The 208,583-nt window shown below is 62.1% G+C and carries 218 protein-coding genes, 2 tRNA genes, 2 pseudogenes and 1 riboswitch (1 of these 223 cut by a window edge); of the genes and pseudogenes, 114 read left to right on the top strand and 108 right to left on the bottom strand.

The window, feature by feature from the left end:
- Positions 1 to 245 precede the first annotated feature (245 nt).
- Positions 246 to 908, bottom strand: a complete 663-nt coding sequence (locus tag NKI25_RS07345) for a hypothetical protein (RefSeq protein ID WP_352621115.1) — start codon at positions 906 to 908, stop codon at positions 246 to 248.
- 874 nt (positions 909 to 1,782) lie between these two features.
- Here NKI25_RS07345 and glmM point away from each other — a divergent pair.
- From glmM to serA, 5 genes are all read left to right on the top strand, one after another.
- Positions 1,783 to 3,135 (top strand): phosphoglucosamine mutase, encoded by a 1,353-nt coding sequence (gene glmM, locus NKI25_RS07340; protein WP_031213285.1) that lies wholly within the window; start codon positions 1,783 to 1,785, stop codon positions 3,133 to 3,135.
- Between the two features lie 225 nt (positions 3,136 to 3,360).
- Positions 3,361 to 4,188 (top strand): outer membrane protein, encoded by an 828-nt coding sequence (locus NKI25_RS07335; protein WP_352589941.1) that lies wholly within the window; start codon positions 3,361 to 3,363, stop codon positions 4,186 to 4,188.
- A 232-nt stretch (positions 4,189 to 4,420) separates the two neighbouring features.
- Positions 4,421 to 5,170: an outer membrane protein gene (locus tag NKI25_RS07330; RefSeq protein ID WP_352450819.1), complete on the top strand. Its 750-nt coding sequence runs from the start codon at positions 4,421 to 4,423 to the stop codon at positions 5,168 to 5,170.
- Positions 5,171 to 5,352: 182 nt separating this feature from the next.
- Positions 5,353 to 6,528, top strand: a complete 1,176-nt coding sequence (locus tag NKI25_RS07325) for a phosphoserine transaminase (RefSeq protein ID WP_352998294.1) — start codon at positions 5,353 to 5,355, stop codon at positions 6,526 to 6,528.
- Between the two features lie 185 nt (positions 6,529 to 6,713).
- Entirely contained in the window at positions 6,714 to 8,312 is a 1,599-nt protein-coding gene (gene serA / locus NKI25_RS07320; RefSeq protein ID WP_352569603.1) for a phosphoglycerate dehydrogenase, read from the top strand.
- 59 nt (positions 8,313 to 8,371) lie between these two features.
- Here serA and NKI25_RS07315 read toward each other — a convergent pair whose 3' ends face one another.
- Positions 8,372 to 9,274 carry a DMT family transporter gene (locus NKI25_RS07315; RefSeq protein ID WP_352454884.1) on the bottom strand — a complete coding sequence of 301 codons (903 nt, stop codon included), beginning with the start codon at positions 9,272 to 9,274 and terminating at the stop codon, positions 8,372 to 8,374.
- Between the two features lie 321 nt (positions 9,275 to 9,595).
- Between NKI25_RS07315 and NKI25_RS07310 the strand changes: the two genes are divergently transcribed.
- On the top strand, positions 9,596 to 10,894 hold the full coding sequence (locus NKI25_RS07310; RefSeq protein WP_023680654.1) for an adenylosuccinate synthase: 1,299 nt from the start codon (positions 9,596 to 9,598) through the stop codon (positions 10,892 to 10,894).
- A gap of 72 nt (positions 10,895 to 10,966) precedes the next feature.
- Positions 10,967 to 12,661 carry a hypothetical protein gene (locus NKI25_RS07305; protein ID WP_352998293.1) on the top strand — a complete coding sequence of 565 codons (1,695 nt, stop codon included), beginning with the start codon at positions 10,967 to 10,969 and terminating at the stop codon, positions 12,659 to 12,661.
- Between the two features lie 31 nt (positions 12,662 to 12,692).
- Here the strand turns inward: NKI25_RS07305 and NKI25_RS07300 are convergent, their stop codons facing one another.
- The 4 genes from NKI25_RS07300 to NKI25_RS07285 all read right to left on the bottom strand — a co-directional run bounded on the left by NKI25_RS07300 (position 12,693) and on the right by NKI25_RS07285 (position 15,772).
- Positions 12,693 to 12,992 carry a CcdB family protein gene (locus tag NKI25_RS07300; protein ID WP_352998292.1) on the bottom strand — a complete coding sequence of 100 codons (300 nt, stop codon included), beginning with the start codon at positions 12,990 to 12,992 and terminating at the stop codon, positions 12,693 to 12,695.
- Positions 12,992 to 13,153, bottom strand: coding sequence for a type II toxin-antitoxin system CcdA family antitoxin (locus NKI25_RS07295; protein ID WP_352589923.1), 162 nt, complete (start codon positions 13,151 to 13,153; stop codon positions 12,992 to 12,994). Before NKI25_RS07295 ends, NKI25_RS07300 begins: the two co-directional genes overlap by 1 nt.
- 138 nt (positions 13,154 to 13,291) lie before the next feature.
- Entirely contained in the window at positions 13,292 to 15,112 is a 1,821-nt protein-coding gene (locus NKI25_RS07290) for an ABC-F family ATP-binding cassette domain-containing protein (protein WP_352998291.1), read from the bottom strand.
- 15 nt (positions 15,113 to 15,127) lie between these two features.
- Positions 15,128 to 15,772, bottom strand: a complete 645-nt coding sequence (locus tag NKI25_RS07285) for a thiamine diphosphokinase (protein WP_352634191.1) — start codon at positions 15,770 to 15,772, stop codon at positions 15,128 to 15,130.
- 127 nt (positions 15,773 to 15,899) lie between these two features.
- Positions 15,900 to 16,014, top strand: a riboswitch (TPP riboswitch).
- 43 nt (positions 16,015 to 16,057) lie between these two features.
- Between NKI25_RS07285 and thiB the strand changes: the two genes are divergently transcribed.
- From thiB to NKI25_RS07265, 4 genes are all read left to right on the top strand, one after another.
- Positions 16,058 to 17,071 carry a thiamine ABC transporter substrate binding subunit gene (gene thiB / locus NKI25_RS07280; RefSeq protein WP_031213213.1) on the top strand — a complete coding sequence of 338 codons (1,014 nt, stop codon included), beginning with the start codon at positions 16,058 to 16,060 and terminating at the stop codon, positions 17,069 to 17,071.
- Between the two features lie 245 nt (positions 17,072 to 17,316).
- Complete coding sequence (gene thiP, locus NKI25_RS07275; protein WP_352998290.1) at positions 17,317 to 18,936, top strand: thiamine/thiamine pyrophosphate ABC transporter permease; 1,620 nt, start codon at positions 17,317 to 17,319, stop codon at positions 18,934 to 18,936.
- Positions 18,933 to 19,724 carry a thiamine ABC transporter ATP-binding protein gene (thiQ, locus tag NKI25_RS07270; protein ID WP_352574749.1) on the top strand — a complete coding sequence of 264 codons (792 nt, stop codon included), beginning with the start codon at positions 18,933 to 18,935 and terminating at the stop codon, positions 19,722 to 19,724. The genes thiP and thiQ overlap by 4 nt, the downstream gene beginning before the upstream one ends.
- Positions 19,725 to 19,977: 253 nt before the next feature.
- Entirely contained in the window at positions 19,978 to 21,447 is a 1,470-nt protein-coding gene (locus NKI25_RS07265; RefSeq protein WP_352574751.1) for a M48 family metalloprotease, read from the top strand.
- A gap of 13 nt (positions 21,448 to 21,460) precedes the next feature.
- Here NKI25_RS07265 and NKI25_RS07260 read toward each other — a convergent pair whose 3' ends face one another.
- The gene (locus NKI25_RS07260; protein ID WP_023680558.1) at positions 21,461 to 22,318 is read right to left on the bottom strand and encodes an RNA polymerase factor sigma-32; all 858 of its coding nucleotides are present in this window, start codon (positions 22,316 to 22,318) and stop codon (positions 21,461 to 21,463) included.
- Positions 22,319 to 22,643: 325 nt separating this feature from the next.
- Here NKI25_RS07260 and NKI25_RS07255 point away from each other — a divergent pair, with 325 nt between their 5' ends.
- From NKI25_RS07255 to NKI25_RS07245, 3 genes are all read left to right on the top strand, one after another.
- Complete coding sequence (locus tag NKI25_RS07255) at positions 22,644 to 23,417, top strand: amino acid ABC transporter substrate-binding protein (RefSeq protein ID WP_023721021.1); 774 nt, start codon at positions 22,644 to 22,646, stop codon at positions 23,415 to 23,417.
- 122 nt (positions 23,418 to 23,539) lie between these two features.
- On the top strand, positions 23,540 to 24,220 hold the full coding sequence (locus tag NKI25_RS07250; RefSeq protein WP_023721020.1) for an ABC transporter permease subunit: 681 nt from the start codon (positions 23,540 to 23,542) through the stop codon (positions 24,218 to 24,220).
- Positions 24,217 to 24,987: an amino acid ABC transporter ATP-binding protein gene (locus NKI25_RS07245; RefSeq protein ID WP_352452513.1), complete on the top strand. Its 771-nt coding sequence runs from the start codon at positions 24,217 to 24,219 to the stop codon at positions 24,985 to 24,987. The genes NKI25_RS07250 and NKI25_RS07245 overlap by 4 nt, the downstream gene beginning before the upstream one ends.
- A 78-nt stretch (positions 24,988 to 25,065) precedes the next feature.
- Here NKI25_RS07245 and NKI25_RS07240 read toward each other — a convergent pair whose 3' ends face one another.
- The 6 genes from NKI25_RS07240 to NKI25_RS07215 all read right to left on the bottom strand — a co-directional run bounded on the left by NKI25_RS07240 (position 25,066) and on the right by NKI25_RS07215 (position 33,048).
- On the bottom strand, positions 25,066 to 25,647 hold the full coding sequence (locus NKI25_RS07240) for a CarD family transcriptional regulator (RefSeq protein WP_006327799.1): 582 nt from the start codon (positions 25,645 to 25,647) through the stop codon (positions 25,066 to 25,068).
- Between the two features lie 368 nt (positions 25,648 to 26,015).
- A complete protein-coding gene (fdxA, locus tag NKI25_RS07235; protein WP_023680554.1) occupies positions 26,016 to 26,354 on the bottom strand; it encodes a ferredoxin FdxA in 339 nt (112 codons plus the stop codon).
- A 148-nt stretch (positions 26,355 to 26,502) separates the two neighbouring features.
- Positions 26,503 to 26,889: an RNA-binding S4 domain-containing protein gene (locus tag NKI25_RS07230; RefSeq protein WP_023680553.1), complete on the bottom strand. Its 387-nt coding sequence runs from the start codon at positions 26,887 to 26,889 to the stop codon at positions 26,503 to 26,505.
- A gap of 12 nt (positions 26,890 to 26,901) precedes the next feature.
- On the bottom strand, positions 26,902 to 30,309 hold the full coding sequence (locus NKI25_RS07225) for a helicase-related protein (protein ID WP_352574753.1): 3,408 nt from the start codon (positions 30,307 to 30,309) through the stop codon (positions 26,902 to 26,904).
- A gap of 731 nt (positions 30,310 to 31,040) precedes the next feature.
- Entirely contained in the window at positions 31,041 to 31,766 is a 726-nt protein-coding gene (phbB, locus tag NKI25_RS07220) for an acetoacetyl-CoA reductase (RefSeq protein ID WP_352572008.1), read from the bottom strand.
- A 94-nt stretch (positions 31,767 to 31,860) separates the two neighbouring features.
- Positions 31,861 to 33,048 (bottom strand): acetyl-CoA C-acetyltransferase, encoded by a 1,188-nt coding sequence (locus NKI25_RS07215; RefSeq protein WP_352572007.1) that lies wholly within the window; start codon positions 33,046 to 33,048, stop codon positions 31,861 to 31,863.
- A gap of 278 nt (positions 33,049 to 33,326) precedes the next feature.
- Here NKI25_RS07215 and phaR point away from each other — a divergent pair, with 278 nt between their 5' ends.
- The gene (phaR, locus tag NKI25_RS07210) at positions 33,327 to 33,935 is read left to right on the top strand and encodes a polyhydroxyalkanoate synthesis repressor PhaR (RefSeq protein WP_352454871.1); all 609 of its coding nucleotides are present in this window, start codon (positions 33,327 to 33,329) and stop codon (positions 33,933 to 33,935) included.
- A 68-nt stretch (positions 33,936 to 34,003) separates the two neighbouring features.
- Here the strand turns inward: phaR and NKI25_RS07205 are convergent, their stop codons facing one another.
- Positions 34,004 to 35,152, bottom strand: a complete 1,149-nt coding sequence (locus NKI25_RS07205; protein ID WP_023678450.1) for a citrate synthase — start codon at positions 35,150 to 35,152, stop codon at positions 34,004 to 34,006.
- Between the two features lie 92 nt (positions 35,153 to 35,244).
- Here NKI25_RS07205 and NKI25_RS07200 point away from each other — a divergent pair, with 92 nt between their 5' ends.
- The 6 genes from NKI25_RS07200 to NKI25_RS07175 all read left to right on the top strand — a co-directional run bounded on the left by NKI25_RS07200 (position 35,245) and on the right by NKI25_RS07175 (position 43,385).
- Positions 35,245 to 36,333, top strand: coding sequence for a citrate synthase/methylcitrate synthase (locus tag NKI25_RS07200; protein ID WP_023678451.1), 1,089 nt, complete (start codon positions 35,245 to 35,247; stop codon positions 36,331 to 36,333).
- 184 nt (positions 36,334 to 36,517) lie between these two features.
- Entirely contained in the window at positions 36,518 to 37,300 is a 783-nt protein-coding gene (locus NKI25_RS07195; protein WP_023678452.1) for a 3-hydroxybutyrate dehydrogenase, read from the top strand.
- A 26-nt stretch (positions 37,301 to 37,326) separates the two neighbouring features.
- Positions 37,327 to 38,457, top strand: coding sequence for a patatin-like phospholipase family protein (locus tag NKI25_RS07190; protein ID WP_023678453.1), 1,131 nt, complete (start codon positions 37,327 to 37,329; stop codon positions 38,455 to 38,457).
- A gap of 279 nt (positions 38,458 to 38,736) precedes the next feature.
- Complete coding sequence (locus NKI25_RS07185; protein WP_023678454.1) at positions 38,737 to 39,948, top strand: efflux RND transporter periplasmic adaptor subunit; 1,212 nt, start codon at positions 38,737 to 38,739, stop codon at positions 39,946 to 39,948.
- 2 nt (positions 39,949 to 39,950) lie between these two features.
- Positions 39,951 to 43,127 carry an efflux RND transporter permease subunit gene (locus NKI25_RS07180; RefSeq protein WP_023678455.1) on the top strand — a complete coding sequence of 1,059 codons (3,177 nt, stop codon included), beginning with the start codon at positions 39,951 to 39,953 and terminating at the stop codon, positions 43,125 to 43,127.
- 99 nt (positions 43,128 to 43,226) lie between these two features.
- A complete protein-coding gene (locus NKI25_RS07175) occupies positions 43,227 to 43,385 on the top strand; it encodes a DUF3309 family protein (protein WP_023678456.1) in 159 nt (52 codons plus the stop codon).
- A gap of 66 nt (positions 43,386 to 43,451) precedes the next feature.
- On the opposite strand, the gene NKI25_RS07170 is transcribed toward NKI25_RS07175, so the two are convergent.
- The gene (locus NKI25_RS07170) at positions 43,452 to 44,411 is read right to left on the bottom strand and encodes an NAD-dependent epimerase/dehydratase family protein (protein ID WP_023678457.1); all 960 of its coding nucleotides are present in this window, start codon (positions 44,409 to 44,411) and stop codon (positions 43,452 to 43,454) included.
- A 93-nt stretch (positions 44,412 to 44,504) separates the two neighbouring features.
- On the opposite strand from NKI25_RS07170, the gene NKI25_RS07165 reads away from it, so the two are divergent.
- Positions 44,505 to 45,416 (top strand): LysR family transcriptional regulator, encoded by a 912-nt coding sequence (locus NKI25_RS07165; protein ID WP_023678458.1) that lies wholly within the window; start codon positions 44,505 to 44,507, stop codon positions 45,414 to 45,416.
- On the opposite strand, the gene NKI25_RS07160 is transcribed toward NKI25_RS07165, so the two are convergent.
- From NKI25_RS07160 to NKI25_RS07145, 4 genes are all read right to left on the bottom strand, one after another.
- The gene (locus NKI25_RS07160) at positions 45,374 to 46,555 is read right to left on the bottom strand and encodes an MFS transporter (RefSeq protein ID WP_023678459.1); all 1,182 of its coding nucleotides are present in this window, start codon (positions 46,553 to 46,555) and stop codon (positions 45,374 to 45,376) included. The two genes, NKI25_RS07165 and NKI25_RS07160, sit on opposite strands and share 43 nt — an antisense overlap.
- Positions 46,556 to 46,701: 146 nt before the next feature.
- A complete protein-coding gene (locus NKI25_RS07155; protein WP_023678460.1) occupies positions 46,702 to 47,163 on the bottom strand; it encodes a cupin domain-containing protein in 462 nt (153 codons plus the stop codon).
- A 63-nt stretch (positions 47,164 to 47,226) separates the two neighbouring features.
- Positions 47,227 to 47,535, bottom strand: coding sequence for a DUF1244 domain-containing protein (locus tag NKI25_RS07150; protein WP_023678461.1), 309 nt, complete (start codon positions 47,533 to 47,535; stop codon positions 47,227 to 47,229).
- 26 nt (positions 47,536 to 47,561) lie between these two features.
- Positions 47,562 to 48,359: an N-formylglutamate amidohydrolase gene (locus NKI25_RS07145; protein ID WP_023678462.1), complete on the bottom strand. Its 798-nt coding sequence runs from the start codon at positions 48,357 to 48,359 to the stop codon at positions 47,562 to 47,564.
- A gap of 285 nt (positions 48,360 to 48,644) precedes the next feature.
- On the opposite strand from NKI25_RS07145, the gene NKI25_RS07140 reads away from it, so the two are divergent.
- Positions 48,645 to 49,091, top strand: a complete 447-nt coding sequence (locus NKI25_RS07140; protein ID WP_502894514.1) for a DUF1036 domain-containing protein — start codon at positions 48,645 to 48,647, stop codon at positions 49,089 to 49,091.
- Complete coding sequence (gene pyk / locus NKI25_RS07135; RefSeq protein ID WP_023678464.1) at positions 49,088 to 50,518, top strand: pyruvate kinase; 1,431 nt, start codon at positions 49,088 to 49,090, stop codon at positions 50,516 to 50,518. Before NKI25_RS07140 ends, pyk begins: the two co-directional genes overlap by 4 nt.
- Before the next feature lie 234 nt (positions 50,519 to 50,752).
- Here the strand turns inward: pyk and NKI25_RS07130 are convergent, their stop codons facing one another.
- A complete protein-coding gene (locus NKI25_RS07130) occupies positions 50,753 to 51,352 on the bottom strand; it encodes a tetratricopeptide repeat protein (RefSeq protein WP_023678465.1) in 600 nt (199 codons plus the stop codon).
- 94 nt (positions 51,353 to 51,446) lie between these two features.
- Positions 51,447 to 51,572, bottom strand: coding sequence for a type B 50S ribosomal protein L36 (ykgO, locus tag NKI25_RS07125; protein WP_006203764.1), 126 nt, complete (start codon positions 51,570 to 51,572; stop codon positions 51,447 to 51,449).
- Between the two features lie 235 nt (positions 51,573 to 51,807).
- Between ykgO and NKI25_RS07120 the strand changes: the two genes are divergently transcribed.
- The gene (locus NKI25_RS07120; protein WP_352454859.1) at positions 51,808 to 52,230 is read left to right on the top strand and encodes a lysozyme inhibitor LprI family protein; all 423 of its coding nucleotides are present in this window, start codon (positions 51,808 to 51,810) and stop codon (positions 52,228 to 52,230) included.
- Between the two features lie 92 nt (positions 52,231 to 52,322).
- On the opposite strand, the gene NKI25_RS07115 is transcribed toward NKI25_RS07120, so the two are convergent.
- From NKI25_RS07115 to NKI25_RS07060, 12 genes are all read right to left on the bottom strand, one after another.
- On the bottom strand, positions 52,323 to 53,399 hold the full coding sequence (locus tag NKI25_RS07115) for a 5-(carboxyamino)imidazole ribonucleotide synthase (protein ID WP_023678467.1): 1,077 nt from the start codon (positions 53,397 to 53,399) through the stop codon (positions 52,323 to 52,325).
- Positions 53,396 to 53,893 (bottom strand): 5-(carboxyamino)imidazole ribonucleotide mutase, encoded by a 498-nt coding sequence (gene purE / locus NKI25_RS07110; RefSeq protein ID WP_023678468.1) that lies wholly within the window; start codon positions 53,891 to 53,893, stop codon positions 53,396 to 53,398. Before purE ends, NKI25_RS07115 begins: the two co-directional genes overlap by 4 nt.
- 124 nt (positions 53,894 to 54,017) lie before the next feature.
- On the bottom strand, positions 54,018 to 54,851 hold the full coding sequence (locus tag NKI25_RS07105; protein WP_023678469.1) for an anti-sigma factor family protein: 834 nt from the start codon (positions 54,849 to 54,851) through the stop codon (positions 54,018 to 54,020).
- Positions 54,848 to 55,387: a sigma-70 family RNA polymerase sigma factor gene (locus tag NKI25_RS07100; RefSeq protein WP_023678470.1), complete on the bottom strand. Its 540-nt coding sequence runs from the start codon at positions 55,385 to 55,387 to the stop codon at positions 54,848 to 54,850. The genes NKI25_RS07105 and NKI25_RS07100 overlap by 4 nt, the downstream gene beginning before the upstream one ends.
- Positions 55,388 to 55,432: 45 nt before the next feature.
- Positions 55,433 to 55,780 carry a cupredoxin domain-containing protein gene (locus NKI25_RS07095; protein WP_023678471.1) on the bottom strand — a complete coding sequence of 116 codons (348 nt, stop codon included), beginning with the start codon at positions 55,778 to 55,780 and terminating at the stop codon, positions 55,433 to 55,435.
- A gap of 11 nt (positions 55,781 to 55,791) precedes the next feature.
- Positions 55,792 to 56,739 carry a metallophosphoesterase family protein gene (locus NKI25_RS07090; RefSeq protein ID WP_023678472.1) on the bottom strand — a complete coding sequence of 316 codons (948 nt, stop codon included), beginning with the start codon at positions 56,737 to 56,739 and terminating at the stop codon, positions 55,792 to 55,794.
- Positions 56,740 to 56,904: 165 nt separating this feature from the next.
- Positions 56,905 to 58,110 (bottom strand): aminotransferase class V-fold PLP-dependent enzyme, encoded by a 1,206-nt coding sequence (locus tag NKI25_RS07085; protein WP_031212142.1) that lies wholly within the window; start codon positions 58,108 to 58,110, stop codon positions 56,905 to 56,907.
- A 23-nt stretch (positions 58,111 to 58,133) separates the two neighbouring features.
- Positions 58,134 to 58,595, bottom strand: coding sequence for a RidA family protein (locus tag NKI25_RS07080; protein WP_352574784.1), 462 nt, complete (start codon positions 58,593 to 58,595; stop codon positions 58,134 to 58,136).
- Between the two features lie 34 nt (positions 58,596 to 58,629).
- On the bottom strand, positions 58,630 to 59,424 hold the full coding sequence (locus NKI25_RS07075) for an amino acid ABC transporter ATP-binding protein (protein ID WP_352998289.1): 795 nt from the start codon (positions 59,422 to 59,424) through the stop codon (positions 58,630 to 58,632).
- A 4-nt stretch (positions 59,425 to 59,428) separates the two neighbouring features.
- Positions 59,429 to 60,079, bottom strand: coding sequence for an amino acid ABC transporter permease (locus tag NKI25_RS07070; RefSeq protein WP_023678476.1), 651 nt, complete (start codon positions 60,077 to 60,079; stop codon positions 59,429 to 59,431).
- 1 nt (position 60,080) lies between these two features.
- Positions 60,081 to 60,746: an amino acid ABC transporter permease gene (locus NKI25_RS07065; RefSeq protein ID WP_023678477.1), complete on the bottom strand. Its 666-nt coding sequence runs from the start codon at positions 60,744 to 60,746 to the stop codon at positions 60,081 to 60,083.
- Between the two features lie 66 nt (positions 60,747 to 60,812).
- Complete coding sequence (locus tag NKI25_RS07060; protein ID WP_031212143.1) at positions 60,813 to 61,694, bottom strand: transporter substrate-binding protein; 882 nt, start codon at positions 61,692 to 61,694, stop codon at positions 60,813 to 60,815.
- 128 nt (positions 61,695 to 61,822) lie between these two features.
- Here NKI25_RS07060 and NKI25_RS07055 point away from each other — a divergent pair, with 128 nt between their 5' ends.
- Positions 61,823 to 62,626 carry an IclR family transcriptional regulator gene (locus NKI25_RS07055; RefSeq protein ID WP_352589863.1) on the top strand — a complete coding sequence of 268 codons (804 nt, stop codon included), beginning with the start codon at positions 61,823 to 61,825 and terminating at the stop codon, positions 62,624 to 62,626.
- A 34-nt stretch (positions 62,627 to 62,660) separates the two neighbouring features.
- Here NKI25_RS07055 and NKI25_RS07050 read toward each other — a convergent pair whose 3' ends face one another.
- Entirely contained in the window at positions 62,661 to 62,864 is a 204-nt protein-coding gene (locus tag NKI25_RS07050) for a YdcH family protein (RefSeq protein WP_023678480.1), read from the bottom strand.
- 239 nt (positions 62,865 to 63,103) lie between these two features.
- Here NKI25_RS07050 and NKI25_RS07045 point away from each other — a divergent pair, with 239 nt between their 5' ends.
- The 7 genes from NKI25_RS07045 (at position 63,104) to NKI25_RS07015 (ending at position 69,824) form a co-directional block, all read left to right on the top strand.
- On the top strand, positions 63,104 to 63,283 hold the full coding sequence (locus tag NKI25_RS07045) for a YdcH family protein (protein WP_023678481.1): 180 nt from the start codon (positions 63,104 to 63,106) through the stop codon (positions 63,281 to 63,283).
- Positions 63,284 to 63,483: 200 nt separating this feature from the next.
- Positions 63,484 to 64,737 carry a flavodoxin-dependent (E)-4-hydroxy-3-methylbut-2-enyl-diphosphate synthase gene (ispG, locus tag NKI25_RS07040; RefSeq protein ID WP_352589860.1) on the top strand — a complete coding sequence of 418 codons (1,254 nt, stop codon included), beginning with the start codon at positions 63,484 to 63,486 and terminating at the stop codon, positions 64,735 to 64,737.
- Between the two features lie 4 nt (positions 64,738 to 64,741).
- On the top strand, positions 64,742 to 65,596 hold the full coding sequence (locus NKI25_RS07035) for a lytic transglycosylase domain-containing protein (RefSeq protein WP_023678483.1): 855 nt from the start codon (positions 64,742 to 64,744) through the stop codon (positions 65,594 to 65,596).
- A 160-nt stretch (positions 65,597 to 65,756) separates the two neighbouring features.
- Complete coding sequence (locus tag NKI25_RS07030; protein ID WP_352998288.1) at positions 65,757 to 66,953, top strand: phosphoglycerate kinase; 1,197 nt, start codon at positions 65,757 to 65,759, stop codon at positions 66,951 to 66,953.
- A 140-nt stretch (positions 66,954 to 67,093) separates the two neighbouring features.
- Positions 67,094 to 68,119, top strand: coding sequence for a class I fructose-bisphosphate aldolase (locus tag NKI25_RS07025; RefSeq protein WP_352644525.1), 1,026 nt, complete (start codon positions 67,094 to 67,096; stop codon positions 68,117 to 68,119).
- Positions 68,120 to 68,269: 150 nt separating this feature from the next.
- Positions 68,270 to 69,010, top strand: coding sequence for a DUF899 domain-containing protein (locus NKI25_RS07020; RefSeq protein WP_023678486.1), 741 nt, complete (start codon positions 68,270 to 68,272; stop codon positions 69,008 to 69,010).
- 82 nt (positions 69,011 to 69,092) lie between these two features.
- Positions 69,093 to 69,824, top strand: a complete 732-nt coding sequence (locus NKI25_RS07015; RefSeq protein ID WP_023678487.1) for an SGNH/GDSL hydrolase family protein — start codon at positions 69,093 to 69,095, stop codon at positions 69,822 to 69,824.
- 13 nt (positions 69,825 to 69,837) lie between these two features.
- On the opposite strand, the gene NKI25_RS07010 is transcribed toward NKI25_RS07015, so the two are convergent.
- Positions 69,838 to 69,999 (bottom strand): hypothetical protein, encoded by a 162-nt coding sequence (locus NKI25_RS07010; protein WP_352454847.1) that lies wholly within the window; start codon positions 69,997 to 69,999, stop codon positions 69,838 to 69,840.
- Between the two features lie 202 nt (positions 70,000 to 70,201).
- Here NKI25_RS07010 and NKI25_RS07005 point away from each other — a divergent pair, with 202 nt between their 5' ends.
- The 3 genes from NKI25_RS07005 to NKI25_RS06995 all read left to right on the top strand — a co-directional run bounded on the left by NKI25_RS07005 (position 70,202) and on the right by NKI25_RS06995 (position 71,656).
- Positions 70,202 to 70,369: a hypothetical protein gene (locus NKI25_RS07005; protein WP_023678489.1), complete on the top strand. Its 168-nt coding sequence runs from the start codon at positions 70,202 to 70,204 to the stop codon at positions 70,367 to 70,369.
- Between the two features lie 141 nt (positions 70,370 to 70,510).
- Positions 70,511 to 70,918, top strand: coding sequence for a hypothetical protein (locus NKI25_RS07000; protein WP_352998287.1), 408 nt, complete (start codon positions 70,511 to 70,513; stop codon positions 70,916 to 70,918).
- 18 nt (positions 70,919 to 70,936) lie between these two features.
- Entirely contained in the window at positions 70,937 to 71,656 is a 720-nt protein-coding gene (locus tag NKI25_RS06995; RefSeq protein ID WP_023678491.1) for a helix-turn-helix transcriptional regulator, read from the top strand.
- Between the two features lie 58 nt (positions 71,657 to 71,714).
- Here the strand turns inward: NKI25_RS06995 and NKI25_RS06990 are convergent, their stop codons facing one another.
- From NKI25_RS06990 to NKI25_RS06980, 3 genes are all read right to left on the bottom strand, one after another.
- Entirely contained in the window at positions 71,715 to 72,410 is a 696-nt protein-coding gene (locus tag NKI25_RS06990) for a DUF1013 domain-containing protein (protein WP_023678492.1), read from the bottom strand.
- Between the two features lie 353 nt (positions 72,411 to 72,763).
- Positions 72,764 to 72,904 carry a DUF1127 domain-containing protein gene (locus tag NKI25_RS06985; protein WP_023678493.1) on the bottom strand — a complete coding sequence of 47 codons (141 nt, stop codon included), beginning with the start codon at positions 72,902 to 72,904 and terminating at the stop codon, positions 72,764 to 72,766.
- A 132-nt stretch (positions 72,905 to 73,036) separates the two neighbouring features.
- Positions 73,037 to 74,047 (bottom strand): NAD(P)H-quinone oxidoreductase, encoded by a 1,011-nt coding sequence (locus NKI25_RS06980; protein ID WP_036238914.1) that lies wholly within the window; start codon positions 74,045 to 74,047, stop codon positions 73,037 to 73,039.
- Positions 74,048 to 74,171: 124 nt separating this feature from the next.
- On the opposite strand from NKI25_RS06980, the gene NKI25_RS06975 reads away from it, so the two are divergent.
- The 3 genes from NKI25_RS06975 (at position 74,172) to NKI25_RS06965 (ending at position 76,029) form a co-directional block, all read left to right on the top strand.
- On the top strand, positions 74,172 to 74,366 hold the full coding sequence (locus NKI25_RS06975; RefSeq protein ID WP_023678495.1) for a DUF1192 domain-containing protein: 195 nt from the start codon (positions 74,172 to 74,174) through the stop codon (positions 74,364 to 74,366).
- Between the two features lie 96 nt (positions 74,367 to 74,462).
- Entirely contained in the window at positions 74,463 to 75,710 is a 1,248-nt protein-coding gene (locus NKI25_RS06970; protein ID WP_023678496.1) for an MFS transporter, read from the top strand.
- A gap of 31 nt (positions 75,711 to 75,741) precedes the next feature.
- Positions 75,742 to 76,029, top strand: coding sequence for an ArsR/SmtB family transcription factor (locus NKI25_RS06965; protein WP_023678497.1), 288 nt, complete (start codon positions 75,742 to 75,744; stop codon positions 76,027 to 76,029).
- 143 nt (positions 76,030 to 76,172) lie between these two features.
- Here the strand turns inward: NKI25_RS06965 and NKI25_RS06960 are convergent, their stop codons facing one another.
- Positions 76,173 to 76,829, bottom strand: coding sequence for a glutathione S-transferase family protein (locus tag NKI25_RS06960; RefSeq protein ID WP_352457946.1), 657 nt, complete (start codon positions 76,827 to 76,829; stop codon positions 76,173 to 76,175).
- Positions 76,830 to 76,890: 61 nt separating this feature from the next.
- On the bottom strand, positions 76,891 to 77,742 hold the full coding sequence (locus NKI25_RS06955; RefSeq protein ID WP_352571983.1) for an alpha/beta fold hydrolase: 852 nt from the start codon (positions 77,740 to 77,742) through the stop codon (positions 76,891 to 76,893).
- Positions 77,743 to 77,839: 97 nt separating this feature from the next.
- On the opposite strand from NKI25_RS06955, the gene NKI25_RS06950 reads away from it, so the two are divergent.
- The 3 genes from NKI25_RS06950 (at position 77,840) to NKI25_RS06940 (ending at position 79,199) form a co-directional block, all read left to right on the top strand.
- Positions 77,840 to 78,364, top strand: coding sequence for a winged helix-turn-helix transcriptional regulator (locus tag NKI25_RS06950; protein ID WP_352451127.1), 525 nt, complete (start codon positions 77,840 to 77,842; stop codon positions 78,362 to 78,364).
- Between the two features lie 75 nt (positions 78,365 to 78,439).
- Complete coding sequence (locus NKI25_RS06945; protein WP_023678501.1) at positions 78,440 to 78,670, top strand: hypothetical protein; 231 nt, start codon at positions 78,440 to 78,442, stop codon at positions 78,668 to 78,670.
- A 97-nt stretch (positions 78,671 to 78,767) separates the two neighbouring features.
- Positions 78,768 to 79,199 carry a GlcG/HbpS family heme-binding protein gene (locus NKI25_RS06940; protein WP_023678502.1) on the top strand — a complete coding sequence of 144 codons (432 nt, stop codon included), beginning with the start codon at positions 78,768 to 78,770 and terminating at the stop codon, positions 79,197 to 79,199.
- A gap of 10 nt (positions 79,200 to 79,209) precedes the next feature.
- Here NKI25_RS06940 and NKI25_RS06935 read toward each other — a convergent pair whose 3' ends face one another.
- From NKI25_RS06935 to NKI25_RS06925, 3 genes are all read right to left on the bottom strand, one after another.
- Positions 79,210 to 79,611, bottom strand: coding sequence for a hypothetical protein (locus tag NKI25_RS06935; protein ID WP_023678503.1), 402 nt, complete (start codon positions 79,609 to 79,611; stop codon positions 79,210 to 79,212).
- Between the two features lie 199 nt (positions 79,612 to 79,810).
- Positions 79,811 to 79,993 carry a 50S ribosomal protein L32 gene (rpmF, locus tag NKI25_RS06930; RefSeq protein ID WP_006203806.1) on the bottom strand — a complete coding sequence of 61 codons (183 nt, stop codon included), beginning with the start codon at positions 79,991 to 79,993 and terminating at the stop codon, positions 79,811 to 79,813.
- Positions 79,994 to 80,132: 139 nt separating this feature from the next.
- On the bottom strand, positions 80,133 to 80,891 hold the full coding sequence (locus NKI25_RS06925) for a biosynthetic peptidoglycan transglycosylase (protein ID WP_031212144.1): 759 nt from the start codon (positions 80,889 to 80,891) through the stop codon (positions 80,133 to 80,135).
- 79 nt (positions 80,892 to 80,970) lie between these two features.
- Between NKI25_RS06925 and NKI25_RS06920 the strand changes: the two genes are divergently transcribed.
- Positions 80,971 to 81,888: a polyprenyl synthetase family protein gene (locus NKI25_RS06920; RefSeq protein ID WP_352457948.1), complete on the top strand. Its 918-nt coding sequence runs from the start codon at positions 80,971 to 80,973 to the stop codon at positions 81,886 to 81,888.
- Positions 81,889 to 82,057: 169 nt separating this feature from the next.
- On the opposite strand, the gene NKI25_RS06915 is transcribed toward NKI25_RS06920, so the two are convergent.
- From NKI25_RS06915 to tkt, 3 genes are all read right to left on the bottom strand, one after another.
- Positions 82,058 to 83,947 carry a potassium/proton antiporter gene (locus NKI25_RS06915; protein WP_352589844.1) on the bottom strand — a complete coding sequence of 630 codons (1,890 nt, stop codon included), beginning with the start codon at positions 83,945 to 83,947 and terminating at the stop codon, positions 82,058 to 82,060.
- A 217-nt stretch (positions 83,948 to 84,164) separates the two neighbouring features.
- A complete protein-coding gene (gap, locus tag NKI25_RS06910; protein WP_023678507.1) occupies positions 84,165 to 85,175 on the bottom strand; it encodes a type I glyceraldehyde-3-phosphate dehydrogenase in 1,011 nt (336 codons plus the stop codon).
- Positions 85,176 to 85,333: 158 nt separating this feature from the next.
- Positions 85,334 to 87,325: a transketolase gene (tkt, locus tag NKI25_RS06905; RefSeq protein ID WP_352783215.1), complete on the bottom strand. Its 1,992-nt coding sequence runs from the start codon at positions 87,323 to 87,325 to the stop codon at positions 85,334 to 85,336.
- 260 nt (positions 87,326 to 87,585) lie between these two features.
- On the opposite strand from tkt, the gene NKI25_RS06900 reads away from it, so the two are divergent.
- The 4 genes from NKI25_RS06900 (at position 87,586) to NKI25_RS06885 (ending at position 90,084) form a co-directional block, all read left to right on the top strand.
- Positions 87,586 to 87,858: a DUF4164 domain-containing protein gene (locus NKI25_RS06900; protein ID WP_006200774.1), complete on the top strand. Its 273-nt coding sequence runs from the start codon at positions 87,586 to 87,588 to the stop codon at positions 87,856 to 87,858.
- A 4-nt stretch (positions 87,859 to 87,862) separates the two neighbouring features.
- Positions 87,863 to 88,228 carry a cell division protein ZapA gene (locus NKI25_RS06895; protein ID WP_254816554.1) on the top strand — a complete coding sequence of 122 codons (366 nt, stop codon included), beginning with the start codon at positions 87,863 to 87,865 and terminating at the stop codon, positions 88,226 to 88,228.
- A gap of 173 nt (positions 88,229 to 88,401) precedes the next feature.
- Complete coding sequence (locus tag NKI25_RS06890; protein ID WP_023678511.1) at positions 88,402 to 89,061, top strand: peroxiredoxin; 660 nt, start codon at positions 88,402 to 88,404, stop codon at positions 89,059 to 89,061.
- A 150-nt stretch (positions 89,062 to 89,211) separates the two neighbouring features.
- On the top strand, positions 89,212 to 90,084 hold the full coding sequence (locus NKI25_RS06885) for an MBL fold metallo-hydrolase (protein WP_352574809.1): 873 nt from the start codon (positions 89,212 to 89,214) through the stop codon (positions 90,082 to 90,084).
- 190 nt (positions 90,085 to 90,274) lie between these two features.
- On the opposite strand, the gene NKI25_RS06880 is transcribed toward NKI25_RS06885, so the two are convergent.
- The 3 genes from NKI25_RS06880 to NKI25_RS06870 all read right to left on the bottom strand — a co-directional run bounded on the left by NKI25_RS06880 (position 90,275) and on the right by NKI25_RS06870 (position 93,365).
- Positions 90,275 to 90,784, bottom strand: a complete 510-nt coding sequence (locus NKI25_RS06880; RefSeq protein ID WP_352574811.1) for a hypothetical protein — start codon at positions 90,782 to 90,784, stop codon at positions 90,275 to 90,277.
- A gap of 441 nt (positions 90,785 to 91,225) precedes the next feature.
- Positions 91,226 to 92,137: an RNA polymerase sigma factor RpoH gene (gene rpoH, locus NKI25_RS06875; RefSeq protein WP_023678514.1), complete on the bottom strand. Its 912-nt coding sequence runs from the start codon at positions 92,135 to 92,137 to the stop codon at positions 91,226 to 91,228.
- Between the two features lie 187 nt (positions 92,138 to 92,324).
- Positions 92,325 to 93,365, bottom strand: coding sequence for an RluA family pseudouridine synthase (locus tag NKI25_RS06870; RefSeq protein WP_352574813.1), 1,041 nt, complete (start codon positions 93,363 to 93,365; stop codon positions 92,325 to 92,327).
- A 26-nt stretch (positions 93,366 to 93,391) separates the two neighbouring features.
- Here NKI25_RS06870 and NKI25_RS06865 point away from each other — a divergent pair, with 26 nt between their 5' ends.
- The 4 genes from NKI25_RS06865 (at position 93,392) to NKI25_RS06850 (ending at position 95,477) form a co-directional block, all read left to right on the top strand.
- Positions 93,392 to 93,775: a hypothetical protein gene (locus NKI25_RS06865; protein ID WP_023678516.1), complete on the top strand. Its 384-nt coding sequence runs from the start codon at positions 93,392 to 93,394 to the stop codon at positions 93,773 to 93,775.
- On the top strand, positions 93,772 to 94,179 hold the full coding sequence (locus NKI25_RS06860; RefSeq protein ID WP_352574815.1) for a VOC family protein: 408 nt from the start codon (positions 93,772 to 93,774) through the stop codon (positions 94,177 to 94,179). The genes NKI25_RS06865 and NKI25_RS06860 overlap by 4 nt, the downstream gene beginning before the upstream one ends.
- A 90-nt stretch (positions 94,180 to 94,269) precedes the next feature.
- A tRNA-Glu gene (locus NKI25_RS06855) sits at positions 94,270 to 94,344 on the top strand.
- Between the two features lie 905 nt (positions 94,345 to 95,249).
- The gene (locus NKI25_RS06850; protein ID WP_352840874.1) at positions 95,250 to 95,477 is read left to right on the top strand and encodes a hypothetical protein; all 228 of its coding nucleotides are present in this window, start codon (positions 95,250 to 95,252) and stop codon (positions 95,475 to 95,477) included.
- Between the two features lie 72 nt (positions 95,478 to 95,549).
- Here the strand turns inward: NKI25_RS06850 and NKI25_RS06845 are convergent, their stop codons facing one another.
- From NKI25_RS06845 to NKI25_RS06830, 4 genes are all read right to left on the bottom strand, one after another.
- Complete coding sequence (locus tag NKI25_RS06845) at positions 95,550 to 96,266, bottom strand: pentapeptide repeat-containing protein (protein ID WP_352840872.1); 717 nt, start codon at positions 96,264 to 96,266, stop codon at positions 95,550 to 95,552.
- A 163-nt stretch (positions 96,267 to 96,429) separates the two neighbouring features.
- Complete coding sequence (locus NKI25_RS06840) at positions 96,430 to 96,681, bottom strand: hypothetical protein (RefSeq protein ID WP_352840870.1); 252 nt, start codon at positions 96,679 to 96,681, stop codon at positions 96,430 to 96,432.
- Positions 96,678 to 96,926 carry a hypothetical protein gene (locus NKI25_RS06835; protein WP_352625141.1) on the bottom strand — a complete coding sequence of 83 codons (249 nt, stop codon included), beginning with the start codon at positions 96,924 to 96,926 and terminating at the stop codon, positions 96,678 to 96,680. Before NKI25_RS06835 ends, NKI25_RS06840 begins: the two co-directional genes overlap by 4 nt.
- Entirely contained in the window at positions 96,923 to 97,411 is a 489-nt protein-coding gene (locus NKI25_RS06830) for a hypothetical protein (RefSeq protein ID WP_352840867.1), read from the bottom strand. Before NKI25_RS06830 ends, NKI25_RS06835 begins: the two co-directional genes overlap by 4 nt.
- A gap of 114 nt (positions 97,412 to 97,525) precedes the next feature.
- Between NKI25_RS06830 and NKI25_RS06825 the strand changes: the two genes are divergently transcribed.
- The 3 genes from NKI25_RS06825 (at position 97,526) to NKI25_RS06815 (ending at position 99,095) form a co-directional block, all read left to right on the top strand.
- A complete protein-coding gene (locus NKI25_RS06825; RefSeq protein WP_352840864.1) occupies positions 97,526 to 97,762 on the top strand; it encodes a helix-turn-helix transcriptional regulator in 237 nt (78 codons plus the stop codon).
- Positions 97,763 to 97,859: 97 nt separating this feature from the next.
- On the top strand, positions 97,860 to 98,330 hold the full coding sequence (locus NKI25_RS06820) for a hypothetical protein (RefSeq protein WP_352840862.1): 471 nt from the start codon (positions 97,860 to 97,862) through the stop codon (positions 98,328 to 98,330).
- Between the two features lie 360 nt (positions 98,331 to 98,690).
- Positions 98,691 to 99,095, top strand: coding sequence for a helix-turn-helix domain-containing protein (locus NKI25_RS06815; RefSeq protein WP_352840859.1), 405 nt, complete (start codon positions 98,691 to 98,693; stop codon positions 99,093 to 99,095).
- Here the strand turns inward: NKI25_RS06815 and NKI25_RS06810 are convergent.
- Together NKI25_RS06810 and NKI25_RS06805 are read right to left on the bottom strand one after the other, a co-directional pair.
- Positions 99,040 to 99,243 (bottom strand): hypothetical protein, encoded by a 204-nt coding sequence (locus NKI25_RS06810; RefSeq protein ID WP_352840941.1) that lies wholly within the window; start codon positions 99,241 to 99,243, stop codon positions 99,040 to 99,042. The two genes, NKI25_RS06815 and NKI25_RS06810, sit on opposite strands and share 56 nt — an antisense overlap.
- Positions 99,244 to 99,304: 61 nt before the next feature.
- Entirely contained in the window at positions 99,305 to 99,622 is a 318-nt protein-coding gene (locus tag NKI25_RS06805; RefSeq protein WP_352840856.1) for a hypothetical protein, read from the bottom strand.
- 602 nt (positions 99,623 to 100,224) lie between these two features.
- Here NKI25_RS06805 and NKI25_RS06800 point away from each other — a divergent pair.
- Positions 100,225 to 101,400: a COG3904 family protein gene (locus tag NKI25_RS06800; protein WP_352998286.1), complete on the top strand. Its 1,176-nt coding sequence runs from the start codon at positions 100,225 to 100,227 to the stop codon at positions 101,398 to 101,400.
- Positions 101,401 to 101,692: 292 nt separating this feature from the next.
- Here the strand turns inward: NKI25_RS06800 and NKI25_RS06795 are convergent, their stop codons facing one another.
- The 6 genes from NKI25_RS06795 to NKI25_RS06770 form a co-directional block, all read right to left on the bottom strand.
- Positions 101,693 to 102,025 (bottom strand): hypothetical protein, encoded by a 333-nt coding sequence (locus NKI25_RS06795; protein WP_352998285.1) that lies wholly within the window; start codon positions 102,023 to 102,025, stop codon positions 101,693 to 101,695.
- 132 nt (positions 102,026 to 102,157) lie between these two features.
- Complete coding sequence (locus tag NKI25_RS06790) at positions 102,158 to 102,370, bottom strand: hypothetical protein (RefSeq protein WP_352840821.1); 213 nt, start codon at positions 102,368 to 102,370, stop codon at positions 102,158 to 102,160.
- Positions 102,371 to 102,379: 9 nt separating this feature from the next.
- Positions 102,380 to 102,556: a helix-turn-helix domain-containing protein gene (locus NKI25_RS06785; RefSeq protein ID WP_352840818.1), complete on the bottom strand. Its 177-nt coding sequence runs from the start codon at positions 102,554 to 102,556 to the stop codon at positions 102,380 to 102,382.
- A 138-nt stretch (positions 102,557 to 102,694) separates the two neighbouring features.
- Positions 102,695 to 103,228 (bottom strand): hypothetical protein, encoded by a 534-nt coding sequence (locus NKI25_RS06780; RefSeq protein WP_352840815.1) that lies wholly within the window; start codon positions 103,226 to 103,228, stop codon positions 102,695 to 102,697.
- A 147-nt stretch (positions 103,229 to 103,375) separates the two neighbouring features.
- Complete coding sequence (locus NKI25_RS06775) at positions 103,376 to 104,557, bottom strand: site-specific integrase (protein WP_352998284.1); 1,182 nt, start codon at positions 104,555 to 104,557, stop codon at positions 103,376 to 103,378.
- A gap of 853 nt (positions 104,558 to 105,410) precedes the next feature.
- Positions 105,411 to 106,478, bottom strand: a complete 1,068-nt coding sequence (locus NKI25_RS06770) for an adenylate/guanylate cyclase domain-containing protein (RefSeq protein WP_352574817.1) — start codon at positions 106,476 to 106,478, stop codon at positions 105,411 to 105,413.
- Positions 106,479 to 106,594: 116 nt separating this feature from the next.
- Between NKI25_RS06770 and NKI25_RS06765 the strand changes: the two genes are divergently transcribed.
- From NKI25_RS06765 to tolA, 4 genes are all read left to right on the top strand, one after another.
- On the top strand, positions 106,595 to 107,035 hold the full coding sequence (locus NKI25_RS06765; protein WP_352574819.1) for an SRPBCC family protein: 441 nt from the start codon (positions 106,595 to 106,597) through the stop codon (positions 107,033 to 107,035).
- Between the two features lie 418 nt (positions 107,036 to 107,453).
- Entirely contained in the window at positions 107,454 to 108,035 is a 582-nt protein-coding gene (locus NKI25_RS06760; protein ID WP_352634133.1) for a VOC family protein, read from the top strand.
- A 27-nt stretch (positions 108,036 to 108,062) separates the two neighbouring features.
- A complete protein-coding gene (locus NKI25_RS06755; protein ID WP_352574823.1) occupies positions 108,063 to 108,926 on the top strand; it encodes a glutathione S-transferase family protein in 864 nt (287 codons plus the stop codon).
- A gap of 365 nt (positions 108,927 to 109,291) precedes the next feature.
- A complete protein-coding gene (gene tolA / locus NKI25_RS06750; protein ID WP_352574825.1) occupies positions 109,292 to 109,696 on the top strand; it encodes a cell envelope integrity protein TolA in 405 nt (134 codons plus the stop codon).
- A 137-nt stretch (positions 109,697 to 109,833) separates the two neighbouring features.
- Here the strand turns inward: tolA and NKI25_RS06745 are convergent, their stop codons facing one another.
- Positions 109,834 to 110,049 (bottom strand): hypothetical protein, encoded by a 216-nt coding sequence (locus NKI25_RS06745; RefSeq protein ID WP_023678527.1) that lies wholly within the window; start codon positions 110,047 to 110,049, stop codon positions 109,834 to 109,836.
- 334 nt (positions 110,050 to 110,383) lie between these two features.
- Between NKI25_RS06745 and NKI25_RS06740 the strand changes: the two genes are divergently transcribed.
- Positions 110,384 to 111,355, top strand: coding sequence for a DUF2865 domain-containing protein (locus tag NKI25_RS06740; protein WP_352691630.1), 972 nt, complete (start codon positions 110,384 to 110,386; stop codon positions 111,353 to 111,355).
- Positions 111,356 to 111,439: 84 nt separating this feature from the next.
- Here NKI25_RS06740 and NKI25_RS06735 read toward each other — a convergent pair whose 3' ends face one another.
- Complete coding sequence (locus NKI25_RS06735) at positions 111,440 to 111,793, bottom strand: hypothetical protein (RefSeq protein WP_352457960.1); 354 nt, start codon at positions 111,791 to 111,793, stop codon at positions 111,440 to 111,442.
- Between the two features lie 652 nt (positions 111,794 to 112,445).
- Between NKI25_RS06735 and pstS the strand changes: the two genes are divergently transcribed.
- The 6 genes from pstS to phoB are packed head-to-tail and all read left to right on the top strand — an operon-like array spanning position 112,446 to position 117,657.
- The gene (pstS, locus tag NKI25_RS06730; protein WP_352998283.1) at positions 112,446 to 113,507 is read left to right on the top strand and encodes a phosphate ABC transporter substrate-binding protein PstS; all 1,062 of its coding nucleotides are present in this window, start codon (positions 112,446 to 112,448) and stop codon (positions 113,505 to 113,507) included.
- Between the two features lie 59 nt (positions 113,508 to 113,566).
- Positions 113,567 to 114,556, top strand: coding sequence for a phosphate ABC transporter permease subunit PstC (gene pstC, locus NKI25_RS06725; protein ID WP_352574831.1), 990 nt, complete (start codon positions 113,567 to 113,569; stop codon positions 114,554 to 114,556).
- Positions 114,557 to 114,559: 3 nt separating this feature from the next.
- Positions 114,560 to 115,411 (top strand): phosphate ABC transporter permease PstA, encoded by an 852-nt coding sequence (gene pstA / locus NKI25_RS06720; protein ID WP_023678532.1) that lies wholly within the window; start codon positions 114,560 to 114,562, stop codon positions 115,409 to 115,411.
- The gene (pstB, locus tag NKI25_RS06715) at positions 115,408 to 116,211 is read left to right on the top strand and encodes a phosphate ABC transporter ATP-binding protein PstB (protein WP_352998282.1); all 804 of its coding nucleotides are present in this window, start codon (positions 115,408 to 115,410) and stop codon (positions 116,209 to 116,211) included. The genes pstA and pstB overlap by 4 nt, the downstream gene beginning before the upstream one ends.
- 32 nt (positions 116,212 to 116,243) lie before the next feature.
- Positions 116,244 to 116,951: a phosphate signaling complex protein PhoU gene (phoU, locus tag NKI25_RS06710; protein WP_023678534.1), complete on the top strand. Its 708-nt coding sequence runs from the start codon at positions 116,244 to 116,246 to the stop codon at positions 116,949 to 116,951.
- Between the two features lie 16 nt (positions 116,952 to 116,967).
- Complete coding sequence (gene phoB, locus NKI25_RS06705; RefSeq protein WP_031212149.1) at positions 116,968 to 117,657, top strand: phosphate regulon transcriptional regulator PhoB; 690 nt, start codon at positions 116,968 to 116,970, stop codon at positions 117,655 to 117,657.
- Positions 117,658 to 117,666: 9 nt separating this feature from the next.
- Here phoB and NKI25_RS06700 read toward each other — a convergent pair whose 3' ends face one another.
- A complete protein-coding gene (locus NKI25_RS06700; protein WP_352480860.1) occupies positions 117,667 to 118,911 on the bottom strand; it encodes an ROK family protein in 1,245 nt (414 codons plus the stop codon).
- Positions 118,912 to 119,197: 286 nt separating this feature from the next.
- Between NKI25_RS06700 and xylF the strand changes: the two genes are divergently transcribed.
- The 4 genes from xylF (at position 119,198) to NKI25_RS06680 (ending at position 124,369) form a co-directional block, all read left to right on the top strand.
- Positions 119,198 to 120,238 (top strand): D-xylose ABC transporter substrate-binding protein, encoded by a 1,041-nt coding sequence (gene xylF, locus NKI25_RS06695; protein ID WP_352571974.1) that lies wholly within the window; start codon positions 119,198 to 119,200, stop codon positions 120,236 to 120,238.
- Between the two features lie 142 nt (positions 120,239 to 120,380).
- A complete protein-coding gene (locus NKI25_RS06690) occupies positions 120,381 to 121,745 on the top strand; it encodes a sugar ABC transporter permease (RefSeq protein ID WP_352574833.1) in 1,365 nt (454 codons plus the stop codon).
- Between the two features lie 77 nt (positions 121,746 to 121,822).
- Positions 121,823 to 122,617: an ATP-binding cassette domain-containing protein gene (locus NKI25_RS06685; RefSeq protein WP_352480857.1), complete on the top strand. Its 795-nt coding sequence runs from the start codon at positions 121,823 to 121,825 to the stop codon at positions 122,615 to 122,617.
- 129 nt (positions 122,618 to 122,746) lie between these two features.
- Complete coding sequence (locus NKI25_RS06680; protein WP_352480856.1) at positions 122,747 to 124,369, top strand: CHASE domain-containing protein; 1,623 nt, start codon at positions 122,747 to 122,749, stop codon at positions 124,367 to 124,369.
- A gap of 99 nt (positions 124,370 to 124,468) precedes the next feature.
- Here the strand turns inward: NKI25_RS06680 and NKI25_RS06675 are convergent, their stop codons facing one another.
- The 5 genes from NKI25_RS06675 to NKI25_RS06655 all read right to left on the bottom strand — a co-directional run bounded on the left by NKI25_RS06675 (position 124,469) and on the right by NKI25_RS06655 (position 127,775).
- On the bottom strand, positions 124,469 to 124,714 hold the full coding sequence (locus NKI25_RS06675) for a YMGG-like glycine zipper-containing protein (RefSeq protein WP_006328050.1): 246 nt from the start codon (positions 124,712 to 124,714) through the stop codon (positions 124,469 to 124,471).
- 346 nt (positions 124,715 to 125,060) lie between these two features.
- Complete coding sequence (locus NKI25_RS06670) at positions 125,061 to 125,231, bottom strand: hypothetical protein (protein WP_352480855.1); 171 nt, start codon at positions 125,229 to 125,231, stop codon at positions 125,061 to 125,063.
- Between the two features lie 132 nt (positions 125,232 to 125,363).
- Positions 125,364 to 126,398, bottom strand: a complete 1,035-nt coding sequence (locus tag NKI25_RS06665; RefSeq protein WP_352998281.1) for a sensor histidine kinase — start codon at positions 126,396 to 126,398, stop codon at positions 125,364 to 125,366.
- Between the two features lie 191 nt (positions 126,399 to 126,589).
- Positions 126,590 to 126,754 (bottom strand): DUF1328 domain-containing protein, encoded by a 165-nt coding sequence (locus NKI25_RS06660; RefSeq protein WP_023678541.1) that lies wholly within the window; start codon positions 126,752 to 126,754, stop codon positions 126,590 to 126,592.
- 226 nt (positions 126,755 to 126,980) lie between these two features.
- Entirely contained in the window at positions 126,981 to 127,775 is a 795-nt protein-coding gene (locus NKI25_RS06655; protein WP_352451151.1) for a response regulator, read from the bottom strand.
- Between the two features lie 217 nt (positions 127,776 to 127,992).
- Here NKI25_RS06655 and NKI25_RS06650 point away from each other — a divergent pair, with 217 nt between their 5' ends.
- Together NKI25_RS06650 and NKI25_RS06645 are read left to right on the top strand one after the other, a co-directional pair.
- Entirely contained in the window at positions 127,993 to 128,196 is a 204-nt protein-coding gene (locus NKI25_RS06650; protein ID WP_023678543.1) for a NepR family anti-sigma factor, read from the top strand.
- A gap of 3 nt (positions 128,197 to 128,199) precedes the next feature.
- A complete protein-coding gene (locus tag NKI25_RS06645; protein WP_023678544.1) occupies positions 128,200 to 128,751 on the top strand; it encodes a sigma-70 family RNA polymerase sigma factor in 552 nt (183 codons plus the stop codon).
- 30 nt (positions 128,752 to 128,781) lie between these two features.
- Here the strand turns inward: NKI25_RS06645 and NKI25_RS06640 are convergent, their stop codons facing one another.
- Positions 128,782 to 129,102: a response regulator gene (locus NKI25_RS06640; protein ID WP_051406175.1), complete on the bottom strand. Its 321-nt coding sequence runs from the start codon at positions 129,100 to 129,102 to the stop codon at positions 128,782 to 128,784.
- A gap of 286 nt (positions 129,103 to 129,388) precedes the next feature.
- Here NKI25_RS06640 and NKI25_RS06635 point away from each other — a divergent pair, with 286 nt between their 5' ends.
- Both NKI25_RS06635 and NKI25_RS06630 read left to right on the top strand, forming a co-directional pair.
- On the top strand, positions 129,389 to 129,715 hold the full coding sequence (locus NKI25_RS06635; protein ID WP_023678546.1) for an ElaB/YgaM/YqjD family protein: 327 nt from the start codon (positions 129,389 to 129,391) through the stop codon (positions 129,713 to 129,715).
- A gap of 10 nt (positions 129,716 to 129,725) precedes the next feature.
- Positions 129,726 to 130,205 carry a hypothetical protein gene (locus NKI25_RS06630; RefSeq protein WP_352589815.1) on the top strand — a complete coding sequence of 160 codons (480 nt, stop codon included), beginning with the start codon at positions 129,726 to 129,728 and terminating at the stop codon, positions 130,203 to 130,205.
- Between the two features lie 56 nt (positions 130,206 to 130,261).
- Here NKI25_RS06630 and NKI25_RS06625 read toward each other — a convergent pair whose 3' ends face one another.
- Positions 130,262 to 131,788 carry a sensor histidine kinase gene (locus NKI25_RS06625; protein ID WP_352589812.1) on the bottom strand — a complete coding sequence of 509 codons (1,527 nt, stop codon included), beginning with the start codon at positions 131,786 to 131,788 and terminating at the stop codon, positions 130,262 to 130,264.
- 146 nt (positions 131,789 to 131,934) lie between these two features.
- Here NKI25_RS06625 and NKI25_RS06620 point away from each other — a divergent pair, with 146 nt between their 5' ends.
- Positions 131,935 to 132,108: a hypothetical protein gene (locus NKI25_RS06620; RefSeq protein WP_292659198.1), complete on the top strand. Its 174-nt coding sequence runs from the start codon at positions 131,935 to 131,937 to the stop codon at positions 132,106 to 132,108.
- Positions 132,109 to 132,166: 58 nt separating this feature from the next.
- Here NKI25_RS06620 and NKI25_RS06615 read toward each other — a convergent pair whose 3' ends face one another.
- Positions 132,167 to 133,087: a diacylglycerol/lipid kinase family protein gene (locus NKI25_RS06615; RefSeq protein ID WP_352457969.1), complete on the bottom strand. Its 921-nt coding sequence runs from the start codon at positions 133,085 to 133,087 to the stop codon at positions 132,167 to 132,169.
- 253 nt (positions 133,088 to 133,340) lie between these two features.
- Here NKI25_RS06615 and NKI25_RS06610 point away from each other — a divergent pair, with 253 nt between their 5' ends.
- The gene (locus NKI25_RS06610; RefSeq protein WP_352998280.1) at positions 133,341 to 134,717 is read left to right on the top strand and encodes a PRC-barrel domain-containing protein; all 1,377 of its coding nucleotides are present in this window, start codon (positions 133,341 to 133,343) and stop codon (positions 134,715 to 134,717) included.
- A gap of 52 nt (positions 134,718 to 134,769) precedes the next feature.
- On the opposite strand, the gene NKI25_RS06605 is transcribed toward NKI25_RS06610, so the two are convergent.
- Complete coding sequence (locus tag NKI25_RS06605) at positions 134,770 to 136,362, bottom strand: alkaline phosphatase family protein (protein WP_502897336.1); 1,593 nt, start codon at positions 136,360 to 136,362, stop codon at positions 134,770 to 134,772.
- 208 nt (positions 136,363 to 136,570) lie between these two features.
- On the opposite strand from NKI25_RS06605, the gene NKI25_RS06600 reads away from it, so the two are divergent.
- The 4 genes from NKI25_RS06600 to NKI25_RS06585 all read left to right on the top strand — a co-directional run bounded on the left by NKI25_RS06600 (position 136,571) and on the right by NKI25_RS06585 (position 139,685).
- Positions 136,571 to 137,503, top strand: coding sequence for a VOC family protein (locus NKI25_RS06600; protein WP_352998279.1), 933 nt, complete (start codon positions 136,571 to 136,573; stop codon positions 137,501 to 137,503).
- 10 nt (positions 137,504 to 137,513) lie between these two features.
- Positions 137,514 to 138,149, top strand: coding sequence for an alpha/beta hydrolase (locus NKI25_RS06595; protein ID WP_352998278.1), 636 nt, complete (start codon positions 137,514 to 137,516; stop codon positions 138,147 to 138,149).
- The gene (locus NKI25_RS06590) at positions 138,142 to 138,441 is read left to right on the top strand and encodes a GNAT family N-acetyltransferase (RefSeq protein ID WP_023678555.1); all 300 of its coding nucleotides are present in this window, start codon (positions 138,142 to 138,144) and stop codon (positions 138,439 to 138,441) included. The genes NKI25_RS06595 and NKI25_RS06590 overlap by 8 nt, the downstream gene beginning before the upstream one ends.
- Before the next feature lie 185 nt (positions 138,442 to 138,626).
- On the top strand, positions 138,627 to 139,685 hold the full coding sequence (locus NKI25_RS06585) for a dipeptidase (protein ID WP_352998277.1): 1,059 nt from the start codon (positions 138,627 to 138,629) through the stop codon (positions 139,683 to 139,685).
- A gap of 42 nt (positions 139,686 to 139,727) precedes the next feature.
- Here the strand turns inward: NKI25_RS06585 and NKI25_RS06580 are convergent, their stop codons facing one another.
- Together NKI25_RS06580 and NKI25_RS06575 are read right to left on the bottom strand one after the other, a co-directional pair.
- Positions 139,728 to 139,988, bottom strand: a complete 261-nt coding sequence (locus tag NKI25_RS06580; RefSeq protein WP_023678557.1) for a hypothetical protein — start codon at positions 139,986 to 139,988, stop codon at positions 139,728 to 139,730.
- A gap of 2 nt (positions 139,989 to 139,990) precedes the next feature.
- Entirely contained in the window at positions 139,991 to 140,206 is a 216-nt protein-coding gene (locus tag NKI25_RS06575) for a hypothetical protein (RefSeq protein WP_352574940.1), read from the bottom strand.
- 113 nt (positions 140,207 to 140,319) lie between these two features.
- Here NKI25_RS06575 and betI point away from each other — a divergent pair, with 113 nt between their 5' ends.
- From betI to NKI25_RS06550, 5 genes and pseudogenes are all read left to right on the top strand, one after another.
- Complete coding sequence (gene betI / locus NKI25_RS06570) at positions 140,320 to 141,036, top strand: transcriptional regulator BetI (protein WP_352891294.1); 717 nt, start codon at positions 140,320 to 140,322, stop codon at positions 141,034 to 141,036.
- A gap of 76 nt (positions 141,037 to 141,112) precedes the next feature.
- Positions 141,113 to 142,414, top strand: coding sequence for a flavin monoamine oxidase family protein (locus NKI25_RS06565; protein ID WP_352589800.1), 1,302 nt, complete (start codon positions 141,113 to 141,115; stop codon positions 142,412 to 142,414).
- A 20-nt stretch (positions 142,415 to 142,434) separates the two neighbouring features.
- A pseudogene (locus NKI25_RS06560) lies at positions 142,435 to 142,617 on the top strand (aspartate aminotransferase family protein); the annotation flags it as partial.
- A 166-nt stretch (positions 142,618 to 142,783) separates the two neighbouring features.
- Complete coding sequence (locus NKI25_RS06555) at positions 142,784 to 142,930, top strand: SDR family oxidoreductase (protein WP_502896713.1); 147 nt, start codon at positions 142,784 to 142,786, stop codon at positions 142,928 to 142,930.
- A 155-nt stretch (positions 142,931 to 143,085) separates the two neighbouring features.
- On the top strand, positions 143,086 to 143,880 hold the full coding sequence (locus NKI25_RS06550) for an inositol monophosphatase family protein (protein WP_352570624.1): 795 nt from the start codon (positions 143,086 to 143,088) through the stop codon (positions 143,878 to 143,880).
- Here NKI25_RS06550 and NKI25_RS06545 read toward each other — a convergent pair.
- The 8 genes from NKI25_RS06545 to NKI25_RS06510 all read right to left on the bottom strand — a co-directional run bounded on the left by NKI25_RS06545 (position 143,870) and on the right by NKI25_RS06510 (position 154,574).
- Positions 143,870 to 144,946, bottom strand: coding sequence for an ABC transporter ATP-binding protein (locus NKI25_RS06545; protein ID WP_352998276.1), 1,077 nt, complete (start codon positions 144,944 to 144,946; stop codon positions 143,870 to 143,872). The genes NKI25_RS06550 and NKI25_RS06545 overlap by 11 nt on opposite strands.
- Positions 144,946 to 147,234 (bottom strand): ABC transporter permease, encoded by a 2,289-nt coding sequence (locus NKI25_RS06540; protein ID WP_352998275.1) that lies wholly within the window; start codon positions 147,232 to 147,234, stop codon positions 144,946 to 144,948. Before NKI25_RS06540 ends, NKI25_RS06545 begins: the two co-directional genes overlap by 1 nt.
- Before the next feature lie 3 nt (positions 147,235 to 147,237).
- Positions 147,238 to 148,266, bottom strand: coding sequence for an ABC transporter substrate-binding protein (locus NKI25_RS06535; protein ID WP_023678566.1), 1,029 nt, complete (start codon positions 148,264 to 148,266; stop codon positions 147,238 to 147,240).
- A 181-nt stretch (positions 148,267 to 148,447) separates the two neighbouring features.
- On the bottom strand, positions 148,448 to 150,979 hold the full coding sequence (locus tag NKI25_RS06530) for an NAD-dependent epimerase/dehydratase family protein (RefSeq protein WP_352998274.1): 2,532 nt from the start codon (positions 150,977 to 150,979) through the stop codon (positions 148,448 to 148,450).
- 191 nt (positions 150,980 to 151,170) lie between these two features.
- The gene (locus NKI25_RS06525) at positions 151,171 to 152,058 is read right to left on the bottom strand and encodes an arginase family protein (RefSeq protein WP_352998273.1); all 888 of its coding nucleotides are present in this window, start codon (positions 152,056 to 152,058) and stop codon (positions 151,171 to 151,173) included.
- 376 nt (positions 152,059 to 152,434) lie between these two features.
- A complete protein-coding gene (locus NKI25_RS06520) occupies positions 152,435 to 152,935 on the bottom strand; it encodes a DUF6496 domain-containing protein (RefSeq protein WP_023678569.1) in 501 nt (166 codons plus the stop codon).
- A 122-nt stretch (positions 152,936 to 153,057) separates the two neighbouring features.
- The gene (locus NKI25_RS06515) at positions 153,058 to 153,735 is read right to left on the bottom strand and encodes a dienelactone hydrolase family protein (protein ID WP_352677824.1); all 678 of its coding nucleotides are present in this window, start codon (positions 153,733 to 153,735) and stop codon (positions 153,058 to 153,060) included.
- A gap of 11 nt (positions 153,736 to 153,746) precedes the next feature.
- On the bottom strand, positions 153,747 to 154,574 hold the full coding sequence (locus tag NKI25_RS06510) for a phosphoribosyltransferase (RefSeq protein WP_352998272.1): 828 nt from the start codon (positions 154,572 to 154,574) through the stop codon (positions 153,747 to 153,749).
- Between the two features lie 203 nt (positions 154,575 to 154,777).
- Here NKI25_RS06510 and NKI25_RS06505 point away from each other — a divergent pair, with 203 nt between their 5' ends.
- A complete protein-coding gene (locus tag NKI25_RS06505; protein WP_023677862.1) occupies positions 154,778 to 155,206 on the top strand; it encodes a CBS domain-containing protein in 429 nt (142 codons plus the stop codon).
- Between the two features lie 88 nt (positions 155,207 to 155,294).
- On the opposite strand, the gene NKI25_RS06500 is transcribed toward NKI25_RS06505, so the two are convergent.
- Positions 155,295 to 155,774: an Hsp20/alpha crystallin family protein gene (locus NKI25_RS06500; protein ID WP_352998271.1), complete on the bottom strand. Its 480-nt coding sequence runs from the start codon at positions 155,772 to 155,774 to the stop codon at positions 155,295 to 155,297.
- A 265-nt stretch (positions 155,775 to 156,039) separates the two neighbouring features.
- Between NKI25_RS06500 and NKI25_RS06495 the strand changes: the two genes are divergently transcribed.
- Positions 156,040 to 156,477 carry a DUF2267 domain-containing protein gene (locus NKI25_RS06495; protein WP_023677864.1) on the top strand — a complete coding sequence of 146 codons (438 nt, stop codon included), beginning with the start codon at positions 156,040 to 156,042 and terminating at the stop codon, positions 156,475 to 156,477.
- A 49-nt stretch (positions 156,478 to 156,526) separates the two neighbouring features.
- Entirely contained in the window at positions 156,527 to 156,997 is a 471-nt protein-coding gene (locus tag NKI25_RS06490) for a YbhB/YbcL family Raf kinase inhibitor-like protein (protein ID WP_023677865.1), read from the top strand.
- A gap of 24 nt (positions 156,998 to 157,021) precedes the next feature.
- On the opposite strand, the gene NKI25_RS06485 is transcribed toward NKI25_RS06490, so the two are convergent.
- The 5 genes from NKI25_RS06485 to dctP form a co-directional block, all read right to left on the bottom strand.
- Positions 157,022 to 158,497, bottom strand: a complete 1,476-nt coding sequence (locus NKI25_RS06485) for an FAD-dependent oxidoreductase (protein WP_352998270.1) — start codon at positions 158,495 to 158,497, stop codon at positions 157,022 to 157,024.
- A 1-nt stretch (position 158,498) separates the two neighbouring features.
- A complete protein-coding gene (locus tag NKI25_RS06480; RefSeq protein WP_352998296.1) occupies positions 158,499 to 159,494 on the bottom strand; it encodes a hypothetical protein in 996 nt (331 codons plus the stop codon).
- Positions 159,495 to 159,869: 375 nt separating this feature from the next.
- Positions 159,870 to 161,240 (bottom strand): TRAP transporter large permease, encoded by a 1,371-nt coding sequence (locus NKI25_RS06475; protein ID WP_352574876.1) that lies wholly within the window; start codon positions 161,238 to 161,240, stop codon positions 159,870 to 159,872.
- 3 nt (positions 161,241 to 161,243) lie between these two features.
- The gene (locus tag NKI25_RS06470; RefSeq protein WP_352998269.1) at positions 161,244 to 162,293 is read right to left on the bottom strand and encodes a TRAP transporter small permease subunit; all 1,050 of its coding nucleotides are present in this window, start codon (positions 162,291 to 162,293) and stop codon (positions 161,244 to 161,246) included.
- Between the two features lie 109 nt (positions 162,294 to 162,402).
- Positions 162,403 to 163,521 (bottom strand): TRAP transporter substrate-binding protein DctP, encoded by a 1,119-nt coding sequence (gene dctP, locus NKI25_RS06465; RefSeq protein ID WP_352618835.1) that lies wholly within the window; start codon positions 163,519 to 163,521, stop codon positions 162,403 to 162,405.
- A 372-nt stretch (positions 163,522 to 163,893) separates the two neighbouring features.
- Between dctP and NKI25_RS06460 the strand changes: the two genes are divergently transcribed.
- A complete protein-coding gene (locus NKI25_RS06460) occupies positions 163,894 to 164,268 on the top strand; it encodes a site-specific integrase (RefSeq protein WP_352589771.1) in 375 nt (124 codons plus the stop codon).
- A gap of 378 nt (positions 164,269 to 164,646) precedes the next feature.
- On the opposite strand, the gene NKI25_RS36440 is transcribed toward NKI25_RS06460, so the two are convergent.
- The gene (locus NKI25_RS36440; protein WP_502897332.1) at positions 164,647 to 164,919 is read right to left on the bottom strand and encodes a beta-barrel domain-containing protein; all 273 of its coding nucleotides are present in this window, start codon (positions 164,917 to 164,919) and stop codon (positions 164,647 to 164,649) included.
- Between the two features lie 116 nt (positions 164,920 to 165,035).
- Entirely contained in the window at positions 165,036 to 166,133 is a 1,098-nt protein-coding gene (locus tag NKI25_RS06455; RefSeq protein WP_352570606.1) for a cupin-like domain-containing protein, read from the bottom strand.
- Between the two features lie 183 nt (positions 166,134 to 166,316).
- Between NKI25_RS06455 and NKI25_RS06450 the strand changes: the two genes are divergently transcribed.
- A complete protein-coding gene (locus NKI25_RS06450; RefSeq protein WP_352589768.1) occupies positions 166,317 to 166,457 on the top strand; it encodes a hypothetical protein in 141 nt (46 codons plus the stop codon).
- A gap of 67 nt (positions 166,458 to 166,524) precedes the next feature.
- On the opposite strand, the gene NKI25_RS06445 is transcribed toward NKI25_RS06450, so the two are convergent.
- Genes NKI25_RS06445 through NKI25_RS06435 form a run of 3 tightly spaced genes read right to left on the bottom strand, consistent with a single transcriptional unit; the run spans position 166,525 to position 171,113 of the window.
- Positions 166,525 to 167,850: an HlyD family type I secretion periplasmic adaptor subunit gene (locus NKI25_RS06445; protein WP_352618839.1), complete on the bottom strand. Its 1,326-nt coding sequence runs from the start codon at positions 167,848 to 167,850 to the stop codon at positions 166,525 to 166,527.
- On the bottom strand, positions 167,847 to 169,490 hold the full coding sequence (locus NKI25_RS06440) for an ATP-binding cassette domain-containing protein (protein ID WP_352691727.1): 1,644 nt from the start codon (positions 169,488 to 169,490) through the stop codon (positions 167,847 to 167,849). Before NKI25_RS06440 ends, NKI25_RS06445 begins: the two co-directional genes overlap by 4 nt.
- 60 nt (positions 169,491 to 169,550) lie before the next feature.
- Positions 169,551 to 171,113 carry a hypothetical protein gene (locus NKI25_RS06435; RefSeq protein WP_352589759.1) on the bottom strand — a complete coding sequence of 521 codons (1,563 nt, stop codon included), beginning with the start codon at positions 171,111 to 171,113 and terminating at the stop codon, positions 169,551 to 169,553.
- A gap of 666 nt (positions 171,114 to 171,779) precedes the next feature.
- On the opposite strand from NKI25_RS06435, the gene NKI25_RS06430 reads away from it, so the two are divergent.
- The 5 genes from NKI25_RS06430 (at position 171,780) to NKI25_RS06410 (ending at position 179,586) form a co-directional block, all read left to right on the top strand.
- Complete coding sequence (locus NKI25_RS06430; RefSeq protein WP_352998268.1) at positions 171,780 to 173,930, top strand: ATP-grasp domain-containing protein; 2,151 nt, start codon at positions 171,780 to 171,782, stop codon at positions 173,928 to 173,930.
- Positions 173,917 to 174,441, top strand: coding sequence for a hypothetical protein (locus tag NKI25_RS06425; protein WP_352998267.1), 525 nt, complete (start codon positions 173,917 to 173,919; stop codon positions 174,439 to 174,441). The genes NKI25_RS06430 and NKI25_RS06425 overlap by 14 nt, the downstream gene beginning before the upstream one ends.
- 311 nt (positions 174,442 to 174,752) lie before the next feature.
- On the top strand, positions 174,753 to 177,059 hold the full coding sequence (locus NKI25_RS06420; protein WP_352827712.1) for a CapA family protein: 2,307 nt from the start codon (positions 174,753 to 174,755) through the stop codon (positions 177,057 to 177,059).
- A gap of 720 nt (positions 177,060 to 177,779) precedes the next feature.
- A complete protein-coding gene (locus NKI25_RS06415; protein ID WP_352451186.1) occupies positions 177,780 to 178,205 on the top strand; it encodes a hypothetical protein in 426 nt (141 codons plus the stop codon).
- Between the two features lie 175 nt (positions 178,206 to 178,380).
- Entirely contained in the window at positions 178,381 to 179,586 is a 1,206-nt protein-coding gene (locus tag NKI25_RS06410; RefSeq protein WP_352574895.1) for a TadE/TadG family type IV pilus assembly protein, read from the top strand.
- A gap of 373 nt (positions 179,587 to 179,959) precedes the next feature.
- Here the strand turns inward: NKI25_RS06410 and NKI25_RS06405 are convergent, their stop codons facing one another.
- The 3 genes from NKI25_RS06405 to NKI25_RS06395 all read right to left on the bottom strand — a co-directional run bounded on the left by NKI25_RS06405 (position 179,960) and on the right by NKI25_RS06395 (position 183,251).
- Positions 179,960 to 181,351, bottom strand: a complete 1,392-nt coding sequence (locus NKI25_RS06405) for a UDP-N-acetylmuramoyl-tripeptide--D-alanyl-D-alanine ligase (protein ID WP_352570596.1) — start codon at positions 181,349 to 181,351, stop codon at positions 179,960 to 179,962.
- Between the two features lie 1,083 nt (positions 181,352 to 182,434).
- Positions 182,435 to 182,511: transfer RNA gene (locus tag NKI25_RS06400), tRNA-Arg, on the bottom strand.
- 47 nt (positions 182,512 to 182,558) lie between these two features.
- A complete protein-coding gene (locus NKI25_RS06395) occupies positions 182,559 to 183,251 on the bottom strand; it encodes a winged helix-turn-helix transcriptional regulator (RefSeq protein ID WP_023677872.1) in 693 nt (230 codons plus the stop codon).
- 339 nt (positions 183,252 to 183,590) lie between these two features.
- Between NKI25_RS06395 and NKI25_RS06390 the strand changes: the two genes are divergently transcribed.
- The 4 genes and pseudogenes from NKI25_RS06390 to NKI25_RS06375 all read left to right on the top strand — a co-directional run bounded on the left by NKI25_RS06390 (position 183,591) and on the right by NKI25_RS06375 (position 185,181).
- Positions 183,591 to 183,917, top strand: coding sequence for a DUF1330 domain-containing protein (locus NKI25_RS06390; protein WP_023677873.1), 327 nt, complete (start codon positions 183,591 to 183,593; stop codon positions 183,915 to 183,917).
- A gap of 121 nt (positions 183,918 to 184,038) precedes the next feature.
- Positions 184,039 to 184,570 (top strand): annotated as a pseudogene (locus NKI25_RS06385) (hypothetical protein).
- 135 nt (positions 184,571 to 184,705) lie between these two features.
- Positions 184,706 to 184,996: a hypothetical protein gene (locus NKI25_RS06380; protein WP_352451191.1), complete on the top strand. Its 291-nt coding sequence runs from the start codon at positions 184,706 to 184,708 to the stop codon at positions 184,994 to 184,996.
- Positions 184,997 to 185,037: 41 nt separating this feature from the next.
- The gene (locus NKI25_RS06375) at positions 185,038 to 185,181 is read left to right on the top strand and encodes a glycine zipper domain-containing protein (RefSeq protein ID WP_198023575.1); all 144 of its coding nucleotides are present in this window, start codon (positions 185,038 to 185,040) and stop codon (positions 185,179 to 185,181) included.
- A gap of 72 nt (positions 185,182 to 185,253) precedes the next feature.
- Here the strand turns inward: NKI25_RS06375 and NKI25_RS06370 are convergent, their stop codons facing one another.
- Positions 185,254 to 186,417 (bottom strand): M20 aminoacylase family protein, encoded by a 1,164-nt coding sequence (locus NKI25_RS06370; RefSeq protein WP_352451192.1) that lies wholly within the window; start codon positions 186,415 to 186,417, stop codon positions 185,254 to 185,256.
- 270 nt (positions 186,418 to 186,687) lie between these two features.
- Between NKI25_RS06370 and NKI25_RS06365 the strand changes: the two genes are divergently transcribed.
- Positions 186,688 to 187,866, top strand: a complete 1,179-nt coding sequence (locus NKI25_RS06365; RefSeq protein WP_352457638.1) for a D-alanyl-D-alanine carboxypeptidase family protein — start codon at positions 186,688 to 186,690, stop codon at positions 187,864 to 187,866.
- Positions 187,867 to 187,870: 4 nt separating this feature from the next.
- The gene (locus NKI25_RS06360; protein ID WP_352998266.1) at positions 187,871 to 188,998 is read left to right on the top strand and encodes a CobW family GTP-binding protein; all 1,128 of its coding nucleotides are present in this window, start codon (positions 187,871 to 187,873) and stop codon (positions 188,996 to 188,998) included.
- A gap of 194 nt (positions 188,999 to 189,192) precedes the next feature.
- On the opposite strand, the gene NKI25_RS06355 is transcribed toward NKI25_RS06360, so the two are convergent.
- The 5 genes from NKI25_RS06355 to NKI25_RS06335 form a co-directional block, all read right to left on the bottom strand.
- The gene (locus NKI25_RS06355) at positions 189,193 to 189,468 is read right to left on the bottom strand and encodes a sulfurtransferase TusA family protein (RefSeq protein WP_352457621.1); all 276 of its coding nucleotides are present in this window, start codon (positions 189,466 to 189,468) and stop codon (positions 189,193 to 189,195) included.
- A 5-nt stretch (positions 189,469 to 189,473) separates the two neighbouring features.
- Positions 189,474 to 190,799 carry a L,D-transpeptidase family protein gene (locus NKI25_RS06350; protein WP_352593937.1) on the bottom strand — a complete coding sequence of 442 codons (1,326 nt, stop codon included), beginning with the start codon at positions 190,797 to 190,799 and terminating at the stop codon, positions 189,474 to 189,476.
- A gap of 212 nt (positions 190,800 to 191,011) precedes the next feature.
- Complete coding sequence (locus NKI25_RS06345; protein ID WP_023677882.1) at positions 191,012 to 191,962, bottom strand: acetyl-CoA carboxylase carboxyltransferase subunit alpha; 951 nt, start codon at positions 191,960 to 191,962, stop codon at positions 191,012 to 191,014.
- Between the two features lie 99 nt (positions 191,963 to 192,061).
- Entirely contained in the window at positions 192,062 to 192,979 is a 918-nt protein-coding gene (locus tag NKI25_RS06340) for a site-specific tyrosine recombinase XerD (protein WP_352998265.1), read from the bottom strand.
- Complete coding sequence (locus NKI25_RS06335; RefSeq protein ID WP_023677884.1) at positions 192,976 to 193,125, bottom strand: hypothetical protein; 150 nt, start codon at positions 193,123 to 193,125, stop codon at positions 192,976 to 192,978. The genes NKI25_RS06340 and NKI25_RS06335 overlap by 4 nt, the downstream gene beginning before the upstream one ends.
- Before the next feature lie 158 nt (positions 193,126 to 193,283).
- Between NKI25_RS06335 and NKI25_RS06330 the strand changes: the two genes are divergently transcribed.
- From NKI25_RS06330 to NKI25_RS06315, 4 genes are all read left to right on the top strand, one after another.
- On the top strand, positions 193,284 to 193,886 hold the full coding sequence (locus tag NKI25_RS06330) for a shikimate kinase (protein ID WP_352593890.1): 603 nt from the start codon (positions 193,284 to 193,286) through the stop codon (positions 193,884 to 193,886).
- Entirely contained in the window at positions 193,883 to 195,025 is a 1,143-nt protein-coding gene (gene aroB / locus NKI25_RS06325) for a 3-dehydroquinate synthase (protein ID WP_352593891.1), read from the top strand. The genes NKI25_RS06330 and aroB overlap by 4 nt, the downstream gene beginning before the upstream one ends.
- A complete protein-coding gene (locus NKI25_RS06320; RefSeq protein ID WP_023677887.1) occupies positions 195,022 to 195,918 on the top strand; it encodes an HlyC/CorC family transporter in 897 nt (298 codons plus the stop codon). The genes aroB and NKI25_RS06320 overlap by 4 nt, the downstream gene beginning before the upstream one ends.
- Positions 195,919 to 195,994: 76 nt before the next feature.
- Positions 195,995 to 196,765: an alpha/beta hydrolase gene (locus NKI25_RS06315; RefSeq protein WP_352593938.1), complete on the top strand. Its 771-nt coding sequence runs from the start codon at positions 195,995 to 195,997 to the stop codon at positions 196,763 to 196,765.
- A gap of 3 nt (positions 196,766 to 196,768) precedes the next feature.
- Here NKI25_RS06315 and NKI25_RS06310 read toward each other — a convergent pair whose 3' ends face one another.
- Positions 196,769 to 197,071 carry a BolA family protein gene (locus NKI25_RS06310; protein WP_352570588.1) on the bottom strand — a complete coding sequence of 101 codons (303 nt, stop codon included), beginning with the start codon at positions 197,069 to 197,071 and terminating at the stop codon, positions 196,769 to 196,771.
- Positions 197,072 to 197,204: 133 nt separating this feature from the next.
- On the opposite strand from NKI25_RS06310, the gene NKI25_RS06305 reads away from it, so the two are divergent.
- The 6 genes from NKI25_RS06305 (at position 197,205) to NKI25_RS06280 (ending at position 202,915) form a co-directional block, all read left to right on the top strand.
- A complete protein-coding gene (locus NKI25_RS06305) occupies positions 197,205 to 197,834 on the top strand; it encodes a J domain-containing protein (RefSeq protein WP_254816626.1) in 630 nt (209 codons plus the stop codon).
- Between the two features lie 123 nt (positions 197,835 to 197,957).
- On the top strand, positions 197,958 to 198,944 hold the full coding sequence (gene cobS / locus NKI25_RS06300) for a cobaltochelatase subunit CobS (protein WP_352451201.1): 987 nt from the start codon (positions 197,958 to 197,960) through the stop codon (positions 198,942 to 198,944).
- 11 nt (positions 198,945 to 198,955) lie between these two features.
- Positions 198,956 to 200,854, top strand: a complete 1,899-nt coding sequence (gene cobT, locus NKI25_RS06295) for a cobaltochelatase subunit CobT (RefSeq protein ID WP_352451202.1) — start codon at positions 198,956 to 198,958, stop codon at positions 200,852 to 200,854.
- The gene (locus NKI25_RS06290) at positions 200,851 to 201,876 is read left to right on the top strand and encodes an esterase-like activity of phytase family protein (protein ID WP_352593892.1); all 1,026 of its coding nucleotides are present in this window, start codon (positions 200,851 to 200,853) and stop codon (positions 201,874 to 201,876) included. The genes cobT and NKI25_RS06290 overlap by 4 nt, the downstream gene beginning before the upstream one ends.
- A gap of 188 nt (positions 201,877 to 202,064) precedes the next feature.
- A complete protein-coding gene (locus tag NKI25_RS06285) occupies positions 202,065 to 202,433 on the top strand; it encodes an ArsR/SmtB family transcription factor (RefSeq protein WP_352593939.1) in 369 nt (122 codons plus the stop codon).
- A complete protein-coding gene (locus tag NKI25_RS06280) occupies positions 202,430 to 202,915 on the top strand; it encodes an SRPBCC family protein (RefSeq protein ID WP_352998264.1) in 486 nt (161 codons plus the stop codon). Before NKI25_RS06285 ends, NKI25_RS06280 begins: the two co-directional genes overlap by 4 nt.
- A 57-nt stretch (positions 202,916 to 202,972) precedes the next feature.
- On the opposite strand, the gene NKI25_RS06275 is transcribed toward NKI25_RS06280, so the two are convergent.
- The 3 genes from NKI25_RS06275 to rpmB all read right to left on the bottom strand — a co-directional run bounded on the left by NKI25_RS06275 (position 202,973) and on the right by rpmB (position 204,768).
- Entirely contained in the window at positions 202,973 to 203,647 is a 675-nt protein-coding gene (locus NKI25_RS06275) for a polyamine aminopropyltransferase (protein WP_023677895.1), read from the bottom strand.
- A gap of 62 nt (positions 203,648 to 203,709) precedes the next feature.
- Positions 203,710 to 204,390 (bottom strand): queuosine precursor transporter, encoded by a 681-nt coding sequence (locus tag NKI25_RS06270; RefSeq protein ID WP_023677896.1) that lies wholly within the window; start codon positions 204,388 to 204,390, stop codon positions 203,710 to 203,712.
- 81 nt (positions 204,391 to 204,471) lie between these two features.
- Positions 204,472 to 204,768, bottom strand: a complete 297-nt coding sequence (rpmB, locus tag NKI25_RS06265) for a 50S ribosomal protein L28 (RefSeq protein ID WP_006328411.1) — start codon at positions 204,766 to 204,768, stop codon at positions 204,472 to 204,474.
- Positions 204,769 to 205,448: 680 nt separating this feature from the next.
- On the opposite strand from rpmB, the gene NKI25_RS06260 reads away from it, so the two are divergent.
- The 3 genes from NKI25_RS06260 to NKI25_RS06250 are packed head-to-tail and all read left to right on the top strand — an operon-like array spanning position 205,449 to position 207,837.
- On the top strand, positions 205,449 to 206,240 hold the full coding sequence (locus NKI25_RS06260) for a DUF3108 domain-containing protein (protein ID WP_352593894.1): 792 nt from the start codon (positions 205,449 to 205,451) through the stop codon (positions 206,238 to 206,240).
- A 41-nt stretch (positions 206,241 to 206,281) separates the two neighbouring features.
- On the top strand, positions 206,282 to 207,169 hold the full coding sequence (yddG, locus tag NKI25_RS06255; protein ID WP_352593895.1) for an aromatic amino acid exporter YddG: 888 nt from the start codon (positions 206,282 to 206,284) through the stop codon (positions 207,167 to 207,169).
- Complete coding sequence (locus tag NKI25_RS06250; protein WP_352998263.1) at positions 207,166 to 207,837, top strand: lysoplasmalogenase family protein; 672 nt, start codon at positions 207,166 to 207,168, stop codon at positions 207,835 to 207,837. Before yddG ends, NKI25_RS06250 begins: the two co-directional genes overlap by 4 nt.
- Positions 207,838 to 207,933: 96 nt before the next feature.
- Here NKI25_RS06250 and NKI25_RS06245 read toward each other — a convergent pair whose 3' ends face one another.
- Positions 207,934 to 208,583, bottom strand: the 3' end of a protein-coding gene (locus tag NKI25_RS06245) for an FAD-dependent oxidoreductase (protein ID WP_352998262.1). The gene runs 871 nt beyond the window's last position; 650 of the gene's 1,521 nt are visible here — the last part of the coding sequence; the start codon falls outside the window, past its right edge — the gene reads right to left on this strand; it ends in the stop codon at positions 207,934 to 207,936.

Genomic DNA, 208,583 nt, shown 5'->3' with positions numbered 1-208,583 from the left:
TGCTTCCTCCAGACCACCGGGACCAATCACCTTCTACAACGGCCTGGCCTACTTCCGTGCCTGTGCCGATGGATGGGCTCTGCGAGATGTGTATATGCCCTAGCCGCACGAGGGGGAGATTGCTAGTCTAGAGCGGCGGCCAACTGCGCGCGGATGCCGCCTCTTCTGAACGCGCGGCAGCATGCAACAAAAAAGCCCGCGAACCTTGCGGCTCGCGGGCTCATGTCGTCGGATGGTGGCGCCGGTCAGCTCTTCAGCTTGGCGTTGCAGAGGCTGTAGAAGCCGCCGCCTTTCTGGATCCACCTGAGGCCGCCCAGCGTGTTGGCGTCCTTGTTGGCGTAGTAGAGGTCGAGGCAGGTGTGCATGCGGCCCTTGGCCGGGGTCTCGGTTGCATACTTCTTGGAGATCGCAGTCGGGAATTTCACGCCCTGGGGGGCGGTGATGGTCGGCGGTTGCGGATCGCCGGTGTACTTGGCATCGGGAGCCGGCAGGGTGTCGTCGTCGGCTGCGCCGGCGCCGCATTGGCTCTTGCGGAAGTCGTTCCACTTCATGCCATTCAGCGTGTTGCCGGCCTTGGCAGCCTGATATTTGGCGCTGCAATCCGCCATGCTGAGGCCTTTGCCGGTATCGGTCGCGGCGGCTGTCGTCGCCTTGGCAGGTGCCGCGGCGGGTTGTGCGGCTGCAGTTGCGCCGGCGGCGCATTCACTCTTGCGGAAGTCGTTCCATTTCATGCCGTTGAGCGTGCCGGCAGCCTTGGCGGCCTGGTATTTGGTGCTGCATTCCTTGGCCGTCAGCCCAGGCGCCGCGTCATCGCTGCTGGCCGCCGCTGCTTTGGTCGTGGCGGCGGGTTGTGCGGCTGCCGTCGCGCCGGCGGCGCACTGGGTCTTGCGGAAATCGTTCCACTTCATGCCGTTGAGCGTGCCGGCAGCCTTGGCGGCCTGGTATTTGGTGCTGCACTCCTTCGCCGTCAGGCCCGGCGCCGTATCGTCGGCGGCGGCTGCCTTGGTCGTGTCGGCGGCCTTGGCCGTGGCTTTGGCTGGGGCGGGATCGTTCGTAGCAGCGGTGGCGTCGGTGCCGCATTGGGCCTTGCGGAACTGGTTCCAGTTCTGCCCGCCAAGCGTTCCCGCATCCTTGGCCGCGTTATACTTGGTGCTGCACTCGGCCATGGTCAGCGCATTGGCAGGCGCCGCCAGGAATAAGGTCGCGACGGCAAGACCCGTCAAAGTGGCAAGTCGGTGGATGAGCATGCTTGTTCTCCCTACGGCGGTTCATGATATGTCCCAGTGCAGCAATAGCGCTCAACGGCTGGTTGCGCCAGATGCTAAGTAGCGTAGAGACAAATTTAGAAGTGCATTCTTTTCTTTAAGGTGATGAATTCGTTGCCGGGACTGTCTCCCGGCCAAGTTCGTCCGGGTGCATTGCACGGAGAGCGCGCATATGGCTGGTTCCCAGCGAGGACACTGCGTCGCATGACAGCCAGTCAAATCGGCGCGTGCGGCGGACCTGAGCCTACCGCTGTCTGGAGCAGCACGATGCGGATTCGGGTTCAAGGCCACACTGCCACAGACCAAAGGATACAGATGAGGTTTGAGTTGACGTTTCTGATGCTGCTGCCGCAACAAGGGCTCGGAACTTGAAAATCAACACACTAGCGTGACGCAAAACACACAAAACAATAATTTTCTAAGGATTGGTCGTCCATAATCATACAATGTGATGACGGGGCTTGGGCCATTTTATGGCATGAGATGCTCGGAAAGAACCATCGGGAAGCTGGCGAACATGGCAGGACATTATTTCGGTACGGACGGCATTCGTGGGCGCGCCAACAAGTTTCCAATGACGGCGGAGGTCGCCATGCGGGTCGGCATGGCCGCCGGCCTCTCCTTCCAGCGCGGCAGCCACCGCCACCGCGTCGTGCTCGGCAAGGATACCAGGCTTTCCGGCTACATGATCGAGAACGCGATGGTATCCGGCCTGTGCGCCGCCGGCATGGATGTCTTCCTGCTCGGCCCGATTCCGACGCCGGCTGTTGCCATGCTGGTGCGCTCGCTGCGCGCCGATATCGGCGTGATGATCTCTGCCTCGCACAACCCCTATTACGACAACGGCATCAAGCTGTTCGGCCCCGATGGCTATAAGCTGTCCGATGAGATCGAGGAGCGTATCGAGGGGATGCTCGACAAGGATATCGAACTGGCGCTCGCCGATTCCGATGGGCTCGGCCGCGCCAAACGCGTCGACGGCGTGCATGACCGCTATATCGAATTCGCCAAGCGCACGCTGCCGCGCTCGATGTCGCTGTCGGGCCTGCGCATCGTCGTCGATTGCGCCAATGGCGCCGCCTACAAGGTGGCGCCCGACGCGCTGTGGGAACTCGGCGCCGAGGTCGTTGCCATCAATGTCGAGCCCAACGGCTTCAACATCAACAAGGAATGCGGCTCGACTCATCCGGCCGGCCTGCAAAAGAAGGTGCACGAGGTGCGCGCCGATATCGGCATTGCGCTCGACGGCGATGCCGACCGCGTCGTCATCGTCGATGAAAACGGCGCGATCGTCGATGGCGACCAGATCATGGCACTGATCGCCGAGTCCTGGCACCAGAGCGGACGGCTGGCCGGCGGCGGCGTCGTCTCGACGGTGATGTCCAATCTCGGCCTCGAACGCTTCCTCGGCGACATGAACCTGCAGTTGCATCGCACCAAGGTCGGTGACCGCTATGTCGTCGAGCACATGCGTGCCCATGGGCTCAATGTCGGCGGCGAACAGTCGGGCCACATCGTGCTGTCCGATTTCTCGACTACCGGCGACGGGCTCGTCTCGGCGCTCCAGGTGCTCGCCTGCATCAAGCGGCATAACCGGCCGGTCAGCGAACTGTCGAAGAAATTCGAGCCGGTGCCGCAGCTTTTGAAGAATGTGCATATTTCCGGCGGCAAGCCGCTGGAGGAGGCGCCGGTCAAGGCGGCGATCGAAGATGCGCGCAATCGCCTCGGCAAGGCCGGGCGCCTGGTCATCCGGCCATCCGGCACGGAGCCGCTCATCCGCGTCATGGCGGAGGGCGACGACCCGCAGCTTGTCGAGTCCGTGGTCAACGACATCGTCGAGGTCATTTCGGAAACGCGCAGCGCCGCCTGATCTCCCTCCAACATGGGTCAAAAGCCCGCCTTGCCGGCGGGCTTTTTATTGGGTCGCGGCCAGCTCCGCCTGCAGCAACGGCCGCCAGATTGCTCGACTTTTAGAGATTCGTGGTTAATCAATACGGTTAAACGCCTTTTAACCTTTCCGATTCATTATCCACAACTGAGGTCAATCACATTTCGGGCGCGTTCGCCGTTCGAGGGTTTCTCAGGGGTGATAAGCATGTTCAACACAGCAAGAATGGCTCTCCTGGCCGCGGTGTTTGCCGGCGCCGGGCCGGCATTCGCCGCCGATTTCGTCGAGCCGCCCGTCGTCGAGGAGGCGCCGCCACCGATCGCCTACGAGCAGCCAGCCGACTTTGGCGGCTGGTATATCCGTGGCGACATCGACTATCACTGGTCGAAGTTTCGCGGCGCCGACTATATCACCTACGGACCGCCTCCCGGAACCGGCACTTTTGACAGCGGCAAGCTGAAGAGTGCTTTCTCGGCCGGTGCCGGCGTTGGCTATCAAATCGACCGGCACTTCCGCACCGACTTGACCGCGGACTGGATGAGCAAATCCACCTTCCGCGGCTCGACCAGCGGCATCTGCCTTGATGGAGATCCTTGTACTTCGGTCGACACCTCGTCCTATACCGCGCTGCTGCTGCTCGCCAACGCCTATGTCGATATCGGCACATGGCACGGTATCACGCCCTATGTCGGCGCCGGCATCGGCGGCGCCTGGGTTAAGTGGGATACACTCCACAACAGCGATGAAGACGGTGAATTCTTCCACCGCGGCGGCAAGGGCTGGCGTTTTGCCTATGCTGCCATGGTTGGCGCATCCTACTGTTTGACCGATCGCGTCAAACTCGACGTCGGCTACCGCTACAGCCATATAAACGGTGGGAAGATGTTCGACTTCGGCAGCGGCGTCGGCCCCGGCTATGACAATGGCATCAATGTTCATGAGGTGCGCGGCGGCCTGCGCTACCAGTTCGGCAGATCGGACTGCGTTGAACCGGAACCTTATGTTCCGGAACCCGAGCCCGTCTACACCAAGTAGTCGCTTCGAAATCGAGGAATTCGTTGACCGCCCGGCTGATGCCGGGCGGTTTCGTTTGGCTGCCTAAACATGCTGCGGCGCTCTGTAACACCGTCCGGCTCGAGGAGCGAAGGCGGATCAAATCAATTGCTAACGCCTTGTTATCCTTAACCCGCACTTAACCACTATGGTTAACAATGCTGTCTGAAACGGCGCGCGATCGCGAATGCGCCAAGTTCGGGAGCCGAGGACCATGACATTCAAATCGCCTGTAGCACTGGCGCTTGCAGCAGTCGTCCTGGTGCCGCTGACGCCGGCGCTTGGCGCCGATTACGAACCGCCGGTCTATGTCGACCAGGCGCCCGACTATGTACCGGTCGAGGTTGGCTCGGGATGGTATCTGCGTGGCGATGTCTCCTATCTGGTGCAGAAGAGCTTCAAGGATGAGCATTTCGCCTTTACACCCGCGAGCTTCGACGAAAAGGAAGATCCCATCTTCGCCAGCATCGGCTTCGGCTACCATTTCAACGACTATCTGCGCGCCGATCTCAATGTGGGCTATCTTCCCGGCAACAAGATCGACGTCGGCTATAACGACGGAACGACCGTGGCATCGGCGACCCTGAAGAACTATGCCTTCTCAGGCATACTCAATGGCTATGTCGATCTTGGGACCTATGTCGGAATCACACCTTATCTCGGCGCTGGTGTCGGTATCCTGCAGAGCAAGCGTCGCCTGTCGGCGAGCTACTTCACCGACAACGCCGACCCCACCGACGATTTCGTCCTGCGTGACAACAAGACCCAATACTCCTTCGCCTACACGCTGAATGCCGGCCTTGCCTACCAAGTGTCCAAGAACGTCTCAGTCGATCTGGGCTATCAGTATTTTTCCGCGCCAGACGCCGAATATGTGACTGCCGAGAGCCTGACTTCCTTTCCGATCCGCAAAGGAATCAACAATCATCAAGTCAAAGTCGGACTACGCTACGATCTCTGGTAGGCTCGATCGAAGCCGAGGCGTTGACAATGGCGGGTCGTAGGCCCGCCGTTTACGTTTCGTCGCCGGCAATATCCCGGCAGCGACAAAAACTTTCCCCTTGACGCCGAAAGCCTGAACGCATATCGCCGTCCGTGGGCCACCCCTCCCCAACGAGGGGCCACTATCTGGAAGGATAGACCACGATGACGACGCATACGAAGCCCGGATTCCGTCCGGCAAATCCCAATTTTTCCTCAGGTCCCTGTGCAAAACGCCCCGGCTGGTCGGTCGAGGCGCTCAAAAATGCCGCGCTCGGGCGCTCGCACCGTGCCAAGATCGGCAAGACCAAGCTCGAACAAGCGATCGAGCTGACGCGGGAAATCCTCCAGGTTCCGGCGGATTACCGCATCGGCATCGTGCCGGCCTCGGATACCGGCGCGGTCGAAATGGCGCTGTGGTCGCTGCTCGGCGAGCGCGGCGTCGACATGGTGGCCTGGGAGAGCTTCGGCTCCGGCTGGGTCACCGATGTGGTCAAGCAGCTGAGGCTCGCCGATGTGCGCAGGTTAGAGGCTGACTACGGCGCACTGCCCGACCTGACCAAAATCGACTTCGACCGCGACGTGGTCTTCACCTGGAACGGCACGACGTCGGGCGTGCGCGTGCCGAACGGCGACTTCATCCCGGCCACACGCAAGGGCCTGACCATCTGCGACGCCACTTCGGCGGCCTTTGCGCAAAAGCTCGATTTTCAGAAACTCGACGTCGTCACCTTCTCCTGGCAGAAGGTCTTGGGCGGTGAGGGCGCGCACGGAATGCTGATCCTCAGCCCGCGCGCCGTGGAACGCCTGGAAAGCTACAAACCGGCCTGGCCGCTGCCGAAGATCTTCCGTCTCACCTCGGGGGGCAAGCTGATCGAAGGCATCTTCAAGGGCGAGACGATCAACACGCCGTCGATGCTGTGCGTCGAGGACTATCTCGACGCGCTGCGTTGGGCGAAGTCGATCGGCGGCCTCGACGCGCTGGTCACCAGAGCGGATGCCAATGCCGCTGTTCTCGATCGCTTTGTCGGAAAATCTTCCTGGCTCGGCCATCTTGCCGTAGACCCGGCGACGCGTTCGAACACGTCGGTCTGCCTTTCCTTCACCGATCCGGATGTCGCTGCACTCGACGCCGACGGACAGGCTGCATTCGCCAAGGCAATTGTCTCGGTGCTCGACAAGGAAGGCGTCGCCTACGACATCGGCGCCTACCGCGATGCACCGCCCGGCCTGCGCATCTGGTGCGGGGCGACAGTCGAGACCTCCGATCTCGAAGCGCTGCTGCCCTGGCTCGACTGGGCCTTTTCCGCGCAAAAGGCGTCGCTCAAAGCGGCGGCCTGATCCCTCCCCCTTCGAGGGGAGGGTGGCCCGAAGGGCCGGGTGGGGTCGCCTCCACCCGCTCAACGATCCGCCATCCAGAAAGAAAAAGATTTTCGGCCGCGCCCGGCCGCAACGACCCCACCCCGGCGCTTCGCGCCGACCCTCCCCTCAAGGGGGAGGGACGCCAATCGCAAAGGACCAAGCCAATGCCCCGCGTTCTCGTCTCAGACAAACTTTCCACCACCGCCGTGCAGATCTTCAGGGATCGCGGCATCGAGGTCGACTATTTGCCGGATCTCGGCAAGGACAAGGAAAAACTGCTCGAAGTGATCGGCCAGTATGATGGGCTGGCCATCCGCTCGGCGACAAAGGTCACGGAGAAGCTGATCAATGCCGCGACCAGGCTGAAGGTCGTGGGCCGCGCCGGCATCGGCGTCGACAATGTCGACATCCCGGCGGCGAGCCGCAAGGGCATCATCGTGATGAACACGCCCTTCGGCAATTCGATCACCACCGCCGAGCATGCCGTCGCCATGATCTTCGCGCTGGCCCGCCAGATACCGGAGGCCAACGCCTCGACCCACGCCGGCAAATGGGAAAAGAACCGCTTCATGGGTGTCGAGATCACCGGCAAGACACTGGGCATCATCGGCTGCGGCAATATCGGTTCGATCGTCGCTGCGCGCGGCGTCGGCCTGAAGATGCATGTCATCGCCTTCGATCCATTCCTGTCGGACAGCCGCGCCGAGGAGCTCGGCGTCGAAAAGGTCGAGCTCGACGAGCTGTTCGCCCGCGCCGACTTCATCACGCTGCACACGCCGCTTACCGACAAGACGCGCAACATCATCGACGCCGCGGCGATCGCCAAGATGAAGACCGGCGTGCGTATCATCAACTGCGCCCGTGGCGGGCTGATCGTCGAGGCCGACCTGATCGCGGCGCTGAAGAGCGGCAAGGTGGCCGGCGCCGGCATCGACGTGTTCGAGGTCGAACCGGCGGACAACAACGCACTGTTCGGCATGGAGAATGTCGTGGCGACGCCGCATCTCGGCGCGTCGACCACCGAAGCGCAGGAGAATGTCGCCCTGCATGTCGCCGAGCAGATGTCCGACTATTTGATCAAGGGCGCCGTTTCCAACGCCATCAACATGCCGTCGATCACCGCCGAAGAGGCGCCGCGGCTGAAACCTTTCGTCAAGCTTGCCGAAGTGCTCGGCGCCTTTGTCGGACAGGTCACCGAGGATCCGATCAAGGAGGTCGAGATACTGTTCGACGGCTCGACCGCGACGATGAACACGCGCGCGCTGATCAGTGCCACCCTTGCCGGGTTGATCCGGCCGCAGGTCTCCGACGTCAACATGGTGTCGGCGCCGATCATGGTGAAGGAGCGCGGCATCATCGTCGCCGAGGTCAAGCGTGACAAGTCGGGCGTGTTCGACGGCTATATCAAGCTGACGGTCAAGACCGAGCACAGGACGCGCTCGATCGCCGGCACCTGTTTCTCGGACGGCAAGCCGCGCTTCATCCAGATCAAGGGCATCAATCTCGACGCAGAGGTCGGCCAGCACATGCTCTACACGACCAATGCCGACGCGCCCGGCATCATCGGTCTGCTCGGCACGGTGTGCGGCGAGAACGGCGTCAACATCGCCAACTTCCAGCTCGGCCGCAACCGGCCGGGCGGCGATGCCATCGCATTGCTCTATCTCGATGCGCCGTTCCCGGAAAACGTGTTGGCGCAGGTGCGCTCGCACAAGTCGATCGACTCCGCCAAGCGGCTGCATTTCGATGTGGGGATAGCCTGAAATTCGATCGCCCCGTGTGCAGCAGCACGCGGGGCGGTGGAACGTCGCGGCAAGCGACTTCATTCAGCAGCGGATGCCGCCATCTTCCGTCCGCTGTATTCGGCGAGGCTGATGCCACCGAGCACCAGCGCGAGAGCCAGCGCCTGATAGAGCTGGAATGTCTCACCGACAATCAGCACCGATAGCAGCGTACCGAAGATCGGCACCAGATTGATGAACAGGCCGGCCCGGTTGGCGCCGATCAGCTCGTTGCCCCTGATATAGAAGATCTGCGAGATGACCGAAGCACCGATGGCGGTATAGAACGCGACCGCCCAGCCGCGGGCATCGGGGACGATGACCTTGCCGGCGGCAATCTCCCACAGGAAGAAAGGCAGCGATGTGACGAGTGCGGCAACCGACAGCGCCAGCATCAGGCTCTGCCAGCGGATGACCGGCTTCAGCCGCAACCCCACCGAATAGAAGGAGTAGCAAAGCACGGCGACCAGCATGATCGCGTCGCCAAAGTTGAGATCCAGCTTGAGAAGCTGGCGCAGGTCGCCATGGCTCGCCGTCACCGCGACGCCAATGATGGTCAGCACGACGCCAGCTATCTGCACCCGGTTCACCCGCAGGCGAAACAGCACGAAATTGGCGATGATGATCACGATCGGTATCGCCGCCTGCTCGATCGAGACGTTGATCGCCGTCGTGTAGTTGAGCGCCGTGTAGAAGATCGCATTGAAAAAGGCGAAGCCGCAAGCGCCGAGCCCGCCAAGCAGCAACCAGTGCCTGCGCACCACCGGCCAGTCTTGGCGTAGCGTTCCCCAGCCGATCGGCAGCAGGATCAGAACCGCCAGCAGCCAACGTAGGAAGACCAGCGTCATCGGCGAGATATGACCGACCGCCAGCTTTCCCGCCACGGAATTGCCGCCCCACAGCAAGGTGGTGAACAGCAGGAACAGATAGGCGGCTCGATGCATCGTGAACTCCCGGCCAGGCAGAGGGAAATTGACGGTCGGTGTGGGCCTATTGCGACCGCCAGCCCAAGTAAATGATGTCAAAGGGGAAAATTGTTGTGCCTCGGAGCGTTTTGGGCGGCAAAGAGTGGTCGCGCTCGCCGGGTCTTGACGCTATAGAGCGACGTGCGTGCAATTGGACGCTACAAAGTACGCGTCGGAAGGCTTTAATCTCGCGTCGTGCTTTTCCGAAAATCGATTCCGATTTTGGGGGCCGATGCGATAGAGGCCTATCGTTTCGAATTGTTTCAAGCTGCTCGTGCGGCGTCTCAAGGGAAAAGAAATATGGCCAATGTGGTGGTCGTCGGCTCGCAATGGGGCGATGAGGGCAAAGGCAAGATCGTAGACTGGCTGTCGGAGCGCGCCGATGTTGTCGTGCGCTTCCAGGGCGGCCACAATGCCGGCCACACGCTGGTCGTCGACGGCAAGGTCTACAAGCTGTCGCTGCTGCCGTCCGGCGTGGTGCGGCAAGGCAAGCTTTCCATCATCGGCAACGGCGTCGTCTTCGATCCGCACGCTTTCGTCGCGGAGGTTGCGAAATTGAAGGCGCAGGGCGTCGAGGTGACGCCAGACCGCCTGAAAATAGCCGAAAACACCGCGCTTATCCTGTCCTTGCACCGGGAACTGGACGGATTTCGCGAGGACGCCGCTTCCAATTCCGGAACGAAGATCGGCACGACCCGTCGCGGCATCGGTCCCGCCTATGAAGACAAGGTGGGCCGGCGCGCGGTCAGGGTGATGGATTTGGCGGATTTGGAAACGCTGCCCTTGAAGGTCGACAGGCTGCTGACGCACCACAATGCGCTGCGGCGCGGGCTCGGCCATGCCGAGGTCACGCATGAGGCGATCATGAGCGAGCTGATCTCGGTGGCCGACGAGATCCTGCCCTATATGGACCGCGTCTGGAAAATCCTCGACGACAAGCGCCGCGCCGGCGAGCGCATCCTGTTCGAGGGCGCGCAAGGCACGTTGCTCGACATCGACCACGGCACCTATCCGTTCGTCACCTCGTCCAATACGGTTGCCGGTCAGGCCGCCGCCGGGTCGGGTGTTGGGCCGGGCGCCATCGGCTATGTGCTCGGCATCACCAAGGCCTATACGACGCGCGTCGGCGAAGGCCCGTTTCCAACCGAACAGAAGAACGAGATCGGCGAGTTCCTGGGCACGCGCGGCCATGAATTCGGCGTCGTCACCGGCCGCAAGCGGCGCTGCGGCTGGTTCGATGCCGTGCTGGTCCGCCAGGCCGTCGCCGTCAACGGCATCAAGGGCATTGCGCTGACCAAGCTCGATGTGCTCGATGGGCTGGACGAGATCAAGGTCTGTACCGGCTACCGACTCGACGGCGAGGCGATCGATTACCTGCCGGCCAGCCAGGGTGCGCAGGCCCGCGTCGAACCGGTCTACGAGACGCTGGAGGGGTGGAAAGGCACCACTGCCGGCGCGCGCAGCTGGAACGACCTGCCGGCCCAGGCAGTGAAGTACGTCCGCTACATCGAAGAGCTGATCGGCGCGCCGGTCGCACTCCTTTCCACCAGCCCTGAACGGGACGACACGATACTTGTGACCGATCCGTTTCAAGACTAGTTTCTCAGCCTTCCGGGCATTGCGGCTGATTTGCGGGGGCCGGCCCAGAAACAAATGCAGGTCGACTGACGTATGGTAGATTTTGTTCCTATTCTGAAAAAGGCGCTCGATAAACTCGGTGAGCCGTCGGCGGAAGTGCGCGCCAGGGTCTATGACAGGGCCCGTTCGTCAATCGCGAAACAACTCGCAGAGAAGGCCACGATGACGCCTTCCGATGTCGACCGGCAGATGCGTGCACTGGAAGACGCCATCGCCAAAGTCGAGCGGGACTATGCCAAGCCTGCGCCGCCACCCGACCCGCTGGCGGAACTGGAGGACATCTTCTCCTCCATCGACCGCAACAAGAACCAGTCCAGCCATATCCGACAGCCAGCAAAGACGGAGCCGGCATGGCAGCCGGCCAAGACCGAGCCGGCAAAGACGGAGCCAGCAAAGACTGGGCCGGCCTGGCAGCCCACGGCCGCCAAGGCGGCGCCGAACTGGCAAAAGCCGCAGCCCGTCGCTCTTTCTCAGGAGCGCGCTGGTCCGCCGCCGTCCGATATGGATCTTCCGACGGCTGACGGCCAAGACGGCGTTTTTCGGGGCGACGACTTTTCCAACGACGGCGGCCCCGCGGAGGACAGGTTCCAGCGGCTCCATCCTGCCGAGCGCAGGCGCAGCTATGGCGGTGTGATCGCCGCCGCCATTGCCTTGCTCGTCATTGCCGGTGGTGGCTATGGCATCTGGCTGAACAAGGATGCGTTCGGCAGCATGCTCGGCCTCGACTCGACCAAAGCCGTTGCCACCGAACCGCTGGTAAAACCAGCCCCGGCCAAGCCGGAGGCCGATGCGGCGGTACCGGCCGCCGCGCCTCCGACGGAGGCCGGCGAGGGCGCGAAGTTCACGCAGCGCCTGACGCCCGAGGGCCACGAAGTCGATCCCGGCCCCGCGGCCGGGCAGGCGGGCATCGGCGAAGGCGAATCCGTCGCCGCACTGACCACGCCGCCATCGGCCGCACAAGCGCCGACCACCCCGGCACCCGCCGCGCCGGCACCGGCCGCACCCGCCGACAAGCAAGCCACCGCCAATGCTCCAGCAGTCGATGGGTCCGCTGCACCAACTCCCGCGACGCCGCCCGCCAACGGGGCAGCAGCGCCGGCCGATGCTGCAGCGGCCGCCCCGCCGCCCGCGCCGGCAGCGGCCCCGACGGCAGTTCCGCCGCAAGCCGCATTGGCCGTCGGCCAGAAGGCGATCTTCTACGAGGAGCGCACCAGCACCGCTCAAGGCTCGGCCGAGCCCGGCAACATCGTCTGGTCACTGGTGCAGGAATCGCCCGGCGGCGACTTGCCACCCGAGCCGGCGATCCGCGCCGAGGCCACCATTCCAGGCAAGGATATCCAGTTGCGCATGACGATCCGTCGCAACACCGACCAGACGCTGCCGGCCAGCCATATTATCGAGATGATCTTCCTGACGCCTGACGGCTTCGAGGGCGGCGGCGTCGACAACATCCTGCGTGTCGCCATGAAGGGCTCCGAGCAGGATGCCGGAAGCCCGCTGATCGGCATCCCGGCCAAGATCGCCGACGGTTTCTTCCTGGTTGCGCTCAACGATACCAAGGCGGATGAAGACGCCAATCTGACCTTGCTCAGAGGTCAGGACTGGATCGACGTGCCGGTCGTCTACAAGACCGGGCGGCGGGCGCTGCTCACCATGGAAAAGGGCATTCCAGGCGAGAAGGTGTTCGACGAGGCGCTAAAGGCCTGGCAGACAAAGACGGCGGGGTGAGGTCGGCTCACCAGCCCAACGCCTCTCTGGCTCAGAAGCCTTGGAACAGCATGTCGAGCGCGCTCACGATGTCGTCGTGATGGCGAGAAAGATTTCCTTCGGCAACGGGCAATTCAGAGGTCATCAAGGCTGACATGAATTGAGTGACCATGACATGGTCCTTACCGTTGATGGTGAAGATAGGGTTTAGCCGGCGGCCCGGCACTGGGGCCTTATTGGCTGACATCAGCGGGACGACGACCTTCGTGTCGAGCCGTTCCAGAAGGTCGGATTGGACATCGAGAAGGTAACCGTCGCCTTCGGCACTCTGGTAGAAATCATAACGTGCCATCAAAACAGCCGGTGCTTGGCCAGAGGCAAGCCGTTGCGCCTGACATAGTCATTCGAACTGTCGATCGCTTGCTTGTTTTCCTCCTGCCACCGGCGGTTTTTTTCGGCCGAAATCGCCTTGGCGATGCCCTCTTCCGCAGCGCGGGATATATTGATGCCCAACGCCTTGGCATCCTCGATCAATCGGGAGTCGATCGATGTATTAACCGACTTTCTTTGGGTTTTTGGATTCGATTGAAGCATACAGCCGCTCCCATTTATGCGCATAATATAGGCGCATATGAGCGTGCATGCAACCTCTCATCCCTCCATCTCTTCCCTTAGCATCTCGAGTTCCAGCCATTCCTCCTCGAGCGCTGCCAGTGTGACGCGCTCCTTGTCGAGCGCGGCAATCGTCTTCTGGAACGAGGCCGGGTCGCGCTCGTAATAGGCCGGATCGGCGATGTTGTTCTCCAGCCGCGAGATCGAGGCCGACACCGCCTCGATCTTCTTGGGCAGCGATTCCAGCGCGAATTTCTGCTTGAACGACAGTTTCTTCGCCGGGCCCTTCGGCGCGGCCGCTTCGTTCCTGCTTGCCGCCGTCGCTTCACCGGCTTCTGCTTTTGGCCGCGCCCTGCGGTCGTCCAGCCTGGTGCCGCCGCGCTGCCCAAGCATGTCGGAATAGCCGCCGGCATATTCGATCCAGCGGCCGTCACCATCCGGCGCGATGATGCTGGTCACGGTGCGGTCGAGGAAATCGCGATCGTGGCTGACCAGGATCACCGTGCCGGCAAAGCCGGCGACCAGTTCCTGCAGCAGCTCCAGCGTCTCCATGTCAAGATCGTTGGTCGGCTCATCGAGCACAAGCAGGTTTGCCGGCCGCGCCAAAACGCGTGCGAGAATCAGCCGTGCCCGCTCGCCGCCCGAAAGCTCGCGCACCGGCGTGCGCGCCTGTTCCGGCTTGAACAGGAAGTCTTTCATGTAAGAGACGACGTGGCGCTGCTCGCCATTGATAACGAGGTTCTCGCCGCGCCCGTCGGTGAGATACTGCGCCAGTGTCTCCTGCGGGTCGACGGCTTCGCGCTTCTGGTCGAGCGTGGCGATCTCCAGATTTGTGCCGAGCCGCACCGTGCCCGCGTCCGGCTTCAATTCGCCGGTCAGCATCTTCAACAGCGTCGTCTTGCCGGCGCCGTTCGGCCCGACCAGACCGACGCGATCGCCGCGCTGGATGCGGGTCGAGAATCCCTTGACCACGGTCAGATCGCCAAAGCTCTTCTCGATGTTCTTGGCTTCGATCACCAGCTTGCCGGATTCGGCGGCGTCGCTGGCTGTCATCGTCGCCGCACCCTCGGCGCCGCGATGACCACGAAAGCGCTGGCGCATGGTCTGCAACTCACCGAGCCGGCGCATGTTGCGCTTGCGCCGCGCTGTCACCCCATAGCGCAGCCAGTGCTCCTCGCGCACGATCTGGCGACCGAGCTTGTGCTGCTCGCGCTCTTCCTCCTCCAGCACCGTGTCGCGCCATTCCTCGAAATAGCCAAAGCCCTTGTCGAGACGGCGGGTCTGGCCGCGGTCGAGCCAGATTGCGGCGCGTGACACGCGCTCGAGAAAACGGCGGTCATGCGAGATGACGACCAGTGCCGAGGAGGTGCGGGCAAGCTCCTCCTCCAGCCATTCGATGACCGAAAGGTCAAGATGATTGGTCGGCTCATCGAGGAGGAGAATGTCGGGCTCCGGCGCCATGACGCGGGCGAGGGCGGCGCGCCGCGCCTCGCCGCCGGAGAGGTCGTTCGGCCGTTCCTCGCCGGTCAGGCCGAGATGCTCCATCAGATAGGTGGCGCGGTAGGGATCGTCGGCCGGCCCGAGCCCCGCCTCGACATAGGCGCGGACAGTCGCAAAGCCGTCCATGTCGGGCATTTGCGGCAAGTAGCGCACGGTCGCCGAAGGCTGGCGGAAGACTTCGCCGTCCTGCGGTTCGATCAGCCCGGCGGCTATCTTGAGGAGCGTCGACTTGCCAGAGCCGTTGCGGCCGACCAGGGCGATCTTGTCGCCAACTGAGGCCGTCAGGGCGGCACCGTCGAGCAGCGGCGTGCCGCCAAATGTCAGCTTTATCCCGTCGAGATTGAGAAGCGGCGGCGCCATGTCAGCTTTCTGGGCTCAGCTTTCCGGAAAAGGGTAGGGATGCGCGAGCAGCAGCGCACGGCCGCTGGCCAGCGCGATTTCCAGCCGGCCCCTGACCTCGTTGGAAATGGTCAGCGACGAGCCGAACGCAACCTCGACATGGTCGAGCGGCCATTTGGCGCCGGTGACTGTCAGGCCGGCGAGATCCGAAAAGCCGAGCACCGAAAACAGCGTGCCGTCGACATAGTCGAAGCCAGTCTTTCCAGGCAGCAAAGGAATGCCTTCCTGTGCGCCGCTGGTCAAAAGCACTTCCGTTCCGCCTTCCGCCAGCCGGACGCTCAGCGCCAGATGCAGGAAGATGTGGTCGGTGCGTTTGCCGCCGAAGGCGCCTGCGAGCACAAGGCTGGTCGCACCGCGTTCGAGCGCGGCGGCGATAGCGAGTTCACCGTCGGTCTTGTCCTTTTCGGCGGGAAATACCTGCCGTGGCACGGCGGCCAGATCTTCCGGCAAATCGGCAGGCACCGAATCGAAATCGCCGACCCAGAGTTCCGGCCTCAGGCCCAGCATGCGGGCATGACCGATGCCGGCATCGGCGGCGATGACGCGGGAGCCTTCGACCTGGCGGTCGAGCAGCGGCGTGCGGATGAGATCGCCGCCAAGCAGGATGGTGAATGTGCTCATATCTCGTGGCCCTTACCAGCCCTGCCCCGGGAACGGAAGATGAAACGGCAGACGAAACGGAAGGCTGGGCTTTGGATGCCCGGCAAACTTCCGCTTGCGCAGCACTTCGGCCGGGCCTATGTGTCGCAACGCTCTAACGGGGTGCCGGACGCGATTTTCGCGGACCGGCTGAGAGGCAAGACTGCCAACCCGCTGAACCTGATCCGGTTTGTACCGGCGGAGGGATTAGACGTTTCGGACAGCCCGACGCCTCAATTCCTTTCAACGCGAACGAAGGAGGCGCCGATGCGCAGTTTTTTCCACTCTCTTGTCTCAATTGTCCTGCTTGCGGCATCCGCGCTCGCCTTGCCAGGGCAGGCATCGGCACAGGATAGACTGACGGTCTATACCTATGAAAGCTTCACCGCCGATTGGGGTCCGGGACCGGCGGTGAAGAAGGCCTTCGAGGCCGAATGCAGTTGCGTCGTCGAATTCGTCTCGGTCGCCGACGGCGTGGCGCTGCTCAACCGTGTGAAGCTGGAAGGCGCCGCGACCAAGGCCGATATCGTACTTGGCCTCGATACCAATTTGACGGCGGATGCCAAGGCAACCGGCCTGTTTTCGCCGCATGGCGCAATATCGGGCGTCAGTGTGCCGGGCGGCTGGAGCGACGATATTTTCGTGCCGTTCGACTATGGCTATTTCGCCGTCGTCTACGATACCGAAAAACTGAAGAGCCCGCCGAAGAGCCTCAGGGAATTGGTCGAGGGCGATGCCGGAGAGAAGATCGTCATCCAGGATCCGCGCACCTCGACGCCGGGCCTTGGCCTGCTGCTGTGGGTCAAGTCGGTCTATGGCGACAAGGCGCCGGAAGCCTGGGCCAAACTCAAGGCGAAGGTGCTGACGGTAACGCCGGGCTGGAGCGAGGCCTACGGCCTGTTCACCAAGGGCGAGGCGCCGATGGTGCTGTCCTACACCACCTCGCCGGCCTACCACATGGTCGCCGAAAACACCGAGCGCTACCAGGCGGCGTCCTTCGAGGAGGGCGAATATCTGCAGATCGAGGTTGCGGGGATCACCACCAAGGGTGCGAAGAACCCGCTGGCAGAAAAGTTCATTGCCTTCATGACCGGACCGAAATTCCAGGATGTCATTCCCGAAACCAACTGGATGTTCCCGGCCGGCAAAACCGACAAGCCGCTCAACCCGGCGTTCGACAAGCTGGTCAAGCCGACCAAGACCTTGCTGTTCAGCCCGGAAGACGTCGCGGCCAACCGCAAGGCCTGGGTCGATGAGTGGCTTGCGGCGATGAGCAAGTAGGGCTCAAGCCTCGTCGGATGTTTACGCCAAGCCACCCCCCTCTGGCCTGCCGGCCATCTCCTCCTCAAGGGGGGAGATCGGCAGCTTTGTCGCCTCTCCTCGTCCTGCCACTTGTGAGATTGGCGAAGGCGGCTGAGTGCGCAATCTCCCCCCTTGAGGGGGAGATGGCCGGCAGGCCAGAGAGGGGTGGGCTCGGCCATTGTCAGGTATTTCCTTCGATCAACGCCTGTCTCGGGTAGCGCGACATGCGTACGCGTCATCCGGCCGATCCCCGCGTCACTGCCGGCATCGTCGCGCTCGCCGCCATCGCGCTGCTGATCGGCGGTGCATTCGCCGGGCTCGTCGTCGAAGCCACACGCGACCTGTCCGGCGCCGCCGCCGCTTTCGATTCCTATCTCTTGCGCGTCGTCCGTTTCACGCTCTGGCAGGCTCTGCTGTCGACCCTGCTCTCCGTTGCACCGGCGCTGTTCGTCGCGCGCGCCCTGTCGCGGCATCCGCGTTTTTTCGGGCGAGGCTTCATCCTCCAGCTTTTCGCCGTGCCGCTGGCGCTGCCGGCCATTGTTGCCGCACTCGGTGTCTTGGCACTCTATGGCCGCGCCGGGTATTTCGCCGGCACGCTCGGCGCGATTGGCGGCCAGAGCTGGCCCGGCATCTATGGCCTGTCGGGCATACTCGTCGCCCATGTCTTCTTCAACCTGCCGCTGGCGACGCGGCTGTTCCTGGAGGCGTTGCAGACCGTGCCGGCCGACCAATGGCGGCTGGCGAGCCAGCTTGGCATGGGTGCTGCGCCGGCCTTCCGGCTGATCGAATGGCCGCCGCTGCGTGCGGCCTTGCCGGGCGTTGCCGGGCTCGTTTTCATGCTGTGCATCACCTCCTTCACCATCGTGCTTACGCTCGGCGGCGGACCCAGCGCGACGACGCTGGAGGTTGCCATCTACCAGGCGCTGCGTTTCGACTTCGACCCGGCGCGGGCTGTGACGCTGACCCTGCTGCAGATTGCCCTGACCTTCGTCGTCGTGCTGGCCTTGACGCGGCTCGGCGCCAATATGGTAGGGGATGCCAATCTGCCGGTGGCGCCGCGCCGGTATTTTTCAGCCGGTGCGGCCGAGACCGTGCTGAACGCATTGGCGATCGGGCTGGCACTGCTGTTTGTCGCCGGGCCGATGGCGGCCACGTTGGCAGCCGGGCTTGGCGCCGATCTCGGCCGCCTGGCCGGCGAGAGCGCGGTGCGGCAAGCGACGGCGACCAGTGCCGTGCTCTCCCTCCTATCGGCGCTGCTCTCTGTGGCGTTGTCGCTGTCGCTGGTCATGGCGCGCCGGGCGCTGGCGCTCACCCGGCGGCAGGGCCGGCGGACACTGCTCGAACATCTGGCCGACACCGGTGCGGGGTTCGTCCTGGTGGTGCCGCCCATCGTCATCGGCGCCGGCTGGTTCCTGCTCTTGCGCACCGTCGGCGATGTCTTTGCGATCGCCCCTGTCATGGTCGTTACGGTCAATGCGGTGATGGCGATGCCGTTCGCCATCCGCGCCATTCGCCCTGCCTATGACGCGGCGAGCGAACGCCACGAACGGCTCTGCGCACAGCTTGGTATCTTGGGCTGGAACCGGTTGCGGCTGGTCGACTGGCCGTCGCTGCGGCGGCCGCTCGCCACCGGCTTCGCGTTCGCCATGGCGCTGTCGCTCGGCGATCTCGGCGTCATTGCGCTATTCGGCAGCGATTCCGTGCAGACCTTGCCCTATCTGCTGCTGGCGCGCATGGGCAGTTACCGCACCGAGGATGCGGCCGGCCTGGCGCTGCTGCTCGGCCTTGTCTGCCTGGCGCTGGTGTTGGCCGCAGACTGGCTGGGAAGGAGGGAGAAATCATGATGCCGATCAGCCCGGAACGGTCCATTTCCGTCGAAAAAGGCGCGGCCGTGCGGCTCGATAATGTCTCGTTCAGCTATGGTGAAACGCCGCTTATATTCGATGTCGATTTCCCGGCGTCGGAAATCACCGCCATCATGGGGCCGAGCGGTTCGGGAAAGTCGACGCTGCTCAATCTGGTGGCCGGCTTCGAGACGCCGCGGTCGGGCCGCGTGCTGATCGGCGGCGCCGACGTCAGCACTGCGCCGCCATCAGCGCGGCCGGTATCGATGGTGTTCCAGGAAAACAACCTGTTTGCCCATCTGTCCCTCGAGCAGAATGTCGGGCTCGGCCGCTCGCCTTCGCTCAGGCTGAGCGACGCTGACCGCGCCGCAATCGCCGCAGCGCTGAAGCGCGTCGGCCTTGCCGGCAAGGAAAGCCGGCTGCCGCGCGAACTCTCCGGCGGCGAGCGGCAGCGCGTCGCGCTCGCCCGTGTCCTGGTGCGCGACCGGCCGGTGTTGTTGCTCGACGAGCCGTTCGCTTCGCTCGGACCGGCACTGCGCGACGACATGCTCGACCTGGTGGCCGACGTCCATTCGGAGCAGTGCATGACGGTGCTATTCGTCACGCACCAGCCGGACGATGCGCGCCGTATCGGCCAAAACATGGTTTTCCTGGATGGTGGCACGGTTGCCGCGACGGGCACCGCGGCCGATTTTTTCGTCGGGGCTGGACCGGAGGCATTCCGACGCTATATCGGCTCGGGTCCGTTTGCGGTTGGATCACGAGATGTTGCCCGGAAGCGGACATAATTTATGGTCAAACCGGCGGAAGGCGAAGCGGCGCTTGCTTGCCATGGTCGAGGTAGTGTGGCTAGGTCCGCCAGGAGCTGGTCCGGCCTAGACCGTGATTTGCCCTTGCTGCCTCGCATCTGTCGGACGCACGAAGGACGCCGTAGCACTTGATTTGCGCGTGATGCTTTCCGGAAATCGCGCCCGATTTTCGCGGTCACGTGCCAGGACTTGAAAGGAAGCCGATCTGCCGACCGGCATCGACAATCGGAGGGTGAAACCGCTGGCGCGCTTTCTGGCGCTGGCCGGTCTCGCCGTGGCGCTGGCAAGCTGCCAGATGTTCACGCCTCCCGACGTGCAGGAATCAGGCTTTCAGCCCTCAGACAAGCCGATCACGGTCGACAATGTCGCCGCCAACGGCAAGCTCGCTCAACTGGCGAAGGCGCAGCACCCGCGCATCCTCGCCACCTATGGCGGCGAATATTCCGACCCCAAGCTCGAGCGCATGGTGGCCAAGATCGTCGGCAGACTGACCGTGGTGTCGGCCAACCCAACCCAGACCTACCGCATCACCATCCTCAACTCGCCCAACGTCAATGCCTTCGCGCTGCCGGGCGGTTATCTCTACATCACCCGCGGCCTGCTTGCGCTGGCCAACGATTCGGCCGAGCTTGCCGCCGTCATTGCGCATGAGATGGGCCACGTTACGGCCAACCACGGCCTGCAGCGCCAGCAACTGGAAGCCGAGGAGGGGTTGGCGACCAAGGTCGTTTCGGATGTGCTCGGCGACAACCCGACGGCCAAGGCGGCACTGATCCGCGGCAAGCTGAGGCTGGCCCAGTTCTCGCGCAATCAGGAGCTGGAGGCCGACGCAATCGGCATCAAGTCGATCGGCGAAGCCGGTTTCGATCCCTACGCCGCCGGCCGCTTCCTGCAGTCGATGTCGGCCTATACCGATTTCCGCTCGATCAGCGGCGCTACCGACGCCAGCCTCGACTTCCTGGCGACGCACCCCAACACGCCGCAGCGTATCGATCTCGCGCAGCGCCACGCCCGCCAGTTCGGCGCGCCCGGTGTCGGGTCGCGCGACCGCGATTCATTTCTTGCCGGCGTAGACGGGCTGCTTTACGGCGACACGCCGGAGGAAGGCTATGTGCGCGGCGAAACCTTCCTGCATCCTGGCCTCGGCGTGTCGTTCTCGGTGCCCAACGGCTTCATCATCGACAATTCGGCGGCGGCGGTGACGGCGACCGGCCCGGGCGACATGGCGATCCGCTTCGACGGCGTTTCGATCGACAAGAACCGCTCGCTGACCGACTACATCCGCAGCGGTTGGGTTGCCGGCCTCGACGACAGCAGCGTGCGCCAGGAGACGATCAACGGCAACGAAGCGGCAACCGCGCATGCCGGCGCCGATGGCTGGCAATTCGATATTGCGGTGATCCGCGCCGGCGGCCAGGTCTACCGCTTGCTGACCGCGGCACCTTCGGCCAGCACCTCGCTGAGCACGGTGGCGCGCTCGGTCAGCGGCTCGTTCCGCATCCTGAGTGCTGCCGAGAAGGCGGCGTTGAAGCCGCTGCGTATCCGCATCGTCACGGTGCAACCCGGCCAGACAATGGGCTCCCTGGCCGCACAGATGGTCGGCGTCGACCGCAAGCTGGATTTGTTCAGGGTGCTCAACGCGCTGTCGCCGGGTGCCGCGGTTTCGGCCGGCGACAAGGTCAAGATCGTCACCGACAAATAGCAGCCGACGCGATTCAGGCTGCGAGAAATTCCGGATTCTGCTTTACCAGCGCCGCCTTGAGCTTTTCCATGGCGCGCGCCTCGATCTGCCGGACACGTTCCTTGGAGATGCCGAGCGTCTCGCCGAGCGCTTCGAGCGTCGCGCCCTCGTCGCTCAGCCGGCGTTCCTCGATAATCCTGAGCTCGCGCGCATTGAGAGCGCCGAGTGCCGTCTTCAGCCAGACAGAGCGGCGTTCGACGTCGATCGTATCGCCGACGACCTCATCGGGCAGCGGGTCATCCGAAACCAGGAACTCCATCCGCTCGGTTGCGCCCGCATCGTCGGCTAGCGGTGTGTTGAGCGAGCTGTCCGGCGCCGAAAGGCGGGAATCCATCATCGCCACATCGGCCTCCGATACCCCGAGAGCCGCCGACACTTCGCGGTAGAGCGTGGCATTCGACATCTGCTCGGCGCCGTTTGCCAGGCGGGCGCGCAGACGCCGCAGGTTGAAGAACAGCGCCTTTTGCGCCGAGCTAGTGCCGCCGCGCACGATCGACCAGTTGCGCAGGATATAGTCCTGCATCGAGGCGCGAATCCACCAAGTCGCGTAGGTCGAGAACCGGACCTCGCGCTCGGGCTCGAAACGGGCCGCTGCCTCCAGCAGCCCGACATGGCCTTCCTGGATCAGGTCGCCCAGCGGAAGGCCGTAGTGGCGAAACCGCGACGCCATGGAAATGACCAACCGCATATGCGCGACGGTGATGCGGTGCAGCGCGTGCTGGTCATTGTTTTCCTTCCAGCGCAGCGCCAGGAGATGCTCTTCGTCACGTTCCAGATAAGGGGCTTTCATCGCCGCGCGAACCATGGTCCGTCCTGCACTGTCTTCCATCATGCCGCGCTCCTGCTCCAGGCGTTGCGGTGCGATCGAATCGTGAGTTGGCGCCGATGGTTGAAATGGCGGCGCCGCGCCCTACAACAGCGAAGAACGTGCCATGCGGGGGAATGTTCCCCCGGACTGTCATGTCGATTGCGCTGTTCCAGGCGATTCGCCACCGGCCTTGACTCAGCCGGATGGCGCCCGGAGATGCTGGTTGAGAATTGGATTTCAAGGGCGCGAGATTTTTGAAATTTAGTTTCTTATTCTGGCATCGCGCATCTGTCATTTTCCGGCACTCGCAATGACGCCGGACATCGGCCGAGGACGGGATCACAGAAAAATGAAATGGCTCAAATCGCTCATCATCGCCGGAACGCTGCAGGTTCTGGCCATCGCCGCCGGTCACGCCGGCGCCAATCTCGACCAGATCAAGCAGTCCGGCGTCTTCAAGGTCGGCACGGAAGGAACCTATGCGCCCTTCACCTATCATGATGCTTCCGGCGCGCTGGTTGGCTTCGACGTCGAGATCGCGCGGGCCATCGCCGAGCGCCTCGGCGTCAAAGCCCAGTTCCTCGAAGGCAAATGGGACGGGCTGATCGCCGGTCTCGATGCCAACCGCTACGATGCCGTCATCAACGAGGTCGGCATCACCGAGGCGCGCAAGGCCAAATATGATTTCTCCGATCCTTACATCGCCTCCAAGGCGGTGCTGATCGTGCGCGGCGACAACACCGACATCAAGGGTTTCGCCGATCTCAAGGGCAAGAAGGCGGCGCAGTCGTTGACCTCGAATTTCGGCAAGCTGGCTGAAACCAACGGCGCCGAGCTCGTCGGCACCGACGGCTTCGACCAGTCGATCCAGCTGCTTCTTACCGGCCGCGCCGACGCCACCATCAACGACAGCCTGTCCTTCCTCGACTTCAAGAAGCACAAGCCCGACGCCAATGTGAAGATTGCCGCGCAGGAAGAAAACGCCGACTATTCCGGCGTCATCGTACGCAAGGGCGATCCGGAACTGGTGGCCGCCATCAATAAGGCGCTGGCCGACATCAAGGCCGACGGCACCTACCAGAAAATCGCCGACACCTATTTCGGCCAGGACGTTTCGAAGTAAAACGGCTTTCTCGTGTGGGCCGAACGCCGGCCCGCGTCGTTCATATCGCGGCGAGCTGTCTTTTGACGGCCCGCCGCTTTCGCGTGATATGAGCGACGGCAATCTGGCAAGGAGGAGCCTTCGTGCCGCACTGGCTGCAATTGATGCTGGAATCCCTGCCTACGCTGCTGTGGGCTGCACTGATCTTCACCGTGCCGTTGACGCTGCTGTCGTTTGCATTCGGTCTTGTCCTAGGCCTGGTTGTGGCGCTTGTCCGGCTGTTCGGTCCCAAACCGCTGGTCGCCGTGGTCCGCTTCTACGTCTGGATATTCCGCGGCACGCCGCTTCTCGTGCAACTGTTCCTTATCTTCTACGGCCTGCCATCGGTCGGCATCCTGCTCGACGCCTTTCCGGCAGCACTGATCGGCTTCACCTTGAACATCGGTGCTTATTCGTCGGAAATCATCCGCGCCGTCATCGGTTCGGTGCCCAAGGGCCAGTGGGAAGCGGCCTATTCGATCGGCATGACCTGGGCCCAGGCAATGCGGCGCACCATTCTTCCACAGGCGGGGCGCGTCGCCGTGCCGCCGCTGTCCAACACCTTCATCTCGCTGGTCAAGGACACTTCGCTCGCCGCCGCCATCACCGTGCCGGAGATGTTCCAGGCAGCGCAGCGCATCGTCGCCACCACCTATGAGCCGCTGATCCTCTATGTCGAGGCAGCGGCCCTCTATCTGGTCATGAGCTCCGTGCTGTCGGCCTTGCAGGCGCGGCTGGAAACGCGGCTCAACCGTTATGGCGGCTTCCTGGAGGCGCGCGCATGATCGGCCTCACCAACATCGAAAAGCGTTTCGGCGACAATTTGGTGCTGAAGGGCGTCACCGTCACCATCGAGGAAGGCAGCGTCACGGCGCTTGTCGGGCCGTCGGGCGGAGGGAAGAGCACGCTTTTGCGCTGCATCAACCTGCTCGAGCTGCCGACTTCAGGCACGGTACGGATCGGCGACGATGCACTCGAATTCCACCCCGGCGGCAGGGTCTCGACCAGGGATATCCAGCGACTGCGGCTGCAGACCGGCATGGTGTTCCAGAATTTCCAGTTGTTTCCGCATCGCACCGCGATCGAGAACATCATGGAGGGGCTGGTGACGGTGCTGAAATGGCCCAAGGAAAGGGCGCGCGAACGGGCGCTGGCCCTGCTCGAAAAGGTCGGCATGGCGCACAAGGCCGACGCCTGGCCGGCGACGCTGTCAGGTGGCCAGCAGCAGCGCGTGGCGATTGCCCGGGCGCTGGCGCCTTCGCCGAAGGTCCTGCTCTGCGACGAGCCGACCTCGGCACTCGATCCGGAACTGGCGCAGGAGGTGGTCGACGTGCTCGGCAAGCTCGCCAGCGAGGGCACGACCATGGTGATGGCGACGCATGACCTGCGGCTCGCCTCCAAGATCGCGCGGGAAGTGGTGTTCCTCGATGCCGGCAACATCGTCGAACAAGGCCCGGCCGCGGTGCTGTTCAGCAACCCGGAACGCCAGCGGACCAAGCGGTTCATTGCCACGCTGAAGCACGAGGCGGAAAGGGAGGGCGGCGAAGGTTAGATATGCCCGTCGCCGGTCAGCTAAGACAAAAAAACCCGGCGCAAGGCCGGGTTTTTCTGAATTCGAAAGCAAAAAAGCTCAGGCGGCTTCTTCCTGCTCGGCTTCCTCGTTGTCGGCCTTGGCGCCGCGCTTCGGGCCCTTGTTGAGGTTCACCTCGATGAGGCGCACCGCTTCGGTCTCCGACATGCGGTTGACGGCCGCGATCTCGCGGGCCATGCGGTCAAGCGCCGCCTCGTAGAGCTGGCGCTCGGAATAGGACTGCTCCGGCTGGTTATCGGCGCGGTAAAGGTCGCGCACCACTTCCGAGATCGAGATCAGATCGCCGGAGTTGATCTTGGCATCATATTCCTGGGCGCGGCGTGACCACATGGTGCGCTTGACGCGGGCGCGGCCCTGCACGACCTTCAGCGCGCGCTCGACATAATCCTCTTCCGACAGCTTGCGCATGCCGATCGAGGTCGCCTTGGCGACCGGCACCTTGAGGCGCATCTTGTCCTTCTGGAAGTCGATGACGAACAGCTCCAGCTTGTGGCCCGCGACTTCCTGCTCATCGATCGAGACGATCTGGCCGACACCATGCGCCGGATAGACGATGTACTCGCCGGTCTTGAAACCGTGGCGCGCTGCGGTGGACTTCTTCTGCGGGGTGATCGTTGCCATTACGCCCTGAACTCCTTGTTGTGGTACCGGCATCGTGCCGGCCCGAACTCGTGCGACCGGGGTGACCGGTCCTTAGCCACACAACGATGAACTCACCGGAAAGGCCAGGACCGGCAAATCGCAACATTGCGACCGCCTGCCCCAGATCGCTCTGGTCCGGATTGAGAAATTCACCTTTCAGTGATTTGGGGCGTTTGCGCCATAAATCGACGTTGTGTCACCGGCATGTTTGGTTGATATAACACAAAAAGTCGGAAGAATCAAGGTTTTGCTGCACGCGCGAAGGCCACGCGCCGTCGCCGCCTGTCAAGGCAGTTAATGTATCACGTCTGTTACGCGGCGTCAGGCCGCCGCAGCCGGCAGGCTCGTCAGTCGCCTTCGCCGGGCTCGGCGGAGAAATATTTCTCGAACTTGCCAGTTTCGCCATCGAAATTTTTAGCGTCGGCCGGCGGCTCCTTCTTGGCGGTGATGTTGGGCCATTTGTCGGCATATTCGGTGTTGATCTGCAGCCATTTGTCGAGGCCCGACTCGGTGTCGGGCTTGATCGCGTCGGCCGGGCATTCCGGTTCACAGACGCCGCAATCGATGCACTCGTCCGGGTGGATGACGAGCATGTTCTCACCTTCGTAGAAGCAGTCGACCGGACAGACCTCGATGCAGTCCATGTATTTGCATTTTATGCAATTGTCGGTCACGACATAGGTCATTGGTCGGCTCCGGGACGTCCCATTTTATTGGGCTTTTTTGGTGAGGTAACGCCTTTGTCCGCTGGTGGCAAGGGCGGCCCCTGCCAGCGGTGCCGCGGTTTCCGGAATGGAATTCCGGAAGGCCGGCAAAGCGGGCGTTCGACCTTGCTCAATCGTCGCCGAGCAGGTGGTCGGTCTGGCGGCGTTCCTTCTTCGTCGGGCGACCGCTGCCGGCCTCGCGCAACGGCGGCACCGCATCCGGAAGCGCCTCGCCCTTGGGCGCGGGGGGCGGCGACATGTCCTCGTAGAGCAGGCGGGCCTCTTCGGCCGGGCCACGCCGTACGCCGGTGCCAAGGACTTTCCAGACGAAGATCCGCCGCTCCAGCGTGATGGTCAAAACGTCGCCCGGCCGGACCGTATCGGAGGCCTGCGCTGCTTTGTCGCGATTGATGCGGACGCGTCCGGCGACGACCAGCTTGGCTGCCAGCGTGCGCGATTTTACCGCGCGCGAGAAGAACAGCCACTTGTCGATGCGCTGGCGGGCATCAGTGACCATTGGACGAGCAGCCTACTTCTTCAGCTGGTCGCGCAACGCGGCGAGCTTGGCGAAGGGCGAGTCCGGATCGAAGCGGACCGGGCGTTCCTCACGCGGCTTTGGCTGGAAGGCGGGCTTTGCGCCTTGGGCGCCGCCTTTGCCGTCCTGTCGGCCAGCCTTCCAGTCGGGCCGGTTTTCGCGCCGGTCCGGGCGTTCACCTTGCGGCTTGCCGGCGCGCTGTTCTGCCGCCTCGCCTTGCGGCCTGGGCTTGAACTTGCTGCGATCGAAGCGCGGCTTGCCGGCGCCGTCGCGCTGGTCGTGGCGCCCCTGACGGGCGGGCCGGTCGCCCGGCGTCGGTTGCCCGCCGGCATCTGCCGGCGCATCGCTGCGGCTGTCCGGCCCAGCTTGACCATTGCGCGCGCGATTGTCCCGATGATTGTCCCGGGGGCGGTTGTCATGCTGGCGATGACGCGGGCGCTGGTCGAAACGACCCTGCCGCCATAACAGGACAGGTTTTGGCTCCTCCGCTTCTGGAGCAGCTTCGCCGGAGACGGCTTCCGCCGTCGCTGCAGGTTCGGCCGGCGATGCTTCCGTAGTGTCGGAAACCGGCGGTTCTGCCGATGCCGCAGCCTCAGTTTCCGCCCCAAGTTCCGCCCTTGGCTCGGCCGCTGGTTCCGCAGGCGCTTCAGCAGTCGCCTCCGCGGCGGGCCGGGTCTCTTGCGTGACTTCTGCCGCAGCTTCAGGGGCTGGAGCTTCCGCGACAGGCTCTGCCGTCGCTTCGGTCACAGCTTCGGCCGCCGCCTCCGCAACAGGAGCCGCATCCGACACAGGTTCCGAAGCCTCCGCCGGCGGCTCTGCCGCGGCAGATGCTTCCGCCATCCTCGCCTGCTCGACTCGCGCAGCCTCTTCCGCCGCCTGCTTTGCAGCGGCAGCTTCACGCGCGGCATTGTCCTGTGCTTCGAGCCGCGCCTTGACCTCGGCCGCCGGTTTGGCATCGGCGCGATAGCCGAGTCCCTTCAGGATTTCTTCCATGTCGTCGGCGGTGGCGCCGAGAATCGACATCATCGGCGGCGTCACCATGAAGGACTGACCGTCATAGGCGCCGTCGGGGCGAGGGCCGAGGCCCGGCTTCCAGTTGGTCGCCGGCCGGATCAGGTCGGCCAGCCGTTCGAGAATATCGACGCGTACAGCACGCCGGCCAAGATTGCGGTAGCCGGCAAGCTTGTAGAAGGTCTTGTCGAAGGTCGGATCGATGACCACCGAGGTGCGGCCGGAGGCCAGTGCGTGAACGACATCGCCGAAGCCGGGCTTGTCCTTGCCGTCGTTTCTCAGCGCCCACAGCAGCGTTATCAGCCCCGCCGGCGCCGGTTTGATCAGCGCCGGCACGAAGACATGGTAGGCGCCGAAGCGCACTCCGAGACGGCGAAGCGCCGCGCGGCCTTCCTGGTCGAGGGATTTCATCTCGTCGGCGATGTCGCGACGGTTGATGAGGCCGAAATGCTCGACGAGCTGGAAAGCAATGCCGCGGCCGATGCCGGTGATCTGCTCCGCATTCTTGAGGTCGACCAGCGGCTTCAGCAGGGATTCGATCTGGAAGTTGACGAAGCGCTCGGCGCGCGCCGCAACCTTGTCGCGTGCCGGGCCGGTGAGTTGCTCGTCGGCGAGCAGAACGAGACGCGGCTTCAAAGCGTCTTCGCCGGCAACCAGCGTGCCGATCGGTGCGCCGATCCAGCGCAGCGTGCCATCCGAACCCAGCGCAATGTCGCCATTGGCAGAGGCGCCGAACCGCTCGGCCCGCGCTTCGAACTCGGCGGCAAGCGCCTTCTGCGCCGCCGCCCGCACCGCCTTGGCATCCTCGCCGCCGGCGCTCTGGTCGGCGGTGAAGCGGAAACCCTGCAGCTCGCCGACGTGATGGCCTTCGACGAGGACGGTTCCGGTTGGGCTGATTTCGGCTTCAGGCATCGTGTTTTCTCTAAGGCGCCGCATGAGGACGGAAGTCCTGCGGTCTACAAAACGTTTCGTCAACCGCTCATGCAGCGCATCCGACAATCTGTCTTCGATTTCGCGCGTCTTTTCCTGCCAGTGTGCCCGATCGGCCAGCCAGCCGGGCCGGTTGGAGACGAAGGTCCATGTGCGGATCTGGGCAATCCTGTGCGATAGCGTGTCGATGTCGCCTTCGGTGGTGTCGGCACGGCGCACCTGCTCGGCCATGTAGTTCTCGTCGACATGGCCGTGCCTGGCAAGGTCCATGTAGATGGAGGCGATCAAGTCGGCGTGCTGGGCCGGCGCGATCTTCCTGTAGTCGGGCAGCGCGCAGGCTTCCCACAGCAGCGCCACGCGTCTGGCATCGGTGGTGAGTGCCCGGACGTCCTCGTCGCGCGACAGATGCTCGAGCGCCTGCGCGTCTACTGCCGGCAGCGCGCGCGTCAGGCCTTCGACCGGGGCGTTGGTCTCGATCGAGCGCTTCAGCGCATCGAGGTTGGCGAAATCGAAATGCGCGGTACGCCACTGCAGCACTTTCACCGGATCGAAATCATGCGCCTCGATCTTGTTGACCAGTTCATCATCCAGCGGATCGACCTGGCCGGTGACGCCGAAGGTGCCGTCGCGCAGATGCCGGCCGGCCCGGCCGGCAATCTGGCCGAGCTCGGCCGCCGTCAGGTTGCGGTACTGGTAGCCGTCGAATTTGCGGTTCTGGGCGAAGGCGACGTGGTCGAGGTCGAGGTTGAGGCCCATGCCGATGGCGTCGGTGGCGACGAGGTAGTCGACGTCGCCCGACTGGAACAGCGCCACCTGGGCGTTGCGGGTGCGCGGGCTGAGTGCGCCGAGCACGACGGCGGCACCGCCCTGCTGGCGGCGGATCAGCTCGGCGATGGCATAGACCTCGTCGGCCGAGAAGGCGACGATCGCGGTGCGCCGCGGCAGGCGGGTCAGCTTCTTCGAGCCGACATAGGCAAGATGCGACAGGCGTGGCCGGGTCACCACCGACACGCCCCGCAGCAGGCGCTGCAGGATGCCGTGCATGGTGGCCGCACCCAGCAGCAGCGTCTCCTGGCGGCCGCGTAGATGCAGGATGCGATCGGTGAAGATGTGGCCGCGTTCGAGATCGCCGGCGAGCTGGACCTCGTCGATGGCAACGAAGGCGGCGTCGGTCTCGCGCGGCATCGCTTCCACGGTGCAGACCGAGTATTTCGCGCCAGCCGGCTGGATCTTTTCCTCGCCGGTGATGAGCGCAACCTTATGGGCGCCGACCTTCTCGCAGACGCGCGTATAGACCTCGCGGGCAAGCAGCCTGAGCGGCAGGCCGATGACGCCGCTTTCGTGCGCCACCATGCGTTCGATGGCGAGGTGGGTCTTGCCGGTGTTGGTCGGGCCGAGCACGGCCGTCACGTCTCGACCCGACAGGATCAGCGGTTCAGTGTGTTTCGGATAGATGTTCATCGGCCTGGAAATAAGGCTCTCTGCCTCGCATTGTCGGGAGCGCGCCCATATTGGCCGCGTATGACAGGCGACACATAGGGATTTCGGGCACGAAGCGAAAGCGGAATATGCCGAGGGCAGGCCGATTGGTTGGTTCGAAGCCAGAAAATCTGTTCCCGATTAACAGTTGGAACGAGTCTGGAACGAATCAGCGACGAATCACTGACTCACGCTGATTCAGGGTTTGTTCACGGCTACATCTGGGTTTTCTGTCGGCGTACCTCACCACATGCTGAATCACGGAAACTGGCCCGATTTATGCAGGCGGCATCCACGCGAGCACTGCGGTTAACCTCTGCCGGTGAATGGTCGTGGCTGGCCAATCTGCTTCGCACAACATTATGCAATTATTGATGTTTCCTAACGCGCTTTAATCATTTCGAGGGTGTTTTCAGCTCTCGCCGTTAACGTTCCGCTCAAAGCCGGAACGAATCGGCGACGAATCAGAGATAGCCGAAGTTTCTTGGTTTGTTCACCGCAGCATGTTGTGTTGTGAACAGCTTTTCCACCTAGAATCCACAGGCTGCCGGGCGGTTTTTGCACAGGCTGCGAGTTTGCCGTTAACCTTTGCGTGCCGGATTGGGGCAGCGTGCTGCATCGAGATCTTGCAACGGGAAGACCGCTATAGAAACGGGCCGTTTTGCAGGCCCGTTCGTCCAAGCGCGTATCTGTCTCAACGTAAAGATAAACGATCAGGCGATGTACTGGCCGCCATTGGCTGATATGGTCGAGCCGGTGATGAAACCGGCATCGTCGGAAGCGAGGAAGACGACGCAGCGCGCGATTTCCTCCGGCTCGCCGAGACGGCCGACCGGGATGTGCGGGATGACGCGCTCGTTGAGGACCTTCTCGTCCATTGCCTTGACCATCTCGGTGGCGATGTACCCGGGGCAAATGACGTTGACGGTGATGCCGGCGCGCGCGCCTTCCTGGGCCAGTGCCTTGGTGAAGCCGATATCGCCGGCCTTCGAGGCCGAATAATTGACCTGGCCGGCCTGGCCTTTCTGGCCGTTGATCGAGGAGATGGTGATGATGCGACCGAACTTGCGGTCGCGCATGCCGCCCCACAACGGATGCGTCATGTTGAAGACGCCGGAAAGGTTGGTGTCGAGGACCTCTTTCCATTGCTCGCGCGTCATCTTGTGGAACATCGCGTCGCGAGTGATGCCGGCATTGTTGACCAGCACCGAGACGGGACCGAGATCGGCTTCGATCTGTTTGATGCCGGCGGCGCAGGCCTCGTAGTCGGCGACCGACCATCTATAGACCGGGATGCCGGTCGCGGCCTTGAACTTTGCCGCCGCTTCCTCATTGCCGGCGTAGTTTGCGGCGACCGAATAGCCGGCGCTTTTCAAGGCGACCGATATCGCCGCGCCGATGCCGCGCGACCCGCCTGTGACGATTGCAACCTTTGTCATGCGTTTCCCTCCCAGAGTGAATGGTGAATGGTGAATGGTTATTGCGTAAGCCCTCCGATCTTCCATTCACCATTCACCATTCACAATTTGCCATTCATCCCATTGCTTCCACGCACATGGCAACACCCATGCCGCCGCCGATGCACAGCGTGGCAAGGCCTTTCTTGGCACTTCTGCGGCGCATCTCGTAGACCAGCGTGTTGAAGATGCGGGCGCCCGAGGCGCCGACCGGATGGCCGATGGCGATGGCGCCGCCATTGACGTTGACGATGGCCGGATCCCAGCCCATGTCCTTGTTGACGGCGCAGGCCTGCGCGGCAAAGGCCTCGTTGGCTTCGACCAGATCGAGGTCGCCGACCGACCAGCCGGCCTTGGCCAGCGCCTTGCGCGAGGAGGGGATCGGTCCCGTCCCCATGATCTGCGGGTCGACACCGGCGGTCGCCCAGGAAACGATACGCACCAGCGGTGTGATGCCGCGCCTTGCGGCTTCCGCTTCGGTCATCAGCACCACGGCGGCGGCACCGTCGTTGATGCCGGAAGCATTGGCAGCAGTCACCGTGCCTTCCTTATCGAAGGCGGGCTTGAGCTTGGTCATGGCATCGATTGTCGCGCCGTGGCGGATGTATTCATCCTGGTCGACTACGGTGTCGCCCTTCCTGCCCTTGACTGTAAAGGCAACGATCTCGTCCTTGAATTTCCCGGCTTTCTGCGCGGCCTCGGCCTTGTTCTGGGAAGCCAGTGCGAACTGGTCCTGGTCGTCGCGGGTGATCTGGAACTGGCGGGCGACGTTCTCAGCGGTGTTGCCCATATGATAGCCATAGAAGGCATCGGTCAGGCCGTCCTTGATCATGGTGTCGATCAGCTTGAAATCGCCCATCTTGACGCCACCGCGCAGATGCTGTGCATGCGGAGCCATCGACATCGATTCCTGGCCGCCGGCAACGATGATCCTCGCGTCGCCCTGGGCGATCTGCTGCATGCCGAGCGCGATGGCGCGCAAGCCCGAGCCGCAGAGCTGGTTCAGGCCCCAGGAGGTCGCCTCCTGCGGTACGCCGGCAGCCATTGCCGCCTGCCGCGCCGGGTTCTGCCCTTGAGCCGCGGTCAGGATCTGGCCGAGGATGACCTCGTCCACCTCCTTGCCGTCGACGCCGGCACGGACCAGCGCTTCCCTGACGGCGACGGCACCCAATTCATGGGCTGGGGTGTTGGCGAAGGCGCCGTTGAAGGAGCCGACGGGCGTGCGCGCTGCACTGGCGACAACGATGGCGTTGGAAGCGGACATATTCTTCTCCAGGCTTTCGGGGAACGATTTCGGGTGCCGTCGGGGACTTTTCTTGCCCTTTCCACAACCCGAGTCAAACCCGAAATGGGCATGGCGTTCCTCCGCGGCAAGCAGGCCGCGCGTCGCTGCGATGACGGCCCATCCGTGCTGCGCAGCATAAAATGGTCCCGCACTGCACAAACTGCTTGGATTCATGACGCTTTTGCGCATATCCTTTAAAAAGGCGCAATCGTTACCGGCGGCTTACTTAAGCTGCCCGGTGTCCGGGGAGGATGCAGATGGCCGCAAAAGACGAACCTATTGTTATCAAGAAATATGCCAATCGCCGTCTCTACAATACGGGCACCAGCACCTATGTGACGCTCGAGGATCTCGCTGAAATGGTCAAAAGAGGCGAGGACTTTACTGTCCAGGACGCCAAGACCGGTGACGACATCACGCATCCGGTACTGACCCAGATCATCTTCGAGCTGGAGAACAAGGACGGGCAGAACATGCTGCCGATCCCGTTCCTGCGTCAGCTCATCGCCTATTATGGCGACCAGATGCAGATGATCGTGCCGAGCTTTCTCGAGCAGTCGATGCTGGCCTTCTCGAAGGAGCAGGAGCGCTTTCGCGAGCAGATGAAAGATGCCCTCGGCAAGTCGCCGATGGACATGATGAAGATCGCGACACCAATCAAGGTGCTGGAGGAGCAGACGCGGCGCAACATGGAAATGTTCCAGAACGCCATGCGGCTGTTCACGCCGTTCCCGTCCGCGGGCTCGGCGCCGGCAGCAGCGCCGGCCGAACCGGCCAGGAAGGAAACGCCGGAAAAACCCGACGACCTCCAGGAGCTGAAGGAGCAGATCGCCGCGATGCAGCGTAAGCTCGACACGATGTCCTGACTGCCGGCTGGCGAAGTGCAGCGTCGAACCTCTCTTCAGGTGCCGCTGAGACTTCGCAAGCAGCGCGGCTAGAGCTGCTCCGGCAGCGGTCCCTGGTAGCGGGCGCGTGGCCGGATCAGGCCGTTGCTCGTCACCTGCTCCACGGCATGCGCGGCCCAGCCGACGCTGCGGCCGAGTGCGAACAGGCGGAACGGCGCATCGGACGGCAAACGGAGGCCGCGCGTCAGCGCAGCCAAGGCGAAATCGACGTTCGGGCGCATGCCCGTTGCCGCAAAGGCCACATCGCAAAGCCGTAACAGCCCATCATCGACATCTATCGCGGCCAGCAACGGTTCCGCACGCGGATCGCCGTCGGGATAAAGCGGATGGCCAAATCCGGGCAGCGGCCTGTCGTGACCGAGCCAGCGTCCGACAGCCGCATCCGGCCCCAATCTCTGCGCATCCTCCGCCAGCATCATGACCGCCTCCGCGGCGCCGCCATGACGCGGCCCGGAGAGCGTGGCGAGGCCGGCAAGCAGGCAGGCCGAAACAGGTGCGCCGGTGGACGCGGCGACCCGTGCGGCGAAGGTCGATGCGTTCAATTCGTGATCGGCCAACAGCACGAGCGAGCGGCGGATCAAGTCTGCGCCGGCCGCATCAAGCGACCATCCCTGCGCCAGCCTTTCGTGCACGGCACCAGTTCCGGGAATCGCGCCGAGCGCCTGGGCCAAAGCGGCGATGGCGCCGGCCGCATCGTGGTTGAGCGAAGCCGATCTTCGGCCGAGCGAAGGCCGGCCGTTGGCCGCCAACGCGGCCAATTCCGCGAAGGCAGCCGGCCGGCCAGTTGCGCCGTTGCCATGGCGGCTCGCCGAGACGAACGACACTGGTGCGCCAGATGCCCAAAGCAGGTTTGCCGTCTGCTCCAGCGTGGCAGCCTCGCAGAGAGCAACCGCATCCTGGCCGCGATAGACAAGGCGGCCATGCAAAACGGTCGAGATCGTGGTGGCGATCGCCGGCTCACCCCAGGCAATTGCACTTTCGGCGATTGCCTGGGGATTTCGGCCACGAGCCCGGCGGCTCGCCAGCGCCGCGATATCGTCGGCGCGATACTGGCTGCGGCGTGGATCCGCCCGGTCCGGCCGCACGCCGATGCGTCCGCGGCTGACATAGGCATAGAGGGTCTGGGCTCGCACCTTGAGACGCTCCAGGGCTTCGTCCCGCGTCAGCCACTCCGTCATGTCAGCCTTGTCATGTTGATTCCGTTGATCAAGATTGATGGTCCAGTCACCAACCCTTATCTTCCACCCGGAAAGGGTCAAGGAGAAAACCAATGGCGAATGGGCTCGATGATGTGGTGGCGGCGGAAACGGTGCTCTCCGATGTTGACGGTCTTGGTGGCCGCCTGACCATCCGGGGCCATTCGTTGCCCGAACTGGCAGGCCGCTGGAAATACGCCGAGGTGGTTCATCTGCTGTTCGACGGCTTTTTCGACGATCTTCCCGACGGCAGGGAGCTGGCGAACGCGATCGGTCGGGCGCGCAGCGAAGTGTTCGAGCAGATCAAACCCTTGCTGCCGTTTCTCGCATCCGTCGATATCTACAGCGCGATGCGCGCCGGTATTGCCCTGCTGCCGGATGGTGACAAATTGTCGGACGCGCTGCGGCTGGTTGCGGCACCTGCCGTGCTGACGCCGGCCTTGCTGCGCTTGCAGCGCGGCGAAAGCCCGATTGCGCCCGATAGCAAGGCCGATCATGCAGCCGACATGCTGCGGATGCTGACCGGCATTGTGGCCTCGCCTAAATTGGCGAAGGCGCTCGATGCCTATCTCGTGACGGTTTGCGACCACGGCCTCAACGCATCGACCTTCGCCGCGCGCGTGGTCGCTTCGACGCAGGCCGGGCTTACTTCGGCGGTGCTGGCCGGGCTCGGAGCGCTCAAGGGGCCGCTGCATGGCGGCGCGCCAGGTCCGGTGATCGAGATGCTGGATGCGATCGAGGTGCATGGCGACGCCGCCGGCTGGCTGCGTGGCGAGATCGCGCGTGGCGGCCGCATCATGGGCTTCGGCCATCGCATCTATCGCGTGCGCGATCCGCGTGCCGACGTGCTGAAAGCCGTCGTGCGCCAGCTCGGCGCCGAGGGCGAAAGCGGCCACCGGCTGGCCTTCGCCGAAAGCGTGGAGCAGGCGGCGCTCGAAGTGCTCCGCATCGCCAAGCCGTCACGCTCGCTCCAGACCAACGTCGAGTTCTTCACAGCGCTCCTGCTGGAAGCGGCGGGCTTTCCGAAAGAGGCGTTCACCAATGTCTTTGCTGCCGGGCGCGTCGCCGGCTGGATTGCCCATGCGCGCGAGCAGCAAACGAGCGGACGGCTGATCCGGCCGCAGTCGCGCTATATCGGGACGGTGCCGGACCTCGTCGCCTGACGAGCTTTCAGCGCATGCTTTGCGAAACGAGGCGACGACCTCTCTTAGGGGACGAGAGAGGTCTACATGACAAAAATTTCATGTCATTGCTCCACACATCCGCTGTTCTTGGGTGACAGAGAGCCTATATGCTGCAGTGCAGCATGGTTCCACGGGAGCCCGCCTCGAAAGGAATAAAGCCGCCTTGACCGCCAGAAAAACCGCCATCGTCACCGGTTCCACCTCGGGCATCGGCCTGGCCATTGCCCACGCGCTCGCGGCCGAAGGCTGCAACGTCGTCGTCAATTCCTTTTCCGACACCGCCGACGACCGCGCCATCGCAGACGCGATCGCGAAGCACCACAAGGTGAAGACCGCCTATGTCAAAGCCGACATGTCGAAGCCGGCCGAGTGCCGGGCTTTGGTGGCGAAGGCAGCCGAGGCATTCGGCTCGGTCGACATCCTGATCAACAATGCCGGCATCCAGCATGTCGCGCCGGTGGAAAGCTTCCCGATCGAGAAGTGGGATGCGATCATCGCCATTAACCTGTCATCGGCCTTCCACACCATCGCAGCCGCCATCCCGTTGATGAAACAGGCCGGTGGCGGCCGGATCGTCAACGTCGCCTCGGCCCACGGCCTTGTCGCCTCGCCGTTCAAGTCGGCCTATGTCTCGGCCAAGCATGGCATTATGGGCTTGACCAAGACTGTCGCCCTGGAACTGGCGCGCGACAAGATCACCTGCAATGCCATTTGTCCGGGCTATGTGTTGACGCCGCTGGTCGAGGCGCAGATCCCCGACCAGATGAAGGCCAACAAGATGGACCGCGAGACGGTGGTCCGTGAGGTAATGCTCGAAAAGCAACCGACCAAGGAGTTCGTCACCGTCGAGCAGGTTGCGGCGGCCGCGGTGTTCCTATGCTCGGATGCGGCGGCGCAGATCAACGGCGCGCACATCTCTGTCGATGGCGGCTGGACCGCTCAGTGAGGCTTCCAGCGGTCAAGGGCCACGCCATGCCGAAAAATGGCAAGGCGGAAGAGCCAAAGAAGATCAATGTCGCGCTGCAAGGCGGCGGTTCGCACGGGGCGTTTTCCTGGGGCGTGCTCGATCGGCTGCTCGAGGACGGGCGCCTCGACATAACGGCGGTTTCGGGCACCAGCGCCGGCGCCATGAATGCCGTGGCGCTGGCCGACGGCTTTGTCCGCGGCGGTGTCGAGGGCGCGCGGCGGAAGCTCGACGATTTCTGGCGTGCGGTGGCGGCAAAGGGCCGCTTCAGCCCGGTACAGCGCATGCCTTGGGACGTCGCCTGGGGCAATTGGTCGATCGAGAACACGCCCGGCTATTTCCTGTTCGATACGATGTCTCGGGTATTTTCGCCCTATGTCGCCAATCCGCTCGCCATCAATCCGCTGCGCGACGTGGTCGAACGTGAGATCGATTTCGACAATGTGCGCGCCTGCAAGTCGATGGAACTGTTCATTTCCGCTACCAATGTCGAGACCGGCCAGTTGCGGGTCTTCTCGGACGGCGAGATCGACCTCGACACGGTGATGGCGTCGGCCTGCTTGCCGCAATTGTTCCGTGCCGTCGAGATCAAGGGCGTGCCCTATTGGGATGGCGGTTATGGCGGCAACCCGGCACTGTTCCCGTTCTTCAAGACGGCGGCCACCGAGGACGTGCTTTTGGTGCAGATCAATCCGGTGGTCCGCGAGGGAACGCCGAAGAGCGCCAATGAGATCCAGAACCGCATCGACGAGATCACCTTCAATGCCGGGCTGTTGCGCGAATTCCGCTCGATCGCCTTCGTCAAGGAACTGATCGCCGCCGGCCGATTGCCGCACGGCGAATATCGCGACATCCGCATGCACCGCATCGATGCCGACGAAGCGTTCAAGGATCTGTCGGCATCGTCCAAGGTCAATGCCGAATGGGCGTTCCTTGCCTATCTGCGCGACCTCGGCCGCACCGCAGCCAGTGATTGGCTGGAAGAAAATTATGACGCCGTCGGCAAGCGGCCGACGATCGATCTGTCCGGCGAACTCGACGACGGCTTGAAGCCGGTGACCGGGCCGGCGCCGGGCCGGCGGGTCAAGGAATTTCTTGCGGCGCGCAAGCAGCCCGAGGCCGCCCGCCGTCCGGCCTAGCTGCTTCGCAAGCAGATGGCATTCGCAATCCGTCAATCATCCTGACACTTGCTGCCATACCGCTGTTTTGGCGATCAACAGCCGATGCTGCAGCCGCATCTTTGCGGACAAAGCAACAACCCATCAACTTTTCTGACTATATTGCGCTGCAACTTTGAGGTAGAAGCGCGCTTCGCCGATCACGGCAATTTGAATACGGCCTCGCGCGCACCCATATCGGCGACGCGCCCCAAGTAGAAGATGCGGCCTGGCCGAACCCCGCGCACTGGAAAAATGACGATGCCGAAATTCAGGTTTCACAAGCTTGCAGCCATTGTTGTGCTCATCGGGTTCGCCGGCTGGATGGCGACAGGCGAGTTCTCGTCCGTCGGCAGCGCGTCCGCCGACAACAAGCCCAAGGCAGGAGAGGTCGAGCAGCCCAAGGCAGCCGACGCAGGCAAGCCCCAAGCTGGCGAACAGGGGGCTGCCAAACCGGGGACTGCCGAGGCGGAACAGCCCAAGGCGCCGTTGCGCACGGTCGCGGTCATAACCCCGCCGCGGCGCACCTATGCACGCGCTATCCGCATTTCCGGACTGACCGAAGCCGACAAGCGCGCCGTCCTGGCGACACGCGTCGCCGGCGTCATCGACAAGCTGCCGGTCAAGCAGGGCCAGCACGTCAAGACCGGCGACCTGATCCTGATGCTTGCCGCCGAGGAAAAAATCTCGGCGGTCGACAACGCCAAGCAGCTTGTCGTGCAACGTGAGGCAGAGCTGGCAGCTGCCCTGCGGCTGATGAAAACCGGCAATCTGCCCAAGTTGCAGCTCGATACAACCCGCTCCAACCTGACGCTGGCCAAGTCGCAACTGGACGCAGCGCAAGCCGAGCTCGACCGCAACGAGGTGAAGGCGCCCTTCGACGGCGTCATCGACCGGGTGCCGGTGGAGCTTGGCAGTTCCGTGATGCAGGGCGGCGAGGTGGCGACCATTCTCAAGCTCGATCCGGTGATCGCACGCGGCGAAGTCAGCGAACGCGATCTCGGCTATCTGAAGATCGGTGACGAAGCCAATGTGCGCCTGGTCAGTGGCCAGACCGTCAAGGGTACGGTGCGCTACATCAGCCGGGATGCATCTTCGGCAACCCGTACCTTTCGGGTTGAAGTCGCTATCCCCAATGCCGATGGGTCCGTACCGGCCGGCATGACGGCAGAAATCGCGCTCAGCGCCCAGCCGACCGACGCCGTGATGCTGCCGCGCTCGGTGGTGACGCTCGGCGACAAGGGCGACCTCGGCATCCGCGCCGTCGACAAGGATGACAAGGTCGTGTTCTTCCCGATCGATCTGGTCGACGACACGCCAACCGGCCTGGTGCTCGGCGGCATTGCGGCCGACGCCCGCATCATCGTCGCCGGCCAGGAGCTGGTGAAGGAAGGCGAGGTGGTCAAGCCGGTCGCAGCCGACCAGGCGACCATCCAAAAGCTGTTGGGCGAAGCGACGGCCGGGACGCAGTAATCATGGACATCGTCAAACTTGCTATCAGCAATGCCCGGCTGACCATTGCGGTCCTGGTCTTTCTCATCCTTGCCGGTGCGGTCGCCTACCAGTCGACGCCGAAGGAAGCGGAACCGGACGTTCCGATTCCGATGATGTATGTCAGCCTGATCTACCAGGGCATCTCGCCGGAAGACTCCGAGCGCCTCCTGCTGCGGCCGATGGAAGCCAAGCTGAAGAGCCTGAAAGGCCTCAAGGAGATGCGCTCGGCCGCCTTCCAGGGCGGCGGTTATGTGCTGGTCGAATTCCAGCCACAGACGGATCTCGCCACCGCGCTGCAGGACACACGCAGCAAGGTGCAGGACGGCAAGGCCGACCTGCCGCAAGCGGCTGAGGAGCCCGTGGTCTCCGAGGTCAATATCTCCGAGTTCCCCGTCCTGGTCGTGACGCTGTCGGGCGAGGTGCCCGAGCGCGTGCTGACGGCGGCGGCGCGCGAGCTGCGCGACCGCATCGAGGAAGTGCCTGGCGTGCTCGAGGGCTCGCTGCAGGGTGCGCGCGACGACCTCGTCGAAGTGGTCATCGATCCGATGAAGCTGTCTTCCTACGGGCTGCAGCTCGACCAGTTGATCGGTGCGGTCGGCGCTTCCAACAGTCTTGTCGCCGCCGGCAACATCGAAGGATCCGAGGGCAAATACGCGGTCAAGGTGCCCTCGCTTATCGAGACACCGGAGGATGTGGCGGCGCTTCCGGTCGTCGCCGGCCCCAATGCGGTGGTGCAGGCCAAGGACATTGCCACCATCCGCTCCACATTCAAGGACGCCGAGACGGTCACCCGCCTCGACGGCAAGCCGGCGATCGCCATCGAGGTGAAGAAGCGCATCGGCTCCAACCTGATCGATACGATTGGCAAGGTCAGGGAGGTGTCCGACGCCTTCATCAAGACGATGCCGGAGGGCATGCACGTCACCTACACGCAAGACAAGTCCGTCTTCGTGAACCAGTTGCTCGGCGACCTGCAGAACCACGTGATGATCGCCGTCATCCTGGTGTTCATCGTCATTCTCTACGCGCTGTCTGGCCGTGCCTCGCTGCTGATCGGATTGGCCATCCCCTCGTCCTTCCTGATCGGCATCCTGTTGCTGGCAATGATGGGCTACACGATCAACATGATCGTGCTGTTCAGCCTCATCCTGGCGGTCGGCATGCTGGTCGACGACGCCATCATCGTCACCGAATTCGCCGAGCGACGCATGAGCGAGGGCATGCCGAAGGAGCAAGCGTTCGCGCTTGCCGCCAAGCGCATGGCCGGCCCGGTCATCGCGGCGACGATGACGCGCATTGCCGCCTTCTCGCCGCTGTTGTTCTGGCCGGGCATTATCGGCGACTTCATGAAATACATGCCGATCACGCTGATCGTGACGCTCTCGGCCTCGATGCTCTATGCGCTGGTCTTCGCGCCGACGCTGGGCGCGATATTTGCCAAGGCGCCGGCCCATCACCCCGACGACAATCGCGACGGCTGGTACATGGCCGTGGTCAAGCAGGCGGTGCATTATCCCATCACCGTGCTTGTCCTCACTGTGGCGCTGTTGTTCGGCGTCGGCTACGCCTATTCGAAATTCGGCGCCGGCGTCGAATTCTTCCCGAATGTCGAGCCTGACTACGGCCTGCTCTATGTCCACGCCCGCGGCAATCTTTCGCTTGCCGAAATGGACGCGGCCACCAAGACCGCGGAAAATCGGCTGCTCGGTTGGCCGGGCGTGAAGTCTGTCTATACCCGTGTCGGCAAGACGCAGGGCGGCGGCCAGGATGTTCCGGAAGACGTGGTTGGCGTGATCCAGTACGAATTCGTCGACTGGCGCGAGCGTAAATCGGCGAACTCAATCCTGGACGAACTGCGCGGCGTGATGGCTGGCATTCCCGGTGTCGACGTCGAGGTTCGCGTGCCGGAAGCCGGCCCGCCTACAGGCAAGCCGATCCAGATCAGGCTTTCGGCCGTAGATCCGAAGGGCCTTGACGACAAGGCCCGCGCGGTCGCCGCGCGCATTGCCAAGGTGCCCGGCGTCATCGATATTTCCGACGGTCTGGCGCCGCCCGGCGTTGACTGGGCGCTCGAGGTCGATCGCGCCAAGGCGGCGCAGTACGGCATCAGCCCAACCGCGGTCGGGACGGTCGTGCAACTGGTGACCAACGGGCTGAAGCTCAGCGAATACCGGCCCGCCGGCGCCGACGATGCAGTCGACATCAGGCTGCGCCTGCCCGAGGATCGGCGCACGCTGTCAACGCTCGACGAACTGCGGGTGCAGACCGCGCAAGGCTCGGTGCCGATCTCGAACTTCGTCGTGCGCAAGCCGGAGCCGACGGTCGGTATCCTCAACCGCATCGACGGCGCGCGAACTGTGGTCGTCCAGGCCAACGTCGCTGCCGGCGCCCAGGTGGCAGCCGTCCAGCAGGAGGTCACCAAAGCTGTCGCCGACATGAACCTCGGCAGCGGCATTCGCTGGAAGCTTGCCGGCTCGAATGAGGACAGCGCGGAGGCCGGCGCCTTCCTCAGCAAAGCCTTCGGTGCGGCGATCTTCCTGATTTTCATCGTGCTTCTGGCGCAGTTCAACAAGTTCACCAGCGTCTGGCTGGTGCTGTCCTGCGTGGTCATGGCGACGATCGGCGTGTTCCTCGGGCTGCTGCTGACGGGAGAGGCATTCGGCATCGTCATGTCGGGCATCGGTGTCATCGCGCTGGCCGGGGTGGTGGTGAACAACAACATCGTGCTGATCGACACCTATGACCGGTTGCGCGAAGAGGGCTGGGACAAATACGAAGCCGTGCTGCAGACCTGCCGCGAGCGTGCCCGCCCGGTGGTGCTGACGGCGGTATCGGCGATCCTCGGCGTGCTGCCGATCGCCTTCGGCCTCGGCCTCGAAATCTTCCATCACGAGACGACGATCAACGCGCCGTCGACGCAATGGTGGATTTCGCTGTCTTCGGCGATCGTCTTCGGGCTGTCCTTCGCCACCGTGCTGACGCTGGTGGTGACGCCGTCGATGCTGATGGTGTTCACTCGCGCCAAGGTCAAACCCGGTGCGCGTCGTGGCTGGTTCAGTCGCCTGTTGGGGCGTCGAAAGGCCGAAATCCCGTCGAAAGGCCTGGACGCCGATCTGGGCGCCGAACCGGCGATCGCCTTCCCGAAGGCCGCCGAATAGAGTCCGGATCGCCGTCCTGATCAAGCAAAGGCCGCCCGGGAACAATGGGCGGCCTTCTGCATTGTTCCGTCATTGCAACCTCAAAGCGAGGATTTTCTGATGACGATCAGCACCATTCTCATCATTATCCTTATTCTTATTCTGATCGGCGCGGTTCCGGCGTGGCCGCATTCCCGGTCCTGGGGTTACGGACCATCCGGCATCGTCGGCGTCATTCTGATCGTTGTCCTGGTGCTGCTGTTGATGGGCCGGATCTGACCGCAATCATTGGTCGTGACAAGCGGCGGATGACCATCTGGCCATCCGCCTTTTTTTGGTTTGTTGTTAGGCAACTTTTTGCGTCGTCTTGAGCGTGGCGATGCCGATATCCTCGAGCGCTTCCGACACTGCATTTTCCAGCGGCGTGTGCGGGATCGTACCGATAACGCTTTCCAGCCTGCCTGAAACCAGCCGGTGCGGCTCGAAGCGGAGATAGGACATCGAAACGATCTCGCGCCACATCGCCACGAACGGGCCGCCGGCACGCAGCACCCACCACGGCATCGACGTCAGTTTCAGCGTGCGTCCGAGCGCCTTCTCCGCGGCCGCCTTGATGTCCAGATCGGTCACCGCATGGCCAGGAAAGTTCAGCGCCTCGTAGGAGCCGAGCTTGTCGAGATTGTCAGCCAGCCCGACGAAGGCCTTGGCCAGGTCGGGCAGATAGGCCCATTCATGCACGAGATCGACCGGCCCTGGGGCGGTATAGACACCCTTGGTTATCTTGGCGGCAACAACCAGATCGAACCACGATCCGCTGCCGCTGCCGCCGAAGAAATCACCAGCGCGCAGCAGGATCGTGCGCACCCGACCCGCATCGGCCTCGCGGCGAAACAGATCTTCCATGGCGACGCGGATGCGGCCCTTTTCCGTTGTCGGGCGAAACGGCGTGTCTTCGGCGATCACCGCCGGCATCGGCGAGCCGTAATTGTAGACGGTGCCCGGGAAGAGATGCAGCGCGCCGTTCGCCCGGCAGGCAGCCATCACATTCTCGGCCATCGGCAGGCATTTGCTCCAGTCGGTGTAGAGCGGGTTGAGGCCGTTGAAAATGATATCGACGCCTTCGGTCGCGCGGATCAGCGCAGCACGGTCGAGCGCGTCGCCGGCGATCGCCGTGGCGCCTTTGAGCTCGGCCGGCACCTTGCCGCTGCGGGTGATGGCACGGACATCGTAGCCGGCATCGAGGAAGGCCTTGGCGACCGTGCGGCCGAGGCGGCCATTGGCGCCGAGAATTGCGATCGTGGTCATTGTTCGTCTCCGTGTTGCGTTACGACCCCAATATTGTCTCTTCGCAAACGAATGAAAATTGACTACGATTGGCGATATGATATTCAATTTTGAATGGATATTGACTGGAACCTGATCAAGAGTTTCGTCACCGTGGCGGAGACCGGCAGCCTGTCGGCCGCCGCGCGAAAACTTGCCGCGAGCCAGCCGACGCTCGGCCGCCACATCACCGAGCTGGAACAGGCGCTCGGTGTCACGCTCTTCCGGCGCGGGCGGCGTGGCTACGCGCTCACGGAAGCGGGCAACACGCTCTTTGAACGGGGCCGCGCGGTGAGCGAGCAGGCGAGCGCCTTTTCGCTGCTGGCGCTGGGATCGGTCGAGGCGATAGAGGGTACGGTGCGCATTGCCGCCAGCGAAGTGGTGGCGGCCTATGTGCTGCCGGAAATCACAGCGAGGCTTGGGTTCGAGGAGCCGGGCATCGAAGTCGAGATCGTCGCCTCGAACCAGGTCGAGAATCTGCTGCGTCGCGACGCCGATATCGCCATCCGCATGGTCAAGCCGGCGCAGAATGAACTGGTCGCGCGCAAGGTGACCGACATTCCGCTCCGCGCCTGCGCGGCAAAATCCTACCTCGACCGGCGTGGCCGTCCGCGCGAGGCCCGCGATCTTGCCGGCCATGATCTGGTCGGCTTCGACCGCAGCGATGAAATCATTCGCGGCTTCGCCCAGTTCGGCGTCGCGCTCGCCCGCAATGCCTTCCGCTTCAGGACCGATAATCAGATCGTGCTGTGGGAAGCGGTGCGGGCGGGAAACGGCATCGGCTTTGGCCAGGAGCCGCTCGCCGACCGTGATCCGCTGGTCGAGACAGTGCTGCCGGGTCTCCCGCTGCCGACGCTGCCGGTGTGGCTGGCCATGCACCGCGACGTGCGGACCAGCGTCCGCATCCGCCGCGTCGCGGATTTCCTCTACGAAGAGTTCAAGCGCTATTCAGCCGGTGCAGGCTCGGCAGCGAATTCGGCGCGGTGAGCGAGGCCGGCCATCAACAGCACGACGACCAGCAGCCCGGACAGTGCGACGAAGATCGGGCCGAAGCTCGAGTGTTCGGCGATGAAGCCGATCGCCGACGGCGCCACCAGAATGCCTGAGTAACCCATTGTGGTGACGACGCTCATGCCTGTGCCGGACGCCATGCCTTCCTGGTTGCCGCCGGCCGAAAAAATGATCGGCACCATGTTGGCAATGCCGAGGCCGCAAAAAGCGAAGGCGGCAATGGCCAGCCAAGGCGAGGGAGCCAGCCCGGCCACCAGCATGCCGGCAGCAGCGGCAAGGGCCGAGGCGCGCAACGTCGTAACGGCACCGAAACGGTTGCGGACGCCATCGCCGAGGAAGCGCATGATGGCCATGACTCCGGAAAAGGCGGCATAGGCCAGGCCTGCGATGGCAAGATCGGCGCCGAGCTCCTGCCTGAGATACAGCGCCGCCCAGTCGAGTACCGCACCTTCGGAGATCATCGTCAGCAGCGCCATCAGCCCAACCAGATAGACCAGCGGGTTTGCCGGCAGCGCGAATTTGTGGTGCTCGGCGACTGGGTGCTTGTCCTCGGCGATCAGGTAGCGGACCGCTACGGCGATTACGGCAAAGGCAAGAGCCGTCACCACCGTCGCATGGGCGAGGTGACCGTAGTTCTGGATGGCGAAACCGCCCAAAGCGCCGCCGGCGAAACCGCCAAGGCTCCAGAAGCCGTGCGAGGACGACATGATGGCACGGGACAGCCGCCGTTCGACTGCCACTGCATTGGCATTCATGGCGACGTCCATGCCGCCGATCGAACCGCCGAAGATGAACATGGCGACGGCCGCAAGGGGCACGTTGGGGGCCAGAGCCACAACCAAAAGGCCGAAGCTGCCGGCAAGTCCGAACCAGCGCAGCACCGTGCGCGAGCCATGCTTCGAGATCAGATGGCCGCACCAGGTCATGGCAGTGACGGCGCCGGCACCGAACAAAAGAATCAGCAAGCCGAGCGTGAACTTCGAAATGTCGAGTCGCGTCAGGAACACCGGGATCTGCGGCGCCCAACTGCCGGTCAAGAAGCCGTTGGCGAGGAAGATGCCGGCCACTGCCCAGCGTCCACGAATCGCGATCTGCGTGATTTTCTGCGCGTCCATCGGGTAGAATCCGGTCCGGAAATGGCGTTGCGCGGCAAATTAGATCGATTCAATTCACAGTCAAGCGCTCTTCGCCGAAAGTGCTTGGACCAGACGCTACGTCCTCTCGCGTCGGCCAACCATCTCGGCGGTCCACTCCGAAATCCCTATGGCTCGGGATAAGGCGCGCCATCCTTGTGCACAAACCGGCCGTCAGCGTTGGTGCCCATCATGTCGATGTCGGAGCAGGTGGCGACGTCGTCGGGCCAGCGCGAACCGACTTCGAGATAGATCGCCATCGCGCCCGATTTATTGATCATGTGATGGCCGTTGCCTGATCCTTTCGGAAAGGCCGCGCAATCACCGGCGCGCAGCACCGTCTCGCCGGCATCTTCGACGAGCGTCAGCTCGCCTTCAAGCACGTAGACGAATTCGTCTTCGTGCGAATGCCAGTGGCGCTGGCTCGACCAGTTGCCCGGCGGCAGGCGCATGAGATTGATGCCGAAGTCGGTGAGCCCGCCTGCGTTGCCTAGCCGCTGCCGCACGCGTTCGGCACAGGGTGCATCGAACGGCGGTGGATAGGATGAGCCCTTGCGTCCGGGCACGTCGGCAACGTCAATCTTAGGCACGGCAGTCCTCCCATTTGGCGGCAAACCATTCGTGAAGGTCGTTCAGCGCGATGGATTGTGACCCTAGTGGTCCCTGGGGCGCCTTGCCTCGAACTCGGCCTTCTTGGCGTCGGAGGCCTCGATCTGGTTCAGGGCCTGCCACTCGGCATAGGGCATGCCGTAGATGATTTCGCGCGACCGGTCCTTGCTGAGTTCGACACCCTCGGCTTGCGCCGCGTCGCGGTACCAGTTGGACAGGCAGTTGCGGCAGAAGCCGGCGAGGTTCATCAGGTCGATGTTCTGTACGTCGGAACGCTCGCGCAGATGCGCGACCAGCCGGCGGAAGGCAGCGGCTTCGAAATCACGCTTTTGTTCGTCGCTGAGTTCGGTCATGTCATGTTGGCCTCCCTTGGGCCTCATCATACCGGCCCGGTGCGCGAGCCGAATATTTTCACCGCATGTATATCGGCACGTCGATCTATCGCGTCAACGATCGGCGCCAGCCGTTCGGCCCAGGCGAGGGCACCCTTGTGGTCGGCGATCAGGTCCTGGCGGACCTCGAGCAGCGCATGGGCAAAGCCGTTGACGATGGCGTGCCTGAACATGGTATCGCCGCGCAGTGCGCCGTCATAGGGTTCGTTGTCGCCGACGATGAGGCTCTTGTCCTCGGCGAGCATGTCGATCAGCGGCCGCGCAACGCGGTCGTCCAGGTCCCACAATATGCCGACGTGCCACGGCCGCACGAATCCCTGCATGGTCGGTGTGAAGGAATGCACCGAAAAGATGAAGGGTACCCGCGCGGATGCTCGCGCCACAGAGGCGATCATGGCGCCGACGGCATCATGATAGGGGCGGTAAAAGCGGCCCAGCCGTCTTTCGCGCTCCTCCGGGGCCATGGGATAATTTCCCGGGATGACGGTGCCGTCATAGAGCTGGCGAATCAGCGTTGGATCGTCTTCGCCGCGATTGGGGTCGATCAGCAGTCGCGAAAAATTGGCAAGCACCGCCGGAACGCCGAGCAGACTTGCGAGTTCGCGGGTTACAGTCTCGACGCCGATGTCGTAGGCGATGTGGCGGTCGAACTCCGCCGCCGGCAGGCCGAGACTGCCATACTCCTCCGGCAGGTCGCGGCGGGCGTGATCGGCCAGAAGCACCATGCCGCGCTTGCGATCGCCTTCGACGATATCGAAAGGCGCGAAAACTGTGGATCGGGTCATTGGCGGGAAAGGTCTGTTCGCTGGCTTTCGGGGAGGTGGTATCGTCATTCCACGAAGAGAACGCTTGCGCAATGCCGTTGTTTGGCCACGGTTTCTGCCAAAAAAATGAGCAGGGGCGACCGCAAGCGCGCCAGAGCCTTCTAAATCGATTGGAATTGGACAGATCGGCGCGTTGACATGCGTACGGACTTTTCCGAAAAGGGGCGTTGAGAGATGCAAATGTGGTTCTTGAGGGGTTTCAGGATGGGTTTCGCCGGCAGGCTGCGTGTGCGCCACGCCTTGGCCATGCCGCTCCTGGTACCGGCCATGGGTCTTTTCGCGGTGATTTCGGCCTCGCCGGCACGGGCCGATTTCCGGGTCTGCAACGCCACGCAGAACCTGGTCGGTGTCGGCATCGGCTATCGCGCCAAAGCCGGCTGGATCACCGAAGGCTGGTGGCACATCGAAGGATCGAGCTGCAAGACGCTGATCGAGGGACCGTTGTCATCAAGGTTTTACTATCTTTATGCAGAAGACGCCGAGCGCGGCGGACGCTGGGATGGCCCGATCAACATGTGCGTGGCCGAAAAAGAGTTCAAGATCGCCGGCGTTACCGATTGCGTCGCCCGGGGCTTTCAGCGCGCCGGATTCCAGGAATATGACACGGGCGAGCAGGCAAGCTGGATGGTCCAGCTGACTGACGAGCCCGCAACGGATGGCGCTCCAGCCGCCCCGGGAACAAACAGTCAATGAGACGCAGCCGCAAGGTCAAGATCCTCGCCACCATCGGTCCGGCCTCCTCGTCCGAGGAGATGCTGAAGAAGCTGTTCGAAGCCGGCGCCGACGTGTTCCGCATCAATATGAGCCACACCGACCATGAATTGATGCGTACGCTTGTCGGCCGCATTCGTGCCGTCGAGGAGGCGGTCGGCCGGCCGATCGGCGTTCTCGCCGACCTGCAAGGGCCAAAGCTGCGCGTCGGCAAGTTCGCCAACGGCAAAGAGGTGCTGACCGCCGGTCAGACCTTCACGCTCGACGACAATGCCGAGCCCGGCAATTCGACGAGGGTCTACCTGCCGCATCCCGAAATCCTGCGTTCGGTCGAGGCTGGTCATCGCCTGCTGATCGACGACGGCAAGCTCGAGCTCAAGGCGGTCAGCAGCAACGGCAAGGCGATCGTCTGCACCGTCGTCGCCGGCACCACCATTTCCGACAAGAAGGGCGTCAGCCTGCCCGACACCGACCTGCCGGTCGGCGCGCTGACGGAAAAGGACCGCCGGGATCTCGACGCGGTTCTGGCGACCGGCGTCGACTGGGTGGCGCTGTCCTTCGTGCAGCGGCCCGAGGACCTGGCCGAAGCGCGCAAGATCGCACGCGGCCGGGCGCTGATCATGGCCAAGATCGAAAAGCCGCAGGCCGTCGCCCGGCTGGCCGAGATCATCGAGCTTTCGGATGCGCTGATGGTCGCCCGCGGCGATCTCGGCGTCGAGATGCCTCTCGAAGCCGTGCCTGGCATTCAGAAGCAGATTACCCGCGCCGCGCGCCGTGCCGGCAAGCCGGTGGTGATCGCCACGCAGATGCTGGAATCGATGATCACCGCGCCGGTGCCGACGCGGGCCGAGGTGTCGGACGTGTCGATCGCCGTGTTTGAAGGCGCCGACGCGATCATGCTTTCGGCGGAGTCCGCCGCCGGCGCCTATCCGGTCGAGGCGGTGGCGATGATGAACCGGATCGCCACCAAGGTCGAAACCGACCCGACCTATGCCGGAATTATCAACGCGCAGCGCTCGGAACCGGAAGCGACTGGAGCCGACGCGATTTCGCTCGCCGCCCGCGAAATAGCCGAGACGCTGAAGCTGTCGGCGATCATCACCTATACCGCGTCCGGCACGACCGGCTTGCGCGCCGCGCGCGAGCGGCCGCAAGTGCCGATCGTGGCGCTGTCGCCGATCCTCAACACGGCGCGGCGGCTGTCGCTGTTGTGGGGCACGCATTGCGTCGTTTCCCCCGACGCCAGCGACCTCGACGACATGGTCGACCGCGCCTGCCGCATCGCCTTCGATGAAGGTTTCGGCAAGCCGGGCGACCGCGTCATCATCACGGCCGGCGTGCCGCTGAGGACGCCGGGCTCGACCAACATGTTGCGCATCGCCTATGTCGGATCGGAAGTCGGCCGCTAATGTCGGCCGCGGCTGCCGGATAGGCCGGCTGCATGGCGCGTCGTAAACACGGCGCCAGCCGGGCGCATCGACGGCAGTCGGGTTAGGATAGACGCCGAACTCCGCCAGCTTGCATCAGCCTGTGACCGGTTCAGGAGTAGGGGAGTAGGGCGCATGTGTGCCACAGTGCAATCTGCACCTCTCACATACTACCTTACTACCTTACTCCCCTATTCCCCTACTCCCTTACTGGTCTCAAATGCCTTCGCCGGCAAGCTCCTCGGAAAGTGCGGCGACCTGGTCCTGGGCGCTGCGCATCATTGGGTAGATGCCGAGCACGCGCTGCCAGGCCTCAAGTGCCGACTGCTTGTGGCCGGTTTCGGCCATGATCTGAGCCAGGCCCGAAAGCGCGCCGAAATGGCGTGGTTCGAGCTGCAGGGTGCGGTCGATGTCCGCCATCGACTTCCCGTAGTTCTTCATTATGAAATGAACAGTGGCGCGCCGGTTCCAGCCTTCCGCATAGGTCGGCTGCAAAGTCACCACCTGATCGAGGAAATCGAGTGCAACATCGAATTTCTGGTTTTCGATCGCCTTCTGCGACCATTGCATCATCAGGTCGATAGAGGCGCTGCCCGACTGGGACCACTCGCTGCCGATCCGTCCGGCGATGCGCTCGGCCGCCTTTTCATTGCGTTCGCGTTTGAGATCGGCAAACAGCTGATCGAGCCGCGCCTGTTTCGTCTTGACGACCGGAGGTGCTGTCGGCGGAGTTGTGGTCGGATCTTCAGCCCACGCCGGCAGCGAGACAGCGCCGGAAACGAGGAAAGCCGTGAAAAATGCAAAAAGAATCCGCATCGCGGGAATCTAGCCCCCGACGCCGGATCGTCAAACTGAATTTAGCGTGAGAGTCGTATCATGCGAACGGAGGCGCGCAGCCTCCGTCGAAAACTCAACCCTGGCGCGCCTTGTAGCGCGGCGCGGTCTTGTTGATGATGTAGATGCGGCCCTTGCGACGAACCAGCTGGTTGTCGCGGTGACGCGCCTTCAACGCCTTGAGCGAATTCTTGATTTTCATGGTCTTGCCCGTCGGTCTGGGCCCGGTCACGGGCCGAATTATTAAGGCGCGCCCACAGACGCGCCTTTGAACTGTGCGTGGCTCATAGACGAGGAGCGTTGCCCGTGTCAACCGCAAGCGCGTTGCCTAAACGATACGGACCGTTTCGTATCATCAAATATCCGCCACTGGCGTCTTGCGGCGTTGCGCAGGGTTGAGACGGCTGGAATGATGCGGTTGCGAATTGGAGATCGTCATGCGCCGAATTCTTGTGTCCGCCTGTCTTGTCGTCCTCGCGGCAGGTTCTGTTGCCTATGCGCAGGAATGCGACCGCAACGACGACAGCCAGCAGATGATGAACATCTGCGCCGACGCGGACTACAAATCCGCCGACGCCAAGCTCAACAAGGCCTACCAGGATCTCATCGGCGGAAGTGACGCAAAAGCCAGGAAGCTGTTGCAGACGGCGCAGCGCGCCTGGATCGCTTTTCGCGACGCGGAATGCAGCTATTCCGCCGCGGACAGCGAAGGCGGCTCGATCTATCCGATGCTGATATCGGAATGCCTGACGCGGCTGACCGACGATCGCACCAAGCAGCTCACCGCCGATTCGACCTGCGCGGAAGGCGATGTGAGCTGCGCCAGCCCCGACGAGGACGAGAGCGGCGAAATCCAGTAAGCGTAGGTTCTAACTTTGTGTTTGAGCATGATCTTTTCCGAAATCCGGATTCCACTTTTCGCTAGCGCGGACCTTCGGTTCGGGATCATGCTCTAGCTGCGGCGGCTCACGCGCGTAAAATGGCCCATCTTGCGGCCGGGCCGCGCCTCGGCCTTGCCATAGAGGTGCAGCATCAGATCGGGCTCGGCGAGCAGCTCAGGAACGCGCCTGACATCGTCGCCGATCAGGTTTTCCATGACGCAGTCGAACTGCCGGGCGGGATTTCCCAGCGGCAGGCCGGCGACGGCGCGGATGTGCTGCTCGAATTGCGAGATGGTGCAGGCGGCCTCCGTCCAGTGGCCGGAATTGTGGACGCGCGGCGCTATCTCGTTGGCCAACAGCGAACCGTCGGCAAGGACAAAGAATTCGACGCCGATGACGCCGACATAGTCGAGCGCTGCAAGGATCTCTGCCGCCGCCGTTTGAGCCGCAGCCGCCGTCTCGGATTTTACTCCGGCCGGCAGCGTCGAGCTGTGAAGAATACCGTTGCGATGGACATTCCACGCTGGATCGTAGGCGGCGAGCGAGCCGTCGCTGCCGCGCGCGGCGATCACCGAAATCTCGCGCTCGAAGGTGACGAAGGATTCCAGGATCAACGGCACGTTGCCCATCGCCTCGCAAGTGCCGGCAAAGCCGCCTGTTTCCATGTTGCGGAAGACACGCTGGCCCTTGCCGTCATAGCCCATGCGGCGCGTCTTCAATATGCCGCTGCCGTTGAACTGTTTCAGCGCAGCCGTCAGTTCCTGGTCATTGTCGACGGGGCTGAAATCCGCGGTCGGTATGCCGATGCCGTTGAGGAATTTCTTTTCCGCCAGCCGGTCCTGCGCCACTTCCAGTGCGCGTGCCGGCGGATAGACCGGCACCGTAGAGGCAAGTGCCGCGGCGGCCGCGACCGGTACGTTCTCGAATTCATAAGTAACGACGGCACTGGCCGCAGCCAGCTCGCTAAGCGCGGCCGCGTCGTCATAGGCGGCGACGATCTGCCGGTTGGCGACCTGTGCCGCCGGGCAATCCGGCTGCGGCTCCAGCACGACGATGCGGTAGCCGAGGCGGGCCGCGGCCATCGCCAGCATGCGGCCAAGCTGGCCGCCGCCGATGATGCCGATGCTCGATCCCGCCGGCAGGCTCACGGCGCGTCCGTGGGCTCGGCGGCCACCTTGGCGGTCTGCGCGGCGCGCCAGCTATCCAGCCGGGCGGCGAGCTTTTCGTCGCTCAGCGCCAGCACCGCGGCGGCCAGAAGTGCAGCGTTGGCAGCGCCGGCCTTGCCGATGGCCAAAGTGCCGACCGGAATGCCGGCCGGCATCTGCACGATTGATAGCAGCGAGTCCTGGCCCGACAGCGTCTTTGATTCCACCGGCACGCCGAACACCGGCAGCGGCGTCATCGCCGCCGTCATGCCGGGCAGATGCGCCGCACCGCCGGCACCGGCGATGATCACCTTGTAGCCGGCCGCCTTGGCGCCCTTGGCGAAGTCATAGAGCCGGTCGGGCGTGCGGTGGGCCGAGACGATCAGGCGCTTGTGCGGAATTCCAAGCGCCTCAAGCGTTTCGGCGGCGTGGCGCATCGTCGCCCAATCGGACTGGCTGCCCATGATGATGGCGACGTCGGCGCGGTGATCGTCCAAGCTTCTGCTCTCCGGCGGCAAAAGCGCGCATTAGCTGAAATCGAGGGGAGCCGCAAGGATGGCCGGAAACGGCAAAGCCGCTTGTGCCGTCTCCGTGGCTACGCACATGGACAGGGGCGGTCTGTCATCGGGCGGCCGCTGCTCGGAAGCGGTTGACGAAGTCGTCAAGTTCAGGCCGTTCGGTATCGGAAATCGCCCAGTAGGAAAAGGTGCTGTCGCTCCAGTGGACCAGCGAGAAGCCACCAGCAGAAAGATCGACCGGTCCGGCTGTCGAGCCGGTTTCCTCGGGCGCGGCGACCAGAGTGATCAGGTGCTCGCGGTGCCTGTAGACCAGTGCCGGCACTGGCTGGTCGGCGATCACCTCGACCCGGCCGCCGAGCAACGCGAAGCCGTCACTGGCAAGGTCAGGTGCCGGCGGCGACAGGCCGACCCTGCCATCCAGCCAGGGTTTGACCGTGTGCCGGTCCGACGAGACGACGTCCACGGGGCTGGCTGCCAGCAGGCTGCGGCGATGGCCGCTGGCGACCGCGGCGGCAAAGCTGTCGGGCGCCCTGCTCAGCATCATCCATTGCGTCGCGCCGCTGGCCAGCACGGCGGTAACGATGATCGACGCCGCCAGCGCGCGCCAGTCGAACGCGCCAAATTGGTGCACCGCTCTGTGTGCCGGCGGCACTCGAGCGGCGGGCGCCGGCGCCGGCAGCACTTTCTCCGTACCGGCTGTCCCGATTGCAGCGATGCGAGCCTTGAAATCCTCACGGACATCGAGCCTCGGCAGCCCGCTGACGACCGTCTGCAGCGCAGCGATGCGGGCATGCTCGGCGGCGAGCGCCGGATCGGCCGCGATGCGTCGCTCGACAGCCAATGCTGCTGCTGCGTCGAGCTCGCCATCGACCAAGGCATGGATCATCAGCTCCACGCCCGCCGGGTCATCGGGCAGTCCATCGTTGTGCGCGCTCATGGCGCCCTCCCAAGTTGGGATATCAGCAGACCGCGCGCCCTCGCCAGCCGCGACATCACCGTGCCTAGCGGCACGCCAAGCAGCGTCGCGATCTCGCGATAGCTGAGGCCGTTGATGTCGCGCAGCACCACAGTCTCGCGAAATTGGTGCGGCAGCGCGGCGATCGCCGCCTCGAGTGCGGCCGCGTCGGCCTTGGCGATCAGGCTTGCCTCAGGACTATCCGTATCCGGCAGGCCGGCGCCATATGCAGCCGTCATGTCATCGAGGTCGCTCAGGTCGCCGACGGCGACGATACTGCGCGGCCGGTTGCGCGCCAGCCAGGAGTAAGAGGCGTTGCGCACGATCGCCAGCAGCCAGGCGCGCGCATTGCCGCCGGCATAGCCGGCGATGCCCGCATGCGCCTTCAAACAGGCCTCCTGCACCACATCCTCCGCGTCGGCGGCGTTGCCGGTCAGCCAGCGGGCAAGCGCAAGCGCATCCGCGAGATGGGGCAGAACCACCTCGCGAAAGCGCTCGGTCGCGGCCTCTTGGTTCAACACCGTCGCATCGCCCGGCATCCCGGACAGACCTTCCGAAAATCCTCACGGAGCGACGGTGATCCTGCCCTGCATGTGCGGGTGAAGCCCGCAGAAATAGGCATAGTCGCCCACTTTGGTGAAGGTGAAGGCATATGTGTCACCGGTGTCAAGCGCCTTGGAGCGAAACGAGGCATCGTTGGCGACCACCAGATGCGGGATGTCGTCGTCATTCTCGAAGGTCACGGTAGTGCCCTGCTTTACCGTCAGCACCGCCGGTGTGAAGGCAAAGTTCTCGATCTTGACCATTGGCTGGTCTGCTGCGTTCAGTGGCATGGCAACCATTATCAGGATCGCCGCCAAACCGAACGTGACAGGGGATACGACCAAGACGCGGGATGGGAAGCGGATCATCGCATTTCCCCTCAGGCCAGCGTGCTGTCGATGATGGCGAGGTCCTGCCCGCCTTGCTTGACTGTCACGCTGCTTGTGCCGAGCAGGCTGCGCAACTGGCCGGCAGGTACCGTCATCGGCCCGGGTGAGGCTGCGGTGCCCGGCGCCGGTTGCGGGAAAGCGGTCGAGCGCGCGGTATGAAAGGTAACGTTGCCTTCGACCTTCTGCATGATCTGGTGGATATGGCCGTTGAGTACGGTGACAGAGCCGAACCGCTTGAGCAGGGCCAAGGCCTGCGCCGCGTCGTCGGTGCCCCAGCCCCATTCGGGATAAACAGCCCATAGCGGGATGTGGGCAAAGACGACGATTGGCGTCGAGGCGGTGACCGCCTTCAGATCATCGGCCAACCATGCCAACTGGTCGGCGCCGAGATTGCCCAGCCCGCCAGCCTTCAGGTTGACGACGTTGACCAGGCCGATGAAATGGACGCCGTTCTGGTCGAACGAATACCAGCCAGCGCCCTTGGTGCCCTTGCCGTAGCGGTCGAGATAGGCCTGGCCATTGCCGTCATCGATCAGGTCGTGCTCACCGGGCACATAATGCACGTCGAAGCCTGCGCCGCCGATGATCTGGGCAGCGTTGTCGAACTGCGCGGCTTTCGACAAATGGGTGATGTCGCCGGTGTGGATCATGAAAGCGGGCTTTTGCGGCAACGCCTGGATCTTGCCGATGGCCTCCTTCAGCGTGTCGATGGCGTGCGGGTTGGCAGCCTTGTCGAAGCCGATGTGGCTGTCGGAGATCTGGAGGAAAGTGAAGCCGGTGGCCAAGGCCTCGGCGGCTTGCGACGCACCGAGCAGGCTGAGCGAAACCGGCACGCCGGCCGAAATTGTCCACAGCACTCCCGTGCCGGCCCAGATCATGCATTCCAGTGCATGACGGCGGCTGATGCCGTCAGCTTCATTGTCGTGGTGGTGGGTCATACCGGTCTCCTGCACGCCGGAAATGGCGTCTGTTTGGGAGACCAATGGGCGGGGTGGTTTATTCCGCCCGAAGACTAAAAGTTCATTCACACTGCCGTGATGGCGCACTGGCCCGATGCGAAGCCGGCGCTGGAAGGCACTGGCTCGACCACGCTCTGGCGATGTCTAGTCCGGCCAGCGCAGCGCTCCGGCGGACTGCTTGCGAGCCGGTTTCATCGCATCCGCGGGCCGATCGGCAGCACTCAACACCGCTCGCAGGCGTTCGGCAACGATCTCCGCCTCGCCGGGATGGAGATTGCACGGATCAAGGAAGAAGTGACCGCGCTCGACCTCGTGGTTGCGCACGATCACGGGCGGCGAACCCGCCGCAAGCGCCGAGGCGAGGCCGGCGGCGGTGAAGCGGCTTTCCGGCGCAACAAACACCTGCAGGCGGTCGAGAGGATTTCCGGTCGGATCTGGAATGATACGTGCCTCGATGCCAGGCAGGCCCTGCAATGCGGTTTGCCACAGATGCAGTGCGGCGTCTTCCCGCTGGCGAATGCCGGCATGGTCGCGCCGCTCCCAGGCTTCCAGGGCCGCCATAGTGCCGGCAATGCTCTCCTTGCCGACCTTCATGGCGCGCGCAACGCCCCGGTTCTGGAGATAGGCGGCCCGTACCAGATCCTTGCGGCCGGCAACGATGCCGCTTGTCGGCCCTGAGAGAAATTTGTGCCCGCTGTAGACAACAATGTCGGCGCCGCGCGCCAGAAAGCCACGCAAATCGTATTCCGAGGCGGCGTCGACGATCACCGGCACGCCCTTGGCGTGGCAAATCTCGCAGAACTCCTCAAGCGAGAGCATGCCGTATTGCACGGTGTGGTGCGCAACGACGTAGAGGGCTGCCGCCGTCCGGTCCCGGATCGCCTCGGCAACATGATAATCCTGGGTGACGCTGACCGTGCCGGCAGGCACTGCCTTGGCTCCGGCAAGCCGGATCGACTGGTCGATCGGCGCGCCATAATTGACGATGTGACCAAGCTGAACGATGACCTCCGATTTGAGGCCCTCGGTGTCGTCCGGCAGCCGCTCGATCGCAAGAAGGCTGGTCCCGGTCATCGCGCCGGCAATCGCCATTGTTATGCCGCTGGCGCAGCATGCAGTGATGAAGCCGGCCTCGCCGCCGGTGAGGCGTGCAATCACCCTACTTGCGGCGCGCTGCAGATCGTCCATCTCGACCCATTGCGAGGCCATTTCCGACATTGCGGCAATCGCTTCTGGCACGATGATCGAAGCACCGAGTGCCGTCATCGTGCCGGAGACATTGATGATTGGGCGAAGGCCAAGCCGTTCGCGGATTGTCGTGTTGGAACGGTCAGCGGCATAGGTCGTCATCTCTGTAGATCCTGTTTAAGATTTCAGGCGGCGATCTCGACGACCGCCTCGATTTCAACTGTGATGTTGCCCGGCAGCGAGCCGACACCGATCGCGGAACGGGCATGTCCGCCAAGCGTATCAAAGACGGCCGCGAAAAGATCGGAACAGCCGTTCACCACCTTGGGGTGCTCGCCGAATGTCGGCGTCGCATTGACAAAGCCAAGCAGCTTGACGACGCGCACGATGCGGCCGAGGTCGCCGGCCGCCGCATGCATGACGGCGAGCAGGTTCAGGCCGGTCAGACGCGCATGCCCGTAAGCCTCTTCAACGCTGACATCCTCTCCGACCTTGCCGGTGCAGAGCGCGCCATCGGCGCGCAACGGCCCCTGGCCGGAGAGGAAGATCAGCCGTCCGCTCTCGGCATAGGTGACGAAGTTGGCGATGGGCTTCGGCGGCTCGGGCAGTGTCAGGCCCAATTCCGCGAGCCGGATGTAAGGCGTCATAAAAGCTCCTTGCGACAGCTTTCGCCGTCCGATGTCAAAAATGCGAGGCGCGAAACCGCGCCAGGAAACTGCGAAGGCGTTCATTGTCGAACCCCGCCGCCAGAATCTCGGCGGGTGGTCCGACGGCACTGACGCCGCCATCCGCTATGAAAACGATGCGGCTCGATGCGTCGCGCGCAAAAGCCATTTCATGCGTGACCATCAGCATCGTCATGCCGTCTTCGGCGAGGCTGCGCACGACCTCGAGCACCTCGCCAACCAGTTCGGGGTCGAGCGCCGAGGTTATCTCGTCGAGAAGCAATATCTTCGGCTCCATCGCCACGGCGCGGGCGATGCCGACGCGCTGCTGCTGGCCGCCGGAAAGCTCGGCCGGCAGACTGTCGGCTTTGTGGGCGAGGCCTACGCGGCCGAGCCAGTGCTCGGCAATGGTGCGGGCCTCGGCATTGCTCTTGCCGCGCACCTTGCGCAGGCCAAGCATGATGTTGCCGGCCGCAGTCAAATGCGGAAACAGATTGAAGCTCTGGAACACCATTCCGGTCTCGGCTCGCATCGCCGCCAGGTCGCGCTCGCTGCGTCGCTGGCGTGTTCCCGTCTCGCGATAGCCGACTTCTTTGCCGTCGATACGGATCGAGCCGCTGTCGTAGCTCTCCAGGAAATTGACGCAGCGCAGTAGCGTGGTCTTGCCGCTGCCGGAGGGGCCGATGATAGTCACGACCTCGCCGCGTGTCACTTGCAGGCTGACGGAGCGCAGGACCTCGACGGATCCAAAGGCTTTGGAAACCTCGGTGACATCGAGAAGTGCCGGATTCTGGTGCGAGGCGTTGGACATCGTGCTATTCCCGGATGAAGGAGAAACGCCGCTCCAGGCGCCGGCTGGCCAAGGAGAGGGCGTAGTTGACGGCGAAGTAGACGAGCGCACCGAGAATGTAGAGTGGCATCGCCTCATAGGTGCGGCCGATGACCTGGTTGATTGCCTGCATGAGGTCGGTGATGCCGAGCAGCGAGACCAGCGCGCTGCCCTTCACCGCGTCGGTGACGCCATTGATCCAGGGTGGCAGGAAGCGCCTGAACGCCTGCGGAAAAATGACGTAGACCAGCCGCTGGCGAAAGGTCAGTCCGATCGCCATCGCCGCCTCGGACTGACCCTTGGGAATCGAGCCGACGGCGCCCCTGAGATACTCGACGACTTGTGCGGTCTTGAAGAGGGTGAGGGCGAACACGGCCGCCCAAAAGGATTCCAGATGCAGCCCCACCGCGGGCAGGCCGTAATAGACGAAGAAGATTAGCACCAGGATCGGAATGCCGCGTATGGTGTCGCTGAAGATGCGCACTGCCCAGCGCAGCGGAAAAGGACCATAGACAAGGCCGACGCCCATCAGCACGCCGGCGATGAGCGATAACACCACGACCAGCAGCGACACCCACAAGGTTACGGCAAAGCCTTCGGCGAGGAACGGCAAGGCGTAGATGATCTGGCTCAGCATGTCAGCGCGCCGCCTTGAACCGGCGCTCGACGAGCCGCAGCGCGAAAAGCAGCGTGTAGCCGGTCAACAGGTACATTGCCGTCACCACCAGATAGACTTCGACAATGCGGAACGTGTTGAAGTTGATCCACTGGGCGCCATAGGTGAGTTCGGGTACCGAGATGACCGACGCCACGGACGTATCCTTGAAGAGCGATATGAATGTGTTGGAAAGCGCCGGCAGGGTTATGCGCAGCATCGTCGGCAGGCGCACATCGAGCAGCCTTTGCCATGGCGTCAGGCCGATTGCCTTGCCGGCGTCGAGCTGACCGCGCGGCACCGCCTCGAGCCCCGAGCGAAACACCTCGACCAGGTAGGCGCCGCTGTAGAGCGACAGCGTGGCAATGAATGAGGTTTGCGCGCTGTAGGCAATGTCGACCACCGTCGGCAAGCCGTAGAAGACCAGATAGACGAGCAGGATCAGCGGCACGTTGCGGATGAACTCGACATACCCCGCGATGATGGTCCGCACCGCACGTCCGGCCGACACGTACCAGACCGCCAGAACGAGCCCGATGACGATGCCGATCGCGATCGAGATGACGGCAAGTTCGAGGCTTAGCAGCAGTCCGCCCCAGAGCTTGTCGAAATGCCGCCAGATAAGGTTGAAGTTGAGAGTATAACCCATGCGTCCTCGTCATGGAGGGCTGTGATGAGAGAAGGCGGAAGGACGTTGTCCTTCCGCCTGCTTGCATCAAATGACCGGGAAACCGGGATGGCGCGCCGGCGGCTCCTGTCCGAAATAATCCTTGAACGCAGCGTCGTAGAGTGCCGTTTCATGGCCGAACATGGCGATGGTGAAGGTCTGGTTGACGAAGGTCAGCCAGTCGAGGTCGCCCTGCCGCAGCGCGGCACCATAAAGCATCGAGAACCAGCTCTTGCCGGCATCGAAGTACTTATCCGGATTGCGCGAGGCGAGCCAGCGCACCGTTGACAGATCGACCGCGGCGGCGTCGACGCGCTTCGATTCCAAGGCCTGCAGCACGTTGGCCTGCGTGTCTATCTGCATCACCTGCGACTCCGGCAGGACGATATGCACGTTAGCCTCGGCATCGACATTTTGCAGGATGGAAATCCGCGTCGCCGAACCGCCGGCAAGCAGCTTGTCGAAGGTCTTGTTTTCGGCGTTCGGAAGGGTCAGCAAGGCGATGCCTTCGACGTAGTAGGGTCGGGAGAAGTGGATCAGCTGCGAGCGCTGGGCGGTCATGGTCATGAACTGGATGGTGATGTCGACCTTGTTGGTGGTCACGTTTGGAATGCGCTGAGCCGGATCCTGCATGACGAATTCCACTTTGGTCGGATCGTCGAAAAGCCCCTTGGCGAGAATGCGACCCATGGTGATGTCCATGCCCACCAGTTCGCCGGCGTCGTTCTCGAAATGCCAGGGCGCATTGGTACTGCCGGTGCCGACGATTACCTTGCCGCGCTCGAGGACGGTGCGCAGCAGGCTGTCCGGCGCTGCCTGGGCCGCCGCTTTCTGAACGTCGACCGCGGTAGCGGCGCTCATCACTCCGGCCGTTGCAAGCCCGGCCATTCCCAGTTTCAGAAATTCACGCCTTTTGGATGTGTCGTTCACGGCGACCTCCTTTCGTGTTGTGTTCCCCTTTGGATCAGCAGTACAGGCATCGGTTGCAACTGACGTCATTGTCCCTTACAAGAGACGCCTGTACTCTGTACAAGACAGATTAACATCAGGAATCGATAATGCAAGATGGCAATGCCTTGGCCGCTCGACCGGACGCCGGTCTGGACGAAGACAAGAACTCGGGTTCTCGGGAGAAGGGCCTCAACCGGGTCCTCCAGATTCTGGAGTTTCTCCACACGACCCAGCGTGCGATCGGCATTGGCGACCTTGCCAGAGGGGTGAATGCACCGCGGTCGACGACCTATACGCTGGTGCGCTCGCTGGTCGACGCAGGCCTGCTGGAAATGGCCGGGGACGGCAATCGGGTCTATTTCGGAAAGAAGCTCTACCTCTACGGAATGGACTATGTGCGGGGCAACGACCTGCTCAGGCGAGGGCGCCAGGAAGTCGACCATCTGTCACGCGAGACCGGCGAGACCTCGGAGTTGTGCATGCTGCAAAGCGGCCGCTACACCATCGTCCATTCAAGCCCGGGAACGAGGCCATTCCGGATCAGCTCGGCGACCGGTCTGCAAATACCGCTCCCCTGGACAGCTTCCGGGCGACTGCTCCTCGCCGGCTTCGACAGGGCAGCGATTGAGGATATGGTCTCCGAGGACGATCTCGTGCTGCCGGACGGCCGCAGATTGCAGCTCGACGATTTCATAGACGACATCGCCGTCGCCAAGTCGGCCGGCTACTGCGTCACCTCCGGCCTTGTCGATGCCTACACGAAATGTCTGGCCGCGCCGGTCTTTTCAGCGCCGGGCAGGGTCGAGGCGACGATGTGCCTGGTGGTTCCCATCGATACCTCGACCGAAAAGACCGATGACCTGATAGAGCTGTTGCTCGAGCGCGCCGCGCGGCTTTCGATCGCGGCATAGGCCGCCTTTCCAGCAGGCCAGCGCCGGCGTCCGTTCAAGCGATAATGTCTGGAATGATCTTGTCTTCCAGCGCCATCAGCCTGTCCTTAAGGAAGAGCTTCTTTTTCTTCATGCGCTGGATCTGCAGCGGGTCGCAATTCATGGCAATCATCGCATTGATTGCCGCGTCGAAATCGGCGTGTTCCTGCTTCAGCCGGGAATATTCGAGGCGGATATCTGCCTGTTCCTGATCGGACATTTTTACCGTCTGCACGTCTGCGGCGCCCAAACTATGGGCCTGATTGGGCGGGACCGGGTCTTCTTGCACCGGCGCGCAGCCCATATCACATTTCATATTGGCGTGGAATGCTACCACGCAGCATTCGACATCGGTGCGCGATGGTGGCACACTGTCATTATGCCGTCACAGAAGCGAGCCTGCGGTGGACGTGCCATGACGGCTGCAATCCGAGGAAATCATGAACGGGAGAACCAATCATGTCTCTTGCATCCCATCTTGATGAGCTGCAGCGGAAACACGGCGACATCGAACGGGAAATCGACGATGCGATGACCCATCCGTCGGTAGACGACCTCGAAATCGTGAATCTCAAGCGGCGCAAGCTGGCGCTCAAGGACGAGATTGAAAAACTGAAGGCGAAACCGACGACCCACTGAAGCCCTTCCAGGACTAGAAGCGCCGCCCGGCGCGCGATCTTTCCGGTGGCATCGCTATGCTGCCGGAAACGCTCGCGGATTTGCGGCAAGCTGCCGTCTTGTTGTTTCCGATTTGCTGGGCCTGCGCGCCAGTCGCCATTGACAAGCCATCTTTGCTCCTCCACCTCATGCCCGGACCTTCAAGATTAAAGGCAGCCGGCATGACCGGATATTTTTCCTCACCCTTCCCGCGCCGCAGGTCGGTCGGTGTCGACGTCGGCGGCGTGATGGTCGGCGGCGGCGCCCCAGTCGTCGTCCAGTCGATGACCAACACCGACACGGCCGATGTCGACCAGACGGTCGCGCAAGTGGCGGCCCTGCATCGCGCCGGCTCCGAGATCGTGCGCATAACGGTCGATCGCGACGAAAGCGCTGCCGCCGTACCGGCCATCCGCGAGCGACTGGAGCGGCTCGGCATCGACGTGCCGCTGGTCGGCGATTTCCATTATATCGGCCACAAGCTCCTGGCCGATCATCCGGCCTGCGCCGCGGCCTTGGCCAAGTACCGCATCAACCCCGGCAATGTCGGTTTCAAGGACAAGAAGGACCGGCAGTTCGCGGCAATCGTCGAGATGGCGATCCGATACGACAAGCCGGTGCGCATCGGCGTCAACTGGGGTTCGCTCGACCAGGAGCTGCTGACCCGGCTGATGGATGACAACCAGGCCCAAGGCTTTCCGCTGACCGCGCAGGAAGTGACGCGCGAGGCAATCGTGCAATCGGCGATCCTGTCGGCCGAAATGGCCGAAGAGATCGGCCTTGCGCGCGAGAAAATCATCCTGTCGGCCAAGGTCAGCGGCGTGCAGGATCTGATCGCCGTCTACACCGAGCTTGCCACCCGATCCGACCATGCGCTGCACCTCGGCCTGACGGAGGCCGGCATGGGCTCGAAAGGCATCGTCGCCTCGTCCGCTGCCATGGGCATCCTGCTCCAGCAAGGCATCGGCGACACCATCCGCATCTCGCTGACGCCGGAGCCGAACGGCGACCGCACGCGCGAGGTGCAGGTGTCGCAGGAGCTGTTGCAGACCATGGGCTTCAGGCAGTTCGTGCCGATCGTCGCCGCCTGCCCTGGTTGCGGCCGCACGACCTCGACCGTGTTCCAGGAGCTTGCCCAGAACATCCAGGCCGACCTGCGCAAGAACATGCCGGTGTGGCGTGAACAATATCCCGGCGTCGAGAACCTCAAGGTCGCGGTGATGGGTTGCATCGTCAACGGTCCGGGCGAATCCAAACATGCCGATATCGGCATTTCGCTGCCCGGCACCGGCGAGATGCCGACCGCCCCGGTATTCGTCGACGGCAAGAAGGCGGCGACGCTGCGCGGCCCATCGATTGCCGCGGATTTCGAGAAGATGGTCGCCGACTATATCGAACGGCGGTTCGGGCAGCACGACAAAGCCGCGGCGGAGTAGTTGAATGCGGCGTTTGCTCGGCGCGGCGCTGGTTCTCATTTGCGGGCTGATCTGGGCGACAGCCGTTCAGGCCGATCCACCACGGCCCGCCAAAAAGAAGCTGATCGACCAGGTTTGCAACCTGATCGAGGCCCATGCCGACCGGAACGGGCTGCCCAGGGATTTCTTTGCCCGGCTGATCTGGAAGGAAAGCCGTTTCGATCCCAATGCGGTCAGCCCGGTCGGCGCCGAAGGCATTGCCCAGTTCATGCCGGGCACCGCCAGGATGCGCGGGCTCGCCAATTCCTTCGACATCGAACAGGCGATCCCGGCCTCGGCAAAGTACCTCGCCGAAATGAAATCCGGTTTCGGCAATCTGGGCCTCGCCGCAGCCGCCTACAACGCTGGCGAGACCCGGGTGTCGCGCTGGCTGAATTCCGGCGGCTTCTTGCCGATGGAGACCGAAAGCTACGTTCTGGACGTCATGGGCGAGCCGGCCGACAACTTCACCAATACCGCCTACGCCGGCGTCATCCGGCCGCTCGACAAGAAGGCGAGTTTCGCTGCCGCTTGCCGCGAGCTGCCGGTGATCATGTCCAGAACCGTGCCGATGTCGTCGATCAACATCAAGCCGTGGGGGGTGCAGGTGGCCGGCAATTTCCGCCGCGCCGCGGCGCTCAACCAGTGGCTGAGAGTGAAAAGCCGGTTCCCGGCACTGCTTGCCGGCCACGATCCGGTGGTCAGCCGGGTACGTACCCCGATCGGTAGGCGCGGCATCTATGCCGTGCGGATCGGCGCCGATAGCAGAGCCAAGGCCGACACGATCTGCGACAAGCTGCAAAGCGTGGGCGGCGCATGCATCGTGGTGCGCAATCGGTAAGCCATATGTCGGTGCGTTTCGCGCCATTGCTGCCATCTTGCTCCCCGTGGGCACTTCGTCCTCGACACGTGAATCATATTTTCGGCGAACCGTTAGCCAGGTCTTGCATCGTCGTCGATGCGGGGTAAGGTCCCCGCGATTTTTCGCGAAAGGGATCAGCATGGCCGGCTTCAAGACACTGGACGACATCGGCAATATCAGCGGCAAGCGTGTGCTGGTGCGTGTCGACCTCAACGTTCCCGTCACCGAGGGCAAGGTCACCGACGCCACCCGCATCGAGCGCATTGCGCCGACCATCGCCGAGCTCTCCGGCAAGGGCGCCAAGGTCATCCTGCTTGCCCATTTCGGCCGGCCCAAGGATGGACCGGCGGCGGAATTCTCGCTCGAGCCGATCGCCAAGGCGACGGCGGACGTGCTCGGCCGTCCGGTTGGCTTTGCCTCCGATTGCATCGGTGACAAGGCGGCAAATGCCGTTGCTGCCATGAATAACGGCGACGTGCTGCTGCTCGAGAACACCCGCTTCTACAAAGCTGAGGAGAAGAACGACCCGACCTTCACCGAAAAGCTCGCCGCCAACGGCGACATCTTCGTCAACGACGCCTTCTCGGCTGCGCACCGCGCCCATTCGTCCACGGAAGGCCTGGCGAATGTGCTGCCGGCGTTCGCCGGGCGCACCATGCAGGCCGAGCTCGATGCGCTGGAAAAGGGTCTCGGCAATCCTGTCCGTCCGGTTGTCGCCATCGTCGGCGGGGCCAAGGTCTCGACCAAGATCGACCTGTTGATGAACCTGGTGAAGAAGGTCGATGCGCTGGTCATCGGCGGCGGCATGGCCAACACGTTTCTCGCGGCACGCGGCACCGACGTCGGGAAATCCTTGTGCGAGCATGATCTCGCGACCACCGCCAAGCAGATCATGATCGAGGCGGCCGAGGCCGGCTGCGCCATCATCCTGCCCGCCGACGGCGTTGTCGCCAGGGAGTTCAGGGCCGGCGCCGTCAGCGAGACCGTCGCCATAGCAGACGTGCCGGCCGACGGCATGATCCTCGACGTCGGCGCAAAGACCGTGAAAACCATTGCCGAATGGATCGACCGCGCCGCGACGCTGGTCTGGAACGGGCCGCTCGGCGCCTTCGAGATCGAGCCATTCGACCACGCAACGGTGGCGACGGCCAGGCACGCGGCAGCGCGCACCAGGGCCGGCAGACTGATCTCGGTCGCTGGCGGCGGCGACACGGTGGCGGCGCTCAACCATGCCGGCGTCAGCGATGATTTCACCTATGTCTCGACGGCCGGCGGCGCTTTCCTCGAATGGATGGAAGGCAAGCCCTTGCCCGGCGTCGACGTATTGGAGCGCTGAGCGCGGCCGCAAGAGCAGCGCGAAGGAGTGCGCCCGCGACTTTCAATCGATTCGCGCTTGTTTGACGAAATGGTTCGACTTGAACCTGCGTTGCTCTGGTGGTCTGCTGGGCGCGGATCAATTCTTTCAGGAGAAGCACGATGAGCGAACGTCTCGAGGACATTGCCGCCGCGATGGTGGCCAATGGCAAGGGCCTGCTGGCTGCCGACGAGAGCTCCGGCACCATCAAGAAGCGCTTCGACGTCATCGGTGTCGAGTCGACCGCCGACAGTCGCCGCGACTATCGCGAGATGATGTTCCGCGCCAGCGATGCAATGACCAAGTACATTTCCGGCGTCATCCTCTACGACGAGACCATTCACCAGAAGGCCGCCGACGGCACACCGCTGGTCGACATCATCAAGGCATCAGGCGCTATCCCCGGCATCAAGGTCGACGCCGGCGCCAAGCCGCTGGCCGGCTTTCCCGGCGACACCATCACCGAGGGCCTCGACGGCCTGCGCGAACGCCTTGCCGACTATTACAAGCTCGGCGCCCGCTTTGCCAAATGGCGCGCGGTGATCGACATCGATGTTGCCAAGGGCGTGCCTTCCGCCACCTCGATCGGCTCGAACGCCCATGCGCTCGCCCGTTACGCCGCGCTTTGCCAGGAGGCCGGCATCGTGCCGATCGTCGAGCCGGAGGTGCTGATGGACGGCGCCCACGACATCGACACCTGCTACGAGATCAGCAAGGCGACGCTGACAAAGTTGTACACCGAGCTCTATGCGGCCCGCGTCGTGCTCGAAGGCACCATCCTGAAACCGAACATGGTCCTTGCCGGCAAGAAATCGGGCAAGGTCAGCAGCCCCGAGGAAGTCGCCGAAAAGACCATAAAACTGTTCCGCGAGACGGTGCCGGCGGCGATTGGAGGCATCGCCTTCCTTTCGGGCGGACAATCGGACGAGCAGGCGACCGCCAACCTCAATGCCATCAACGCCATCGGCCCGCATCCGTGGAAGCTGACCTTCTCCTACGGCCGCGCCTTGCAGGCCGCTCCGCAGAAGGCCTGGGGCGGCAAGGCAGCGAACGTCGCCGCCGCGCAGGCCGCCTTCGCCCATCGCGCCCACATGAACCATCTGGCAGCGCTTGGACAATGGCAGCCGACGCTTGAGCAAGCCGCCTGACGGAATTCAGGTTGCGTTCCCTCCGACCCGGGCCATGTGCCCGGGTTCGTTTGAAAGCAGCAAGGTCTGCAATTTCCTGCTACTGAAAATGCAGCTCGGTGTCGGTATTCCTCGCTGCCGAACGTCCTCCGTGAAAAGAGGAGCAGACCGATGCCAAACAACAAGACCGTTTCGCAGGAAGAGTGGTTTCAGGCGCACAAGGCGCATCTGGCGCGCGAAAAGGAATTGACGCGCTTTCGCGACCGCGTCGCCGCCGAACGCCGCGAACTGCCGTGGCTGAAGATCCGCAAGGACTATGTCTTCGAGACCGAGCAAGGGCCAAAGAAACTGCCCGACCTGTTCGGCGGCAACAGCCAGCTGATCGTCTACCATTTCATGTTCGGGCCGGGCGCCGATTATCGTTGCGAGGGCTGCTCGTTCCTTGCCGACCACATTGACGGTGCCAACCAGCATCTCAGGCACCACGACGTCTCGCTCGTGGTGGTGGCGCGGGCGCCGCTGGCCGAGCTTCTGCCCTACAAGCAGCGCATGGGCTGGAAATTCGACTGGGTGTCGTCGTACGCTTCGGACTTCAACTTCGACATGCAGGTGTCATTCACCGACAAGCAGATCGCGGCCGGCGACACGACCTACAATTTCGAGCGGCGCGCGCGGCAATCGAAGGATCTTCCCGGCACCAGCGTGTTCTATCGCGACGAGAAAGGCGACATCTTCCTGACTTTTATCTCGCGCTCCAGAGGCGGCGATCCGCTGATCGGCGCCTATCACTATCTCGACCTGACGCCGAAGGGTCGCAACGAAACCGGTCCCCACCATAGCCTGGTGGACTGGGTGCGGCTGCACGACGAATATGCGGATACGCCCGAAATGCAGGACAGCTGCTGCCATTGACGACAGGCGGTCACCCAAGGTCTTTCGTCTTCGGCCCGACATGCGCTAAGTGCTGTTCGCTATGCCCTAAAAGGGACTTGCCATGCGGCGCTTTCCGACCCTTCTCACCTGGCTCGCCTTTCCGGTCTATGTCTGGCAAGGACTTGGCGTGCGTCGCCGCACCGCCCGCATGCTGCCGGCACAAGGTCCGGTCATGCACGAGATATCTGGCCTGGCGCCAGCAATCTCGGTTCTGGTGCTTGGCGATTCCTCCGCCGCCTCGGTAGGCATCGGCAATTCCGAAAACGGATTGGCCGCGCAACTGGCAGTTCTGATTGCGCAACGCACCGGCCGCACCGTGCGCTGGCGGGCGGCCGGCTTCAACTCGGCAACCTCTGGCCAGATCCGCGATCATGTGCTGCCCAATCTATCGGCCGATCCGTGGACGCATATCGTGCTGGCCATCGGTACCAACGACACCAAGAATTTTCATTCGGTACCGCGCTTCAAGCGCGAGTTTGGCGGCCTGCTCTACGCGCTGCGCGCCAAATGGCCGGAAGCGCGCGTCGTGTGGTCGCCGGTGCTGGAGTTCACCCGGGCTCCGGCAATGCCGCCGCTGCTCGGCAAGATCCTCGAAATCCGCGCCGTCGAAATGAACCGGATGGGCGAGCGCCTTTGCCTCGAACGCGGCGCCATACCGGCGCCCCGGCTGCCGATCACGGATGCCGATGCCGGCTTCGCATCGGATGGATTTCACGCTTCGGAAGCCGGCTACCGAGCCTGGGCGGAACATCTGGTCAGCCTGGTGCTCGCCAACGAACCGGGCGTCGCGTAGCGGGCCGCCCGCACTACGTCCAGTGCCCGAGCACCGCCGTAATCGAAATCGCCGCCATCGCCAGCAGCGCCAGCTTCCAGAAATCGCTGCGCCGCTTCAGCCCGGGCCAGCCGAGCGGCTTGATGAGCTGGATGACCATCATGAGGATGATGACGAGCGCGAGAAGTTTCGACATGCAGCCTTTGATCAGCATCGCGGCTGGCTGTCAAAGCGGCTCCGGGATCGCCGGCTTCCACTGCGGCAGGCCTCTTTTCAGCACTGCCTTGTCACTTCGATGGATAAATCGGAACGCCGGTCATGAGAGCCGCACCCTCCTGACAGACTGCTGTCAGCAGGGGTGTGCGATAGTGCCTGCATCGAAAGAGAGGAGACCAGCCATGAACGGTATTACCATTCTGCGTAGCGTGCAGCACTATGTCGGCAAGATCCGGACGATCCGCAATGAGATCCGCACCCAGCGATTCATGAACACCCTGCCGGCGGACATCCGCAAGGATATTGGTTGGCCGGACATGTATGGCGACCGCCGCAATGGCGGCAATTGAGGCAAGCTTTCTGCGTGGCGTTTGGATGCGACCTGGCGACGAGCTGAAATGGGCATGCTGAAGCCTCCTGACAGTATGGTGTCAGGAGGCTCGTGCCATAGTGCGATGGCCGCCGGAGCCGGATGGCCGAGAGGACGATCGATGAAAAGCTGGAACGACAGGCTGAACACGCCTGGCATCAACGGCATAAGACCGTCGCCACGCACCATCGGCGACGTCGTCGAAGGCCAGCCGATGCTGGTTCCTACAGCTCGCCAGGTCCATGCATTCATCCGCTCCATCCCCGAAGGCATCGACATGAATATCCGCGCTTTGCGCACCGCTCTCGCCATCGAGCACGATGCCGAGATGACATGTCCGGTCACCATCGGCTATCATCTGCGCACCGTCGCCGAGGCCGCCAACGAGGATCTTGAGCGTGGTATGGCGCTGGGCGACGTTGCGCCGTTCTGGCGGGTGGTCGACGCAAACACGCCGACAACGAGGAAATTGTCCTTCGGCGCGGCCTTCGTCGCCGCGCAGCGCAAGCGCGAAGGGCTGGAACGATAGACGCCGAGGGACCATACGATGCGCCGCGCCGACAGGCTCTTCCAGATCGTGCAGCATCTGCGTGGTGGTCGTCTGGTCACCGCTCAGAAGCTGGGCACGTGGCTCGAGGTTTCCGAGCGGACGATCTATCGCGACATCGCAGACCTGCAGTCGACCGGCGTGCCGATCGACGGCGAGGCCGGTGTCGGGTACATGATGAGGGAGGGTTTCGACCTTCCGCCGCTGATGTTCACGCGTGACGAGATCGTCGCGCTGGTCGCCGGCGCCCGCATGGTGCGCGCCTTTGGTGGCGCGGCCATGGCGCGAGCCGCCGACGAGGCGCTGGTCAAGATAGGCGCCGTGTTGCCCGACGCCGAAAAGGACCGCATCGCCCGTACCGAGATCCACACGCCGATGTGGGTGGTAAGCGATGCCGCCCGCGAAGCCATCGACCTGATCGAGCGGTCCATCGAGAAACGTCAGGTGCTGACCATCGACTATTCGGATGAGGCCGGCCGCAGCACCGCGCGCGACATCCGCCCGCTCGGCCTGTGGTTCTGGGGCAAGGTGTGGACCTTGGTCGCCTGGTGTGAGATGCGCGGCGATTTCCGCGCCTTCCGCATCGACCGCATCGCCTCGGTGGTCATCGCCGGCCGCACCTTCAAGCCGGAGCGCGGCAAGCAGCTCGCCGATTTCTATCGCGCGGTGGAGCGCAGCGAGGATTACGGCATGGCGCCGGACCGGGCGGCGCGAAGCTGACACGGAAGATCACAAAAAAGCCCGCTTGAAAGCGGGCTTTTTGTTTTGGATGCCAGACCTACTCCTCTTCGTCGGCGTCCTTGTCCTTCGACTTCAGCGCCGAAAGCTTGGCGAAGACGGCGTTGGCGTCAAGTTCGCGGTCCTCGTCCTTCGGCTTTTCGGGCGCCGGCACCAGCCGTTCGGTCAAGGCGGCCGGCAGCAGCGTATCGCCGACCGGCTGCGCCTGCTCGCGGCCGCGCGAGGCGCGGTTGATTTCCATATCGAGGTCGATCTGCGACGTCAGGCCGAGCGTCACCGGATCCATCGGCTGGAGATTGGCGGAGTTCCAGTGCTTTCTGTCGCGGATCTGGTCGATCGTCGACTTCGTTGTGCCGACAAGGCGGGCAATCTGCGCATCCTTGAGCTCGGGATGGTTGCGCACCAGCCAGAGGATGGCGTTGGGCCGGTCCTGGCGCTTCGACAGCGGCGTGTAGCGCGGACCCTTGCGTTTGGATTCCGGCACCCGCACCTTGGGATCGGAGAGCTTCAGCCGGTGGTTGGCGTCCTTCTCGGCGCGCGCGATCTCGTCGCGAGTGAGCTGGCCGGTCATGATCGGGTCCATGCCCTTGATGCCTTGCGCCGACTCGCCGTCGGCGATCGCCTTGACCTCAAGCGGATGCAGTCCGCAGAACTGCGCGATCTGCTCGAAGGAAAGCGCTGTGTTGTCAACCAGCCAGACGGCGGTCGCCTTTGGCATCAGCAGCGTATTGGCCATTACAAAAATCCTTCTCGTTCGCCCGCGTTCCCGCGCGGGCGGTGGTTTAGAGCCACCAAAATGGGAAAATCGCGGTCTATATAACCGCTCGCTCGCCGTTTCGCAATCTTTTTGGCAGGCGCGCGTCAAGGACGGCACGGCAGCGCGACCAGCAGACCGCGAAGGTCGGCAGATGACGCCATGCAGTCGAAAGCTTCAAAAAGACAAAGCCCGCCAGACCAAGGTCGGGCGGGCTCGGAACCGGCGACGGAAATCCGTCTGCTGCGGCTCTGGCTTCTAAAGCTTGATCCCGAACCGCGGCTCGGCGTTGCCGAAAAGCAGCGCCCGGTCTTCGAGCGGGATCGTGCTCGAGATCAAAGCCCTTTGCGGGCGATTCTCTCGATGTCGCCGCGGTTGATGCCGAGGTCGTTGAGCTGACGAGCATTCAGCCGGTTCAGTTCGCGCACGGTTTCGTTGTACATGCGCCAGTTACGGAAAGCGCGGATCGGGTTCATGATAGTCCTCCATCGTTTTGATGCCGCGTAAATAGGCATCGGCGATGAAAAATTGAACAGACGCTTTTGCATGGCCGCAATGCGTTTGTTGCATTGCACCATTAAGCTTTCGTTCAGCCTGTTTGCGGGCCGTCAGGCGACATCGAGCACAATCTTGCCGATGTGCTCACCCTCCTCCATCCGCTCATGCGCCCGCCACGCTTCCTTGAGCGGGAAGATCGTATCCATCACCGGCGCAACCTTGCGCGTGCCGAGCAGCGGCCAAACCTGCGCCTCGAGCGCAGCCGCAACTGCCGCCTTGAACTCCACGGTGCGTGGCCTGAGCAGCGATCCTGTGTGCACGAGCCGCTTGGCCATGATCTTGAAGAAATCGGCGCTCGCCACCGTCCCGCCCTGCGTCGCGATCTGGACGATGCGGCCTTCCATGGCTGCAGCCTCATAGTTTCGCGCCACATAGTCGCCGCCGACCATGTCGAGGATGACATTGGCACCCTTGCCGCCGGTTGCCTCCTTGACTGCGGCGACGAAGTCCTCCTCGCGGTAGTTGATCGCCCGGTCGGCGCCGAGCTTGAGGCAGGCGTCGCATTTCTCCTTGTTGCCGGCGGTGGTGACGACATAGGCGCCGAAAGCGGCAGCAAGCTGGATCGCCGTGGTGCCGATACCCGACGAGCCGCCATGCACGAGCAGGGTCTCGCCGCTCTTCAGGCCGCCGCGCTCGAAGACATTGTGCCAAACAGTGAAGTAGTTTTCCGGCAGCGCCGCCGCTTCGGTGTAGGTAAAGCCGGCGGGCAGCGGCAGCACGCTGCCGGCGTGCACTCTGACATATTCGGCATAGCCGCCGCCCGCCGTCAGCGCACAGACCCGGTCGCCGACGCGCCAGCGCGATATCTCGTCACCAAGGGCAGCGACTTCGCCTGCTGCTTCCAGGCCCGGCAGATCCGACGCTCCCGGCGGTGGCGGATAGGCGCCCTTGCGCTGTTGCACGTCCGGCCGGTTGACGCCGGCGGCCCGCACCCGGATCAGGATCTCGCCGGGACCGGGAACCGGTACGTCGCGGGTTTCCGGTTTCAGCACCCGCGGCCCGCCCGGTTCCGATATGGCGATCGCCATCATCTTCGCCGGAATTTTCTGTGCGTTCGCCATGAATTTTCCCGTCGTGCTCCGCCGGTTTCTCGTGCCAGCTCTTGCCCGCCATTTGCATCCATACCCTTGCCCTATGTATGCTCATTGGCAAATCAGGCAAATGGGCAATCACGGAGGAGCGACGATGGCGATCTTCGACGACGAACCCAAGAAGAAAGCGCGCCCGCACGAGATCGGGCAGGATCTGTCGCTGCTTTCCGTCGACGAATTGTCCGAACGGATCGGCATCCTGCGCGACGAGATCGCCCGGCTGGAAGCCGAGCTCAAGACCAAGGGCTCGACCAAGTCGGCGGCAGAGGCGCTGTTTCGCCGCGGGTAGTTACTGCGGGTAATGCCAAAAGCTCGGGCACGCCGCCGAAAAGCCCGAATGCCGCTGTCTGCAGACTTGTGCCCTAAACCCCAGCCGGATTGAAAAATGTTCGCAAGCTACAGACCGATCCTCTCGCTGCTGCGCGGCACCGCGTTCCTGTTGGCGGCATCCGGACTGCACGGTCTGCTGTTGCCGCTGCGCGGCCAGGTGGAGGGCTTCTCGACGGCATCGCTCGGCCTGATGGGCACGGCTTGGGCCGGCGGCTTCGTCACCGGCTGCTTCTTTGCGCCACGCATCGTGCGCCGCGCCGGTCATGTCAGGGCTTTCGGCGCCTTTGCCGCATCGGGAGCGATCGTCGCACTGCTCACCGGCCTGATCATCGACGAATATACCTGGATCCTGCTGCGCGCCTTCACCGGCTTCACCATGGCCGGCGCCTTCATGGTCATCGAAAGCTGGCTCAACGAGAAGGCCACCAACGAAAACCGCGGCACCGTCTTCGGCCTCTACATGATGGTCACCTATGCCTCGATCATGGGCGGTCAGATGATCGTTGCCGGCGGCGATGTGAGATCGGCGTCGCTGTTCATGATCACCGGCATTCTGTTCTGCCTGTCGCTGATCCCGACGGCGGTCTCGACGGCGTCTCACCCCAAGCCGCTGCAGGACGTGTCGCTTGACGTCAAGGGGCTCTACGTCAATTCGCCGGTGTCGGCGATCGCTTGCGTGCTGATCGGCATCGCCAACGGCGCCTGGGGTACACTTGGTGCCGTCTATGGAGCGCGCATCGGCATCTCGACAGCCGAGATCGCGCTGATGATGAGCCTCGTGGTCATCGCTGGTGCCGCCATGCAGCTTCCGGCCGGGCGGCTCTCCGACACGACGGACCGTCGTTTCGTGCTGGCGGGCGCGGCCTTCGGTGCTGCGCTGTTTGCCATCGCCATCTTCCTGTTCGAACCGCGCTCCGGCGTCTTCGTCATCGTCTGCACCGCCGCCTACGGCGCCTTCGCCTACACGCTCTATTCGATCGCGGTGGCGCATGCCAATGACCATGCGCGATCGGAGGACTTCGTCAAAGTGTCGGGCGGCCTGCTGCTGCTTTATGGCTTCGGCACGATGATCGGTCCGCTGGTGGCCGCCGGCCTGATGGGCTGGATGCGCCCTGAGGGGCTGTTCCTGGCCACTGCGCTCGCGCATCTCAGCCTGGCTGGCTATACGCTGCTGCGCATCAGCCGTCGCGCGCCGGTGCCGATCGAAGGCCGCGATGCCTTCAAGACCCAGCCCGCCGATCGCTCGGTGACGCCGGAAGCGTTGCGGCTCGACCCGCGCAGAAAAGCTGAAGCCGACAGTTGAGATTCGAGGCGCTTTGCCCCACAAATAAGGCATGATGCTTTCCGACGCCTTCATGGCGATTGCCGATCCCAACCGGCGCCATCTCTTGGAAGAGCTCCGGCGCGGACCGAAGACCGTCAACGAATTGGCATCCGGCTTGCCGGTGTCCCGCCCGGCCGTTTCGCAGCACCTGAAGGTGCTGCTTGATGCGGGGTTGGTCAACGCCAAGCCGGAAGGCACCAGGCGCGTCTATACGGTCAGCAATGCCGGCTTCCTGAAGCTCAACATCTGGCTTGACCAGTTCTGGGATGCGGAGCAGCTCGGTTCACCCGGAAGCTGAGGGGCATCGTCAGCGCGTCGAGCAACTATGCAGCATCGGGCCTAGAGCAATTCCAGGAAAAGTGTGAAACGGTTTTCCGTACGGAATTGCGCAAAAACAAAGAGATAGAGCGGTTCGGCGTTTCCGTGAAACGATGAACCACTCTAGCCATTGTTGTAGGGGAAGAGCTTGAAATACGGCTGCGCTTCCTCGATCACACGGGCAACCGAGGGGCGTTGCAGCAACCGGTCGTGATAGCGCCTGACCGCAGGATATTCGTCTCCGAACGGCTCGACCTTGTTGGCGTAGAACAGCGCGGGGGCGGCAGCGCAGTCGGCCATGGTGAAGCTCGCACCCACCGCCCATGTCCTCGACTGCATGTCCTGTTCAATGATGGCGTAGGAGCTGCGCAGCTGGGCGCGGGCCTGCTCGACGCCGAACGGATCGGTCTTGCCCTCCGGCCGCAGCCGGTCGCCAACGATCTTCTGCATCGGTTCCTGGACGTAGAAGTCATAGAAGCGGTCGGCAAGCCGGGTCTGACGGGCGAGATCGAGATCGCCGGGGATCAGCTCGACCGGTCCGGGATAATACGCGTTGAGATATTCGATGACGATCGTCGATTCCGGCACGGTCCGGTCCAGCGCCTCATCGCGCAGCACCGGCATCTTGCCGGCCGGCCACAATTTCAGGAACGCCGCGCGCGACTGTTCGTTGCCGAGATCGACGACGACCGATGTGAATGGCGTGCCGTTCTCATAGAGCGCGATCAGCGGTTTCCAGCAGAAGGAGGCCAGCGGATGAAGATGCATCGTCAGGGACATTTTTGCTCCTATCTTTGGTGCTTCGTCTCGCGGGCATCCGGTGTCAAGGTTCGGCCCGCTGCTACGTGGCCCGGCTGTGGGCGACGATCGCATCGATGATCGCGGCCCAATCGTCGGGATGCAGCTCGTGGCCGCCGCCCTCGATCCGGACCAGTCTTGCACCGGCGACCGCGTCGGCAAGAGCGGCGCCATGCTCGGCTGGAAAGATCGGATCGTCGGTGCCGTGGATAACGAGGAGCGGAATCTTCATCTCGTGCAGCCGCCCCGTCCAGTCCTCGCCGCTCCGATCTTCGCCGCCCTTGAGCATGAAGTGATTGGTCGCGCTGAGAAAGCCGCCGGACCGGTCGTAGTCCTGTTCCACGAACGCTCTCGTCCGCGCCTCATCGAACGGATGCGCGGTGCCGGCGAGCGCACGCGCGTTTTTGACCATGAAATCGACCGCTTGGCCACGGTCAGACCAGTCGACCTTGGCGCCTTCGGCCGAATGTTTCCTATAGGCCTCGGTGGTTCCGGGCAAATGCGACGTATCGATGCCCAGGGGCGAGCTGCTGATCACCGTCAGCGAATTGACACGCGGCGGGTATTTCAACGCAACGAGCTGCGCGATCATACCGCCCATCGACATGCCGACCACGTGCGCCTTTCGGATTCCCTGGTCGTCAAGGACGCGGACGGCATCGTCCACCATGTCGTCGAATGTATAAGGCGGCTCGCCCGGCGCGTATTTGGTCGAACGGCCGGTATCGCGATTGTCATAGCGGATCACGAAGCGACCCTCGCCGGCCAGCTTCCGGCAAAACGCTTCGGGCCACCAAAGCATGGAAGCCATCGCGCCCATGATCAACAACACCGCCGGATGGGCCGGATCGCCGAACGTCTGGGATACGATTTCGGGGTGTTCGGCGTTTCTCATGACTTTCCTCCTTGGGCTGCAAATCCGATTGCAAGTTGCAATCAGTTGCACGATATTAAAACCGATACGATAGTGCAACCGGTTTTTGGAGATTCGCATGAACATCGATCGTCGGTCCGGATGCCCCATCAACCTGTCGCTCGAAGTGTTCGGTGACCGGTGGAGCCTGATCATCCTTCGCGACATCATCTTCGGCGGCAGACGCCACTTTCGCGAACTGCTCAACGGCTCGATGGAGGGCATCGCCTCCAACATCCTCGCCGACCGGCTGAAGCGGCTGATGGAGCTCGGCATGCTGACCAAGGCGGACGATCCCTCCCACAAGCAAAAGGCGATCTACAGCCTGACCGAAATGGCGATTACGCTGGTGCCGATCCTGGCGCATCTCGGCGCCTGGGGCCGCGTCTGGCTGCCGGTCAGCGAAGAGCTCTCTATCCGTGCCGAGCTTCTGGAAAAAGGCGGCCCGCCGATGTGGGATAAGTTCATGAACGAGTTGCGCCACGAGCATCTGGGTGCGTCTCCCGCCCCATCTGGACCCACCGTCCGCGCGACTTTGCAGGCCGGATACGATGCGGTAGTCGCCCGCAAGGCGGAGCGAGTCGGCTGCGATCCGGCGCCATGACCAACTTATTTTCCCAATTGCGGGCTGGCTCTGCTATCAAGGGACTGAAGATAATTTACGGATTGGATAACGCTCTTGGTCGAGAACTCTAAGGACACTGCCCGTGCGCGGGCCGATTTGCGTTTCAAGAAACAGGAAGAGGCAGCCACGGTTCGCCAGAAGGCGATGGCGGAATATGTCGCCGAGAGCGACGCTCGCCAAGCCAAGACCAACAAGCTGCGGGCGCTGCGCCTCGCCAAGGAAGCGGAAGACCTGGCCAATGCGCCTCCGGCCCCGGTGAAGAAGCCTCGCGCCAAGAAGAAATAGGCCGGCGCTCCCAGAATGCATGCTTCCTTTCGCACGCGAAACAGTTCACTCGGAGTCTGTTCTGCCGGTTGATAACTGGCGCGTTTAGGAGACGGCCATGACCGCACTGACGCTCGACAAAGCCCTTGAAATCATCGCCGCCGCCTTTGCCAAGGGTGCCGAGCTCAAGCTCAGGCCGCTTGGCGTCTCGGTGCTCGACGCCGGCGCCCATCTGGTCGCGTTCCAGCGTCAGGACGGCGCCTCTTTCCTGCGTCCGCAAATGTCGGCCGGCAAGGCCTATGGCGCGCTCGCTATCGGCATGGGCTCGCGCCGGGTGGAAGCTTTCGCCAAGGAGCGCCCGCATCTGATCGCCGGCGTCTCCGACGTGTCGGGCGGGCGCGTCCTGCCGGTCGTCGGCGGCGTGCTGATCCGCGACAACGCCGGCACGATCATCGGCGCCATCGGTATTTCCGGCGACACGTCCGACAATGATGAAACGGCAGCCATCGCCGGCGTCGAGGCGGCTGGCTTCACCGCTGACCCGGGCTGAGTCGGGATCCTTAACTCATATTGATGTCGCGGGTGGCCGACCGCATCGACACCGAAAAGCCGGCCAGCACGTCGATCAGCGCTATGACCATCAGTGTGAAGAAAACGGAATGGGCGGCGCCCTTCACCAGCAGGAACTCGACCAGATAGGCCACAAAGACGAAGGTCGACAAAAGATGGTCCATGATCGAGGCATTTGTCGTGCGCGTCGACTTCACCACTTCGACGAACAAGAAGATCAGTGCGATCAGCACGATGAGGTCGCCGAGGGTCATCGAGAACACGCCACCCGACATCATCCGGACCGAAAACATTTCGGTGGCCCACGGATCGTCGCCGCTGCCGAATATTCCCAGAAGCCCGAGATTGTAGAGGATGAAAGGCACGATCAGCAGCGGGATGGCACCGAACATGTGGCGGCTCCGGTTGGACTGATCTTTGTAGAGTGCGCCCGGCGTTCGCCGTCAAGAATTTTCGTGCGGCCGATAAACACGGACAAAGACGGCGTGAAACAACAATGTCAGGCCCGGCTGATACGATCAGTTGTCGCAAACGCAAAAAGACCGGCCAATGGCCGGTCGTTTCGCAACCCATAAACCGTCGAAAGCTCTCTCAGCTTTCCTTCGGCTCCAGAACCTGGCGACCGCGATACATGCCGGTCTTCAGGTCGATATGGTGCGGACGGCGCATCTCGCCGGAGTTCTTGTCCTCGACATAGGTCGGGGCCTTCAGTGCGTCGGCAGAACGGCGCATGCCGCGCTTCGACGGAGAGGTTTTTCGTTTCGGAACGGCCATGGATATGCTCCACTACATGGTCAAAACGCCCCGGCGGCCCTCGTGAAAGGGCCACATCAGGGGCCGGAATCTGAGAAAGTCGGGTGCCTATACACGCCCGACGGCGTTTTGGCCAGCGTCGCCGTGTTTTTTTTTGACACTATCGCAGGCAACCGACATAGGCGCCGGCGCGGCCGGCGCGCCGTTCGATCAACGCGGCAAGCCGCCTCAGTCCCGGCCCGGGCTTCGCCGGATTGCGCACGATCGGATTCGGCAAGGTGACGGCAAGCAGCGCTGCCTGCCGGCGCGACAGCTGTTTTGCCGAGACGCCGAAATGATGCTGGGCGGCGGCCTCGATGCCGTAGATGCCCGGTCCCCATTCGGCGATGTTGAGGTAGATCTCCATGATCCGCCGTTTCGACAGCACCGCATCGAAATAGACGGCCAGCGGCAGTTCCACGACCTTACGGACCGAGCCCAACGGCCGCGACCATAGATAAAGATTCTTTACCGTCTGCATGGTGATGGTCGAGGCGCCACGTGTCATCTCGCCGGCGAGCGCATCGTCGACGACGCCGCGCAACTCGCCCAGATCGACGCCGCGATGGAAACAGAACTGCCCGTCCTCCGACATGATGACCGAATATGCCAGCACCGGCGCGACATCGTCGATGGAAACCCAGCGCCGATCGTAGCCAGAAAACGTCGCCAGGTCCTTCAGCATCAATGTCGACACCGGATGCACGAATGTCGGCAGGTACAGGAAGGTCAGCACCACCGGCACCAGCGCCAGCACGACCGCGACGGCGATGCCGCGCCGGACCCAGCGTTGAAGACCGATGCGGCTGCCGCGTCTCGGTCTCGCCATGTCCAACCCTTCGGTTTCGTGATCGACGATCGGTTCCGCCAAGCCACCCAGTCCGCGCTACTCCCTGCCCCCGGCATAATGGCGCTTGGCTTCTTGCGCAACGTCTGAGTGTCGGCTACCGCTCCCGACCATGACGAAAGACGACCAAATGGCGTTCGAAGCTGCACTTATTGCCCGGGCAGTTCCGCTCGAGGCGCTGCTGAGGCGGTTGCTCGACGGACGGACGCTTTCGGGCGAGGTCGCGCGGCCCGAACGCCTGATGGCGGCAATGCGACATGGCGTGCTGAACGGCGGCAAACGACTGCGTCCCTTCCTGGTCATGGAAAGTGCTGCACTGTTTTCAGCCGACGGCGAGGCGGCGCTGCGCGTCGCGGCGGCGCTCGAATGCGTGCACTGCTATTCGCTCATCCATGACGATCTGCCGGCCATGGACGACGACGATTTGCGCCGCGGCCAGCCGACCGTGCACAGGGCTTTCGATGAGGCGACCGCCATTCTTGCGGGCGACGCCTTGCTGACACTTGCCTTCGACATCCTTGCCGACGAGGCGACAATGCTGCCGGCCGAGCGCAGGGCAACGCTGGTGCTGGCACTGGCCCGCGCCGCCGGGGCGGGAAGCATGGTCGGCGGCCAGATGCTCGATCTCGAAGCCGAACAAAGCCGGCCGGACGAGGCCGGCATCATCCGGCTTCAGGCGATGAAAACCGGTGCGCTGATCCGCTTTGCCTGCGAAGCGGGCGCTATCCTTGCCGGCGCGCCGTCGGGCGACCGCGAAAGGCTGGCCGAGTTCGGCTCGGCGATCGGGCTTGCCTTTCAGCTTGCCGACGATCTGCTCGACCTGACCGCCGACGCGCATCAGATGGGCAAGGCGACCGGCAAGGATGCCGCGGCCGGCAAGGCGACGCTGGTCGCGCTGCACGGACCGGACTGGGCGCGGGGCCAGCTCCATGGCCTCGTTGACCAGGCTCATGCGTTGCTCGAACCTTTTGGCGAGCAGGCTGCGCTTCTGAAACAAGCGGCGCAGTTCGTAGCGGCCCGCAACAATTAAGCGCGCCCCTATGGCGCGCCGGAGAATTGGCGACTGATCGGCCGGACGCCCTCGCAACCGGCCGATCGGGATCATTTCCGGCGATGTCGGACCACATGGACCCGCCACACCAGTTGCCGAGCCATTCTTCAGCCTCGCGGCAGGGTTCCGCGGCTCGGGTGGACAGCGGTCAGCCTTCGCCAGTTGTCTTTTCCACCACGGGCTGCGGAACCGGTTCCATCTCGGCCGCCGCCTCGACCGCCTGCGCCTCGGCCGGCTTGCGCCGGTTGCGGATGATGGCGGCGATGCGATCGCGGATTTCGCCGGCGCTGAGGAACACCGGAACGCGCGCCACCGGCGCGGTCGGCTCAAAGGACAGGCCAAGGCCGGTGATCCTGCCCTTGTCGTCGACGTCGCGGACGATCAGCTCGATCGGACCGAGCAGCACGCGGTCGGCGTATTCGGCGTGGCCGCCGAGCCGCGTAGTGACCAGGTCGCCAATGCTGAGCTTGCGTTCCGCTTCGGTCAGGCCCGGCGCGTAGGCGGTCTCCAGTTCCTCGGCGGGGCGTGACGGATCGACGGCGAAGGCCCCGAAGAAATCCGCGTCCTCGGGATCGACCACGGCACGGCTGGCGAACAGCTTGTCGAGCAGGCGCGGATAGCGGTCCGGCACGAAGATGTAGACATGGTCGCCGGCCGCGAGCCGGCCCATATCCTGGAAGCGCATCGAGCGTCCGTCGCGCAGCACCAGCGACGGCCGCGCCCAGCGCGGAATGCGTTCGCCGCGCGCCACCGGGCTGCCAGGTGCCACGCGGTAGGCGAGAAGCTCATGATGGGCGGAGCCCGGCAGTTCCAATTCGACCTTGTCGAGCGGTCCCAGGCGGGCCGGCACGATAAGGCCGAGACGGCGCGCCAGCGGCCCGACGGTCCATCCCTGGATGATCAGCGAGACCAGCACGATGATGAAGGCAGTGTTGAAGATGAGGCGGCCGTTCTCAAGACCGCCGAGCAGCGGCGTGATGGCAAGCAGGATCGACACGGCACCACGCAGGCCAACCCACGAGACGAAGGCGACTTCCGGGCGTGGCAGACGGAACGGCACCAGGCAGAGCCAGACGGCGATTGGCCGTGCCACAAATACCAGGAACAGGCCGAGCAGCACTGCCGGCACCAGGATCGCCGGAAATTGCGAAGGCGTCGCGAACAGGCCGAGGATCAGGAACATGATGATCTGCGCCAGCCACGACATGCCGTCCTGGAAGCGCTTGAGGATGGTGACGGCCCGGATATCGGAATTGCCGGCAATCAGGCCTGCGAGATAGACCGCCAGAAAGCCGGAGCCGCCGACGGCACCGGCGGCAGCGAACACCATAAGCGACAGCGTCAGCACGAAGATCGGCAGCAGGCCGTGATCGAGATTGAGGCGATCGACAAGGCGCACGATGGCCATGCCGCCGAGAATGCCGATGACCGCGCCGAGCCCCATGTTGACAAGGAAGCCGACGGCAAGATCGGTGACCAGCACCTTGGCCTCGGGGTGGGTATTGGCGGCGATGACCTCGACCAGCGTGATGGTCAGGAAGATGGCGATCGGGTCATTTGTGCCGGATTCCACCTCGAGCGTGGACCGCACGCGCTCGCGCAAATTAATCTCGCCGGCGCGCAGCAGGAAGAACACCGCCGCGGCGTCGGTCGAGGCGACGGCGGCACCGAGCAGGAAGGATTCCAGCCAGGTCAGGTCGAGCAGATAATAGGCGGCGGCGCCGAAGAGTCCGGTGGTCAAAAGGACGCCGAATGTGGCCAGCGACAGCGCCGGCCCGGCCGCCTGCCGCAAGGCGTTGAGCGGCGTGCCAAAGCCGGAATCGAAAAGGATGACCGCCAGCGCCAATGAGCCGGCAAAATAAGCAACTCGGGCATTGTCGAAATGGATGCCGAGACCGTCGGTTCCGGTGGCGAGGCCGATGCAGAGAAACAGCAGCAGGAGAGGGGCGCCGAAACGGAAGGCGATCAGGCTTGAAAACGCGGCGGCAACGACAAGTGCTGCGCCAACGAGCGTCACAAGATAGATACCATGCTCCATTCGTTGGTCGCCCCTAGTCGATATGCTCCGGCATCACGGGAGAGTGGGGCGAAGACATGGCCGCTGCAAGGCAGCAGCGTGGCTTTTTGCCCCACGCTGCCGATCGTCGAAAGTTTTGGCACCCCCGAGCAGCGGAGCGTGCCTCGGCGGTTCGTGCTGCAATGAAAAACGCCCGGACTGAGCCGGGCGTCTCCAGGTCGAGAAGCTGGCTCTGCGATCAGGCGATGGTCTTGCCGAAGGCGACGGCGGTATCGCCCATGCGGTTGGAAAAGCCCCACTCATTGTCGTACCACGACAGCACCGAAACGAAGTTGCCGTCCATGACCTTGGTCTGGTCGAGCGCCACGATCGAGGAATGCGGATCATGGTTGAAGTCGATCGAAACATTGGGGTGACGGGTAACGGCGAGGATGCCCTTCAGCTTACCGTTCGAGGCGGCGATCACCGCGTCATTGATCTCCTGGACGGTGGTCGGCCGCTTGGCGATGAACTTGAAATCGACGAGCGAGACGTTCGGGGTCGGCACGCGGATGGAGATGCCGTCGAGCTTGCCCTTGAGTTCGGGCAGTACCAGGCCGATGGCCTTGGCAGCACCGGTCGAGGTCGGAATCTGCGACAGCGCGGCGGCGCGGGCGCGGTAGAGGTCCTTGTGCATGGTGTCCAGCGTCGGCTGGTCGCCGGTGTAGGAATGGATCGTCGTCATCATGCCCTTCTCGATGCCGACCGCCTCATTCAGCACGGCCGCCAGCGGCGCCAGGCAGTTGGTGGTGCAGGAGGCGTTCGAGATGACGATGTGGTCCTTGGTCAGCTTGTCGTGATTGATGCCATAGACGACGGTGAGATCGGCGCCCTCTGCCGGAGCGGAGACGAGAACGCGCTTGGCACCGGCGGTCAGATGGGCGACGGCCTTGTCGCGGGCGGTGAAGATGCCGGTGCATTCGAGCGCGATGTCGATGCCAAGCTCCTTCCAGGGCAGTTGCGTCGGATCCTTGATCGCGGTGACCTTGAATTTTTCCTTGCCGACGATGATCTGGTCGCCGTCAACCGTCACCTCATGCGGAAAGCGGCCATGCACGCTGTCGAAGCGCAGCAGATGCGCGTTGGTCTCGACCGGGCCGAGATCGTTGACCGCGACGACGTCGATATCCTTGCGGCCGGATTCATGGATGGCGCGCAGGATGTTGCGGCCGATGCGGCCGAATCCGTTGATGGCAACTCTGACGGTCATTGTTCTCTCCCTGGGAGTTGGAGGCCGAAGATCAAGTCCGCAGCTTCATAACGGCGGACGGGCAAAGAATCCAGCCGCCGAGGCGTGGATTTAAATCGATTAGTGCTCCACCGCCCGGCAAAACCGCTATGCCAGCCTTTGCCGGGCGGGGCTCACTTTCATTTGCCATGCAGACGGGCTTCCGCCGCCTTCACCGTTGCCTCGGCTGTGATGCCGAAATGCGGGTAGAGCTGTTCGATGGTGCCGGAGGCGCCGAAGCCGGTCATGCCGACAAAGATGCCGTCGGTGCCGATGAAGTGATCCCAGCCCTGACGGATGCCGGCTTCGATGGCAATCTTGAGCGGCGCATTGCCGATCGTCCTGCTGCGGTAGTCGGCGCTCTGCTTGTCGAACAATTCGAAACACGGCACCGAGACGACGCGGGTCGCGTGGCCGTGCTTTTCCAAGGCCTCGCGGGCAGCCAGCGCGATCTCGACCTCGGAGCCCGAAGCGAAGATCGTCACCGCCGCCTCGCCACTGGCGGCGGCAAGTTCATAGGCGCCGCGGCTGGAGAGGTTTTCCGCAACGAAGTCGTTGCGTACCGTCGGCAGGTTCTGCCGGGTCAGCGCCAATGTCGAAGGCGTCTTTTCCGACTCAATGGCCAACTGCCAGCATTCCGCGGTTTCCACCGCGTCGGCCGGGCGGAAGACATTGTGGTTCGGAATGGCGCGAAGTGCTCCCAGATGCTCGACCGGCTGATGGGTCGGGCCGTCTTCGCCAAGGCCGATGGAATCATGGGTCATGACGAAGATCGAGCGGATGCCCATCAGCGAAGCAAGCCGCATCGCCGGACGGGCATAATCGGAAAAGCACATGAAAGTGCCGCCATAGGCGATAATGCCGCCATGCAATGTCAGCCCGTTGAGCGCGGCCGCCATGCCGTGCTCGCGAACGCCGTAATGAACGTAGCGCTGGCCGTAATCGTCGGCAGTGATGTTCTTGGTCTGGCTGGTCTTGGTGTTGTTGGAGCCGGTCAAATCGGCCGAGCCGCCGATGGTTTCGGGCAAGGCGCCGTTGATGACCTCCAGTGCCATTTCCGACGATTTGCGGGTGGCGACCTTCGGCTTGTCGGCGGCGAGCTTCTTCTTGTAATCGCCAATGACGGCGTCGAAGTTGGCCGGCAGCGTGCCACTGATGCGGCGTTCGAACTCTGCGCGCAATTTGGCATCAGCCTTGGCAAGCCGGCTTTCCCAGTCGGTGCGCGCCTTGACGCCGGTCCGCCCGGCGGTACGCCATGCGTCGAGGATATCGGCCGGAACCTCGAAGGGCGGATAATCCCAGCCGAAGAATTTTCTGGCGCCGGCGATTTCCTCGGCGCCGAGCGGCGAGCCATGCGCCTTGTTGGTGCCGGCCTTGGTCGGCGCGCCGAAGCCGATCGTCGTCTTGCAGGCGATCATCGTCGGCTTGTCGGAGTGGCGGGCCGCTTCGATGGCATAGGCGATCGCTTCCGGGTCCTGGCCGTCGATATGGCTGGCATTCCAGCCGGACGCCTGGAAGCGGGCGACCTGATCGGTGTTATCGGCGAGCGACACTGGGCCATCGATCGAGATGTTGTTGTTGTCCCAGAAGACGATCAGCTTGTTCAGCTTCAGATGCCCGGCAAGCGCGATGGCTTCCTGGGATACGCCTTCCATCAGGCAGCCGTCGCCGGCCAGCACATAGGTGTAGTGGTCGACGAGATCATTGCCGAAAGCGGCATTCATGATGCGCTCGCCGAGCGCGAAGCCGACCGAATTGGCAAGGCCCTGGCCGAGTGGGCCTGTCGTCGTCTCGATGCCGGCGGCATGGCCGTATTCCGGGTGGCCCGCCGTCCTCGACCCCAATTGGCGGAACTGCTTGATCTGGTCGATGGTGATGTCTTCGTAGCCGGTCAGATAGAGCAGCGAGTAAAGCAGCATCGAGCCGTGGCCGGCCGACAGGATAAAGCGGTCGCGGTCCGGCCAATGCGGGTTTTTCGGATCGTATTTGAGAAAGCGGGTGAACAGCACCGTGGCGATGTCGGCGCAGCCCATGGGCAGTCCGGGGTGGCCGGAATTTGCCTTCTCGACGGCGTCCATGGCGAGAAAACGGATCGCATTGGCCATCCGGTCATGTTGTTCGCGCGAGGTCATGCTTCCTCCAAAATGGGGGTTTGGGCCTTGGGAAAGCCCTTGAAAAGGGTGCGCGACACATAGCAGGCGCGGCCTTTTAGTCAACAAATCGGTGTGCTTTTGCCGGTCTTGTGATGGCCATGCGCGACTTACATTAGCGTTAGCAGGGGACAGTCGCGACAGCTTTATTGACGTGCGGTTCACACGACGCGTAATGTTTCAGGGATAACGCGTTCTGAACGTGGATGATTCGGTGATGGGCAGGGCGCAGGACGAAAGCCATGACCGGGGAAACGACCCTCAAGGAAGTCATTGCCAGGCTGGGTAAGGCCATCGAAGGGCTGGAAAACGCCGTCGCGGCCAAGCTCGAGCACGAGCGGGACTATTCGGAAGCCGAGGCCGAAGTGCAGCGGATGAACGCCGACCGCTCGCGGCTGGCGCAGGAGCTCGACAATTCCGAGGCCCGCGCCGAACGGCTGGAAGATGCCAACAAGGAAGTGTCGCGAAGGCTGGTGACAGCCATGGAAACCATCCGCGCGGTACTGGACAGGTAGGCCAATGGCACAAGTCACGGTTTCCATCGACGGCAAGCAGTATCGGATGGCCTGCGACGAGGGCCAGGAAGAGCATCTGATCGATCTTGCCGAGCGCTTCGACCGCTATGTCTCGCATCTGAAGGATTCTTTTGGCGAGATCGGCGACCAGCGGCTGACCGTGATGGCCGGCATCATGGTCATGGACGAGCTTTCGGAACTGCAGAAGCGGGTCAAGGGCATGGAAAGCGAAGTGCTGACGCTGCGCAAGACGCGCGACGACGCACTGACCAAGGCCGACAAGAACGATTCCGTGCTGACCGGGGCGCTCGGCGCACTGGCCCAGCGCATGGAAGACCTGGCGACGACGCTGGCAGTGAACAAGGCCTGAACCAGCGCAGCGAAAATTCCTGCTGCATTTGCCGAGAAGCAATGAAAATATTTCGCCGCCGGCCGATGCCGGCGCAACAGGCGTTTGAAGGATGACGCCGGAGTGATAGAAAGGCAAAAGCAGCGCCGGGCAACGCCGGCTGCGATCTGCACGCACAGGGTAAGGGACACGTCATGAGCCTTCGCATCAACGATATCGCACCGGACTTCACCGCTGAGACCACGCAAGGACCGATCAGCTTCCATGAATGGATCGGCGACGGCTGGGCGGTATTGTTCAGCCATCCCAAGAACTTTACGCCGGTTTGCACGACCGAACTCGGCACAATGGCCGGGCTCGAAGGCGAGTTCAGGAAGCGCAACGTCAAGATCATCGGCATCTCGGTCGATCCCGTCCAAAGCCATGAAAAGTGGCAGAACGACATCAAGACCGCGACCGGTCATTCGGTGAACTACCCGCTGATCGGCGACAAGGATCTCAAGGTCGCCAAGCTTTACGAGATGCTGCCGGCGGGTGCCGGCGAGAGCTCGGAAGGCCGCACGCCCGCCGACAATGCCACGGTGCGTTCGGTTTACGTCATCGGGCCCGACAAGAAGATCAAGCTGGTTCTCACCTATCCGATGACGACCGGCCGCAACTTCGACGAAATCCTGCGCGCCATCGATTCCATGCAGCTGACCGCCAAGCACCAGGTGGCGACGCCGGCGAACTGGAAGCAGGGCGAGGACGTCATCATCACCGCTGCCGTCTCCAATGAGGATGCCATCAAGCGCTTCGGCGCCTACGAGACGATCCTGCCATATCTCAGGAAAACCAAGCAGCCTTCCGCCTGAGCAGGCAGAGGCGGCACGGAGAATTTTCGGTTTTCCTGGTCGTGTGAGTATGGGGTGCTTGACGGCGCCTGGTTGACGGACAACCATGCCTTTCATTTGCCGTGGCAGAGAAAGTCATTCCTGCCACGGTGAGGATCAAGGGGGCTGGGATTGGACGCATTATCGGCCAGGTCGCAGGTCACCGGCTTCTATGACAAGCCGAGCGGGTCCGTCCAGTATGTGGTCGCCGACATGGCGACCCGCAAATGCGCCATCATAGATCCGGTGCTCGACTTCGACGAAAGGTCCGGTGCAACGGCAACGAAAAACGCCGACGCCCTGCTCGACTTCGTCAGGGAAAGCGGGCTGGAGGTCGAGTGGATCCTCGACACGCATCCGCATGCCGATCATTTCTCCGCCGCCCATTATCTGAGGGGGAGAACCGGAGCGCCGACGGCAATCGGCGAAAAGGTCATCGACGTCCAGAAATTGTGGAAGGTGATCTACAACTGGCCGGAATTCCCCGCCGACGGTTCGCAATGGGACAGGCTGTTCGCCGACGGCGCAACTTTTTCGGTCGGCGGCCTTCCGGCAAGAGTGCTGTTCTCGCCGGGCCACACACTGGCCTCGATCGCTTACGTCATTGGCGACGCCGCCTTCATCCACGACACGCTGTTCATGCCGGACAGCGGCACCGCAAGGACAGACTTTCCGGGCGGCAGTGCCGAGCGGCTCTGGCGTTCGATCGAGGACATCCTGGCGCTGCCGGACGAGACACGTCTGTTCGTCGGTCACGACTACCAGCCGGGCGGTCGCGAAGCGCGGTGGGAAAGCACGGTCGCGGAGCAGAAAGCCGGCAACATCCATGTTGCCGGCTGCAAGACGGAAGCCGACTTCGTCGCGCTCCGCCAGGCCCGCGACAGGACGTTGCCGATGCCGCGGCTGATCCTGCACGCGCTGCAGGTCAATATGAATGGTGGACGCCTGCCGGAACCGGAATCCAACGGGCGGCGCTATCTGAAATTTCCGCTCGATTGCCTGTGAGGAGATGGGTCGCTGGCACTACAATGCTATTTCAGACTCGGCGCCGCCCTCATCGTTCTGCGATGGTCATCCAAGTTATTGATCCTGATTCGATTTTTGCGATGTTTGCATCCGATAGGTCCATGCGGAAGACGGTTGCGGTAGCCGGATGAGGAGCGGCGCAGACGCCAGCTAAGTGTTTAGTCCAGCGTCAGGGTTTTGTTCGGCGGGCTAAATGTTCATACGTGATTTGCCAAGGGTTGCTCTCGGAAGATCTCTCCTCGCCGATCCAATGGAAGCTGTTGGCAGTGATCTCGGTGAAACGCCATCGAGTTTGCAGACCGCGCGAGTCATTGCCGAGTTGGACAATGTCCTTACCCTCGGCCCGCCCGATCTGGCGCGAGTGATCCTGGTTGAGCGGGTCGTTCCATATGATATGCCAGCCATCGATCCCAGGGTCGAAGATGCGCAAGGTCGTACCATACATCGTCGACGGCGCAGGGCGCTTGGGCCTGATCCAAACGTCCTGAATCGCGCGGCCTTCGAGCACCCAGCCAAAATGGCATTCGCCATCCCATTTCTGGATTGTGCCGTCGTCGAGGTAGTGGACCGAGTCCATTTCCCAGCTTCCAATCAGCCATCCATACAGGGCCATGTCTTTCGCTCGGTCGGCTGGCGGACCTTCGGATCCGAGAGCGGCCAGAAACGGAGAAATGGTCATCGTCACACTGCCTTTCGTTTTCAATAAACGAGCTCAACTGCCCGGCGCAGCCTCGGCGGCTCGTTGTCGCGCCGCCTGCCGCGAGCGCCGGGTTGTGGAATGCCGCGGTCGGCGCCGCAACATTGCCGCCACAGCTTGCAGTCTTGCGGTTTTCAGGGCTTGGGGAAAATTGCGGTAATGCCGCTATCGATGCGATCGTCTGGGGACGCCATGGCAAGGCTACTGAGCAGTTATGGCGGCGGATCGGACATCCGCGAAGGCGCCGCGGAACCGGCAACCCGCTAATACATGTCGCGCAAAAGTGGAAGCGGTTTGCGATAACGACATGCATAAACCAAGAATCTAAAGCGCGTCGCACAAGGCCGGTCGAACGCGACGCGCTTTTAAAAAACGGCGGCGCCAGTTACCTGACGCCGCCGTTATTTGTTCCCTTGGAAGGCCTTACGCCGCCGGCTGCGCCTCGATGGTGCGCAGCGCCTGCGTCTGGCGCTTGGCCGCGGCCTTGACCGCGTCCTGCACCTTCTCGAAGGCGCGCACCTCGATCTGGCGCACGCGCTCGCGGCTGATATCGAACTCGGCCGACAGCTCTTCAAGCGTCAACGGCTCATCGGCGAGGCGGCGCGCCTCGAAGATGCGGCGTTCGCGGTCGTTGAGCACGGCAAGAGCGCCCGACAGCATGCCGCGCCGGTTTTCCAGCTCGTCCTGCTCGATCAGCATCTCTTCCTGGCTTTCGTGGTCGTCGACCAGCCAGTCCTGCCATTCGCCGGACTCGCCTTCACTGGCCCGGATGGGCGCATTGAGCGAGGCGTCGCCCGACAGACGGCGGTTCATCGACACGACTTCCGCTTCCGAGACGTTCAGCCGGGTGGCAATCTCGGTGATCTGGTCGGGCTTCAAATCGCCTTCGTCGAGCGCCTGGATCTTGCCCTTCACCTTGCGCAGGTTGAAGAACAGGCGCTTCTGGTTGGCGGTGGTGCCCATCTTGACCAGGCTCCACGAGCGCAGGATGTATTCCTGGATAGAGGCCTTGATCCACCACATCGCATAGGTGGCGAGACGGAAACCGCGCTCCGGTTCGAATTTCTTGACGGCCTGCATCAGGCCGACATTGCCTTCCGAGATCACCTCACCGATCGGCAGGCCATAGCCGCGATAGCCCATGGCGATCTTGGCGACGAGCCGAAGGTGGCTGGTGACGAGCTTGTGTGCAGCCGTGGTGTCCTCATGCTCGGCATAGCGCTTGGCGAGCATGTACTCTTCCTGCGGCTGAAGCATCGGAAAGCGGCGGATTTCTTCCAGGTAGCGGCTGAGACCGCCTTCGCCGGAAACGATACTGGGTAATGACTGGGCCATGATAGCGCCCCCTCTCTATTGGAGTGATGCCCCCGAAACGCGGCGGGCATGTGGCGCGAATGCCAAAGGCACATTCGCGCCAACCGACATATATAGGAACAAAACCAGAAAGACAGGCATTTGTTCAACACGAAACAGTGTGTCACGTTGAAGTGAACAACGCCGGTCAGGTTTTCAGGTGGTTGGTTCAGAGCTTGCGGAAGCCGTCGACGAGTTCCTCCATGTCCCACGGTATCGGTGCTTCGAACCTCATCGTTAGATGGGTATCCGGATGCCGAAATGCAAGGAGGCGGGCGTGCAAAGCTTGTCGCGGAAACGCTTTTACCTTGCTTCTTAGCGGCTCGGGCAACCGATTGGCCTTGGTGCGGAAAGCCTGGCCGTATTCGGGGTCGCCAATCACCGGATGGCCGATATGGGCCATGTGGACGCGTATCTGGTGAGTGCGACCGGTTTCCAGCCGGCATTCGACCAGGCTCGCCGTGGCGAATTCCTGCTGCTGCTCGCCAAAGCGCTCGACAACGGTGAAATGCGTGACGGCGTGGCGGGCATCGTCGCGGCCTTGCGGCACCACGGCGCGGCGTACCCGGTCGGCGGCGCGGCCGAGCGGCGCGTCGACCGTCCCGGTCGGCCTTGCCGGTATGCCCCAGACCAACGCCAGATACGCGCGCTCGAGATCGCCGGTCAGGCCGTGGTCGGCAAAGGCCTCCGACAACGCCTTGTGGGCGCGATCGGTCTTGGCGACGACTATGACGCCACTGGTCTCCTTGTCGAGGCGGTGGACGATGCCCGGCCGTCTCACCCCGCCGATGCCCGACAGGCTATCACCGCAATGATGGATCAGCGCGTTGACCAGCGTGCCGGTCCAGTTGCCGGCGCCGGGATGCACGACCAGCCCGGCCGGCTTGTTGATGACGATCAGCTCGCTGTCCTCGTAGAGGACGTCCAGCGCAATATCTTCGCCTTGCGGCTCCGCCGGTTCCGGCTCCGGCATGTCGACCGACACGCTGTCACCTTGTGCCATCTTGCGCTTCGTTTCGCTGGCTGGCCTGCCGCCGATCCTGACGGCGCCCTGCTTTATCAGCATCTGTACCCGGCTGCGCGACATGTCGGGGCCGAGCCTGGCCGCCAGCCATTGGTCGAGCCGCTGGCCGGCCGCATCAGCGCCCGCCTCCAGGACGATCGGTCCGGCCCCTATTAATTGTCTGACCTCTTCGTTATGAGCGCTCATCGAAAACAGTTCCGGAATCTGCTGCCATGGCCCGGCCGCTTGCCGACGAAGACGAGGAAAAGCCGCTCGACCCCGAGGTCGAAAAGGTGCGGAGGAAGCTCGTCCGCTTCGTCGCCATCAATCTCGGCCTGCTGTTCCTCGCCCTTATGGTGGTGATCGCAGCACTTGTCTACAAAGCGCGCAACGCGCCGCCTGCCGCCCCTCCGCTAAGCAGCGACATCCAGGTGCCGATCGGCGAAACGGTCAACGGCGACATCGTGCTGCCGGTCGGCGCCAGGGTGATCAGCCAATCGCTCTCCGGCAATCACCTGTCGATCGACGCCGAGCTGCCCGACGGCAGCCGCGCCATCTTCGTTTATGACATCACTGAGCGCCGCATCGTCGGGCGTTTTTCGATCAGGAACAAATGACCGGTTTTGCCGAACACCGCAGCATTGCCACGGTCGCGCTTGTCGTCGCAAATTATGACGAGGCGATCTCGTGGTATGTCGACCGGCTGGGTTTTGTCCTCACCGAAGATGTCGATCTCGGCGGCGGCAAACGCTGGGTCACGATCACGCCGCGCAAAGGGCAGGGCGCGCGGCTGCTTCTCGCCGAAGCATCCGGCGATGCGCAAAGGCACGCCGTCGGCAACCAGACCGGCGGGCGGGTCTTTTTGTTCCTCGAAACCGACGATTTTGCCCGCGACCATGCGCTGATGCTCGAAAAAGGCGTCGAGTTCCGCGAAGCTCCACGCCACGAGGCTTATGGCACGGTCGCGGTTTTCGCCGACCTTTATGGAAATCTCTGGGACCTTATCGAGCCAAAACGCTAGGCTTGCAGCGGATATTTCACCGGCGCGATCGGCAGCCTTAAGCCTAGTTGCTTTTTGCCAGCCGTCAGCCTATATCGCCGGTTCTTGAACGCGCCCATCGTCTAGCGGTCAGGACACCGCCCTCTCACGGCGGGAACAGGGGTTCGATTCCCCTTGGGCGTACCAATAAAATCAACAGCTTAGCTGCTGTCCCCGGAAAACCATCAAATAACGGTCAAATAAGCCCTCCGCACGGGGTCCATTTGGGCAAAGTCTGGCCGGATGAGGCTAGTCGAGAAGTACAGGCCGCCGAAGCGCAAGAGGCCCCTGCGTGACATGGTGGACTAGGCCAACTCGCTTTTGCTATGCCACCCTCGCGTTATGAACGCTCTAGTCGTCGGGGCGCTTGAGAACTCTGAAATTGGCCGAACGTGCGCTTGGCTCTGCATCATAATCCTTTGCCATGAGCCCGCGTTGAAGCAAAGCCCGTACTGCCTCAGCACGGTTCGGCAGTCTGTTCTCAAACCGCCAAGCATCCAGGACAGCGAGTTCCCCGGCATTGAGCATGAACTGCAGACGATATGTTCGCTTGAGGGCATCCACTTTTTCAGCTCTCTCATTGCGTCGGCAAACAGTTTCTGGGTCAGTTCGCTCACCGAGGTGACGTCTGTGCCGACGGTATCCGGCAGGTGTTCTGCCATCCATTTGTCGAGGAAGTTTATCCCGCGTGTGCTCATATCGCCATAAGCTGGACAAGAGCTTTAGGTTCCAGCCGACGCCGAAAGCCATCGAAGCCATCCGCGCCATTCGAACACTCATGCCGGTGTGCAAGGCCACCGACCAGGAGTTAGGTGGCGCTGGCCGTGACCGCCTGGCCCTAGGTCGCGCTAGGGCGGGCTCTACGTGCCGGCGCCCGTCTGTTTCCCGTCTGTTTTCAGAAGAGAAATCCCTGTTGGCTCGGCTCACGGTGGGCCTGTGATTGCCGCCGTCGTCGTCCTGGTGTCCCATCTTGCAGAATATCTCTTGCGGTCGAATTAGGAATATGGTCCTCATTGTGCCGGTGCGGCGATCCACTTAACGGAGATCGCGCAATGGCCAGAACCAAACCATCTAAGCAACTTTCACAGGCCGAGATCGACCGCTTCATGGCGGCTGCGGAAGAGCTTCACAAGAGCATTGTCCGGCCGCTGCTATCGCCCACCTGCGACCACTATCGAGCGCTTCGAGCGGTCCATGAAACCCTGTTGAAATCGGTGAAGGACATTACCGGCAAGGATGCAGCTTTCGTCCGATGGCACGGCACGGGGCCAGCGAACTAGCGGGCAGCGGGGAATCGCTGCATTCAGCACCGACCAACGCGCCAAGGTTCAATCGTCTTCGCGGAAATCCTTCTATTCCTGCTGGAATTGACAGGGCCAATCTTCAGGCCTCGTCAAGCCAGAAGGCAACTCGGTCCGCGCGTCTCCGCAAGCCATGTTGAGCTGCCACTGGGACAGACCCGCCGAATTGGAAAGATCGAGGCCCTCGACACGGGTCAGAAAGAAAAAAGCGCGGTCAAAGTCTATCGGCGCGGTGAACGTCGCTCCTCGGAAGTCCGCCCGCGCGAGATTGGCAAACGAAAAGCGGCTGCCGCTGATATCGGCGTCATGGAACTGCGCACGCCCCAATTCCGCCTTTGTGAAATCTACATTGGTCAGATTGGCGCCCTGGAAATTCGAGCGCTGCACTTCCGCGCTGGCAAACACAGCGCCCCGCGCGTCCATACGGCTGAAGTCGGTCCTGTAGGCCTCGATTTTGTCGAACCGGGCGCCTTGGGCGGTCGAGTCGGCCAGGGAAGCACGCACAAGCGTTGCCTTCTCAAAATTTGCCGCAAGGAGATTGCTGTTCCTGAGGTCGGTCGAAGTGAAATCAACACCGAACAGGTTCGCCCCGCTCAGGTCCTGTCCTGTTAGGATTAGAAGCTTTTTGTCACAGTCCTGCCAATTGACGCCAGGCGTCGCGGCTGCGTCGCAATTTTGAGCGGCAGTGGCGTTCTGCCAAGCAAATACAGTGCAAACCGCTAGAACCAAGCCGGATGCGCCGTAAGCTCTGGTTCGTCTCAAAGTCATTTGTTGCTGGACCTCTGCTACTCGGCGACAATCAACCTTACCACATCTGCTGACACTCGAAAGCGACGGCGTTTTGCCCGCTAATCCCGCTAGTCCCCATCTCAACATGAAAAGCCCGCCACGGTGAGGCAGCGGGCTTTGGCATTCTCCAGTCGCGAAGGGCTCATGCCCCCGTTTTCATAGCACTGCTATCGGCGAGCACCCTGCTAAGACAGGCGTCCGCCGCTTCGTTCAGGCGTTCGGCGAGGTCCCGACCGATCATCGCCAGCGCGCATATTTGGTCCGGCAATGCGACCCTCTTCCCGTCGCGCTCGAACTCCTGTTCCATGGTCCGATCAAAGAGCACTTCGAGCAACTGGTGCAGGTTCCCGATATCGGATTGCAGGTCGTTGAGGTCGTCTGAAGGCGCGGTCATGACGCGTCCCATCCGAGCGCTTCGTAATAGGCCTTCTTGGCCTTGTTGGACATCGACTCCGCGACGCTGGCTACGAAGAACAGGCGGCTACCTTCCGTCTCGGTGATGACGTAGTTGCCGTTTTCGGGAGGGGGACAGCTGAAATGCTGCTCCAAGAGGTTCAACAGCACGTCGACCATGTTGTCGGAGTCGCAGATCAGCGGCTCCAGGTCGTTGATGGTCATTTTGTCCTTGGCCGCACTCATGCGTCACCGCCCTTCCCGACCAGCGACATCGACAGGAGCAGCGCGTCGACGTGCTCTTCCCGAAGGTGGCCAAAGAATGTGTTGTGGAACCGCCGCAGATAGCGGCCTTTGGCGGCGAGGTCCGCGGGCGCTTTAGCCGGGAACCGGCAGACGCGCCAAAGGGCCGAAACCTCTGCGTCGTTGGCATCTTCCCATTTCTCGTTTTCGTCGGCCGTCGCTTCGCGGCCAAGCTCGATTTCGTCGCAGCAATCGCAGACACTGTGCCAATAGGCCCAGGCGTTCTTGTGGCCCTTGATGAGCGCGCGAAGCTCTGGCGACATCTTTTCCCGCGCTGCCGGCCCGACCTCGATCGGCGCGGCTGGCGCCTTGCCAATGCTGGCGGCAGTGGCCGCAAGAGCCAAAGCCGCCCCAGTCAGGTTCAGGATGCGGCGGCGGTTGATCGCGGGCATGCCTTCGGCGGCAGCCCGAACAGTGATGTTCGGCATGTGGCTTAATCCTCGTTAACTAGGTAAATTTACCAGTTCAACATGAATGACAATTATCTTGCAGTCAACAGATAACTATGAAAAAATACTAGTTGAATAAGGAAAGCAACCATAATGCTCACAACGGGAAACCAGCTTCGCGCAGCCCGCGCCTTGGCTGACATGGACCAAGGAACGCTTGCGAAGCGGGCCGGCATCAATATCAACACCGTAAGCGCCATGGAGAAGAAGGGCGCTCAGGGGCTTACGAGCGGGCTCGATAAGGTGCGAGCCGTGATGACCGTGCTGGAGGCCGAGGGGATCGAGTTCCTGAATCACGGAAGCCCAGGCGTCCGACTGCGTGGGAAGTGAACGGGAGTAAAGCAACTTTGCGGAGAGCAGGGGCGAAGCTTGCGCGGGGTTGTACAATTTCGCAATGTCGGTCAGTGCTGTCGGAGCGCTCAGACTGATGCCGGATCGCCCGTTCAGACTACGCAAGCTCAGAGACCCTGACTTTTGGCTGCACGTCGCCATCGAAAAGTGGGAGTGGGACTATTCGCTCGGTGCGGCTTGGATGGAGGGGCCGGACCCCCTGGCAGAACTTCGCGCGCTCCGGCTCAAAGGGAAATTGGCCAAGGATAGTGGCAAGTCGGTGAAAGCCGGTCTGACTGCGGATATCAGGGTTTACGAAGGTGCACACTTTCGCGAGGAGAAAAGACTCGCCAATGCCAAGTTGCAGGACGTTGGCAGCCTGGACCGCGTGAAAGGCGGCTTTGAGGTCATGATTATAATGCCGGACGATGCTTTCCCATTGGTGATGCTGATGCTGGCAACTGAGCGTTACGGGCATATAGACATCTCCGCGTGGAAAGACGGGCCGAGGAGCAGCAGGATTCGGTCCTATGAGTTTAAGAGGACGATGACGGATGATTGGGAGTGAAACCGACCCCGCTGCCTATCCGCCACGAGGAATGAGCCGCAAGGCTGGGGGCGGCCCGGATGCACGAAAGCGCAGGCCATGACACGCTCTCGCGAAGACCTTCTGGACGACGACCCGATAACACTGAAGGAAGCCAGCGAACTGCTTCTGAGAGGGATTGTTTCGGTTTCTGCGCTGCGGTCGGAAATCAGACGAGGCAATCTGATAGTCGAGCGAATAGGGAAAAACCTATTTACAACGCCCTCGCACATTCGCGAGATGAGACGTCGATGCCGGGTAGTGAGCTCCAAATAGGGAGCGACATCCTGCCCGGAACTATGGTTACAGGCCCAGTTGATCCGACTTGGGTTCAGGTAAGCAATGGACAAGTTTCCGACCCTGGCGCTTTTCACTGATCGTCGGGCACCAGATGAAGCACTGGTTAGACGGGCCGTCGAAGAAATAGCGGCGGGCCGAGATCCAGTTCGTAGGAAGTTGCTGGCCTCCTATTTTGAGATGTTGCGAAGCGCAGACCGGGCGGCATACGACGCAGCAGTGGCTATCCTCCAGCTCCTAGGGCACGGGACAGCCGGCAGTGAGCCAGAGCGGCACCCGAATGCTTATTCCCCTCGAACACTGGCGACGCGATGGCTTTGTTCGGAGCGTCATGTGCGAAACTTGATCAAGAGGGGTGACCTGCCTCACTTCAGATTTGGCAAGCTTCTTCGCATCAAGCCTTCGGACGTTGATGACTTCGAGCGGCGCAATGTGGTGAGGCCGGAATGACAGGCGGGCGAAAGTTGACGACGTTGTCGAACCTTTGGCCCGCGATGGGAGCGGGCTTCTTTCCGCCCTTCGCACCCAGCGCCTTTGCGGCAGGGTCTTTGCCGTCATCAATCACGTCGTCGGCTTCCTCGTCAGTGGCAATGCGCATGACGCGGACGGCATTGCCGATCAGTCGGCGGGGCGCTTCTGGCCTTTAGGTCCGGTGGGCATCAGAAATTCGCCTCAGAGTAATCTACGTAGATCGACCCGATTTTCTTCCCAACGTTATCTTTCGCGTCGCTGAACCCGTCTTCGAACTCTCCGCGCTCTAAGCGGTCGGCCAACGCGCGCAAGGCATCTGCTGCCCATTTGTTTAACGTGCCTACGTTGGGGCCGGTCAGTTCCAACTCTACATCGCACTTCAAATGCGGGCTCAATTCCTGTGCGTTTTCCATCGCCACCACCTCATGCTTTCCGCTAAGCATATAGGAGTTCGGCGCACGGCGCGACAGTCGGTCGGCGGTGGATGACAGCCGGTCAAATTTCAAACTGAGACACTACCAAAAAATGGCGAAGGGCAAGTCACGCCATTATCGTTAAGCGCGGCCTTGCGGAGGCGGGGATTTTACCGTTCATTGCGCGCAGGGGGAACCACCATGCGCAAAAGCCACGGTTTCGCGGCGGTAGGGCTCGCGGCCATCATTTTAAGCGGCTGCTCCGGTTCGGGGCTTGGGATGCCTGGCTCGCCGGCTTGGTTTGCCACCACGCCCCAGACGGAACAGGCAACCTATTTCCGGAACCGATGCGTCTCCTACGGCTTCGAGCCGGGAACGCCAGCCATGGCCCAATGCATCCAAAACGAGTCCATTTCGTCTCGCGGCAGGGCATCCGCTAGAGCAAATGCGGCTTTTACCAATATGCAAAACAGTCAGCCAAAAACAACGACTTGCAATCGGTTCGGCAACACCGTGAACTGCACGACATTTTGATGTTTGAGTAGCAGCCGCCCATACACGAAAGGATTGCCGGTGCTCCCCTGCCGGTCTCGATCAAGGCGTGAACTTAAGGTTGCCATCACCAAATCTGCAACAAGGATTCGACAGTCTCGTCCGCCGAGCGCTAGACTGCCTCTTGGGGTTGTTCTTGGGCCATGTCTCGCATCTTTTCCGCTCGCGTCCTGTTGTGTATCGCACCGGTGCTGCTGGGAGCTACGTCGGCCAATGCCGGATTGCAGTTCCACGCCGGGCAGACGGATGCCGGGCTCCGCTACATCGTCGTGTCGGGTGATTTCGCTTATCAGGACGACCTTGCCGGCTTCGAGGCGCTGGCACGGTCCAATGCCTCAGTAGCGGTCACATTCCAGTCACCCGGTGGCAACATCCAGAAGGCAATGGAGCTTGGCCGCATCATTCGCAGACTCGGCCTTAATACGGCTCAGTTCAGGGCTCTCGAATGTGCTTCGGCCTGTTCTCTGGCGTTCCTAGGTGGAGTCGTGCGCTACGCTGAGCCTGGTGCCATTGGCGTTCACAAAACTTCGTTCAGTGGCGACATTCCGATAAGCACCGAGGATGCAGTTTCCGTTGTCCAGCAAGTTACCGCCGAGACCATCACCTATATGATCGAGATGGGCGTGGACCCCGCTCTGCTTCAGCTTTCCCTGCAATATGACAATGATGATGTACGCTATCTTTCCAAGAGCGAGATGGCGAAATACAAGGTCGTTACGTTGGACCTTAATGCAAGCCAGCCACCGGTCGGAAGCCAGTTACCGTCCCCGCAGCCATCGCCCCAGCCAGCACCGGCCCAGCCGCCCGTTGCCTCTTTGCCGCCAGCTTCTGAATACTCGTCACTGGCGATTCCGCAGGCCCACACCGGCCGCATTCGGCACCCTAAGGGCGCGGCCCCGCTGAAGGCTCTCGCGGATGGAAAGTCGGCCACGCTCGTTAATCTCCGCAACGGGAGCCCGGTCGCCATCCTTGGCAATGTGGCTCGCTGGTATCGGGTGCAAGCCAACGGTCAGGTTGGCTACATGCACGACACTTGGGTTTATGTGGACCAGTATGAAAGCGGACCATTTGAGCAGCGCCACATACAGGTCAAGAGCTTCGACAACCTGGCTGATGCTTCCGCCTATGTTCGCTCGGCCTCCATCCCATTGGCGGCTTATCTTGCTACAAATGGATGGTTCGCGGTTACTCTCGAGGACACTTTCGATCAGGTGGTGGCTAAGAACCTCGCGGCGGAACTGAAAGCGCGGGGCGCTATTCCTGACGACGCATACATGACGTTTGGCAACACCTATGTGCGCAAAGTCTGCTGCCGTTGAGGGAGGATATCCGTAGCCGTCTCGGAAGCCTGGCGAAGTAGGTCGCGACACTCATCAAACCGTCTCAACCATTCGCCGCGCCGCCCCAATCAGCGCGGCAATCTCTTTGCGTTGCTCGATCGCCTCACAAGTGAATCGTCCGTGACGATAAAGGCCATGAGCGGCGCCTTTGGGGGCTCCACCGCCCGCGCCATGAAAGCGACATACGCGATGTCCACGTACAGCCGGTGCTTTGCAGCCAACCCCGCTGCGCTTGCTGCGAGCCTGACAACGCGGGGCGCGGTTCATGGGGTTATCGATCATTTTCTTCAGCTACCCCGCCCCCATTGCCAACGTTGCCGACGATGGCCTGCCCGCCCTTTTCAACGTTCACGCGCTCGACAATCACGCGCTGCTCGCCCTTGCTGCGATAGCGCTTCAAAGCCTCAATCTGGGCCACATATGTACGGGAGAGTCGGTTCAATGCCCGCTCGTGCGCTTCCCTCAACTCCCACGTCTTGGCTTCTCCCATGCACATAGCACTATTCATCGTGGCAATGTGGATGGCGGCCATCTGGACACCGAGAGTCGCTTCGATCTGGTCCTTCGGCCGGAGCCCGCATACCATCGAGAGCGCGTAGTTCATGTCGCCCTGACGTACCACGCTGCCGACCTGCGCAATCTTGGCCAGTGAATCGAGAGTGCCGGCAAGGATTGTAGATCAGCAGTGCCCTTGCACGTTCTGCAGTGAGGGCCGGAAGTTGAGGACGGGGAGCCATTATCGCACCCCCAGCCCTGCCAACCGGCAGACTTCGAACGCCGTTGCCGCTGGAACTCCAAAACGGCTAGCAATGACGGCTATGGCATAAGTGCCATCGTCGATTTCAATTGCCGTTTTGGAGGGGTTGGGGTAGAAAGTAGCCGCTACAGCTTGCCTATCTACCGAGCCGCCGAGCCCTGCCAGGCCGGCGGCTTTGTCATGAATGTTCATAGCTGCACCTCACGACACAGCCGGAAGATTTTCGATATGGCGGCGAAGGCTGTCAGCCAGGATAAGGGTTCGGCGCCCTTCCTTCCGAGCTTCTATTTTTCGCGTCTTGATCAGCTCGTATAGCTTTGTCGGGCCGAGGCCGGACGCCTCCGAGGCGTTCTTGATGGTGAGAGATATTGCAGTCATTCGCTTCTCCTTTTCGTCATCGTTCACCGTTGGATGTGGTGGAACGTGGGAAAGGATCAGCGATTTTGTCGCGCTAAGTAACTGACAATGCGAGACAATTTTGGCCACACTTCGGAATCGGGATTTGTCCCGAAATGTCTAGCCTTGGCCAATTTTGGCCGAATAGAACCTTTGAATGGTCTTTTCGCTTGGCACGAGTTTCTTTCGGTCGCGCAGAAACTCCCGGATATTCTCGGCTCTCCGAGCCACCGAAAGCCCTGCGAGATCGTCGCCCATCTCTGAGATTGCATACGCAATTGCCTCGAAAGAGGCAGTCATCTGCTTGTCCTCGGTTTCCTCCGCTGTTCCGAGCGCTGTCCAGGACGACGCAAGCAGGCTTGAATCCCGCTCCATCGAAGCAACCCAGCTTTGAAGGCTGGTGAGGTCGACTTCCGCCGGATAGGTTTCGCGCACAAAGTAATGCCCACCCATCCGCATGACGGTAGGGTCGTCAGATAGATCCTTGCCAGCACTAAAAACAATGTCCCCCTTTTCTTCGTAGTGCCCTCGTCCGGCGACGCGGCCTGTACCACACGCAGCGCGCAACAAAGGCTTAGCTTTGTGGTCGGTTAAGAACAGCCGCCAGCGCATGCGCTCGACAGCCTCCAGAAACGGTATCCATTCTTGTTTCACCGCGCACCCCGCGAAGCACCATGGAGGGGACCGTGGGGAAACCGGGCGGTGCGTCCCGGCTTATCGGCTGGCCTGCCTATCCCCACGGATTCGTTCAGACCTTTTGAACCTTTTGAGGGTTCGGGTCTGAGGGCATTTGAGAAATTGTCATCCTCGCAATTTCACAACGTTGTTGCCTTCGACCGGCATAAGCTCGACCACGGCGCCGGCGGACAGATCGTCCAGCGCGTCGATGATGGCTGCCGAATAGTGAGCCTCGATCATGCGGGCGCTCGTATCGTGCAAAGCCGCGACAAGGCGCACGGGAAGGCCATTGCGGAGTTGGCGCACAATCGAGGAATGACGGAGAGCATAGGGAACAGTCTCGGCCGGTAGCTCTGCCGACTTGACGATTTCAGCCCATGGGCGGGAAAGCTCGGAAGCGTGAAGCCATGGACCGCGAGAATCGCGAACCCATTGGCCGCCATCGTGGCCTTTGCCCGCCTCCTGTTTATGCCTCCAGCGCTCCAAAAGCGGGTCGCCAGGCCGTCTGCCTGCAGTAGCTGGCCGCAGCGCTGTCATCACATCAGCGCCCACCCTAATGCCGCTGTGTGAGGTTTTCTTGACGCCTCGACCTTTTCGACTGGTCGGGACCATAAGGCGGTTCGGCTGGACATCACCAACGGCGAGGCGGTTCACTTGAGAGAACCTTGCACCTGTGGCGCTCAATACCACCACGAGCCGCAGCAGATCCCCGTCCCAACGGTCGCGCTCATCAATCACCTTGGCAGCGGCGATGATCCGGCGAATGTCCGCGTCCGGCAGTGCCGACTTGTCGCGGGCCGTAGGCGTTTCGGCATGGGATGTGGCTAGACCATTCCTGATGATAATTGCCACCTCGGCCGGCAATCGGGCGCGATGCTTCACCGCCGCCGCGTTAAGCGCTGCCTTAAGGTCATTGACGATGCGCCGAACCGTTGCGCTTGCGAGATTGCCGGGAAGCGCCTCACGCCATTTCGAAAGGTCACGCTCTGTCAGGGAATGGAGATGCTTGTCAGCAAGAGGGGCAGAGAGAACATGCCGGGTTAACCGCTGCCGGGCATCGGCGGCAGCGGCGTGCCCTCGACCCTTCCGCGAAACTAGATATGCCTCGACGGCAAGGCGCACGGTCGGCGCCGGACCATCGGCAGAAGCCAAGGCGTCGGCGCGCTTGGTTGAGACAAGCCGCGATGCAGCCGACTTAGCCTGTTCGAATGTCAGACACTCGATGCCATCTGCCTCTAGCTTGCCATCGTCGGCGGTGCCGATCGTTTCCTGCTTGTACTTCTGATCGCCCTGATACCAGCGCACCAGCCAGCGCCCGCCACGCTTCTGCTTGCGGTAGCCTAGATGGACATCGGGATTGAGCCCACGCCAATGGACGCCTTCAGCGAGCCCGGCCCTGGCGTTCCGAGTCGTCAGAGCTGCTTCCGTCAAGGTCTTTGCCATGGGCCAAATCACTGAGTCGTCAAATATCCATCAAATATACACCCGCGCGCAACCACGTACAATGGCGAAGGCACATTAGAGGCGAACATGAACCCACCATGAACAGATAAACAACAGAAGCGGACAATGGCGCGCAGTGGCGAAAAATGCGTATTATATGGTATTGCCCTCTCACGGCGGGAACAGGGGTTCGATTCCCCTTGGGCGTACCAAGTCTCTCCAAACTCTCGGCAAACCATCAATCCGATCCATCGCCTTGGGTCGCGGCGGGTTTGGCTCATTGCCGCTTCCGGCGCAGCGGAGCCGATTGCATTAGCATTGCATCGTGGGTCTTGAGGCACAGCGTTAGCGGCGCGCAGAACGTCGCGCTGAGTCGATGCCACGCGGGGAGGAGCCAGATACAGAAACTACAATCGCAAGGCGTCCATCACGCTGGTCGGCACTGCCTGGAGCCGACCTGAGCTACAGCTGCCGGCGGCGGATCGTTTTGGCGAGCTCGGCGAAGGCGCCTCTCCCTCGAAGGGTGGATGCCGGGAAGGCCCTTAGCACCCGCCAGCGAAGCTGCGCGCGACGCGCATGGCTGGGCTCTAAACGCGCCATACTCCAGTTGCAGTATCGTAGCTTCTTTGCCGTTCGAATTTCTCTCAGTCATGGCTTCGCACGATACCAAGATATGCTGCGAACGACACATCCACGGCGGGCTCAACCATTCGATCTATTCCGGCAAGCCGAAAAGTGTTTGCGCGCCTGCTATTCCTCCGAGCGGATGACTGCCCATGGCGATCATCCGCTCGGTAGTTTCTGCCTCGAACACTGTCGACGCGAGCACCGTCCGTCCCAACGGCTTGCACAGCCCTTCGATGCGGCTGACAAGATTTACAGCCTTGCCGATCGCGGTGAAGTCCAACCTGCCGGCAGTGCCGATATTCCCCCAGAGTATCTCGCCGACATGCAGGCCAATGCCATATCCGAGCTCAGGGCCGCCATTGCGGCGCCGAGTTTGGTTGAGATGATCTATCCCGGCGCGCGTGGCCTTCACGGCGCGTACCGCAGCGTCACATGCGGCATTTGCATCGCGCTCGCCAATCGGGAAAATCGCGAGGACGCCATCACCTATAAACTTGAGAACCTCACCACCAAATGCGTGCACCGCGCCGGCGACGCAATCGAACCAGGCATCAAGTACCAATACGATCTCGTCTGCATCATGAACCTCGGATAGATCGGTGAAACCTCGAAGGTCCGCGCACAGAAGCGCAGCCCGTATCGTCTCTCCCTTTACTCGACGAGAATGACCGTTGAGCACATGTGCTGCACTGCGCTTTCCCAAATATGCTTCGAGCAATGCGCGTTTCGCGGACCGTTCTGCGAGTGCGGTCATCGGAGCCGCAGCAAACCGGGAGATTTGCCGCAGCAGCTCTGACTGCGCCTCATCCGGAGTATGATCGAACGCCCACACCAAGGTCGGTGCGACACCGCCCGCTCGCTCGTCGAACACGATCGCCCGCGTCGTGCCAAGCCACTCCCGCAGCACGAGCCGGGGATCGGCATTCTGGCGGTCGGCGCCTATCCCCAAACCCTCGACCACTTCACCCCCAGGCGCTCGCCAGAGCCAGATACGGCGTGAAATGATTGGGTCGGGAGCATCCTGCGCCAGCGCGCCGGCGATGATCGGCAAGCCGTCTTCCATCAAATGCGTTGAGAGCTGCAATAGAAGTCGCCCACCGTCGCCAATATGCGCGGCGTCGTCCAGAAGGAATGAAAGCGACTTTGCGAGAAGCATCGGTAGAAGGTCACTCGGCACCGGCTTATGCTTACGCCTCGAACATCTTCTTGCAACTCCCCACATTCGCTTCAATCATGCACGGTATTCGATGCGGATGTGACCTGGAGTGAGCGATGGCGGAATCGGTTTACACAGAGATTGAGGTCGCCGCGCCACAAGCGACCGTGTTCGCGCTTTTGACGGATCCGGACCAGATCGTGCGATGGATCGGGACCGAAGCGAATTTGGATGCAACGCCGGGCGGTCTGTTCCTCGTCAATGTCGGTGGTCGCTATATGGCGCGCGGTGAGTTCACCGAGGTGATCCCGGTCCACCGTCTTGCCTACAGTTTTGGCTGGGAAGACAACGAGACCGTGCCGCCCGGCTCCAGTCATGTCGAGATCGACCTGATCGCGAGGGATGCGGGGACACTGATCCGCTTCACGCACAGCGGACTGCCGAACGCAAAGGAGCGTGACAGCCACCGAAGGGGATGGGAGCACTACCTCTCAAGGCTGAAGATCACTGCCGATGGGGGACATGTCGATCCCGACGTGCCGATGAAGAATATGTGATTTTCATCTAAGGGCCGCGGATGCCCGTAATCCGAACCAGGCGCGGCATGCGTCAGCGAGGCCCCTTTGACCTGCCGTCGCCAGACCGGCCGCTCGGGAAACCCAGCGGCCTGCGGGCCGCCGCACCATTACAGCTGCCGGCGACGGATCGTTTCAGCGAGCTCGGCGAAGGCGTCCGCGATCCCGGTGCCGCTCTTGGCGCCTGCGTGGAGTTCTTGAAACTCAGCGCTTCTGGCGCAACGCCTCGGATTGAATTAGCATCCGTTCATCAAAGCTCCGGCCGCACTCCTGCAGGATGCGGAATGCGGAGCGCAGGCGAGCGAGGCCGGGCGCGGTCACATGCCGGGCGCCGATCCAAGCGCGACTGGGCATCCGAACTTCCGTTCGGCGGCAAGACGGCGTGGCCGGGAGGAGTCAGATGCAAAAACTACAATCGCAAGGCGTCCATCACATCACGCTGGTCGGCGCCGGGCGTCAGACCTCGATCGATTTTTGGGAGGGCGTGCTTGGCATGCCTTTCATCTTCGAGCAGCCCAACCTCGACAAGCCAAGCGAAAGCCATCTCTATTTCGATCCGGGCGACGGCCGGCTGATCACCGTCTTCACCGACGAAAGCCGCACGCCGGTCAAGCGGCGCACGCCGACCGACACGGGCTGCGTCCATCATATCGCTTTCGCGGTGTCGCGCGTCACCTTTCTGCAGGCGGTTGCCCGGCTCGACGAGCGCGCCATCAAGCACAGCGGCGTCAAGGATCGCGGCTTCATGGACTCGATCTATTTCGAGGATCCGCTCGGCCTGCTGATCGAACTCGCCTCCTACCGTTTCGAACCGCCGGCGGGCTTCACCCATGCCGACGTGCTGATGCAGGCGCACAAGATCCGCGTCGCGCGCGGCGACTACAACATCGCCGAAGTGCACCTTGCCGATGCGATCCAAGCGCTTGTCGAGCGCTCGCGCACGACCTTGTCGGAGGATCGCGCACCGAAAAATCCATACTGACGACACGCCAAACAAAGGGAGGACATAATGGCAAAGACAGCAACGAAGAGTGCGAAAAAGCCCGCCGCCAAGGCAGCCAAACCAGGAGCCAAGCCGGCGGCCAAAGCCGCCGCCAAGTCAGCGGCGAAAGTGGCAAGGCCGGCGACGAAGGTCTCCGGCAGAAAGCCCGCGAAGGCCAAGGCGAAGCCTGCGAAAAAGCCGGCGCTCACGCTCAGCATGCTGAAGCCCAGCGTCAACAATATGAGCGTTCGGGTGTTTGCACGCGCCGCCGGGCTCGATCATTCCGAAACCGACGTTTGGGGCCTCACGCGCTCGCCCGAATATATGGCGCGAAACCCGGCCCATCTTACGCCGATGATCGAGGACAAGGGCCTGCCGAGAGGTGTCTTGTGGGAAAGCTGCGCCATCATGCAGTACCTCGCCAACAAGCACGGGCTGGAGAAATTATATCCCAAGGCGCCGGCCAAGCGGGCAATGATCGACAGCGCCATGTTCTACCTGATCGGGACGCTCTACCCCTATGTGGCGCGCGCCACATATCCTGTGCTGAATTTCCCGCAATATGCCGGCGAGGTCGGCCACAGCGACGCTCATCCCGACAAGAAGTCGGAAGCCCAGAAGGCCGCTATAGAAGCGATAGCCGAGCCGCTGGAGGTGTTTCACAGCTTCTTCAGGAACGGCAAGCCGTTCATCGGCGGCAAGAACCCGTCGATCGCCGACATCCGTCTGGCGGCGACGCTCGAATTCCTCGCCGTCATCGACTATGCGCTGCCCCAATGGGCAAAAGACTATATGGCGGCGATCGAGAAGAAGCTCGGCAAGGCCTATGCCGAGCCGGCCGGCGACGTGCGCGGCTATATCGCCTATGTGCGGTCGCAGGCCAACGCCTGAGGCACGTGCAGGCCGGCGATCGTCCGCACGTTCTGCGGGAGCCGGTAATGATCTGGGGTAATTCTTTCTTACTCTCCCCTGTTTGCACGGTGTGGGGAGCTTAAGGTTTCGTTAACCGAAACCCTTTCTACTGGTATCCACCTCCAGCTTGCGACCACGGATGTACTGGCGCGGATGGAAAGCAAAGGTCGGCTGCTCGCCGGCCTTTTGCTTATTTCAGCCCCTGCCGAAGTTGCGCCAGACGGCGTTTCACGACGCCTGCATGGCTGATGAAGCGCGTTGCCGGCATCTTGCCATCGCCGATGTCGGCCCTACCATCGAAGTAGTACCCTCCTCGAGGGCGGTTCAAGGACAGAGGCCCTGCCATGAAAAGCATTGCTGGAATGATGGTGATTGCAGGCGCCATGCTGGCGGGTGCAGCCGGTCAATCGAATGCAGCGACGCTCAACACCATGCCCGAGGTCGGGGCTGCCATCCAGGCGTGCTGGACCCCGCCGGCGAATGCCGGGAATTCCACCGTCACCCTGAGCTTCAGCTTCAGGCGCGATGGCACGCTGATCGGCCGGCCCAAGCCGACCGCCATCCGCGTCGCCGGCGAGGAGAAGACGCGCCAAGCTTTTGTCGACGCGGCGGTCGCGGCCGTGGACCATTGCCTGCCGTTGAGCTTTTCACCGGCGTTGGCTCAAGGCATCCCGGGCAAGGTGTTCACTCTGCAATTCAACTCGCCCAAACAAGAACAGGCTGCACCGCGAGTGAAGGCTTCGCCTTGATCTTTTCCAAAAACCGGATTCCACTTTTCGGGATCTAGTGCATGTCGCGCAAAAGTGTGCAGCGGTTTTGCGACAACGACATGCATTAGACAAGAACCTAAGCGCGTCGCATGAGGCCCGGTCGACCGCGATGCGCTTTAGTGGCGCCTTCGTCTGGCCTCGACATGTCGCGCCAGTTCCGGCATCTCGAAGACATAGTCGCTCCAGGCCGATTCCGGTATCTGGCCGGCGAGATAGCACTCCAGCAAAAGCCTCTGCTCGTGGTCGAGTGGCCTCGGTGCGCGTTCATGGTCCAACCCAAGTGAATGGAACAGATTCCTGGTCAGGTCCGCGACAGTGAAGTGGATCGACATTTGCGGTCTCCTCCTTTGGCCGCTCAACGCCGATCCCAGGGCTAAGGTTTCAGCAACGGCCGGCCGGTAACGCCGGATTGATCGCGATGCCGAACCCGCCGCGCGCATCAAAACTTCGCCGTGGCGGGCGTCCGCCGGCGTTGCTGCCGGTTCGTCTCATTCTTGAAATAAAAATGTAATATTGAATTTACACGAGTGGATCTAATACACTAGAGCTAAAGTCTCTGGTGGCGATTTGATCTACTCCAATTAGGAAAGACTGATTTAGCTAGTACTTATCCATAGTCGACAAAGAAATCCTGTTCTCGGTGCAACAAGGATAATGGTCGTTCCAATGACACGCTTCTGGCCCCTCACGATTCTGATGCTGGTGTCGGCAATAGCCGTTGCGCTCGGCACATCCTTCTCCTACGCGGATAGCTGCGGTGCCATCAGGAGCCAATTGCTTTCGGCGGGGCGCAGCGGCGGGACCAGCCCCGAGCTTGCCCAACTGCGCCGGCAACTCGCCGCGATTCAAAAGCTTGAGAGACAACGCAGATGCACGGCGAGAACGGCCGGCTTCTTCTTCAATCCCTGCGCCGACCTGGTCAGCAGCAAGGCGGAGGTGCAACGGCAGATCGCCAGACTGTCGAATTCGAGCAGGGACACGTCCGGATTGAAGGCCAGGTTTGTCGCGCTGGGCTGCGCCGCCCCCGCTGCCAAGAAACAGCCGGCGCAGCAACGCACGGCACCCAAGGCCCAGTCCGCAGGCACAACAATTGGCGGCAATCGGATGCTGTTTTGCGTTCGCTTGTCGGACGGATATTTCTTCCCCGCGCCAAAATCGCAGTTCGCCAAGAGCGACGATCTGAAGGAAATGGTCGATCAGTGTCGCTACATCTGCGACGATGCCGGCGTCGACCTCTATACGCTGAGCGACGCCACTCGCGAGACCGAGGAGATGGTCGCGCTCGAGTCGGGAAAACCCTATGTGGAGCTACCTGCCGCGTTCCGGTACCGCGACGACGCGAACTTCAAGGCCTGCGACGTCAAGCGCTATTATCGGCGCGTCGCCGAGCTCAGGGCACGAACCGTGACACCGGCCAACATGACCAATGCCATCATACCGTTGCCGACGGCAAAGCCGGATTTTGGCATCGTCGCGGAAATTCCTGAATCCGGGATCGAAACCGCCGGTGCCGTTCCGCAAGAGGCAAAAACGCAGGCTGCCGAAGTGCAGGGGGTTGCCCAGCATCAGTCGATCGAAAGAGCGATCGGCGCGCGGCCGGTGAGAGTGGTCGGGCCGGCCTTCTTCCCGGCGGACTGACCAAGGCGGGCGATGTTCCGAGACGGCCGGATCGGATAGCCGCTTCAAGGCCTGGAGCCGTGCGCATCGACCGACGTCGGCTGGTTATTCGCAGACCATGCGGGCCCGTTTGCCGGGCTCGCTGACATTCTTGCAAGTTAGCGGCTTCGTCGGCTCCGGCGACAGCATGGGCGGGTTGTTGGTGACCCTCCTCCGAGGCGCTGCAACGGAAGCCGCGCTCCTGCGCACCGCCGGCCTTTTCGGCGTTTGCGGCGCCACTGGAAAGACGTCGGTCTCCAGTTGCGACTGTTCGGCTTGCGCCTGCGGCGAAGGCCTGTCCCAGAAACGGCGAACATCGAGCGGCTTGGGAATGATGACGGTGCCGTCATAGCTGCGCGCGCAGCCGCTTCCCAGAGGCAGCGCCAGGCACAGGAAGACAGGCAGAATCCGTCGAGACATCAGCAATACCCCTGCAAGCTTATAACGCTGCTTCGGCCTAACCGACAACCGGCGGAATAGGGCGAAGGGAGTAGATACCGTGAAGTAGAGTCGTCGCATTTCCAGTCGAAGGCGTTGCTCGAAGATCCAGCGCCGGGTCGGGCGCGGATGGAGGTCCAGCGCGAGTTAGAACCTTGCGATTCGTCAACGCTTCCAGCGTAAGGCCATGGTGCGATCGCACCATACCAAAGCCGCGCTCAGTGGCGACAATGGGATATTCGAAGTTCCGCTCCTCCAGTTACGGGCGGGAGCAGCGACCGCCGGCAAGAAACAGGGTCAGATTTACCCCAACGGACCTGTTTCGGCGATGGCGCGGCCATGACACGTTCTGGCTGCATGCAACGCGCTCCCGTCCGGCTTTTTTTCTTTTAAAGCCGGTGGCTACGATCGCCGAGCAGACGATGCCGGCCGGAATTCAAGCAAGCTGCTGATTCCAGCGGCAAACCGCGGCCCATGCCGACAAAGCCCGCGGCCGCTCCTTCTTACCCGGCTGGACGACGTTACCGGAGCGACATGAAACTGTCATGCGACTGTAATAATCGGGGGCTATTGGCCTCAGCGGGCGCCGGAGGAATGGCGCCGAGAGACCATATTCCGAACAGGAGCAGGCCACATGAGACATTTCATCCGCTCGGCGGCCGTTGCGATTGCAATGGCTGCGGCGACGACCACCCTCACCCTGTCCGCCGCGCTCGCCGCGGACATCTCCGGCGCCGGCGCCACCTTCCCCTACCCGATCTATGCGAAGTGGGCCGACACCTACAAGAAAGACACCGGCATTGGCCTTAACTACCAGTCGATCGGTTCCGGCGGCGGCATCAAGCAGATCAAAGCCAAGACCGTTACCTTCGGCGCTTCGGATGCGCCGCTCAAGGGCGACGAGCTTGAAGCGTCCGGACTGGCTCAATTCCCGATGGTGATGGGCGGCATCGTTCCCGTCGTCAATCTCGAAGGCATCAAGCCGGGCGAGTTGGTTCTCGACGGCCCGACGCTGGCCGACATCTTCCTCGGCAAGATCACGAGCTGGGATGACGAAGCGATCAAGAAGCTTAATCCCGACGTCAAGCTGCCTTCGCAGGCGATCGCGGTCGTTCACCGTTCCGATGGTTCGGGCACGACGTTCAACTTCACCTATTACCTCGGCGACGTCAGCGCGGACTGGAAAGAAAAGGTCGGCGTCGACAAGGCCGTGGAATGGCCGGTCGGCATCGGCGCCAAGGGCAATGAGGGCGTTGCCAACAACGTCTCCCAGACCGGCGGCGCGATCGGTTATGTCGAATATGCCTACGCCAAGCAGAACAAGCTCACCCACACCGATATGATCAACAAGGACGGCAAGAAGGTCGAGCCCGCCACGGCGGCGTTCTCTGCGGCAGCGGCCAATGCCGACTGGAGCTCGCAGCCGGGCTATGGCGTCATCCTCGCCAACGAGCCGGGCGCCGAGTCCTGGCCGATGACGGCGGCAACGTGGATCCTGCTCTACAAGAAGCCGGATGATGCCGCGACCACCGGCGAAGCGCTCAAATTCTTCGCCTGGGCATACGACAAGGGCGACGAGATGGCCGGCGAGCTGGACTACGTTCCGATGCCCGACAAGGTGGTCGAGAGCGTCAAGGCCATGTGGGCCAAGGAAGTTGTCGGCGACGACGGCAAGCCGCTCTACTCGGCTATGTAATCTCCTCCAGGGAGGGCGTCGACGGCGCCCTCCCTGTTGCCTTTAATCGCGAGGACCCAATGACCATCGCTTCCGATGCCATGCCATCATCTGCAGCAGCCCGGGCCAGGGAAGCTACGGTGCGGCGCTTCGCGCTCACCGATGCCATATTCCGCGGACTCACCCGCGCTTCCGCAATTCTTGTGCTGGTCATCCTCGGCGGTGTCGCGATCTCGCTGTTTGCCGGCTCGTGGCAGGCGCTGTCGTCCTTCGGTTTCTCCTTCCTGACGACTGAAAGCTGGAATCCGGTCACGGAAAAATTTGGCGCACTGGCGCCGATCTACGGCACCCTGGTCACGGCGGCCATCGCCATCCTGATCGCGGTTCCGATCGGCATCGGCATTGCAGTCTTTCTCACCGAGCTCTGCCCGCGCCCGCTCAGGCGCCCGATCGGCATAGCGGTCGAGCTGTTGGCCGGCATTCCTTCGATCATCTACGGCATCTGGGGCCTGTTCGTGTTCGCGCCGTTCCTGCAGACGGCGATACAGCCCTTCATCATCAACGTCTTCCACGGCGTGCCGGGACTATCCAGCCTTTTCGCCGGCCCTCCTTACGGCATCGGCCTTCTGACCTCGGCGCTGATCCTTGCCATCATGGTGCTGCCCTTCATCACCTCGATCACCAAAGACGTCTTCGATACGGTGCCGGCGGTGCTGAAGGAATCGGCCTATGGCATCGGTTGCACGACCTGGGAAGTGACCCGGCGCGTGGTCATTCCCTATACCCGCATCGGCATCATGGGCGGCGTCATGCTTGGCCTGGGCCGGGCGCTCGGCGAGACCATGGCGGTGACCTTCGTCATCGGCAACGCCCACCGCATCAGTGCCTCCCTGTTCGCGCCGGGCACGACGATCTCGGCGACCATCGCCAATGAATTCACCGAGGCCGACGGCGACCTCTACACCTCCTCGCTGGTTTCGCTCGGCCTGATCCTCTTCGTTATCACCTTCCTGATCCTTGCCGCCGCCCGCTATATGTTGATGCGGATCGACGCCCGTACGGGAGCCTGACCGATGTCGACATCCTCATCGCTCCACAGCCGCCGCAAAGCCAGGAATTCGGTGATGATGGCGCTTTGCGTCGTCGCCGCCGGCATCGGGCTTGCCTGGCTGGCGCTCATTCTCGGCGCACTGGTCTATAAGGGCACAGCCGGGCTTTCGCTCGCGGTCTTCACCGAGATGACGCCACCACCGGGCGAGGCCGGCGGCCTGCTCAATGCCATCGCGGGCAGCCTGCTGATGACGATCATCGCCGTTGTCGTCGGCACGCCGATCGGCGTGCTGGCGGGAACCTACATGGCCGAGTATGGACGCTTTTCGCGCATCACCACCGTCGTCCGCTTCATCAACGACATCCTGTTGTCGGCGCCGTCGATCATCATCGGCTTGTTTGTCTATGAGCTGATGGTGCGGCCAATGGGACATTTCTCGGCCATTGCCGGCGCCGTTGCGCTTGCCATCCTGGTCATTCCGGTGGTCGTGCGCACCACTGAAGACATGCTCAACCTGGTGCCGAACGCGTTGCGTGAAGCCGGTGCCGCGATCGGCGCGCCACGCTGGGTGGTGATCCGTTCGGTCGCCTACCGCGCCGCATTGTCCGGCATCGTCACCGGCATATTGCTGGCGATAGCACGCATTTCCGGCGAGACGGCGCCGCTGCTCTTCACCGCGCTCAACAACCAGTTCTGGAGCAGCAATATCAACGCGCCGATGGCCAGCCTGCCGGTGACCATCTTCCAGTTCGCTCTCAGCCCTTACGAGGAATGGCAGCAACTGGCGTGGACCGGCGCACTCATAATCACCCTGACGGTTCTGGGCTTGAGCATCCTCGCCCGCAGCCTTACCGGACGCAGAGAGGACAGATGACACAGATGTTGTCCCCAGACATGACGATGGCCGAAACGGTCGTCGAGAAGACGAAGATCGAGGTCAAGAATCTCAACTTCTACTACGGCCAGAGCAAGGCGCTGAAGGACATCAGCCTGTCACTGCCTGAGCGCAGTGTCACGGCCTTCATCGGCCCTTCGGGGTGCGGGAAATCGACGCTGCTGCGTGTGTTCAACCGCATCTATGAGCTCTACCCAAAACAGACGGCCGAGGGCCAGGTGCTGCTCGACGGCAAGAACATTCTCGACCGGTCGCAGGATCTCAACCTCCTCAGGACCAAGATCGGCATGGTGTTCCAGAAGCCGACGCCGTTCCCGATGTCGATCTACGAGAACATCGCCTTCGGCGCCAGGCTCTACGAGAACCTCGGCAAGTCCGAGATGGACGGCCGCGTCGAACAGGCGTTGAAGCGCGCCGCGCTGTGGAGCGAGGTCAAGGACAAGCTCAACGCCAGCGGCTTGAGCCTGTCCGGCGGCCAGCAGCAGCGGCTCTGTATCGCCCGCACCGTGGCCGTGAAGCCGGAAGTCATTCTGCTCGACGAACCGGCTTCGGCCCTCGACCCGCTGTCGACTGCCAAGATCGAGGAACTGATCGACGAATTGCAAGCCGACTATACGATCGTCATCGTCACCCACAACATGCAGCAGGCGGCTCGCGTGTCGCGCCAGACCGCCTTCATGTATCTGGGTGAACTGGTCGAGTTCGACCGGACCGAGAAGATCTTCACGTCGCCCCGCGAGAAGCGCACGCAGGACTACATCACTGGCCGCTTCGGCTGAGCCGTTCCGATCATGCATATGAGGACAGGACCATGGGCGAACACACAGTCGCTTCTTTCGACGAGGATCTCGAGCAGATCAGCAAGCTGATCCGCGACATGGCCGACCTCGCCGGTTCGATGGTCGGCGGGGCGACCAAGGCCCTGTTGAATTCCGACAACGTGCTGGCGCAACGCGTCGTTTCCGACGACGCCATCATGGATGCGCGTCAACGCGAACTGGACGACCGCGCCATCACCCTGATCGCCAAACGCCAGCCGATGGCCCACGATCTTCGCCATGTGGTCGGAGCGATCCGCATGGCGGGCGACCTCGAACGCATCGGCGACCTTGCCAAGAATATCGCCAAGCGCGTGAGTGCGGTCGGCCTCAGCGCCACGCCGCGGGACCTGTCGCATTCCATCGACGCGATGGCGCAGCTGGTTCTCATCCAGGTGCAGGGTGTCATCGAGGAATATGCTGCAGGCGATGCGGCCGCGTTGGCCAAGCTGCGTGCCGCCGACGAGCGCATCGACGTCAAATACACGTCCGTGTTCCGCGAGCTGTTGACCTACATGATGGAAGATCCGCGCAACATCACCGCTTGCACGCACCTGCTGTTCTGCGCCAAGAATCTGGAGCGGATCGGCGACCATGTCACCAACATCGCCGAAAATGCGTATTATGTGCTGACCGGCGAGCAATTGCCGGTCAATCGTCCGAAGCAGGACGAAACGACAATGTCCGCACCGGTGACATGATGGGGGTGCCCAGCCGATGATCGCACCACGCATAATGGTGGTGGAGGACGAGGAGCCATTGGGTGTGCTGCTCCGCTACAATCTCGAATCCGAAGGCTACCAGGTCGAGGTGGTGACACGCGGCGACGAAGCCGAGATCCGTTTGCAGGAGAATGTGCCCGACCTTTTGGTGCTCGACTGGATGATACCAGCGGTTTCCGGCATCGAGCTCTGTCGTCGGTTGCGGGTGCGCCCCGAAACCGAGCGGCTGCCGATCATCATGCTGACCGCGCGCGGCGAGGAGAGCGACCGGGTGCGCGGGCTTTCGACCGGCGCCGACGACTATCTGGTCAAACCGTTTTCGACACCGGAATTCATGGCCAGGGTCAAGGCGCTGCTGCGGCGCGCCAAGCCGGAAGTGCTGTCCAGCGTGCTGAAGGTCGGCGACATCGTGCTCGATCGCGAATCGCACAGGGTCTATCGCAAGAAGAGCGAAATCAGGCTCGGGCCGACCGAATTCCGGCTGCTCGAGTTCATGATGCGGCATCCGGGCCGTGTCTTCTCGCGCAGCCAGTTACTCGATAATGTCTGGGGCGAGACAATCTACATCGACGAACGCACCGTCGACGTGCATGTCGGGCGGCTGCGCAAAGCCGTCAACAACGGCCGGATGCCGGATGTCATCCGCACCATCCGCGGTGCCGGCTATGCGATCAGGGAAGATTGACCCGCCTGGTCAGGCTACGTTCTTTCTGACGCTGGGCCTCATTTGCGCGCCCGGCGCGAAAATCTCCTGGTCGACGAAGCTTAGCGCCCGCATCGCGCAGCCTTCGCGGATCAGCGGCAATTCGTTCGGCTCTGTATCGAAGGAGATCGAGCCCGAATGCTGGCCGCCGGCGGTCTGGGCGATTGCCTTCCGCAAGGCCGGCTCGATCAGATCGAAGGCGGCGGCACTGGCGCCGACCATCGCGACCGGTGCCGGATCGATCAGCGCGAACAGCGAGCCGAGACCGAAACCCAGCGCTTCGCCGGCCTTGCGGTAGGCCTCGCGTTCCGGCCCATCTTTCTCGCGCGCCCGGGCCGCCAGTGCTCGCATGTCGGCGTCGCTGACGTCGGCGATCGGTTCGCTTTCTTCGCTCATCTGCCTGGCGTTGCGCCAGATGGCGTAGTTGCCGGCATAGGCCTCGATGCAGCCGCGCCGCCCGCAACGGCAGAGCGCGCCGCCCGGACGATGGATCATGTGGCCAAATTCGCCACCCGAGGAATGCGTCCCGGTGAACAGTTCGCCCTTCAGCACCAGCCCCATGCCGATGCCATGCGAAAGCAGGATGGCGATGAAGTCGTCGCGATAGCGATCCGGATTGCGCCAGCGCAAAGCCACCGCCATCATGTTGCAGTCGTTCTCCACCGTTGCCGGGATGCCGAATTCGTCCTCCAGCATGTCGGCAAAGGCGATGTCGGTCTGCGGCGTGATCGGCGACCACAGCATGGCGCGTGCAGGGGAGTCGGTAATGCCCTGAATCGCCAGGGCGATGCGGGCGACACTGCGGACGTCAAGGTCTGGATCCTGCAGCCGGCGCCGGACGATGGCCATGCATTCACGGATCAGCTCGTCGCGCGGCATGGTCAGCGTGTCCAGCCGGCGCTGTTCCTCGGCGACCACCTGTCCCGTATAGTCGATAATGGCGGCCGACAGGAAATTCAGCGACAACACCACGGTCAGCACCGCCGCCGCTTCCGGGTTGAGGGCGAGGCCGACCTGCGGACGACCGCGTTTCAACGAAACGGGCTCACTTGCCTTGCTCTCGGCGAGGATGCCTTCCCGTATCAGGTCGGAAGAGATCGCCGATATGGTCGAATGACTGAGGCCGGTAGTAGCTGCGATCTCAGTACGCGATGGCTGGCCGGCCCGGCGCACCGCCGAGATCACCATCGCCCGGTTGCGCCGGCGCAAATCGTCATGGCGGATTCCGACCGACATTGTTTTGCTTTCCTCCCGGTTGCCGCGGCCGCTCATGAACCGGAAGCCGTCGGTAATGTCCGACAAATAGTGTCGGACGCAGGCAAATAGTGTCAGATGCAGGTTGCGCTGTCATCGTTTATTCCGACGCTCGAAAAAACTCGCAGAGTCATTAAAATCCATCAGAATCGATGTTGACAGCAGCCGGAGATCGGGCCAGTATTTTTTCGAGGCTCGAAAAAATTAGAGCTTCTAAGCTGGTCTTTGAGCCAATTGGTCACGCCGTACGCGGCGCAGGGAGGATATGATGAAGAAATTCACGACCGCCATTCTGGCGGGTGTCGCCATGACGCTGGCGCTGGCGTCGGTGGCGCAGGCTAAAGACAAGGTCATCGGCGTTTCCTGGTCGAACTTCCAGGAAGAGCGCTGGAAGACCGACGAGGCCGCAATGAAGGCGGCCATTGAGGCCGCAGGCGACAAGTATATTTCCGCCGACGCACAGTCCAACCCCGGCAAGCAGCTCACCGACGTCGAGAGCCTGATCTCGCAGGGCGCCAGCGCACTGATCATCCTGGCGCAGGACGCCTCGGCCATCGGGCCGGCCGTGCAGAAGGCACTGGACGAAGGCATCCCGGTCGTCGGCTATGACCGGCTGATCGAGAACAAGGACGTGTTCTATCTGACCTTCGACAACAAGGAAGTCGGCCGCATGCAGGCCCGCGAAGTCTTCAAGGTGAAGCCGGAAGGCAACTACGTCTTCATCAAGGGTTCGGGTTCCGATCCGAATGCCGATTTCCTGTTTGCCGGTTCGATGGAGGTGCTGAAGGAGGCCATTGACGGCGGCAAGATCAAGAATGTCGGCGAGGCCTATACGGACGGCTGGCTGCCGGCCAACGCTCAGAAGAACATGGAACAGTTCCTGACCGCCAACGACAACAAGGTCGATGCCGTGGTCGCCGCTAATGACGGCACTGCCGGCGGCGTCGTCGCCGCGCTGACGGCGCAAGGGCTGGCCGGATCGGTTCCGGTTTCGGGCCAGGACGGCGACCACGCCGCGCTGAACCGCATCGCGCTCGGCACACAGACCGTGTCGGTGTGGAAGGATGCGCGCGAGCTCGGCAAGAATGCCGCCGAGATCGCCTCGCAACTGGCCGACGGCAAGCAGATGACCGACATTGCCGGCGTGAAGGATTTCACCACGCCCGGCGGCAATACCGTCAAGTCGCTGTTCCTGACCCCGGTCGCCATCACCAAGGACAACCTCAACGTCGTCATCGACGCCGGCTGGATCAAGAAAGAAGAGGTCTGCGCCGGGGTGACGGCTGGCGCTGTTGCAGTCTGCAACTGAGCCGACGTTTCCGAAAAGTCCGAACGCCGCGGCCGCTCGCCGCGGCGTTTTTCCAACAAGAGTTGTTTTTCCGCTTCCGGCGGATAACTTCTAGGCTGCTTCCGGCATCCGCGGCAGACGGCAACCCGGCGGGAGAAACATCATGACCGACACGACGTCCAACACGCCGGTCGACAGCACGACAGACCGGGCACGGGAATCCGAACTCGGCATTGTTGCCCGATTTCTCAAGGCAACCGAACTCGACACGCGCATGCTCGGCATGGTCGGCGCGCTGCTGGTCATCTGGGTCGGCCTGCATGTCATTTCTAGCGTACGGCTCGGCGTCAATCCGTTCGACTTCGACAGCCGGACCTTCCTGACGCCACGCAATCTCTGGAACCTGTCGGTGCAGACTTCGGCCGTGGCCATAATGGCCGCCGGAATGGTGCTGGTTATCGTCATGCGCAATATCGACCTGTCGGTCGGCTCCGCCGAAGGCCTGATCGGCGTGGTCATGGGTTTTGCGCAGGTGCATTTCCTGGTGCGAATGGTCGGTCTGCAATTAGGCAACCCCTGGATCTGGATCCTGGCGCTGGCCATCGGCCTCGCGCTTGGCCTTCTGATCGGAGCGTTCCAGGGATACATCATCGCTTATCTCGAGGTGCCGGCCTTCATCGTGACGCTGGGCGGCCTTCTGGTCTGGCGGGGTGCCGCATGGTGGGTCGCCAGTGGGCAGACGATTGCGCCGCTGGATGCCACTTTCCAGCTGATGGGCGGCGGACCGACGGGTTCGATCGGTGCGCGATGGAGCTGGATCGTCGGAATTGTCGCGTGCCTGGCGGTTGTGTTCATGCTGCTCAACGGGCGGGTGCAGCGCAAGCGGTTCCGCTTCCCGTTACGCCCGATCTGGGCCGAGACGTTCCTCGGGGCCGTCACTTGCCTTGTCATCATGGGCGCCATATGGCTTGCCAATTCCTATCCTTGGCCGGTCGGCATCGTGAACAGATATGCGGCGGCCAACAATATAACCGTTCCCGAAGGCGGGCTGTTCATCGCCCATGGCATCGCCATACCCGTGCTGATGGCTGTAGCCGTAGGGCTGATCATGACCTTCATCGCCAAGCGTACCCGTTTCGGCCGCTATGTCTTCGCCATCGGCGGCAATCCGGAAGCAGCCAACCTTGCCGGTATCAACACGCGCTGGGTGACCATGAAGGTGTTCATGATCATGGGCGTGCTGGCGACGATCGCCGCAGCGATCTCGTCAGCCAGGCAGAACTCGTCGACCAATGCGCTGGGCACGCTGGACGAGCTCCTGGTCATCGCGGCGGCGGTGATCGGCGGCACGTCGCTCGCCGGCGGCTCCGGCACAGTGCTCGGCGCCATGCTCGGCGCGCTTTTGATGCAGTCGCTGCAGTCCGGTATGGTGCTGCTCGGCATCGATTCGCCGCTGCAGAGCATCGTTGTCGGAGCCGTGCTGGTGGTCGCGGTGTGGCTCGATACCGTCTATCGCAAACGGGTCTGAGCATGATCCCGCAAGGTGGAAACCGGTTTTCGTACAACTTGATGCTCAAGCAGGATCTATAGGGAGGAAGGACGAGCATGGCAGACAAAACCGCTCCCACGCCGCTGATCGACATGCGCAACATCTCCATCGCTTTCGGCGGCATTCGCGCCGTCGACGATGCCTCTGTCGACCTTTTCCCGGGCGAGGTGATGGCTTTGCTCGGTCACAACGGTGCCGGCAAATCGACGTTGATAAAAATCCTGTCCGGCGCCTACAAGCGCGATGCGGGCCAGATTTTCGTCAACGGCGAGGAAGCTTCGATCTCCAATCCCCGCGACGCCAAGAAGTACGGCATCGAGACGATCTACCAGACGCTGGCGCTGGCCGACAATGTCGATGCGGCCGCCAACCTGTTTCTCGGCCGCGAGCTGATGACCGGCTGGGGTACGCTCGACGACGTCGCCATGGAGGCCGAGGCGCGCAAGGTGATGGGCAGGCTCAATCCGCGTTTCCAACGCTTCAAGGAGCCGGTGGTAAAGCTTTCGGGCGGCCAGCGGCAGTCGGTGGCGATCGCCCGCGCCATCCTGTTCAATGCTCGCATCCTGATCATGGACGAGCCGACGGCGGCACTCGGGCCGCAAGAGACGGCGCAGGTCGGCGAACTGGTCAGGCAGCTCAAGTCCGACGGCATCGGCATCTTCCTGATCAGCCATGATATTCACGACGTGTTCGAGCTTGCCGACCGTGTCTGCGTCATGAAGAACGGTCGGGTTGTCGGAACGACGCGCACAACCGACGTCACCCAGGACGAGGTGCTCGGCATGATCATCCTCGGCAAGTGCCCACCCGGCGCCATTCCGGGGCCGGGCGCGCTGAAGATCGCCGCATGAACGAGAATTAGCCGGCTAATCACAAGCCGCCAAAATGTGCCAGCCGTCACCATGCATTGGCCTCGCCATTGTGTTGGCGTCAGGACTTGCCCATAAAGATGCCGAACCGTCCACGGGACGTATCAGCAATTGAAGAAGCTTTTTCCGACCGTCGCTTTTATCGCCGTCGCGCTGATCAGCCTGACGATGGCGGGTTTTGCCTATTTTGCCACCCAGGAGGCGGCCCGCATTAAATTCGAGGCGACGGCAGACGACGCGCTTAACCGGATCGAAAGCCGCATCGACCTGGACCTGTCGCTGCTGCGTTCGACCCGGGCGCTGTTCGACGCACGCAATGGCGGTATCTCGCAGGGCGAGTTCAAGGCCTTCTTCAACGCGCTCGACATCGAGAATAATTTCGCCGGCCTGCGCGGCATCGGTTTCCTTCGCCTGGCGAAAACTGGCAACGAGGCGGCGGTCGAGCGCGACATCCTGCACGATCACGGCGCAAGCCATCCGATCTATCCCGACACGAACTTACCGTGGCGTACGCCCATCGTGCTGTTCGAACCGCTGGATCCGTCCAACAAATCCAGCATCGGCTACGACATGTTCACCGGGCCGGCGCGGCGCGAGGCGATCGAAAAGGCGATGACCGACGACCAGCAGCACGCCAGCGGGCTCGTGCAGTTCGGCAAGGATACGGGTGCCGCGCAGACCTTTACCGGGTTCCTCGTCTTCGTCCGGCTCAATGTCGAAACCGCGCCGGACGCCGTGAACGCGACGAGATCCTCGACTGCCGGCTTCCTTTATGCGGCCTTCCGCGCCCGTGATCTGTTCCAGGCTGCGCTCAGCCGGGCACCATTGCTGCCGGTCAACACCGAGATCTATGACGGCACGGTGGACAGCGACAACCTGCTGTTCCAATCGGAAACGCCGCCTGTTTCGAGCCTCGGCGACAGGCTGCTGGTCACCCGCAAGATCACCGTCGCCGGCCGGCCGTGGGTCGTCCTGTTCAGGCCGACAAGTGCTTTCTCGCAACCTTCCTCGCGCGCCATCCCGGTGATGCTCGGATTGTTCGGACTGCTGCTTGCGGGCGCCATCGCGCTGGTGGCCCGCTATCAGGAGCGGGCCTATGAGGCGGTCTCGCTGCTTCACGAAACGACCGAAAAGAGCCTGCTGGAAAAAGACCTGATGCTGCAGGAGATGAAGCATCGCATCAAGAACTCGATCACGCGGGTGCTGGCAATCGCGCGCCAGACAGCATCGCACACGACCGACGTCCAGGAATTCTCGGCTTCTTTCTCGGCCCGGCTGCAGGCGATGGCGGCTTCCCAGGACATGCTGACGCGCTCACGCTGGCAGAAAGCCGATCTCGGCGACCTGCTGCGCATCGAGCTAGGCCAGGTGTTCGGCAGCGAGCTTCCTGAAGGGCTGCTGTCGGGACCGCAGGTTCTTCTCGATGAAAAGACGACGCAGGCACTCGGCCTCGTCTTTCACGAACTGGCGACGAATGCGCTGAAGCATGGCGAAGCCGGCAATTCAGTCGGTGCGCTGAAGGTCGACTGGTCGCTCGACGCCCGTAGCGGCACCCGGACATTGGCTCTCAACTGGCGCGAGGCCGGTCAGAAGAAGCTCGAGACACCGGCAAAGAGCGGTTTTGGCACCAGACTGATCGATCTCAACGTCACGCGCGAATTGCGTGGCACAATCAGGCGCGATTTTCGCGAAGATGGCTTGAACGTGGAAATCAAGGTTCCGCTGCCGGCCTGAAACGCCGTCTCGTGGGCCGCGTCGCAACAGCGCTCTAAAAGGGCAAACGCGGAGACAGGTGGCCTGCCTCCGCGTTTGCTGTTCGCCTGGAGCTCGAAACTAGTTGCAGCGAGCTGTGTAAATCCGGCCGTGACGATCTCTGTATTGGCAGTAGCCATTTTGCAGACGGCGAACGAGCAGACCGCCAATCGCACCAGCGCCGGCGCCGATCAAAGCGCCCTTGCCGCCGCCGACAGCGCCACCAATGAGCGCGCCGCCCACAGTGCCGATACCCACGTTCTCTTCCGTGGTGGTGCAGCCGCTGACCGCAACCACGGCAACCATGGCAATAATCATCTTCCGCATGGAGTCATCCTCACTTTTGTCCTCACTTTAATAAGCTCCAGCCGCCATTTAGCATGAAAGTACGGCCTTTGCCCGCACGATTTCATTGTTGATTAAGATAGTCTTTTTCGGGGCGTGCGCCGTTCGATGCTACCACGAACCCGGAAATCTCCAAGGACGCATCGAGCGTGCCGCTGGGACGCACGTTCCAGACGATCCTGTCATAGTCGTCCTCGAGCACCGGATCGACGGCAAGGCATCTGGCGACGACATGTTGGGCCTGGCCCGGCAGGTCGGTGACCGCGAACGGGCACGGCCGAGCACTCGGGCAGTGGTTTCAAAGCGATCAAGCAGAGGCGAGTTCGATTCAGATCAGTTGGGACGCGGCGGTCAGGACGATCGCGGCCATAAGCGCGATAGCGGCGAAGCGGAGGGGCGAAGCACGAGGCGCGGGCGCTGCGGACGCGTCGGGATCCTGAAAACCGCCCATCGAGACGCGAGCGGCCTGTTCCAGTCTGTTCAAGTCGGCAGCCGTCAAGGCCCATTCCCTTCATTTTGTGCCAAACTCAATCCGGTGGATCGACACGTTCGCACAGGATCGGACTTTATGGTGAACAGTCGGTTAAAGATGGCGATGCGCAGCAAGCCTTCGCGCGGCGACCGCCGCTCGTTAATCCGTCTCGAAATTGCCGTGAGGAACGACAAGGCGGTATTCGAGGCGGTTCCCGGTGATCTCAAGTGTCGCCGTTCCATTCAATGAAGTGGGCACGACGCGTTCGAGCGCGACGCTGCCAAAACGCTTCTCACTGCGCTGATTGTCGTTGGCTCCGATCACTTCGGCCCATGTCAGCGACAGCGCAGGCTCGCCACCGGAAGCTGCCGTCAGATCGGCCGTCACCTCGACGAAACCGTCGCTGCGCGACAGTGCGCCATAGCTGACCGAATTGACGGCGAGCTCATGCATGGCCAAGCCGATGTGCAAGGCGGCATTGGGGTTGAGATATGGATTTGCGCCGCGGAAGCGTAGGCTGTGCAAGGGATCCGCGCCGTACCTGCCGACCTGACCGGAAACCAGCTCGCGCAGCGCCGCTCCCCGCCAGTTGGATGACGTAACCAAATCCTGCGAGGAGGCCAGCGACTGCAATCGGCCGCGGAAGCGCGTCAGGAAATCGTTAATGCTGCCGGAATAACGGCCCGTCTGGGTGGCGATACTCTGGATGATGGCCAAAAGGTTCTTGGAGCGATGACTGACTTCGCGCAGCAGCGCCTTCAACGTCTGCTCCCGGCGTTTCTGCTCGGTTGTTTCGACCATGGTGGTCACGACGCCCTGCACCGCGCCGGTCTCGCTGCGGTCGGCGTCTATCCACACCTGAAACCAGCGGGCGCCGTCATCGGCCGGCACGCTGAGTTCAAGATGTTGAGGATTGCCGGAGACGATGACGTCGTGCTTGGCGGCGCCGATACGCTCTGCCTGCGCCGGCGGCAAGATGCCGGTGTTGTCGGAGGCATCGGAAGTCCAGGGCGCGCGCATGTTGCGCGCCCACACCGTCTTCATCTCGCGATCCTGGTACAGGACGGAAATCCCGGCATTGTGCAGTGCATGGAGAAGGGCCCGGCCAAGCTGCATCCCGCTTTCGGCGGGATGCAAAGCGATGATCTCATCACTCTGGCCGCGGTCTTTCATTTTTCCGACTCTGGAACGCATCGGTCAATTTGCTCAACCCATGTCGGGCTGAACGGTTCGCGGAAAAATGGGTTCCAAAAGGAGGAGGTTCGTATCAAGCCTTAAAAAGCGGTCCGCCGAGCGGCATCCCGTTGGAGGACACTGCCCGGCGGTGGCTGGAAACCGTTTGAGGGGTGCGGCTTCCAGTGTTCGCTTGAATGGCCGCTTGGCATTCACGCTCGTCTGATCAGGCCGGCAATAAGCGATATGATCAGGAAGGCGAGAAAGATGAAGAACAATATCTGCGCTATGCCGGCCGAGGTGCCAGCGATGCCGCCGAAACCAAGCGCACCGGCGATAATCGCCACGACGAGAAATACGAGCGCCCAGTAAAGCATGATCGATCTCCTTCCAATGCTGCGGTGAAAACGTGATTCGCCTCCGTTTGTTCCACCATTTTCCGAAAAAGACGATGCTGAAAATCTTCAGGGCCCGAATTGCCGCGGTGTGTGGAAAGGTCCAGTTGGTTGCCCCAGTTGGTTGCCAGTGAATTGAGCCGGCGTCACGCCCATCTGATCCGAGAGAGCGGCTGTCTCGGCGGCCGCAGTTCGGCCGTCCGCTGTTTCATGCCGCGGCTTTCGCGTGCCGGTCAAAGAACAGGGCCTGGCTGATAAGAGCCTTGACCATGTCCGGATTGAACGGCTTGGTAACCAGGAAAGCCGGTTCCGGCCGCTCGCCGGTGAGCAGGCGCTCGGGAAAGGCGGTGATGAAGATCACCGGTACCGAGGTCGACGACAGGATCTCATTGACGGCCGCTATGCCCGAACTTCCGTCGGCAAGCTGGATATCGGCAAGCACCATCTTTGGCCGCGCCTTGCCGAACATCGCCACCGCCTCGGCGTGGGTGCGCGCCGTTCCGACGACGCGGTGGCCGAGGCTTTCGACCATTTCCTCGATATCCATGGCGATCAGCGGCTCATCCTCGATGATCAGCACGTCGGTTGCCACCTGACGGGAGATCTCGTTGCTCGCCTGCGCGAGAAGTTCGGAGAATTGCTGTTCGTCGACGTCGAGAATCTCCGCCGCCTCGTCTTCGCTGAAGCCTTCGACCGCAACCAGCAGAAAGGCTTGGCGGGGACGAGGCGCAATTGCATTCAGATTGGCCGCGGCGCGCTGTTCCCATGCCGACTGGGCATGCTCCTGCGGAACGCGAATGGCCACCGAGGTGAAGAGCTTGGCAAAGACCTTGTAGAGCGCGATACGGTCGTTCGATGCGTCCGGAAAGATGTCGACATCGGCAATGATGGCCTCGAGCATTGCGGCGACCAGCGCGTCGCCGCTCTCTTGCGATCCGGATACGGCGCGCGAGAAGCGGCGCAGGAACGGCAGGTGCGGAGCGATGGTTGCTGATAGGCTCATAGTGGACGTCTCCCTCATATGACGTGATTGCATGTTACAGCTAAAAACGGTTTGCAAGCCTAGCTATTGAAACGCTGGCTCCTTGAAAAAGGTTCCAATCGTGCGGAACTAATATGTGAGGCTGGCGTTTAAAGGCGGGTTGGGCAACCAGACGAGGCTGCCGCTTGCATTGCGTTATGTGTTGAAGGGCGGCTTAAGGCTGGGACAAAAGGGCGAAATGAAGAACATGACGAAAGCTACCATGGGTGGCGTTGGCAACGGGCGCCGGGCTGCTTCCCGCGACCCGCTTGGGCCGAACTCGGAAATCGGCCGCAAACTCAAACAATACTATGACGAGCTGGTCTCCGACAATGTGCCGGATCGCTTCGCCCAACTGCTCAGCCAGTTGGAAAAGGCCGAACCTGTACAAAAGAAGGACTGAGGCATGGCGGCCGTCTCCCAGGGCTTCAAGACCGACTTGCTCGGCTCGATCCCGAGCCTGCGGGCTTTTGCCGTGTCGCTGACGCAAAACGCCGACAAGGCCGACGACCTGGTGCAGGAAACATTGGTCAAGGCCTGGGACAAGCATGAAAGCTTCCAGCCCGGCACCAACCTGAAGGCATGGCTGTTCACGATCTTGCGCAACGAATTCTATTCGCAGATGCGCAAGCGCGGCCGCGAGGTGCAGGACAGTGATGGCGTCATGACGGCCAGGCTTGCCGTTCACCCGGCCCAGCACGGCCAGCTTGACCTCGAAGACTTTCGCGGCGCGCTCGAGTTGCTGCCAGAAGACCAGCGCGAAGCCATTATCCTCATCGGCGCGTCGGGCTTCTCCTACGAGGAAGCGGCCGAGATCTGCGGCTGCGCCGTCGGAACGATCAAGAGCCGCGTCAGCCGCGCCCGCACACGGCTGCAGGAAATCCTGAAGATCTCCGGTGAAGACGAGTATGGCCCGGACGCAATTTCGGCTCAGGTAACTGGGTCGACTGCTGCGTGAAGCGCCGGCGTGTTCGAACCGCTCCGCGCCTCAGCGAAGAGGCGTGCGCCTGCAGGCCGTTACCACTGCCTCGACGAGATCGTCTCCCGAATAGGGCTTGGTGACCAGCCTGACGCCGGGAAAGGATTTCTTGATCTCGTCGGTATCCGAATAGCCCGAGGCGAAGACGAACGGGATGCCCGCTTCACGCAGCCGCGAAGCAAATTGGAGCGTCGAAACGCCGCTCAGCATGAGGTCGACGATGGCCACATCGAACTGCGCGGCAACGTCTTGCTGTTCGATCTCAGTCAGATCACGGGCGATGACCACATCGAGCGCGCCGTAGTCGCGGCAAAGCTGCTCGATATCCATGGCAATCAGGAACTCATCTTCCAGGATAAGAATCCGCAAACCCTCAAGTGATGCGCGCACGCAGCAATATCTCCTTAAATGCGTCTCTAACGTGAAACGGGGAAGTCATGATCGTTATTTGGCATGCTGTCATTTAAAAAAGACGTGCCGGCGCGGATGCGTCGGCCTCGGCCCGTGCAAGGCATTTGCAACGCGCGCTGCCGGAGATAGGGTTAGAAGAGGTTCGTGCCGGAACCTTGGGGTCTGTCGGGCGTTTCGACCGAGCAAAAGCATGGAGAGTGAAGCAATGGCGACTGCCGCAGGAAAGGCCGCGAACGAAGCCCGCACGAATTCCGATATTGAGGCCGACATCGCACAATTGAAGGCCGACATCGACCAACTTACCAAGCTGTTGGCCAAAACTGGCGAACATGGCTACGGGGCAGCACGGCGAGCCGCCGCCGAAAGCGTCGAGCAGTTGCGAACCCAGGGCGAGGCAGCCTTCGACAGCCTGCGCAGCAACGCCAGGGATATCGAGGCGCAGATGATAGCGCATATGCGCGAAAAACCGGTGACTTCGCTGGCGATCGCCGCAGGCGTCGGATTCCTCTTCGCGCTTCTCGCGCGCCGTTAGTTCTGCACGCATGGGAATGCTTGCATCGCTGATCTCGGGCCTCGCCTCGGGCGAAACCATTGCGGCGGTGCAACGCGCACGCGTCGCTGCGATTGTCTATTCGATCGCAGCGCTCGCGGCGCTGTGCGGCCTCGGCTTCCTCGTCGGGGCGGCCTATATCTGGACGGCGGCCCGCTATGGGCCGATGGCAGCTTCCCTGAGCTTCGGGATCGGCTTTCTCGCAATCGCCGGTCTCATCCTGCTCGTCTACCGGATGTCGGCCGGCTCGCGCGCCAGGCGCCGGGCGAAGCGACGCAACGCCGACATGAAGGCTATCGGCATCACTGCGGCACTCGCCGTGCTGCCGGCGCTGCTCAAGGGCAAAGGTGGCCCGGGGAAGGCCGGACTGGGCGCGATTCTCGGCCCGGCGATAGCACTCGCCGCCTACGCTATCTACCGCGAGAACGTGAAGCGCGGCTCCGATGATCCGGATACCGGCAAACGGGAATAGTTCGGAGGGGATAGTTCGGGGCAAACGATTCTGGCGCCGGTCGCAAAATGCTGGCCTCACAAATCTTCGAGCGGAATCGATATTTCGGCGACCACGCCGTCCGGCCGGAATTCATGGGTCACCTCGCTGGAAATGACCTTGGCCAGGCTGCGGCGGATCAGGATCGAGCCGAAGCCATGGCGTTCGGGCGGCGCAACCCGCGGGCCGCCGCTTTCACGCCAGGCCAGCAACAGACGCCGTGCGCCCTTCCTGCCTTGTACCCTCCAATCGAGATCGACCTTTCCGGAGGAAACCGAGAGCGACCCGTATTGCAGTGCGTTGCTTGCCAGTTCATGCAGGATCAGCCCGAGCCCGACTGCCTGGTCGGGTGAGAGCAGGACATCGGCGCCGGAGATCGCCATGCGCGATTGTCCGGCGGCTTGGAACGGCTTTAGCTCGATCTCCACCAGCTCGCGGATGCCGATACCGCGCCACTCGCGGTCCGACAGCAGGCTGTGCGCAACGCCCAGTGCCTGCAGCCTGGCGCTGAAGGCTTCGAGGAATTCGCTTGGCTGGCGGGCATGGCGAACGGTCTGCGTCGCCAGCGCCTGTACGGTTGCCAAAGTGTTCTTGACGCGGTGATTGAGCTCGCGCAGCAACAGCCGTTGACGTTCGTCGCCAAGTTTGCGTTCGGTAATGTCGTAGTTGACGCCGAAGATAAGCGTTGGCTTGCCCTCGCCGTCGCGTTCTATGACGCGGCCGCGCGTTGCGATCCATCGCGGCGGATCGAGGCCTTTGACACGGTATTCGCCAAAATAATCGTCGCTGCCGGTCAGCGCGTCGCGAAAGCGTGTTTCGGTCTGGTGAACGTCGCGCGGGTCGATGGCGGTCAGGATGTCGCGCGCCCTCAGCCTGTTCGATTTCGGCAGGTTGAATAATTCGGACAGCAGGACATCGCAGTCGATCATATCGCTGCGGATATCCCATGCCCAGCTGGCAAGCGAAGCCGCGTCGAGCGCGATAGCGCGCCGCTTTTCCTCTCGAACCAGTGCTGCCTTGGCAATCGCCGCACTGCGGGTTGCATCCTTCAGCGTGAACAGGCTGGCGGCAAGGCCGGCCAGCGCCGACAGGTGGTCGAGCTGGACAGAGGAGGGACGTGCGTGCGGCTTCCGGTCGAGCACGCACAGCGTGCCGATCAGCGCGCCGTCGATTACGATGGGCACGCCTGCGTAAAAGCGGATATGATGCTCGCCGGTGACCAGCGGATTGGCTTTGAACCGCGGATCCGCCGCCGCGTCGGCCACCACCATCGGCACGTTGCCGGCTGCGATGGTATAGGCGCAGAACGATGTCTCGGTTGCGGTTTCGGTCTCGTCGAGGCCGATACAGGACTTGAACCACTGCCGCTCGGCATCGACCAGCGTGATCAGTGCGACAGACGTTTGCATCGCCGAAGCGGCAAGACCGCCGATACGATCGAAATCAGGGTCGGCAGCCCCGTCCAGCGTGTCGAGGCCGTGCAGCACGGCAAGACGGTCCGCGGCGCCCACCACACGGCGAATATCGGCCGGCAGGCCCGGCGTGTTCTGGCTATTGTCGTCCACTATGCCCCCGGTGGCCGGCTCCGCTGATTGGTCAGGCCAACCGGCCCGTCTGCCGCCTTGCAGAGCCGGAACTTTCGCGGCGGGGGACCGTTACCAGCCAACGCCCCGCCAGTTACGCCTGCCGGCGCCAAATATGGAGCCAGACAATGCCAAAAACCATTCCTGAAAACAAAGCCCGTCAAGGGCGGCGGGGTCGGCATGTCCTTCGTATCCTGATCGCCGCGCTGTTGCTGGCTTTTATCGCCTGGGGCGTCGCCGAAATCTACGGCTGGATGATCGAGACGCCGAAGACCGAACAGGGCAACACGCCCAGCGGCTAGGTTCTCTCCATCGCTCGCGCCAGTTTGCATCACACAACCCCACATCACGCATCCCACGTCAGGCAACCTTTGCCTCGGCGGCGCGCGCAGGGACGAGAACATTCAACGCGCGCGGATGGATTTCGACGGTCGTCTCGCGATCGAGCTTTACCAGTTCGCCGTCCATGACGGCCTGAACTTTCCTGTTCCTCGAATGGATTGTCAAAACGGCGCGGTTTGCCTGATGAATTTCGACATGCTCGTTGCCGCGCCATTTGCCACGGGCGACGTCAAAGAGGAACCTGATCAACTCGCCGCGCCGCCGCGCCACGGTGACATAGATGCCCAGCACGCCGCCTGCCGGATTATCGGCATAGGGCAGGTGGCCCTCGCCAAACAGATTGTTGGTGATGCCGATACCGGTGATCCGGGTTCTGATCTCGGCCTCGCCGATCGTCAGCGTTACGTTCATCGCCGGTGGATTGTTGATCGTCGCCCAAGCGGCTCGCACCGAGGCGCGCATCTTCCCCAACCGCGAGCCGAATTCCATCTTCTGGCGCAGTTGCACCATCCTGGCGTGCATGCCGATCGAGAATTGATGCACGAAAGGCCGGCCGTTGGCTGTTGCAATGTCAATCGCCATCACCTCGCCGTCGGCAAACGATTTCAGTGCCGCATCGAGGGTCTGCGGAATACCGAGGCCGCGCGCAAAAAGGTTCATTGTGCCAGCCGGCAGAATTGCCAGCGCCTTCTCCCCATTCATCAAACGGGCTGCCGCGGCCGAAATGGTTCCGTCGCCGCCGCCAGCCAGCACGACGTCGATGCCGCGCCTGGAAGCTATGTCGTCCAGCGTGGCGACGATATCCTTGCCGGCGGCGATGTCGATATCGATCGAGTGACCAGCAGCCTCAAGCGTACCGCGGATCCGGCCGGCGAAGGCCTCAAGATCGATGGTGCGCAGGGTGCCGCCGTCCTTGTTCAGCACCGCTGCAAACCGCATGGCCGCTCCATTTTTCCAACACCTATCCGGCCGGGACGGGGTCCCAGCCGGGAGTGGAACGGGGCGGCCGAGAAAATGTTCCTTTCGACCAGCGTGGCGAATCCGAGAACCTTCGACATGGCACCGGGTGCGCCACGGCTTTTTTCGGAACAACAGTGTGGTCACAACGTTGTGAACATGCAGAAGACGCTGCGCCCGCAGCGACGCTATGCGGGCACGGCGTGCACGAAATCACCGACGAGGAGACACTAAGATGATCCGCACCCTTTTAACCACGACAGCAGTCGCAACATTGATTGCGACGGGTGCATTTGCGCAATCGGCGACGACCCCGGCGCCGGCGCAAGCACCCGCCGTAGAGAATTCCGCTCCAGCCGCTCCGGTGCAACGCGCCGAGGGCAGTCTTGTCACCAATATCATCGGCGAGTCGGTTTATAACGGCACCGGCGACAATGCAGAGAATATCGGCAAGGTCACCGATGTCGTCTTCGACGAACGCGGCCAGGTAAAATCCATCGTCATCGGCGTCGGCGGGTTCCTCGGCATTGGGACCAAGAACGTCGCCTTCGACTTCAGCAAGATGCAATGGGCCGAAAGAAATGGCGATCGCTGGCTGATAGCGCAAACGACGAAGGATGAGCTGACGGCTCATCCGGATTTCGACCGCAAGCCCTATGATCCGGCGCCTGCGGCGACAGACACCACGGCTACGGCTCCTGCCGCTCCGTCGACCTCCACCGATACGGCGCAGAACGCCCCGGCGGCGCCGGCCGGTAACAACCCCGCTCCGGTCGTGAAGCGCGCGGAAGGCAATCTTGCCACCAATATCATCGGCGAGACCGTCTACAACGGTACCGGCGACGACGCCCAGAACATCGGCGACGTAAACGACATCGTCATCAACAAGGAAGCCAAGGCGCAATCGCTGGTCATCGGTGTCGGCGGCTTCCTCGGCATAGGTGAAAAGAACGTCGCCTATGATTTCGACAAGGCGCAGTGGGCCGAGAGGAACGGCGATCGCTGGCTGGTTGCCCAAACCACCAAGGAAGAGCTGACGGCGCAGCCGGATTTCGACCGCAAGCCCTATGATCCGGCCCCGGCGACCACAGCGTCGAACGATGCCGCGGCTAATGCGCCAGCCGTCGTCACGCCTACTGTGACGGCCAGCAACACTGCCACGACCGATAACACTGCGACGACCAACAACACTGACCAGGCCAGTAAGACGGCTCAAAATGCCCCAGCGCCCGCAACGACGGCAGACCAGACCAAGACCGGGTCGATCGACAAGTCGACACTGACTGAAATGCCGATAGGCGAAATCCGGGCCGAGGATCTGGTCGGAACAACCGTCTACGGCGCCAACGATGTCAATGTCGGCGAGATCGGCGATATCGTGCTGGGCGGCGACAAGAAGGTCGACGCAGTCATCATCGACGTCGGCGGCTTCCTTGGCATCGGCGAGAAGGAGGTGGCGGTCGGCATGGACAACCTGAAATTCATGACCGACAGGAACGGCAAGCGCTATCTCTACACGAACTTCACCAAGGAGCAGCTTGAGGCGCAGGCCCCCTATGACAAGGCCAGCTATGCGCAAAATCGCGAGAAACAGCGCATGATCATGCGCTAAGCTGCGCACAGGCCGACAGAGAAGCCCGCGCCGGCAACGGCGCGGGCTTTGCTTATCTCGAGGGGAAGCCGGCGACATGGCCGGCAACGCCATTGTCCGTCAATTCGGCGAGCGCCAAAGACTGGTCGAGATGCTCGGCCCGCCAGGCGAGCAACTTCTCGGCAAATTCCAGCCGTGCCAGCAGATAGGCTGGGTCGTCAGCGACATTGGTCAACTCGCGCGCATCCTTCTCCAGGTCGAAGAGCAAGGGCGGCAGGCCTCCGCCGAAATGCACATATTTGAATTTTTGCGTGCGAACGACGGCGAGATTGCACTGACGCGGACCGACGCCGAAATACCGTTCGGCATCACCATCCGCGATCGAGCGGAAATCGAACTCCCAATGCGCCGCATCGCGCCAATTGTCCGGCTCCGTTGCGTCCAGGAAAGGCGCCAGCGAGCGGCCGTCGAGATGCGGCAGCACTTCGCCGCCAGTGAGCTCGAGCCCAGTGAGCTCAAGCAAGGTCGGCGCCAAATCCACCGCCTCGGTGAAGCGGTCGACGCTGCTGCCGGCAGCCTTGCGGCGGCGCGGATCGCGAATGATCAGCGGAATATGGAAGCTGCAGTCGAAGAAGCCGCCCTTGCCCAGCATGAAATGGTCGCCCATCATCTCGGCGTGGTCGGAGGTCAGCACGATGACGGTGTCGTCCCATGCATCGGCCGCCTTGACCGCTTGCCAGACGCGGCCAAGCTGCGCGTCGACCTCCGAGATCATGCCGTAATAGAGCGCCCGGATGCGGCGAAAATTATCGTCGCCCCAGTCGCGCACCTTGCCCTCCGAGCCGGGACGGAATCTCGACCGTTCCTGCCGGTTAAGTTCATAGGCGAGATAAGGGTGGCTTGCTGCTTCGGCCTGCCAGCTTTCCGCGCGGTCAAAAGCTGGACCGATGGCCGGATCGTACATGGCGTTGTAAGGCGCCGGCACGATGAAGGGCGGGTGGGGGCTGATGAAGGAAAGATGCGCGAACCACGGGGCATCGCGCTCCTGCTCGCCGAGCCAGCGGATGAATTCGCCGGCCAGGAAGGCCGACGGCGTCTCGTCCTTCGAATAGATTGGCGGACCGTTGCTGATCGCGCCGTCGTTTTCCAGGATTTCGCCCGCCGGGCGGTGAATGGCGGGGGAGCCGGCGCCGGCATCGACGCCGCGCGCCTTGAGCCATGACAGCCAGGGCTTCTGGTGCTCGGGCAGAAGCTGGCGCACGGTGAAGCCGGGCAGCACGCCTTCATAGCTTTTCAGCTGCGGGTCGCCAGGCGCCAGCGTGCGCGGGTCGCGCGCCATGTCGGTATAACCGAACAGCGTCGGATCATAGCCGAGGGCGCGTGCCCAGAGGGCTATGTTGCCGTGGCGGGCGTCGAGCGGCGTGCCGTTGCGGCAGACACGATTGTTCATCTGGTAGAGGCCGGTGTAGAGGCAGGCGCGTGCCGGCGAGCAAGGTGCGGCGCCGCCATAGTGCTTCTGGAACAGAACGCCCTCGGCGGCCAGCGCGTCGGCATTGGGCGTTCTTACCACCTTGTGGCCAGCAGCTGACAGGCAGTCGCCGCGCCATTGATCGCAGGTGATCAGGAGAATGTTGGGGCGTTTTCCCGTCAACCGCGGTATCCTCATGCTGGCTACATGCGTCGTTCTTGGAGCGCAATTTCGACGAGTATGCAAGCCGGTCCAGTTTGCCGAATGGTGAACAAAACCTGCTTCGTCGTTCACTTTAACAGCACAGTCCATTCTGTGTTTGCCGCCTTTGCGGCCAGGAGGCGGATGCTCATATTTGCGTGGACAGCGGCAAGGGCCGCACCAGCACAAGGGAAGGAGCAGAAACATGCTCGACCAGGTCAAGGGCCTGCATCACGTTACCTCGATGGCCAGCGATGCGCGCCAGAACAACGAATTCTTCACCGGCACGCTCGGCCTGCGCCGGGTCAAGAAAACAGTCAATTTCGACGCACCCGACGTCTACCACCTCTATTACGGCGACGAGGTCGGCACGCCCGGCTCGGTGATGACCTATTTCCCGTTCCCGAACATCGGCAAAGGCCGCCATGGAGTCGGCGAAGTCGGTACCACCGCTTACTCGGTGCCCGAGGGCACGCTCGGTTATTGGGAGAAACGGTTTGCCGAGCAAGGTGTCACTGGGCTGTCCGGCGAGGAGACGTTCGGCGAGAAGCGTCTTGTCTTCGCCGGTCCCGACGGCGACGGGTTTGCGCTGGTCGAGGACAGAGCGGACAACCGTGCGCCATGGGCCAAGGGTGGCATTCCCACCGACGAGGCGATCCGCGGCTTTCACTCGGTGTCGCTCAGGCTGAAAGATGGCGGCGCCACCGAAGAGCTGCTGAAATTCATGGGTTATGAGGAGGTCGACAAGTCCGGCAACATCAGGCGGCTGGCGGCGAAGAACGGCAACGGCGCCGACGTCGTCGATATCGAATCGCTGCCAGGGGCCGGCTTCGCCAATCTCGGCGCCGGCTCGGTCCACCATGTTGCTTTCGCCGTCGAGAACCGCGCCAAGCAGCTCGAAGTGCGCAAGGCACTCCTCGATACAGGTTATCAGGTGACGCCGGTGATCGACCGCGATTATTTCTGGGCGATCTACTTCCGCACACCGGGGGGCGTGCTGTTCGAGGTCGCCACCAACGAGCCGGGCTTCGACCGCGACGAGGATACCGCCCACCTTGGCGAGGCGCTGAAACTGCCGTTGCAACACCAGCATTTGCGGCCCTATCTCGAGCAGCATCTGCAGAAACTGGAAGACTGAGGGCGACGTCATGAGCAAGGATTCATATATTCACAAGGTGCTGCGCGGTTCGCCGGCCGGACCGCTGCTCTTCGTCTTCCATGGCACCGGCGGCGACGAGGCCCAGCTTCTGTCGCTTGGGCGCGATCTCGCGCCGCAAGCGACGGTCGTCGCACCGCGCGGCGATGTCTCGGAACAAGGCGCCGCACGCTTCTTCCGCCGGACCGGCGAGGGCGTTTACGATATGGGCGACATCACGCGAGCGACGGACAAGATGGCCGGCTTCGTCAAGGCACATGTCGAGACGGCAAGGCCATCTTCGGTGCTCGGCCTCGGTTACTCCAACGGCGCCAACATCCTGGCCTCGGTGCTGTTTGCCGAACCGTCGCTGTTCGACGCAACGGTGCTGATGCATCCGCTGATCCCGTTCGAGCCGGAGGTCAAGGGCAGCCTTGGCGGCAGCCGCATCCTGGTCACCGCCGGCAGGCGGGACCCGATCTGTCCGCCTGATTTGACGGCGCGGCTTGAAGCCTATTTGCGCGCCGATGGCGCCGATGTCACAGTCGAGTGGCATGACGGCGGCCATGAGGTGCGGCCGAGCGAGATCGAGGCGGCGCGGCGGTTGTTCGCCCTTGCGCCGGATGAAAGGACCGCAAGCCATGTCTGACCTATTGCCCGAGATCGAGATGGAGGACCGCGGCTCGAAGGGCCGCTACCTCCTGCGTGGGCCGGGCGGCGCCGAGGCTGAGATGACCTTCACCAAGATCGGCGAGCACCAGATCATCATCGACCATACCGAAGTGCCGGATGCATTTCGCGGCCAGGGCGCGGGGCTTCGCCTGGTCACCCGTGCCGTCGAGGATGCACGTGCGGCGGGCAAGACGATCATCCCGCTTTGCCCGTTCGCCAATGCCCAATTCCGCCGCCATCCGGAATGGGCGGACGTGCTGAAGCGGTAAGCACAGCCCCTCGATGAATGACAGGAGAAGGGGTGCGCGGCTTTACCGCGTGCCCCTTTGGCCATTGGAGGCGTACAAACACAGCGGCAACATGCGGGATTTGCGCAGAGCGCCAACCTTGCCTAAGTATTGCCAGCAACCGGCTCGCCGTCCGCGGCCCGACCACTTCAACCGAATGGCCCTCCATGACCGAATCCGATCTCGTTCCCGTCTTCGACGGCCACAACGACACGCTGCTCCGGCTCTACCAGTCGAAGGATGCGGACGTCGAAAAGCTGTTCGTCGAGGGGATGCCAGGTGGCCACATCGACCTGCCGCGCGCGAAGAAAGGCGGGTTTGCCGGCGGCATGTTCGCGATCTTCCCGCCGCCTGTCGAGAAATCCAAACGCGGCGCGGTGCCGCTGGCGCCGAGCGACAGCGAGCCCTTGCCACCCGAGATTCCGCGCGCCGATGCGCTCAACTCCACCGTAGCGATGGCCTCGATCCTGTTCAGGCTGGAGCGGGCTTCGGCACTTACTGTATGCCGCAGCGCCGGCGATGTGAGGAAGGCGATGGCGCAAGGCTCGATCGCGGCGGTCTTCCATATCGAAGGGGTCGAGGCGATCGACCCTGAGCTCACCCTGCTCGACGTTCTCCACGCAGCCGGCCTGCGCTCGCTCGGTATCGTCTGGAGCCGTCCCAATGCCTTCGGCCACGGCGTGCCGTTCCGTTTCCCGTCATCGCCCGATACAGGGGCGGGGCTGACCGATGCCGGCAAGGCGCTGGTGAAAGCCTGCAACCAGCTGAAGATCATGATCGATCTTTCGCATCTCAACGAAAAAGGTTTCCGCGACGTCGTCGAGATCAGCGACGCACCGCTGGTCGCGACCCATTCCAACGTGCACGCGATCTGCGGCCATTCGCGCAACCTCACCGAATGGCAGCTCGGCGCGATCCGCGACTCCGGCGGCATGGTCGGGCTGAACTTCGCCACCGGGTTCCTGCGCGAGGACGGCAGGATGAACGCCGACACCGGCCTCGACGTCATGGTGCGCCATGTCGATTCGCTGCTGCAGGCGCTGGGCGAAGACGGCGTCGGCCTAGGCTCGGATTTCGACGGCGCCATGATCCCGGCCGTGATAGGCGATGTTGCCGGCCTGCCAAGACTGCTCGACGCATTCGCGGCACGCGGCTTCGGGCGCGCGCTGATCGAGAAGATCGCCTATCGCAACTGGCTAGGCATGCTGGAAAGGACCATCGGCTAAGCGGGTGATGCCGGCTTGACCGGAACGCGTTTTGGGGGCGGACTATTCGAAACCCATGCGTTTAAGCCAGTCCTGGCCAATGCCGCGATCACGGATGATCGGCAGCGGATCCGTCGAATCCAGGCGTGCGCAGATGCGGTAGACCTCGAGCGTCTCGGCGTTCATCTCGCCGCGTTTGTAGAAGAACATGGCCGCGGCATAGCGGGTGCGGCCCGACCATTTTTCGCCGAGCGGCGTGTTGATCAGCTGCCACTGTTCGGCGGCTTCGGTGTCGAGTTCGGGACTGTCGGTGTCGTCGGCCATATTTAGAAATCCGCGGGCGGACTGGTGCGGCGGTCGAGTTTGATGACCAGCCGCGGCGCCAGTTTGGCACGCCTCAGCAGCTTTTGATATTGCAGCTCGCGCCTGGCGTAGATCTCGACCCAAGGTCCGCTGCAGGCGGGCTCGGCGGCGCTGATCTGGTCTGCATCGCCGGGATCGCTGCCTTTCGCCGACGGTGCCTTCGACGTCGTTTTCTCCAAGGATGCAATCTCGACGAGAACATTCGAATATGGGCAGCCGTGCAGAAGGTGCTTGACAGTGGCAAACACCGTCCCACTGATCTTCGCGGCCGAAGCCGATCGGCTAGCCGGCGATGCTGGAGACCATCACCCCGATGAAGACAACAGAGGCGCGCGAAGCCCTCCTCGAACCGGCGCGAAAAAGCGATTCCGATAAGCGCGGCCGCAAGGCGTCGAAAGAGACCAGGCAGCTTCAATTGATCGAAGCGACGATCGATTCACTGGCCAAGCGCGGCTATTCGGAGACGACGATGGCCGACGTTGCCGACGGCGCCGGCCTGTCTCGCGGCATCGTCAATTTCCATTTCGAGAGCAAGGAGAAGCTGCTCGTCGCGACCTTGCAATACATGTATGACGAGTATTCGGCGCATTGGCGCAGCGCCTTGCAAAAGGCCGGCGATGATCCCGCCTGCCAGTTGCAGGCATTGGTGGCGGCCGATTTCGACCGCTCGATCTGCAACAAGCGCAAGCTGGCTGCCTGGTGTGCCTTCTGGGGCGAGGCCAAATCGCGACCGAAATATCAGGCGCTGAGCAGCGCACGCGATGCCGTCTACCAGAACATCTTCATCGATCTTTGCGCGGCGCTCAAGCAGAGCGGCTTCTATGCCTATGAGCCGCAAGTCATGGCGCTGGCGCTCAGCGCCATGCTGGATGGTCTGTGGCTGCGTTTGATGATGGGCACCGAGGACGCCACACGCGAGACGGCGCTGCAGGCCGCGAACGAGTTCCTGTCTGCGGCATTCCCCAAGCACTATCCGAACTCTGCAGCCCGCGGTGGCAGGCCGGCGTGAACCATCAAAAAGAGGGTGGACCAGCAATGAAGACAATGATCCGGCCCCTGACATTCGAGAAGAGCAAGGCCGGCTAATGAAGTTCAAGATTGAACGAGCCGATGTGGCCATCGTCGGCGCCGGCTTCACCGGCCTGTCGGCCGCGCGTGAATTGAACCACGCCGGCATCGATGTCGTGCTGCTCGAAGCCCGCGACCGTGTCGGCGGCCGCGTCGAAGCCGTGCAGAACGGGCTCGGCGAGCGGATCGACAGCGGCGGCCAGTTCCTGTGCGAAGACATGCCGGAATTAATGGCGCTGGTGCGAGCGCGCGGCAAGACATTGGTCGAGACCCATGTCGCAGGCGAATTCGTCACGCAGCCGCGAATGAGCGAGGCGCAAGCCGGGCGCACTAACGGCACCGCGATGCGAATGCGCGAGCGGATGAATGCGATCGCACCGACCGACCCGACCATTGTCGGCTTGACGGTCGCGGCATGGCTCGATCGCCAGGCCGATCCCGACGATGCGAAGGCCGCCTTTCGGTCGATGATCGAGGGCCTGTGGTGCCTGGCAATGGAAAGGCTGCCGCTGTGGTACTTGATCGACAATGATCGCCGCATCACCAACGAGGTGTCGGAGCTGCAGTATTTCGTGGGCGAAACCATGCATTCGCTAGCGGATGATCTTGCGCGGGATCTCGGCGATCGACTGCGGCTGAATACAGCTGTCGAGGCCATTGAGCACGGGCCGGGAGGGGTTCGCGTCGTTTCGCCTGCCGGCGCGATCGAGGCACGAGCGGTACTGGTCGCCGTACCGCCGATGATGGCCTCGAGAGTGGATTTCGTGCCGCCGCTGCCGGCTGTGCTGAAGAGAGCCCTCGGCGTCTGGCAAAGCGGCGCGGTGATCAAAATGCTGGTGCGCTACCCCAAGGCTTTCTGGCGCGACAGGGGCTTGAGCGGCATGGTGATGTGGCGCGACCCGCACGGGCTTTTTGCCTGCGATGCCAGCAGGGACGAGGATCACGCAGCCCTTGTCGTCTTCATCGGCGGGCCGCTGGCGCAGCGCTGGCGGGATCTGGACGACGCGGCGTTGCGCGCAAAGGTGACGTCAAAGCTGGAAGAGGCGCTCGGTATCGAGGCGGCCGGCATCATCGATCTCAGTTATCGCGACTGGACTGGGGATCGCTGGAGCGGCGGCGGTTACAGTGATCTGATCGTCGATGCGACGGCAACCGATGCCGAACGCATTATCCGCGCCGGCGCGTCGCGGATCCATTTCGCCTCGTCGGAGCTGTCGCCATCATTTCCGGGCTACGTCGAGGGCGCCATCGTCGCCGGCCGCATTGCTGCGCTAAGAATTATTCAGTCTGCCATCGCCAGCAGAGCCTCGGGGTCATAAGCGAGGCGGATCAAGGTGCCGAGCGCATCGACGCGCATTGCCACGAGCTCGGCCTGCTGGTCCGGCCACTGATCAACATGCGCGTGATGTCGCCGCCATTGATCATCACGCGCGACCAGATCGACGACATGGTGTCGATCCTGCGCGAAGGCATTTCGCGCACGATGGACGATCTGCGCCGCGAAGGTGCCTGGCGGGGATAGGCGTTTATCGCCGGCAATCTCGCCATTGCTGACAACGATCGTCCGCGCCTACGATGTCCGGCAGGGGCCTCGATCGCCTGTCTCTGGCCGCATCTCTGGGGAAACAAAGCATTGATGACCTATCGGGCCTGTTCGGCCTCGCCGGTAAAACCGCCTTAATTTCCGGATTGAGCCGCGGCATTGGTCGGCCGCTGGCAACGTGGGCGAGGTCGATGAACTGGGCGGTGCCGCGATCTTCCTGGTTTCCGACGCGTCGAGCTTCATGACCGGCCAGATGATCTATGTCGACGGCGACATGACCGGACCCGTATGAGCGTGACTGTCGCTGTCGGGCGCATGGAAGATCGGTCGGCCTCGGGCCCGCCCCGCAAAAGGCAGGGCTCGTCATTTGCACACTCTTATCTTCACCGCTAAGCTTCTCTGGCTGGGGTATTTTCCTCAGATCACATTCGCCATCCCAAGGATATCATGACACCCGACACAGCAACGCGCGAACAGTTCGCCATCGATCTCGCGCGGCGCGCCGGCGCGCTCGGCCTGAAGTATTTTCGCGACCTCGACAGCCTCGCCATCGAGAGCAAAGGTCATCAGGACATGGTCTCGCAGGCTGACCGCGAGGTCGAGCTGTTCATCCGTGCGGCAATGAAAGCCGCCTACCCGACCGATGGAATTGTCGGCGAGGAGCATGCCTCGGTCACCGGATCGAGCGGGCATGTCTGGGTGATAGATCCGATCGACGGCACCGCGAACTTCGTGCGGGGCATCCCGGCCTGGTGCGTGGTCATCGCCTGCGCCAAGGACGGCGACACTGTCGTGGGTGTCATCCACGAGCCCTCTACCGGCGAAACGTTCCATTGCCGCAAGGGCGGCGGCGCTTTTCTCAACGGCAAGCCGATCAGGGCAAGCGCGGCCACCAGCCTGACCGACGGCTCGTTGGGCACCGGCTTTTCCAACCGCGCCGAAATGCAAAACGTCGCAACGCTCATCGGCTTGCTGTTTTCAAAAGGCGGCGTGTTTTTCCGTAACGCATCCGGCGCGTTGATGCTCGCCTATGCGGCCGCCGGCAGGCTGCTCGGCTATGTCGAAGAGCATATGAACGCCTGGGACTGCCTGGCAGGCATGCTGCTGGTGGAAGAAGCCGGCGGCACGATCGTCAAGCCCGACCCAAAGACGGTTCTGGAAAACGGCGCGCTGGTGATTTGCGCCGGCAGCGGTGTGTTCGCCCAGGTCCGCCAGCTCTGCGTGCAATCCTTCAAGCTTTGATCAGAACCGGTCCGCGCTCCGGAAAGCCGATGCCGACGCTGTCGCCTGCCTGAAACGGCGCATCGATGTTGTGCGATATTGCAAACACCTGGCCGTGCGGCGTGGCGATGACAAGCTCGAGATGGCTACCGATATAGGTGACCTTTTCCAGCCTGCCCGCGATCGTCCGTGGTGCACCGGCAGGGCCGATCTCGATGCGGCTCGGACGGACGGCCAGCTTCGCCGGGCCGACCAGCTGGCCTCGCGCCGGCAGTTTCAAGGCCAGCGAACCCAGCCGGACGGCAGCTTCATCACCTTCTACCGAAACCACCTCGCAATCGAGGATATTGGCTTCGCCGATGAAGTCGGCGACGAAAGCGTTGGCCGGTGCGTCGTAGAGTTCGCGTGGCGTGCCGTCCTGTGCGATCACCGCTTTGATCATGACGATGATACGATCCGAAACCGCCAGCGCCTCTTCCTGGTCGTGTGTGACATAGACCACCGTCAGCCCAAGCTTGATCTGGATTTCCCTGATTTCCTCGCGCACGTGCCGGCGCAGCTTGGCGTCGAGATTTGACAGCGGCTCGTCGAACAGCAGCACTTGCGGTTCGAGCACCAGCGCGCGCGCCACCGCCACGCGCTGCTGCTGGCCACCCGACAGCTCGCTTGGCAGACGCGCCTCGAAACCGGTCAGGCCGACCAATTCCAGCCCGGCACGGGCCCGAGACGCAGCCTCCTTCTTGTCATGGCCGGAGAAGCGCAAGCCATAGGAGACGTTTTCCATCACCGTCATGTGCGGAAACAGTGCATAGGACTGGAAAACCATGGACACGTCGCGGTCGGTGGCGGGCAGGCGGGTGACATCTTTGCCGCCTATCAGAATGCGGCCGCTGGACGGCATTTCAAGGCCGGCGATCATGCGCAGCGTCGTCGTCTTGCCGCAGCCGGAGGGCCCGAGAAGCGTCACCAGCTTGCCGGCTTCGATCGCAAGCGAGATGTCGTCGACCGCCGGCATGCTGGCGCCCGGATATGTCTTGGTGACATGGTCGAAGGTTACCGAGGCGGCGTTGCTGCGAATTTCGGCCATCACCCGGCTCCTGCTATTGTGGTCGGGCCGCCGGCCGTTCCGGGCAGGCTGACATTGGTGCGCACGCTCCAGCCGCCGTCGCCCTGCTGGATGCCGCGCCGGCCGATATTGCGGCTGCCGACAAGCAGCTGCATCAAGCCAATTACCATCAGCATGACGACGATCAGCACCGTCGAATAGGCGATGGCGATGCCGTATTCATTGTTCTCGACACGTCCAACGATGTAGCTGGTCGAGAGATCGTAGCGCGCGCTGACCAGAAAGATGACGGCGCTGATCGCGGTCATGGCGCGCACGAAGGAATAGACGAGCGCCGCCAGCATTGCCGATCTCAGCAAAGGCAGGATGACGCGCCTGAAGGTCTGCCACGAGTTGGCGCCAAGCGTCAGTGAGGATTCATCCAGGCTACGGTCGATCTGCGACATCGAGGCGACGCCGGCGCGCACGCCCACCGGCATGTTGCGGAAGATGAACGACAGTACGAGGATGATGCCGGTCCCGGTCAGCTCGATCGGCGGCACGTTGAAGGCAATAATGTAGCTGACGCCGATGACGGTTCCCGGAATCGCGAACGAGAGCATGGTCGCAAATTCGAAGGCGTTCTTGCCGCGGAAATTCTGGCGGACCAGAAGATAGGCGGTCAGAAGCCCGATCCCGGCCGTCAGAGGCGCCGATATCAGCGCGATCTCCATGGTCGTCCAGAAGGAGCTCCATGCCGAGCCCGACCAGTGGATGCCGAATTCGTTCCAGCCGACGGAGAACGCCTTCCGGTAGTGCTCCAGTGTCAGGCTCTGGTCGACCCCCCACAGCTTGACGAAGCTGCCATAGAAGATCACCGTGTAGACCAGTACGGTGAATGCCGTCCACAGTCCGGCGATGACATAGAGCGCGTATGTCAGCCCGGCAGGCAAGCGCGGATGGACGCCGGCGTCGCCCTTGCCGGTGACGGTGGTGTAAGAGCGCCTGCCGATCCAGAAGCGCTGCGCATAAAAGGCGCCGAGCGTGAAGGCCAGCAGCACCAGCGCCAGGATCGCGGCAAGTGCCGCATCGTTCTGCGCGCCGACAATGGCAAAGAAGATTTCTGTCGACAGCACGTCGTAATTGCCGCTCAGCACCAGCGGATTGCCGAAATCGGCCATGCTCTCGATGAAGCCGAGCAGAAAGGCGTTGGCAAGGCCCGGCCGCATCAGCGGCAGGGATACGGTCCAAAAGGTCTGCCAGCGGCTGGCTCGGAGCGTCTGGGAGGCCTCTTCCATGGACGGGCTGACGCCTTCGACGACGCCCATCAGCACCAGGAAGGCGATCGGCGTGAAGGCGAGAACCTGGGCAATGAGCAGGCCGGGAAGTCCATATACCCAGCGTGTCGGCTGGAAACCGAAGAGACCGGCCACGCTCTGCGTCACTGCCCCTGACAGTCCGAACAACAAGATGATGGCAAGGCCGATGACGAAAGCCGGCGTGATGATCGGCAACACGGTCAGGGCGCGGAGCAGCTTGCCGTGGCGGAAACCGGTACGGGTCACGACCAGCGCGAACACCAGCCCCAGAAACATGGTCAGCAGGCCGACGAGCACGGCCAGCAGCAGCGAATTCCAGGCCACGCCGCAGCGGCTGCCGCCGGCAAGACAAGCCAGGCTCCACAGCCGCGAACTGAACAGCTTGGCCAGGAACGCGACAGGCGAGTAGCCGCCGTCGTCGGTCTGCATGGCATTGGCCAGCATCATCAGGATCGGCATGAAGATGAAAATGGCAACCATGGCGACGACAAAGCCGATCGAGCCGACGACGAAGACGTCGCCAGAGACGGCGCCGCGCGCGGCAACACCCAGGGTGAAAAGGAACAGAAAGGCACCGCTGACCAGCAAGGCGCCGTAGCCCATGCCGAATTGGCGGTCGCCAAGTTCGCCGAACAGGCTGGTGAGCCAACCGAACTGCCAACCGCGCAGCCCGATGGCGAAGCCCTGGAACAACAGCCAGCCAAATCCGGCGGCGCCGACAATGATCAGCAGCCGGCTGAAAACCGGATCGGATTTGGTGCGGCCCCACAGAAGCAGCGGCACCACCAGCAGCAGGCCGAGCGGCGCCAGGCACAGTTTCTCGCCCTTGAGGGCCAGAACCAGTGCCGGCGCGAATTCGCTGTCGGACGGGTAACCGTCGAACAGCCAGGAAAAGCCGAAGAACCCGTCCTCGATGCCGTACCAGGGCAGCACGGCAAACCCCAGCCATCCGACCGCCATCCAAAGGACGGCGACCGGTTCAATCGGCCAGCGGGTTTCGCGGAAGCGCATCTGCTATTGCGGCAGCGATGCGACCTCCTCGTCCCATTTTTTCAGCAGCCGCTTCCGCTCTTCGCTCGAGCCGTACTTCTTGAAGTCGTAGTCGATCAGCTTGATGGTGGAGAGGTCGGGCGCCTTGTCGGAGGTTTTTGCCGCCTTGTTCGACGGAACCTGGAACGACCCCGCCTTTTGCGCCATGGACTGGACGTCGGCCTCGAGCGCCCAGTCGTAGAATTTTTTCGCAGCCTCCAGGTTCCGCGCCCCCTTGATGATCGATTCCGAGCCGATCTCGTAGCCGGTTCCCTCGCAAGGGGTGACCGGAACGATCGGGAAACCTGCGACGACCTGCGACACGGCGTCGTGGATGAAGACGATGCCGATGGTGGTCTCGCCGAGACCGGCGGCCTTGATCGGCGCCGAACCCGACTTGGTGTACTGGTTGACGTTCTTGTGCAGGGCTTTCATGTATTCGAAACCCTTGTCCTCACCAAACAGCTGAACGATGGTCGCCAGCATATTGTATGCGGTCCCCGAAGAATTGGGGTTGGCGACCTGGATGTGCCCCTTGTATTCGGGCTTGATCAGATCGGCCCAGCATTTCGGTTCGGGCAGATTGTTCTTGGCCAGCAAATCCTTGTTGTAGCCGAAGCCCAGCGCACCCGAATAGATGCCGACCGTGCGGTAGCCGGACGTTTCCGCCTGCTTGATCGCCCAGGGCTGCAACTGGTTGAGCAGCGGCGATTTGTATTCCACTGTCAGGCCCTCCTCGGATGCCTGCAGATGCGGATCGCCGGTGCCGCCCCACCAGATGTCTGCCTTTGGGTTGGCGGCCTCGGCGCGCAATTGCGCATAGATTTCGCCAGCGCTCTTGCGGGTCATATTGACGGTGATGCCGGTCTTCTCCTCGAACGCCCGCGCCGTCTGCTGGCACCAGACCTCGTCAACGCCGCAATACATGGTCAGGCTTTCGGCGGACGCCGATGACGACGCGGCCCACATACCGGCGGCGAGGATGCCGGCGCCGAGAATTGCCCTTTTTATCATGTTGAAATTCCTCCCTAAGTTATTTGCCGACTTATGAAACCCAGATACGCGGAAAATTCAAGTTGGAAGGGTACGGCCGCCTTTGCGCCTTTCGCCGACTTCCCGCTCGATATGTTCGACAGGTTGATGCGGATCAATCTTTGCAGTCACCTGGCCGATCGTCCAGCGCTGCTGAACATCCTCAGACGATGGCCCGGTCCCAGCCGCCATAATGCGCAGCGCTGCGCGTGCCGCGCGGCAGGCTGAGCCCGACCAGGAGGGCTCCGATCGCCAGATTGGCGAGGCTCGCGGCCGCACCGCCGGCGAGGATGAACGGAGAGAGGGCAATCCAGGCTCCAAGCGCGATGTTCAGAAAGCGGACGGCGCGCGCCACCTCGGCCATCGCGGTAACGGCTACCATGATGACCAGGCAGCCGATGACATGGTCGCTGAAGTAGAGCGGCGGGCTTGTGCCGAAGCTGAGCGGCGTGATCATCAGCAGGGCGCCGGCGAGCGTGCTGGCGACAAGGGTCCACGGGAAGTTCACACCGCCGGTGACGAAGTCCAGCGCCACTGCCGACAGCGGCCGGTCGAGGTCGGGCGTCGGCGTCTGGTCTTCCGAAAGTGCCGCTCCTCCGCACCAGAATGTGCGCCAGAACGGCTCTCCCGCCTGTTTGGCACGCCAAAGATACTGGCAGCTCGCCAGCACCTCGTCGACCGAATAGGGGATGAGCACGACGGTGACGGCAGCCTGGACGATGCAGAGCGTGCACAGCGCCCCGATGAGCGGTGGCTGGATGATGATGAAGCCGACGCTGACCACGCCGAGCGGGACGACCAGCAAGCCGAACAAAAGCACCATCCATGGCATGGTGCGCCAGCGGCGGCGGTCGCCGATCGCGCCGGCGAGGATATCCAGCGCATAGGCGAAGGCGCCCAGCCCGGCATCGGCGATCGGAAAGCCCTTGGAGACCCAGGAGGTGACCACCGCCTCGCTGCCATTGCCGGCCGGCGTTTCGCCCGGGCCGAAGAACGGTTCCCAAAGGCCATCGATATGGCCAAGCTGATAGGCGGCGAGATAACGCGAGACGAACAGGCCGACAAAGGCGAGGCCGATTATGGGAATGCGCTGGGTGAAGAGGGAGGGCGAATAGCTCCAGCCGAGCGGGCGGTCGTCATCGGCGGCAAGGGCACGCCGGCTGATACCCGGCGTCGGCGGGATCATCACCGCGAACGCGACGATCAGCATGCCGGCCAACGTGTCGGTCGCGTAGGCTCCGGCGCTGGTGGTCCAGAACAGCAGCGGCGCGAACATCACCCAAACCCCGATCGAGGCGGTGAGCCATTGCAGCCCGTGCCAGCGCCGGCGCATGCCGACAAGCGCCAGCGACAGGATGGCGAGGCCGGATACAATCTCACTGATGCCGAGCCTGCCGTCGCGCGTCTCCGGCGAGGCGATCTCATGTCCGAGCGCCGGCGGAATCGGTGCTGAAGCGGGATCGAACAGGCCGAGCGTGAAGGGCGACGCCACGAGCCACAGCCCGACCGCAACGTTGGTCAGCGGCGCCCAGAGCGTTGCGGCCCGGTGGCGTTCGGTTTCGGCCTCGACCTCGTCGTCCGAGCGCTCGAGCGGGCGCTGCAGCCGTTCGGCGGCCTGGTCGAGCTCGGGCGCGGAAGCGGCGACCGCCGACGGTTCAAGCTTGTTCTTCTTGTACCAGTCGGTAGGATCCGCCTTCAGCCGCCGGATCATTTCCGGCAATGTAGCGGTCAGGCTGTGCCGCGGCTTCCAGCCAAGCAGGCGCCTGGCGCGGGAGATGTCGATCTCGTAGTGATCGTCGGCGTTCTCGATCATCCATGGCTTGATGTCGGTCTCCTGGTCGAAAACCTTCTCCTGCATCCAGGCGCCGAGCTTCGTCACCTCTTTTGGCAGGGACAGGGTCCGCCAGGTCTCGCCGTGCAGGAGCTGCCCGATCTGCTTCTGCATGTCGTCGTAGGACGGCGTCTCTTCTTCGCCGATCAGCAGTACGGTCTCGTTGGGAAGCGCGCTGCGCCGGTCGACGGTGCGCACCACGGCGTCGACGAGATCGTCCAGATGCAGGTAGGGCTGGCCGGTGGTGATGTCGCCGGTGAAAAGATAGGCGGTCGGCATGCGCTCGAAAATGCGGGCGATCTGCTGGGCGATGAAGGCCGCGTGACAATCCTCGTCATAGACACCCGCCAGTCGCAGGATCGCAACCTTGATGTCGCCGTGCTCCTTCAGGATCAGCGTCTCGGTCTCGGCCTTCGATCTCGGATAGGCCCAGGCCGGATCGATCGGCGATCGCTCGTCGATCCTGGCGCCCTTCGCCGGGCTCGGCGCATGCACCAGCAACGTGCTCGAAAACACGAACTGCTCCGTCTCGAACCCCCTCAGCGCGTTCAGCAGCCGGCGCGTTCCCTCGACGGTCACCGCGCCGTATTTCGGATTATCCTCGCCGGTCGTGTCGTAATAAGCCGCGAGATGGATCACCGAGGCAACGCGGCCGCCGCTCCGCTCGCGCACCTCGGCCAGTGCCTTCGCCACGCTCGCGTCCGAGGTAAGGTCGATCTCGATCGTCTCGACGCCAGGCAAGGATCGTCTGGCAACATCAAGGCCGATGATGTCGTAGCGCTCCATCAAGCCGCGAGCGATGGCTTGGCCCAGAAACCCGCTGCTGCCTGTGATCAGGACGGTGGGACGGGTTTTGCCGGTCATGGCGAATCTCCTTAGGCGATAGCCGGGCAGAAGAAGCCGAATGCTTCGGTCGCACACTTGGAACCATGTTCGTTGAGAACGGTTCCCGATGAGGTAGCACCACAGAATGGGTGCGCGCGGCGATCCGTCAGACCGACGGCCATTCGTGCCGGCGGATTGCGTTCGTGCACAAGTGCAGGACTCCCATTGGTCTACCGGCCGCGAAGGGAAGCGACCAGAATGTCGATCAGCAGCTTGCCGCAGCGACGATCCGGATCGCGGTCGGGATCATAGATCGTCACCTCCATCCCAATCACGCGTGGATCGTTGCACCATGTGCGAAGGGCTTCGACAGCTTCGTCGGGCAAGACACCGCCAGCCTCCGGCGAATCGACAGCCGACATGATCTCGCTGTCCAGCACGTCGACATCGAAGTGAACGAATACACCCTCGACGTCCTGCCCCGCGACCGCGTCAAGCGCTATGCGTGCCGCATCGGCGAAGCCGCGCCGCCGCACTGCAGCCAAATCCATCCGGTGAACATCGGTGTCGAAGATGGCCTTGGACGTGTAAGTCGCGGGGTCCTGCACATCGCGATAGCCAAACGCGACTACGTCGGCCTCACGGACCAAAGGAGTGTGCTCGCCGAAATCGGTCAGGAGCGTCGGGCCATGGCCGGTCACGAAGGCCAAATCCATGCCCGCGGCTCCCTTTGACGGCGAGGTATCCGGCAATTTGAAATCGGTGTGCCCATCGAAGAAGATAAGGCCGTAGCGGCCACGACGCCGTAGCGCGAGCGCAGGGCCAAGCAACACACTGCAATCGCCGCCGAGCATGAGCAGGAACCCTCCCGAGTTCAGCTCCTCGTCGACCGCTTCGGCAAGCGTCTTGGAATACTGGCGCAGGGCCTGGGCATTGCGCACGCCCGTCGCAGGATCCACCTCAGGCCGATAAAGCGGAGCCCGAACCGAGCGCAACGGACCGGCGCCCAAACGGTCGGCGAGACCAAGCGATTGAAGTGCCTCCGGCGCCTTCCACACGCCGGGCTCCGGCTCACCCTCCTGCGGCATCAGCCCAAGATTAGAGGGCGCGCCGAGCAAAGCGATATGTCTCGCCTGAGTGGTGGCTCGCGGCATTGTCGTGCTGGCAGCTGAGGTCATGATCAGAGTTCTCCGCGTTATGGGCGATACGCATCATGCTCAAGACACAGGCTGCGCTTTCCTGACCGGTCTCCCGCTGCCCTTGCCGCCGAGTACCTCCGGTCGGTGTCACGCGTCAGGCAGCATCGCGAGCGACGAGTATTGCTCGTTCAGCGCCACCGTGTCGTCAGCGGTGATTTCGAAGTCGATGTTGTCCCGCAGATGCAGGCTCTGGTTCGCCTTGGGCAGCGGCGTTGTCCCGCGCTGCCCGGGCAGAGCTCGATACCGGTCGTTTGGGCCATATCGGATTTCCAGGGGGCGAACTGCCGTCTTTGAACTATGCGTGGTGTGCGCGCGTTCTGGCGGCCTTCTGCGCCGCCGCCTTCCTTCCGCTGGCGCCTTTCGTCTCGGCGGCCTTCTTGGCGGCGGCCGAGCGCTCCTCAGCCGTCCGGCGCGAGGCCGCACGCTTCGCCTGCTGCGCCAGCGCCTCGTGCGACGCCGTGCTCTTCGGCTCGTGCTCGAGCACCTTGGAGACGGCTTTCGAGACCCGCGGGCGGCGTTTCGGCGTGCGTTCACCCTGGCCGGCCTCATAGGCGTATTCGGCGCTTTTGCGCGTGCTCTCCTTCACCTTGCCCTTTTTGGGCGGGGGCAGGTCTACGCCTGCGCGTCTTGCCTCGGAAAGCCCGATGGCGATGGCCTGCTGGGTCGAGCGCGCGCCGTGCTCGCCGCGGCGGATTTTATCGATCTCCTCGTGCACGAACTCGCCGGCCTGTGTGCTCGGCGATTTGCCCTCGCGCTTGTCCTTTCGGGCCTTCTCGATGGTTTTCTTGTCTGGCATTGTCTTTCTCCCACATACGTGTTGCGACAGCCATTCGGGTTGCAGCTGCGCGCGGTCTTATGAGGATCATAACGCGTTGAGGACGCAAATGATCCCGGCACTGGTGATCCAAGCCCCAGCCGTCAGGACGTTGACGCCGATCTGTCCGAAATCAGATGGCGCAAGAACCATCGGCTCGCCAGACCCGCGACTTCGTCCAGGGCGCCAGGCTCCTCGAACAGATGTGTCGCGCCAGGGACGATGGCGAGCTCCTTCTCGCTGCGGAGCGCCGCCAGCGCCGAGCGGTTGAGTGCGATCACTTGCGTGTCCGCGCCTCCGACGACGAGCAAGGTCGGCGCCCGGACGCGCGGCAGGGCGTGCGCTGCAAGATCGGGCCGGCCACCACGCGAAACTACGGCCGCGGCCTGGTCGGGCCGCTCGGCCGCCGCCACCAGGGCGGCACCGGCGCCCGTGCTCGCGCCGAAATAGCCAAGACGCAACCCCGACGTGTCCGGCGAGGCGCCGAGCCAATCCGTGACGCCGACCAGCCGGTCGGCGAGCAGTCCGATATTGAAGCGCAACTCGGCCGTGACCTGGTCGATCCGCTCCTCTTCGGCCGTCAACAGGTCGATGAGGAAGGTGGCGAGGTTCGCCTCGTTCAGCCTTTCGGCCACGTGGCGGTTGCGCGGGCTGTGGCGGCTGCTTCCGCTGCCGTGGGCGAAGAGCACAAGGCCGCGAGCATCCGGGGGCAACGAAAGATTGCCCTCAAGCGTGACAAGCCCCGCGGGAACATGCACGACGTACTCGCTATCCCGGTCCATATCCACCTCCGCTATGTCGATCTGGTGCCAGGCGCCGGACCCGCGCTCGCGCGCCCAGCCAATTCCTCATCGGAAGCGGCAGGCTTGTCGGAAGCCGCAGGCTTGGGCACGGACCTGGCGAGGAGCGCGCGGACCTCTTCATCGCTCGTCTGCGAGAAATCCACGTACCAGCGCCCGACACCCAGCAATGGCTCTGGTGTCGTCGCGCAAACGACCTCGTCGGCGTCCGCCCGCATCGCGTCGCAAGTGTCGGGGCTACCGACGGGAACGGCCGCGACAATATGGGCGGCGTGGTTTTTTCGCAGCGCCTTGATCCCGGCCCGCATGGTCGATCCGGTCGCAAGCCCGTCATCCACGAGGATAATGGTTCGTCCATTCAACTGCGGTGGGGGTCGCCCGTCCCTATAGAGGTGCTCGCGGCGCAGAAGCTCTTTTTCCTCCTTTGCAGCGACCGCGTCGATGACATGTGGCGGGATCGCAAGACCGTTGACGATTTCGTCGTTCAGGACACGTACACCTGAAGGCGCGATCGCCCCCATGGCCAGTTCCTCGTGACCGGGGACGCCGAGCTTGCGCACGACGAAGACGTCGAGCGGTGCCTTGAGTGCCTGCGCGACCTCGTAGCCGACCGGCACGCCGCCTCGGGGCAGCGCCAATACGATCACATCGTCGCGGCCGGCAAAGCGAACGAGTTCCCCGGCGAGTTGCCGCCCGGCCTCGCGGCGATCTGAAAAGATGATAGCCATGACCTTCAATCCGCGTGCATCTGTTTTCCCGGTGGATGTTTTTTCACCAGCCTGCGGCCACATTCCGTGGGATGGCTGCGGCACCGGTACCATTTTGGAACTCGCTCGCTGCCTGGACGTTCCAAGAATAGTTTCGATCGCGAGGTGCCGGCACCGGCACGCGCCTCAGCGCGGATCGGGAAGATCGAAGATAGTGATCCGTACATGCCTCGTCCGGCCAGCTGGCAATCTAGCGATGCGTGGCAACAGGCCGTCTGGCGACTTGTTGCCTCGGCAATCAGGGAAAGGAATATCCCATGCAAGTTCAGGAGATCATGAGCCGTCGGACCGAACTGGTCGGCCCGAACACGACAATCAGGGATGCCGCCCGGAAAATGCGGGCCGACAATCTCGGCGCCCTTCCGGTCGGCGAGAATGACAGGCTGGTCGGCATGGTGACGGACCGCGACATCGTGATGCGCGGCGTCGCCGAGGAGCGCTCAGCCGGCAACACGACCGTTCGCGAGGTCATGTCCGAGCATGTCTATTGGTGCTTCGATGACGCCGATATCACCGATGCGGCGAAGATCATGGCCAAGCATCAGGTGCGTCGTCTTCCGGTGATCAATCACGACAAGCGCCTCGTCGGCGTCATCGCCCTGGCCGACCTCGGGCGGACCGATGAGGAAGCCGCCAAGATCGCTCTCGAAGGCGTTTCCGAGGCGACGGACGATCCCCGGCGCTAGACGCTCGCCTGGGCGGTTGCCGCCGTGCTCGCCGGCCTTCTCCATCTGGGCTGAACGCCGCCTGCTCAGGCAGCCTTCAGTTTGGCAACTATCGCGCTTTCACTTCTATGCGGCGTGTCTTGTCCTTTGCAGCGGGGTTCTTCGGAAGCTCGACAGCCAAAACGCCGTTCCTGAAAGTGGCCTGCACCTTGTCGGCATCGATCTCCGCTTCCAGGGGGATGGTCCGCTGAAACCGGCCATAACTGCGTTCGCTGTAGGTGCGGCCGCCGTCGCCTTCCTTGTGCTCCGAACACTTCTCGCCCGTAATAAAGAGGGTGTTTTCGCGCAGCTTGAGCTCAACATCCTTCTGCTCGAGCCCCGGCAATTGGGCGGTGACCTTATAGGCTTGGTCTGTTTCATGTACGTCGACGCTCGGCCAAAGATCGCCGGCCGTAGTCGCTTCGGCCATCGGCGCGAAGAAGTCGTCGAACAGGCGGTCAATCTGCCGGTGGAATGACGTGAGCGGGTCGCGCGCGGATGGGTAGAGGCTGCGCGATGGCGTCCGGGGCGCCAAATCGTGATGTGCCATGGTTCTTCTCCTGTTTTTCGTGTCTGCATCACTCGTCGCCATGTGATCGGCCACGGGCAAACAAAACTCGTCCACCCATGAGGATGTTCCGGGTGCCGGCCAAGAAAGGTGGTCGAAAAACAGCGGCAAAAAGCCGGCCCGAATTCCCTCGTGACGGGACCTCCGACAATAAATGCGCATCAGGACATGCGCATCGGGGAACAACGAGCAGGTACGGCTGTTTGGTCACATCACCTAGTCGGATTTGAACGAAAGGAGGATTTCGATGAATGCCACCGGACTCGACGTATTCGACAAGACACTGCAGACCACAAACATCTGGCTCGACGAGATCATGGACGAGATTGGACCGGATCGGCAGGTCGCCTGGCACGTTCTCGGAGCGGTGCTGCACGCCCTGCGCGACCGTATGCAGCCGGATCTTGCAGCCCACCTCGGCTCGCAGCTGCCGATCCTGGTGCGCGGCGCCTTCTATGACCAATATCAGCCTTCCAAAGCTCCCGAGAAGATGCGGTCGCTCGACGAGTTTCTGGCCAAGATCAAGGCGGAGCTGGAATTTACCCGTCCGGTCGATTCCAAGGATGCATTCAGGGTCGTGTCCAAGGTGCTCGCCCATCACGTCGGAGAAGGACAGATGCACAAGGTCTGGGAATCCCTGCCAGGCGAGATAAGACGCGTCGCCGAAGCTCAGCAAGCGGCGTGAACGGCGCAGGCGCGGGCTTCTCGGTCGCAACCTCCTTGGGGAAATAGCAATGCCACTCACCCTTATCAGCCCGGCGTTCCGGGCAGGCGGAAGACTTCCCGAAAAATATGCGCGTGACGGCCAGAACGTCTCGCCGCCGCTGAAGTGGTCCGGTGTCCCGGATGGTACCAAGAGCCTTGTTCTTGTCGTGCGGGATCCCGATGCACCAAGCGGGATTTTCGGGCACTGGGCGGTGTTCAACATCCCGCCGGATGCCGGCGGACTCGCCGAGGCCGAAGACGGCAAGCCCGGCCCGTCGGCACTCAGGCAAGGCACCAACGATTTCGGCAATGCCTATTACGATGGTCCGCAGCCGCCTGCAGGGCACGGCGTCCACCATTACCACTTCCTGCTGGCCGCGCTCGATGTGCCGAGCCTCAGCGTACCAGGACAGGCGGGCGTGCATCAGGTCTGGAAGCAAGCCCAGAAACACGCATTGGAGGAGACGGAGTTGGTCGGAACCTACGAACGGCCGGCGTGACGCGGGCCGTGTCGGTCGCCGCCTTCACAATGTAATCTGGGCAAGCGGTTTTCGGGCAGGGCCGTGGATGACCGAACCGTCGGCGGCGAAGATCGAGCCGTGGCAGGGACAATCCCAGGTGTGGTCCGCATTGTTCCAGGTTACGGTGCAGCCCTTGTGGGTGCAAATCGCCGAAACCGCCTGGAGTGCGCCTTCGGTGTCTCTCCACGCCGCAATCTTTTCGTCTCCCCTGACGATCACGCCGCCCATGCCAGGCGCAATGTCGTGGGTGCTCGAGACGATCGATTGACTGCGGCCGTTCTTGTGGAAGTCCTCGGGATAGGGCCGCGCCGGATCGTAGAGTTTTTGCCAAGGGCTCGGGCGGCCACAGATCAGGTCGGCGATCATCGTGCCCACGGCCGTCCCGTTGGTGATGCCCCAGGCGTTGAAGCCCGTGGCAATGTGGAAGCCGGCGGCCTTGGCGGGATAGGGCTCGCCGGCATATGGAATCCTGTCGGCCGTATCATAATCCTCATTGCACCAGCGCCACGCGACGTCGCCGACCGAAAGGTTCTTTCTTGCCCATTTTTCCAGTTCGACAAACCGCTTCGCCACGTCGCCATCCCAGCCGGTATTGAATTTGGGGCCGAGCGCGACCAGCAGTGGACCTTCGGCATCACGGCCTGTGCGAATGGAATGCGTCGGGTCGTCGATGCCGATGAACATGCCGTCGACAGCAAGGGGATCATCGATCCGAAAGGCCATGGCGGTGTGGCAGCGCGGTTGCGTCCGGTTCGCCATGCCGACGGGGCTCTTCACCGTCATGTTGGTGGCGACGACGACGTGCCCGGCATCAACGGCGCCGCCATCGGTGACGACGCGCCAGCGGCTTGCCTCGTCGATCGAGGTGGCGCGGCTGTTTTCGAAGATCCGACCGCCACGGGCCGTCACCGCTTCCGCCAGGCCAACCAGATACATCGCCGGATTGAACTGCGCCTGGTCGGGGAACCGTAATGCCGCGGCCGTTTCGAAAGGCAGCGGCGCGCGGTCGAGGAGATCGGCCTCCAGCCCGACATGGCGCGCGGCCTCCGCCTCGGCCGCTACCTCCGCGCGCCGGCTTTCATCGCAGGTGTAGCAATAGGCGTCCTTGCTCTCGAGATCGCAGGCGATGGCGTAGTTGTTAACCCAGTCGCGGATTTGTCGGGCGCCGGCGGAATTCGCATCGGCATAGGTCCACGCCAGGTCCCGGCCTACGCTGTCAATGAGATGACGATAGATCAGCGCATGCTGCGTGGTGATCTTGGCCGTCGAGCGGCCGGTCACCTGGCCACCTGTCCGCAAGCCTTCCAAGACGATCACCGACCGGCCCGTCTCGCAAAGGCGAAGCGCCGTCGTCAGCCCGACGATTCCAGCCCCCACGACAACGGCGTCCGCACGGACCAAACCTTCGAGCTGGGGATGGTTCGTGGAGGTGGCCGTCGCCACCCAACAGCTCCCCGGTTGTCCCAAGAGAGTGGCCATTTCAACCGCGTTCCTTGCTTTTGCTTTTCGATGCACTTTCATCGACAACCGCGCCGGCAGAGGAACGTTCCCGAGGTTCGTCGCTTTCAATCGTTGTCTCGCCACCCCGGGTCAGAAAAGCACCGGGAAGATGCGAGCTGCAGGCCATCACCCAGGTGATCGCCTCGCGGTCGTATTCGTCGCCGGAGCGCCAGTCCTCGAAGAAGGCGTTCAGCCTATCGACACGCCCCGGCCAGATACCGGCGGCCTGCAGGCCGAGCGATACGCCGTAATTGGTGAAGGCGAACTTGGTATCGCGCAGCCATGGCGCGCGGCTGAAATAGCCGGGCGGGTCTACCCACATCGTTTCCAGGGTTCGCAGCGAACGCCTTGTCTGGGCCTCGGCCCACGGCTCGTCGGGAAAGAAATGGGCGAGCCACAGCATCATGCCGAGGCCGAGGTCCTGGTCGATGTCGAGGCTGCGCCAATCGCGCTCCATCAGGTCACGCATCTGCGCGATCTCGGGCGCCAGTTCCTCGTCGTCGAGCATTCGGTAAGAGACGTAGCCGTCATAGGCATCCATGCTGCCGAGGCCGTAGCCGGGGTAAGGACCGCTCAAATTCTCCTGCATCTTCCAGATCACGCCGCGGCCGGGGACCACAAACGCCGGGTGAATGTCACGCGCCAGCGCGATACCGCGCTTGCGGTATTCCGGCTTCAGATCGCCGAGACGCGCCAGGGCGAACAGCCACATCGCCAGATAGTGGAAATACTGGCCGTCGCGATCGGCCGCTTCGCCGATCCTCAGTCCGCGCCGGCGGCCGAGCACACGCTCGACATCGGCCACCAGCCGCTCGGCTTCGCCCAGCCAGCGCTCTTCGCCAGTTTCCGCATAAAGCGAGACGTAGAGCACGACCCCGAATGCATCGGTCCACAGATATCGCAAGCCGTTGGGCCAGATGCCTTCGGCGCGCATCCAGTCGAGTTTTTGCAGGACATAATCGACGTCACGCAGCATCGTCACGCAGCATCGTCACGCAGCATCGCGCCAAGCCCCGAACTGGCAGAGCCGGCCCGTGTTCGGTGTCCCGCGATTGTGAGCATGCAGAATTTCGAGCATGTCTCTCCTCGTCCGATTGATCTATCGCGAAACGATCTGATCGGCGGCGGGTTCCTTGGCCATCTCGGCAAGGACAGATGGGGCGGCATTCCCGGGGCGGCGTAGGCGAGATAACCAAGACTGGTCGAGTGCGATAAACCCGCACTCGCAGCCAGGATTGTTTCAAGAAGCGATCTCATGACGACGCGCAAAGGAAGGCAAAAAGGTGACGCCGTTCAAGCGAAAAGCTATCAAATTCGACTGATCCTCGGTGTCGGCAAGCCGCAAATGTGGTCAATTGCCTCCGTACATGACCTTCGGGAGCCAGACGACGATTGAGGGGAACACGATGCATAGTCCCACTCCGATCGCCTGCAGGCACAAGAAGGGGACTGCGGATCGAAAGATCGTCGCCATCGAGATCTCCGGCGGCGCAACGCTCTTCAGATAGAACAGCGAATAGCCGAAAGGCGGGCTAAGGAACGCCATCTGCATGTTGACCATGAAAATGACACCATACCACAGTGGCACGTCTTCAGGAGCCACACCGGCTAGCCCAAACGTGCCGCCGAATTCGAGTGGCTTTAGGATGGGCAGAAATATCGGTACGGTGAGAAGGAGAATGCCCACCCAGTCCAGAAACATGCCCAGGACGAACAGAATGATCATCATCAGAACAAGAACGCCGTAAGGCGCCAAGCCTGTTCCGAGTATCGATTCGGCTACGAAGTTCTGCCCACCTTTCAGGATGAAGAAACCGACGAACATGGTGGCGCCGAAGAATATCCACATGACCATCGCCGTGGCCTTGAGCGTCGCGACACAGGCCTCCCGGATCGTGTCCCAGGTCAGGCGCCGATGTGCGGCGCAGACGATGAAAGCCCCGAACGTACCGATGCCGGCGGCTTCGACCGGCGTGGCAATGCCCATGAAGATGACCCCGAGCACAAGCAGGATCAGCAGTATCGGCATGAACGTCCGGCGCAAAAGCTTGAGTTTTTGGGCGAAGTCAATGCGCTCGTTCGGCGGCAACGCCGGGCCGAGTTTGGGGTCGATGTAACAGCGCGCCGTCACGTAGGCGACATACATCCCGGACAGCAGCAGCCCGGGAAATACCGACCCGATCAAAAGCTCGCCCAGCGACTGCTGCGCCACGACGGCATAGACGATCGCCATGACGGAAGGGGGTATGAGAATGCCTAGGGTCCCGCCAGCAAGAAGCGAGCCGCAGGCGAGCTTGGCGTCGTAGTTGCGGCGCAGCATGGCCGGGAGCGCGATCATGCCCATCGTCACTTCCGTCGCCCCGACGACACCGACCATCGCGGCCAGCAGCGTGCAGGAGATCACCGTGGCCGATGCGAGCCCGCCTTTGAGTCCGCCCAGCCATTTGTAGACGACATCGAACAGCTCCTCGATGATGCCCGCCTTCTCGAGAATCGCGGCCATGAAGATGAAAAGCGGCACCGCCGAGAGCTGATAATCCGTCATGAACGGGAAGACCCGAGACGGCAGCATGTTCAGCATGGCCGAATTGCCGAACAGAAAGAGGAAAAGAACGGCAAGGCTGCCGGTGCAAAAGGCCATCGGTAATCCGAGCAGCAGAAGTACGCCCAGACCCCCGAACATCAATATGCTGAGCCACAGGATCGGAAGCTCGAGGCCCATCGCTCAGCCGACCCTTCCAAATGCAGTGGCGATGTCTCGCATCAGCCGGGATAGGCCCTGAAGCAACAGGAGCGCTGCCCCGATGGGGATCGCGAGCTTTACCGGCCAGTATTGGATGCCCCATTCGGTGAATGAGCGTTCGCCAACCGCCGTGGCATCGCTCGCAAATCGCCATCCTGTGACCAGCATGGTGCCGGTGAACAAGAAGAAGAAGGCCGAGGTGATGATGTCGCAGACAGCACGACCGCGTTCGGAGAGATGGCTGTAGACGATGTCTACCCTGACATGCGTTTCGTCACGGTAGGCATAGGCGCCTGCCAGCATGTACTGGATGCCGAACATAAGAAACATGCTTTCATGTACCCAGTTGGTCGGTGAGTTGAAAACAAAACGGGCCACCACTTCGTAGTAGTACGCCACCACTGCGAGAACCGACCAATACGCGACGAACTCGCCCGTCACGCGTACCAGCCAGTCGACCGGCTGGAACACCGCGAGCGGTTGCTTGACGGGCGTGGCTGGCACATCGACTACGAGCGGATGGTCGGCCGCGGCGCGCTCGATCTCACGGGTGCGGGCGCGCCGCACAAGACCGGGTATTAGAAGGGCGTCGCCTGCGAGAGCGAGACCAAGCAGAAGTCCGGCAATTCGGCCGATGCTGTTGGCGCGCTCGAGCCCATGGGCGGCGGCGCTCAGATTATCGCGCGCCACCGTGGCGTCTGCCTCAGCTTTCGCCAGGCGATCGGCAGCGCCTTCTTTGCTGGCTGCTACATCTGCCTTGGCACGCGGCAACAGCCTTTCGGCGTGTTCGCTCTGGGATCGCGCGAGCGACACTGCCTCACGTCCGTCGCGTACCTGGGCGCTCGTCCAAAGCACTGCAATGAACAGCGGGATAAAAATGAATCCCCACCTGCTCTTCAGATAAAACCGGTGCATGCCGAGGAAGCCTGCAGTGACCAGGAACAGGTAAGCAAGAAAGAGATTTGGACGGCCGGCATCGCGCTGTGCCCGCTCGCGATGGACAAGGAAGACCGCAACGAGCGGGAAAAGCACGAGGCTTGACCAGTATAGCCAGTGCGGCAGCACAAATGTGAGTGAGGGCATCGGCGACTGCCTCTTGCAGTAGAGTGCGCCCGCCCGGACAGGACGGGCGCGGAGAGCCTCAGAGGTTGATCGACAATCCCTGATACATGTCCGGCGTAACGTAACCGACGGTCGGGTTCTCCATCACCTCAAGCTGCAGTTTGAAGATGCGCGCCGCGTCCTTATCCTTGTTGGCCCACTCGAACCAGATTGGCACCGCGATTTCCTGGAACTTCTGGAGGTCCTCCGGTCCAAGCCGATTGATTTCAATGCCGGCATCCAGGAATTTCTGCCAGGCCTCCATGTCGGCCTTCTGGATGGCCCCGAAATGGACATTGGAATAGACTTGGATTTCGTCTTCCACGAACTTCTTGAGGTTGTCCGGGAGTTGGTTCCAGACATTCATGTTGACGGCAAAGTCCATCAGGTCGACGGGCTGGTATACGGACATCAGACCGGCTGGGCCCATGGAAATGTACTTGGTCACCTGCTGGAACCCGAGCGCCCAGTTTACCGCCGGCCCAGTGTAGTCGGCTGCATCGATCGTGCCTTTCTCCAGCGCGGAGAACACCTCGCCGCCCGGCAGCAGCGTCGTCTTGGCGCCGGCTTTTGCGAATGTCTCGGCGATCATGCCGCCAGGTACGCGCAGCTTCAGGTCTCTGAAATCCTCGATCGAGCGGATCGGTGTCTTTGAGTGGATGATGTTCGGGCCGTGATGAATGCGGTTGACGTAGTAAAGACCTTGTTTCGCATAAAGGTCGCGCGCGGCCTGCAGACCACCTTTCGAATAGAAAAAGATGTCCCATTCGTGCGGATAGCGTAGCCCCATCGTGTAAGAGGAGAGGAACGCCGCAGCGGGAAGCTTACCGGCCCAGTAAAGTGAAAACGAGTTCATCGCTTCCAGAACGCCGTTCTTCACCCCGTCGAGGAGTTCGAAGTCACCAACGATGTCCTTTGCCTTGAACGGCTGAAATTCGAGTTGGCCTCCGGTCTTTTCCTTGATGGCCGCACACCAGCTCTGGAAAGTTTCAAGTCCGACGCCAGCCGGCCACGAGGTTTGAATTTTCCAGATGATTGTGTCAGCGGCTCCTGCCCTTCGAACCCAGGGAGCGGTAACCGCCGTCGCCGTCAGCCCGGCGACAAGTCCGCTCGACTTCAGGAAGCTTCGCCTTGATTTGGAATGCGATTCTCCGTCCATTGTCTTCCTCCCTGTTCGGCAAGCGGACAAACGATAGGCCCACCGCCGGTCTCAAAAACTGAAAACCAATGACACATCCTTTTTGAGGGATCAGAGCATGCCAGCGCCACGAACGACAGAGAAAGAAACGGCGCAGCATGCAAATAACATAGCGCGACGCAAGCATTTTCAACCACTGCGCGCCCGACCCGTAATATGCTCGTGCGGTTTCAATAAATCCACGGTTTTAGTGGGTCATCGGCTAGTCAACGCGGCGTTCCTTCGGCTTATACGAAGCTCGGTGCGGCTTCCGTCCCTGCTTCTCAAGCCGAAACATTGGCCGGGTGACTGCACTCCATGGTCCTGGTCTGCGTCCGCTGCCTGGTTCGAGTGATGCGCATCGGTAGGGCTCTCTACCCCGAGCAATCGCGTGACTGGCTATTCCCAGCAGAGAGCGAACGCGGTCACGTCATCGAGCACAAGGAGAAACGCAGCGATCTGTCGAAATGGGGGAATGACCTGCGGCAGACTTTCCGGACAATCGCCCAGGCTGCAGGCGTTGCGGAGTTGGACGTCCATCTTCTGATGAACCACTCGATCCCGGGGGTTAACGCAGGCTACATCACGCGCAACAAGCTGCTGAAGCGATCACCTGCGACAGCAACAGGAAGCAATCTCACGTTGGATGCTCGAAGCTGGGCGGTCGCGAGGGAATCAAACGAGGCTTCGCGCCTGGCCCGTCCTTCCCAGCAGGCGCCTACTTTCTGAGCTGATGAGCGGCAAGGATTAGCGGCATCAAACGTGTTCGGGGGGTCGAGTCGGTAGAGCGCTACCGCCTTTCCCCACACTCGTCGAGCTGCCAATTCAAGCTGCGTTGCTGCCGGTGAGCAGAGTCCGCTTGCCGGCGCGCCATATGAAGCACTATAGCAAGGAAAATCGTAAGCGGTGTTTCCGCGCGCCAAAACAAGATCGCCAGAGACGGGCTGTATGGGTCCGGTGACAAGTGTGCGCATGTGAAATGCCGCGACCCGGCGGGTAGAGAATTCACGTTTAGCTCTCTTCTAGTCCCGCGAATTCTGGAATAAGACATTATATTCGCCCAAATTATACTTTAACTTGAGCTCCAAATTCTTTTTGCCCGTCCCTTTATCCACGAAGGGCGCGCCCCATGGCGGCAGAGACCGGCGCGCTGAGATACTCCCATGCTGACCTCGCTCCAGTTTCGATCATGACCTGCGTGCTCATCCCAGCTTGCAATGCTGCAGGCGCTGCTTTCAAAGACTCCGGTCTCAGAGCAATTCGAACTGAATAGAAAGCTTGACCGGTCCGAGGATCAATCAGTTGGTCAGCTGAAAGAGTGCGCATATCGCCGCTCATCGCTTGCTGGTAACGTCTGCTCACAGCGCTCAGCCAAACCATCGCGTAACCGCCGTCCCCTCCTCAGCTTGTCGCAGGATGAAGGCGATCTGCACCTCCGAAAACTTCAACTCAGTGGAAAATTCCAGCTCAGAACGGTCAGAAATCCGGGATGCAGGTCACTGCCGAACAGGTAGTCCAACCGCGGGATGCGAGAGCGCCTCAAACTCTGCCTTCGTTAGGTCTTGCTCGGTCTGAAACCACCGCGCCATGAGGACTCCGAGATCTTCGGGGATCCGCAACGCCTTTGCTTGGTCCCGCCCCAACTGCGCCAGGAATGCGCACCATTGATCGTATTCGGTTTTGCCGGTGTCGCTCTTCCACTCAACATAGGCATGCTGGGCCAGAGTCTTAATTTCGTCGGTGGGGATCGGTTCGATGCCGTAACGGTATGCGCCTTGCAGGACCTGATAGCCGAATACAAGCAGAGCGCCGGCCCAGTCCAGCGCACTCCGTCTCAAACGCCGGTTGATGCTGACAGAGAATCCCTCGGTTTCAACCTCATGCCACCAATCGACCGGCATATACAAAACGTCACCTGCATTCAGTACGGCAATCTCTCCATGCAGTTGATTCAACAACGGGAACTGGTCAAAATCGGGATTATTCAAATCCACAAGCGCCCGCCTGGGCTTGTCGGCCGTCTTTTCATGCTGCGGATAGATGAAACTATAATCCCAAGGGGGGAACATTTTTACGGCTTTTGTCCCGTGTAGCTGCACCAGGAATGCGTACCAATGATCATAATGCGCCTTGGCGGTAACCCCTTCGGAAGCAACATAGGGAGACGAGCCAACGAACTCCAGGTCGCTTGGCCAAGGCAATGCCTCCAGAAGACTGCTCGGGACTTTCCCACCAAACATGTAGTAGCGCTCGTTTGCATCGATCAGTGGTTGCCATTCCCCCTGGCCTAGGATCCGCTCGAACAACTCACGGAAGGTCATTTCGTGTGTCATCCCGCTCTTGCGTAAGACATAGGATGCAGTGGAAACCGTGGTCTCGTCCCCTGGAACCACCGTAACCTGCCCGGTATGCCGCGCCCATTTGGGGTCATCCAATCCCCAACCGTCGGAGGCTGCAACCCAGCCTCGAACAACAAACGGCCGATTTTGTCGGATTGCCGTGGAGATTTGCTTGCTGTCAATCTCCTCGATCGGTTTCATGTTAAGCTTTGGCGTTTCGCGAGCTGATTCAGCGAGTTTGGCGTTGCTGGCCATGGTTTCCACCCTTATTGAGATGACCTTAATCAAAGAAATGAAATACAAATTGCGTTTCAGTTGGATGATATGTGGCTGTCGGGAGCAATGTCGTCGTGCATTCGAATGGCAGCGATCCAGACACTTGGTGTTCAATGGCCGTGCTGATCGACGAAAGCCGTCAACTGGCAGCGGGATACGCCGATGGCCTGGCAGAGCTTGGCGCTGTTTCCATTCCTCACCGTGCGCGAGAATGTCGAGTTCGGCCTGCGCATGCGCGGCGTCGACAGGGCCGAGCGGCGGCGACGCGTCGACTGGTGGCCGCGAATCTGGGAGAAGACATAATACTCGATACTCGCCCCAATTATACTTGAACGGGAGCGTAAAAGTCTTTGTCTATTGCTCGTTCTCTTTATTCACGAAGAGCACGTCCCATAGCGGCATAGACCGGCGCGCTGAGATACTCCCATGCTGACCTCGCTCCAGTTTCGATCATGACCTGTGTGCCCATTCCAGCTTGCAATGCTCCAGGCTTCAAAGACTCCGGCCTCAGAACAATTCGGACTGAATAAAAAGCCTGACCGGTCCGAGGGTCAATTAGCCGGTCAGCTGAAAGAGTGCGAACGTCACCGCTCATCGGTTGCTGGTAACGTCTGTTCACAGCGCTAAGCCACACCGTCGCGTGCAGCCCCACTTTCACCTGATCGACGTCGAGGGGGTCAACGTTTGCCACAACAACGAAGCTATCCTCCTGAGGGACGATGTCCATCAGCGGCTCTCCCGCCGTTACGACCCCTCCGTTCGTGTGGACCTTAAGTCCCACTATGGTGCCTCCGATAGGAGCACGTATCTCGGTACGCGTCGCCACGTCATCAGCAGCGGCCATTCGCTGCTCGTATTCGTATATTTTGGCGCGGGTTTCTCCTAGTGTCTCGACGATATCGGCCGTCGTCGAGGCGCTAAGTTCGGCAATCTTGAATTTCGTCTCCTCCATCTTTTGCTGGGTCGCGCCGATCGACGCTACATACCCGCTTAGGGCACCTCCCACGTCCGCCTTTTCTCTTTCCAAATCTACAAGGCGCGTCCTGACTACCAACTTCCTTTCGTACAGGCTGCGCACATCACCTAATTGCTCCTCGATCAGCTCGAGCTTCCGGGTAGCCGCTACCACTTGCCCTTCAAAACCCTCTATCTCCTTCGCCATGCTTCCGGTTGCTTGCTGCAGCAGGGAGAGCTGCTCTCTGAAGAGGTTTTGACGTGTCCGAAAGACACTCTCCTGCCCGGAAACAGCATCCGCTGCCAATTTGCCGGACGCTTTCAATTCAGGCGGAATTTCGATCGAGTCCTTTCCATCTCTTTCCGCGACCAAGCGCGCTTCCGTAGCCTTCGCCTCGTACCACTGCGCCTTGATTTCATTTGCAGCAGCCGCCGAAGCGGTGTTTTGCAATCGTATCAACACCTGGCCTGGCGACACGCGATCTCCTTCTTGAGCCAATATCTCTGATATGATGCCGCCTTCGAGGTGCTGAACTGTCTTTACGTTTGACGCGACATTCACCACCCCGGTGGCCAAGACCGCACCCTGGATAGGTGCCGCGACAAGCCACATGCCGGTCAGGGTCGAGAAGGCAGCGACAATCGCGAAACCAGAGATCACTAAACGCCTACCAAACGGCGGCGGATCTTCGGCTCGCTGGGTACCGGGGTGTTTGGTGCCAAGGGCGAGCGAAGCTATCACTTAACGCTCCGCAATTCAGTTTTCCCGAAAGCAACGGGACGAACGGAACCTCCGGTGAGCTCGGGCGATCGACTTCCTAGGATCAGCGACCTATCAACTAATCCGGCAAGACGGTTGGTCTGTCCGGATATGGTGACAATTACCGAGCTTCCCGCATCCTTCATAAGCCTAACCGCCGACTCGAGGGTCTTCTTCGAGGCAGCGTCCAAATTGGCGAATGGCTCGTCCAAGACAATAAGTCTCGGCGCGCGAAAGAGCGCGCGGGCAAGGGCTACTCGCTTCCGTTCACTCCCGGACAGGCCGACCGAGTCGTTAAGCAAAGTGTCATAACCCTGGCCCAGACGAATGATAACTTCGTGTATTCCGGCTATTTTTGCTGCGGAAACCACGTCATCGATAGAACTTTGTTGAAAACGTGCAATATTTTCCGCGACGGTTCCCTCAAAAAGTTCAACATGCTGAGGTAAATAGCCGATGCCGCCAACTCTAACATTATCCGGAAGCCTGGTTATGTCCATGTCTCCCAAGCGGATCTGACCGGTGCGGGGCTTGAGCAAACCAATGAGAAGACGAGAAAGCGTCGTCTTGCCGGTGGCTGCACGTCCTATGACCAGCAGCAATTCCCCAGGAGCCAGAGAAAGCGACAGTTTCCTAAATACGTCTGCTCGCGATCCAGCATGCCTGAATGTAACTTGATCGAGAACTAACGAGCCTTGCGGCGTTCCAGGAAGCAGAGACGGCTCTACGTCCAACGGTTTGGCAAGCTCCGCCTTGATCTGAGAGTATCCCTCCCGCGCTTCCCTGAGGCTTCTGAGCTCCCGAACTGCCTTTTCCACCATTCTGTAAGCAAATCTGGCAATGAGCCGGGCTGCAAATACGCCTCCGAGGGACGCCGAATCGTTCAGGAACAGCCAGATGCCCGATGCCAATAGAACTATGTAAACGCAACGGTTCAGCGCCCGGATCGCTGCATCAAGGCTCGATCCTCTGGCATTAAGCCGCTCCCGCTGCAAAAAGCCATCTACTCTGTTCCTACCCCAGCGACCGGCGATCGCGTCGGCCATTGCGAAGGCGCCGACTACGTCTTTGTGCCTTTCCGCTGAGATCAATACCTCTTTCGCCTGCTTGGCAGCTTCACGTTCAGCTTGGCGGGGCTCTTGTGTGATCTTTTCTTTGAGCAGGCTCATACCTGTCAGCAAAGCCATGCCTGCCAACGCGATCAGGCCGAGAACAGGATGGATCAAGTATACACATAACAGGAAAACGGGAGCCCAGACCACGTCCAGCCAAGCAGCTAGCCCTCGCTCAACAAAGCTGGAGACTTTCTCGATGCTGGTCAGAAGCGGCGGATTGGGGACGCCTGCCGTCAATCCGGCTTTCACGGACTGGCTGGTCAAGTGGTGCTCGATCCAAACGCTCCAGCGGGAAAGCATACGACGACGAATGGCTTCCAGCACGACGCCGGTTACCAGGGCGAGCAAGGCGGCCAAGGTCAGAATAACGAGGGTTTCCACGCTGCGGCTGGAAATGACCCGGTCGAATATTTGTATAAAATAAAGCGGCCCAGCAAATCGGAGCGCATTGATACAGACACCAAAACCCACAACCGCAGCAAGGCCGGGTATCGACCTTCGCCACATTTCGCTGAGGGGGGCGCTGTACCGCCGCCTACCTCGTGTTCTCAGCAAGGACACCGTCTTTCACGCCCGTCCAAGCGGGGCATGCTGGTCGGGGTCCTCGTTGAAAATTCCCGAGAAATTCATGATCATCCCATCCAAATCGTCATGAGGGCTCAAAGCAGGTCCCGCAAGAACATTTGGCTGAAGCCGATTTGCTGCCCAAAGGCGTTCATCGTGATCAACTGCCTCGAACATCGACCAAGCTCCGCTCACGAGGTTGTACATTTGGGTGGCGGACAGGGGAGGGCACCCGAGGGCTTGGACCAGGCTGCCCAGAGATGACTTGAGGGCTCCACGGGTTTTTGCCAAAACTGCCGCTTCTATCAACTCAGCGGGCGCCTGGATCGACATAAACGCGGGGTTCGAGCTTTGCGATAGCAACTCGGGTAAGGTGACCGAGACGCTCCCAAAGGGACTGGGCCATGTCGCCCTGCTGTCACTGGCAGGCCTTCCCGGACCAGGTGTTTCTCCCAACTCTGCCTGAATCAGTTCGTGCGCAAGCTTCCCCAAAAAATCAATTCGCAGCTGGGAAGAGTAGGCTCGACCCTGGTCGAGTGCCGTCATTGGATTTGGGGAATCAGCAATACGCCGTAGATATGGATTATTGCCCTGTCCGTTAGCCAGTTTTTCAGAAGCGCGAGCCTTTAGAACGGGGCTGAGTGCCCCATCCTGGAGCTCCCATGGGGAATAGACATGCAGGCCAGTGGCTTCTTCAGCCTCCCTCACACCGAGCGGCGATCGGCCGATCCTGCCACTAATTGCAAGTACCTTGTGGCCAGCAGCGCGGAGGGTATCAACTCCATACTTTGCTCCCATCGCGTCATAGGAAGCGAAAATCGCGCCAAGAGCCATGCTCCGAAAAGATTCAGCCAGAATTAGCTCGGAAGTTTCCTTCTGCTGCAGCCCATCGGCAATCTCAATAACAGCGACGTCACATCCATTTTCAGCGGCATGGTTCAGTAGGCGGAAAGCACCCTTCTCAATCAACTCTACCGGGGCTAAATACGTCGTTGCAAATCCGGCATCTGTGAAATCAAGAACGATGTCGGCTCCGGCATCCCGCACAATCCAGGTGTCGCCACCCGAGCCAGTTCCTGTAATTTTCAGTGCCGCGACCTTCAGTCCCGCCTTTTTGAACCCTCGGACCAATGACGTTGCCGTCAATGTCTTGCCGGCGTTCATTGACGTCCCAAGCGACAGAACAATCGGCAGAGAAGGGGGTAAATCGTCTGAGCTGACCTTGTAATCCCACACGTTTAGCCGGCGGCCGAACTTGTCGCCAATCAGGCCGAGCGGGGTGATCTTGGTTGGCGCCAGCATGCGAGCATGCCTGGAAAGCTCACATGCCGCGATGCCGCCCCCCGCTACCAAGTCGCACGGCCCCAGATCGGGGCCTATTACCGCCTCGAACTGGTCAGGAGCGTACCTGTTTCCATAACAGAGGATTATCTCATCTCCGCGAAACATGATCGCCTTTCGCCCGCAGATGAGCTCCAGTCTGCTGTGATTGCCGAGTTCATCAACGCGCGCCAAAACAAGATCGCCAGCGACGGGCTGTATAGGTCCGGTAACGAGTGTGCGCATGTGAGATGCGGCGACCCGGCGGGTGGCGAATGCTCGTTTAGCTCTCTTCAGGCGCCCGCGCTTAATTCTTGAAACGGACATGAACCCCCCAACTTACATTTGGATGGCATTTAGAAGTCTTTTCTGTTGTATGTATAAGATTAAGCCCTTTTCTATACTCCTCTCCGTTTGCAATCGATTATCCAATAACCAATATGATTGGATAAATATGATTAGATAAATAGCATTAGATGCCCAAAATACATACCCAAGCTGACGACTTTTAACGGCTATTAACACTATAATGTCTGGATCTCTGCCATTCGAATGCATGACGACATCTCCCCGCGAGGCCACATACCATCCAGCTGCATTGTCCGGATCAGGCCGGCGGGAAATCCACTGGTCTTTCAAGAGAATAAGAACGCGACTTCCGGATGCTGCGGCCGTAGCGTTTAGGCTGAACGCGGGGGATCAGAGATAAAGCGTGCTTAAATGTGGTGGAATGCGCCACATCTTCGCCCCTTCACATCGGGTCTTGCCGAAGCCGCTCATGCCCATCGATGCGATGCCCGTTTCGAGATGCATTTGAAGTGGCTGCAGCGGAAGCGTGGTCAGGAAGTCTGTATTGTGGGAGACGGTCGAAAAGCAGGCGGAGCGTGAACATCCGGGGTCAAAAGTGGGGTTATGGTCAGCCTATCTGAAGAGTTTGGACAAATTGAGATTGTCAATTTTAAGGTGCTATCGGGACTTAACGTGCATAGCACGAACACGGTGGTCAAATTAACCCTGAATATCGGGCGGCTAGCGGTTTCTTGCATCTCCGATTTTACTGCGCTGGCTCGCTCAGCGCTGTCCGAAATGTTTCCCGGTTGTGCACAAAACGCTTTGGTCCCTCGCTACATTGCCGACGCAATCCTGTCCGCTGATCTTGAGCTTCGCCGCGCGATGAATTTCTATTCGTTTTCGCCGACGGCGTCGCTAATAGGCGATCCGTCCGAAAGCCATCTTGCAATCGTTTGGGAGTCGGATGACCCGCAGATGTCGCGCGCGGCTGCTTCGGCTGTCGTTGACGCGATTGGTGAGGCGGCGCGAGGCGAGGACGGGGCAGCGAAATACGCTCAGACTCGGGAGCTAAACCTGGAAAGGGCGAAGAGACGACGTCTTTCAAATTCGACCGCTGTGCTTGTAGCTGCAGCTAAGAGAAATCACATCCCGTTCGAATTCATTGCCCGTAACCACCTTCGCCTTGGCCAAGGCAAGCACCAGAAGCAGCTGTTCTCGACGATATCGGGTTCTACATCGTTTGCGTCGGCGAAGGTGGCCTTGGACAAAAGGCTGGGCAACAGACTTTTGGCGCAAGCGGGGATCCCAGTACCCCGTCAGATTACCGTTCGCACCAAACCTGAGGCCGTCGCTGCCGCCAAACAGCTGGGTGAGACCGTCGTGGTCAAACCGGTTCAGGGAAATCAGGGGCGGGGAGTCTCGGTTAAACTGCGGGGACGCCGTGCAGTTGAGGCTGCATTCGATATAGCGCACGACGTCACTCAGTCAGAGCGGTTTGGCGTCTTGGTTGAGCAGTTCATCGCCGGCCCGGAATTTCGAGCGACAGTCGTTGACTATCATCTCGTGGCGGCGGTCATGTGTTGCCCCCCCCAAGTCGTTGGCGACGGTGAAAAAACGATAGTTGACCTGATTCATGATTTGAACCGAGAACCCGACAGAGACGGGAGACGTCTTTCTCCTGTAGAGATTGACGATGAGCTGCTACGGCACCTAGCCTTGCGTCGTCTTACGCTGGAGTCCGTCCCAATTTCCGGGCAGCCTTTGGTTCTCCGACCTACCGGCCACCTCGCCCGTGGAGGCGTCCCGGTCGATGTTACAAACTCCGTTCATCCAGATAACAGGCAACTGTGCGAGCGCATCGTGAGAGTCATCGGCCTTAACATTGCCGGGATAGATCTCATCATGCCCGATATTGCAAGATCATACAAAGAGGTCGGGTGTACTGTCATCGAGGTAAATGCACGGCCGGGGATCGAGTTTCATCTTTGGCCGCGAGCGGGGACCTCGAGAGATGTGAGTGAGATAATCCTGGCCAATATGTACAATGAGCCGGGCTCTTCGGAAATTGCCACCGTACTCGTCATCGGCGATCGACACACTGGTGCGGTGGCGACAGCAATCGATCATCGGTTCCAGGCGGAAGGGCGAAGAGTTGGTCTCTTGTCGAAAAGAGGCGCTTACATCAACACTGTACCCCAGGAATTTGGGCGGCGGACAACCCCGCAAATGCTGGCCAGAGACCCGTTCCTGGAAGCCCTGGTTTATGCAGCCTCTCCGGACAGACTTTGGGCGAGCGGTCTTTGTCTGGGTGCTTGCCGTGCGGTCTCGATGACTCGAACGGATGCAGACAATGGTACAGTTCTCGAAGATCTCGCTCAGCGAGTGTTGCAGTGCGGAAACCAGGGCTATTTCATTGTCAACAGCGAAGATGAATGGCCCCGCCGTGCGCTGTCGACCTTGCCGATTACACGACTAATATTGGTCAGTTCCGAGCCTGATACTGATACCGACCTACGTCGGCACCTACAGAGTGGTGGTTTGGTTCTAACTTTGAGATGGAGCACTGACGGATCGGGTGCCAAAATGGCGCTTTTGTCGAGATCTGGTGAGCTAGCCGCGGAAGCCCTCGCATCTATGTCTCAGTCGCGGCCACCGCAAATAAAGGCTGCCATGCACGCAATGGCAATGTCGTATTTGGCAAAAAAGGATGGCTGGTTCGATGAAGTGGCCCCGTTTCCTTCAGTTCGGCCCGAGACGAATGACGTTCGATAGCAGTGATGAGTTTATCGATTCTGCTCAAGCTAAGGAGAGTAAGGTTATGAACACTGTTTCGCCGATTGCAACACCGAGTGTTTCGCTAAGTGATGCGGCGACACTCGTTGCTTTGACTTTGAAACGCACCACAAACAAAGCGGGACAGCCGCGAACCCGTGCAAGAATGTCGTACAAGACATTCAGGCGCCTGACCGGACGGCGTGTCGGCGGGGCGGCGTTCGTGAGAGGCTTCACGGAGGAATTGTTGAAGCTAGGCTGGCTGATGGTCCGTATGCCATCGGCTTACGGCTTCGTGCGCGCCGCCTCCCTCGACAAGTGGCGTCTCATAAAATCAAATATGGTCGCGGAAGAACTTAAGGTGATTAAGGAGGGATCTGCGGCGAAGGCATTGGAGAGCGCTCGGCAAGAGCTCGCTGGATCGGGTGAGAATAACGGTTCAGCAGGCGGCCTCAGTAAGGCAGTTCGAATAAGCGGAGAGAAGAAAAAGCCGGTCGCAAGCATCGGATAGATGTGCCTCGTCAGGAGATTGATTTGTGTAGCCCCCATCAGGGGCAGGCGAATTGAGGCCAAAACGCTGCCGGAAGCTGGGCTGCAGACTCGGATCCAGCTTCCCACCATGGAGCGAAAATGCGGCCTCAGAGCATGTTGAAGGACAATCTCCACGCCCTGTAGAGAGTTGGCCTCAGGGCAACCGACGGCATGTCCTTTCGATCAATTTCAGCACCCGTCGGCGAAAGGTTCGCAGGATTGCGGAGCGCAAGACTTGTGAATTCTTGCGTCTCAGCGTTCGCAGAAGAAGCAGTAGCTTTGGGGAAAAAGATGGCGACTGGATCTGTTTACGTCTGGGAGCGTTGCGATTCAGATTTTACTGGCGGCCGGGTGCATTCAACCGAGGTCGAACTGCCTTATCTTTGCCAAAACACGGGGAGGCAAGGGCTGCGTGGGCGGTACGTGGACGTAATCGGTCATCCAGCCACGGATGTTCACTGGCCCACGGGTGAGATGGGCGAAGCACTGCCCGACAAACAAGGTAACTATGTTTTCAAGCCTTTCGGCGGCGGAATTCTTGGTGAACAGGAAAGTTGTGAGGCCGCGGCACGCTTCGGCCAGGTCAACGTCTACTACCACGTCTCCTTGATAGCTCATCGAGTGAACGAAGTGCTGCGTTCACTCGGCGAGGGCCCGTTGCCGAAGGTCAGAGCGATCGTTAATGCGCACCAGCCGAAACAAGGGGGAGTTAACGGGGATCTGCTTAGGTTGGTGCCGGTCAAAGGGACCAAATACCGATATCCAGCAAGAATCGAAAATCTCGATGATTTTTCGATCCCCCTCTGTGGGGAATTGCTGTTCGGCCCGGGGCGTGCAGTCACAGCGGAAGGGTGGCTTCCACGAATTTCAGGCGGTGCTTATCTGTGCGACCCCTCGCACAATGCCAGTTTCATATATCAGGCATTCGGGTTTCACGTTGTGCGCCATACCGCTGACATCCAAGCTGACAGGCTGCATGCACCGCGCGCCAGTTTCAGTAGGCCTGGTCCCCTTGAGTACGCCTTGAGCGCATACTTTGCGGCCGCGATGCTGTCGACTCCCTACGTATGGTGTTGGCACCTCCGTCATGATGCCGAGTTCGTACCATCGGATACTCTTGCCAATGATTCGCGTATGGACGACGCCGAGTTGCCACCGCCGGAGGCGCTGGTCGCGCAAGTCATAGCGGCGACAATGTGGGACCTACACAAGGCTTTTCCGGGAGACGAACTTACTTGTATTTCGTTAGTTGTAGCTGCCCTTTTGGCGCTGGGACGACTTTCTGATAGCCCGTATGCTCCTTCCGGAATTCGAACGCGTGCCCTCAGGTCACTTCCGGAGAACTTTGCCTCGTGTTTGCTTCATGCAGACCGAATGAGATTCAGCAGCCGTTACGAAACACTGATCCGAAGCGTTTTTGAGAAACGTGGGATCGGCTTTAGTTCTTCAGCGGTTGAGACATTGTTGGCACCCTCCGTTCAGCCACCCCTCTACCGCCTCAGTGAATCGGAAGAAGTCCGGCGCCATGTTGTAAAAATTCGCGAGAAGTTTTCAGAGGTCATAATTCCGGATGACATCGATCTCATCGACCCGGACCAACTTGAACAGTTCCTCTCTTCGTCCGCCAGCGCTCCGTACCATTTGGCGGCGGTCGGAGATGTGATGACCGGGATGCGGATGCGTCATCGTATCCGCAGGTTTGGCCCAGACTATGCCTTCGCCTGGGTCAGGCCGATCTTTAGACGCTGCGCTTTGATAACGGGAAACCTTGAGGGGCCGTTCTCCACCATCTCTGAGAAAGCAGGTACCACTCGGAACTACTCATACAAAGTGGACCCCAAGTCAGCCTCTGTCTTACGTCGTGCAGGCTTCGCTGCCATGACTGTCGCGAATAACCACATTCAAGACTGCGGTCGGGGTGGCGTGGTTGAGACGCTAGCCACGTTAGAGCGACAGTATATCCAACCGTACGGTGGTGGTAGGAACCAGAGCTCTGCTTACCACCCGGCGATTTTTGATGGCGCAGATATCCGCATCGGACTTCTCGGATATTACTGGAACCGTCGAACAGCGGCTCGTGGCGAACTTCCAGGCTCCGCACAAGATGTGCCCGAATTCGTCGAGCGTGATCTGGCCCAACTTCGTCCACTGGTCGATCGGATCGCCGTGATGGTACATTGGGGTTTGCCATACCAGCGCCAACCTACCGAGCAAGACCGCATGAAAGCACGGCTATTTATCGACCTGGGTGCGGACGCAGTCATCGGCCATCATCCCCACATCCTTCAGCCGATCGAGATTTATAATGGTCGGCCGATATTATACAGTGTCGGCAATTTTGCATTTGGGTCCGGAAACAGCAAAGGGGAGTCCATTCTGCCTTGCTTCCACTTTGGTGCGAAGCAGATCCGTTTAGATATTTATCCAGTTTACGCTCAAAACAGAGATCCGCGCCTCGACTACCAACCAAAGATAATGGGAGGAGCAGCCGGTCGCGCGACAATCGATCGGTTGCTGGCGTTGTCGCCTGGACTCGCCGATGTTGTCGTAGCCGTTCAAGACAGATGCCTTAGATTGGCCATCCCTGCACTGGCGTGAGGCTCCGAAGCTCATGCGTATGCCGTACGCGGATTTGCACTGGGTTCCTCGATCGCAATGGCGGCGCGAGCGATACGTGCCGACAAAACAAGGAGCCGATACCCTGTCACGCAGGACGCTGAGGTGCCGCGGAGGCGTCGCTTGCGAACATTGCGAGGACCAGACGTGGAGGAACGAACTCTTTACTGCTCAGCCGGTTTTGATTTGTTTAGCTGCCGCTAATGGGATATGTCATCCCTGCGGGATCGTCCATGGGAGCGACAGGTGCGATTTCTAATCCGTCTGTTAGGGGCAGTCGTCTTAGGCTGTAGTCTGACGTATTCAGGCCAAGTACTTGCCTGGAAGGTCGGCAAAGGTACGACCTCAGCAACTATTAACGGCATAAAGTTGACGGTATACACCTATCATCCGAAGAACTGTGCCAATCCATCGATCCTGTTCGTGTTCCATGGACTAAGCCGAACCGCCGAATCCTACCGAGACTACGCGCAGCCTCTTGCGGATCGAAATTGCCTGATAGTTATGGCGCCGCTTTTCGACCTGGAAAGGTTCCCAGGCTGGAGCTATCAGCGGGGAGGCATTGTCAACTCGGGCACAATTCAACCTCGGGACAGGTGGACTGTCTGGTACGTGAAGGGCTTGGTAAACTGGGCGAGGGCCCGAGAGGGGCTGCCGACTGCGCAGTATTACCTTTTTGGGCACTCGGCGGGAGGTCAATTCATGTCGCGTGTTGCAGCATTTGCCTTGTCGGATGCCAAGAGAGTGGTCGTAGCCAATCCGTCGACCTACGTATTGCCCTCGCTAGCAGAGGCGGCAGCCTACGGGCTGGGATGTCTCTCCTCGGGTTGCGTCTATACGCCGGATCAAGCCTCTCAGGAGTTGAAGGCCTATCTGGCTTTGCCTCTAACAATCTATCTTGGAGAAGACGACACTGGCGATGTCGATCTAAACGAAAGCGCAGCTGCTATGCGCCAAGGAGAGACGCGTTTGGATCGGGGGCAGTTCACTTTTGAGCTGGCGCAAGCTGTCGCGACCGCTAACGGGTGGCCTTTCAATTGGCGTCTCGTGATTTTGCCGGGTGTCGGACATTCGGCACGCGACTTGTTGCAGTCTGACCAGGCTCAGCAAGTCTTCGGCCTTAAGTAAAGAATTAGCACATCGCTGACTTCAAGGTCTGCCGCGTTTCACTCAGCTCAATGAGCAGCGAGACAGCTTGCATCGCCTTTTTGCCGAGCGTGAATTGCCGCTGCGTTTTGTTGTTCTAATTTAGTAAATTCTAAACCATCTTCGGTCTAAGTTGCTCTTAAGAGAGGGCTTCTGGATGCGGAGACTGAAAGATCTGCCGCCCGAAAAACGGGGGAACTTTGCCGTCGCGATGGCCTTAATGGTGGTGCCACTGGGCTTGGCCCTCGGCCTTAGCATTGACTTTACCAACGCCGCTTCCTGGAGATCCAAGCTGCAGGAGATAGCCGATTCGGCGGCTCTTGTTGCTGTCGAGAGCGATGGAGGAAACGAAGCAGCCGTCCAGGCCGCGAAGAATTGGGCGCTGGCCAATGGCTCCTTCGTGACCGGCGCTGTCGTTGGGGTGAGCATCACCACTCCTTCTGCTGGGACGCGAGAGGCGGCGGTTGAAATCTCAGCTGGAATGCCAACCGCTTTCATGAGTCTTGCTGGAATTCGGAGCATTAACCTTCACGCGGCGGCAACGGCCCGAAAAGCCGCGCCGGATTATTGCTTCTATGTCCTCGATCCTGCCTCAAATGGAGCGCTGACGGTAATGGGTTCCGGGGGGCTTTCGGTGCCAAACTGCGGTATCCAAGTGAATTCCTCCAGTCCAAGGGCACTGAGGCACGTTGGAACCGGAAAGATTGTCGCCAGAAAAATCTCTATAGTGGGCAATTACCAAGGCGGCGGTTACACCATCATCCCGAAAACCAACCAACCCGAACTTGCAGACCCCCTTGTCGATCTACCGCAGCCCGTTCCACCGAACGGCTGCGACTACAGTGATCAGATGCTGACCGATGTTACCATTCCGGCCGGCCGGGTGTTCTGTGGAAACATTGACCTCGATGGAAATGTCGTTCTTTCTCCCGGAGTTCACTATTTTCAGAACGCAACAGTGAGCATCGGCAGCCATGTGAATCTCTCGGGCGACGAAGTCACGATATTCGTTGACTCCGAGTCAAGCATTATTCAGTCAGCAGGCAAAGGTGGCGTAAGGATTTCGGCTCCCACGAGTGGCATTTACGCTGGCATCGCTATCTTCGGGTCACGCACAGTTACGCCCTCTGTGCCCACGGTCTCATTGTCCGGAAACAAAAACTACTTAATTGAAGGGGCTATCTACCTGCCCCATCATCGTTTTCGGATGAGAGGGACAACAGACCTGAAGTCGACTGCCAACTCAGGTTGGATTGTTGCGTGGCAATTTTTCTATAGTGGCAACTCGAGTGTGGCCCTGGACTGGTATGGTGCGACTCCGCCGAAAGGCCTTGGAGACTTAGGAATAGTGCTCCTTCGCTGAAGCAATACTGATGTCAGTGCTCGGCACAGGGCTAATCTTTGTTGTTGCTGCATTGGGCTCGGACCAACCAACCATTCCCGGCGGCTGCCGTTATATGCATGGCCGAAATGACCGAGCGGGCATGACTGTGCGCAGCTCTTCGGTTGGCGGCGTCCAGCCGGCGCTACCCTGGTCACCCGGAGGCAGCACAGATCGAATCAGGCGGCGAAGCACAATTTTCCGCCAAGTGCCTGAGACTGTTTGGTAGTGGAACCAGTCATGGGCGGAGCTGATCTCCGGTCAATTTTTCTGCTTTGGTCCAAAAAAACAGCGAAATTCGACGAATCTCAACGTTTCGGGCACTCCTCAAACACCGATGCTATATCGCGGCGGACTAGCGTCCAAATTGCCGGCGCAAGCGAGTTACAACTTCATGCAGACCCATGGCATTCGAAGCTTTCACAAGAAGGCGGTCCTTCGCGCGCAGGATAGTGGCGAGCTCGGGCAACACATCGTCTGCTGTCGCGAAGTGTGGGCCGAGGAGGTACTCCGGCAGGGCACGACGGAGATATGTCATCTGCGTCCCAACCGTGATCACCATATCCAGATCGGCCGCGAGAACGGGTTCCGCCAGACCGGCGTGAAATTCGGCCGATCGTGGCCCGAGTTCCCGCATGTCGCCAAGAAGGGCAAGCTTTCGGCCCCCACTTGCGCGCTTCCCCTCAGCGAGTGCCGCCAGCACGGCGGCCACCGATGTCGGATTCGCGTTGTAGGCCTCATCGACGACATGGATCTCGCCGGACGCGAGGGCGATGCGTATGACTTCGCCACGTCCGTGGATGGCCTGCACCTCCCCGAGCGCATTGGTCGCAGCTCCCAGATCAAGGCCGAGCGAATCGACAGCCGCCAGCGCGCTGAGGCTGTTGACTGCCATGTGCCGCCCTGGATTACCTAGCTTGTAGGCGAAATCCCGGCCCTTCAGGACCGCACGCACCAGTTGATCTTCGTGCGAATAGTCCACGAGCCGGTAGTCGGCCTTAGCATGTCCACCGAAGGACACGACCTTCGCCCCGAACGACAGCGCGCGGGCTCGGAGATATTCGAAATGCTCGGAATCCCGAGGCATGATCGCAGTGCCGCCCTCAGCGACATCGTACAGGCGGGCTTTCAACTTGGCGATGGCCTCACGCGAGCCGTACTCTTCGAGATGGGCGTCGCCGATCGTCGTGATAAGAGCGACATGCGGCTTGAGCGCAGATACCTCAAGGAGCCGCCGAAAAAAGCCAATCGACACCTCGACAGCGTGGATGCCATCAGGGGGAAGGTTGGCGATCAGGCCGAGCACGCCGGAGACGGTATTGAAGTTTTCGCCCGGAAAAGGTGGATAACCAGCTGCGGTGAGAATGACGTTGATCATCGCCGTGGTGCTCGTCTTGCCGACGCTGCCGCCAACCGCGATCAGGCGTCCGCCGTAAGCAGACCGCGCTCGCTCGGCGAGATACTTCATGGCGACGCGGACCGAAGCCACCCGGAGCAACGGCAAGCCTTCGAAGTTGGGCCGGTACTCTCGGTCCGCGAGGAGCGCGAGCCCCTGTCGCCTGAAGCGCCTGATCTTCCTGGGGTGTACTCCGTAACGGTAGGTGCCAACGCGCGGGATGACGAGCGCGCCGGGGCCGATCAGTGCGTCGCAGAAGGCTATGCAGTCGGTCGTCCAGGCTTCCGGCAACTCGCCTTCCCATATGCCTCCGGTGATCTCCGCAAGCTCAGCCTTCGTCCAAGGGTGCATTTCTCCCCCTGTCCTGCCGATCGACCCGAATCACGTTAACCCGCGCCCCGGCCACCTTGAATAGGTGGCCGTCCGACATCCCTGTCCTGTGGTTCGATCACTTTCAGCCAATTCCGCTCAATGTGCAATGGTTCCGGGTACCACCTGAGACCTTTGCCGGGTTCAAAGCGGCCTTCGCCAAGCCCGCTACTTTAACGACCACATCCGCAATCACTTTTGAGATCGTCTGGTTGGGACCGATCACGATCTTGGATGAGCGAAACCATCTGTTCGAACGCTAGTCACCTATTCATCGAGTTCAACGGCTCATGGTCGGGGAGACAGTGATGCAGCACCTCGCCAAGGTTTCGCTTGTCGAACGTCTGGCCACAAACGGGGCAGAACTCGAAATATCCTGCTTCGTCGTTGGCCGGCGGCCCGTGGCGCTTGCCCTTGATGCCGGTTGCGGGGTTGTTGGTTCGATCTCGTCTCACGTTGGTCGCCACCGCACGTAACTTTCATGGGGACGGGCCGACAGCCGATCGGGGGTTCCAGCGGGCCGCCGGGCCTACCGGCTGCCAGTGGCGTTGCCGGGTAGAGTCAATTGTAGGCCATTTCATGCGTCATTACTAATACAATAAAATGATAGCGTTCCGTTCCTCTAGCCGCCAGACCGGGCGCGTCCATTCCCCCTATGATGCGGACTTTGGTGGACAATCCGCCCTAAGGGGACGGATGGACACACGAGTCGAGTTCGACCTCGTGATCGATGATGCCGATGTTCGCATTCTTACTCGCCGCGGTCTCGATTGAACGACGAAGTAGCGAGACCTTTCGGCGCCGCCAAGGAGACGTCGACGCTGACGGTCGGTAGCGGCTGTCGTCCGTCGTCTCGGTGCGTCGAAAAACGGGCAAGTTGATTGGGAACAACGATTACCTACCTCGATTTAGGCATCGTAGCGCCGCGCTTCGCAGCGGTTTTGGGCCGCTTCGCCCTGGAATATGTGTGCCCAAAGTCTGAAGGTCTGCGAAATTCGCCGTACTTATTTCGCAAAAATCCTGCAAAAAAAGTGCGGCGATTTCGCGCTAAGTGCTTGAAAAACGTGGTGATCCCGACAGGAATCGAACCTGTGACCTACAGATTAGGAATCTGCCGCTCTATCCTACTGAGCTACGGGACCATCGCGCCCGACACATAACCGCTTCGGGACGTTTCGCCAAGAGGCAGCTAGGCCGCTCGCTTGGGTTCGACCGCGAACGGGCTCAGGCCCAGCCAGGTCTGCATTTTACGGGCGATATCCTGGTCTCCCGTCAAGATGACTTTCGTCCCTGCCTTCTCGACGGTGATCAGCCCCATCCAGATTTCGGTCATGGTGTGCAGGTCGGTCGAGACGTAGAGATCGACATCGAAGCCCGGGTCGTACCAGCAGAGGTCGACCTCGCCGTGCTTCTCGACGATCAGCCACCATGACCGTTTCGAGGCGGGGAGCTCCTGATATAGAAATTGTATCACCGTGCGGCCGTCGGGCAGCGGCGACGCGTTGAGATTGCGCCGCATGTCCCACATCAGCAGCGACGGATCGAGGTTCTTCAGCGACAGCCGCGACTCGACCCATTTCTGCCCCCAAAAGCCCATCGCCTCGACAACGGAACGCAGATCCCTGCCTGCCTCGGTCATCCGGTATTCGAAGATGCCTTTCTCGCCGCGCACCTCCTTGCGCTCGACGATCCCGGCCAGCTCGAGCTCCTTGAGGCGTTGCGACAGAAGGGTCGGCGACATTTTGGGGACGCCGCGGCGCAGATCGTTGAAACGGGTCGAGCCTGCCACCAATTCGCGAAGCAGAACCATGGTCCAGCGGGTGCACAGCACCTCCGCGGCCATCGATAACGGGCAGAACTGTTTGTATCCGGACTGGGTCACGACGTTGCCTTCCCCTCAAACTCAGCCGGGACCATAGGCCTTTCCCGGCGGCGCGGCGAGTACAGAAACTGTACCGGCCCAGTGTGGTGGATTTGAAGTTCCTGCTTTCTGGGTGGCATCAGCGTTAGGAACTTCAAATCCAAAACCACACTGGAAATCCAAGCATTTGCTGGTGTGGCTTTTGAATCCGAAATTCGCTCGCTGCGTTGCTCCAAAGCGAATGCGAATTTCGGATTCGCCACACCAGTACAGATCGCGGACTGGCTGGCGCCGGCCTTGCCGTGCGAGCCCTTGGCCGCTGCACGGGATACCCCTGTGCACGACCAGGAGACATGACCCATGACCGCTTACGTTATCGCAGACATCAAGGTGAGGGACCCGAAGTGGATGCCGGCCTATGCCGCGTCAGTCCACGACCTCGTTCACAAGCACGGCGGCAGATATCTGTCGCGCAGCGGCAATGTGAAGACGCTCGAAGGCAAGCCGCTCGACACGACGCTGATTGCCTTGATGGCGTTCCCGACCGAGGCCGCGGCGCGCGCCTTCACCGACGATCCTGCCTACGCGCCGTTCGTTTCGGCCCGTCAGGGCGGCAGCGACAGCCGTTTCCAGCTGATCGACAACTCCGATCTGGCCGGAACCATCCCGTATCTGCCGAAGGGATGATCTTCCCCTGCATTCGTCGCATCGGGATAGGGATCTCCCAGCAACAACAGCCACAGCGCCCACCTGCCGGACCTCCTTACTTCCGGCGGCCGGCCGGGCTGTGCTTTTCAAGAAGAATGGAATGACTATGACAATCAACTTTCGCAATAGAGTTCTCGCTGCCGCGGCGCTGCTGTCGGCCTGCACTGCGCTGGCGCAGGCGCATCAGGCAGCGCCCGCGTCCGGTCCCAATCCGCTGGCCGACAAGGTACGCGCGGCCAACAGCCGCTTCGAGAATGTGGCGGCGGCGACCGCTGAGGGCTATGCGCCCATTCCTTGCGCCAGCGGCATCACCGGCGGCGCAATGGGCATCCATTACGTCAATCCGGGGCTACCTCAAGGACGACGCGGTCGATGTCGCCAAGCCTGAAGCCGTCATGTACGAGCCGATGGCCGACGGCACGCTAAAACTGATCGCGGTCGAATACATCACCTCGAAAGGCCCGGCCTCGCTCGACGGACATCTGTTCAACTTCAACAGTGCGCCCAATCGCTATGGCCTCGGTCCGTTCTACGAGCTGCATGTCTGGGCCTGGAAGGGCAACCCGACCGGCGCGTTCGCCGATATGAACCCGAACGTGTCGTGTGAACCGACGACTGCTGCCAGCCAGTAAGCAGCCGAGCCAGGCGGCGCCAACGCCGCCTGGCCGCGCTGAATTGCGGGGCAGCCGGCAACGGGCGCAAAGACGGCTCAGATAGCGGAACTTTCGGGATGCCGGCGCGCTTTAGTGTCCCGAAGGAGAGACCGCATGAGCGCGACCAAAGAGTTCTTTGAAACCTGGCTGCAGGAGAATGTCGGCAATCTGCCGGCCGAGAGCGAGGTGAGCGTCGCCGTCCTGGCGCAGCAATTCGAACAGGATGCCGACGCTGCCGGCTATGGCCACGAGGTTCGCGAAGACGAGCTCGGCAATATCCAGGAGGCGATCGAGGCAGCCCTGACGAAGGCGAGGACAGGCGAAGAGCCGCAGGCTGCCGACGACAATGAGCTGGCGCCGGTCATGGAGGCGCTGGAGGTCGAGGATCCGAAGAGCGGACCGTAGCGGTTGCGGCTCTTCCCTTCCACGCTACATGACCGGGCATAATGGATGCCAAACACCTCACACTCGGCGTCGTGATCGGCGTGGCTATCGGCGTCGTGTTGGACAACATTGTTGCGGGCATCGGTATAGGTATTGCTCTGGGCATTGCCTTCGGCCTTGCCCGGAAGTCGTCCGGCCGGAAGTGACCAGCAGAGCATGTCCTGCCCGGTTTTGCCGCCCAGAGGTGCGGCGGTTGCCGCACCGCCGATGCCGAACGGCTACGCCGCCAGCGCCGTTTCCGCCAGCTTCACCCAATAGCTCATGCCGTGCGGGATGACCTCGTCGTTGAAGTCGTAGGCTGGGTTGTGCAGGCCGGCGGTATCGCCATTGCCGATGAAGATGAAGGCGCCCGGCCGCGCTTCAAGCATGTAGGAGAAATCCTCGCCGCCCATCACCGGCTGGATCGCGCGGTGCACATGGCTGTCGCCGGCGACGTCGGCCGCGATGTCGCTGGCAAAGACCGTCTCTTCCGGATGGTTGAAGGTGACGGGGTAATTGGCATTGTAATCAACCTCGATTGTCGCGCCGAAGGCAGCGCCCAGGCCTTGGCAAAGCGCGCGGATGCGCTCTTCGGCCTTCTTGGCGACCTCCTTCTTCAGCGTGCGTACGGTGCCGGCGATCTCGGCCGTCTCGGGAATGACGTTATAGGCGTCGCCGGCGTGGAATTTCGTCACCGAGACGACCACCGCCTCGACCGGATCGGTGCTGCGCGAGGCGATCGTCTGCAATGCGCCGACAAGCTGGCTGGTGATGACGATCGGGTCGATGGTGCCGTGCGGCATCGCCGCGTGGCCGCCCCGGCCCTTGACGGTGATGGTGAATTCGGCGGTCGCCGCCATGATTGGACCCGGCCTGATGGCGAACTGACCGACCGGCAGGCCCGGCATGTTGTGCATGCCGAACACCTTGGAGATACCGAAGCGCTCCATCATACCGTCCTTGACCATCTCGTTGCCGCCGCCGCCGCCCTCTTCGGCCGGCTGGAAGATGACCGCGACGGAGCCGGCGAAATTGCGCGTTTCGGCGAGGTATTTGGCGGCACCCAACAGCATCGCGGTGTGGCCGTCATGACCGCAGGCGTGCATCTTGCCGGGGACGGTCGAAGCATAGGATTTGCCGGTGATCTCGTTGAGCGGCAGGGCATCCATGTCGGCGCGCAGGCCGATGGTCGAGCCTTCGCCGTGGCGGCCGCGGATGATGCCGACGACGCCGGTCTTGCCCAAACCCGTCACGATATCGTCGCAGCCGAAAGCCTTCAGCTTCTCGGTGACGAAAGCGGCGGTCTTGAAGACGTCGAAATTCAGCTCCGGCGTCTGGTGCAAATGGCGGCGCCAGCCGGCCACCTCGTCCTGCATTTCGGCGGCTCGGTTCAGGATCGGCATGATGGTTCCATTTCGCTGTTGGAGCAGGCGGTCTTGGCCTGCTGCTTTGCAATTGTGCCTGCTGCCTTGCAACCATGCACGCTGCTTTGCATTGTGCTGCTGCTTCCACATTGTGATCGGCAGCACTTTGCCATGTTGACGTCACATAGAGTAAATAGCACCGCGACTGTGGTCCGGGAACAGAGGGCCGGACCATTATCCTGGCGATCGTGTAACGAAATCTTACGGAGCCAGGTGGGACTGCGGCAAGAGGCTATTTCGGTTTTCATGATGCGCTACAGGCATTTCCTCAAACTGTTGGTGGCGGGCACGGTGGTGCTTGCGGCGCTGGCCGGGCCTGCCTTGGCCAATCCGACAATCCTGTTCGACCTGAACAGCGGCAAGATCCTGCAGCACCAGGAGGCGTTCAGGCGCTGGTACCCGGCTTCGCTGACCAAGCTGATGACCGCCTATGTGGCGTTTCGGGCGATTGCCGCGGGCGAGGTCCAGCTCGATTCGCCGATCAAGGTAACGAAACATTCTGCCGGCGAGCCGCCGAGCAAAATGGGCTTCAACCCGGGCTCGGTGATGCGGTTGGACAATGCGCTGAAGATGATGCTGGTCAAATCGGCCAACGATATCGCCATGGCGGTCGGCGAGAATATCGGCGGTTCGCAAGCGGCTTTCGCCGAACGCATGAACGCCGAAGCGCAGAGGCTCGGCATGAGCGGGTCCCATTTCGTCAATCCGAACGGGCTCTATTCGCCGGACCAGTATACGACAGCGCGCGATCTCGCTTTGCTGGTGATGGCGATTCGCAAGGAATTTCCGCAATATGCCCCCTGGTTCTCGATCGAAGGCCTTGCCGTCGGCAAGAAGGCGATCTCCAACTACAACCTGCTGATCGGCCGCTATCCGGGTGCCGACGGCATGAAGACGGGTTTCGTCTGCTCGTCCGGCTTCAACATGATCGGCTCGGCGACCCGCAACGGCCGCACCCTGGTCGCCGTAGTGCTCGGCGAGCAATCGGCCATTACCCGCGCCGAGGCGGCGGCAAAATTGCTCGACCAGGGCTTTGCAACGCCGGCGCCGAGCTGGCTGACGGTAGCGGCGCTGCCCGCCTATGGCGACACCATGTCGGCCAACGACATGAATGACGAAATCTGCAAGAAGAAGCCGGTCGAGGAGCAGTCGGAAACCGCACCCGCCGTCGGCGACAAGGGCAAGGACGTGCCGAAATCGCCCTATCAGGAAAAGCTCGACCATGTACCGACGCTGATCGCCGTCGGCCTCGGCGGCGCCACGGGACCGAAGCCGAAGGCGATGCTCGACGCCTCCGGGCAGGAATATGCCGACGTGCCGCTGCCGACATGGCGGCCGGACCGGGCGCCGCCGGCCGGCGCCGAGCCAGTTGTGGCCGGATCCGCCACCGCCGCGCAGGTCCAGCAGCCGGCCAAGGCGCTGAACTAGCCGCATGGCCGGTTTCCCGATCCCCGTTTCGGTGCTCACCGGCTTTCTCGGTGCCGGCAAGACGACGCTGCTCAATCGGCTGCTCCGGGATCCGGCGCTCGCCGACACCGCCGTCATCATCAACGAGTTCGGCGAGATGGCGATCGACCATCTCCTGGTCGAGCAGGCCTCCGACGGCATCATCCAGCTCTCCGACGGCTGTCTCTGCTGCACGGTGCGCGGCGAGCTGGTCGACACGCTGGCTGACCTCGTCGACCGCCTGCAGACCGGCCGCATCGACCGGCTTGCCCGCGTCATCGTCGAAACCACCGGGCTCGCCGATCCCGCCCCCGTACTGCAGTCGATCATGGCACACCCGGCCCTGGTCCAGGCCTTCCGGCTCGACGGCGTCATCACCCTGGTCGATGCCGTCAACGGCAATGCGACGCTCGATGCGCATGTCGAGGCGGTGAAGCAGGTGGCCGTCGCCGATCGCATCGTGCTCAGCAAGGCCGACCTGACCACGGATGCAGGCGATGTCGAGGCGTTGCGGGCGCGGCTCAGGCAGCTCAACCCGGGCGCCGTGGTGCTCGACGCCGGCGAGGCAAGCACCGCGACCCTGTTCGATAGCGGCCTCTACAATCCGGCCACCAAATCCGTCGATGTGCAGCGTTGGCTCGGCGAAGAAGCCGGCCACGACCATGACCACGGCGGGCATGACCACGGCGGGCATGATCACGACGGGCATGACCATGCCGACCATGATCACCATGACCACAGGCACGATTCCCGCGTGCGTTCGTATTCGCTGGTTCATGACGGGCCGGTGCCGTTTTCGGCAATCGAGATGTTCCTCGATCTGTTGCGCTCGGCGCATGGCGAGCGCCTTTTGCGGATGAAAGGCGTCATCGAGCTTGCAGAAGACCCGTCGCGGCCGCTGGTTATCCATGGCGTGCAGAAGATCCTGCATCCGCCGGTGCAACTGCCGGCCTGGCCGGACAGCCAGCGCGGCACCAGACTGGTGCTGATCACGCTCGACATGCCCGGAGACTATGTCCGGCGGCTGTTCGCCGCCTTCACCAACCGGCCGTCGATCGACACGCCGGATCGCGCAGCACTGGAAAGCAACCCGCTGGCTATTGCCGGATCGTGATCTCCCCCCTTGAGGGGGAGATGTCGCCGAAGGCGACAGAGGGGGTCGCCTCGGCTGGCGCGACGCCCTGTGGGACGAGAGAAAAGGTTGGCGCTTCACGCGCGGCAACCCCCTCTGGCCTGCCGGCCATCTCCCCCTCAAGGGGGGAGATTATCCCGCTCAGCCGCTTTCGCCAGAACGAGCTAAGTCGAGACTCAGCCGATCCCGCACTCGACCAGGAAGCGGTGGCCGCCCGATATCGCCGTCGTCTCGATCAGCCGATGGCCGGTCTCGGCGCAGAAGGCGGGAATGTCGATGACGGCGAGCGGATCGGTGGTTTCGAGCCACAGCCGGCTGCCCGGCTGCATTGCGGCCAGGCGCTTTTTTGCCTTGAGCACGGGCAACGGGCAGTTCAGGCCTTTGAGGTCGTAGACGGCGGCGGGGCTGGTTGAGGGCCTGTGTTCTTGGCCCCCATCTTCTTGCTCAAGCATGAAGTTCAGCCGCCAAACATGCCGAGCAGCTTTTTCTTCAACCTTGTCGCCGTGCTTTCGGCGTCCGCAGCCTGCGTTTCGACTGCCGGGGCGGCTTCCGATGGCGCTACGGTGGCGGTGGCGACAGGCATCTCGGCGGCGGTCTTGGCAGCTTCCTTTTCGGCGAGCGCCTGGGCTTTGGCAGCTTCCTTCTCGGCCAAGGCCTGTGCCTTGGCTGCCTCTTTCGCGGCCTTGGCCGCTTCTATGGCGGCAAGCCTTTGTTCCTCGGCCTTCTGCTTGGCGGCCTTTTCGGCATCGAGCGCCGCCATCTTGCGGCCCGCCGGCGAATCGATGCGGCCCATGCGCGCCGTTTCGGCCACGGTGCCGTCCGGGTTGAGCGAGGGCGGCTCGATCGGAACGCGTTCGCCGCGCGCACGCCGTTTCGACCAGTCGGAAACGATGCTGGCTTCCTTGATCCCGGCGATGGTCGGCTTGGGTGCCGGCACGCTGGCCTTCATGGCGCCGTTGAAGGCCGCCTCATAGGTGCTTTGATAGGCGTTGATGGCGCTCTTCAGCGAATCGGGCTGGGTGGTCGCAGGGCAAGCGCCGGTCGGATTAAAGGTCGAGCCGTCGGCCGCAACCTGGTTGAAGACGTAGCGCTTCTCGCAGACGTCGACTTTCGGCGGCACCTTGGTGACTTCGAAATTGTCGTAGCCGACCTTCAGCATCTTCCAGAATTCGTAGTTCGGGTCGTTGCGGTAACGCGCCATGTTGGCGGCGGTCATGCGGAACGGAAAAGCCTGGATCTGGAATTCGGTCTGGCCGCCCTGGAAGGCGTCGCGGCCGAAGGCGTAGATCTGCTCGATCTGCGCGTCGGTCATCGAATAGCAGCCCGACGACGAGCAGGCGCCATGGACCATCAGGTTGGAACCCGTGCGGCCATTGGCGCGGTCATAGGCGTTCGGGTAGCCGATATTGAAGGACAGGTGGTAATTCGACCGCGGGTTCATCTGTGCCGGGCGGACCGTGTAAAAGCCTTCCGGCGCCTGGCGGTCGCCTTCGGTGAACTTCGGCCCGAGCTTGCCCGACCATTTGCAGATGTCGTAGCTGGCGACCAGGTCGTAGCGGCCGTTGGTCTTGGCCTTCCAGATTTCGAGCTTGCCTTCTTCCTTGAAGATGCGGGCCATCACCGAGGAGGTGCGGACCATGCCCTTGGCCTTCATCTCGGCCAGGATCTTGTCCGGCAGCGGCTTGTTGGCTTGCGGCGCAAAATCCTTCATCGAAGCATCATTGCAACCGGCGACGCCGATCGCAGCGATCAGAACTCCGGTGCGGGCAAGCTTGGCAAACATGGATATGGCTATCGTCTTCATCTCTGCACCGCGGATGCCGCGGCTGCTAAACTGACCACTGACGGACCCTAAGCCCGTTAACCTTGAAAATTCCTTACCGCAATCATGCTGGCGCGTCCCCTTACGGCAACCCCACTGAGCCGAATGCGGCGGCATTTTTGTGGCGAAACTGGTTCACGCCGCCACATTTCGGGCCGCGTGCCTGCCGGATGTTATAGATTGCGGCCCATCGCCAGGTATTTCTCGCGGCGATGCTCGCGGAAATCGGTGTTGGCGCCGGAGAATTCCTTCATCGTCCTGGCGATGTGGTCGCCGGTTGCGGCGATCACCGTTTCGGGGGCGCGATGGGCACCGCCGAGCGGCTCGGCAATGATGGCGTCGATGATCTTCAGCTCCAGCAGGTCCTGCGCCGTGATCTTCATGTTGGTCGCCGCGTCCTTGGACCGCGTGGTGTCGCGCCACAGGATCGAGGCGGCGCCCTCCGGCGAGATCACCGAATAGATGGCGTGTTCGAGCATGTAGACGCGGTTGGCGGTGGCGATCGCTATGGCGCCGCCGGAGCCGCCTTCGCCGATCACCACCGAGATCGACGGCACCTTCAGGCCAAGGCAGGCCGAGGTCGAGCGGGCGATGGCTTCCGCCTGGCCGCGCTCTTCGGCGTTGACGCCGGGATAGGCGCCGGCAGTGTCGACCAGCGTCAGCAGCGGGATTTGGAAGCGGTCGGCGAGTTCCATCAGCCGCACCGCCTTGCGGTAGCCCTCCGGCCGGACCGAGCCGAAATTATGCTTCAGCCGGCTTGCCGTGTCGGAACCTTTTTCCTGGCCGAGGATCGCCACCGGCTCGCCACGGAAGCGGGCGAAGCCGCCGACGATCGCCTGGTCCTCGCCGAAATTGCGGTCGCCGGCGAGCGGCGTGAAATCGGTAAGCAGGCCCTTGATGTAGTCGATGCAATGCGGCCTGTCCGGATGGCGCGCCACCTGCACCTTCTGCCACGGCGTCAGCGCCTTGTAGGCGTCGCGCAGCGCATCGCGCGAGCGCTTCTCGAGACGGGCGATCTCATCGCCGACATCGACCGCCTCGCCGTTCTCGGCAAGCTTCTTCAGCTCAAGGATCTTGCCTTCGAGATCCTGCACAGGCTTTTCGAAATCGAGGTAATTGTACATTCTTGGGCGGACCGGCAAGTCGGAAGGCAATGACTGACGCAAGCCTGAAAATGCAGGCTGGGCGCGGTGGAACGTCGTTCTCACATAGCGGCATGACGCCTAGTCGGCAAGCGGATGATGATCGTTGACCAGACGCACCAGCCGCTCCTCCAGCACATGCGTGTAGATCTGCGTCGTTGAAATATCGGCATGGCCAAGCAACTGCTGCACGGCCCTGAGATCAGCGCCGTTCTGCAGCAGATGGCTGGCGAAAGCATGGCGCAGCACATGCGGCGATATCTTCGCCGTGGCAATGCCGGCCCGAGCGCCAAGCCCTTTCAGCTCGCGGGCAAAGACCTGTCTCGAGAGATAGCCGCTGTCGGAGGCAGCCGGAAACAGGAACGGGCTGTCGGCAAGAGCCGGCACCGCCCCCCGTGCGGCAAGCCATGTCCGCATCGCGGTGCGCGCCTTGGCCGACAGCGGCACCATGCGCTCCTTGTTGCCCTTGCCTCGCACCATGAAGAAGCGGTCGTCGCGCTGTGCCACCGTCACGGGAAGGCCGACCAGCTCCGAAACGCGCAAGCCGGTGGCGTAGAGCACCTCGACCAGCGCGTGCAGGCGCAGCGCCGCCAGGCTGTCGCCGTCATGCAGGGAGGGGTCCATTGCCTCCTGCGCGGCACGGTCGAGCAGCCGGCCGGTGTCGGCCTCGCTCATCGTCTTAGGCAGCGGCCGGCCCTTCTTCGGACTGTCCAGCGTGCCGGTCGGATCGTCACCGCGCAGGCCTTCGACGTAGAGGAACTTGAAGAACTGCCGGATCGCCGACAATTTGCGCGCCTGCGAGGTGGCGGCAAAGCCGCGCGCGGCGATGTCGTCGAGGTAGGCGCGGATGTCGGCGCTGGTGGCAGCGGCAAGCCCACCGCCGATCCCGGCGGAAGCGTCCTCGAGGTCGCGGCGATAGGAGGAAAGCGTGTTTTCGGCGGCGCCGCGCTCGGCGCTCATCATCTCCAGGAAAGCTTCGATGCGGGCGGCGCTGTTCATTTTTTGGGATTGAGCTTTTCCGGAGGGATACGCACGCTCATTTCCGCCTTCCTCGGCTCGACGAACATGACCAGGGCGAACATCGCGCCATAGACAATGCCGGCCAGAATCGCGAGCGTCACGACAAAGCGAAACAGTGTTGGCATTAATTTTCGCCCGTCGTCTTATTCTGCATTTCCAACCCTGTGCCCTTATGAGACGCCAATCCGGCCAATTCAAGGGTGAAGCCCATAGTCCCGGTTGCGCCGCGCTTGACGCAAACAGGCTTTTGATGTCGATACGCCGCCAAAGAGGCCCTAGAAGCATGAACGCGCTACCAGCAAATCCTCCGGGCGAGAGCTATGCCGCGCTGCTCGGCCGGCTGGGCGGCCGTTCCATCGTCTTTGTCGGGCTGATGGGCGCCGGCAAGACGGCGATCGGCCGCAAGGTGGCGGCGATGCTGGCACTGCCCTTCATCGACAGCGACCAGGAGATCGAAACTGTTTCGCGCATGAGCGTCCCGGACCTGTTCGAGCGCTATGGCGAGGCGGAGTTCCGGGCACTGGAGCAGCGCGTCATCCTGCGTGTGCTGGAGCACGGGCCGCAGGTGCTGTCGACCGGCGGCGGCGCCTTCATGAACGCGCAGACGCGCGAGGCGATCGCCAGCCATGGCGTTTCGGTTTGGCTGAAAGCCGAGATCGACCTGTTGATGGAGCGCGTTTCCAAGAAACAGAACCGGCCGCTGCTGAAAAGCGCCGATCCGCGCGCCGTGCTGGAACGGCTGATGGCGGAACGCTACCCGGTTTACGCCGCGGCCGATGTCATCGTGCCGACCCGCGACGACCGCAAGGAGATCATTGCCGCCGAAGTGGTGGACGCGCTGCGCGGCCATCTCGGCGTTGCCGATATTGACGAGGTGCGGTCGTGAGCGCTGATGCAACGGTCTCTGTCGAAGTCGGGCTTGGCGAGCGTGCCTACGATATTTTGATCGGTCCCGGCCTGCTGTCACGCGCCGGCGCCGAGATTTCGCGCCGTCTGCCGGGGACGCGGGCGGCGGTCGTCACCGACGAAAACGTCGCGGCCGCGCATCTCGCGACGCTTGCGGCCGGCCTGGCAAGCGGTGGCATCCAACATGCCGTCATCACGTTGCTGCCAGGCGAAAAGACCAAGAGCTTTGCCCATCTGGAAGAGGTGGTCGACGGCGTGCTGGCCGCCAAGCTGGAGCGCGGCGACGTCGTCATCGCGCTCGGCGGCGGCGTCGTCGGCGACCTCGCCGGCTTTGCCGCCGGCATCGCGCGGCGCGGCATGAACTTCGTGCAGGTTCCGACCTCGCTGCTGGCGCAGGTCGATTCCTCCGTCGGCGGCAAGACCGGCATCAACAGCAAGCGCGGCAAGAACCTGGTCGGGGTATTCCACCAGCCCAGGCTGGTGCTGGCCGACACCGAAGTGCTCGACACGCTGCCAATCCGCGAGTTTCGCGCCGGCTATGCCGAACTGGCCAAATACGGGCTGATCGACCGGCCCGAGTTTTTCGCCTGGCTGGAAGAAAACTGGCGTCAAGTGTTTGCCGGCGGGCCGGAGCGGGCTGCGGCCATCGCCGAGGCCTGTCGTGCCAAGGCCGACGTCGTTGCCCGCGACGAGTTCGAGACCGGCGACCGCGCGTTGCTCAATCTCGGCCACACCTTCGGTCATGCGCTGGAGGCGGCGACCGGCTATGACGGCGCAAGGCTCGTGCATGGCGAGGGCGTCGCCATCGGCATGGCGCTGGCGCACCGCTTTTCGTCAAGGCTCAATTTGGCGAGCCCCGACGACGCGGCGCGTGTCGAGGCGCATCTTCGCGCCGTCGGTCTGCCCTGGCGCATGGCCGACATTCCAGGCGAACTGCCCGACGCCGAGACGCTGTTCTCCTTCATCACCCAGGACAAGAAGGTGTCGCGCGGCGCGCTGACCTTCATCCTGACGCGCGGCATCGGCCAGGCCTTTATCGCCCGGGATGTGCCGGCCTCGGAAGTGCTGGCGTTCCTCCGGGAGAACCATCCGGGTCGGCAGGAAAGCCGCCCGGGATGAGCCAGGCCGGCTGGATCGCGGCTGCCGTGCTCGCCGGCCTCGGCCTGCTGGGCTTCGTCTTGCGCCGGCGCCTGCTCGCCGCCTTCGGCTACGAGCTGCAACGCATCGAGCCGCAGCGCTCTGCGCGCGAGGAACTGCGCGGCGCCGTCGACGATTTCCGCCGCGACGGCCAGGTGGTGCGCGAGGACCGCGCCCGCATCGGCGGCCTGTTCGACCTCGAGGAGCTCGAAGTGTCGGACGTCATGGTCCACCGCACGAATATGCGCTCCGTCAACGCTGACGACCCGCCCGAAGCGGTGGTTCGCGAGATCCTGCAGAGCCCGCACACCCGCATGCCGTTATGGAAGGGTTCGCTCGACAACATTGTCGGCGTGCTGCACGCGAAGGATCTGCTGCGCGCGCTGAACGAGGTCGGCAACGATTTTTCCAGGATCGACGTGATGAAGATCGCGTCGAAACCGTGGTTCGTGCCCGACACCACGACGCTTCAGGAGCAGCTCAATGCCTTCCTGCGCCGCAAGGCGCATTTCGCCATCGTCGTCGACGAATATGGCGAGGTCGAGGGGCTGGTGACGCTGGAAGACATCATCGAGGAGATCGTCGGCGAGATCGCCGACGAGCACGACATCGACATCCAGGGCGTCAAGCAGGAGGCCGATGGCTCCGTCGTCGTCGACGGCACGGTGCCGATCCGCGACCTTAACCGGGCGCTCGACTGGAACCTGCCGGACGAGGAAGCCACCACCATCGCCGGCCTTGTCATCCACGAGGCGCAGTCGATCCCGGACGAAAAGCAGGCCTTTACGTTTCACGGCAAGCGCTTCGTAGTCATGAAGCGCGACAAGAACCGTATCGCGCGGCTGAGGATCAAGCCGGCGATGCTTGGAGAATGACAGTGCGCACCTTGTGGCAGCCGTGGGCAGTCAGGAGTTGGTGACGATCGATCGGCGAAGCCTGCTTCTGGCGTCGATGGCGGCGCTGCTGCCGGGACAGGCGGCGGCATTGCGGCTGCGTTCGCCGTCGCCCGAAACCTTCGACTATGGGCCGGCCAAGCTCGACATCTATTCCCGCGATGGCGCAAGCGGCCTGCCGGTCGTCTTCTTCGTCCATGGCGGCGCCTGGCGGGTCGGCAACCGCAACAATGTCAATTCCAAGCCTGGTTTCCTGCTCGACAATGGCTTCGGCTTCGTCTCGATCGACTACCGGATGCTGCCTGAAGCCGACGTCGCCACCCAGGCGGCAGATGTCGAACTGGCCTATCGTTACGTCCGCGCCAACATCGCCAGGCATGGCGGCGATCCGGACCGGATCGTCGCCATGGGCCATTCGGCCGGCTGCCATCTCGTAGCATTGACCGGGCTGCGCGGCGGCCTGCCCGGCGTCGCGGCGCTGGTTCTCGACGACACCAGGGCCTACGATCTGGAGGCGCTGGCCAGAAGCGGCGGCATTGCAGGGGTCTATGCCCGCGCCTTTCCCGATCCGGCGCAGTGGCGCGCGCTGTCGCCTGTCACCTATGTGGAAGGCCGCAAGCACCCGCCGACCTTCATCGCCCATTCGCGGGCGAAAGCCCGCGCGGCGGACGCCCAGGCCTTCGCCGGGCGTCTGCGCGCCACCGGAACCAGGGTCACGCTGTTCGACGGCGGCGCCTATTCGCACATGTCGATCAATCGCGACTTCGGCACCGACGGCGATGCATTGACCGCAGCGGTGATGGCTTTCCTGAGGGCGAGCCTCGGCTGAAATTTACCAGCGGGTCTTTTCACCGGGCGCCACCGGCTCGATTGCCAGGGCGTGGACGCCGGATTTCAACTCCTCGGCCAGCAGATCGTTGACTGCGCGGTGACGCTCGACGCGGCTCATGCCGGCAAAGGCTGGCGCGACGATGCGGACGCGGAAATGCGTCTCGCCAGTGCCGTCGAAGGTGGCGTGATGGCCGGAATCCACATGATGATGCCCGGCATGGAGATGGCTTTCGTTGATGACGTCCAGCCGTTCCGGCGAAAACGCCTTTTTCAGCTTATCTTCCATCGTTGCCTGTATGGACATCGCCGCTTCCCTTCACCACATCTATGTCATCGCACAAAATTCGCAATTCGCCGGTTTTATGCCGCGATTCAGCGGTTAGGGCGATCATCGCGAAAATGTCAATTCTTGTTTCGCATCAGCGAACAGCCCATAAATGGGTGAGATGAAGCCGTACCCAAAATATTTCGAGAAGATTCGCATCCGCCCGGAGAAGGACGCGGAGCTGAAGTCGCGTTCGCCGATCTGCCAGTGGGATGGCTGCAAGGAGGCCGGTACCCACCGTGCCCCGGTCGGACGGATGAAGGAAGGCGAGTATTTCCAGTTCTGCTTCGATCACGTGCGCGAGTACAACAAGGGCTTCAATTATTTCTCGGGCGTTCCCGACACCGAGATCGCCCGCTTCCAGAAGGAAGCCATGACCGGCCACCGGCCGACCTGGAAAATGGGCGTCAACGGTGCCTCGACACGCTCCTCGCCAGACTTCGCCCAGGCGCGCTCCGGCCGCGCCGGCTACTACAATCGCATGCGCGATCCGTTCGACCTGTTCAAAGGCCCGAAGGACCCGCGCGAAGCACGCGAGCGCAAGGCCAAGCCGCTTGAGGCCAAGGCACTGGAAACGCTTGGCCTTGATACAAAGGCAAGTGGCAAGGATATCAAGGCGCGCTATAAGGAACTTGTGAAACGCCACCACCCGGATGCGAATGGCGGCGACAGAGGTTCGGAAGACCGGTTCCGCGATGTGCTCCAGGCGTATCGCGTGCTCAAGCAGGCAGGTTTGTGCTGAGCGACCATACGGTTCGTGTCGCTTTCCAACTTTCATAAGGTTGGAAAAGGCTCTAAGACCGCCCCCGAACAAAATCGATTGCCGGCGAAACGCGGCGTTTCGCTTGTGGAGACGTTGATAGAGATGAACAAGGTCGATCGCGACATCGCCAACCTGCCCGACACCACGGTGTCGGTGAAGGAGACATTCGGCTTCGACTCCAAGATGGTGGTGCCGGCCTATGCGGTGACGAGCGAGCATGTCCCCGACATCGATCCGGACTACCTGTTCGACAAGAACACGACCATGGCGATCCTCGCCGGCTTTGCCTATAACCGCCGGGTCATGGTGTCGGGCTATCACGGCACCGGCAAGTCGACGCATATCGAGCAGGTCGCCGCCCGCCTCAACTGGCCCTGCGTGCGTGTCAATCTCGATAGCCATGTCAGCCGTATCGACCTCGTCGGCAAGGACGCCATCGTCGTCAAGGACGGGCTGCAGATCACCGAATTCCGCGACGGCATCCTGCCCTGGGCCTATCAGCACAATGTCGCGCTGTGCTTCGACGAGTACGATGCCGGCCGCCCGGACGTGATGTTCGTCATCCAGCGCGTGCTGGAATCGTCGGGCCGGCTGACGCTGCTCGACCAGAGCCGGGTCATCCGCCCGCACCCGGCCTTCCGGCTGTTTTCGACCGCCAACACGGTTGGGCTGGGCGACACCACCGGCCTCTACCACGGCACCCAGCAGATCAACCAGGCGCAGATGGACCGCTGGTCGATCGTCACCACGCTGAACTACCTGCCGCACGACAATGAAGTGAACATCGTGCTGGCCAAGGCCAAGCACTACCGCGATGGCAAGGGCAAGGAGATCGTCAACAAGATGGTGCGGGTCGCCGACATGACGCGCTCGGCCTTCATCAACGGCGATTTGTCGACGGTTATGAGCCCGCGCACGGTTATCACCTGGGCCGAGAATGCCGAAATCTTCGGCAATATCGGCATGGCGTTCCGGCTGACCTTCCTCAACAAATGCGACGAGCTGGAACGCTCGCTCGTCGCCGAATTCTACCAGCGCGCCTTCGGCGAAGATCTGCCGGAATCGGCGGCGAATGTGGTGCTGGGCTAAGCAGAGTCTCGATGGCGGGTCCGGGCGACAACACGCGAAACAAATCCAAGACCGGCGCTGAGAACGACAGCTTCAAGCGCGCCGTCACCGTCTGCATGCGCGCCATCGCCGGCGACAAGGATCTCGAGGTCGGCTTCGCCAAGGATCGGCCGGCGCTGGCCGGCAGCCGCGCCCGGCTGCCGGAATTGCCGAAGAAGGCATCGAAGGCGGACATCGCCATCACCCGCGGGCTCGGCGATTCCATGGCGCTGAAGCGCGCCTGCCACGATGCGCGCATCCACACCAGGCTGGCACCGGAAGGCAAACAGGCCCGCGCCATCTATGACGCGGTCGAGCAGGCCCGCGTCGAGGCGATCGGCAGCCGCGCCATGCAGGGCGTCGCCGACAATATCGGCTCGATGCTGGAGGACAAATACGCCAGGGCCAACCTCGTCGACGTCAAGGACAAGGCCGACGCGCCGATCGAGGAAGCGCTGGCGCTGATGGTGCGCGAAAAGCTGACCGGCCGCACTGTGCCGAAAAGCGGCGAACGGCTGGTCGATCTCTGGCGCCCTTGGGTCGAGGAAAAAGCCAGTGCCGATCTCGACGGGCTGTCGGCAAAGCTCGACGACCAGCAGGCGTTCGCCCGCGTGGTGCGCGAGATGCTCGCCTCCATGGAAATGGCCGAGGAACTCGGCGATGACCAGGAGACGGAAGACTCCGAGGACAACGACGAAAACCAGCCGCAAGGCGAGGAGCAGAGCGAGGAGGGCGGCGAAGACGATTCGGGCTCCGAGCAGTCGCAGTCCGAGGATACCGAGGCATCGTCGGACGACGAGCAATCGGCCGAGACGGAGGCCTCCGACGCCACCGCCGAGGATCTCTCCGACGATGACGACGCCGATGCGGAGACGCCCGGCGAGGCGCGCCGCAACGACAATCCCTTCACCAATCTGCCGAAAGAGATCGACTACAAGGTCTTCACCACGGCCTTCGACGAGACCGTAGGTGCGGAGGAACTGTGCGAGGAGGAGGAGCTCGACCGGCTGCGCGCCTTCCTCGACAAGCAGCTCGCCAACCTCTCCGGCGTCGTCGGGCGGCTGGCCAACCGGCTGCAGCGCCGCCTGATGGCGCAGCAGAACCGCTCCTGGGATTTCGATCTCGAAGAAGGCTATCTCGATCCGGCACGGCTGGTGCGCGTCGTCATCGACCCGATGCAGCCTTTGTCCTTCAAGCAGGAGCGCGATACCAAATTCCGCGACACGGTGGTGTCGCTGGTGCTCGACAATTCGGGTTCTATGCGCGGCCGGCCGATCACGGTCGCCGCGACCTGCGCCGACATCCTGGCGCGCACGCTGGAACGCTGCGGCGTCTCGGTCGAAATCCTCGGCTTCACCACCCGCGCCTGGAAGGGCGGACAGGCGCGCGAGAAATGGCTGAAGGAAGGCAAGCCGCCGAACCCCGGCCGGCTCAACGATCTGCGCCACATCATCTACAAATCCGCCGACCATCCGTGGCGGCGGGCGCGCCGCAATCTCGGCCTGATGATGCGCGAGGGCCTGCTCAAGGAAAACATCGACGGCGAGGCGCTGCTGTGGGCGCATAACCGGCTGATCGCGCGGCCGGAGCAGCGCAAGATCCTGATGATGATCTCGGACGGCGCGCCGGTCGATGATTCGACGCTGTCGGTCAATCCGGGCAATTATCTCGAGCGGCATCTGCGCGCCATCATCGAGCTCATCGAGACGCGCTCGCCGGTCGAGCTTTTGGCCATCGGCATCGGCCACGACGTCACCCGCTACTATCGCCGCGCCGTCACCATCGTCGATGCCGAAGAACTGGCCGGCGCCATGACCGAGCAGCTGGCCTCGCTGTTCGCCGAGGAAACCGTGCGCGACACGCGGCGCGGCGGCATGCGGCGCGCCGGATGATTTGTTCCCGCGGCGGCTTTTGGCAGAAGCTTTTGGCCGCCATTGCGTTGTTCGGCATCACTTTGGCCCCGGCTGTCGCTGCCGGGCCGGCCTCGGTCGAGCCGGCCGAAATCTCGGCCCGGCCCATAACCCAGTTTCGCATCGGCAATGACGAAAAACAGTTCGGGCCGCTCGAATTCGTCGGCGGGCTCGAAATGACCTCGCCGACGCGCGATTTCGGCGCGCTGTCGGCGCTTCGGTTCCTCAAGCCAGGCAGCGATTTCATCGGCGTTGCCGACACCGGTTTCTGGTTCTTCGGCACCCTCGTTCACGATGCCGAGAAGCGGCCTTCCGGCATCCAGAATTTTCGCATGCAGCAGATGGTCGATGCGGCCGGCCAGCCGATCGACGAGAAATGGGCGGTCGATGCCGAAGGCCTCGCGGTCAAGGACGGCATTGCCACGGTCGGTTTCGAGCGCGATCACCGTATCGCCGAGTTCAAGATCGACCCGGACGACATGAAGGCGCCGTTCAGGCAATTGGACTTCCTTATCCCGGCCTGGGAACTCCGCCGCAATCGCGGCTTCGAGACCGTTACCCGCGCCCATCCTCACGGGCAGCACGCGGGCGGGCTGGTCGTGGTGTCGGAAAAGAGCCTCGACAAGACCGGCAACATCTTTGCCGCGATCATCGAAGGGCCGCGCAAGGGCGTCTTCACCATCAAGCGCAATGGCGATTTCGACATCACCGACGGCGCCTTCCTGCCGGACGGCGACCTGTTGCTTCTGGAGCGCAGTTTTTCGATGGCCGGCGGCGTCAAGATGCGGCTGCGGCGCATCTATGGCGAAAGCGTCGAGAAGGGCGCCGTCGCCGACGGGCCGGTGCTGCTCGAAGCCGACATGGGCTACCAGATCGACAACATGGAAGCGCTCGACGTCTGGACCCGCGACGATGGCGCGCTGATCGTGTCGCTGATGTCCGACGACAACCACTCGATCCTGCAGCGCAATCTTTACCTGGAATTTGTGCTGCACGAGGATTGACGCGCGACCGGCCTGCTGGCTGACAGCATCGCTGGCGTTTCCGCGCCGTTTTGCAGCGCAGGCAATTTCCCTCGCAATTTCCCCTGGCAATGACCCGCGTCGCGGGTTTTCCAGCCGGCTCTCACCATCAGCAAAAATACTTTAGCCGTGACTTGACAATTTGTGTCATCGGCGAAATACTCAAGTCCATGCTTAAGTATTCCGAGATCGACAGCATCCTGCGGGCTCTTGCCGAGCCGACGCGCCGGGCAATCCTGGAAAGGCTGAGCCGCGGGCCGGCCACCGTCAGCCAGTTGGCGGAGCCGTTCGGCATGACCTTCGCCGCCGTGCTCCAGCATCTTCAGGCGCTGGAAGCGTGCGGGCTGATCCGCAGCGAGAAGGTCGGACGCGTGCGCACCTGCCGGATCGAGCCCGGCGGGCTTGCCCCGCTCGCCGACTGGATCGCCGCGCGCCGTACGCCGGCCGAACGCCACCTCGACCGTCTCGGCCAGATCCTGGCGGAGACTGACCAAACGAACGCAACAATCCACGACCAGGAAAAGGACGACAAGAAATGAACCAGATTGCCCCCGTGAACGACCAGCAGTCCGTCATCCATTCGACCTTCACGATCGAGCGGACCTATCCGCAATCGCCCGAGAGCGTCTTCTTCGCCTTTGCCGACAAGGCGACGGTGCGGCGCTGGCGGGTCGAAGGCGACGGCTTCACCATCGCCGAATTCACCTTCGATTTCCGTGTCGGCGGCGGCGAGGTTTCGCGGTTCAGCTACCAGGGCGGCCCGGAGATCAGGCTCGATGCGCAGTTCCAGGACATCGTCCCTGACCGGCGCATCGTATTTTCATACCGGATGGCGGTCGGGGCGCAGCCGCTGTCGGCGTCGCTCACCACGGTCGAGCTTGCACTTTCCGGCGAGGGCACCCGCCTGACCTATACCGAACAGGGTGCGTTCTTCGATGGCGTCGATTCAGCGCAAGGGCGCGAGGAGGGCACACGCGGGCTGCTGCAGGCGCTTGCCGCCGAGCTTCAGAAGGCGAAGTAGAGGTTCGCCGGCGTACCGGGCGGCGTCCAACAAGGCCCGCCCGGATTGCGAGGTGGCCTATTGCCCCTTGCTCGCGAGCCAGACGATGTGACGGGCGCCGCGCTTGCCGTGAGCCCGCACCTTGACCTCCTCGACCGTGAAGCCGGCCTGCTTGAGCCTTCGGGTGAAACCTGCGTCAGGGCCCTGCGACCAGACCGCCAGCACACCGCCGGGCTTGAGAGCTGCTCTCGCGCTGATCAGGCCGGCTGCGCTGTAGAGCGCATCGTTGGCCTTGTAGACGATGCCCTCGGGGCCGTTGTCGACATCGAGCAGGATCGCGTCCCAGGCCGAAGCTTGCGATCGGATGAGCTGACCGACATCGGCCTCACGAATGCTGACGCGCCGGTCATCAAGGCAGCCGCCGAACAGCTCGGCCATCGGGCCGCGCGCCCAAATCACGATGGCCGGCACCAGTTCGGCAACGGCGACCTGCGCATCGTCGCCGAGCTCGGCCAGCGCCGCGCGCAGCGTAAAGCCCATGCCGAGGCCGCCGATCAGGATGTTTGGGGTCCGGCGGCCGGCAATCCTTTGACAGGACAGTTTCGCCAGCGCTTCTTCGGAACCGCTGAGCCGGCTGTTCATCAGCTCGTTCGCGCCAAGCATGATCGAGAATTCGCCGCCGCGCCGTTTCAGGCGGAGTTCCTGTCCGCCGTCAGGCGTTTTTGCCGAGTCCAGTTGAAGCCAGGGGATCATGCTCGATAGTCTTTGAGCATGATCTTGTCCGAAAACCGGTTCCCACTTTTCGGGATCACGCTCTATGCCGCCAGTGCCGGCTGGCTCCAGCGGGCGGCAAGCAGCCGGTAGGGGATCAGCGCCACCACCGCTATGACCAGCTTGACGCCGAGATCGCCGAGCGCCCAGGAAATCCAGCGCATCGTCTCGACCGGCAGCACGCCCATCAGCGGCGCGGTTTCCAGCGCAAAGCCGTCATTGGGCCCGGCGAAGGCGAACGCCGCCGCGAAGGCGACGGTGAAAAACACCACCGTATCGAAGACGGAGCCGACCAGGGTGCCGACGATCGGCGCGCGCCACCAGCTCTGCCGGCGCAGCCGGTTGAACACGGTGACGTCGAGCAACTGCGCGGTGAGAAAGGCCGCACCCGACGCCGCGGCAATACGCACCAGCCGGTCGGCGGCGGTCTCGAATTCGATCAGGCCGTGGCGAAACAGCAGCGGTGGGATGACGATCGAGCAGACCACCGCTGTCATGAAGCCGACAAAGACGATCCTGCGCGCCACCGCCGGCCCATAACGGCGATTGGCGAGATCGGTGACCAGGAAGGAGAACGGATAGGTGAAGGCGCCCCAGGTCAGGATGTCGGCCAGCGACAACCCGCCGATTGCACCCTGCATCGGGAACTGCACGAGGATGTTCGAGGCCACGACGACGAGCGCCATGGCCGCCACGAAGGGCAGGTACCGCGAGAGGAAAATCATTTTTTTATCCTGGGTAATGGAACCAGCGGAACGCGATCCGGAACCCGGTCGCGCCCTGGAAGGCGGCCGCCGCCGAAAAACTCAGGCGGCCGGCTGTTCGGCGAGCTTCTTGGCGATCTGCTTCTTCAACAGGCGGGCGCGCTGCGACAATTCCTTGGCATCGGCCTTGGCCAGGAAGGCATCGAGGCCGCCGCGATGCTCGACCGAACGCAGCGCGTTGGCCGAAATGCGCAGGCGCACATTCTGGTTCAGCGCTTCCGAGATCAGCGTCACATTGACGAGATTGGGCAGGAAGCGACGCTTGGTTTTGTTGTTGGCGTGGCTCACATTGTTGCCGGACATGACTGCCTTGGCAGTGAGTTCGCAGGTGCGGGACATGGTTCTAACCTTCGGTTCTCGGTCCTGGCCAAACATTCGACCCGCGCCGGGTGGCGCGCGGTTTCGGTCAGGCGGCCTTATGGAAAAAGTTGGCGTTCCATAGTTGCATTTCGCCGATGCGTCAAGCTTGGGGTTGCTTCGGGGATGGGGAATCGCACTTTCGGAGTAGGTGTCGTCGGTGAAGCTGCTGATCGCCCCCTCAGGAGGAGATGTTGCTGTCCCGCGGATCTCTCAAGACCTAGGTTCCTCGCCCACCGCGAAGCGGGGGAGAGGTGGCCGCCCACGGGTCTTGCCTTCGGCAAGCCCGAGGACAGGCTCTGCGGCCGGAGAGGGGCCTTTTCGTAGAGCGCGGTTCCCCCTCTCCGTCTCGGCTTCGCCGAGCCACCTTTCCCCCCGCAACCCTTTCCCTCTGCCGGGCCGAGGCAGATCGGCAGATTCGTCGAGGGCGCCACATTTGTTCTTGCTTTGTGCCGGCAGCTATGCTACTAATTTCGGTATGGTGCTAATTGGCTCCAACGACCCGCCCGCCGAGGCGGGTTTTTTATTTTGGCCGTCGACCAGCCCCAACGTTGCCTGCCGACGGCGCCTTTCACATTAAGGCCGGAATTCAGCCTATAAGCGGTCGCACAGGGACATGCCAGACCGGAGCCGCCCGTCCGGTCGACAATCAAGGACCCGCCATGCCTCGTTCTTTCCTCCATGCCCTGGTCGTGCTGATGGCCGTCGCGCTTTCGACGACGGTTTCGGCCGCTGAGCCGCAATCCTTCACGGGCGAATATTCGGTGTCGTTCCTCGGCCTCTCCGTGGCCAAGGCGAAATTCTCCAGCCATTACGAGGGTGACACCTATTCGATCGAGGGCAGCGTTTCCGCCGCCGGGCTCGCCACTTTGTTCGACGATACGCGAGGCACGATCTCGTCGAAGGGCAAGATTTCGGGCAAGCAGTTGCAGCCGCAAGCGTTCCACGCCGACTACACGTCCGGCAAGAAGGCATCGATGATCGACATCCAGTTTGCCAACGGCGTCGTCACCTCGACCAAGGTCGTGCCTGAGCCGAAGAAGCGCAATCCCGAGAATTGGATACCGCTGGTCGGCAGCCATCTCGTATCGGTCCTCGATCCGATGGCCGCGACCGTCATCCATGCCGACAGCCTCGACCAGGTCTGCGGGCGCACGGTGAAGCTCTATGACGGCGAAATGCGTGCCGATCTCAAACTGACCTACGAGTCCAAAGGGTCGATCTCGGTGACCGGCTACAAGGGCGATACGGTCACCTGCAGGCTGGGCTTCGAGCCGGTGGCCGGCTACCGCAAGAACCGCAAGGCGCTGAACTACCTGAAGAAACGCAGCCGCATCATGGTGACGTTTGCACCGGTCGGCCAAAGCGGCGTATATGCGCCGATCCGCGCCACGGTCAGCACGCAAATCGGCCCGTTGACGATCAGCGCGGAGCGGTTCGAAGCGAACGAATAGGCGTGATGGTGCGCCGCCAACGGGGCACGGGGGCGACGGATATGGCGCGCGCAACACTGATCGGCTTCTCCGCGGTCGCCATGTGGGCGCTGCTGGCGCTGCTTACGGATGCTTCGGGCGCCGTTCCGCCGTTCCTGCTTTCAGCAATCACCTTCACGATCGGCACTTGCGTCGGGCTGGTTGCCCGGCTGTTCATGCCGGCAGCCGGCGGCGCCGCGAAGATACCGCGCCAGGTCTGGGTGATTGGCATTGCCGGCCTGTTCGGCTACCACTTCTTCTACTTCACCGCGCTGCGCAATGCGCCGGCCGTCGAGGCCAGCCTGATCGCCTATCTGTGGCCGCTGCTGATCGTGCTCGGATCGGCGCTGATGCCGGGCGAGCGGCTGGCCTGGAACCACGTCGCCGGCGCGCTGCTCGGCCTTGCTGGCACGGTCCTGATCGTCACCAAGGGCGGCGGGCTTGCCTTCGACGCGCGTTATGCCTTCGGCTACGCCATGGCCGGCGTCTGCGCGGTGCTGTGGTCGTCCTATTCGCTGTTGTCGCGGCGCTTCCCCTCGGTGCCGACCAGCATCGTCACCTGGTTCTGCGCCGCCACCGCGACCCTTTCGCTGGTCTGCCATCTGTTGCTTGAAGAGACGGTGCTGCCCGCCGGCGCCGGCCAGTGGCTGGCCGTGCTCGGCCTCGGTCTGATGCCGGTGGGGGCGGCGTTCTATGCCTGGGACATCGGCGTCAAGCGCGGCAACATCCAGGTGCTGGGGGCGGCGAGCTATGCCGCGCCGCTGCTGTCCACCCTGGTGCTGATATCAGCCGGCTTCGCCGAGCCGTCATGGCGCATCCTCGCCGCCTGCGTGCTGATCACCGGCGGCGCGGCACTGGCGGCGAAATCGCTGTTCCTGCGCAAGAGGGCCGCGAGCGAGGCAAACGCATGATGCCGTTTCCCGGCGGCATCGATGCCAATGCCAATGCGACGCTGCTGTTTTCGCTGGCGGCGGCGGTGATTTACGCGTTCAGCCTCGGCATGCCGCCGCGCCTTTCGCAGTCGGCGGCAAGGACATTGGCGGTGGCGATGCTGGCGGTGCTGGTCGTGCAGCAGGGCGGCCCATGGCTGCTCGTCGCCGCGCTCGGCGCCAGTGCCGTCGGCGACGCCTTCCTGTCGCGCGACGGCGAGAAGGCATTTCTTGGCGGCACGGCCAGTTTTCTTGCCGCGCACGTGCTTTACGTCGTGCTGTTCCTGCGTGCCGGCGGCGGCCTCGGGCTGCTTTCGGCCGAGCCGTGGCGGGCAGCGATCGTGCTGGCGATGGTCGTGTCGGTGCTGGCCATGCTTTTCGCGCTCCGGCGCCGCATCGGCCCGGCCTTGCGTTTGCCGATCGGTGTGCATGCCGCGGCACTGCTTGCCATGGGCATTGCGGCGCTCACCCTGAACAGCGTCGGGGTCGTCGGCGGCGTCGTCCTGCTCATGCTGTCCGACGGGCTGCACGCCGCGGAAAAGTTCCTGCTGCCCGCCATCTCGCCACACCGCATTTGGGTGCGCCATGCGGTCTGGGCGCTGTATTACGTCGGCCAGCTGGCGATTACGCTGGGTTTGCTGCTGGGCTAGGTATGTCGATATTCAGGTGATGCCGGCCTGCAAGCGGCGGAAGATCCGACGCGCCATCCGACGCGCCAGCCTCATTCTTCGAACACCTCTCGACGCTCATTTCGATTCTTCTTCGGGTTGGACTACACCCATGCAGCCCAAATAGATTTCGAGCTTCGCGGTTCGGTCTGCATCAAGAATCGTGATCGCACCGACATACCCGTCCCGCCGGATCAGCACACACTCGCCCGGTGCCAGTGCATAAGCATCGCGAAGGTGTCCCCAGGCATCGATGATATCGCCTTGCGGGCCGATGTAGTGGACATGCAGCCCCTGGCGTGGCCCAACCGTCTCTCTCCCGGCTTCACGGACGAGCAGCGTCCAATGCGGCCCTTGGAGCAGTTGGAACAGTCGCGATGGTTGGCCCGCCGCGCCCCTGACTGGGGCATCCGGCGCGCGGTCCCCCGCACGCAGGCCGCTGCTGCGTTCGGCCATCTCCCTGGAGAGCGGCGAGTCCGGATAGCCGATATCGAGCTGGCGCACCTCGCGGCCGCGGCGCATTCCACCCTGTTTCTGGGCGTCGAGCAGCCGGGTCGAAAGGCCGAGAACCGATTCCGCAACGGGACGCCGCTCCTCCTCATAGGTGTCGAGCAGGCAATCATCCGCACCGCCGAGCACGGCGGCGAGTTTCCAGCCCAGGTTATAGGCATCCTGCACGCTGGTGTTCAGGCCTTGGCCGCCCGTTGGCGGATGGATATGCGCCGCAT

Source organism: Mesorhizobium sp. M0808 (assembly GCF_040320025.1).
Lineage (GTDB): Bacteria > Pseudomonadota > Alphaproteobacteria > Rhizobiales > Rhizobiaceae > Mesorhizobium.
This window is presented reverse-complemented; position numbering and strand designations above follow the sequence as displayed.

Bases quoted from the DNA above. Each gene is read 5' to 3' on its own strand.
- NKI25_RS06740 (WP_352691630.1), top strand. From the start codon at position 110,384: ATGACACGCTTCTGGCCCCTCACGATTCTGATGCTGGTGTCGGCAATA.
- NKI25_RS07230 (WP_023680553.1), bottom strand. From the start codon at position 26,889: ATGGTCACTGATGCCCGCCAGCGCATCGACAAGTGGCTGTTCTTCTCG.
- NKI25_RS07045 (WP_023678481.1), top strand. From the start codon at position 63,104: ATGTCTCTTGCATCCCATCTTGATGAGCTGCAGCGGAAACACGGCGAC.
- tolA (WP_352574825.1), top strand. From the start codon at position 109,292: ATGAAAAGCATTGCTGGAATGATGGTGATTGCAGGCGCCATGCTGGCG.
- dctP (WP_352618835.1), bottom strand. From the start codon at position 163,521: ATGGACGGAGAATCGCATTCCAAATCAAGGCGAAGCTTCCTGAAGTCG.
- NKI25_RS07000 (WP_352998287.1), top strand. From the start codon at position 70,511: ATGAAAAGCTGGAACGACAGGCTGAACACGCCTGGCATCAACGGCATA.
- NKI25_RS06550 (WP_352570624.1), top strand. From the start codon at position 143,086: ATGACACCCGACACAGCAACGCGCGAACAGTTCGCCATCGATCTCGCG.
- NKI25_RS06815 (WP_352840859.1), top strand. From the start codon at position 98,691: ATGGACAAGTTTCCGACCCTGGCGCTTTTCACTGATCGTCGGGCACCA.
- NKI25_RS06755 (WP_352574823.1), top strand. From the start codon at position 108,063: ATGGCAAAGACAGCAACGAAGAGTGCGAAAAAGCCCGCCGCCAAGGCA.
- NKI25_RS07025 (WP_352644525.1), top strand. From the start codon at position 67,094: ATGAGCGAACGTCTCGAGGACATTGCCGCCGCGATGGTGGCCAATGGC.
- NKI25_RS06260 (WP_352593894.1), top strand. From the start codon at position 205,449: ATGCCTCGTTCTTTCCTCCATGCCCTGGTCGTGCTGATGGCCGTCGCG.
- NKI25_RS06830 (WP_352840867.1), bottom strand. From the start codon at position 97,411: ATGCCGAACATCACTGTTCGGGCTGCCGCCGAAGGCATGCCCGCGATC.
- NKI25_RS07335 (WP_352589941.1), top strand. From the start codon at position 3,361: ATGTTCAACACAGCAAGAATGGCTCTCCTGGCCGCGGTGTTTGCCGGC.
- rpoH (WP_023678514.1), bottom strand. From the start codon at position 92,137: ATGGCCCAGTCATTACCCAGTATCGTTTCCGGCGAAGGCGGTCTCAGC.
- NKI25_RS06895 (WP_254816554.1), top strand. From the start codon at position 87,863: ATGGCACAAGTCACGGTTTCCATCGACGGCAAGCAGTATCGGATGGCC.
- NKI25_RS06610 (WP_352998280.1), top strand. From the start codon at position 133,341: ATGATCCGCACCCTTTTAACCACGACAGCAGTCGCAACATTGATTGCG.
- pstA (WP_023678532.1), top strand. From the start codon at position 114,560: ATGTCGACATCCTCATCGCTCCACAGCCGCCGCAAAGCCAGGAATTCG.
- NKI25_RS06505 (WP_023677862.1), top strand. From the start codon at position 154,778: ATGCAAGTTCAGGAGATCATGAGCCGTCGGACCGAACTGGTCGGCCCG.
- NKI25_RS06835 (WP_352625141.1), bottom strand. From the start codon at position 96,926: ATGAGTGCGGCCAAGGACAAAATGACCATCAACGACCTGGAGCCGCTG.
- NKI25_RS07005 (WP_023678489.1), top strand. From the start codon at position 70,202: ATGAACGGTATTACCATTCTGCGTAGCGTGCAGCACTATGTCGGCAAG.
- thiB (WP_031213213.1), top strand. From the start codon at position 16,058: ATGCGCAGTTTTTTCCACTCTCTTGTCTCAATTGTCCTGCTTGCGGCA.
- NKI25_RS06320 (WP_023677887.1), top strand. From the start codon at position 195,022: ATGAGCCAGGCCGGCTGGATCGCGGCTGCCGTGCTCGCCGGCCTCGGC.
- NKI25_RS06520 (WP_023678569.1), bottom strand. From the start codon at position 152,935: ATGCCAGACAAGAAAACCATCGAGAAGGCCCGAAAGGACAAGCGCGAG.
- NKI25_RS06515 (WP_352677824.1), bottom strand. From the start codon at position 153,735: ATGGACCGGGATAGCGAGTACGTCGTGCATGTTCCCGCGGGGCTTGTC.
- NKI25_RS07020 (WP_023678486.1), top strand. From the start codon at position 68,270: ATGCCAAACAACAAGACCGTTTCGCAGGAAGAGTGGTTTCAGGCGCAC.
- NKI25_RS06735 (WP_352457960.1), bottom strand. From the start codon at position 111,793: ATGTCTCGACGGATTCTGCCTGTCTTCCTGTGCCTGGCGCTGCCTCTG.
- NKI25_RS06845 (WP_352840872.1), bottom strand. From the start codon at position 96,266: ATGACTTTGAGACGAACCAGAGCTTACGGCGCATCCGGCTTGGTTCTA.
- xylF (WP_352571974.1), top strand. From the start codon at position 119,198: ATGAAGAAATTCACGACCGCCATTCTGGCGGGTGTCGCCATGACGCTG.
- NKI25_RS06880 (WP_352574811.1), bottom strand. From the start codon at position 90,784: ATGACCATTTCTCCGTTTCTGGCCGCTCTCGGATCCGAAGGTCCGCCA.
- NKI25_RS06600 (WP_352998279.1), top strand. From the start codon at position 136,571: ATGCTCGACCAGGTCAAGGGCCTGCATCACGTTACCTCGATGGCCAGC.
- NKI25_RS06985 (WP_023678493.1), bottom strand. From the start codon at position 72,904: ATGAACCCGATCCGCGCTTTCCGTAACTGGCGCATGTACAACGAAACC.
- NKI25_RS06950 (WP_352451127.1), top strand. From the start codon at position 77,840: ATGAACATCGATCGTCGGTCCGGATGCCCCATCAACCTGTCGCTCGAA.
- NKI25_RS07085 (WP_031212142.1), bottom strand. From the start codon at position 58,110: ATGACGACCTATGCCGCTGACCGTTCCAACACGACAATCCGCGAACGG.
- NKI25_RS06795 (WP_352998285.1), bottom strand. From the start codon at position 102,025: ATGAACTACGCGCTCTCGATGGTATGCGGGCTCCGGCCGAAGGACCAG.
- NKI25_RS07065 (WP_023678477.1), bottom strand. From the start codon at position 60,746: ATGGGTTATACTCTCAACTTCAACCTTATCTGGCGGCATTTCGACAAG.
- NKI25_RS07205 (WP_023678450.1), bottom strand. From the start codon at position 35,152: ATGACGGAGTGGCTGACGCGGGACGAAGCCCTGGAGCGTCTCAAGGTG.
- NKI25_RS07290 (WP_352998291.1), bottom strand. From the start codon at position 15,112: ATGGCGCCGCCGCTTCTCAATCTCGACGGGATAAAGCTGACATTTGGC.
- NKI25_RS07170 (WP_023678457.1), bottom strand. From the start codon at position 44,411: ATGACCACGATCGCAATTCTCGGCGCCAATGGCCGCCTCGGCCGCACG.
- NKI25_RS06345 (WP_023677882.1), bottom strand. From the start codon at position 191,962: ATGTACAATTACCTCGATTTCGAAAAGCCTGTGCAGGATCTCGAAGGC.
- NKI25_RS06420 (WP_352827712.1), top strand. From the start codon at position 174,753: ATGGCGACTGGATCTGTTTACGTCTGGGAGCGTTGCGATTCAGATTTT.
- NKI25_RS06655 (WP_352451151.1), bottom strand. From the start codon at position 127,775: ATGAGCCTATCAGCAACCATCGCTCCGCACCTGCCGTTCCTGCGCCGC.
- NKI25_RS07305 (WP_352998293.1), top strand. From the start codon at position 10,967: ATGGTAGATTTTGTTCCTATTCTGAAAAAGGCGCTCGATAAACTCGGT.
- NKI25_RS06660 (WP_023678541.1), bottom strand. From the start codon at position 126,754: ATGCTTTACTGGGCGCTCGTATTTCTCGTCGTGGCGATTATCGCCGGT.
- NKI25_RS06280 (WP_352998264.1), top strand. From the start codon at position 202,430: ATGAACCAGATTGCCCCCGTGAACGACCAGCAGTCCGTCATCCATTCG.
- NKI25_RS06475 (WP_352574876.1), bottom strand. From the start codon at position 161,240: ATGGGCCTCGAGCTTCCGATCCTGTGGCTCAGCATATTGATGTTCGGG.
- NKI25_RS06315 (WP_352593938.1), top strand. From the start codon at position 195,995: ATGGCGGCGCTGCTGCCGGGACAGGCGGCGGCATTGCGGCTGCGTTCG.
- NKI25_RS07030 (WP_352998288.1), top strand. From the start codon at position 65,757: ATGGCCGGCTTCAAGACACTGGACGACATCGGCAATATCAGCGGCAAG.
- NKI25_RS06840 (WP_352840870.1), bottom strand. From the start codon at position 96,681: ATGACCGCGCCTTCAGACGACCTCAACGACCTGCAATCCGATATCGGG.
- NKI25_RS06270 (WP_023677896.1), bottom strand. From the start codon at position 204,390: ATGATTTTCCTCTCGCGGTACCTGCCCTTCGTGGCGGCCATGGCGCTC.
- NKI25_RS06250 (WP_352998263.1), top strand. From the start codon at position 207,166: ATGATGCCGTTTCCCGGCGGCATCGATGCCAATGCCAATGCGACGCTG.
- NKI25_RS06535 (WP_023678566.1), bottom strand. From the start codon at position 148,266: ATGATAAAAAGGGCAATTCTCGGCGCCGGCATCCTCGCCGCCGGTATG.
- NKI25_RS07160 (WP_023678459.1), bottom strand. From the start codon at position 46,555: ATGGACGCGCAGAAAATCACGCAGATCGCGATTCGTGGACGCTGGGCA.
- NKI25_RS06980 (WP_036238914.1), bottom strand. From the start codon at position 74,047: ATGGCGAACGCACAGAAAATTCCGGCGAAGATGATGGCGATCGCCATA.
- NKI25_RS07095 (WP_023678471.1), bottom strand. From the start codon at position 55,780: ATGATCCGCTTCCCATCCCGCGTCTTGGTCGTATCCCCTGTCACGTTC.
- NKI25_RS06450 (WP_352589768.1), top strand. From the start codon at position 166,317: ATGGCCTGGCAGAGCTTGGCGCTGTTTCCATTCCTCACCGTGCGCGAG.
- NKI25_RS06335 (WP_023677884.1), bottom strand. From the start codon at position 193,125: ATGCCAACACTGTTTCGCTTTGTCGTGACGCTCGCGATTCTGGCCGGC.
- NKI25_RS07055 (WP_352589863.1), top strand. From the start codon at position 61,823: ATGCAAGATGGCAATGCCTTGGCCGCTCGACCGGACGCCGGTCTGGAC.
- NKI25_RS06380 (WP_352451191.1), top strand. From the start codon at position 184,706: ATGAGCGCGACCAAAGAGTTCTTTGAAACCTGGCTGCAGGAGAATGTC.
- NKI25_RS06440 (WP_352691727.1), bottom strand. From the start codon at position 169,490: ATGTGGCGAAGGTCGATACCCGGCCTTGCTGCGGTTGTGGGTTTTGGT.
- NKI25_RS36440 (WP_502897332.1), bottom strand. From the start codon at position 164,919: ATGGTTTGGCTGAGCGCTGTGAGCAGACGTTACCAGCAAGCGATGAGC.
- NKI25_RS06425 (WP_352998267.1), top strand. From the start codon at position 173,917: ATGACGTTCGATAGCAGTGATGAGTTTATCGATTCTGCTCAAGCTAAG.
- pstC (WP_352574831.1), top strand. From the start codon at position 113,567: ATGACCATCGCTTCCGATGCCATGCCATCATCTGCAGCAGCCCGGGCC.
- NKI25_RS06585 (WP_352998277.1), top strand. From the start codon at position 138,627: ATGACCGAATCCGATCTCGTTCCCGTCTTCGACGGCCACAACGACACG.
- NKI25_RS06850 (WP_352840874.1), top strand. From the start codon at position 95,250: ATGGCCAGAACCAAACCATCTAAGCAACTTTCACAGGCCGAGATCGAC.
- pstB (WP_352998282.1), top strand. From the start codon at position 115,408: ATGACACAGATGTTGTCCCCAGACATGACGATGGCCGAAACGGTCGTC.
- NKI25_RS07300 (WP_352998292.1), bottom strand. From the start codon at position 12,992: ATGGCACGTTATGATTTCTACCAGAGTGCCGAAGGCGACGGTTACCTT.
- NKI25_RS06305 (WP_254816626.1), top strand. From the start codon at position 197,205: ATGGGTGAGATGAAGCCGTACCCAAAATATTTCGAGAAGATTCGCATC.
- phoB (WP_031212149.1), top strand. From the start codon at position 116,968: ATGATCGCACCACGCATAATGGTGGTGGAGGACGAGGAGCCATTGGGT.
- NKI25_RS07150 (WP_023678461.1), bottom strand. From the start codon at position 47,535: ATGACCGAACTCAGCGACGAACAAAAGCGTGATTTCGAAGCCGCTGCC.
- NKI25_RS07145 (WP_023678462.1), bottom strand. From the start codon at position 48,359: ATGACCCGATCCACAGTTTTCGCGCCTTTCGATATCGTCGAAGGCGAT.
- NKI25_RS07120 (WP_352454859.1), top strand. From the start codon at position 51,808: ATGCGCCGAATTCTTGTGTCCGCCTGTCTTGTCGTCCTCGCGGCAGGT.
- NKI25_RS06630 (WP_352589815.1), top strand. From the start codon at position 129,726: ATGGGAATGCTTGCATCGCTGATCTCGGGCCTCGCCTCGGGCGAAACC.
- NKI25_RS07130 (WP_023678465.1), bottom strand. From the start codon at position 51,352: ATGCGGATTCTTTTTGCATTTTTCACGGCTTTCCTCGTTTCCGGCGCT.
- NKI25_RS06430 (WP_352998268.1), top strand. From the start codon at position 171,780: ATGGTCAGCCTATCTGAAGAGTTTGGACAAATTGAGATTGTCAATTTT.
- NKI25_RS06825 (WP_352840864.1), top strand. From the start codon at position 97,526: ATGCTCACAACGGGAAACCAGCTTCGCGCAGCCCGCGCCTTGGCTGAC.
- thiQ (WP_352574749.1), top strand. From the start codon at position 18,933: ATGATGCCGATCAGCCCGGAACGGTCCATTTCCGTCGAAAAAGGCGCG.
- NKI25_RS06355 (WP_352457621.1), bottom strand. From the start codon at position 189,468: ATGCTTGAGCAAGAAGATGGGGGCCAAGAACACAGGCCCTCAACCAGC.
- NKI25_RS07345 (WP_352621115.1), bottom strand. From the start codon at position 908: ATGAAGTGGAACGATTTCCGCAAGACCCAGTGCGCCGCCGGCGCGACG.
- NKI25_RS06790 (WP_352840821.1), bottom strand. From the start codon at position 102,370: ATGAACATTCATGACAAAGCCGCCGGCCTGGCAGGGCTCGGCGGCTCG.
- NKI25_RS07075 (WP_352998289.1), bottom strand. From the start codon at position 59,424: ATGTCCAACGCCTCGCACCAGAATCCGGCACTTCTCGATGTCACCGAG.
- NKI25_RS06685 (WP_352480857.1), top strand. From the start codon at position 121,823: ATGGCAGACAAAACCGCTCCCACGCCGCTGATCGACATGCGCAACATC.
- NKI25_RS07010 (WP_352454847.1), bottom strand. From the start codon at position 69,999: ATGTCGAAACTTCTCGCGCTCGTCATCATCCTCATGATGGTCATCCAG.
- NKI25_RS06365 (WP_352457638.1), top strand. From the start codon at position 186,688: ATGCGCTACAGGCATTTCCTCAAACTGTTGGTGGCGGGCACGGTGGTG.
- NKI25_RS07070 (WP_023678476.1), bottom strand. From the start codon at position 60,079: ATGCTGAGCCAGATCATCTACGCCTTGCCGTTCCTCGCCGAAGGCTTT.
- tkt (WP_352783215.1), bottom strand. From the start codon at position 87,325: ATGACCTCGCGCGAACAACATGACCGGATGGCCAATGCGATCCGTTTT.
- NKI25_RS06340 (WP_352998265.1), bottom strand. From the start codon at position 192,979: ATGAACAGCGCCGCCCGCATCGAAGCTTTCCTGGAGATGATGAGCGCC.
- NKI25_RS07330 (WP_352450819.1), top strand. From the start codon at position 4,421: ATGACATTCAAATCGCCTGTAGCACTGGCGCTTGCAGCAGTCGTCCTG.
- NKI25_RS06540 (WP_352998275.1), bottom strand. From the start codon at position 147,234: ATGCGCTTCCGCGAAACCCGCTGGCCGATTGAACCGGTCGCCGTCCTT.
- NKI25_RS07105 (WP_023678469.1), bottom strand. From the start codon at position 54,851: ATGAGCGCGCACAACGATGGACTGCCCGATGACCCGGCGGGCGTGGAG.
- NKI25_RS06765 (WP_352574819.1), top strand. From the start codon at position 106,595: ATGGCGGAATCGGTTTACACAGAGATTGAGGTCGCCGCGCCACAAGCG.
- NKI25_RS06785 (WP_352840818.1), bottom strand. From the start codon at position 102,556: ATGACTGCAATATCTCTCACCATCAAGAACGCCTCGGAGGCGTCCGGC.
- NKI25_RS06665 (WP_352998281.1), bottom strand. From the start codon at position 126,398: ATGCGTTCCAGAGTCGGAAAAATGAAAGACCGCGGCCAGAGTGATGAG.
- NKI25_RS07260 (WP_023680558.1), bottom strand. From the start codon at position 22,318: ATGATGGAAGACAGTGCAGGACGGACCATGGTTCGCGCGGCGATGAAA.
- NKI25_RS06545 (WP_352998276.1), bottom strand. From the start codon at position 144,946: ATGGCCGAAATTCGCAGCAACGCCGCCTCGGTAACCTTCGACCATGTC.
- NKI25_RS06745 (WP_023678527.1), bottom strand. From the start codon at position 110,049: ATGTCGATCCACTTCACTGTCGCGGACCTGACCAGGAATCTGTTCCAT.
- NKI25_RS06900 (WP_006200774.1), top strand. From the start codon at position 87,586: ATGACCGGGGAAACGACCCTCAAGGAAGTCATTGCCAGGCTGGGTAAG.
- fdxA (WP_023680554.1), bottom strand. From the start codon at position 26,354: ATGACCTATGTCGTGACCGACAATTGCATAAAATGCAAATACATGGAC.
- phbB (WP_352572008.1), bottom strand. From the start codon at position 31,766: ATGACAAAGGTTGCAATCGTCACAGGCGGGTCGCGCGGCATCGGCGCG.
- NKI25_RS06935 (WP_023678503.1), bottom strand. From the start codon at position 79,611: ATGTTCGGTGCCATCCCGCTGCTGATCGTGCCTTTCATCCTCTACAAT.
- NKI25_RS06415 (WP_352451186.1), top strand. From the start codon at position 177,780: ATGTCGCGTGTTGCAGCATTTGCCTTGTCGGATGCCAAGAGAGTGGTC.
- NKI25_RS06495 (WP_023677864.1), top strand. From the start codon at position 156,040: ATGAATGCCACCGGACTCGACGTATTCGACAAGACACTGCAGACCACA.
- yddG (WP_352593895.1), top strand. From the start codon at position 206,282: ATGGCGCGCGCAACACTGATCGGCTTCTCCGCGGTCGCCATGTGGGCG.
- NKI25_RS06360 (WP_352998266.1), top strand. From the start codon at position 187,871: ATGGCCGGTTTCCCGATCCCCGTTTCGGTGCTCACCGGCTTTCTCGGT.
- cobS (WP_352451201.1), top strand. From the start codon at position 197,958: ATGAACAAGGTCGATCGCGACATCGCCAACCTGCCCGACACCACGGTG.
- NKI25_RS06700 (WP_352480860.1), bottom strand. From the start codon at position 118,911: ATGTCGGTCGGAATCCGCCATGACGATTTGCGCCGGCGCAACCGGGCG.
- NKI25_RS06645 (WP_023678544.1), top strand. From the start codon at position 128,200: ATGGCGGCCGTCTCCCAGGGCTTCAAGACCGACTTGCTCGGCTCGATC.
- NKI25_RS07255 (WP_023721021.1), top strand. From the start codon at position 22,644: ATGAAATGGCTCAAATCGCTCATCATCGCCGGAACGCTGCAGGTTCTG.
- NKI25_RS07140 (WP_502894514.1), top strand. From the start codon at position 48,645: ATGCCGCTCCTGGTACCGGCCATGGGTCTTTTCGCGGTGATTTCGGCC.
- NKI25_RS06485 (WP_352998270.1), bottom strand. From the start codon at position 158,497: ATGGCCACTCTCTTGGGACAACCGGGGAGCTGTTGGGTGGCGACGGCC.
- NKI25_RS07315 (WP_352454884.1), bottom strand. From the start codon at position 9,274: ATGCATCGAGCCGCCTATCTGTTCCTGCTGTTCACCACCTTGCTGTGG.
- NKI25_RS07285 (WP_352634191.1), bottom strand. From the start codon at position 15,772: ATGAGCACATTCACCATCCTGCTTGGCGGCGATCTCATCCGCACGCCG.
- NKI25_RS06860 (WP_352574815.1), top strand. From the start codon at position 93,772: ATGACCGGTTTTGCCGAACACCGCAGCATTGCCACGGTCGCGCTTGTC.
- NKI25_RS06890 (WP_023678511.1), top strand. From the start codon at position 88,402: ATGAGCCTTCGCATCAACGATATCGCACCGGACTTCACCGCTGAGACC.
- glmM (WP_031213285.1), top strand. From the start codon at position 1,783: ATGGCAGGACATTATTTCGGTACGGACGGCATTCGTGGGCGCGCCAAC.
- NKI25_RS06970 (WP_023678496.1), top strand. From the start codon at position 74,463: ATGTTCGCAAGCTACAGACCGATCCTCTCGCTGCTGCGCGGCACCGCG.
- NKI25_RS06510 (WP_352998272.1), bottom strand. From the start codon at position 154,574: ATGGTACCGGTGCCGCAGCCATCCCACGGAATGTGGCCGCAGGCTGGT.
- NKI25_RS07165 (WP_023678458.1), top strand. From the start codon at position 44,505: ATGGATATTGACTGGAACCTGATCAAGAGTTTCGTCACCGTGGCGGAG.
- NKI25_RS07215 (WP_352572007.1), bottom strand. From the start codon at position 33,048: ATGTCCGCTTCCAACGCCATCGTTGTCGCCAGTGCAGCGCGCACGCCC.
- NKI25_RS07175 (WP_023678456.1), top strand. From the start codon at position 43,227: ATGACGATCAGCACCATTCTCATCATTATCCTTATTCTTATTCTGATC.
- NKI25_RS06405 (WP_352570596.1), bottom strand. From the start codon at position 181,351: ATGCACCCTTGGACGAAGGCTGAGCTTGCGGAGATCACCGGAGGCATA.
- NKI25_RS06370 (WP_352451192.1), bottom strand. From the start codon at position 186,417: ATGCCGATCCTGAACCGAGCCGCCGAAATGCAGGACGAGGTGGCCGGC.
- NKI25_RS06965 (WP_023678497.1), top strand. From the start codon at position 75,742: ATGATGCTTTCCGACGCCTTCATGGCGATTGCCGATCCCAACCGGCGC.
- gap (WP_023678507.1), bottom strand. From the start codon at position 85,175: ATGACCGTCAGAGTTGCCATCAACGGATTCGGCCGCATCGGCCGCAAC.
- NKI25_RS06995 (WP_023678491.1), top strand. From the start codon at position 70,937: ATGCGCCGCGCCGACAGGCTCTTCCAGATCGTGCAGCATCTGCGTGGT.
- NKI25_RS07035 (WP_023678483.1), top strand. From the start codon at position 64,742: ATGCGGCGTTTGCTCGGCGCGGCGCTGGTTCTCATTTGCGGGCTGATC.
- NKI25_RS06595 (WP_352998278.1), top strand. From the start codon at position 137,514: ATGAGCAAGGATTCATATATTCACAAGGTGCTGCGCGGTTCGCCGGCC.
- NKI25_RS06490 (WP_023677865.1), top strand. From the start codon at position 156,527: ATGCCACTCACCCTTATCAGCCCGGCGTTCCGGGCAGGCGGAAGACTT.
- NKI25_RS06865 (WP_023678516.1), top strand. From the start codon at position 93,392: ATGGCCCGGCCGCTTGCCGACGAAGACGAGGAAAAGCCGCTCGACCCC.
- betI (WP_352891294.1), top strand. From the start codon at position 140,320: ATGCTGGAGACCATCACCCCGATGAAGACAACAGAGGCGCGCGAAGCC.
- NKI25_RS06530 (WP_352998274.1), bottom strand. From the start codon at position 150,979: ATGACCGGCAAAACCCGTCCCACCGTCCTGATCACAGGCAGCAGCGGG.
- NKI25_RS07225 (WP_352574753.1), bottom strand. From the start codon at position 30,309: ATGAACATCTATCCGAAACACACTGAACCGCTGATCCTGTCGGGTCGA.
- NKI25_RS06350 (WP_352593937.1), bottom strand. From the start codon at position 190,799: ATGTTTGCCAAGCTTGCCCGCACCGGAGTTCTGATCGCTGCGATCGGC.
- NKI25_RS06390 (WP_023677873.1), top strand. From the start codon at position 183,591: ATGACCGCTTACGTTATCGCAGACATCAAGGTGAGGGACCCGAAGTGG.
- NKI25_RS06975 (WP_023678495.1), top strand. From the start codon at position 74,172: ATGGCGATCTTCGACGACGAACCCAAGAAGAAAGCGCGCCCGCACGAG.
- NKI25_RS07325 (WP_352998294.1), top strand. From the start codon at position 5,353: ATGACGACGCATACGAAGCCCGGATTCCGTCCGGCAAATCCCAATTTT.
- NKI25_RS06810 (WP_352840941.1), bottom strand. From the start codon at position 99,243: ATGCGCATTGCCACTGACGAGGAAGCCGACGACGTGATTGATGACGGC.
- NKI25_RS06460 (WP_352589771.1), top strand. From the start codon at position 163,894: ATGCGCATCGGTAGGGCTCTCTACCCCGAGCAATCGCGTGACTGGCTA.
- NKI25_RS06285 (WP_352593939.1), top strand. From the start codon at position 202,065: ATGCTTAAGTATTCCGAGATCGACAGCATCCTGCGGGCTCTTGCCGAG.
- NKI25_RS06990 (WP_023678492.1), bottom strand. From the start codon at position 72,410: ATGGCCAATACGCTGCTGATGCCAAAGGCGACCGCCGTCTGGCTGGTT.
- pyk (WP_023678464.1), top strand. From the start codon at position 49,088: ATGAGACGCAGCCGCAAGGTCAAGATCCTCGCCACCATCGGTCCGGCC.
- NKI25_RS06435 (WP_352589759.1), bottom strand. From the start codon at position 171,113: ATGCGCACACTCGTTACCGGACCTATACAGCCCGTCGCTGGCGATCTT.
- NKI25_RS06455 (WP_352570606.1), bottom strand. From the start codon at position 166,133: ATGGCCAGCAACGCCAAACTCGCTGAATCAGCTCGCGAAACGCCAAAG.
- NKI25_RS06820 (WP_352840862.1), top strand. From the start codon at position 97,860: ATGCCGGATCGCCCGTTCAGACTACGCAAGCTCAGAGACCCTGACTTT.
- NKI25_RS06275 (WP_023677895.1), bottom strand. From the start codon at position 203,647: ATGATCCCCTGGCTTCAACTGGACTCGGCAAAAACGCCTGACGGCGGA.
- NKI25_RS06960 (WP_352457946.1), bottom strand. From the start codon at position 76,829: ATGTCCCTGACGATGCATCTTCATCCGCTGGCCTCCTTCTGCTGGAAA.
- NKI25_RS06290 (WP_352593892.1), top strand. From the start codon at position 200,851: ATGATTTGTTCCCGCGGCGGCTTTTGGCAGAAGCTTTTGGCCGCCATT.
- phoU (WP_023678534.1), top strand. From the start codon at position 116,244: ATGGGCGAACACACAGTCGCTTCTTTCGACGAGGATCTCGAGCAGATC.
- pstS (WP_352998283.1), top strand. From the start codon at position 112,446: ATGAGACATTTCATCCGCTCGGCGGCCGTTGCGATTGCAATGGCTGCG.
- NKI25_RS06870 (WP_352574813.1), bottom strand. From the start codon at position 93,365: ATGAGCGCTCATAACGAAGAGGTCAGACAATTAATAGGGGCCGGACCG.
- NKI25_RS06620 (WP_292659198.1), top strand. From the start codon at position 131,935: ATGCCAAAAACCATTCCTGAAAACAAAGCCCGTCAAGGGCGGCGGGGT.
- NKI25_RS06580 (WP_023678557.1), bottom strand. From the start codon at position 139,988: ATGGCCGACGACACCGACAGTCCCGAACTCGACACCGAAGCCGCCGAA.
- NKI25_RS06375 (WP_198023575.1), top strand. From the start codon at position 185,038: ATGGATGCCAAACACCTCACACTCGGCGTCGTGATCGGCGTGGCTATC.
- NKI25_RS06480 (WP_352998296.1), bottom strand. From the start codon at position 159,494: ATGCTGCGTGACGTCGATTATGTCCTGCAAAAACTCGACTGGATGCGC.
- NKI25_RS06690 (WP_352574833.1), top strand. From the start codon at position 120,381: ATGACCGACACGACGTCCAACACGCCGGTCGACAGCACGACAGACCGG.
- NKI25_RS07245 (WP_352452513.1), top strand. From the start codon at position 24,217: ATGATCGGCCTCACCAACATCGAAAAGCGTTTCGGCGACAATTTGGTG.
- NKI25_RS06500 (WP_352998271.1), bottom strand. From the start codon at position 155,774: ATGGCACATCACGATTTGGCGCCCCGGACGCCATCGCGCAGCCTCTAC.
- ykgO (WP_006203764.1), bottom strand. From the start codon at position 51,572: ATGAAAATCAAGAATTCGCTCAAGGCGTTGAAGGCGCGTCACCGCGAC.
- NKI25_RS06955 (WP_352571983.1), bottom strand. From the start codon at position 77,742: ATGAGAAACGCCGAACACCCCGAAATCGTATCCCAGACGTTCGGCGAT.
- NKI25_RS06635 (WP_023678546.1), top strand. From the start codon at position 129,389: ATGGCGACTGCCGCAGGAAAGGCCGCGAACGAAGCCCGCACGAATTCC.
- thiP (WP_352998290.1), top strand. From the start codon at position 17,317: ATGCGTACGCGTCATCCGGCCGATCCCCGCGTCACTGCCGGCATCGTC.
- NKI25_RS06310 (WP_352570588.1), bottom strand. From the start codon at position 197,071: ATGTCCATACAGGCAACGATGGAAGATAAGCTGAAAAAGGCGTTTTCG.
- NKI25_RS06915 (WP_352589844.1), bottom strand. From the start codon at position 83,947: ATGGAGCATGGTATCTATCTTGTGACGCTCGTTGGCGCAGCACTTGTC.
- NKI25_RS06615 (WP_352457969.1), bottom strand. From the start codon at position 133,087: ATGCGGTTTGCAGCGGTGCTGAACAAGGACGGCGGCACCCTGCGCACC.
- rpmB (WP_006328411.1), bottom strand. From the start codon at position 204,768: ATGTCCCGCACCTGCGAACTCACTGCCAAGGCAGTCATGTCCGGCAAC.
- NKI25_RS07190 (WP_023678453.1), top strand. From the start codon at position 37,327: ATGCCGAAAAATGGCAAGGCGGAAGAGCCAAAGAAGATCAATGTCGCG.
- phaR (WP_352454871.1), top strand. From the start codon at position 33,327: ATGGCCGCAAAAGACGAACCTATTGTTATCAAGAAATATGCCAATCGC.
- NKI25_RS07015 (WP_023678487.1), top strand. From the start codon at position 69,093: ATGCGGCGCTTTCCGACCCTTCTCACCTGGCTCGCCTTTCCGGTCTAT.
- ispG (WP_352589860.1), top strand. From the start codon at position 63,484: ATGACCGGATATTTTTCCTCACCCTTCCCGCGCCGCAGGTCGGTCGGT.
- NKI25_RS06650 (WP_023678543.1), top strand. From the start codon at position 127,993: ATGAAGAACATGACGAAAGCTACCATGGGTGGCGTTGGCAACGGGCGC.
- NKI25_RS06330 (WP_352593890.1), top strand. From the start codon at position 193,284: ATGAACGCGCTACCAGCAAATCCTCCGGGCGAGAGCTATGCCGCGCTG.
- NKI25_RS07310 (WP_023680654.1), top strand. From the start codon at position 9,596: ATGGCCAATGTGGTGGTCGTCGGCTCGCAATGGGGCGATGAGGGCAAA.
- NKI25_RS06640 (WP_051406175.1), bottom strand. From the start codon at position 129,102: ATGGATATCGAGCAGCTTTGCCGCGACTACGGCGCGCTCGATGTGGTC.
- NKI25_RS07080 (WP_352574784.1), bottom strand. From the start codon at position 58,595: ATGACGCCTTACATCCGGCTCGCGGAATTGGGCCTGACACTGCCCGAG.
- NKI25_RS07240 (WP_006327799.1), bottom strand. From the start codon at position 25,647: ATGGCAACGATCACCCCGCAGAAGAAGTCCACCGCAGCGCGCCACGGT.
- NKI25_RS06675 (WP_006328050.1), bottom strand. From the start codon at position 124,714: ATGCGGAAGATGATTATTGCCATGGTTGCCGTGGTTGCGGTCAGCGGC.
- NKI25_RS06920 (WP_352457948.1), top strand. From the start codon at position 80,971: ATGACGAAAGACGACCAAATGGCGTTCGAAGCTGCACTTATTGCCCGG.
- NKI25_RS06605 (WP_502897336.1), bottom strand. From the start codon at position 136,362: ATGAGGATACCGCGGTTGACGGGAAAACGCCCCAACATTCTCCTGATC.
- NKI25_RS06590 (WP_023678555.1), top strand. From the start codon at position 138,142: ATGTCTGACCTATTGCCCGAGATCGAGATGGAGGACCGCGGCTCGAAG.
- serA (WP_352569603.1), top strand. From the start codon at position 6,714: ATGCCCCGCGTTCTCGTCTCAGACAAACTTTCCACCACCGCCGTGCAG.
- NKI25_RS06940 (WP_023678502.1), top strand. From the start codon at position 78,768: ATGACCGCACTGACGCTCGACAAAGCCCTTGAAATCATCGCCGCCGCC.
- NKI25_RS07090 (WP_023678472.1), bottom strand. From the start codon at position 56,739: ATGACCCACCACCACGACAATGAAGCTGACGGCATCAGCCGCCGTCAT.
- NKI25_RS07200 (WP_023678451.1), top strand. From the start codon at position 35,245: ATGGCGAATGGGCTCGATGATGTGGTGGCGGCGGAAACGGTGCTCTCC.
- NKI25_RS06760 (WP_352634133.1), top strand. From the start codon at position 107,454: ATGCAAAAACTACAATCGCAAGGCGTCCATCACATCACGCTGGTCGGC.
- NKI25_RS07050 (WP_023678480.1), bottom strand. From the start codon at position 62,864: ATGTCCGATCAGGAACAGGCAGATATCCGCCTCGAATATTCCCGGCTG.
- NKI25_RS06410 (WP_352574895.1), top strand. From the start codon at position 178,381: ATGCGGAGACTGAAAGATCTGCCGCCCGAAAAACGGGGGAACTTTGCC.
- NKI25_RS06770 (WP_352574817.1), bottom strand. From the start codon at position 106,478: ATGCTTCTCGCAAAGTCGCTTTCATTCCTTCTGGACGACGCCGCGCAT.
- NKI25_RS07185 (WP_023678454.1), top strand. From the start codon at position 38,737: ATGCCGAAATTCAGGTTTCACAAGCTTGCAGCCATTGTTGTGCTCATC.
- rpmF (WP_006203806.1), bottom strand. From the start codon at position 79,993: ATGGCCGTTCCGAAACGAAAAACCTCTCCGTCGAAGCGCGGCATGCGC.
- cobT (WP_352451202.1), top strand. From the start codon at position 198,956: ATGGCGGGTCCGGGCGACAACACGCGAAACAAATCCAAGACCGGCGCT.
- NKI25_RS06800 (WP_352998286.1), top strand. From the start codon at position 100,225: ATGTCTCGCATCTTTTCCGCTCGCGTCCTGTTGTGTATCGCACCGGTG.
- NKI25_RS06565 (WP_352589800.1), top strand. From the start codon at position 141,113: ATGAAGTTCAAGATTGAACGAGCCGATGTGGCCATCGTCGGCGCCGGC.
- NKI25_RS07180 (WP_023678455.1), top strand. From the start codon at position 39,951: ATGGACATCGTCAAACTTGCTATCAGCAATGCCCGGCTGACCATTGCG.